The organism is Corynebacterium neomassiliense (genome assembly GCF_900626215.1).
GTDB lineage: Bacteria > Actinomycetota > Actinomycetes > Mycobacteriales > Mycobacteriaceae > Corynebacterium > Corynebacterium neomassiliense.
Genome location: NZ_LR131107.1, coordinates 1 through 230,221, shown reverse-complemented (window position 1 = coordinate 230,221; position 230,221 = coordinate 1). Strand labels below are relative to the sequence as shown.

The window sequence follows — 230,221 nt, the reverse complement described above, 5'->3', positions numbered from 1 at the left end:
CCGACCTCACTGAGCGGGGTGTCAAGCTGCCCCTGCATCCTGCCGACCAGGTTGTACTCGGTCTGGCCGTGACGGACCAGGAGGAGCCGCCGCTCCGGACGCCCACCACCGCCCACTGCCGTCACTTCCGCCATGTCGGGTTTCCTCCGCCCTAGATTTCGTCGGCGTCCGGGCCGGGACCCGCCAGGGGAAGGTCCTCGATGCTCTGCGCCTGCAGGGGATCGAGCCGGTCGATGTCGCCGAGCTCGGTGACGTCCAGGCCCTCCGCCCAGGAACCCCGGTCAGGCTGTTCGACGCCTTCCACCGGCACTGCGGGGCAGTCCCGGTAGAGCCTGTCCAGACCGTAGAACTCTCGTTCCTCCCGGCGCTGAACGTGACAGATGATGGTGCCGTAGTCCAGCAGAACCCACCGGCCGTCCCGGTGCCCTTCACGCATGCGGGGCTTCACCCCGGCCTTCTCAGCAAGCTCCGCCTCGATCTCGTCGACGATGGAGGCGACCATGCGCTCATTGTCCCCGGTGACGATCACGAAGCAGTCGGCCAGGGGCATACGCCCGGTGACGTCGAGCACGCTGATGTCCTCACCGAGCTTCTCGGCGGCGGCACGTGCGGCAATGCCCGCGTGGTTGATGGCTTCGGCGCTGGCTGTCACTGTGGGTAAGTTCCTTAATGCCGGCTGACGTCGGCTGATGTCTGCAGATGGGCGTAGGTGTCGGCAGGTATGCCGCTACCGGCGGTGCCGGCAGATGACGGCAGTTCCCGGCGACCGGGACAGTGCACGGTGGCACGCATGAATGTCCGCCACGTAATTCTACCTGCAGAACACCTGTGGACAGAACTGAACCGGACGCCGGCGGGTCAGAACCAGCCCGGAGGGAACCTCGGTTCCCTCCAGTCCACGTCGGGTTCGGCGTCCGGATTGCCGTCGCGACCGCCGCGACCACCACCGGACCCGGCGGCGGAGCTCCCGTCGTCCCCGCCCGCCGGTCCGGTCGCCGACAGTCCGGGTGCCGGCGGACCGTCGGGACGCCTGCAACGGATGTCCGAGTACATTCCCGTCTTGGCGATGTACTGCACCACTCCGTCGGGCACCAGGTACCAGACCGGACGCCCGTCGGCCGCCCTCTCCCGGATGTCGGTGGAGGAGATCGCCATGGCGGGGATATTCACCAGGGACAACCGGTCGGCGTCGACCTGAGCCCTCAGTTGTTCCCCGGCGTCCGCCAGGTCATATCCGGGACGGGTCACCCCCACACAGTGGGCGAGCTCGAACACCGCCTCCCAGTCACGCCAGGTGACGATGCGGTCCAGGGCGTCCGCGCCGGTGATGAAGAAGAGCTCGGCGTCCGGGTGGTGGGCCTGGATGTCCTTGAGTGTGTCCACCGTGTAGGTTGCCCCGGGACGGTCGATGTCCACCCGGGACACCGTGAACCGGGGATTCGACGCCGTGGCGATGACGGTCATCAGGTACCGGTCCTCCGCCTCCGAGACGTACCTGTCCTTCTTCTGCCAGGGCATGCCGGTGGGCACGAAAACCACCATGTCCAGGTCGAAAAGGTCGGCTACCTCACTGCCCGCAACCAGGTGGCCGTTGTGGATCGGGTCGAAGGTTCCGCCCATCACGCCGATGCGCCGGGCGCATCCGGACCTGGCCCCGGGTGCAGTGGGTGTGTTCACGACGTCACATCATAGACGTCCCACGGCCGGTGACGACTAACCTGGGTGAGTATGGCGTCGCGATCCTCACGAGGCAGTTCCCGGTACTGGAAGCCCGACCAGCACGGGGCGTGGCCGATGATCTTCTCACCGGTGCTGGTCGGACTGGCGTGGGCGGTCTCGTTGACCTCACTGATCGGATCCGCCGGCTCAGGCGACCGTGGACCGGGCGGCGCGGACATGCTCCGCATGTCACTGACCACTGCGGCGGTGACAGTCGCCTGGGTCGCCGGCTACCTCACTTTCTTCACCGTCGGTAAGTGGCTTCCCGCCAGGCGGTCCGGCAACCGGCGCATACTCCGGGCGGCCGGCGTTCCTCTGGCCTGCTACGGGTCCGTCACGGCGGTGGCGGTGGTGTGCGCGGTACTGCTTCAGCCGCACCTGCTCTGGTGGGCGGTCGTCTTCGCACCGCTGACAGTGGTGTCCGTCTACGAGATCTGGCGGGGGACGCCACGGTCCCTCATCGCGGGGGCGGCGGAGACCGTGACCTCGGCTCTCGTCATCGCGGCCCTGGCCACCACCGGACCCGGCTCCACCTCCGCCGTGACCGGTGGCATCACCCTGACCCGCAACGTCTTCTCCTCGGAGGTTGTCGCCTCCCTGCCCCCGGAACTGTGGGTGACCGTGATCTGGCTGGCCCTCTACCAGGTGGGAACGGTGCTCTACGTGAAGACGATGATCCGTGAACGGGGTTCGCGTCCGTGGTGGAGGGGCTCTGTCGCCTTCCACGTCGTCGCCCTGGCGGTCACCACGGCCACGGTGTTCTCCGGGGACCTGGCGGTGGTGCCGTGGCTCATCGCTGAAGCTGTCATGGTCCGGGCACTGTGGCGTTCCTGGTCAGTTCCCCGCCAAGAGGTGTTCTCCCGACGGACGGAGGAGGCCACCGGGACCGGCGGCAGCAGGAAGCCGACCTGGACGCCCCGGAAGGTCGGCCTCGCCGAAGTTCCCCTGGTCGTGGCGGTGACCGTGGCGGGTATTCTCACCGCGGTACTGTTCAACGGGCCGATCCTGCTCTACATCGGCTAGAACCGGGTCAGTCGCTCAGCCATTCTGCGAGAGTGTCGACCGACTTCTTCTCCAGGGCTGTGGGGCGACCTGCGAGTGCCTGCCTGAAGTACTCCGTGTGGGCGCCGAGTTCATACGGTGCTTCGAGTGCTTCGCCGAGAGATTCCATGTCATGGGCACAGATCACGTCGTAGGTCGCGCAGATGTTCATCGACGGCACGCCGTCGGGGGCTTCGGCCACCGTGCCCACGGTGCCGGGTTCCCCGCCGAAGGGACTGCCCACGGAGATGACGCCGCGTAGACGCCCCCGGTCGGACGCCCACTGCTGTACCGCCATCACGGGCAGCACCCCCTGGGAGTATCCGACTGTCACATAGTCGGGACGGCATCCGGACTCCTCCTCCCAGGACTTAACCTGTTCCAGACCCCCGGGGACCCCCTTGACGACCGAATCCACGAACAGTGCCACGTCCTGTGCGATGGTCACTGCGTTGAACTCGGCGAGTTCCCGTGGCACGGGCAGTCGGGCCGGATAGTGGTCGGCATCCACCCCTGCCGCCGCTACCCGCCCACCGGAGACCGCCTCCGGATGCGCGGTGGCCAGGTAGGAGATGAACCTGCGGATCGTGTCGCCTTCCCAGCCGTTGGAGGGAAGGTCCGTCCCCTCGTAGCGGGCAGGGGTGGTCGAAGTCTCCTCGCTGCCGCGGGCAGCGACGATGACAGTTGCCGGGCATGAACCGCCCCGGTTCCCGGGTGTCCCGGCACCTGAGGGGACGCCGGCGGAGGCCGCCGGAACGGAGACGATGAGCGAGCTGACAGCCACTGCAGCGCCGACAAGAACAGAAATATATTTATGCACAGCCTTAACATAACATAAGGCTCACATTTACTGAACTTCTCTCAGCGTCTGAACATGTTGCCGCTCAGGGTCTGGTCTGTCCCTCTCCGGTGACGATCCACTTGGTACTGGTCAGCTCCGGCAGGCCCATAGGGCCGCGGGCATGCAGCTTCTGGGTGGAGATGCCGATCTCCGCCCCGAAACCGAACATCTCCCCGTCAGTCCACGCGGTGGAGGTGTTGACCATGACCGCCGCAGCATCCACGTTGTCCGTGAAGTACCGGGTGACCCGGATATCCGTCGCACCGATCGCCTCGGTGTGCCCGGTGGTGTACCTCATGATGTGACGGACAGCCTCCCCGACACCGTCGACGATCTTCACGGCAATGTCGAGAGACCCGTACTCCTCCGCCCAGTCCGCCTCCGTGGCCGCGACAACATCACCGAGACCGAGGTCACCGATCTCCCCCGGGTCGGCGTGGAGGGTGACCCCGGCGTCCTGGAGCGCGGTGAGCACCTTCATCTTCGCCTCCGCGGGAAGAGCGGAGTCCAGCAGGACCGTCTCGGTCGCGTTGCACACCGAGCAGCGCCGTGTCTTCCCGTTGACCACCAGGGCCGTGGCCTCCTCCACGTCGGCGGAGGCGTCCACGTAGAAGTGGCAGTTACCCGTCCCCGTCTCGATGGTGGGCACTGTCGCCCCGGTGACGACGGCGTTGATCAGGCCGGCGCCGCCACGCGGGATGACGATGTCCACCAGCCCGCGGGCGGTGATCAGGTCACGCACGGATTCCCTGGTCGAACACGGCAGCAGCTGCACAGTTTCGCGGGGCAGCCCCTGTGCCCCGAGGACGTCCTGGAGGACACCCACCAGGGCCGTGTTGGAGTGGAATGCCGACTTCGAACCGCGGAGGAGGGGCACATTGCCGGATTTGAGGGCCAGGCCGAATGCGTCGACGGTGACGTTCGGACGGGCCTCGTAGACCATCCCCATCACTCCGAGCGGGACCCTGACCTGGCGCATCTCAAGCCCGTTGGGACGCCGGTAGCCGCGCACCACGTCCCCGACAGGGTCAGGAAGGTCGGCAACCTGGCGCAGGCCGCCGGCGATGCCCTCCACCCTGTCCGCGGTGAGGCGGAGCCTGTCGATGAGTGCCTCGTCCATGCCACGCTCACGGCCGGCGACGATGTCCCGGTCGTTGGCGGTGAGGATCTCCGCCGTACGTTCCACCAGGGCATCCGCCGCCGCCAGCAGCACCCGGTTCTTCTCCGTCGTGGACAGTGGTGGTCGGCGGGAGATCTCCCTGGCCGTGGTGGCCTTGGCGAGAACCTCCGAGCGCTCGGCACTGCGCTCGGCGGTCAGTCCGGTCGAATCGGGGGTGATCGTGGTGGAGGTCGTCATGGTTGTCCACACTACGCGAGGGACAGTACGCCGTCCGACGGAGAGGGCGTGTTGTTCAACAACTCCCCGGGGGTGCGTGCGGGCCGTCAGTGCCGGTGAAGTCAGCGCGTGGCACCGTACGCCCGCGACAGGCGGTTGGCGGAGGTCGGCAGATTGTCCACGTGGATCGCGGGGCGCTGTGCGAAGGCCGGAAGCTCCGTCGTCGACTTCCCGATCATCCCCTGCAGAGTCGCGGCGTCGTAGTTCACTTCACCACGCCCGACGAGATGCCCGCCCGGCCCGACGATGTCCACCACGGCGCGGGAGTTGAAGTCCCCGACGATCCTGGTGATACCCACGGGAAGCAGGGAATTGTGGTGCTCCATGGCCTGGGCGGCTCCGCCGTCGATGTGCACCGCCCCCTCCGACTCTGCCGCATAGAGGATCCAGAACTTCCAGGCGGACAACCTGTCGTCCCGCGGCCAGAAGCAGGTGCCGACCATAGCCTGGTCGAGTGCCGCCCCGATGTTCTCCGTGGACGTCAGCAGCACCGGGACACCGCCCTGGGACGCCAACCTGGCGGCCGACACCTTCGCCCCCATTCCCCCTGTGCCGAGGCGTCCCCCGTCACCGGCGACGACACCGCGCAGGTCACCGTGATTACGAACCTCGGCGATGAACCTGGCGCCGGGTTCGGCGGGGTTACGGTCATAGAGTCCGGCAACGTCTGAGAGGAGGACCAGGGCGTCCGCATAGGCGAGGTGGCTGACGAGGGCGGCGAGACGGTCATTGTCACCGAAGGTCGCACCGGCGGTGGTGACGGTGTCGTTCTCGTTGATGATCGGAACCACCCCGAGCTGACGGAGCCGGTCGATGGTCCGCTGGGAGTTCCGGGCACGGTCCCGTCGCGCCGCATCGGAGACCGTGAGGAGAACCTGCCCGATAGAGCGGCCGTACCGGGCGAAACTACGGGCCCATTCCTGGGCGAGCAGAACCTGCCCGGCTGCCGCGGCCGCCTGTTTGGTCGCCAGGTCGGTCGGCCGCTGGGTCAGCCCCAGCGGCCCCATACCGCAGGCGATCGATCCGGAGGAGACGACGATGATGTCCGTCCCCCGGTCCATCCGCGCCTCGAGGGCGTCCGCGATGAGGTCGATACGGTCCGGGCTGACATGCCCGGTCTCGTCGGTGAGACTGGAGGAGCCGATCTTCACGACCACCCGCTTGGCGTCACGGACGGCCCGGCGGGCTTCGGACCGGTGGCCGTACTCCGGGTCGTCGAGGGTGACCTCAGGTTCCGGGAACTCCTTGGCGGTGGCCGGGACTACCGGGCCAGGCTGGTGGATGTTTCCGCTACCGAACACCGGGTTGGCGAAAAGGGGGTCTGAGGGGTCAGGCTGCACGGAAGTGTCAGACATGCCCCCCGATGTTACCGCTAGCCCTCCCAGCGGTCGCGGGAGGCCTCCTCACCGTCCCCGAAATCGAATTCGTCGATGAGCCCGCGGCGTGCCTGGGAGGCCCGCTTGCGCTCGGCGGCACTCGCCCTCTCCGTGCGCTCCAGGCGCTTGTCGGTGCCACGCCCGGACGGCAGCAGGTCCACACCTGCCGCTGTCTGCGGTTCCCAGCTGAATGTCACCCAGCCGATGGTGACGTCATCTCCTGCGACGGCGCCGGCCTTGTAGAGGGCCTCCTCCACGCCTGCCTTGGCGAGACGGTCCGCCAGGTAGCCGACGGCTTCGTCGTTGTCGAAGTCCGTCTGCCGGATCCACCGTTCCAGGTCGCTGCTGTCGACGATCCATGCCCCTCCCCCTGGGCCCGCCTCCGGGTCTGCGGAGACGGTGAAGGTGATCTTCGAGGTGCCCTTCCTCCGCTGGTTCTTCGGGGCGATGACCTGCGGAGCGGCAACCTCGACAGGGTGCTGCCGGCGGTACTCCTCGACGATGTCCATGAGAGCGTAGGTCAGCCGGTCAAGCCCGGTGTGCGCGACGGTGGAAATCTCGAACACGGGCCATCCGAACTCTCTTTCGAGGTCGGGGCGGATGATCTCGGCCATTTCCCGGGCGTCCGGGACGTCCATCTTGTTCAGGACGATGACGCGTGGCCGGTCACGGAGATCACCGAGTCCGACGTCCTCGGAGAGTTCCGACCGGTAGTTGTCCAGTTCCGCTTCGAGGGCACGGATGTCGTCGACGGGGTTGCGGTCGGATTCCAGTGAGGCGCAGTCGACGACGTGGACCAGCACGGCGGTGCGTTCAATGTGGCGGAGGAAGTCCAGTCCCAGTCCCTTGCCCTGGGAGGCCCCGGGGATGAGCCCGGGGACATCGGCGATGGTGAACACCCGGTGACCGACATTGACGACACCGAGATTGGGCTGGAGCGTGGTGAACGGGTAGTCGGCGATCTTGGGCTTCGCCGCACTCAGGACACTGACCAGTGAGGACTTACCCGCCGACGGGAATCCGACCAGACCGACGTCGGCCATGGACTTCAGTTCGACGGTGATGTCCTTCGTCTCACCGGGCTCACCGAGCAGCGCGAAACCGGGGGCCTTGCGGGCACGGGAAACCAGGGCGGCATTCCCCAGTCCGCCGTGGCCACCTGCGGCGACGATCACCCGTTGACCGCGGGCGGTCATGTCGGCGATGATCTCCTCGTCCTCGTCGAGGATGACGGTGCCGGCGGGGACCTTGAGGACGAGGTCTTCGCCCCGGGCACCGTTGCGGTGGTCACCGGCGCCGTTGGTTCCGCGCCCGGCCCTGAGGTGGGGATGGAAGTGGAAGTCGAGAAGGGTGTGGACCTGGGGATCGACCTCGAAGATGATGTCGCCCCCGTGTCCGCCGTTTCCGCCGTCCGGGCCGCCGAGAGGGATGAATTTCTCGCGGTAGACCGAGGAACAGCCGTTTCCGCCGTCGCCGGCCTGCAGATGCAGGACGACACGGTCGACGAAGCGGGTAGACATGGGTGGGGGTCCCCTCCGGTTGGAAATCACGTACCGGCAGAGTCTACCCCGTGACCGTCAGCTGCCCTACTCCCCAATGATCCGCTTCAGGTCGTCGAGCACGCGTTCCGCCGCCACGAGAGATGCGTTGAGGAACCAGGGGTCGATGTCGACCTGGTGTGCGTCTCCGCGGCTGACGACGGACAGTGTCTTCCAGGACGCCGAGTCCACCACCTGCTCTGCTCCACCTTCGAAGGCGTAGAAGAGGTGGTCTGCCTCCAGCTGGTCGGTGTTCTCCAGGGAGAGGTCGTGGTTCGCGGTGTCGGTGAAGTCCTGGCCTGCGGGACGGGTGAATCCGGCGTCAGCGACGACACTTCCGGCCAGGGAGAGGGGACCTGTCAGGACGTACTCTGTGTTGCGTCCCCTGACCAGGGAGACACTGGGACTGTCGCCCCGGGAGGACGCCCAGGTGCGGGCCTGTTCCTCGTAGTCGGCGAGGAGCTGGTCCGACTTCTCGCGCAGTCCCAGAGCGTCGCCGACGATGCCGAGATCGTCCTTCCACTGTTCTGCGCCGCCGTTGGTGGTCACGACGGTGGCGATTCCCCTGAGCTGGTCGAGCTGCGCCTTCTCGGACCTGTTGTTGGAGAGGATCAGGTCGGGGTGGAGCTGGGCGATCTTCTCCAGGTCCGGGGACTGTCGTACCCCGACGATCTCGATGGAACTGAGGTCGAGGCTGTCACCGAACCGTTCGGTGATGTAGTCGGGGATGCCCCGGACATCGGTGCCCGTGGACTTTGCCACGGCGAGTCCGACGGGGACGATTCCGAGGACGAGGAGGTGGTCGAGGTGTCCGGTGGACAGTGCGACGACCCGTTGCGGCCTGGACGGGTCCCCGGTGGCAGGGGCTCCGGACGGGCCGGTGGAGGGGTGGTTTCCGTGGTGCTCGTAGTGTTGTCGGAGCCTGAACTGGTGCAGGCCGCGAGGGTGGCTGCGGCGAGGCCGACAGCTCCTCCCAGGAAGGCTCGTCTGGTCAGAGGTCGGTGACGGGTCGAGGGGGTCATGGGGGTGAAAGATACCATTGGCTTACCTCACCCGTTTCGGGGTGGGTGCGCAAACCCCCCGCCGGTCGGAACCGGCGGGGGTCTGGTCTGCTGCAGCGGTGACCGGGCGAGCCCGGTCAGACCTCGGCGGTCTCACTGTCGGCAGGAGCGTTCTCGACGATGTTCACCAGTCGACGGTTACGGCGGGTGCTGAACTTCACCGCACCTGCCTTGAGCGCGAACAGGGTGTCGTCGCCACCGCGGCCGACGTTCTCACCCGGGTGGAACGAGGTTCCGCGCTGACGGATCAGGATCTCGCCGGCCTTGACCTGCTGACCACCGAACCGCTTGACACCGAGCCGCTTGGACTCGGAATCGCGACCGTTGCTGGAGCTAGCAGCACCCTTCTTGTGTGCCATGTCTTTTCCCTCCTCGGAAAAGTTGTCCGCCGCGGCGTCGTCGCAGCGATCGGTGAATTACTTGATGCCCGTGACCTTGAGAACGGTCAGCTGCTGGCGGTGACCGAACCGGCGCTTGTAACCGGTCTTGTTCCGGAAGTGCATGCCGTTGATCTTCGGGCCCTTGGTCTGCTCGACGATCTCGGCGTTGACGGTCTTGCCCGCAAGGGCGTCACCGGAGGTGACGTCCGCGCCATCGACGAGGAGAACCGGGGTGAGAGCCACGGCAGCACCGGACTCACCCTCGATCTTCTCGACCTTGACGAGGTCACCTTCGGCAACCTTGTACTGCTTGCCGCCGGTCTTGACGATCGCGTACATGGAAGGGCTACCCCTTTGTTTCTCTACTCGGCTCAGGCTGCTCCCCCACCTCACCGGCAGGACCGGGGAGCTTCCGAGGAAACGGACTGACTGGACTTACTTGCTTTCACTGCGTCCGATGTCGTGCAGCGTCCACCGGTACCGGCGGAGCCGTGGACCGGAAGGTCATGCGCACCACAGAAGGCACACATGAACGACGTTCGAACAGCGACCGCTCAAGACTACCTGCCCGGACGGGGAAGGACAAAATCCTTTCGGTCCTCCCCGCCCGGGCGGGGGTCAGCGCCTGCCGGTGCGGACGACTCGCCGGCGTCCGCGGCGCGGGGCCCCGGAAGACACGGTGGAGGGCACGGCGGACGACGCCGTAGAAGTCACCGTGGCCGTGGACGAGGTTCCGGCCCCGGTGTTCTCTGTCGCCGTGTCCGCCGGCCCCGCCGGTCCCGCCGGTGCGGCAGAGCCCCCGACGAAGTCGGACTCGACCGGCGGAACATCGGACCGGGAGCGTCCCCGGGTCCGGCGCCTGCGCCTCGGGGAGGATTCGTACTCCGCCCGTGCCTCCTCATAGGTGCGGGTACCGCCGGCGGACGTACCTTCCGCCACCGGAGCTGCCGTGATCTGCGGTTCCGTGACTGCGGCAACCCGCTCGCGCGGTGACCTTGTCGCTGTCTGCGTGACGTTCCGTCCGGCAGCCGGACGGACCACGCGACGGACGCGACGGCGTCCACGACGGTCGGTACCGAGGCGAACCTCACCACCGTGGTGCTGTCCACCGTCTTCCGTGCCGTGTGCGTCAGTCGCCTTCCCAGTCACCGTGGCGGTCACCTGGTCGGACACGTAGTCTGCCCCGCTGGGTTCGTCCGGGTCCTCGGCACCTGCACGGGCGACCGCCTGCGCGGCGATCTCCGCCACCGACTGATCGGACCGGGCCGAGGCACCGGAGACGCGACGGTGAGGACGGTCGTCCTGGCCGGAGCGGTCCGCGCGCCGACGGTCGGAAGAACCACCACGGCCGTCACGAACGTCACCGCTGTCACGGACCGCTGCGCTGTCACGGATATCACGGTCGCCACGGATCACACGACGCACCACGCGGCGGCGTCCCCGGCGCGGGCTGTCGTCCCGGACCGGTGCACCGTCGGTGACAGCGTCACGTCCGGAGTCAGCGGAACCCTCAGGTGCCCTGTCACGGTCCCTGTGGTCCCGGTCCCTGTCACTGTGGTCGCGTGCCCCGGAGGTGGTCCCGGCGTCCCCGGAACGGTCGTTCTCAGCTTTCCGATGTCCGCCGGACTTCTTCTCCGGGTGCGACTGCCTGCGCTCTGACCTGTCCTGCCTGTGCTTCTCCTGCGAGTGCCTCTCCCTGCCGCGCCCTCCGGACCTGTCGCCGTCAGTGCCGTCAGCGGTGTCGCTGGAGTCACCGGAATCTACGGTGTCCCGGACCTCGGCCTGCTGTGCGCGGTCCTTCTCGTGCCGGCGGCGGACCTCCTGCAGTTCACGGGCCTGACGCTTCTCGGAACGGTGCCCGTGGTCACGTCGGTCCCCGTGGTTGTCCTCGTCCTCCGGGTTGTGCTCGACCGGGTCGGCGTGGATGATCACGCCGCGTCCCCCGCAGGTCGGGCACTCGGTGGAGAAAGTCTCCAGCAGACCGGTCCCCAGACGCTTGCGGGTCATCTGCACCAGGCCCAGACTGGTGACCTCGGACACCTTGTGCCGGGTCCTGTCGCGACCCAGGTATTCGGTGAGCCGACGCAACATGAGGTCACGGTTCTCCGGGAGGACCATGTCGATGAAGTCGACGACGATCATCCCTCCCATGTCCCGCAGACGCATCTGACGGACAATCTCCTCGGCCGCCTCAAGGTTCGTCAGCGTCACCGTCTCCTCGAGGTTCCCGCCGGAACCGACGAAACTGCCGGTGTTCACGTCGATGACGGTCATCGCCTCGGTGCGGTCGATGATCAGGTACCCGCCGGACGGCAGCCACACCTTCCGGCTCAGGGCCTTGGCGAGCTGTTCGTCGAGCTGACGGTCTTCGAAGACGTCACGGCCACCGTGGTCCTCAGGCCGGTAGCGCACGAGACGGGACTCGAGATCCGGCGCCATGCGGTGGACGTAGTCCCGGACGATCTCCCAGGACTTCTCACCGTCGACCACGAGTTCGTTGAAGTCCTCGTTGAATATGTCCCTGATGACCTTGACGAGCATATTCGGCTCTTCGTACATGGTCACCGGGTGTGATCCCTTACGCCCGCGGGCCTTCTCCTCGGCTTCACAGATGTCCAGCCAACGCTGGTGGAGCCGGTGGACGTCCTCAGCGATGAGTTCCTCGGACACTCCCTCGGCGGCGGTCCTGATGATGGTGCCGCCGTCGTCGGGGACGACGCGGTTGAGGATCCCCTTCAGCCGCTTACGCTCCGCTTCCGGAAGCTTGCGGGAGATCCCGTGGGTCCTGCCTCCCGGAATGTAGACCAGGTAGCGTCCCGCGAAGCTGAGTCGGTTGGTCAGCCGGGCACCTTTGTGCCCGAGCGGGTCCTTGATCACCTGGACGAGGATCTGGTCTCCGGCCCGCAGCGCCGCCTCGATGCGACGGGTGCGGGCGTGCAGGTGACTGGAACGCCAGTCAACTTCGCCGGCGTAGAGGACCGCGTTGCGCCCGGTTCCGATGTCGATGAACGCCGCCTCCATGCTGGACAGCACGTTCTGCACTCTGCCCAGGTAGATGTTCCCGATGATCGAGGACTGCGTTTCGCTGGTGACGACATGTTCGACGAGGATCCCGTCCTCGGTGATGCCGACCTGGGTGGTTGTGCCCGGGTGGTCACTGCGCTCGGAATCCCTGACGACCATGGCCCGGTCGACATTCTCCCGGCGGGCGAGGAACTCCGCCCTGGTGACGATCTTGTTCTTCTCGTGACCCTGTTCCTGCCGCCACCGACGCTTCGATTCGAGGCGGGTTGAGCCCTTGAGCTTCACCGGCTCGTCGATGAACTCCGATCCCTCGGTGAGGACCGGAAGACCGTCGGGGACGCCGGAGCGCTCCGTCACATCGGTGCGGTGTTCCGACGCCTGTGGACCGCCGGTTCCGGCGCTCTCCCGGTTCTCCCGGTGTTCGTTCTCCCGGTGTTCCCGGTTCTCACTGCTCTCCCTGACCTCGTGGCGGTCCTGGTCGCCACGACCGCGGCCACGACCACGGCGGCCACGACGACGGCTACGGCCGCCCGGCTGCTCGTCAGCGTGACCGCCGACGGCACCGGGGCCGTCTCCTTTGCCGGAGGGCGTGCCGTCCGAGGTGGCGGAGGCCTCCGCCCTGCCGGTGCTGCCCGCGTCTGCGGAGACAGCGTCGGACCGTTGGGCTGCTTTTCTGGCCCTGAGCAGTTCGGCGTCGGACGCCGCGGAGCGGGAGCCGACCCTGCGGACGATCCTGCGACGGACTCTACGGGGTGTGCCGGTCAGGGCGTCCCCGGATTCCGTCACCGGTTCCTGGGTGGCCGACTTCTCCGGTGCCCGGACGGACTCGGCGATCCGGTCGATGAGTGCGTCGACCGTGGCGTCACTGCCGCTGTCACCCTGCTGAGGTACCGCGTCGACCTGTCCTGCGGTCGGTTCCGTCGCCGGTTGTGCCGCCCCGGCCGGCGCAGTGGCGGAGGCTGATCCGGCGGAAGCAGTCCGTGACCTGCGGGAACGTCCGCTTCCCCGTCGGGACTTACTGTCTGTCGTCGGGGCGTCAACGGACTCCGCGGCGTCATCCGGCGTGGTGGTCCCCTCGCCGGAAGGTGTGCCCTGCTCTGCAGCGGACTTCCCGGAGGGATCTTTTCTGGTGGCAGCTTTTCTGGCGGGTGACTTCTTGGCGGACGGCTTTCCCGCGGACGCCCCGGCCGCACCCTTCTTCGTCAGCTTCCCATCCACCGGCTGGTCGTCGGCGACCTTGTCCACGGTCACGACGTCGCCGGACGTCGTCCCGGGAGTCCCGGCGGTCTCTGAGGTGTCGGTGGTCGCGGCGACATCCCCGGTGGACTGTGCCGTGTCGGCCTTCGACGCCGCAGTCTTCCTGGCGGTGGTCTTCTTGGCGGCCGCCTTCTTCGCGGTGGTCGCCTTCTTCGCGGTGGTCTTCTTTGCCGGAGACTTCTTCTTCGTCTCCGCCTTCTTCTGCGGCTCCGGCGGTGCTCCGTCCGCTGTGAGCCGCTCCAGCACCTCCGTCACCTGCGCCCTGGGCAGAGTGGAGGTCGCGCGCTTGCCCTCGATCCCCTGGGTGGCGAGTATCTGCACCATTTCGGCGCTGGGGACGCCGAGTGCCCTGGCCAGCGCGTGTACGCGGACCTTCTCCCCCATGTCTTCTGTTGTCGTCGCCGCGGCTGCTGCCGCGAGTTCCTGGCTGGTTTTAGCCACTGTTCTCCTTGTTCGGATGCGGTCACACCGCCGGCGGGCGCATCTCGCTGCCTCTCACCGGATACCGGCCCTCTGTGGGCCGTGGTGCCGCTCACTGTTGTTGAAAGATCTTCGAAGATATGCGCACAACGGGCCCGGGTTCTCTGTTTCATCACCCGGCCGGTGCAGCACGTCCGTGCTCATTGTGTCACATGAGGCCCGCCTGTGTCCCCGACGGCCACTGTGCGGGTTCCGGCGTGGGCCCATCATGACGGGCCGGGAATGCCCCGTCAGCCGTCGACGGACCGGTCACCGTGCGTACGCGGCGGGGCCCTGCAGGTGTCTCTCCGACGCAGCCCGCCCCGGGGCGTCCTCCACGGTGCCACCGCCCTGCGGTGCCCTTCGGGACCGGCGGCCACTGACCGGCGACTGGGTCCAGTCAGGGTCCACTGCCTGCACAAAGGCCACGTCACCGTCCGTCTGACCGTGGTCGTGACGGGCGGTGGCGTGGCACACCGCGGCAGGTCCGGTTCCGGCTACTTCGCGAGCTCGGGGAACCAGATGGCGATTTCGCGCTCGGCGGATTCCACGGAGTCCGAACCGTGGACGACGTTCTCACCGACGGAGAGAGCAAAATCACCGCGGATTGTGCCGGGGGTGGCCGCCGACACGGGGTCGGTCGCGCCGGCGATCTGACGCCATGCTTCGATGGCACGCTCGCCTTCGACGACGCCGGCGATCAGCGGCGACGCGGTGACAAATTCGACGAGTCCTTCGTAGAAGGGCTTGCCGACGTGCTCGGCGTAGTGCTTCTCGGCGGTGGCCCGGTCGGCCAGCCGCAGGGCGAGGGCGGCCAGGGGGAGGCCTTTCCGCTCGATCCGGGAGACGATCTCGCCGACGAGCCCGCGCTGGACCCCGTCGGGCTTGATGAGAATGAGAGTGCGTTCAGTCATGCCGGTCAGGGTACCGGACGGCATGACGGGGCCGGCACGCGGCGCCACCCAAACCGGACCAGGGCCGCGGAGATCAGAGTCCGGAGTCAGAGTTGTCCGGCTCCGTGTAATGCTGGGCGGGGAGGAGCCCCAGGTCCATTCTCTTCTTCAGACGGCCGCGGAGGTAGTAGGTGTACCACCAGGCTGCGATGAACAGGACTGCGACGATGAAGACGACGGGGTGCACCACCACCCCTCCGATGACGAGCAGGACCTGGAGCACGATGTTCATGCCGTCGGCCCAGGGCCGGAACTGGAGGAACGCGGCCACGGTCATGAGAACCGCGAGGATCCCGATGTATCCGAGGTTGAAGGCGGTGGCGTATTTTCCGTCCCACATCTTCCCGATGACGGGCAGGATGAGCATCACCGCCAGGGCCTCCATGATCATGATGCCGGCCATCATGCCCTTGAGCCCTTTGAAGGGGTCGGTCTGTGGTTTGTGCCCTTTTCCCAGCGGGCTGACTCCGGGGTTGTTGTTCCTGTCGCTCATGTCAGCTCCACTTTGCCGCAGCAGGGGTCCACACATCCAGTGCGGTCGGGATCATCTCCGGGTCGTTGACCCGGATGAGGTGGTCGCGGTGCACCGCGGAAAGGAACCCCCGGGACACCATGTGGTCGATCATGTCTGTCAGCGGCTGCCAGTAGTTGTCGACGTCGACGAGTGCGACGGGCCTGGAGTGGATGCCGAGGACCTGGGCGACCCACACCTCGAAGAATTCTTCGAGGGTCCCGATTCCTCCGGGCAGGACGATGTAGGCGTCCGCGATTTCAGCCATCCGCTCTTTGCGCCTGGTCATGGTGTCCACCACCTCAAGGTCGGTGAGCCCGGGGTGGCCGGTCTCCCCGTCCATCAGGTGTCGGGTGATCACACCGTGGACCGGCATGCCGGCGGCGAGGGCGGTGTCGGCGGCGACACCCATGAGCCCGACGGAGCCTCCGCCGTAGACGAGTTCGCAGCCGGCGTCGGCGAGAACCTCGACGGTGCGCACCGTGGTTTCACGGTAGGCCGGGGAATCGCCGGTGGCTGACCCCAGGTACAGGGCAACTCTTCTCACGGGTGCTGCGGCTGTCATGCGGGCTCCTTTCCGAACAGTGTGCGTGCCTCTCCTGCGGTGACGACTGAGCCGGTGACCAGGACTCCGGCGCCGGACACGGTTCCGCTGTCGAATCCGCCGTCGTCTTCGGCGAGCTGGACCGCCAGTTCCACTGCACCGGGCAGAGAGCCGGCGACGTGGACGCGTTCTTCCCCGAAGGCGTCACGGGCGTATTCGGCGAGGGTTTCCGCGTCGAGTGCCCGTGGCGAACTGTTGTGGGTGACCACCACTTCGTCGAGGACCGGTTCGAGTGCGGCGAGGATACCCCGGGCGTCCTTGTCGCCGAGAACGGCGAGGACGCCGATGAGCCGACGGAAGGCGAAGTCACGGTCCACGGCCTCCGCCAGTGCCTTCGCACCGTGGGGGTTGTGGGTGGCGTCGATGAAGATGCTGGGTGCGGAACGGACTCTTTCGAGACGTCCCGGCGACGTGACCTGTGCGAATCCGCGTCTGACGGTGTCGATGTCGAGACTGCGTCCGGCGCCGGCACCGAAGAACGCCTCTACCGCGGCGAGAGCCACGGAGGCGTTGCGCGCCTGGTAGGCACCGGAGAGGGGCAGGAAGATGTTGTCGTACACTCCGCCGAGGCCACGGATGGTCAGGGTCTGTCCGCCGACGGCGACACCGGATTCGACGACGCCGAACTCCAGTCCTTCGCGGGCGACGGAGGAGTCCACGGACACGGCCCTGTCGAGGATGACCTTCATCGCCTCCGGTTCCTGTTCGGCGACGATGGTGACATTGTCGGGTGGGCTGAGCAGGTCGTCGGCATTCCAGCGTGACTTGATGATCCCGGCTTTCTCGCCGGCGATCTCCGCGACAGTGTCGCCGAGGTAGTCGGTGTGGTCGAGGCCGACGGGGGTGATCACCGCGACGTCGGCGTCAATGACGTTGGTGGCGTCCCAGCGTCCTCCCATCCCCACTTCGACGACGGCGACGTCGACGGGGGCGTCCGCGAAAGCAGCGTAGGCCATGGCGACGAGGACCTCGAACTTGCTCATCCGGGGTCCTCCCCCGGCCTCGCTGGCGGCGTCGACCATGTCGACGTAGGGTTCGATCTCCCGCCATATGCGTACGTAGTCGGCCGGGTGCAGGGGCATGCCGTCGACGGCGATTCTTTCGGTGGCGATCTGCAGGTGCGGGCTGGTCGTCCGGCCTGTTCTGCGGTGGAAGGCGCGCAGGAGTGACTCGATCATCCTCACTGTGGAGGTTTTCCCGTTTGTCCCGGCGACGTGGATCGACTGGTAGTTCCGTTGCGGATTGCCGAGCAGGTCCATGAGCTGCCGGATCCGGTCGAGGGTGGGGTCGATGTGGGTTTCGTTCCACCTGTCGTTGAGTTCGGCCTCGACTTCGGCGAGTGCCTCCAGATCCTCCGGGGTGACCGGTCGGGTGACCGGTGCCTCGTCCTGCTGCGGCTGATTGAGGTCGATGGGCAGGTCCAGTCCGGTTTCGCTGATGTTCACCTCGCCGAATCCGCGTGCCTGCCCGGTGTCCCCGGTCCCGGTACCGTCAGCACCGTCGGTGGTGCTCCTGTCGTCCCTGCTCACTGCTTCTCCGGAAGTTCTGCGAGGCGGGCGGTGATCCGGTCGACTTCTTCGACGGCGATCTGCCGTCGTTCCCGGATCTTGGCGACGACCTGCTCGGGCGCCTTGGCGAGGAAGCCGTCGTTCCCGAGTTTCCTGTCTGCGCGGTCGAGCTCCTTGTGCGCTTCCGCCAGGTCTTTCTCCAGTCGTTTGCGCTCAGCGGCGACGTCCACCGTTCCTGAGGTGTCGAGTTCCACGGTCAGGGTGCTCTGTGACAGGCGCAGTTCCACTGAGGCGGTGGGGGTGAAGGTCTCGTCGGGGACGGTAACCTTGGCGATGGAACGCACAGCGTCCTCAAGTCCGGTGAGGTCCACGGCCGCCGCATCGAAGCGTGCCGGCACCTTCTGGGACGGTTTGACGCCCTGGTCCGCCCGGAACCTGCGGATCTCGGTGACGAGCTTGTCGACGTCGGCGATGCGGCGGGCGGCGTCGGTGTCTGCGGCCGCGCCCCCGTTGGTGTCCTGCGCCGTCGGCCAGGACGCCACGACCAGGCTCTCCGGGTAGCCCTCAGTTCCGCCGGTCAGTGCCTTCCACAGGGTCTCGGTGACGAAGGGCATTGCCGGGTGCAACAGCCGCAGGACCGTGTCCAGCACCCGTCCGAGGACCAGCCGGGTGTTCTCCCCGCGGATGTTCTCCTCCCCGGTGGCGGCGTCAGCGTCCCGTGGGATCTGCACCTTCGCGATCTCGAGGTACCAGTCGCAGAACTCGTTCCAGACGAAACGGTAGAGGGCCTCGTTGGCGACGGCGAACTCGTAGCGGTCGAGGCGGGTGTCGACGAGGACGCGCAGATCCTCCAGCTGGTCGAGGATCCACCGGTCGGCGTCCGTGAGATCTTCCCGGGCGGGGAACGTGTCCTCCTCACCGGTACCGAGGACGCGGGCACCGTTCATCAGCGCAAACTTCGTGGCGTTGAACAGCTTCGTGGCGAAGTTCCTGGAGGACTGTGCCGAATCCTCGCCGATGGGCAGGTCGGTGCCGGGGTTGGCGCCGCGGGCGAGGGTGAAACGCAGGGCGTCCGCACCGTAGTCGCGCACCCAGTCCATCGGGTCGATGCCGTTGCCCAGGGACTTCGACATCTTCCGGCCGTGTTCGTCACGGACGAGGCCGTGGAGGAAGACGTCCGTGAACGGCACCTGCGGACGGCCGTCCCGCTGCCCGGCGGTGGTGCCGGCCTCTCCCTCTCCCAGAGTGGACCCTGCGATGGTGTCCGCGAACGTGGCGAACATCATCATCCGTGCCACCCAGAAGAAGAGGATGTCGTAGCCGGTGACGAGGACGGATGTCGGGTAGAACTTCCGGAGTTCGGGTGTGTCATCCGGCCAGCCCATCGTGGAGAAGGGCCAGAGGGCCGAGCTGAACCAGGTGTCCAGCACGTCCTCCTCCCGGTGCCAGCCCTCACCGGTCGGCTTCGGGTCGTCGGGGCCGCAGCACACGATCTCACCGTCCGGCCCGTACCAGATCGGGATACGGTGACCCCACCACAACTGACGGGAGATACACCAGTCGTGCATGTCGTCGACCCAGTCGAACCAGCGCGGCTCCTGGCTGGCGGGGTGGATCACCGTGTCACCCTCACGCACGGCGTCCCCGGCCTTCTTCGCCAGTTCGTCGACCTTGACCCACCATTGTTCGGACAGGCGGGGTTCGATCGGTTCCTTCGAACGCTCGGAATGACCGACAGAGTGGACGTAGGGGTGGATGCGCTTGAGCACCCGGCCCTGCTCCTCCAGGGCGAGCCGGATCTGTTCGCGGGCCTCGAACCGGTCCATCCCGTCGAAGCGGGTGCCCGTGTTCGCGATGTGGCCGGTCTCGTCGATCACCTCGGGCATGTCGAGGTTGTGCCGCTGGCCCATGGCGAAGTCGTTCGGGTCGTGGGCGGGGGTGATCTTCACCATGCCGGTACCGAACTCCGGGTCGACGTAGTCGTCGGCGATGACGACCATCTGACGGTCCGGGAGGAACGGGTGGGGCAGGGTGGTACCGACGAGATCCCTGTACCGCCCGTCGTCGGGGTGGACGGCGACGGCGACGTCACCGAGCATCGTCTCGACACGGGTCGTCGCCACGTCGGCGTGCGGGCCCTCCCCGGTGACGTCACCGTAGCGCAGGGTCACCAGTTCACCGTCGTCGTCGGAGTAGACCACCTCGATGTCGGAGATCGCGGTGCGCAGCACCGGCGACCAGTTGACCATCCGCTTCGCCCGGTAGATCAGACCGCGGTCGAAAAGCTCCTTGAAGATCGTCTGGACCGCACGGGACAGGCCGTCGTCCAGGGTGAACCGTTCCCGGTCCCAGTCCACCGAGTCTCCGATGGCGCGCATCTGGTTCTGGATGACCCCGCCGTACCTCTTCTTCCACTCCCAGACCCGGTCGACGAACTCCTCACGGCCGTAGTCGAAACGGTCCCTGCCCTCGGTCTCCCTGAGCATCGCCTCCACCTTGGTCTGGGTGGCGATGCCGGCATGGTCTGACCCCGGCAGCCACAGGACCTCGTAGCCCTGCATGCGCTTACGGCGAGCCATGGCGTCCATCAGGGTGTGGTCGAGCGCGTGACCCATGTGCAGCTGGCCGGTGACGTTCGGCGGCGGCAGCACGATGGAGAACGGCTTCCTGTCACTGGTGGCGTCCGCGTGGAAGTAGCCGGCGTCAACCCACCCCTGGTAGAGGTCAGCTTCGACGTCGGCGGGGTTCCATTTCTTCGGCAGGCGGTCGGCGCGGTTCGCGGAGGAGCTCTGATCAGTCACGGTGAGACAGTCTAGTGCAGGCACGGACGCGGAAAGGTGACAGGTGGCAGGGCCTGCCACGGGGCCTGCCACAGGGCCGGTCACAGGGTCCGTCACAGGGCCGGTCACTGGGCCGGTCGCTGGGTCAGCCGGCGGGACCGTGGATGACGTGACCGGACATGTCACGTACAAAGGAGACATGAGTACCTTCCGCCTGAACAACCCGTCCACCGGATCCTCCGAAGACACGTTCACCAGGATCGACGACTCCGACCGTGACGCGATTCTCGACCGCGCCACCGACGCCTACCACCACTGGCGCACCACCACAGTTGACGAACGCGCGGGTGTTCTCGCCCGCACGGCAGACCTCTACGAGCAGCAGTCCGATGAACTCGCGTCCCACATCGGACGCGAGATGGGCAAACTGACCGCATGGGCACAGGCCGAGATCGGCATCGTCGTCGACATCTACCGGTACTACGCCGAACACGCCCATGAACTTCTCGCCGACCGTGAACTTCCCGCCCAGGGTGCCCTGCACACCTATGTACGTAAGGACCCGGTCGGCCCTCTGCTCGGCGTCATGCCGTGGAACTTCCCCTACTACCAGGTTGCCCGTTGGGCCGCACCGAACCTTCTGCTCGGCAACTCCCTGGTCCTCAAGCACGCCTCGATCTGTCCACTGTCCTCCCGGGCCTGCCAGGACCTGCTGAAGGAGGCGGGCCTGCCGGACGGCGTGTTCCAGAACATCTACGCCTCCGGCTCACAGGTTGACGCCTTCGTCGCCGACCCCCGCATCGCCGGGGTCTCCCTCACCGGTTCGGAACGGGCCGGAGCAGCGGTGGCGAGCACCGCCGGAGAGAACTACAAGAAGTCACTGCTGGAACTCGGCGGCAATGACCCGTTCATCATCCTGGGCGGACTGTCGGACAGGGACATGGACCGTGTCCTCGACCGGTACGTGAGCCTGCGGATGTACAACACCGGCCAGGCCTGCAATGCGCCGAAGCGGTTGATCGTCCTCGACGACGACTACGACCGTGTCGTGTCCGGACTGGAACAGCGAATCGGTGCGCTGCGACCCGGCGCCTGGGACGACCCGGACGCCGACGTGGGCCCGTTGTCCTCCGTCGGCGCACGGGACGAGATCGTGGAACGGCTGGAGAAGGCGTCCTCGGACGGGACCGCGACGGTGCGTGTCGGCGGCCACGCCCTGGACCGACCCGGCGCGTTCATGGAACCGACGCTGCTCACCGACGTCGATCCTTCTGCCGACGCCGGCTGCAACGAAATCTTCGGGCCGGTCGCCATCGTCTACCGTGCCGACGATGTCGAGGACGCCGTGCGGACAGCCAACAACTCCGACTACGGACTGTCCGGGTCGGTGTGGGGCACAGACCTGGAGCTGGCGGAGCAGACTGCCGCCCGACTGGAGGTCGGCATGTCCTTCGTCAACGAGGCGTCCGTCACCGCGGCGGGCCTGCCCTTCGGTGGTGTGGGACGCTCCGGTTACGGTCGTGAGCTGGCCGAATGGGGCGTCGGCGAGTTCTGCAACGACCACCTGGTGAGGGTCCGGTCCCTGTAGGGTTCCGCAGGGTCTCCGCAAGGGGGCGATTTCGGGAGGCCCACAGGGGGCGCGATGTCCGTGGGGGACGCGGCCGGTCGTCACAACCGACGTCAAGCCCCTGCCGTGTCCGGGAGAACCGGCGCTGTTTCTGACCGACCGTACCGCACAGTGCGGTAAGTCAGGATTCGGAAGAGACGAAACTGCTGCGACACCGGGTGACCGGGGTATACCCCCACTCCACCTCAGCGGCGATCGTATCGAGGTCGCCCGGATGCGTCGCGGACTGTCGAAAACCGAAGTTTCCCGACAGCCCGGAATCACCGCGCACACCTGGTCGCGGTAGGTGTCGGACGGCGCTCCTGGCCGCGTCGCCGTAGACCTGGGGACGGTTCTGCAGGTGCCCACCGGATTCTTCTCGGACACCCCACTTCCGAATCTCTCGGTGGATGACGTCAAATTCCGGGCAGGTCGGCGTGCCTCTGCAGTTCACCGACATGCCGCCGTCGCCGCGGAGAACGCCGAGTTCGAGGGACCGGTCAGTTTCGACCGCCTTGTCACGCTGACCGTCCGGCCCTTCGCCATAACCCGCTGCGGGGTGAGAAAGAAGCGGCAGATCGCCCGGCACCCGCGCCGATGCTGAAGCCACCCGCGCAGAAACCGAGGAGAGCACTTCCGCGCCCTGAACAGCACCCGGGACAGCCGATGACAGCTCGTCGATCGCCCGACTGTTGTCACCCCCGGAACCGCACCGCCTGCGTCACCAGTTCCTCCAGTTTCTCCGGGGACACCGGGGCCAGCCCCGTCACTTCAAGACTGAGGTTCACGTGTTTACGGGTCACCGGCACCGGGGAGTGCGTGTGCCCGTGGACAGTGCAGTCGAACCCTTCGCGCCCCGCCCACCGGGCCAGATCCGGGGTCTGGTGCGGGTCGGGCACCGAGTCCTTCCCCGAGGCCCGGGGGATGTGCGTCAACAGCACGGACCACCGCCCGATGCGGACCTGCAGGTCCGGGGCGATGACGTCGAAGACTTTCCGGTAGCGCGGCGTCCACTCTGCCACTGAATCCCACCCGAACATCGGGTGGACCCGGTCGTGGTTGCCGGGCACCAGCCACAGCGTGAGGTCCTTCTCCGCCTTCAGCGCGGAGAGCCGGTCGAGCGCGTAGGAGTCCTTCCGCACCGAGATGTCCCCCAGACAGACGAGGGTCGCTCCTGAAGGGACTGCCCGGAGATTATCGAGAATCACCCGGTCGTGGTCGTCCGTGTCAGCGAAGTCACGCAACCCGGCGACCAGCCGGTGGCCGAGGTGCAGGTCGGAGACGGTCCAGAAGGGATCAGTCATGACGCACAGCGTAGCCGGACGCCGGACGCACCTACTTCCGCGCCGGCGGCCAGTGGATCACACGGCCCAGCGCATCGAGCACGGACTCGTGCATCGCCTCCGACACCGTCGGGTGCGGGAAGATCACCTCCGCCAGGTCCTCAGCCGTGGCATGCAGCGAATGCGCGATGCCGAAGCCCTGCACCATCTCCGTGACATCGGGGCCCACCAGATGGGCTCCGAGCAGCTCGCCGCTCGTGGCGTCGAAGACGGTCTTGACGAAACCGGCCGGTTCGCCCAGCGCCAGCGCCTTACCGTTGCCCGCGAGACTGAACTTTCCGACGCGGACGCCACCCGCACCGACCCGTTCCCGGGCCTGCTTCTCCGTCAGCCCCACGCTGGCTACCTGCGGCCGACTGTAGGTGCAGCCGGGCACGAAGTCCCGGTCGAGCGGGGTCACACCGGACTCGCCCACGATGTGGTCGACGCACAGTACCGCCTCATGGCTCGCCTTGTGCGCCAGACACGGTCCACCGGCAAGGTCACCGATGGCGTACAGCCCGGCGACACCTGTGCGGCACCACTGGTCGGTGACCACGAACCCGCGGTCCAGGCGGGCGCCCAGATCCTCCAGGCCGAGGCCCGCGGAATTCGGTGTCACCCCGGTGGCGACCAGCACCCGCTCGGTGACGGCCGTGTGCTCCGTACCGTCGGACGCCGTGTACACGGTGGTCACCGCATCCGCGGACGCCCCGACCGACTTCACCGACACCGACGTCTGCACGTCGATGCCACGCGCGCGGAACTGCTTCGCCACGAAGTCGGAGACGTCGGCGTCCTCGGCGGGAAGGATCCCGGGCAGTGCCTCCAGCAGGGTCACCTCGGTGCCGAGGTCACGGTAGAGGCTGGCGAACTCCGCGCCGATCGCACCGGAACCGATGATCAGCAGGGACGCCGGGAGTGCCTCCGGGCGCAGTGCGTCCGTGGACGTCCACACCCGGTCACCGTCGGGTTCGACCCCCGGTATGGAGCGGGGACGCGCCCCGGTGGCGAGGATGATGTGGTCGGCGTGCAGCACCCGGGACGGGCCCTGCGGGTCACCGTTGCCGGTGGTGACGGCGACGCGCCCCTTGTCGGGCACGGTGGCCTCACCGACGACGATCTCCACACCGTTGGCGTCCAGCAGTCCGCGGATACCGCCGGTGAGCTGGCCGACGACCTGTCTGCTGTAGTCGACCAGGGTGGAGATGTCGAAGGACACTGCACCGACACTGAAACCCAGTGCCCCTGCCGTCGCGATCTCGTGGGCCACGTCGGCGCCGTGGAGCATGGCCTTGGTGGGGATACAGCCCCAGTTCGAGCACACACCACCGAGGTCACCGCGCTCGACCACCGCCACTTTCAGCCCGTGCTGAGCTGCGCGGATCGCGGCGACGTAGCCGCCCGGGCCCGCGCCGACGACGATGATGTCGAACTGGTCGGCCTGCTGCTGACGAGGAGTTCTCCTGTCCATCATCTCCCCCTCAGACCAGCATCTGTGCCGGCTGCTCGAGGATGCCCTTGAGCTCGCCGATAAAGGTCGCGGCCAGGGCACCGTCGATGACCCGGTGGTCGGCCGCCAGGCTCAGGGTCAGCACCGTGCGGGGCTCCACGGACCCGTCGTCGAGCACCACAGGCCTGCGCACCCCGGCACCGACGGCGAGGATCGCGGCCTGCGGCGGGTTGATGACGGCGTCGAACGAGGACACTCCGAACATGCCCAAGTTCGAGACGGTGAACGTGCCCCCCTGGAACTCGTCGGGCAGGAGGTTGCCGGCCTTCGCCCGGATCGCGAGGTCACGGATGTCCTCGGAGATCTGGGAGAGGGTCTTCCGGTCCGCTGCCCGGACGATGGGGGTGATCAGCCCGTCCGGGACGGACACGGCGACGGAGACGTCCGCGGACGGGAACCTGAGCACCGTCTGCGTCGCCTCGTCGAACTGCACGTTGACCTCGGGGACACGCAGCAGTGTCGTGGCGACGGCCTTGACGATGAGGTCGTTGACGGAGACCTTCACCGCCGGCACTGTCGCATTGATCTGCCTGCGCAGTGCCAGCAGCTCGTCGATCTGCACCTCCTGGTTGACCCGGAAGTGCGGTGATGTCTGGGCGGACTGCTGCAGCCTCGTGGCGATCGCCCGGCGCATGCCGGTGAACGGCACGGCCTCGGGAGTGTTCGCGACATCGCCCGTCAGGACCGCAGCTGCTCCGCCGGTGGTGCCCGGGGACGCCGCGGATCCGACCTGGGTGTCGGGCCGGTCGAGTCCGAAGCGGCGGGCCGCCTCCTCGACATCGGGCACGCACACCCGCCCGTTGCGGCCGGTCGCGCGGCAGTCGTGGAGGTTGACGCCGAGCTCTGCCGCCAGTCTGCGGGCCACCGGTGTGGCCTCCACCGCAGAATCGTCGGCGGTGGAACGCAGCGGCTTGGTGGACCGGGGTGCGGCGGTCTTCTCCGGGACGGCGCCACCGGCGGAGGTCACCGCGGTTTCGACGTCGGCGAGGCTGATGCGCCCGCCGCGGCCGGTGCCGGTGACCTTCCCCAGGTCGATACCGTGCTCGCGGGCGAACCCGAGGGCGTGGGGTGTGGCGAAGATGTCGTCGCCGGTGTCTCCGCGCAGCGACGCCGGGACGGACTGTGCGGCCGCCTGTGCTGCAGGCGGGGTCGCCGGCGCTGCCGGGGCAGACTCTGCGGCCGGCGTGGACGTGGCGTCCTCCCCGTCCGTGTCAGCGGAACCGTCGGCGTCCCCGGAACCTCCGGTGCGCTCGGCGATGTACGCGTCGATCTCGGAATCGTCGACGGAGGGGTCCGCGGCGACCCCGATGAGGGAGCCGACCGGCAGGACGTCGCCGCTGTGGGCGACGATGCGTCGCAGGACGCCGTCGAAGTTCGCCGCAAGGTCGTTCATGACCTTCGTGGACTCGATGCTGCACAGCAGGTCGCCCTCGGAGAAGGAGTCTCCCTCGGCGAGATACCACTCGTCGATGGTGCCCTCGTCCATCGTCATGCCCCATTTCGGGACCTCGATGGGTCTGATGGAGCTCATGTCACACCTCCATGACTTTGCGCACGGCATCCTCGATACGTCCGGCGCTGGGGACCCAGGCCTGTTCCAGCGGGGTGGAGAACGGGACCGGGGAATGCGGCGGGACGATCAGCTGCACCGGGGCCTTGAGGGAGTCGAAGGCCCGGGTCGCGATCAGGGCGGTGACGTCGTGGCCGAAGCCGCACCGTGCCGCGGACTCGTCGACGACGACGGCCCTGCCGGTGGAGGCCACGGACTCGAGAATGCCCTCCTCGTCCAGCGGGCTGGTGGTGCGGGGGTCGACCACCTCGACGGAGATGCCCTCCCCGGCGAGCTTGTCGGCGACAGTGTTGGCGGTGTTGACGAGGTTGCCGAGGGCGACGACGGTCACGTCCGTGCCCTGACGGGTGTAGTTCGCCACACCCAGGGGGATCGTGTACGGATCGTCCGGTACCTCGGTCTTCAGGTCGTACATCGCCTTGTGCTCACAGAAGATCACCGGATCGTCGTCCCGGATGGACTGCAGCAGCAGTCCCCGGGCGTCATAGGCGTTGGAGGGCACGACGACCTTCACACCGGGGGTCGAGGTGAACAGGTGGTAGGGCGAGTTCGAGTGCTGGGCCGCTGCGCCGACGCCCGCACCGATGATGCCCCTGACCACCAGCGGGGTCGTGGCCTTGCCGCCGAACATGTAGCGGAACTTGGCGGCCTGGTTGTAGATCATGTCGTAGGCCACGCCGAAGAAGTCCATGAACATCAGCTCGGCGACCGGGCGCAGCCCGGTGGTCGCGGCACCGGCCGCCATGCCGAGGATCGCGGATTCGGTGATCGGGGTGTCGATCACCCGGTCATCACCGAATTCGGTCCACAGTCCTCTTGTCACTCCGAAGACACCGCCGAAAGCTTCGACGGTGGTGTCCGGGTTCGTACCGCCCTTGCCACCCCGCAGATCCTCGCCGATGAGGACGACATGGTCGTCCTCGCGCATCGCGTCTGCCATCGCCATACGGATGGCGTCGCGGAAACTTTTCTTGCTCATCGCTGTTCTTCCTCAGGTTCTCTGATCGGGGGGCGGTCAGTACGACAGGTAGACGTCACGGTCCACGTCGGCGGGGTCCGGCCAGGCGGCGGCACGGGCGTAGGCCACGGCCTCGTCGACCTCCTTGACGGACGCGGCGTCGATGGCGTCCAGTTCAGCCGGGTCGATCTGTCCGGCGGTGTTCTCCCTGAACCTCAGCAGCGGATCAAGGGATGCGCGGTACTCCTTGAGCTGTTCCGGGGTGCGGTAGAGCGCCGGGTCTCCCTCGAAGTGCCCGTAGAAGCGTTTCGCGGACGCCTCGATCACGGAGGGGCCTCCTCCGGAGCGGGCACGTCCGACAGCTTCGGCAGCTGCCTCGCGCACGGCGAAGTAGTCGGTACCGTCGACCTTCACGGCCGGCATGCCGAAAGCCTTCGCACGGCCGGCGATGTCATGGGATCCGACGGCGAAGTCGGCTCCGGTCGCCTCACCCATGCCGTTGTTCTCGAAGACGAAGACCACGGGAAGCTGGAGGACGACGGCCATGTTCATGGCCTCGAAGACCAGTCCCTGGTTCGAACCTCCGTCGCCGGTGAACGGGACGGCGACTCCGCCGTTGCCGAGGGTCTTGGCGGTCAGTGCGGCACCGGTGGCCAGGGGCGGGCCACCGCCGACGATGCCGTTTGCGCCGAGCATGCCGACCGACAGGTTCGCGATGTGCATGGATCCGCCCTTGCCGTGGCAGAGGCCTTCGGCACGGCCGAAGATCTCGCACATCATCTCGCGGATCCCGCAGCCCTTGGCCAGGCAGTGGCCGTGGCCCCGGTGGGTGGAGGCGATGTAGTCGGTGGACCGGAGTTCGTCACAGACTCCGACCGCGATGGCCTCCTGTCCTGCGTAGAGGTGGATGAACCCGGGGATGTCCCCGGTCTCGTTCTCGACGTGCAGGCGCTCCTCGAAGGCGCGGATGTCACTCATCCGACGGTAAGCGCCGAGCAGCTCCTCGTCTGACAGTGACAGCGTGCCACGCTTCTTGGCTTTGCTCCGCCCCTTCGGGGCGCTGGTGGTCGGGCTCATGGTGTCCGATGTCCCTTCGCGTTGCGGTTCGCACCCGGACCTCTCCCGGGGGCTCACCTCCGACGCTAGCCACCTGCCGCCCACAGACAGGGGTGTCTTTCCCCGGCAAACACACAAAACCGGACATACGCTGCACGGTCCGTACCCCTGCAACGTTGTGCAACCACCCCTGTACGGAGGTGACCTTCCGCCACTGCTGGTAACTATCGGTGACGAAGGTAACATCAGGACCATGCGATCCTTCGAGGCAGCATTCGACGGTGGAGACAGCTCACCGGAGTACCTGTCGTTGCTCGAGTCGATCCACGCCGACTTCACCGCGGGTCGACGGCCGGTCGCACGTCCCCGCCGCGTCATCGAGGATTCCTGGCAGCGGAGCCTGAGGTCAGGCCTGCACCCTGACATCGATGAACTTCCCTCCCCCTGGCCCTCACCGACCGGGGACACCGACCACGGTCCCACCGCGGAGGCGGCGACACTGATGTCCCTGCTACCGCTCCTTCAACGTCAGCTCGACACACTGCTCGCCGACGACCACACACTCCTGGTGCTGGCGGACGCCTCCGCCCGCGTCGTGTGGAGAGGAGGCAGCCGGTCCATGCGCCGGCTGGCGGACAGTCTGCACTTCGCCCCCGGCAGTGACTGGTCCGAGAAGACGGTCGGCACCAACGGCATCGGCACCACCCTGACCTCGTCCACCCCGGTCCATGTGCACGGTCCCGAACACTTCTGCCTCAACCAGCACCCCTGGAGCTGCGCGGGAGCGCCCGTCACCGACCCACGGAGCAGGCGCGTCATCGGCGTCATCGACCTGTCCTACCGCACCGCGGACGCGCACTCCAGTGCCATCGTCGTGGCCACCAGCCTGGCCCGGCAGGCCGAACTGGAGCTGCGCGAGATACACCGGCAGAGTCTCGCCGACCTCGCGGCCACGGCAGCGGCACGTTCCGTCACCTCCGGAGCGTGGGTCGCCGTCGACCGGTGGGGATGGGTTGCGGCGGCGAAGGGGTTCACCCTGCCCCACAGGATCACACTGCCGGAGAAGATCAACGGACCGTTGGTCATCGACCGGGTCGGTGCGGTGGAACCTGTGCCGGTCACCGGAGGATGGCTGCTCGTGCCCTGCACCGGAAGCTCCGCGGGCAGGTCCGAGGTCGAGGTGACACTGCGCGGATCCCGGTGCGAGGTCCTCGTGGGGGTCCCCGACGGAACCTGGTCGCACACCCTGACCGGACGCCGTGCCGCCGTCATCTCCGCGCTCGCCGGGCGACCCGACGGGCTCAGCGCCCGCGAACTCGCCCTGGAGGTCTACGGGGACGAGGGCAGCAGGATCGCCGTACGCACCGTGGTGCACCGGATCCGGCAGGAGATCTCCGGGCTCGTCGACACCCGCCCGTACCGCCTCGCCGACACCGTCACGGTCCGTCGGTGAGCGGCGCCGGCGTCACCTGCGTGCGAGGCTCTGAAGATCCACCCCACGCAACCGGGCGAACTCCGCGGTCCGCCCCACCACCAGCACACCGGCACGCCCGAGATCGGTGACAGTCCCCGCCCCGAGCAGCGTCATCAGGGTCCGGACCTGAGACTTCCACGCCTCGATCTCGGTGACCAGGGCGTCCAGCCCGGAGCTCACCAGCACGTGGAGGAAATGCCCGGACACCCCCACCGCCGACGCACCCAGCGCCAGTGCCCTCACCACGTCCAGCGGCGTGGACACCCCGCCGGACGCCAGCAGCCGGACCGGATCTCCGGGTGATCCGGCAGCCACGTCCGAGGCCTTCAGGTCCAGCAGACACTCCGCCGCCGTCTGCCCCCACCCCGACAGATAGGCGTACTCCTGCTTCTTCCGACGCCGGTTCTCGATGTCGATGAAGTTCGTGCCTCCCCTGCCGCTGACGTCCACGGTCGTGACTCCCCGCGCCACGACCTGTTCCACCGCCTCGGTGCCCAGCCCGAAACCGACCTCCTTGACCACGACAGGTACACCGGCACCGGCGGCGATCTCCTCCACCCGGTCCAGCCAGCCGCGGAAATCCCGGTCACCCTCGGGCATGACCAGTTCCTGCGCCGGGTTGACGTGGATCTGAAGGGCGTCGGCGTCCAGCAGGGCGACCGCGTCGCGGGCCTGCTGCACAGTCATCTCGGGGCTGACGTTGGCGAAGAGGAAGGCGTCCGGCGCATTCTCGCGAACCACCCGGAACGAATGTGCCAGCGACGGGTCCTTCAGTGCCGGGCTGGCCGACCCCGTCGCCATCGCCACGCCGGTGGCCGCCGCAGCCCGGGCGAGGTCGGCGTTGATCAGTGCCGTCTTCTCCGACCCCCCGGTCATCGCGTTGATGTAGAAGGGTGTTCCCCAGGTCCGGCCACACACCGTCGTCTCCGTCGACACCTCGTCGAAGGCCACTGACGGGAAGGACCGGTGCAGGAAACGGATGTCGTCCCACACACCGTCACCGGGGGCCGCCCCGGGCCGGGAACGCAGTTCCTCGGCCAGGCGGACGTGCTCGTCCTTCCGGTTGGCCGCACCGGCAGCAGGGCCCGCGACGGCGGGGACTGGCCCGGGGCCACGGTCGTGTTCGGTTCCCATCAGTCATCCTCTCCGTCAGGCAGATGCTGGTGCAGACTCAGCAGACGGATGTCCGCCCTCTCCCACACCGCCAACAGTCCGTCAATGTCGGCGTCCCTGCTGATCAGCACAATTCCGCAGTCCCCGCCGCCGGCACCTGAGGTCTTCGCCGCCCCGCCGTGGGCCTCGGCGGACTCTATGAGCCGTCGCAGTGTCGGTGTCTCGATGGTCGTCCCGGTGTGCTCACCCAGGGAACGCAGCAGCGCCCGGTTACGCCTGATCCCGGCGAAGACCCCGGCGGTGTCGTCCGCGTCGAGTGCGGCGACGAAGTCCCCGACACATTCACGGGATTCCGCGAGGAATGTCGAGTAGTCCCACGCGGCGTCCACCGCCTTGTTGGACTGTACGTCACCGACCAGCCGCGACGTCGAGGCCGGGGAACCGGTCCATCCGACCAGCAGCCGGAGGTGCTCCGGGGGTGACACCCGGCGCACCGACAGTCCCGGCCACTGCGCCTTCACCAGTTCCAGCAGAGGACGCCGACCCCGCTGCTGCCGGGTCCATTCCCTGTCGAAGGAGGTGTAGGCGATCCACCCGCCGAACATGCTCGCGGCGACGTCACCACCCGACCCGGAACGCTGCACCTCGGTGCTGGCGAGCAGGGCGAGTTTCAGCTGCTCCATCCTGGACAGCTTCAGCCCGTAGTGCGCGCACAGGGCACGCACGGTCGCCACGGTCACCGCGGCGGAGGACCCCAGGCCGAACTTCCTGCCCGAATCATCGTCGAGTTCACTGGTGATGTCGAGGTCGAACACCTGCAGCGGCACCCCGGACGCCACCGCCGCCTCCTCGACGGTGCGCACCGCCGCCAGGACGAAACTGAACTGGTCCTGGTCAGGTTCGATGAGCATGTCACTGCCCTGCCGGTACCACTCCAGCCGGCTGCCGGCGTTCTGGTCCGTGGTGATGTGACCGGTGTCGGAGACCGCGGGGGTGACCCTGACCGTGATGTACCGGTCGACGGCGACGAGGACCGCCGGATACCCGGGTTCCACCACCGCGTACTCGCCGGCGATATACAGCTTCCCCGGCGCCTTCACCTCGGTCACCGACGACGGTGCCACGGCATCCATCAGGCGTCCTCCTCTGTCGTCACTCTGCTGATCTCCAGCCCCGGACCCGACCGTGCCACCACCGTACGCAGGCCGGGGACATCCCGGGCGAGCAGTTCACGCAGCCGGGCATCCACCTCCCCCGCACGGTCGGCACTGGTGAGCACCTTCACATTCGGCCCGGCGTCCATCGTCGCCCACGCCGGCAGTCCCTCCCGGCGCGCGGTTCGTACCGCGGCGAGGGCCGCCCGGCTCTGGCCGGTGACGTACTCCACCGGCGGGACCGCCGCGCGCATGGTCCCGTGCATCCCCGCGGCGTTCTCCTCCGCGACCGCACCCAGCATGCCGAGGTCGCCCGCCTCGACCGCTGCGAGAGCGGTCGCCAGATGGCCGGCGTGGGCCTCCACCCACGGCCGGTACTCCGGGGAGGTCTGCACGGTCCGCAGCATCCCCTCCCTGCTGGAGACGGTCTTCGGCCCGGACTCGAGGACCAGCACGACCATCGCGAGACGGTCGGCGAGGCCGGTCGGGTCCGGGACAGGTTCGGCGTAGGAACTCTCGTCGTCGGTACCGGCGTGCCACATCGCCAGTCCGCCGAACACGGACCGGGACGCCGACCCCGATCCCCGACGGGACAGCCGGGACAGTTCCCGGGCGGACAGGTCCAGGCCGGCCGCGGCCGGGGCAGCCCCCGCCAGGGCGGCGAAACCTGAGGCGGAACTGGCCAGCCCCGCCGCGGTGGGCACCGTGTTCGTCGAGGTCACCTCCGCGAACATGTCGGTACCGGCTCGGCTGCGGACCAGGTCGAGCAGTGTCACGATGCGGTCCAGGGCCTTTCCGGTCACCTCCTCGCCGTCGAGGGTCGCGGTGTCGGCGCCGGCGCGTGTCACCGAGCGGGTGCCGAAACGTACCGTCGTCGTGGTGTAGAGGGAGTCGAGGGTCAGGGACAGGCTCGAGGTGACGGGGATGATGAGGTCGTCGTCAGCCTTGCCCCAGTACTTGATCAGGGCGATGTTCGCGTGTGCGGTCGCGGTGGCGGCGTGTCCCGTCGGAAACGGCACCGGGGGCTCTCCGGCGGGGGCGTCAGTCACCGGGCGACCTCCCCCGCCATCTGGCCCGGTTCCGGGGCGTGGACCCATGTGGCCGACGCGCCGGCGCCGCGCATGGCCTCCTCGATACGCACGGCGTCCTTCTGGGAGGACGCCAGTGCGATGACGCATCCTCCGCGCCCGCCGCCGGTGAGTTTCGCACCCAGGGCCCCGGCGCGCACAGCGGCGGCGACAAGGGTGTCGAGCTGTTCATTGCTCACACCGAGTCCGGCGAGGAGCCGGTGGGCCTCCGTGGCGCGGCGTCCCACCGCCGCGGCGTCGCGGGCGCGCAGCGCGGTGACGACCTCACCGGTGATCTCGCCGAGGCGGTCGAGGGCCGCGGGGGGCGCCGCACGGTCGGGGTCGTACCGGGGGCGCACGTGGGCGACAGTTTCGCGGGTGCTGCCCTCGACACCGGAGTCGGCGATGATGATCCAGGCGTCCGGGACCACGTCGAGGGCGGTGACGACGCCCGCCTGGAAGTGCACCGGGGCGTCCGCCGAGGTCGCCACCGCGTCAAGACCCGAGGGGCGGCCGTGGGCGACTGTCTCGGCCTCCTGGGTGAGGGAGAAGATCTCCTCCCTGGTGGCGGGGGTGTCGAAGGCGTCGAGGACGGCGCGGATGACCGCCCCGGCGGCCGCGGCGGAGGAACCGAGGCCCCTCTCGGGCGGGAACTCGGCGTCGGTGGAGATGTTGAGACCGGCGTCCGGGTGGCCGGCGAAGGACGCCGCGACCGAAGCCGCTCTGGCGATGCTGGCGAACCGGGCGGGTGCCTGCGCCAGCGGGCCTGACCATCCCAGCCCGGTCAGTGTGCTCGGCCCGTCCGTGGGCACGGCCCGGGCCGTCATCCGCAGTGTCGGCAGCGGCATGGCGATGGCGGGATGCCCGTACACCACGGAGTGCTCCCCGAACAGGATGATCTTGGCCACAGTCTGGCCGACTCCGACATGAGGTTCCACGGAAGCCTTTCTACAGCAGGTTCTGGACTATCCAGGGCGAAGCGTACAACGTCATGAACTGCACGCCGTAGCCGACGCCCAGCTTGTTCAGGGTGCCACAGGCGACACCCACAAGTAGAACTCCGAAGATATTCGCCACTCCGGCGTCCAGGTAGGCGAGCAGGAGAATAAACGCTATGAACAGGCCCAACACCGCTTCGTGCGCGATGTACCTCATCACAAGGTAGGTGATCCGGTACGAGTACCGCACGGCGATGAAGTACGTGAGCACCAGTGCCAGGACCGCTCCGACAACAACCGCGACCATGAACGAGGCCGTACTCAGAGTGTGGTGCAGGTTACTGTCCAGGTCATATGCCGGCGGAGCGTTGAACAGTGCCTGTGCCGGTCCGATCGCCACCGGGGACAACGGGATGCCGACCGCCAGCAGCGGAATGATCGTACCCGAGAGATAGCTGGCGTGCGCGATACCGCTCATGGCCGCCATCGCCCGGTCCGCCCGTGTGGTGCGGTCCCCTTTCCTGCCCGCGGCGAGCTCGCCGAGCAGGAAGGTCAGGCCCACCGGACTGAGGAAGAACAGGGGGGTGGTGACAAGGGACCAGAATCCGGTACGGACAGTCTCGTCGGTGGTGAGGATCTTCGTCGGATTGAGCGCAGAGTGGTCGGTTCCACTGGTGGCGAGATCGACCTTCACCGCGCGCCTGCGGGGCATGGCGTCCCTGACGGTCCTGTTGAGCATCCCGAGCACCGAGACGAGCAAGGGTCCGATGGTGATGCCGAGGAAGAAGGAGACGGAGATGTTGCCGTCCTCCGGGATGACGCCACTGTCCCGGTACAGCGAGAGCAGACCCTGGAACAGCAGGGACATCGGGATGATCGCCAGGAGGTTGAGCAGCCGGTTCCGGCCCAGCAGTGCGAGCACGACCGCACCACCGACGAAGAGGAGACTGCCGTGCTGCCGCAGTGTGTCGGCGAAGGGTGCGATCGCCGAGGCGATGGCGAAACTCACGGGGACGGCGATGACGGTACCGACGGCACTGCCCGCCGCCATCTTGCGGATGGTCTCGGCTGAGCGTCCCTGTTGCCGGAGGTAGAGCGAATGCTCCATCATCGGGGCGGACAGGACGCCACCCGGCAGTCCCACCAGTGCCGTGGGTATCGCGTTGGCGAGGTTCAGTGTGACGATCGCGGCGATGAAGAAGGTGAGCAGCACCATGGGGTCCACCCCGGCGAGGGCGAGCGCCAGTGACACCGGTACGAGGACACTGGTCTCGTCGGTGCCGGGGATGAACCCGATGAAGGTGTAGAGCAGGACCGCCGCGACCGCGGCGAGGAGCATCTGCAGCATGAGGGCGGGATCCATCAGGCGGCCTGCCCTGTTCCGGCCTGCCCTGTAATCCGCACCTCACGCTTCGGGGTGAAGACCACGGCGCTGACGACGAACCCCAGTACCGCTCCCCCGAGCCCCCAGAAGAACTCCTGCACATGCAGCACCGTGGCGATGCCCAGTGCCAGCGCTGTGGTGGCGGCACAGATGACGATCGACCAGGTCAGGTCACGGGGTGACACAAGGTCATTCCACACCTCGACGTACCGGGCCTCCGGGTCCGCCGTCGGGGTCCCCGACGCCGTCACCTCCGCCGGAATCTCTGTTTCGGACATCCCGCAGATTCTAGTACGCCCGGCCGTGACACCGAATCGGGCACCTGACCTGCCGGCCGGCCGCGGCATCCCCGGGTCCTCCGTGCCTGACCGTCCTGCACCGGGACTACGCTGTTGCGGTACCCAGGTCCGGTCATCGTCCGCCGCGGAGACCCCGCACAGGACGTGCCGCCGGCCGGACCACCGCCGCCCGTCCGGCCCCGGCCGGCCCCACCCTGAAAGTGTCCGCATGAGCACGTCCACCAGACCCCGGGGCACGACCCCGGTGCACCCTGTCGACCAGGTCCCGCCCGCCGGAAAACTGGCGGTCCTCAGTGTCCAGCATCTCCTCGCGTTCTACGCGGGGGCCGTGGTTGTCCCCCTCCTCATCGCCGGGCAGCTGAACCTGGACGCCGAAACCACCATCCACCTGATCAACGCCGATCTGTTCACCTGCGGTATCGCCACCCTGATCCAGTCGGTGGGCTTCTGGCGCGTCGGTGTCCGTCTGCCGGTCATCCAGGGTGTCACGACCACCGCGGTCGCCCCGATCGTCGCCATCGGACTGGCGGTGGACGACCGCGGCGGTACGGCCACACTGCCGGCGATCTACGGCTCGGTGATTGTCGCCGGTGTCTTCACCTTCCTCGCGGCCCCCTACTTCGCGAAGTTCATCAGGTTCTTCCCCCCGGTTGTCATCGGAACCGTCCTGACGACCATGGGTATCACACTGTTGTCCGTCGCCGCGAACGACTTCACCAACCACGCCGAGGGCGTGCCTGCGACGAAGGACCTCGCCTACGCCGGGCTCACGCTGGCGGTCATCATCGTCGTCCAACGGTTCTTCCGGGGGTTCCTCGGAACTCTCGCCGTGCTCGCCGGCCTGGTGGCGGGCACCGCGGTGGCGTTCATGGCCGGGGACGCCGGTTTCAATGACCTCGGATCCTCACCGTGGATCGGATTCACCACCCCGTTCTACTTCGGTACGCCGGAGTTCGTGTTCACCGGTGCGGTGTCGATGATCATCGTCATGCTCGTGACGATGGTGGAGTCCACCGGGGACGTCTTCGCCGCCGGGGAGATCGTCGGACGTCGCACCACGAAGGAGGACATCTCCCGGGCCCTGCGCGCGGACGGTCTGTCCACCACGCTCGGTGGTGTACTGAACTCCTTCCCCTACACCTGTTTCGCCCAGAACGTCGGCCTGGTGCGCATGACCCGGGTGCGGTCACGGTGGGTGGTGGCGGCTGCGGGCGTCCTCATGATCGTCATCGGCCTGGTACCCAAGGCCGGGGCCGTTGTCGCGGCGATCCCCTCCCCGGTACTCGGAGCGGCGAGCATGGTCCTGTTCGCCAATGTCGCACTGGTCGGCATCCAGACTCTCGCCAAGGTCGACCTGACCGACACCCGTAACGCGACAATTCTCACGGTCTCGGTGGGCCTGGGCATGCTGGTGACGTTCCGCCCGGGGATCGCGGAGGTCTTCCCCGACTGGGCGCGGGTGTTCTTCGCCTCGGGTGTGACCACGGGGTCTGTCTCCGCGATCATCCTCAACCTGCTCTTCTTCCATGTGGGACGCCGCACTTCCCCGGACGTCACCCGCGACCGGGCGGGCCGTATGCTCACCCTCGACGATGTCAACGCCATGGACACGGGCACGTTCGTGACCACGTTCTCCTCCCTGTTCAACGACGCCACCTGGCCGTTGGAACGCGCCCACGCCGCAGCCCCGTTCGGCTCCGTCCCCGAGCTGCGTGAGGCGATCCAGAACGCCGTCCTCACCGCACCCCGGGAGCAGCAGGACGCCCTGATCCGCGCATATCCTTCGACGGCGGACCTGCTCCTCGACCCGGATTCCGGGGAGCGGGAGTCCGGTTTCGCAGGTTCCCTGGCGCTGGGCAGCTTCGACGATGTGGAGCAGCGTCAGCTCCGTGAGCTGTGCGACCGCTACTCCGCACGGTTCGGAATGCCCTTCGTCGCCTGCCTGGGCCGGATGGACTCCCGGGAGCAGATTGTCAGGGAGGGGCTGCGTAGGCTCGGAAATTCTCCGGCGCAGGAGCGTGTCCAGCTGCTCGGCGAGGTGGTGGAGATCTCCAATGACCGGTTCAACAACCTCATCGCCGACGCCAATCCTGTGGCCGCTGCGTGGGAGTCGAAGTTCGAGCATCTCGACTGACCTGACCGACCGGCACCGATGGCTCCCTGCCTGGCTCAGACCAGCCCGAGGCGTCTGACGGTGTCCCATTCCTCGGCGATCTCCGCGACCGAGGCGTCCAGGCGGGACCGCTGGGCCGGCGAGAGTTCCAGCCCCTGCACGATCTGCCAGCGACCGTCGACACTCCGGCAGGGGAAACTGCAGACCAGGCCTTCCGGGACACCGTAGGAGCCGTCGGAGGGCAGTGCGACGGACACCCAGTCGTCGACCGGGGTACCGAACACCCAGTCCCTCATGTGGTCCACCGCCGCACTCGCCGCGGACGCCGCCGAGGACGATCCGCGCACACTGATGATCTCCGCACCCCGGTCAGCGACCTTCGGGATGAACTCCTCCGTGCTCCACTGCCCGTCGGCGCCACCGAGAGCCTCCGCCAGGCCTCTCCCGTCGGCGTCCACCAGCTCTGTGATGTCCGGGAACTGGGTGGAGGAGTGGTTGCCCCACACCGTCATCCTGCGCAGACCATCGACCGGAACGCCGGTCTTCGCAGCCACCTGCGCCAGGGCACGGTTGTGGTCGAGCCGGGTCATGGCGGTGATCTGGTGGGGCTGCAGGGACCCGGCGGCCGCGGCGATGGCGGCGTTCGTGTTCGCGGGGTTACCGACGACGAGGACGCGCAACCCCTCTTTCGCTCCCGCCGCCAGGGCCCTGCCCTGTGGGCCGAAGATCGCCCCGTTGTCGGCCAGCAGGTCGGAGCGCTGCGCCCCTTTCCCCCGGGGTTTCGCCCCGATGAGGAACGCGGCGTCCACCCCGTCGAAGGCGGTCTCCGCGTCGGCGGTCACGGTCACCTCCCCCAGGAGGGGGAAGGCGGAGTCCTCCAGTTCCATGGCCACCCCCCTGGCGGCGTCCGTGGCCGCGGGAATCTCGAGCAGCCTGAGGTTGACCCGGGAGTGCGGGCCGTAGACTTCACCGGCGGCCAGCCGGAACAGCAGTGAGTAGGATATCTGGCCGGCAGCTCCGGTGACTGCGACGGTGACGGGTGCCGGTTCGACGGCGGGAATGTCGTTCGGGGTCATGACGGTGACTCCTTCGCTGAGCTTCAACGGGCGGCACAGGTGCGCGGCGCAGTCGGACTGTTTTCCCGACAGACGGTTCCCGACTGACGCCACATCCTGCACTCCCTGGACGGGTTCCGGTCCGGTGGCACGCACAGGTCGCCGACAGGCATGTCCGGGGACGTGTCCGGCCCGGCCGGAACTTTCCCGATCCAGTGTAGGTGAGCTCGCGTTTCACCCCCTGTCGGGTGGACACGGGTGCGGGTGTGAACGGGGACCGGAACAGACCTACTAGTCTGGGTTCCATCAGAAAGCACCGCGGGGTCAACTGTCGGGGGGTGAAACCCACTGCACCCGTCACCCCCGATCGCCGGCACCGCTCTCACCCCCGGAAGGACAGGCAGGCATGACGTCGCACCACGTGACTCCGGTCACCAGCCACGAGACCGACTGGAACCACGTCGCAGCCCGGCTCGAGGTCCTTCCCGAGACTTTCCGCCGCTACGGCTGCTCCATCGACGAATACCGGCTCATCCTCGACACCGCCCTGCCCGAACTGGTCCGCTCAGGTCTGGACGCCAACGTCAGCGACATCGCCGTCGGCGCCGGCGTACCGGTCGACCACCCCCTGCTCTCCGACGTGGAGGTCCTCTACGACGAGGCCCTGCGGTACTCCTTCCGCCTGCTGTGGCCACGGCCCTCGGACATGGACGTGGAGGACTTCACGCCGGCCGAGGCCGTACGGGTGCTGGTGCGCACCGCCTACCGGCGCCACCGTGCCCACCCGGACGCCGTACGTCTGATCCTCACCGAGAACATCCAGGGCCACGCCCACGTCACAGGCCGTCCGGAGATCCTCGAAGCCTCCCCCGTGGTCCTCCAGATCGACCGGGTCCTCATGCGCGGCCAGGACTTCGGGGCGTTCCGCCCCGGCATCTCCGCGGAAGACGTCTTCGTGCTCATCACCTCACTGTGCACGTTCCCGGCGGCACAGGGGGCGACATTCCACGCCCACTACGCCACCGACGTCGACTACGGTCCGACCGTCGAAGGGCTGGAACAGCTCGCCTGTGACGCGGTGCTCGCCTTCCTCACGACCTCCATGCCGACGTCGCAAGGCAGTTCCTACACGCACGCCTCCCCGACGACCTCAGCCCCCTCATCTGTCTCGGCGTCCCTCTACTCCGCCGGGGACGGTGACAGTTCCGCCGGCCGCCCCGGCCCCGGTGGCTCCGGTGGAGACCACACCGGAGAATTCGACGGTGACCTCGGCCCCGTCCGGAGCGGAGACACCGCCGGGGACGCCGACACCCCCGTCACCGGCAACCCCACCACCGTCGCCCCCTGGAGCGGGGTGGCCGTCGGCACTGAGCCGGGTTTCCTCGACTACCTCGACTACCGGGACGACGACGAGAACACCGCCGACGACGGCCTCGGGTCACTCTACGAGGACTGACACCACAGTCACCCGGCACACCCGCCCCGTCCGGATCAGGCCGACCGGCGCTCCCGCTCGGCCACCTGCTCATGGGTGAGCAGCCGGGGCTCAGCCCCCTCCCGCACGCTCTCACCGGTGATGATCACCTCACCGGTGTCCTTGTCATCCGGGATGGAGAACATCACCGGCAGGAGGACATCCTCCACGATCGAGCGGAGACCACGTGCCCCTGTCTCCCGTTCCAGGGCCTTAGCCGCCACGGCGCGCAGGGCGTCGTCCTCGAAGGTGAGACGGACCCCGTCCATCTCGAACAACCTCTGGTACTGGCGTACCAGGGAGTTCTTCGGTTCAGTGAGGATACGGACCAGGGCGTCCTCGTCCAGATGGCCGACATGGGTGACGACGGGGAGACGGCCGATGAGCTCGGGGATCAGACCGAATCTCACCAGATCCTCCGGTTCGACGAACCTGAACGGATCCTTCTCCTCCTCCGCCTTGCCCCGGATCTCCGACCCGAAACCGACACCCTTGCGACCACGACGGTCAGCGATGACCTTCTCCAGCCCGGAGAAGGCACCGGACACGATGAACAGGACATTCTTCGTGTCGAACTGGATGAACTCCTGGTTGGGGTGCTTGCGACCACCCTGCGGCGGCACCGCGGCGACCGTGCCCTCCAGGATCTTCAGCAGAGCCTGCTGCACGCCCTCACCGGAGACGTCCCGCGTGATCGACGGATTCTCCGACTTCCGGGAGATCTTGTCCACCTCGTCGATGTAGATGATGCCCTGCTGCGCCTTGGCGACATCGAAGTCCGCCGACTGCAGCAGCTTCAGGAGAATGTTCTCCACATCTTCACCGACGTAGCCGGCCTCGGTGAGGCTGGTGGCGTCCGCGATGGCGAAGGGAACGTCCAGCATCCTGGCCAGTGACTGGGCCAGGTAGGTCTTCCCGGACCCTGTCGGGCCGAGCATGAGAATGTTCGACTTCGACAGTTCGACCTCGTCGTCACTGCGCCGGGCACCGGCGTCCGCTGACTCCGCCCGGATGCGCTTGTAGTGGTTGTACACCGCGACGGCGAGCGTGCGTTTGGCCGCGTCCTGCCCGATGACGTACTCGTCGAGGAACCGGGTGATCTCCGCGGGGTGCGGGAGATCGGAGGTCTCGACATCCCCCGGACCGCCGGCGGCGAGCTCCTCGTCGATGATCTCGTTGCACAGTTCGATGCACTCGTCGCAGATGTACACACCGGGGCCCGCAATGAGCTTCCGGACCTGCTTCTGGCTCTTACCGCAGAAGGAGCACTTGAGCAGCTCTCCGCTTTCCTGCATCGTCGCCATGGGGTTGGGCCACTCCTGTGATCTCTTCTGTGATCTCTTCTTCGATCTCTTTTTCGATCTCTTCGTACCCGTGAGATCTGACTCGTCGACGCCGCCGGGCCACCGGCCCGCCAGCTCCGGCCCATTGTACCCGCACCCCTGCCGTCATATCCGTAGGCTGGACACCATGACCATGCTGCATGCCCGCACCACCGGATCCGGCCACCGCGTCGCCGTGCTCCTCGGTGCCCTGGGGTCCTCCGCAGACATGTGGGCGCCACTACAGGACGCCCTCAGCGGAACCGGGGACGCCGACCTCCCCCGCCTCACCGCCCTGGAACTGCGGGGGCACGGCGCCTCACCGATGCCACCGGTGCCACCGAGATCCGCCGGCCACCGTGACAGCTCCCCCACCACCGTCAGTGACCTCGCCGGTGACGTGCTCACCACCCTCGACGGGCTCGGCATCGACCACGCCGACATCGTCGGACTGTCCATCGGAGGCGCCGTGGCACAGTACCTCGCCGCCCGCCACAGTGACCGGGTCACCACCCTGACACTGATGTGCACCGCACCGGTGTTCGGGGAGCCCTCCGACTGGACGACCCGGGCCACGGCCGTGCGCGCCCGGGGTACCGACACTCTCAGAGAACTCGCCGAAACCACGGTGCAGCGCTGGCTCACCGGGGAATTCCGCCGGACCCGGCCCGGCACCGCGCTGTCCGTCGAGGAGATGATCAGCAGGACCACCCCCTCGGGCTACGCGGCCTGCTGCGACGCCCTGTCCACCTTCGACGGGCGGGACCTGCTCGGCGACATCACGGCACCGACACTCACCCTCGCCGCCACGTGGGACAGAACCTGCCCGCCCTCGGTACTGGAGCAGATGAACGCCGCAGTGGGGAACCCGGTCCGCCACGTGGAGCTGCCCGCCGCGCACCTGCTGCCCGTGGAACTGCCCGGTCAGGTCGCCGACGTACTCCGTGACTTCTGGGCCGGCGCCTGAGAGACCCCTCACCTGACCCGGTCACGGTGGTGCGGCCACAGGACAGTACGCTGAATCTCCGATCCCAGACACGCCCTGCAAAGGAGACCCAGTGACCGCGTCCGGTCTGACCATCCCCGCCCTCGTCGACCAGGCATGCCTCATCGTGCACGGCCCGGACCAACCGGGCATCGTCTCCCACGTCTCCGCGGTGATCACCCGGAACCAGGGCAACATCACCGCACTCGACCAGTACTCCACCGACCCCCACGGCGGAGACTTCTTCCAGCGCATCGTCTTCCACCGCGACAACCTCGGCGGAGCGATGGAGGACATCCAGGCCGACCTCGCCGAAACCCTCGCCCCCTACGGCATGTCCTGGTCGATCAACGACCGCTCGCAGCCCAAGCGGATGGCGGTACTCGCGTCGAAGGAGGACCACTGCCTGCTCGACCTGCTGTGGAGGCACCGGCGCGGGGAACTGCCGGTGACCATCTCAATGGTCATCTCCAACCACACCACCACCGCAGACGACGTGCGCTCTTTCGGCGTCCCCTTCTTCCACGTTCCCTCCCAGAAGGGCCCGGACAAGAGCAGGTCCGAGGCGGAGATACTGCGCCTGCTGAAAGGCAACGTCGACTTCGTGGTCCTCGCCCGCTACATGCAGATCATCTCGGACGACTTCCTGGACAGGCTGGCCGTCCCGGTGATCAACATCCACCACTCGTTCCTGCCCGCGTTCATCGGCGCAGAGCCCTACCGCAGGGCGTGGGAGCGTGGTGTGAAGCTCATCGGCGCGACAGCGCACTACGTCACCGGTGAACTGGATGAGGGCCCGATCATCGAGCAGGACACGGTGCGGGTCACCCACGCCGATTCCGTGGCAGATCTCCGCCAGCGCGGAGCGGAGGTCGAACGCTCCGTACTCTCACGGGCGGTGACCTGGCACGCCCAGGACCGTGTGATCCGCAACGGAAACCACACGATCGTGTTCTGACCGGCCGCAGTACGGCCGGTCGAGCGGACCCCCTACTTCTGGGCGGACAGCTTCCGGTACTCGAAGACCTGGTCGATGATGCCGTAGGCCTTGGCGTCCTCGGCGGTGAGGAACTTGTCGCGGTCCGTGTCGATGCGGATCTGCTCCGCCGTCTGACCGGTGTGGCGGGCCAACGTCTCCTCCATGAGGCGACGCATCCGCTCAATCTCCCTGGCCTGGATCTCCAGGTCGGAGACCTGGCCCTGGGTACCCTGCGTGGCAGGCTGGTGGATCAGCACACGGGAGTTCGGCAGTGCCGCGCGCTTGCCGGGGGTGCCGGCGGCGAGGAGAACAGCTGCAGCTGACGCCGCCTGCCCGAGGCACACGGTCACGATGTCCGGGCGGACGTACTGCATCGTGTCGTAGATCGCCATGAGGGAGGTGAAGGAACCGCCCGGGGAGTTGATGTACATGGTGATGTCGCGGTCGGGGTCGAGACCCTCAAGGACCAGCAGCTGCGCCATGATGTCGTTCGCGGAGGCGTCGTCGACCTGGGTCCCCAGGAAGATGATCCGCTCCTCGAACAGCTTGTTGTAGGGGTTCGACTCCTTCGCACCCCAGGAGGAGTGCTCGACGAAGGAGGGGAGGATGTAACGGGACTGCGGGAGCTGTGCCCCGGAAACCTCGCCACGGATCCCCTCACGGGCCGCACCGTGGGCCCCCTCACGAAGCATGGACGCCGCCGACAGCTCGCTGGCGTGGGTGAAACCTGTCATGTTCTCGTTTCCCATCTGTTCCTACTTCTCCTTCGCCGACGTGATCACGTGGTCGACGAAGCCGTACTCGAGTGCCTGGCTGGCGGTGAACCAGCGGTCACGGTCGGAGTCCTTCTGGATCTGCTCGAGAGGCTGGCCGGTGTGCTCGGCGATCAGCTCAGCCATCTCCCGCTTCGTCTGGGCGAACTGCTCCGCCTGGATGGCGATGTCCGCCGCGGTACCTCCGACACCCGCCGAGGGCTGGTGCATCATGATCCGCGCGTGAGGGAGGGCGTAACGCTTACCCTTCGCCCCGGCGGAGAGCAGGAACTGCCCCATCGAGGCGGCGAGTCCCATACCGTAGGTGGCCACGTCGCACGGGGCGTACTGCATCGTGTCGAAGATGGCCATGCCTGCGGTGACAGAACCACCCGGAGAGTTGATGTACAGCGAGATGTCCCGGGTGGGGTCTTCGGCGCTGAGCAGCAGGATCTGCGCGCACAACTTGTTGGCGATGTCATCGTCGACCTGTGTGCCCAGGAAAATGATGCGCTCGCGCAGCAGTCGCTCGAAAACCGAGTCATTGAGGTTCATCCCCGCCGAGGCGGCCATCTGCGCGGTACGCAGCGCCTGTCCCGTCGACATTTCGTTCATGCTCACTTAGGCTCCTCGCTCAAGTTGTGGCCACGGTCCCCGGGAACGGGCCTCGCCCGCCCCCGGATCACCGGGGTGTGATTCTGTGGAGTAACTGCGCTCCAGAGTAGTCAACGCGCGCGACGGTTGCCCGGGCCCACCACCCTGTTCGCTGACAGCGCACGCGGGTCAGAAGCTGACACGGACCCCGTGCACGGCCTTCAGGGCCGACAGAACGCGGACGGCGTCAACCTCCGGGTAGCACACCACCCCCGCCGCCACCGCGACCAGTCCCCCCTGAACCGTCGACCTCGCCCGTCATCCACCTGTGGTCTGTCACCGGACAGGCGATGTCCCCACCGTCCGGCGTGATCCCGTCACTGCTTGAACCACCGCGGCCGCAGTTGCGTGACCTCCCGAAAGTCGAGGTTGCAGATCCGGCACCGTCCGGCCTCCGGCTCCGCGGCGAGGTCCGCCCGGTACGGCCCGCCGGACCTGCCGCAGGAGACTACTCAGCCGCAGTCGGGCTGGTCTCCGCCCCGGTCTCCTCTGCGGAGTCCTCACCGGTCTCGTCACCGAAGAACTCCTTCGGGTCCACCTGGCCACCGTTGGAGTCGGTGACGGTGACCTTGCAGATGTTCAGCGCCAGGGCCTTTCCACGACGGACGTCGGCGAAGAGGTTCGCGATCTGACCCGACTGCTGCAGCTGCATGACGAACTGGTTCGGGTCCATGCCGTAGCGCTGCGCGGTGAACAGGATGTGGTCGGTGAGCTCCTGTTGGGAGACCTCCGGCTTCTCGATGTCGGCCAGCGAGTCGAGGAAGAGCTGGGTCCGCACCGAGTCCTCGGCCGCCTCCCGGGCGTCCTCCTCGAACTTCTCACGGGTCAGGTCCTGGGCGGCGAGCATCTGGTCGAAGACCTTCTCGTCACCGCCGAACTGGGACAGCAGCTGCTGCATCTGGCCGTCCACCTGCTCCTGGACCACGGACTCCGGCAGCGGAACCTCGGTCTTCTCCAGTGCGGCGGCAAGCACCTTGTCACGGATGTCCGTGGCCTGGCGACCCTTGAGCTGCTCCTCGACCTGGCCCTTGACGGACTCCCGCAGCTCGTCGACGGTGTCGAACTCGGAGGCGAGCTGGGCGAAGTCGTCGTCGAGCTCAGGGAGCTCACGCTCCTTGACAGACTTGACGGTCACGGTGACCAGGGCGTCCTCGTCGGCGTGCTCGCCGGTGAGAAGCTTGGAGGTGAACTCCTTCGACTCGCCCTCGGACAGGCCGGTGACAGCCTCGTCGAGGCCCTCGACCAGCGAACCGGAGCCGACCTCGTAGGACAGGCCCTCGGTAGCGGCGTCCTCCACCGGCTCACCGTCGATCGTCGCGGACATGTCGACGGAGATGAAGTCACCGTCGGCGACGGGACGGTCGACAGGCTTCAGCGTGCCGAAACGGGCGCGCAGATGGTCGAGCTCATGGTCGACAGCCTCCTCGTCGGCCTCGACGGCGTCAATCTCCACGGAGATGTCGGCGAAGTCGGGGACGTCGATCTCGGGGCGCACGTCCACCTCGGCGGTGAAGGTGACGTGGTCGCCGTCCTCCAGCTCAGCGATGTCGATGTCAGGCTGGCCCAGGACCTTCAGGTCGTGCTCCTGGACCGCCTCACCGTAGCGGCTGGGCAGCATGTCGTTGAGCACCTCATTGAGGATCGCCGGGCGGCCCAGGCGGGCCTCCAGGATCTTCGCCGGGACCTTGCCCTTACGGAAGCCGGGCAGGGAGACCTGCTGCGCAAGATTCTTGAACGCGTTGTCGAACTCAGGCTTCAGTTCGTCGAAGGGAACCTCGACGGTGAGCTTGACTCGGGTGGCGCTCAGCGATTCAACGGAGCTCTTCACGGGTGCACACTCCTGTGTGTTCTTGTCTGGTGTTGTTCGTCGGCCGGCGGGCCGTCGGAACGCGGTGGCGTCCCGGCGTCCCTCCTCCGGGCTGCACCAGGTGTACGGCGTCGGAGGTGGCCGGGATGTTGGCGGCCACCGGAATCGGTCGCGACCGATTTTATCGTGCGGCCGTGGACGACGGTCGCCGGGGTCGGTCACCGCCCGAGTTCCGGCCCCGCCCGGCGAAGGGTCAGGGACGGTCTCGCGCAGTGTGAGCCGTACACGCGGCGACCATCGTGACGGCGTCCGTCGGGATAGCGGGATTTGAACCCACGACCCCTCGCTCCCAAAGCGAGTGCGCTACCAAGCTGCGCCATATCCCGGGTCACTGTGGCACCGGACACCTCGGACACACCTCAGACCGGTACTCACCGCCGGTGATGTTACGGGGTCTCCTCGGAGGCGGGCAACGGCGGGGTGCCGTTACCGCCTGTTCACGGTCGCAGGTTCCTCGCCGCCTCACGGGAGGCACGGCTCCACTCCACGACCCACCCGGGAACCTCCACACCCTCAGGCGCCGGCCCGAAGATCTCGGCGAGCTCCCTGTCCTCCAGGACGCCACCGTCCTTCTTCAACGCCCGCAGCCGGACAACGGCGTGAGCGTAGATCTTCTCCTCGATCTTCTCCCCGGTACTGTTCCCGGCGTCTGACGCCGGGACACCGACGAAAGTCTGCTCCACATAGGTGCCGGACGCCGTGGCACCGAGGAAGCGGGTCCGGATGTCGTAGCGCTGCCACGGCATGAGGGAACGACGGAAACTCACCGTCAGGGCCGCGACAACGAAGTAGGCCCCCCGCTGCTTCATCTCGCGTCCGATCCGGGTCCGGTACATCTGCTCGATGCGTCCGAGGTCGAGCACGGTGGGATACCGGCCGTTGTTCATGTGGCCCAGCAGGTCGAGATCATTGGGCAGAACCCTCATGGGTCTGACGTGGGTGTCCCACGGACCGAGCCGGGGAAGGACGCGGCCACGGATCCAGGTGAGGATCAGGCGGAGGTAGAGGTTCACGGGGAGGGAATATACCGGCCGCCCCGGCCAACCGTGGGGTTCCTGTTCACGGAGATGTCACGCAACGTCCGGCAGCAGGGCATCTTCCGTGCATCTCGGGTCGGTACACCTGTCTCGTCCTCCCGCCGACACCCCTGTTCCGGCGGTCCCTCCCGACCGGCGCACTGCGCCGTGACCTGCACTCTGACCTGCACCGTGACCCGCGCTCTGACCTGCCTGGTGACACGGACCGTGGTGCGCATCCGGAACCTCCGGGAGGACGCCGTAATCCTCCAACGACAGGAAACCCCGTGAAAGCCGCCCGGCCCACCGCCCTCGCCCTCGCCTCGCTCGCAGCAGTGTCCGCCCTGACCGTCACCACCGCATCTGCCACCACACCGGAGCCGGTCCCCGGCGTCCCCGCAGCCACCGCCGGATCCTCACCGTCAGTCGCGCTGTCGTCGGGCGTTCCTGCCACCGACTTCAACCCTGTGACCGCGCCTTCACGTCCCTCCGCGCAGGTGGACACGCTCGTCGCCTACAGTTTCGGCACGCGGATCGAGGAAGGTGACGATCCTGACCGGGGCATCGTCTCCCCCGGCCCGGTCAACGAAGAGCTCGCGGCGTCGGTCGTCCGGGCGCTCGACGGTCGTGACATCCCCGTCTACGCACAGTTCGAGATCGCCGAGGTTCTGACCACCCGGTACGGACTCGAGGGCGTCCACGTCATCAATCCGGTGAAGAACCCGGACGGTACGGTCACCTACCTGTCCACCGACGGGGTCGCCGCCCAGGTCGCCTCGGAGATGGGGGCGGCGGTGTCGACGGCGACGGTGGGGGTCATCGCGTTCCAGGACCATCTGTGGAGGTCCACCTACACCTCGAGGGTCAACGGGCTGCACGCTTTCGCGCTCTCCGACGTTGAGATGCCTTCGGAGTACGACCAGCTCTCGGGCCAGGAATGGACCAGGTCGCCGGAGGCGTATCTTCCCCGTGACTATGCAGGACGCGCGGCCCTGCTCGCCCGGGTGAACCAGGAGAACATCCGTACGGTGCTGGGGATCTGGTAGACCTCCCGGGCGGGGTGTCCCGGGTACGGAAGAACCCTCCTCCGGCTCCCCTGCGGGGACGGAGGAGGGTCTGACGGGCGGGACCGCCACCGGTGCGCACCGGAGGGCGGACGCCGGCCGGTGACGGACTGTCCCGCTACCTCTTCCTGGTGACGAGCCCGACGATCCAGAGCAGGATCACCGCGCCCAGCAGGCAGGTGAGGAAGCTGAATATCCAGCCGCCGCCGGCGACGTCGACCCCGAACAGGGTCAGCAGCCAGCCGCCGAGGAAACCGCCGATGACACCGACGACGATGTTGAGGATCAGGCCCATCTGCTCATCGGTCTTCATGATCTTCGAACCGATCCATCCGGCGAGGCCGCCGATGATGACCCATCCGATGAAGCCGAGTGCGGGGGCGGACCCCGCCGCCAGGATCAGTGTGTTGCTGTCCATTGGTTCTCCGTTCTTGAATGACTGTCCGGTCACCTACGCGACCTGCGCCGGACGACGATCAGGACCGAAATCCCGAATGCCAGGACCGCGCCGCCGACAGCGGCGACAAGTAGTCCGACGGACAGGGGGAAGGCGAACTCCCAGCCGAGAAATCCGATATCGACCTGGTCGGTGTTCTGGGCGACCAGAATGGCCAGTGCCGCAATCGCGAGAACGATCCCGGCGGTGGCGATCACGATGCCCGCCGATCCGCGCTTTTCCGGTGGTGCAGCAGTTTGTCGCGCAGTCGTCATCGCGGATCCTTCCTTTCCGTGGTCGGAACTAGTTTCCGGTGATCTTGTTGATTCCCTCGGAGATCTTGTCTTTCGCGTTCTCGACGGCGTCTTTGACGCTGGCCTTGGCCTGGTCCGCCTTGCCTTCACCCTTGAGCTGGTCGTTGTCGGTGACGTCGCCGGCAGCTTCCTTCGCCTTGCCGGTCAGGTCTTCGGCAGAGTTCTTGAACTTGTCTTCAATTCCCATGAGAGGTCCTCTCGAGTGGTGAACATGTACATCTTCGACTGTAGAGAGAAAACTCCCGCCCTTGTCGAGTTTTCGCAAATTGTTATGCAACTGTTATATCGAGTTTTTCACACCTCAAACCTGAGCACATGTGACAATACACAGGTGAACGTGAGTCAACTGCTACTCGGATGAAACACGAGTTAGCTTCTGACCCTCCTGTTGAACACCTCCGACGCACGGAAGACGCAAGGAAGACGTGCGGAAGACGGACGGAGGACAGACGACAGCCGGGACCCCACCGCCCGTACCCGCCCGAACCTCCGGGCCCGCCGACACAAGTGCTGCATGCAGAAGATGCCGCCCCTCCCTTGGGGGAGGAACGGCATCTTTCACGTGGAGGGAATGACGGGAATCGAACCCGCGTCTTCAGCTTGGAAGGCTGAGCCTGCTACCATCTGACGGTAGCATTTCATACTTCGCTGCAGGTCAGATTTTGCCGACGTTTACACAGGTCGCTACCATTGGCACTATTGTGACACCGTCGGTGCGGTACCTGTGGCGGTACCTACAACCCACGTTAGGAGTACCCCCATGACTGCCATCAGAGGGGACATTCACCCACCGAGGTGGAGTGAGCCGAAACAGCTTTGGATCGCGGAGATCGACCTCGGGGTCGGCCCGAATGGTCGCAGGAATCGTATCGCTTGCACCTCCCGGAATCGGGACACGGCGATCGCTAAGCGGCGGGCCAAGCTCATGGAAATTGAGGACGGGACGTACATCCCCGGGCAGAAGCCGAAGGGGGGAGCGTGGATGCAGCACTGGTGCGACACGATCGCGCACGAGCGGGTGAAGCCACGAGTGCTGGCGAACTACCGGAGCTTCCTGAAGGTCCACATTCGTCCGTCGATTGGGGAGCGCCGCCTCGACAAGCTCACCGTCGATGACGTGCGCCGGCTCCATGCCGACATTAGAGATAAGGGGCTTTCAGATCGGATGGTCCAGGAGGTTCACGCAACCTTATCGAAGTGCCTCAAGGATGCTGTGCGTGAGGGGGTGCTGGATAAGAATCCCTGCGACCGAATGGATCGCCCCCGTGCCCGCATGGAGCCACGAGGATCATTCTCCCGAGTTGAGGCGCAGGCGATTTTGGCGACGGCTCGTGGTGATGGGCCGAAGATGTACTCCCGGTGGTTGGCGTCGCTGGTGTTGGGTGCGCGGCAGGCTGAGCTTCTGGGGTTGGAGTGGGATCGCGTGGACTTGGATTCGGGTCTGGTGGATTTGTCGTGGCAGGTGCAGCGGTTGCCGTGGCGTCATGGGCATGGATGCGCGTGTGGTGATGGTGTGATGCCGGAGCGGTGTCGTCATCGTGAGCCGGATGTGCCGGGGTGGATGGAGGTGCGGCACGCGTACCGGGGTGAGTGGTTCACGAGGCCGAAGACGTCGGCGTCGGTACGCGCTGTGCCGTTGCCGGGGCCACTGTGGGACGCGTTGCGGGAGTGGAAGACTGCGGCGCCGGCGACGACCCTTGGGTTGGTGTGGCCGGATGAGTGTGGTCAGCCGGAGAATCCGAAGGTGGATCGTGCGGCGTGGAAGGATTTGTGTGTGCGGGCTGGGGTGCGGCCGCTCACCCTGCACAGCACTCGCCACACGATGGTGACCCTGCTGCTCGAGGCGGGTGTGTCGCCGGAGGTTATCCGCCAGTTGGCGGGCCATTCGACGATCTTGTCCACCCGGAACTACATGCACTTGGGTCAGGATGCGGCACGTCAGGCGCTGTCGGTGTTGGGCGGGTACGCGCCAAGCAGTTAGCCATCGCTGGTACCGTACTGTCAGTGGCTATTCTCCCTATATACATCTGCGGTGAGACGCTGTTGCAGACGCCGACGACTCCAGTCGGTAACCCCAAGAGTGTTCGTGGTTTGGTGGATGACCTTCACGAAACCCTTGCCAGCATCCCCCAGGGCACATCCCTGACCGCCAATCAGGTCGGCATCGGGCTCAGCGTCTTCGCCTACCACTGCCCCGACGTAGAAGGCCCCCATGGCACGAGGAAGACGGCAGAAGAGATCGACATCCAAGGCGGGCCCCGCCGCAAGGGGCACGTGATCAACCCCACTATCGAAACCTCACAGATTCCCGAGACAATGCCGAATGAGGTGGCTGACCGAGAGACATGTCTATCCATGCCCGGTCTCGTGATGCCACGAGGACGCGCCGACTGGGCTCGAGTCACCGGAATCGATACCAGCGGTGACACAGTCATCGTCGAGGGGTACGGGTTCTTCGCCCGGTGCTTGCAGCACTCCGTCGAGCATCTGCACGGGCGCCTTTTCATCGACAACCTCGTCGGTCACTACCGCCGTGACGCGAAGCGGGAGGTCAAGAGACGGCAATGGACGATACCCGGCCGGACGTGGCGCCCCGACTAGTAGCTGCGGAAGCGGTACCAGACGGTTCCTGGGGCACCTGCCCGTCCGGGTTTGCCTGCACCGAAGATGCCGCCCGAACCGGGTCCACCACCTCCACCGGGAGTTTTTCCGTCAGTGTCAGTCCCCGCGGTTCCGCCGCCAGTGAATGTGGTGGTGTCTTTGACCGATCCTGTGGTGGGGGTGAACACGGTGGACCCGGGGGATGCTCCACCACCGCCGGCGTAACCGGAGCCTCCTGCCCCACCGGCGGCGGTGAGAGTTGTGGTGCCGATGGTGACTGTCGTGTCGCCGCCGCGTCGACCGTCGGTTTCCTTGCCCACCTGTGCGCCGCCCTGGCCGATAGTGATCGTCATGGACTGCCCGGGGGCGACGGGGTGGGATTGCGATGCGAAGGTGCCGGCTTCCCCGCCGTCTCCTTTGAGTGGTGCGGTGCCGCTCCCCCCTGACCCGGAGCCGCCTCCGCCAAGGGCCACAATGTCCACGTAGGTGGCCCATGTGGGCACTGCGATTGTTGTGGACTGATTGGTCTGTGACCAGTTGTGCAGTCGCCGCCACACCTCAATATTGCCGGCGAAAACTTGCTCGATGGCAGTGCTACCGACCCGAACATCCGTGACATCCCTGCTACTCGCATTGAGCCCCATTATGCGCCCCCGGTGACCAGGTAGATGGTGCCGGCAACCGGGTTGGCGGGCATCATCGACACCACCAGGATCTTCGACGCATCCAGCTTCGCACCGAGCGCAGCATCCAGGCCTGCAACCTGATCTGCGGTATGCGTGTGGACTGTAGGCGCTTTGCCGTCCAGCGCACCTTGCAGCCCGGTCACTTCCGTCACCGTGTGCGTGTGCGTCTTGTCGGCCTTCTGCCCGATGGCGGCGTTCAGCGTGTCCGTGATCGTGCGGTTCTCCTGGGCGTACTCCGCGACCTCGCGGATAGTGTTCAGGTCCTCGGGTGCCCCGTCAACCACGGCGGCGATCTGGGAGGTGACCTCCTGGCGGATCACGTCAGTGTCCACCGAATCCGCGGCGGCCTGCGCCCTATCCGCCTGTGTTTTGGCTCGATCCGCCTGGGTCGTAGCGGTGGTTGCGGCCGTGTCAGCCCTGTCAGCCGCCGACCACGCCTGACTCCGTGCCTGCCCTGTCGCCACCCGGTCAGCGGCCGTCGCCACCCGATCCGCGGCCGTGGCCGTCGCATCCGCCGTCGTCTTCACCCTATCCGCGGCAGTCGCCGAAGCATCCGCCGCGGCCGCAGTCGCCGAAGCATCAGCCGCAGTCGCCCGAGCGTCAGCCCGGTCAGCCTCCGCCCTAGCCGCCGCCGCAGACTCAGACGCGTCACCGAGCTCGGCGGCAAGCGCATCCTTCACCGACTGGGCGGCAGCCTCCGCCTCCGCAGCAACCACATCATCCAGCGGCAGGCGTGAGAGTTCACGGGTGCCTGACTCGTCTGTCACCATGACCACGAGATCCGTCCCCTCCACCAGCACATCCGAGATGGATGTGCCGGCGGGGCCACGCACAATCCCATCCGGCGCATTCGGTGCCGGCGCCACCAGCGTCAGATCCACCTCACCCCCGGGCACCGCCTCAAACTGGATCGCAGGAAGCTTGAATGCCCACCCTCCCGCCTGCATCTCCGAGAATGTGGCCTTGTAGACGATGGTCTCCGGGTTCATGCCCTGTCCGCCAGCCACCACACGGATGCCCTCCACACCCCGGTACCTGATCTTCCCGTTCTGGATGCGGGCTTCCATCGACTGTAGGGGGACGGTGACTAGCGCACCGCCCTCGTACATCGTCACCGCACCAGTGCTGAGCACGGGCGTGAGTGTCACCTTGCCCTGCACCGCAACCTTGTCCGGGTCCGTGTCGTCGTCCGCACCATCAGCCCGGTACGCGGCCAGTGCCCTCTTGATCGTGCAAAACTCAACCATTGATTACCTCGCTCAGGTCTAGGGCCGAATCGGGCTCGGCCATGAAAGTTGTGGTCGGCAAGCGCAATCTCGTCCCGCCCACCTTGATGTCCCACGCGGCGCGCCACCGGATACCAGCCAGCAGTCGGATCGCAGGGGCACCACGCCACGTCAAAACCCCGTCCACAATCGGCACGACCACGGGAACACCCACCACCGTCACATCATCAACCACTGTCGTCACCGTGCCAGCAGGACTGAGTGACACACTGCCCTGCACCAACACAGAATCCGGGTCAAAACCCCCATCAGGTCCATCATGAACGAACGCCACTAGCCGGTGCACAACCGTACAAAACTCGGACATTGGGACCACCTCAGTTCAGGCAAATAGCAGTGACGGACGACTTAAACCCACTCGGTGGTTGCCCGCCCGGGTAAGACAGTCTGACGGTGAGCGCGTCAGTGTCGGAGAAAATGTCCGCGACCGTGAGAGAAAGGGTTTTCACATTATCGTCCTGTGCAGGTTTCGCAACCGCCGTCCAGACAGTCGCATTACCAAATCCTGGAACAGTTAACTGCCGACGCCAAATCTCGGCGAACAATCTCGAGTACTTGTCGTACTCGTATACTCCGTAAGACCAGTACTGGATCAGCCAAAGACCAGGCCTCGAAAACCGTATCTCACCCACCGTATCAACGGTATCAACTCCCCAATCCGAGGCAGGGACCACACTAAACGTCGCATTCTTCGACGGACCATTCACCTCCTCCTCACTAAGCATGTGATTTGAAGTACCAGCGGGTACAGCGTTCAGCTTCGTCTTCACCGAAATATACCCATTGATCCCCTCCAACCCAGTCAAATCATCCTTCCGCACCATCGCCCCAGACAAGACCGCGTACAAGTCAGGGCGCATGCCATGACAATCAGCACGCGTCTGCGAATTAACATCCACCTGATCCACTAGAACCCCCCATTCGTCGGCTGGGCCATGATAGTCAACCCACAATTCTCACGGCCCGACTTCCACGCCCCAATCGTCCCATCAGCCTTCACCAGCACCACATAAATCGTCGTCGCAGTGTTCGCCTTCACCACACCATAAGCCGACGACGGTGTCACAGTCTGCGCCCACGACGGTTGGATCACCGTCGGATCCTCCCACCTCTGCAACGGTTTCCCACGCCCATAACCAATCACATCACCCTGCTGCGCATTCCCCACACGTACCTCAACATCAACCCGATAACCCAACGGGGTTTCCAACTCCACCAGGCCGCCAACAACAATTGGCCGCCAATCAAAAGGCAATGCTGGCACAGTCATCGTCGCCACCACCTGCGAAGCCCACGACCCCGACTGGATCAAATTCACATTCGCCACGGAAAAATCATTCGGTCCCAAAGCCCACGGACCCACCGGCGACAACGTGGACCCCGGCCGCCACACTGCCCCATCCCACACCAATGAATCCCCCACATTCGGGGCCACCGACAAATCAACATCATCCGCGGACCCCAACGGGCCCATATCACCAGACTCGCCCTTCTCCCCCTGGATACCCCGCGGGCCCTGCGGCAACTCGAAATCAAGGACAGTGACAGTGTCAGTCGACGCCGCCTCATTGACAGTGACTTTCGCCTCCGAACCGTTGACCACCTCCCCCACCTGGACTGTTGCAGTCTCCCCCGGTTCACCGCGCAGACCAATGAAATCGGGGATCTCGAAAAAGTCCTCCCCGTCCCAGATCCACACGCTTTTGCTCACCGTGTCCGCCCACGCGCACCCGCGGTCCACGGCGGTCAGGTCCCCGGGCAGTTCTGACGGGTCAGTGATCAACCCCGTCCACCACACCTGCGGGCCCGGTGCACCGTCTTTCCCGGGCTCCCCCTTCTTCCCGCGGGGGAGCTCCAGGCTTGCCCCCGCCGGTGTGACCTGGATCAGTGCGCGCTGGGTGGCTTGTACGTCCTCAAGGTCGACGAACTCCAGTTTGAGGCTGGTGGTGAGGTCTTTCAGTGTGGCCATGATGCTCCTCGTGTCAGGGTGTCACGGGGAGTATGGCAGGCATGCCCGGTTGTCGAGATGGGTTTTCGGCACCCCCAGTGCGGCTAAGCGTTGGTTTCGCCCATAATTAGTCTGATGTATGACCGAACATAAGGAGATAAGAACATGAGCAATCAACAGCCATGGACGCCACGCCAAGACATGCAAGCGAGACAGGCGGGACCAGCAGGGAAAGACCCCTTCTTCATCATGGAAATCACCGGCAACCTCGTAGCGGCACTCGGAGCGCTCGGGGTCGTCGTAGGGATCTTCGGGCTGGGAGACGGCGACGGAGCAGCTGCCGCCATTATTGCGGGGGCGGCATCGTTCGCCACCCTCGGACTCATCCTCGTAGCACTCTGCAAAATCGGCTCCGGACTCTGGAAAGCAGGGCGCATCAAATAAGAGTCGGATGTGGCCCCCACCGTCCGGAGACAGTGGGGGCCGTGTGGGGAGCGTCAGGGGGGGTGCGCCGGTCACAGATCAGGGGTCCCGGCGGCGCTCAACCCACGGGATCATCGTAGCGGGAGGGCGGGCCATGTCTGTGTGATGTATGTCACTCACGATTCTTCGTACTAAAGCTTGCGTAGTACTAACTGCGGTGTAGTATGAGTGTCAGACACAGAGGGAAAGGCCCTCCCGAGAAAGGACACCATGACCGACATCACCGCCACCATCCAGACCAAGATCGCCGACGAGCTCGCCACCGCTCTCCTCTCCTCCGCCCGAGCCCAGGTCGCCACAGCGCAGGCAGAGGCCGCAGAGGATGCCGGGGACGACACCACTGCCGCCGCCCACGAAGAGCGCATGCTGTCCGCGAACACGGCAGCCTCCGAGGCCCGCCGCCGCGCCGAGCTGGTCATCGAGACCGCACAGGCCTGCGGCGTCCACGTCGGTGACGCCCTGCGCATCGCAGCCGAGACGGAAGCCCTCGACCAGCCCGCCGGGGCCGGCAAGACCATCCGCGACGCCGTCGCCGAGCTTGAGGACCAGGCCCGCGCCATCCGCAGCGGCAAGTAGACCTACCCCCTGCACTGGCCGCGAGGCGCACTGCACCACCTGAAAGGACCATCACCATGGCACACTCCATCCCCACCCCCACCGAGACCGTCGTGCTCGCCGCCTACCGCCTGGTCAATACTCGCCGCGCCCTCGACGAGGCGGCCACGGCTGCCGCAGCAGCGAAAGCGGACGCCGACCTGTCCACTGCCGAGAAAGTGGACGCCACCCACCGGCGCACCGTCGCCGAGTCCGACTGGGCCGACGCCCACGGCTGCTACTGGCACGCCACCACCCGCGAGCACATCGACGCTGGCATTCTCGCCGACCTTGACGCGGCCGTCCGACACCCGGAGCACCCCAGGATGCTCACCGCCGCCGCCAAGGCTGCCCGTCAGGCGGTGGCATGATGACCGACCTGCCCCTCGACCTGGACCTCATGCCAGACACCATCTCCGACCGGGACGACATCGTGCCGAAGATCCGCTCAGCCCTGGCAGACGCCCCGGCGCACACCACCGTGGACCTCCCCGGCGTCCGACTGGACCTGGATTTCTGCGCCTATCCTGACGGCACACCGATCTGGGACAAGCCCCTCAACGGGAAGCTGGGAGGGGTGCGGGCCACCCGCGCTGACGGGGAGGTCCTGGACCTCACCATCGACGGGCAGACGTGGGACGAGCTTGCCGACGCCCTGGTGGATTTCATGGAGGACTGGCCTGCCATCCTCGGCTCACGGCTCACCGTCGCCAGGGACGCTGCGAGACGCCGGAAGCGGCTCGCCGACGAGCTGAATCTTGCCAGACATGCGGAGCGGGAGGCGGTCATCGCCGCACACAAAGCCGGTGCCACCGCCTACCGACTGTCGAAGATCACCGGCATGTCGCAGGTGACCATCGGCACGTGGACGCGAAAAAAGGCCCCCCAGTCCGAAGACTAGGGGGCCGACCCCACGCGAGTGGGGAGCAGATCCGTCCTGACAAGGACACCGGATCATCCCCACCGGGGTGGGGAGCTGATTAGGAGACTACCGCGGTCACAGGTCACCCTCAATCTCCGACGGGGCGCCAGACCGGTGCTCCGGGTGCACCCCCAGCAGGTGACGGATGAAAGCCAGTGCACTAGCCCACTAGAATTCCAACACCATAGGTCACCGCCAAGCCAATTGCTCCACCGAGAACCAGTCTTAGAGTCGCCCTTCCTGTTGACGTTCCAGCCAGTTTCGCCGACGTAAAGCCGGTAACAGCCAGTGCGATAAGCGTCACAACGGTCACCGCCAAAGTCTGATGGGATCCACTGGAGATCAACACGGCAAGAATCGGCAGGGCTGCGCCTAACAAGAATGACAGAGCGGAAGCAATAGCAGCGACCCACGGATTTATAAGGTCTCCGCGATCAATACCAAGCTCCAACTTCAGATGCACACTAAGAGGATCCCCCTGCTCGATTTCAGTCGCAGCTTTTCTTGCTGTTTCTTGTGTCATTCCGTAACCGCTGAGCATTTGCACAAGCTCCTCATGCTCCGAAGACGGCATGTTTTTCAGCTCTGATACTTCTTTGGATATGAGGTGCTTCTCGGAGTCTCGCTGGGCAGATACGGAAACGTATTCCCCAAGTGACATCGACACCGCTCCAGCGATCGTAGATGCAACTCCGGCGGTGATGATGACCGTATTACTCGCCCCTGCGCCGACCATGCCGAGCAGAAGAGCAGACACTGACACTATGCCGTCGTTTGCTCCGAGAACACCAGCTCGCAGCTTGTTGAGAATATTGTTTTCGTCTGTGCCATGTTCTTCGCCTTGATGGCTTGCAGGTTTCACGCTGTCAGATTACGTGAATACCCATGATGGTTTCCACGTCGGTTAGCCAACCCATTCTCAGTTCTTCAATTGCGGAGAATCAGAAGAGGTCCCCGCCCATGACACAGGATGGGGATCAGTTTTATCTCGGCCGTCTCGCGGCGTCCACGTCGGGGCGGATCAGATCAGGGACCGGGGGGAGCCACGCCGGCCTCTCAGGCCCAAGGTGCTCGTCTGCCGCGTCCTCCCGCTCCGCAATGTGCGACACGGCCACACCGTGACGGCCGGTGATTTCCGTCAGCCGTGCATCCTGCACGGTAATCCGCTCATCCTGTGCGGTCACCCTGGTGCGCAGATCTCGCACCTGGTCCTCCTGAGCGTCCATTGACCGAGTGACCACACCCACCGCTTTTTCCGCAGCCTCCACGGCCACGGTTTTTGACCGCTGTAATGCGGCAATAATCCCCGCACCGAGGGTTCCTGCCGCGCCGATCAGCGCGACGATGATGGTACTAGCGTCCATACGATCACCGCCCGTACACGTAGTCCGTGCTCGCCGTGGCGGTTGCGTCGTGGTCTCCGCGCTCCTCCGCCCGGATGGCAGTGACGACAGCCTGACCGATCTGCGTGGGATCGATACTGGCAGCGGTGGTCAGTGCGTCGCGTACAGCGTCCTGCACCCGGTCTGCGACGGTGGTGGTGACCGATTCCACATCAGCCTCCGTGGCCGTCGAGTCACTGCCCTCATGGGTCTTCGACGCTGCGAGTGCGGGGGCGAGGACACCCAGCAGGATCGGCAGCCACTGGTCCACGTGGGCCATGATCTCGTCAGCCTTGATGTCGGAGAGGACTCCGGCCCAGCCGAGCACTCCGACGAGGATGGCTGCTAACCCGTAGGCGATCTTGCGGATCTGCCAGGCCTGCGGTTTCTTGATGGTCTTCTTCTCGGCCATTGTCAGGCCTCCTTCGTGTCGGTGGTGCCGGTGATGCCGAGCTTCGCGGCGATTGCGGCGAGGGTGTCGGTGCGGGTCCTGCCGCCGGTCTGCGGCCAGCCCCCGTATGGTCCTGTCACCCCGGGGTCGCCCATGTCCTGGGCGCATAGGGTTTGCAGCATTGCCCGGCAGTCGAGCAGTGCCTCCCGGTCAGAGTCTGTGAACATGTCATCCTCCTGCTTGGTTGAGGTCGGGGCGGTCGGGGGATTTGCCAGGCGCTTCCGCACCCGGTCCCGGAATCCGCCCATGTCAAAATTCGGGTCAATCTTCCGCGTGGGCGCGAACTCCTTGTGCCCGATCACCCGATCCACGGGCAGGCCGAGGTACCAGCAGATCGCCGCGCAGATCGCCGCGTAAGAATCGAGCTGCACCTCCGGCCAGTCCTGCCTCCCGTCGCCAGAATTGACCGCTTCAATGCCGATCATCTTTGCGTTGCCGACGGACTGCCATTTGTTCTCGTGACGAGTCGCAATCTTCACCTGGCCCTTTGCCCACGCCGGTGTGCGCGGCTCGTCCCCTCCTGCGTGCCAGGCGACACCTGCACCGCAGATCGTCACCACACCATCTCGTGCGAGGTGAAGCTGTGAGGACAGTCCGTTATCTAACCCAGGGTTCACGGCAATGTACTGGGCGGAGGTGTTCGCCCCGGCGGTGTGGTGGCACATGACACCGATAATGTTTGTGAAGTCGCCTTCGCCACGGTCACGCCATCCGTCAAGTTCGCGGACGGTGAGACCCCAGGCGCGGAGGAGGTCGGGGAGGAAGGTCGGGTCTCCTCGATGGTTAGGGTTGGGTGCGATTGTGTCCACCACGGGCGTCTCCTTGGGTGGTGTCGACGGCGCTGTGAATGGCGCCGTGCTGTAGACGTCGTTGATGTCGATCTGCACGCCGGACGGGCCTGGCGTGTTGTGAACGCGCTGGTAGAGCGCGGCGTATCCGGAGCCGGTCTCGCCCTGACTCCAGGACCGGGTCACCCAGCCGAGGCACCGTCCCTCGCCGAGGTCCGCGACAACTCCGTCCTCCTGCGCCCATGCGACGACGCGGGAGTGCCCGTAGATGCCCACCCGCTGGCGACCGAGGACGTCGCACGCTGCCAGGAAGTAGGCCACGGCAGTCGAGTTCCACTGATCGAGGGTGATGTCGAAGTCAACGGCGAAGAACACAGGCCACCCGGCGAGGCCCGCTGCTTTGAGTGCGTTGTCAGCCGCCAGTGCGTCAGCCCGACCCCCGGCGGCACCCCGCATGACGTCGGGGTTGCTGGCTCCGCCGTACTGCCAGGCTGCACCTATCTTCAGCCCCGCAGCACGGTAGGCGGCCGCCACAGCCTTGGTGAGCGGTTTCGCTCTCATCCACGGCTCACGAGGCGGCGACACGTAGCAGACCACACCCTCGTGCCCTGCGGCCCGGATGTCCGCGGCCCGTGGGAAGCTCGCGGAAAAATCAATCACTGTGCTCATGACCAGCACCCTCCCAGCCCCGCCCGGTTGTCGGGGGATATCACCCCTGCAGCCCCATGTCAGTGGTGATGTGCGTCAGCTTGGACAGGATCCCCACCATCCGGGTGAACGCGTTTTCCCTCACCCGTGTCTTCCCGATCTGCGGGGTGATCCGCATGTGCTCCCCCACTGAATCCCTCACGGTCACACCCGTGATGATGTCGGACACGACAGTGCCGGACAGGTGCTCCTCGAACGTGGTGCGGTCGCCGACACGCCACCCGTGCTTCCACTTCCCCGACGGGTCATGCACATCATCACCCAAGACCTTGGACACACCATCGGCAATGGTGATCTCAATGCCCTGCCCTCCCTCATCCTCCATCAACTGGCGTTCTGCAAGCTCCGAGGTGTCGAACGTGTACGCGCCCGCACTCGACGATGTGAAGGATTCCGTGGGGCCGAACGGGCCCAGTGCCGCCTTCTGCTCCACGTCCGTGCGCTGCTGGTAGGCGATCAGCGTGTCCGTCATGTTCGATTCGATCGTGCCCGCCACGGATCCGATCACCATGCTGCCCAACGGGCCGGCGAGCTCACCCAATGCTTGGATGATCGCTTGTGCAGCACTGTCGATGGCAAGGCCGATCAGCTCGTTAACCCAGTCGTCGGATTTGCCTCCGACGATTGCGGTGCGGGGCCCGGGGGTGCGGCCGGTCAGCTTGAACTGTTGCACGTCCCGGCCGTTGATGCTGAACCGGACGTGTGGTCGTTCACGGACCGGGTGCACGGACACCACAATGCCCGGCACCGTCGGCTCAAAAATCCTGCCTGTTCCCGGCCGGAGCACCGCATCTGCCCGCGCCGTGGACAGGGCAGCAAACCTTTCCAGTTTCGACCCCCCGGTCAATGGTGCCATCTTCCCCTCCGGGAATGGTTTGCCCGGCCACCACATGTCCACGTCCAACACCCAGTCATGCTTCACGATCAGGTCGTTCAACAGTTCGGGGAGCATGGTCATGCGGGCTGTCACATCCACCAGTGGAGACGTGTCCACCCCCTCCGGCAGCATGACGTAGGCGGGCGTGCCAACCCTCGCCAGATTCTCCGAGATGTAGTGGGTGGCGACGGTGTGCAGTGGGCCGATCTGGTAGTCCCGCTTCGTCTGCATTTCCAGGGCAGTACGCGTGGACGGCCATGCAGGAATGTTCAACAGTGTTTTCCAGTCGGTGAGCTCCGCCTCAATGATCTCCCTCCCCGGCCTACCACTGGCCTCGTAGGCGTCGATCTTGCCAGTCCACCACCACCCCGACCCATTGGTCGCAGACACTGGCACCACATCGGATGATGACTGCATGATCCGCTTGGCGAGCGGGTGACTGGACGGGACAGTGAGCTTGCCCGTGCCAGTGGTGAAATCCGCGGACTGATTCAACTCCACGCTCATGTACCCGCGCAGGGGGAGGCGGCGGGCATGATCATTGTCCCAGACCATGAGATCCAGCGGGTTTGTGGCTTCGAGCTGGTCTACCATGCCTGCTCCGTCCTCGGAGTGTAGGAAACCTCCACGCGGAAGGTTTCGCCCGGGTTGGTGGGCTGGATGGTGAGGGGGACACTGTTTCCCCTCTGCTGCCCGCGTGGTGGCAGTGGCTGGTGCCAGAACGCGTCGGGCATATCAGGTTGCAGGTTCACGCCAGTGGTGTCAGTGATCGACGGCCACAGTGGATCCGTGTCGACCACGTACCCGGCGTCCAGAGCCTTTTGCGCGGGGAGGGTGACAGTGTCGTCCCCCACGCCCAGGCGAACCCCGTCATGGGCTCCGGTGACCGTCCACCGCAGCCATGCGGGCTGGTCGCCACGGTTCACCAGACTGGCAGTCCTGCACGAGTCCCGGTCATAGGTGCGCTGCTCGTCGAAGGACTGCCAGTAGGACCGGTCGGTGACCCATTGCACGGTTTCGCCGATCTCCCCCACCGCCCCCGGTTTCGACGCCGTGGCCAGGTAATTCGCCTCACTCACATTGTCCGCCCGGGCGTCAATCCACCAGTACCCGGACTCCCTGCTGACAACGAACAGTCGGCACGTGTCCCTGCCCCTCCCCAAGGCTTCCCGCCACCGGGCGTGCTGTGTGCGAGCCCACGACGACGACCGCGGGTCCACCACCCACACCTGCATGCCAATCGTGCCCGTCAAATCCGTGGTTCCCCGGTGCAAGGCACCATCCATGCCCACGATCTGCTGCCAATCATGGTCAAAACTTGCACCCTGCAATCCGGTGGGGATGGATGCGAGTCGCACCGGTGACCCGGGGGCGCCGAACGCGAACCGTGTCCTGTGGTCCGCTCCGATCATGAAAAACTCAAGGTCCACGCTCATCTGAGCATCACGCCTTTCATCGCAGTGTCAAGCATTTTGCCCGCATTGTTGGCCTGCCCCTGAGCCCATGCCCGCGGGTCGGAGATGGTGACCGGCCCGTTGAACACGGCACCCGTGACGTTCTGCCCGCCGACGGCGGTGCGGGCAGCGGTGACCGGCGAGGCGATCGCATTGCCGATCATGTACGCGGCCGCATCAGTGTTCAGCCCCATCGCGTCCAGGCTGATGGACCCGCCCGTGCTGAACCCGTCCGTGCGACCCTCCATTAGGCCGGGGATGCCAGACCCGAGGAGTTGGACGGCACTGATCGCATCAATGCCCAGTCGCTTGCCCGTCTCCGCCCAAATGTCCACGGACCGGGCCCGCTTGTTCGACGACAGGGGGATGTATGCTTCCGGGCCCGCCTCCGCCCACAGGACCGCGGAACTGTCGTTGATCTGCGCGGACCGGGCAGCCCCGAGAACCCCACCATCGGCCATGGGGATCAGGTTCATTGCCCCACCCGCCAGGGATGACACGCCATCAATCACCGAGGATGCGACCATTGCTAGGGACAGTCGGTCCACACTGTTGGCAAGGTTCTGGTTGGACTGGCGGAGTTGCTCTGACGTGGCCCGCTGCCCCTCCAGTTTGCTGGTCAGCTCACCGACCTTGTCCTTCGCCTCCGCAAGGTTCCGCTCCGCCTCCTTGCGTTCCTCAACCGTTCCAGCATTTTTGACGTCGGCTTCCTTGTCAGACACATCCTGATTCGCCGCATCCAGTTCACGCTGTGTGGCCTGAATGTTCCGCTCATTGGCCTCCAGTTCCCGCTCATTCTGGGTGATCTGATCCTGGGTGGCAGCCCGATCGGCGTCAGTGACCATGCCGAACGGGCCCGTGCCCTCCAAACGGTGCGAAGTGGGTGACAGGTTCGACCGGCGGAGTTCATTGTTCGCATCCTCGTAGGCCTGCGAGTTTTCGCGCTGCACCTCCAGTTGGTCTTCCAGGTCAGCGATTTTGGCGTTCGCGTCGTCGAGATCCCGTTTAGCAGCGGCCGCCTCTTTGCCGTCGGCGACAGCGCGGAGGGCTTTCTCCTTCTTCCGCACATCCTCGGTCGCCGAGTCCAGGTCCTTCTGCTTAGACTCCTTGTCGTCGGCTTCCGCCTCATCAAGTGCCCGTTGCGCGTCGGCTTGCTTCTGTCGGGCCTCGTCCAGGTCTTTCTGTGCCTGTGCCTCACCTTTGCCGGCAGCGGCCGCGTCGTAGATGGCTTGCTTGTCTGCGGCGTCTTGGCGGGCAGCTTCCAGTTCGCGTTCCGTGGCGGCAATGTTGCGGTCGTTGGCCCGCTTCTCCCGCTCATTCTGTTTGATCGCGGCCTCGGTTTCTTCTTGGTCGCGGGTGGTGGTGGTGCCCATGACCTGCCCCCAGGACACCACGTTGTCGGGCATGGGGGTGCCGGTGGTGGTGGAGAATGCGGCGGCGGCGAACTCCAGCGCGGATCCGTCTTTGATCAGTGTGCCGTTGCCACCGTTGACCGTGGTTTCCGGCATAGTGGGCGTGGCCGCGGATGTGGCACTGGAGGTGTAGGCACTGTACCCGGAGGCGGAGGATGCTTCGGACTGGTATTCGCCGGTGCCCGTGTCCGACGACGCGCCCAGGTCACCGGTGAGACCACCTTCCTCCCGCTCCTTCGCCTCATCGGCGGGCAGGTACATGAAGTTCGTGAACCCGCGGCCATCCAATGGGCCTGCCGCTCCGCCGATGGTCAAACCCTGCCCAGTGTTCCCGCCGGACTCGATGTAGGTTCCGTCGGGAAGCTGCATGGCGGTGTGTCCGTTCGCCCCGCCACCGTAGTCGTACCATCCGACAACGAGGTCGTTACCGTCACCACGGCCTTCCTTGAATCCGCGTTCGGCTAGCCACTGGCCCTCTGTCACAGTTGACATGCGGGACTCGAACGGGTCCCTGCCCAGGTAGGAGTTCACACCCATGGATACGGCACCGGAGCAGTCCGTGGCCTCAGGGCTGAACCCACCCATCACATACTGGCCGTTGTTGTACGGGCCGAGCTGCTCCTTCACCCGCTGGGAACCAGTCTTCCCACCGTTCGCATGATGTTCCAGGTCCGCGAGCATGGCTGCGACCACGGCCGACGGGTTGCCCTGGTTGATGGCAGCCAACGTCCCGTCCCACCGGTCCGATGACCTCCGGTTGATGATCCACTCCCCCGCGTCCACCCATGACATGGGCAGTCCGTCCCCGTTGACGCCGAGAATCCCGTCCACCACCCCAGTGCCGGGTCCGGTGGTGGGGAGACGGTAGCCGGGGTTCTTATCCCCGGTGGCATTGCGGGGGATCCGATCGCCCGCAGCATTCCTAGGTAGACGACCACCAGTGGCGTATTTCTGACCCACAGCCGTTCCGCCCGAGTCAACCATGCTTCCACCAGGTCCATACGCGCCAGCCCACTCGCCGCCAATCACGGTCGTCCAGACCGTGTGCGTTGATGACGTGTTCCTGCCGTTCAGGGAATCGACATCGCTCTTAACCTGTGGAACATTGTCGCTGACGTGGAGGTTTGCACCAATTTTCGTGCCATCAACCGCCACCAGTTTCCCATTGACGACCTCAATGTTGTCACCCAAGGTGAGCTGACCATCCACAATCGCCAACGCGCCCAACTCAACCAACCGCTGAATCTGCGACTGAATATTATCCTTCATCCGCACTTCACCATCAATCTCAGCGGCAAGGCCAAGATTAACCAGTTCCTGCTGTGCCTCATCGGTCATCGCGTTCACGTCGATCGTCCCATCCGGAAGTGAGACGATCTGGCCTTGCAGGTCCTGCAATGCGGCAGCCAAAGCGCCACTATTCGGAAACTCGATCGTCAATTGGCGAGTCTCCGAAGAATACTCAGCTTTGAGACCAATGTCCTCCAACTCTGACTTGACCTGCGCCGCCTTCTCCGGGTCCATTTCCACGACAAGGTGCTCCGGATCCGACAAGTGCATTTTCTCACCGTTGAGGAGTTTTATCGCCTCGCCGGCCTTATTCGACCCGTCTGCGAAACGATCAAGCGAGTCCTTCATCTGATCGATCTGCGCGGTCGTAGTGTCATCACTGATGCCGCCGAGTTCATCGCGGAACTTCCGAGCTTCCTCCGTTGTCTCCTTGAACCCATCCTGCGCCCGGTCAAGATCCCTACGAATGTGCTGGAATTTATCATCCCCCTCTGCCATGTCATTCAGTTTCTTGTCCAGTTCCCCCGCCGCCTGCGATGCGGGGTTCATCGCATGATTGACCAGATCCTGCATAGAGATCCCAGCTTTTTCAAGATCCGTACTGTACTTTTGCCAGAACTCACTCCCCTTGAACGATGATGAAATCTGGGAATCAATGGCACTGTTGACCGAAGCTATTGCTTCCGCACTGCCTGTGGCAGCCTCTTTCAGAGTGTCCTGTGCAACACCGAAGTCCCTGGCAATATCAGTGATGCCAGAGTCCTGCAGGGATTTCATTGCCAGTTCTTCTGTCTGCGCAGTGATTGCACCGGTGGTCTGGTCGAGGGATTCCCGCAGGGAATCCTGCATGGCCTTGTGCTGTTCTTCGGCGGCTTTGGCTTCCTGGTGTTTGGCGATCAATTGTCCGATGACTGCGGTGGCCCCGCCGATGGCGAGTCCCCACGGGCCGCCCAGTGCGGTCATCAGCCCCTTAGCCCCGGACTTGGCGAGGGAGAAACCACCCGCCACGGTGCCGGACAGGACACCGCCGAAGCTCGACAGGCCACCCTGCACCGTCTTCGCAGCCTTGCCCAGTCCCGTGGTCTGCTTCGCAGCCTCCCTCGCATCCATGCCCATGATCCGCAGGGGTGTGGAAGCGGACTGGAACGCCTGCGACATCTTGCCGATGGTGGAGGACTTCGTGCCCAGGGTTTGGATCGCCGCGCTGACCACACCAATCTGACTGCCCTGTTGCTGCATCGCCGCACGATTCGCCGCCACCTCGGTGGTGAACGCCTTGAACTTCCCCGACCCGGACGAGAGTGCGCCGGTCAATCCCTGGTGCTTCGACACTGCCATGGCGATGACACCCGCGTACGCCTGCCACGGGATGCCCATGGCCACGTCGCCGATCTTCTGCACCACCGGCCACACTGTCTCAGCACTGCCTTTGAGGGTATCCAGTGCCGCCTTTACCTGAGGAATCGCACCCTGGGCGAAATCAGACATCGCCGCGCCGGCCTTCTCGCCGAACTCCGCGGCAGCTGGCCCCATCTCATCGAGCTTGTCAGTGATGCCCCCAATGATCCCCGGCGCCTGCTTGAACATCGGCTCGAGGAATGCCGCGCCGAGGCGGCCGGCGGCGGCCTTCGCGTTGTCCATCGCGCCCGAGAATGTGTCGCCTGCGGCCTGCGCCGCACCACCCAGATGGTTCCGCATCGCGGACTCGAACGTTGCGAAATCAATCTCGCCGGCGGACGCCATGTCCGAGACTTCCTCGGTCGTCTTACCGAGCTCGTCAGACAGCATTTGCAGGACCGGGATACCGCCGGCCATGAGCTGCATTAGGTCATCGCCCTGCAGCTTCCCCTTCGCCGCGACGGATCCGAAGATGAGGCCCATGTCTTCGAGTGAGCGGCCGCCGATAGTGGCAGTATCCGCCACGGTGGTGAGCACCTCGGTGAGGCGTTCGCCCGGTTCGATACCGGACGCGACCATCTGGCCAGCCAGGCCCGCCGCCTCGCCGAAACCGAACGCGGTCCCCTTCACCGACGCCATGGCGGAATCCATGATGCCGGTGATGGCTTCCGCACTATGACCCAGGCCGGTGAGCTTCGCCTCCGCCTGGTCGATGCTGTTCAGGCGGGAGAATCCGGCGGTGAGTGCGGTACCGACACCACCCACGGCAGCAGCGGCGGCGGACGCGCCAGCGGTCATCGCCCCCCACTTGATTGCCTTCGACGAAACGGAGCCAAGGGAATCCACCAACGACCCCGTGGCCTTACCCACCGCGCCCACCTCATTGCTGAGGTTCTGGGGGAACACGACCTGCTTGGCCGCCTGCCGCGCACTGTCCAGCTCCCTGGCAAGAGTCCTGGCCTCACCCGCGGCGGCAGTGACACTACCCGTCCCCGTCGGTGCAATGTTCGGCTTCGCCTTACCCGCATTCTCGAGCTCCCTGCCAAGCTCCGATGCGGACGACTTCGCCTTCTGGACCTCGGCTGCACCCTTTGGGGTGATGTCGACCCGGGCTTTGCCGGCCTTCTCGGCGGTTCGGCTGAGCTCCTGCAGTTCTGTCTTCGCCTTGGACAGCTTCTGTGTGAAGCCGTCGTCTTTGATGTCGAGGGTGGCGAAGAGGGTGCCGAGGTCGAGGGCCATGGGTTAGCTCCTGGTGGTTTGTGTGGTGAGTCCCAGTGCTTTGCGGAGGCGGGACGGTTGGTCGATGAGGTCGTTGATGCGGAGTTTCATCCACCGCCATGTGCGCTGGTGGAGGATGCCACTCTCCACGTCGATGCCGAATCGTTCATGCAGGTCAGTTTCCACGGAAACCCAGTTGTTGAGGATGGTGTCCCAGCCGATGCGGGTTACTTCGGGTTCCGGTTCCGGGTCGTCGCCGTCGACGGGCCCGTACCAATCCCTGAGCCCGGTTTCCTCGTTGTAGGGGCCGCCGCCTGGATCGTCATCCCCATATGCACCGGGCCGCGGGTCGTAGGGGCCATAAGGCCCGTCGAGGAGAAACGGATTACCCTCGCAGGCATCTACCGCTTCTTCGGCATTGATGCCGGCGTAGGCGCTTCCGGTGTCTTCCCCGTCGTCGTGGTCGCCGCTGCCGCTTCCGGGATCAGCGGCTCGTTTTCTTTTCCCAGGCGGTTCTCCCACCAGAATTCTCCGAACTCGGCGGACACTCCGAAGTGGGCCAGCGCTGTGTTGCCGACGTGGATGATCTCCTGCAAGGACAGGCCCATGTCGTTGAGTTGGTCCCATAGTCCGCCGGACATGGTGTCCGACTCCGGGTCGTAGTTGGCTTTGAGGATGGTGGCGATCATCCGCATCTCGTCCTGGGGGGTGCTGTCGCCGGAGTACATGTGCCGCTTGATTCTCAGGCCTTCGTCGGCGGTGGGGGTGGGGATGATCACGTCCTCGCCGCAGATGGGGAGGTGGAGGTTCGGGTCGTGGAATTCGCGTAGGTCTCGCATGGCAGGTCTCCTCAGGTTTGTGGGCAGGTCGTGTTGGTGGGGCCCGTGCCAGACCTGCCAAGATCGCACGGGCCCGTGGTATGGGGTCCGGTCACCCGAGGGTGAGCGGGAGCGGACCCCCTAGCCGTTTCCCTCGGCGTCCGCGTCCTCGTCGGTCCACGGGACGGACGGGGCCTTATCCGACTCGACCGGCTTGATGCGCTCCGGCTTGCCACGGGACTGCAGCTTGAACGTGAAACTGTCGAGGGCGTCGTTCTCGCCGGCCTCATCAGTCCACTCGACGGAGAAAGAACCGTCGTATCCCTCGTCCACGCCATCGGTGCGCCAGCAGCGGGCCTGCACGACGTTCTTGAAGCCCATCTGCTGGCCCACGGAGCGCAGGAAAGCCTGGCCGGGGTCCTGGGCGAACCCTGCGGCCGCGTTCTTTCCCTTGCGCTTGCCGGAGCCCTCGAATGTGGCGGTGAGGGTGGTGGCGATCTGGGAGGTGTAACCCTCGGAGTCGATGTCGGAATCATCCTGCATGCCCGGGGTGATTGCGGGGGCGAACTTGGACAGGCCGCGAACGTAAACCCACGTGGGGGTTTCAGCTTCGGGGGTGGTATTGACCTGGAATGCCCAGTCCCTGGCGAGGGTGGACTGCAGGTCGTTGGAACTGGGTGCCTTGGCGATGGTTGCCATTAGCTGCCTCCTGGGTTGGTGGTGAAGGTGTATGAGTCCGCCCGCGTCCAGCGGCCGGTGTCGTCACGTTCCTCCGGGGCCCGGAGGTGACGGCGCGAGAGTAGGACGATGGTGTGGTTGTTGAGGGTGAGGTGCTGTTTGTCGTGCAGGAGGGTGAAGATCCGGTCGGCTGTGGTGGGGCCGATGCCGGTGGGGAGGGGGTTCTGGTCTCCGCGGACACGCACCTGTACGCGAATGTCCGGTGACGCGTCATCGCGGGACCGATCGTCGGAGTACACCTGCAGGCCGATGCCCGTGTCCGCCTTGTCGTGGATGATGCCCACATAGATCGGCATGATCGTGCCCTTGGGGTAGGCGCCTGTCTCGGACCACTCCCCCACACCACTGGCGGCGAGGTGTGCTGCGAGATCGGTGACCAGTTCGCTGTATGGGTTCACAGTGCCCCCTTGATCTGCTGGCCGATGATCTGCGCCATGGTGTCCTTCTCCGACACAGTCGCTGACTCCAAGTACTTGGCCCGCCCGTCCTTGTGGCTGTACCCCAATTCCTCGTGCTGTTTGACCGCGTACTTCGTGTTGAAACTCACTGCGGCTCTGGTTCCTTCGACAGTGACCTGAGCCGAATTGCGCAGTGCCCCCGTTTCCAGTGGGGTTTGCTGCACGGCTGTGGTGCGCAGGTGCTCCGCTGCAAGGCGCACGCCCCGCTGCTCTGCCTGCTTCACCGCCGCCGCGATAGCGTCCCCGTTCCATGTGAGGCTCATGGCACCGCCTTGAGTGTCAGCTTCTGGTGGTCGGGCGTGGCCTGCTCGGCACCGTGGTTCACGGCAACCTCGATGACCTCCCACACGCCGGCGAATGGCTCGGGGAGTTCCACACGGTCACCGACCTGCACTGTCACCGGCTCACCGTCATGCAGTATGACGATCGGCAGGCGCAGGGTCGTGTCCGTCACCAGCTCATCCCCAGACACACCGAGCACACGGCGGGTGGACTGGCGGATGAAACCCTTGACGGGGATCCTCACTCCGGAAGTGGGCCCATAGGGGGAATCCCCCGCACCCGAGATGAGGGTGCAGGGGTGCCGGAACCATAGGGCGGCCAGTTGGTCACTCACGGCATTACCCACGGGTGACCCCCAATCAGGCCCGCCAGCTGCAGAATGTCCCACGCGTCGGAGCACAGGGTGCCGGCGATGCGCTGGCGGTCCGCGGCCTCCGTCGCCACATCAAGGGTGACCGAAGCCCCGTCGATGGTGGAGGCGGTGACCTTCGCCGACAGGGACTCCCCGAGAGGATCCACGCCGGCGATGATCCACGCGTTCACCTGCGCGCACACCGCGTCCCGCAGTGCGTCAGCCACATCGGGGTCGGCAGGACCACCGGCTGGGGTGACCTCGTACAGGGCGCCCCTGGTGGCAACCCCCACCATCGTCGACGCTCTGCGGATCAACTGCTCCCAGTTGTCCGGGGCGGGTTCTCCGGTCCACGCCTCCAGGGCGTCCCGGTTCGCGTAGACCAGCATGACTAGCCGGCCTTCGGCTCGGCGAGGGCAGCGATGCGGGCGTCGACGAACTCCTTCACGTCCTTCGCGGAGAAGGCGCGGACGGTGGTGTCGGTACCCGCGTCGAGCTGTGCGCGGGTACCCGCGGCAGTCGCGGCGGGAATGGTGGTGTTACCCGCGAGAGCATCACCGGCACCGGTGCCGATCTTAAGGTTCGACGTGCCAGCCCCGATCGCGGTCCGTGCCGCAGCAGCGTCAGCGGCCTTGATCACGGACTTGCCGACAGCGGTAGCACCAGACAGGGTGTCGGCGGTCGGTGCGGCGGGGATCGTCGGCTTGCCGGTGACATCTTCATACGCCACCGGGGCAGCAACAGCGGCCTCAAGCTCGATCATTCGTGCAGCGGGGTACTTGTCCCCGTCCTTCCAGTCGTCGCGTGCAGTGAAAGCCACGGCGACCTCCTTTCAGTCAGTGGATGTGCGGGGTGGGTCTACCCCAAGGTGAGGGGCAGGGCCCCGCCTAGCCGTTTCCCTCAGCGCTCCCGGAACCGTCCTTGATCGTGACCTCCGCAGTGGCCAGACCCTCCGGACGGAAAACCTTGCCGCCGTAGATGTTCAGGCCCTTCACCAGGTCGGCGAACCGCTTTTCCTCGCGGGCCGTCTCGATCTTGTTGACCTGCTGAGCGAACGTCGTCGCGGAGGAGTGACCGGCGATGACGTACTCGCGGGTGGCGATGGTCGGCGCGTTCTCGGACTGAAGAACATCGAAGCCGAGGATGCGGCCGATGATGCCGTTGCGGAGGGTCTGCTCCGTTCCCGCGGCGTCCACGCGGGTGAACCGCTCGTCGCGCAGGAGAGCGGCTTCCAGCTCCGGGCCGACGATGAGGAATCGGCCGGCCTTCGGCGTGTGGTCGGAGTTCAGCGCCTTGCGCAGCTCGACGATGAGGTCGTAGGCGTCGTCGCCGCGCTTAGCGACCTCTGAGGAACCGAGCTTGTGCTTCGCCCCAGCGGTCATGAGCTTGGAGACATAGGTGTCGGTGGACTCCGCCATGGCCTCGGCGGCCTTCTGGATGGCGGGGTCCTTGATCGCGCCGGCGGCCTGCAGGGCGGACACATCCTCCACGCGGAAGTTGAAGTAGTCGCCCTGGTCGATCTTGAACTCAGTGTCGGTGAGGGTGAGGTCCTCGGTCTCCATGTCCTTCGTCGCGTCGTACTTCTTGACGGACGGGGAGCCGATGGAGCCGACGTGGAGGGTGTCGCCCTTCTGGTTGATGATGCCCTCGTAGTCGCGGTTGATGATCCCCGGCTGGGCGAAGACGAGGGACTTCTCGTAGGGTGCCATGAGAGCGGCGACCCACTGTTCGGGGATGAAGGTTGCGACGCCGGGCTGGGTCTGCGGTACGGCCATGGTGTTGGTCTCCGTTTCTTAGAGGTTGAACTTGTTGGCTTCGAACGCGGCGTTGATCTCGTCGTAGCGGCCTTCGGCGTACATGCGCTGGAGGTCGTCGCGGGTCAGTTTGCGGTCCGAGCCGGTGTTGGTGGTGGAGGTGTCGACCCCGGAGGCCTGGGGTGCCGCCTGGGCACGGAGGGCGGGGTGTTCTTCTAGGTGCCGGTTGATGGCGGCGGCCACCTGGGCCGGGTAGTCGTCGGCATTGGGGTCCAGGGCGGTGAACTCCGCATCCTGGTTGAGGAGCGCGTCGAGCAGGCCAGTGTCAGCGACTTTGCCGGCGGCGGCGGTGCGGATCGCATCCCGACGCTGGTAGTCGGCGAGCTGCTGGGCTGCCTCGTTGGCGCGCTTCTCTGCTGCGGCGATGAGATCGTCGGGTGCGGGCTGATCGTCTTCGATCAGTCCAAGTTTCTTGCCAAGCTCCTGCTTGAACGCTTCGAACTCGGCGGCCTTGGCCTGCTCGGTGTCCTTGGCGCGGGTGCGGTACTTGGCTGCCTCGGCGTTGGCTTTGGCGAGTTTTTCGCGTGCCCAGTCGGGGAGCTGGTCGGTGGTGTCGGTGGTCTGCGGCTCCTGGCCGGTGTCCGGTGCCGTCTCCTGGGCGGCGTGTGCTGCGAGGTCGGCGGGCGTTGCGGTGACCGTGGTGGCCTCAGTGGCCGCCTGCGCGGTTTCTGCTGTACCCGTGGTCTCGGCGGCGGACGGTGCAGTGGTGTCTGACACTGGTTTCCCTGTCTCATCGTTGCTGGTCACCCCACCTTCTGGTGGGGACGGGGGTAGCGTGACACGACAGGGCGGTTGTTGAGATTCAGGCGGCTATGCTTTCCCCATGACACTCAAGAGATTCGTACTGTACGGTGCGGCGACACTCACCGCACTCACACTCGCAAGCTGCGGAGGTGGGGATGGTGCTGGGGCGCCGGAGACGACGTCCACAAGCGTCCCGGCTACGACGTTGGATGGTGCTGCCCCATCCGCCACCGCGCTCATTAACCGCTCCAATCCCGGTGAGGTCACCTCATTTTCCGCGATGATCGGAGTCCTCGATCGAGTTGGCATCTCGCACAGTGCGGACAATGACACGACTGACGACCCTTACATGTCGGACCCCAGCAGTGGGAGTACGGAGGTGGAAGGACTCGGCACTGCCTGGTACTTCAACACCAAGGGGGATGCCAGTGGTGTGATGCAGCGTCGGCTGGATACCGCTGACCCAGGTGACCGACTTTATGTCGTGGTCGGCAAGAACTTCGGCATCGACATCTACAACGCTGACAATGATGATGCGGCGTCCGAATTGGCCAATGCTTTCGGCGCGTCCTTGTACGTCATCCGTTAGGTGGCGGTTGGGGCCTGTCGGTCACGGCGGCGAACCTCTTCTAGCAGATCCTCATCGGAGATTTGATCCATGTCCACGGATCCAGACGGGGCGTCAATGAATCCGGCGATGGTTAGATAGTGCTCGGGGGTGGGGTGGCCCCCGGGTGTTGTTGTGGTGGTGAAGGTTTGCCACTATCCTACGTTCGAACGCGTGTTCGATAGTGGCGAGACGCTGACACGGCGGCATGTACCGTCAACACCGGCCACCAGGACACCCCACTACCCGAACCCGGACCACGGAGGAACCCTGAACACCCACACAAAATCCCAAGACACCGACTTCCTGCGCGAAATGGTCGCCGACTACGCCGACGACCTCCAGCGGACTGCCAACCGCACCGAAGGAATCGACCACCAGTTCTGGCAACTCGTCGCCAACCACATGCGCACACTCACCGTGTAGACTCACCAGAAAGTCGGTGAGACTCCGACAAACAGGCAACAGGCCCCGGCACAGGATGCTGGGGCCTGACCTATGCCGCGGGCATCGGATTCCCTGGCTGGCGTAGTTTCTCCCGGTGCCGGCGGCGCGGCAGGTCATACTCCCGGATGTGCTCGCGCAGCTTGGATTCATACTGGCGGCGGCGTGCCTCAGCCTTCTTCCTGCCGTCTCCGTCGATCGCGGCCTGCTCCATCCGGCGACTCTTGCGGATCTCTCGCTCAAGCCGACGCTGCTTCTGCGTCGCCTTGTAGCCCTCATGCCCCGGGTCCGCTGCCGGCGGGGTGGTGTCCGTGAACCCCGGCAGGAACGCGGTCACCGAATGACGACAATTCGGATGATGCAGTCCGTGTGCCCTGGCCCCGTTCAGGGTGTCCTTGACGGTGACAGTGTGCCCGTCGATACGGTGCGTGCCCGGGCCATGCTCCCCTGTCAGGGACAGGATCTTCCTCTCGTAAGGGGCGCACTGTGGTGCCGGATTGTGGTGTGAGGACACGATCACCAGGTCCAGGCCCACCTCCACTAGTTCGGCGGTGTGCGCGTCGATCAGCGCATTGTTCGTGCCGGTGCGGATCGCCATCTCACTGTAGGTGTCCAGCCCCCACTTGCGGCCGGCGGAATCCCGGTAGAAGCCGAGGCCTTCTTTCGCCGCATCATCCATGGCCTGCTGCAGTGCCTGCTGGATGGTGAGGTCGCCGGTGACGGTCTTGTTCACCGCGTCGTCGATGATCTTCCCCCACACGGTTTGCGTGTTGCGGGGGATGCTGCGGGCGGCTTTGCCGAGGCCGGTGGTTGTGGCCTCTGCGGCTTTGCTCGCTGCACCGCGTGCTGCTGCACTGCCGGGGGCCTGTGGTCGGGTTTCGGGCAGCACCATTTCAGGTGCGGGGGCCACCGTAGAAGCTGTGGGCGTAGCAGTCGCACCTGCCGGCAGCGCGGCCACTTCCACGTGCGCAGCAGCCGCACCGATCCCCGCCGCCTCAGACACAGCAGCCTCCACCAACGCTGGCGTGTTCTGCTGCAGGACGCGGGCCACCGCAACCGACTGTGGCCTGATGGTCCGCACCAGTTCTTCCGCCGCGACCTGCCGGGCATGCTCCGGCGACCGGGCCCGTACCGACACGGCCAGTGCGGCGGCGGACAATGCGCCGATCAGCGCGTCCTCCGCCTGGGACCATAGGGTGACGGTCTCGTCCTCCAGTCCCTCCACATCCTTCGGGTTCACGGCCACGGTCAGCCCACCACCTCACCCGTTGTGAACCCTGTGGGCGGTTCATCCTCCACCCCAGCGAACGCGTCATCCACCATCACACCCTGCTCACGGTGGATGGTGGCAACCTCACGGTCGATGCGCTGCTCGTCCCAATCGGGGCGGATCATCCGCACCTTCTCGTCGGTGGATATAGCGCGGGCGGACTCGAGGGCCTGCAGGGTCTGCGCCTTGTCCAGCAGGGTTTCCTGCACGGGGGGTGCGATGTCGATCTCCGGCAGGTCGTCGAGGACGGCGCCGGTGTGGTTGAGAATGGCGTCGAGTTCGACCATGGCTGCCGCGAGGTGTGCGAGGCCCGCCTTCCAATGCCGTGCTTTCGCCTTGAAGGTTTGCAGGGTGGCGCGGCTGTTGGCTTCGATCTCGCGGGCGGTGACCGCGCCGCTGGTGTTGTCATTCAGGCCGAACGTGCCAGGGCTGTAGGAGGCGCGGCGCAGGACTTCACGCACGATGGCGTCACAAGCGCGGAGGTACTGTTCCACCCGGATCTGCGGCTGTACAACCATTGGGCCCGTGCCGCCCATATCCGGCGGGGTGTCAGCCACCGCACTGTAGATCTCCCGCTCCGGGTCGAACTCCATGCCCCGACCGGCGCCCTTGAAGTCGAGCATCATCTCAGGCACGATCACCCGCGCCTTCGCGGTGCGGAGCTCGCGCTTCAGGTCGGTCCACACTTCGTCGAGCATGTCCAACAGTCCGTAGGCGTCGGCGGGGAGATCAGGTCGGCCCATGTTGCGTAACTGCCCGGACCTGCGGAATGCGGGGATCGGTTGCACGTTGGGGATGTACACGGCGGCCATGCGCTGGATACCAGTGGACACGCCCCCGTCCTTGTCCACCACAGTGGCAAGCCCAGCGGTCGACGGGTGCTCATCAAAGGGCACCGTGTCCCCCAGGTTGTCGTCACGGCCCGCCATCAGCGTGTACTCAATCCGCCCCGGAGTGTGCCGGGATAGGAGGCGGTGAACAGTCTTCTTGTCGATGCGGGGAAGTTCCTCCACGAACGTGACCGCGCTGAGCCTGCCGTACGACCATTCGGGGATCGCGGAATCGGCGTCCACCCAGTCGATCCACGGATCCGGCTGCAGCGTCTGATCCCACATCACCCGCCCGTACACGCCACCCAAGGCGGCACACGATTCGGCGGCGACAAGGAGGGATGATGCCATCGCGTCCGTGTTGAACAGGGCATCCAACCGCTCGGCCGCGGCATCATTCCCCGCCCGCACCGGCTTGCCCCCCACNTGCTTCGCGTTCAGTGACGCTCTCACTCCACCTGTCTCGCCTTGACGTTCTCCTCCGCGCCGACCGGCCCATACTGCGCGGTGTCACTCTTTTTTCTTATACCTCCCCGGCGCCCACGGCCACCTCCACCCCCCCCTTCGCCGGCAGCGTCAGATGTGTATAAGCGACGGCCCCCCCCCCCCCCCCGACTGCGCCAGGTGCGCCTGCGCCGGGGTCTCAAACAGGATGTTCGCCGACATGCCCGCCACATCCGCCGCCAACGGCAAATGCAGCTTCTTCCGCGGCTGGCCCGACGTAGCCGGCTTGCCCCAGAACATGCGGGACGCGGCCCCCACAATCCCACCGTCAAACTGGGACGGGCGATACGTTCGCCCCTGCCCCGCGTAGTGCGATTCCAGGCCGGCAGTGTCCCCCTCCCACCACACGGCAGCATCCGCCACCATGTCATACAGAGGCGACCACTCCGGCAGCGGCCACGGGGTGTTGTCCTTCGGAAGTGCCACAGGGGCTCCTAACGGTTGATGATCGGCGACCACGCCCACCGGGACGAGAAGACGCTGTACCTTGCGCTGTCTGCCGCATCGTCCTGCTCCTTGATGGGCTTCTCAATGCCCTTCTCGGACGCCTTGTCGTCCCACCGGTATCCCGGCAGTTCCTCGATGAGCTTCGTACAGGTGGACGATATGAAGAGCTGGTGGTTGTCGAGGAGGCTGGCGACGGTGCGGATGCCGTCGATGACTTTGTTGTCGGCGGCTTTCATGCGCCGGTGACCGTCCTCGAACAGTTGGAGGCGGAAGCTGGCGGCGGCGGGGTCGACGTAGATCCACTCGGGGTCAGGGTGCTGGGTGAGCCACCGGGTGAGGTCGGCGGACAGTGCCGCGTCAGTCGATCGTTTGGGGTGCCACTCATCGGAGATGTATAGCTTGTTGTCCACCCCGAGCTGCAGCAGCGTGCCGATCGTGGGGTGGGTGGTGCCGTAGTCGATACCCAACGCGAGCGTGCGCTGCATGTCGGGCATGTCCTCCGGGTCGATGACCATCTTCTCGTCGTCCCACATGTCGTAGATCGCACCCTCCGCACTGACCCACTGGCCGAGGATGAACCGGCGGTACCACAGGCCCGTGTACTCGGCTTTCAGCGCGTCCTTGTACTCGTCCTCGAGGCTCGGGTTGTCGTCCATTGTGAAGTGGTGGTACGACCACGGGATCTGGTCCAGCCGGTCCAGGTAGTCCTTCTTCAACCAGTGGGACGGACTGTCGGGGTTGGTGGTGGCGAAGACTTTCGCCCCCTTCTCCGACATGCGGGCCAACAACTGTTTGAAGAATGCCTGATGTAGCACGGTGAGCTCGTCGCACCATGCGCGGCCGACGGTCATGCCGCGGATCCGGGACTCCGACCCGGCGTCGTTCGCGCCGATGACATGCACGCGCTTGCCGAAGATGATGGCGGTCGACGCGCCCTGCCTGTACTGGACGTGCGCCCGGGCCGGTGCGAACTCCGGCACCGTGTCGATCGGTTCGAACACGTTGCGGAAGATGGATCCGAGGTTCTTCCCCACGATGACCATGGCGGCGTGCCCCTGGTAGTTGGCGATCTCCTCGAGCATGAGGAGGATCCAGGCGAACGTTTTGCCGGAGCGCACGGCACCGTCCCACACGTTCACGCGGGCCGTGGACTCCGCATACGCCCGGATCTGCTTGTCGGACAGGGCCACGGTTAGGCGGCCTTCCCCCGGATTGCTTCACCCATGGCGCGGAACGCTGCCATCACGTCGGCCTGACCGTTGTCGTCCTCGTGGTCGTAGAGGCCGAAGAGTTTGGCCTGGTGGTCCATCAGTTTGACCATGGTGTCGACGGCGCGGCGGTCCCCGTTGATCGCCTTGAAGAACTGGGGTTTCATCATCTCGACGAGCTTCGCGTTCTGCTCAGCGATGAGGTCGCGGACGTTCTGGGTGGGGTAGTCGATCTTGATGCGGTCGATGTCGCGTTTGACGGTGTCCTCGGAGATGTTGAGCTTCGTGCCGATCTGGCGGTAGGTGAGGCCGGCGAGGCGCATGGCCCAGACTTTTTCGGATCGTCGCCAGCGTTCGGCGTCGGACAGGTCTTTTTTGAGTTTCGCCATGGTGACCTCCTGGGTCGTGCCCCGCCTGGGGGTTGTGGTGGTTGACTGCCGTCACTGTGACACAACAGGCGGGTTGTCGGGGGTGGTGGCGAAACAGGTAGAGTATCGCTCATGCGTTCGACAAGCGGTGTGGCGGAGCGACGACCAACGGAATGCCCCAACGGGCACCCCTGGGACAAGGCAGGCACGTTCCTCGTAGGGTGGACGGGCAGCAACCTGGCCCGCGGCCACCGCTACTGGATCTGCCAGACCTGCGACGCGGAGATACACGCGAAACCAGGACGGTCCCTGCTCAGTCCACGGTGAAGCCCTCCGAGACAAGCCGGGCGCGGAGCATGTCCCGCTGACCCGCAGACTCGCACTGCACGGTGAGTTCGAAGTCCTCCGTGGTGAAGTCCTCCCCTACTCCCCCATCGTCGAGGTCATCCGACTGGTGGTCCATGGCTTCGAGCATGGCGTCCAACTCGTCCTGGGTGAAGCCGGTGCCGGCGAGCGGCCCGTCACCGAGTAGTTCGGTGAGCTCGGGCAGATCATAGGTGGCCTTGTCGTTCGACGCGTTGTCTACGAGGACTATCCGGCGGGCGGTGTCAGCGTCCACGTCCACCCAGTGCACATCAATGGTTTTCCACCCGATGCGCTGCGCGGCCATGCACGTGTGGTTGCCGGCGAGGATCGTGTTCGCCAGGTCGAGGGCGTGCGTGCCCTTGTTGACGACGATCGGCTTGTACTGCCCGTTGAGCTTGAGACTGTCGGCGACGAGGTCAATGTCACCCCGTCTCGCGTTGCCGGGGTAGAAGTTGAGCTGCGTGATCTTCACCTGAGTCATGCCGCGGAGTGTCACACGGTCACGTGGTTGTTAGGTGCGGCAGCCGGTACTCGGGCGGGATAATCGCCTGATACCACCAGAACGGCACATCCTCCTGGTCATAGTCCCAGCGGAGATTGACGAACACCGGGTCAGGCCAGTCGGCGCACAAGCCACCCAGTTCCTTCAGGCCGTGCACGTCGTCGGTCGGCCATGGGTCACCACCGTCCACCTCGCCACGGTGAGCGTCACGCCGCCACTCGGTGCGTTCCTGGCGTTTCTGCGAACCGCGGTCCCGGCGCCGCTCGTTACAGCAGTAGCAGGGGGCTGCGGACAGGTCATTGCCCATCATCCGGGCAGTGGTTCGTGTGGACATGGGGGTAGCGTAGATGGGCGTTTTAGTTGTCAGGGATCAGAGTTGTCCACATGTTCATTCGCAGCAGGTGGCTTATCCGCAGTTTTATCCACAGGAAGGCTATGGCTTATCCACAATGACGGCGCCCCCGTATTGGCATTCCCCCAGCGCAGAGGCTAATTCCATCCCTGTTGTTCACCCTCGCTGGTCTGCGTCTCGGCGTGCTACGATCAGTCCAGAGCAGACGGGGAAACCCTGAGCTCGCCTTCTCGAAGCGGTGTCCTAGTTGGTCTCCACCGCCAGTGGGGGCCGATTGGGATTCATCCGTCCCTTGAGGGTCCACCTCCATTGTGGAGAGGAGGTGAGGCAGCAATGGCAGGAACTTCTCCGTCAAAAGAGAAGGTCCGCACCATGAAGAGTGAGTTCATAGTGCGGACCCTGGCGGGAGCGGCATCTAGCTTGATTGTGGAGGTTTTTCACAATCTCTGCGACTGGATGCCGTTCTAGCGGTCTCAGAGGCGTCGCATCTACTTGCCGGTCGGTGCGGCGCCTCGTCCTATGGAGGCGACGGGCTAGGAGGGCTCGTCGGGTACGACATTACACGCTGGATAGTGCAACTGTCACACTATGGATCATAGTTTCGTCCTAGACGATCAAGGGATTCATAGCCTTGGGGCTATTCAGACCGTGACCCTGGGGTCGCCGGTGTCCCAGCATAGACGCCAGGATTCGAACCTGGAACCGGCGGTTTTGGAGACCGCTGCTCTAGCCAGTTGAGCTACGCCCATTTACAGGGGCCGCAAGACGCGCATGTTCGTGAGACCACTGCCCTATCCGACGGGAGACCTTGCCCCCGCGTTAGCAATGGTACCACATCATGCTGTCATTGCCCGGGCGTGCCATTCGTTGATGCCGTTGCGTCGGGCGATGGCACCGCGGATGGCGGCCGCCCGGGTTGGGTAGTCGCCGCAGATGCCGCACCGGCGGGTCTCACTCATGCCGGCGTTGCGGGGCCGGAGGTTTCGGGTGGTGACCAGCCAGCGGTTGCGGACTTGCCACACCCACGGGCCACGGCCCGACTTGTCGAGGACTTCAGGCACGGTGCACCTCCCGCCATGCGGTGACCCGGCGGTGCCACGTGGGGCGATCTTCCTCCCACTCGGGCGACTGGTCGGTGATGGCGGCGATGAAGTCGTCGCGCTCGTCCGCAGGGTTCTCGACGGTGACGAACTCGTCCGACCACCCCTCACTGTCCCGCACCTGCTTGTCCATGATCGCCACCAGATCCTCCTGATGCTGCACCGGGTCGGCGACGATGCCCTGGGCGATGAGAGTGGCGGCGACCTGTTCAGGGTTCAGGCCCAGCGTGTGAGTGAGTGCGGTGGCGAGACGTTCCTCGAACTTGTCGGTCATGCCTGCTCCTTGAAGATGGTGGGTGCGATGGTGGCGAGCTGGTCGCGGACGAGGGTCATGACCTCGACCATCTCCGCGTCCACACCCGGGGCGGTGCGCAGTGCGATGACGTTCTTCCACGCCCGGAGGTTCCCGGACACGACCATGCGGGTTTCCACAGCGTTGGGGAGCACTGAGCGTGCGGCCTCACGAGCCTGCTTGCGGGGCAGTGAGGCGTCATCCTCCAGAATCTCCGCAGTGTCCTGGTACTGGATAATCGCGTGCTCCAGTGAGGTCTTCCACGCGGCAATATCATCCTGATGCAGTAGGTTGTCGCGGATCGCCGGCGGCATCACCACGTTGCAATCAGACTCGTCCACGAACCTCTGCGACTGAACGGAGAAGGACAGGTGCCGGTGGCGGGTGAGCTCGGTAAGGAAAGCACGGGACACGCCGGTGATGTGCAGGGTGACGCTGGCGTGTTCGGCAATGGACCAGTGCCCCTGGTCGAACAGGGTCCGCTCAAGGTAGGACTGGGTGGTGGCCGTCTCCGGGTTGGGTCGGTGGAACGACTTGTAGCACTGGCGGCCCGCGAACTCCATCAGCGTTTCCGTATCGGTCGCGGTCGGCTGCACCTCCATGCCATGGAAGTCGAGGGTGGCATCCCATTCGCTCAGGGGGGCGATGGCGGTGTGGGCGAGGATGGTGACGTTCGGCTCAACAATGTTCATGCTGATCTCCTGGGATCGTAGGGTTTGCTTGTGAGGTGCCACAGGCCACAGCGGCACTGGTACACGCGGCATGGGAGGTGCGCTCCCCTCCCCCGCCGCCACGCTTTCACCAGCGCGTTCTCCGCCTGCCACTGGTTGGGGTGCCCGCGCTTGTGCGGTGTGGGACAGTTAGGCGGATTCACGGGGTTCCTCCCGGTAGACGGGTTCAGTGACCGTGTCATCCCCGTCCAGTTCACGCCGTCGAGCCCACCAGAATGCGGGGTGTTGTGCTTTGCAGCGGGCCAGATCCTCGGGTGTCATGACGCCTTCCTGATGGCGAGGTTGATCAGGTCTGCAGCGTCCTGGTGCTGGCGTCGCACGAGGTGCATGATCGCCGCCACGGTCAACCACAGAACGTCCGACTCGTGATCCTCGAGGAACGGGGTGGCTTCGGCGGCGAGCCGGTCCACCACCGCCTGGGGGATGATCGGAGTGCACGGGGCGGGAAGCTGGCGGATGTACCACAGGGCTTTGCGGAGGTCCTGGGCGGTGTCATCCTTACGGCCTGCCCTCCACAAATACTTCAGCGCATTGCCGGTCGCAGCGTCGCAGAACTGCATCACCTCCCAGCACTCACCAGAGAACACCGGGTGATCCTGGTAGTGGCTTGGGTTGATCGCGTCCACGTCAGAACCCCCAATCGTCATCGGTGGTTTCCTCCGCGGTGCCGATCGTGTAGGCGGACCCGGAACCGGAGAAGAAATCGTGCGTCTCCCCAGCACCAGGGTCCAGTGACGACAGGATCGCCGGCGACACCTGGCACTCATCCTGCGGGAACAGTCCCTCGTAGCCGAGGTTGTTCAGCGCCTTGTTCGCGTTGTAGCGCAGGAACCGTTTCACGTCCTCGGTCCACCCCAACTCGTCGTACAGGGTCTCCGAGTAAGAGCACTCGTTGTCGTACAGGTCCATGAGGAGTTCGAACACGTCATCTTTGAGTGCCTGCCGCTCACCCACAGTCAGGTTCGCCACACCGACCTGGCACTTGTAGCCGATGTAGTAGCCGTGCACAGACTCATCCCGGATGATCAGCCGGATGATGTCAGCCGTATTCGTCAGCTTCGAGTGCGACGCCCAGTACAGGGGCAGGTAGAACCCGGAGTAGAACAGGAACGACTCGAGGATCACGCTGGCGGCTTTGCGGCGTAACGGGTCGTCACCCTCGTAGAAGCGGATCACCCGGTCCCGCTTGTGCCCCATGTTCGGGTTTTCCCACACCCACCGCATCGCCTCGTCGATCTGTGGCGTGGTCGCAAGCGTCATGAAAATGTTGGAGTACGACTTCGCATGCACGCTCTCCATGAAGTGGATGTTGGCGAACACTGCCTCCTCATGCGGAGTCACAGCGTCGGCGGCGAGCACAGGGGCGCCGATGGCGGACTGGATGGTGTCGAGGTTGGTGAGGCCGGCGAAGACGCGCATGGTGGTGGTCTGTTCCACCTCGTTGAGTGTGCGCCATGAGGGGAGGTCGTTTGACAGGGGGATTTTTTCTGGGAGCCAGAAGTTCGATGTGAGTCGGTTCCACACTTCGAGGTCTTTGTCGTCCTCGATGCTGTTCCAGTTGATTGGGCGGATTTGTGCGGTCATGCTGCAGCCTGGATCTGGTCGATGCGGTCGGGGCGGTAGCCGTCCCAGTGGTCGGTGAGGGTTTCGCCGTCGTCGATGGTGACGACGGGGGCCGCCTGGTGGCCCAGGGCCTTCACGTAGTCGAGGTGGCGGCCGTTGTCTGCGGTGAGGTCCGCGACCACGTATTCGACGCCTGCCTTGTCGAGGTGGCGTTTTGTGGCCGTGCACTGGGGGCAGTGGGGTTTCGTGTACACGGTGATCATTCAGGCCACCGCCCGAACACCGGTGGATCCGAACCCGTTGTCGCCGCGGGTGGTGGTGTCGAGCTCTTCGGCGACCTGTAGTTCGGCGTCCGGGAGGGTCGGCAGGTACAGCTGTGCGATACGGTCACCGGCCTCCCAGTGGAACCACTGCTCGGGGTCCGTGTTGTTGAGGAGGACGCCCACGTCACCCCGGTAGTCACTGTCCACCAGGCCGGGGGCGTTGAGGACGAACACGCCGTGTTTGCGGGCGATGCCGGAGCGGGACAGGACCCACCCGTCATGGCCGGCGGGGAGGGCGAGGTGCACACCGGTCTGGACGAGGGTGCGGTGCCCGGGGGCGAGAGTGCCACCGGCGAGGGCGTGCAGGTCGAATGCCCCAGAACCGGGGGTGGCACGGTGGGGTTGGATCCCGCCCGGGTCGAGGGTGATGGGGATGGTGGTCATGCTGTCCTTTCCAATAGGTCGCGGGTTGTGTGGGCTCGTGTTTCAAGGTGACCGTGTTTGCGCAAGCGCTTGTAGCAGTCGCGGCAGTAGCCGTGTGCCGTGTGAACTGGGTGGTCGCCGCGGGTGGGCTGGCCTTCCTTCCGCACGGTCATGGGCCGGTGGCAGTGCCGGCACCTGTCGGGGCGTTTGAAACGCGGTTGGCGTGCCTGCACCAGGGGTGTGGGGACGCCTGCAATGCGGGCCAGTTGGCTGGCAGTGTGCTGGTCGCCGTAGCAGAGGATGCCTGCTGCGAGCACCCCGTCGGCAGGCCCCACGTGGGACCGGTCGAGGGTGGCGCCCGCAGTGAGCGCATCGTTGGCGCACTGTCGCCGCAGGGGGCATTGCTTGCAGGTGGAGATGTTGCCGATGGTGACGGCTGCCGGGTCGGTGAACCCTGACTGGCCCTCACACAACGGTTTCCCCATGCGCGCAATAGTAGCACTCGGCACTACTGTTGCACACATTGGTGGGTGTGGGTTTTAGCCGGGGAGGCGCACTGGCATGAGGAGGTGCCCGCGGTCCGCGTCCGGCACCCGCCCTTCCTCGCAGGGCAGGTCGGGCCAGATCATGGCGGGCCTGCCCGGCTGGGTAAACGTGATCACCGCGTCCCCGTCCCCGGCGAGCGCGTCAGTGAGGTAGCGGGATGTGAACGCGATGGTCAGATCCTCGCCGACGGTGTCGCAGGGGATGATCTCTTCACCCGCGCCGTCCTGCGCGGTTTTGCTGGCCACGGTGACCTGCCCGCCGGTGATCGTGAGAACCACCTGCCCGGTGTCGCCTGCGAGGACACTGGTGAACTTCACCGCGTCTGCCAGTGTCTTACGGTCGATACGGATGATGGTGGTGGACCCTTTGGGGATCAGGGGCCGCCACTTTGGGAAGTCCGCATCAATGAGCCGGAGGATCGTTTGGGTGTCTCCGAGGGTGAAGCCCAGTCGCCGCTGGTCGTGGTGGATGGTGACATCACCGTGCCATGTGGTGCGGGCGAGGGTGAGAATGTCGCGGGCGGGGATGAGCATGTCCAGGTGGTCACCTTCCCACGGGAGGGTGGTGTGGGCGAGTCGGAATCGGTCGGTGGCGGCGAGGGTCAGTGCACCGTCCCGGGCGTCGACCTTGATGCCGGTGAGCATGGGCAGGGTGTCGTCACGGCCGGCTGCGGCACCAACTTCCCGGATGGCGGCGGCAAGATCAGACCAGTCGACGGTGCCAACCTCGGGGGGCATGTCTGGCAGGGGCGGGTAATCGTCGAGGGCCATCGGGGGCAGTTCGAAGGTCCGCGGTCCGCAAGTGAACTGTGCGGCACTGCCCATGTGGGTGATGGTGATGGGCTTGTCGGGGAGCTTCGCCACCACATCGTGGAGAGTGCGGTGTGGGAGGAGGACTTGCCCGGGTTCGCGGGTGTCGCAGAGGATGGTGGTGTGCACCTGGGAGGTGTGGTCGAACGCATCGAAGGTGGCGGTGTCGTCGCCGACGGTGATGAGCACGCCGGCGAGGATGGGTTGGGTGGGCTTCGATGGGATGGCGGGTTTGGTGAGTTCTAGTGCCCTGGCGAGATCGTGCTTGGCGAACGTGGTTTTCACTTGGGGTCTCCTGGGGTGATGGTGAGCCACATGGCGGGTTTTCCGTCGACGGGGTGGATGGTGGGGATGGTTTCGGTGACGTACCGGCCGTCATCGTCGGGGATGACGTGGGCGTCGCGGAGGCCGTCTATCAGGGCTTTCTGGGTTGGCATGATGTTCGATGCGTCGCGGATGCGCCGGTCTCGTGGCCGGTAGTGCAGGTGGACGGTGATGTGCTTGTACGGTCCCCACCGCATGGCGCGGGCCCGGGTCGCAGCCTCGTGCCTGACCCGTTGGATGATGCGGGCTCTTGGTCGCCAGTGGGTCCGGTCGTTCGCCGACAGGGGTGGCCGGGTGAAGCTGAGTGGCATGGTCAGTTCGGTCATGCGTCTTCGTCCTCGGTTTCGTAGGTGCCGAGGAGGTTGCCGAACCATGTGTCGTGGACGGTCATGCTTCCTCCATGAGGTGTCGTAGGGCTGCTGCGGCCTGTTGCGGGCAGACCCCGTTTCCGCAGGCTTTGAGCTGCTGGGCGCGGGTGACGCCGGGCACGCTGGTGACCCACCCTGGGGGGAGGCCCATCATCCATTCGGACCATTCGGGATCCAGCTCGGGCTTGGGCTCCGGGAACCTATGGCCCCACAGGTCCTCGTCGCGGTAGGTGACCGCGTCCCGGGTGGGCAGCGGCGGTTCCCCGTGGATCAGCGCCCATGTCAGGATGGCTGGGGCACTGTCCCCCCACCGGCTGTGAGCGTCCCGCATGAGGTCGGCGGTTCCACCAGCCCAGGCCAGTGCACTGTCACCGTCGTAATCCCCGGGGAACGGCGACGCCTGTCCCCCGGCGAGTCGTTCCGCTTCCAATCCGACGCCGTCGGAGTCGGCAGGAATGACCAGGATGAACAGGCGCTCCCGGTGGTGTGGGGCTCCGACGTCACTGGCTCGTAGAGTTGCCCATCGGACATCCGCCCCGTCTTCGGCAAGGTCTCCGAGTACTCGATCGAACCCCAGAGACCTGTGTCCGGCCACATTTTCCAGGAGTGCGAATCGTGGTCGTAGGTGGCGAATTGCTTCTCGGACGTGGGGCCACAGGTGACGGTCATCATTGGTTCCTTTTCGCTGGCCTGCTTTGCTGAATGGCTGGCAGGGGTAGCCGCCAGTGATGATGTCGACGGGCGGGACCTCCGACCAGTCGACGGTGGTGACATCCCGGAAGTTCGGGACGTCGGGCCAGTGGTGGGCGAGGATCTTCGAGGGCGCGTCGTCCCATTCGCAGAACCAGGCGGGGGTCGCACCAGTGACCGCTTCGACAGCCATGTCCAGGCCCCCATAGCCACTGAACATGCTGCCAATGGTGAGTGTCATGCTGCGGCCTGTGTGATGATGCCGAGTTTGATGCACAGTCGGTCAAGATCGGACAGGCTGATCTTCCCCTTGCCGCGCATGATCTTCTCCACCATTCCCTCCGTGATGCCGAGGGTGGCAGCAGCAGATGACCGGGTTGGGATGGTGCCCTTGTCCACACTCTCCATGTGTGGGAGCCACCGTGATCCTGCTTCGGCCGCCCACCTTGTCATTGCCGTGGACAGGTCGGGCGGGATGGGAACATCATCCACCTGTGGGATGGGGAGGTTGTGGAGTTGGCACCAGTGTTCGCGGAGGGTGCGCATGGTCTTGTGGTTGGCACGGTCCCGGGACCTGATGTAGGAGAGTGTTGACGGTGGGATTCCAACAGCCCGGGCCGCGGTGAGCACCATGCCGTAGTGATCGTCGAGCGCGTTGACGAGTTCGCGGGGACTGTCGGTTTCGGCAATGCGCCTGACCTGGGGGTTTTCGTCGGGATTGTCAATGTCGTCCCATTCCCACGGTGTGGGCCAATGGTGTGCTTTGACCAGTGGGGTTGGTTCCCGGTGTGGGTCGTCCTTGTGCTTGTCCCAGAGTGTGTCGATCTGCTGGGCGATGGCGGTTTTGATGCTGTGGGTGTTGTTGTCGCAGATGTTGGTGATGTTGTCTGGGGTGAGGCCGGCGGCTTCGAGTTGGCGTTGGTTCATGCCGTTGGCGAGGAGTGCTCGAAGTCGTCGCTGGTGGGGCCATGCTGGGGTGTGGCCGTGGGGTTGTGGGCTGGTCATGGTTTCTTCCTGTGTGTGGGCGGTGTGTCACTGGCAGGTGACGGTACGGTGGTGATGTTACCAGTGAATGCTACGTTTGCAAACATTGGTGGTGGTGAAAAAAGCCCCCGCAGGGGCCAAGGTGCAGGCTATGCCCTCCACCGAGATCGTTCATCACCTGGCTCTCGAGTGCACGTCATAGTGAGCCCCGTTTCGGTCTGGGCAGTGGTTCCAGTCTCAGCATCCTTACAGAATGCGCCTGGGGTGACAATCCTGCCGGTCACCTCCGGTTGCACTGGCGCCGGTTGTTCCACGACGGGGGCCGGGTCCGGGGTATACGCGGGTTCGGGCGCGGGCGCGGGCGTGTACTCCGGTTGTGGTGCCGGGGTGTACGCGGGCTCAGGGTCGGGAATGTGCCGGGGGGCGTCCACGTCCACACCCGTGTCACCATCGTCATCGGGGATGATCACCGCGGCCGCTGGTTCCTCGGTGGTGGGCAGTGGTGCGGCACTGGTGGTGCGCGCACTCGTGGTGGTGGTCTTGCTGGTCGTTGTCACTGCGCGACTGGTCGAGGTCGCCGTCGTTGTGGTCGAGGTCTCGTTGTCGTCTGAACCGCAGGCGGTGAGGGTCAGTGACAGTGCGGCGGCAGTCGCCAGGATTAGTGCTTTGCGGTGCATGTGGCCTTTTCTCCTCATGGGTGTGACCCGATCTAGTCACTGGGAGAAATGTAGGTCAGGCAACTTACTGCTTCAACAGGTGGGGGTAAGCCCGGGGTTAGATCCGGTCGGTGTGGTACTCAGTGAACTGGCACAGGGTGCAGGTGCGACGCTGGGTGTACTCGTCAGCAACGTAGTGACCATCCTGGGTGATCCGCACTTTCTCCATCTGCTCCCATTCCCCCCACACGTGCTGGTGTTCGGGGAGTTGTGGGGTGGTGTACTGTGCGGGGTTTTTCACCATTGCGGCGGCGCCGAGGATGAAGCCGACGCCTCCGGTGATGATGGCGATGGTGACGCCGAGGGTGATGGTCAAGGGGGTCCTTTCGTGCGTGTGGCGGACACCGGAATGGTGGGCCGATGCTGGTACTGACGTAGGGTCGTGGAGAGGTCCCGTATTCCACGAAAGAGGTCTTCTCATGGGTGCACTTTCCCCCTACCACCTGCTCGTTGTACTTATCGTGCTGGTTCTCCTGTTTTGCTCAGCCAAGCTCCCGGAGATGGCGCGGTCGCTGGGCCGGTCCATGCGTATCTTCAAGTCCGAAATGTCGGAGATGAAGAGAGATTCACTGTCTGCTCCGAGAGCGGATCGTCCTGAGCAGCCGGAGGATCACTCTTCCATGTAGATCCGGGGGAATGCCCCGCACTGTGGCGGGGCTTGGTGGTTGTGGTGGGTCATTTTTCTGGCTCCCACAGGACCGTGACGGGGAGGATGATTTCATCGGATGAGCGCGACGGTGCCCATGCGGAGAACCACCTGCCTTCCCGGCGCTGCCAGGGGATTCTTTCCCGCTCTTCGCTCAGGATCACGCTTCCGTCCGCCAGCGTGTCGAGTTCGTCGGGGTTGGTGATGGCACGCGGCGCGGGTACCAGGCGGCGGACCAGTCGGATGCAGTCGTCTAAGGTGTACGCCGCCGTGTCGTCATGCGACATGACCCAGGGGAGGGCATGCCCGTCTCCCCTGCGGAATCCGGGGCACGGTTCGCCACCGCCAACGGACACGAGCCACACTTCCCCGGGCTTCACGTCGGCGGGGTCGGGCAGGCCAGCCGGCAAGGATTCCTTGCTAGTTCGTTCTGCGGTGAGGCGGTCCACCTCGGCGCGGGCTTCCGCGAGGTCGCGCTCGATCTGCTCGACGCGGTCGGCGAGGGCGAGGAGTTCGTACTTCGCGGTTTTGCCGCCGGCTGTGTAGTGCTTCTCCGCCCATGCGCGGATGTCCTCGGCGAGTGTGGGTTCCGGGGCGTCCACGGTGGCAAGGATGACACGGGCGGCGGCGGCCCACGGGTCAGAGGGGGAATTGTAGTCGTTAGCGACGGTCATCTGCGCCCATTCGCGGGCTGAGCGGATGTCCTGGTTGGTGATGTCAGTCATTCGGGGTCTCCTGTCGGTAGTTTGCGAGTTTCACGGGGCCGTTTAGCAGTCGCCCACAGTCCGCACATCGGAGGCGGTACCCGTGGTTTGCTTCGTCCCCATAGATTCCGATGATTCGGGCATGGGGGCACCTGTTGATTATCCTCATTCCACTACCTCCACGGCTCCGCAATGATCTCGATGTCCAGTACTATCCCCCCAATTCCGCATATCCAGGTTGTCCGTACTCAATTCGATCTGGCCCACCGTGCAAGTAAAAAATATAGAACCTTGCCGCACATGCTTGAATCGGATCATCCTTTATCATCGCCTTGGCATCGTCCTCATTTTCGTATAGGAATTTGCCACAAGGGTTGGAAACGTAAGCGCGATCTGGATAGCCATCTTTAGGCCGTTTCAAGATTCTAAAATAGTGTTCCGGCTGACCATACAGGGCGGTGTTGTACTGCGGTTCCCTGTGATGGAACCCGACCATATTCACCATTCTGCTTCCACCTCCTCCACGGGTCCGACCAGTCGGCGGACCACCCACGGTGACAGGTCTTCGTCGCGGTTCGCCTCAACGGACCTGCGGCACTCGGGCAGGTTGGTTCCAAGCCACGAGATATGGTCTTCATCCCACTGGACCCCGTATTCCCACCGCATCCCGGCGATGGCCTGCGCGAGGTCCGGGGCGGCGGCCATGAGAGTGATGTCAAGGGCGTTGTACCAGTGCGGGTCTCCGAACGACCAGTCGCTCAGGAGCGCGTCCCCGTCGCTGTTCAGAATGTTCGATGTGTCTTCGTCCCACGGTCCGGGGGATGCCCCGTTGAGCAGTGCGCGGGCCTGGTCTGGTGTGATGGTCATTAGTATCCCCATTCGCTAGTGTCGGTGGCGCGGAGTTGCGAGTTCTGCTTTTCAAGCTCTTCGATGCGCTTACCCTGGTCGATCACAGTCTGCGCGAGGTCCGGGGCGGCGGCGTACAAGACAGCATCCTCGTACGGCGCGTCAGGAAGCTGGTTCCAGTACGAATCCTCGTACTGGACCTGCCAATTCCCGCCGTCCTTCCCCTCCTTCACTTTCGGCGTCTCCACGGTGTGTCCCTCGTATAGCAGTACGCGGGCCTGGTCAGGTGTGATGGTCATGCGTTTACTCCTAATACTCCGCCGATGACTGCCGCGCCTGCGACCATCACCGCCGTGTAGGCATACAGGTGTCCGGTTCTGGTTTTTTCTGGTAAGAAGATTCCCTTGGTCCATTCGTTAACGGCTCTGACAAGCCCGACGGAAAACATGAACGTCCCCACTACAAACAAGACGGTCATGCTTCCTCCTTGTGTTCGCGGGCGAGTTTTCCGAGCAGTGTGGGGATCAGGATCGGGTGCCGGGACAGGTCACCTCGGCGTCGGGGGCCGGACAGAGCGTCCACCAGTGGGCGGAGTTCACGGGGCACCGCGTGCAAATCGGCACTCATGCTTCTTCCAGTGCTTTGCGTGCGGCGCGAACCTGCTCACCGGTGGCGACCACCACGGCGGGAAGGTCGTCGGCGGAGATGGTGTGAGTAGTAAAGATGCCGTGCCACGGAGCGCCCATCAGTACAGCGCCACGGTCGAGCGCCTCCAGTTCCTCCACAGTGCGGATGATCTGCGGGGCAGGGGTGAGCAGTCCGGCGTCCGCGAGAGCCTGGGCTACCTCCGGCATCAGGGATGGGTAGCCACATGCGATCTCCCCCATTGCTTGGGCGATGACCTCAGCGGCGCGGTCGATGTTGGTGGTCATCGGTTCTGCCACCCCCAACCATCGTCAGCCTCCCCGGTAGTGGCATCTACGTAGCAGAGTCCCATTCCGCAGTTTCCGCAGCACTCGGCGTATCCATCACTACATCCGACTTCCTCAAAAATATGACGCTTGGCGCGGTCGATGCTGGTCATTTCTGGTTCCTTTCGGCGTGGTCAGCGGCGGCGAGGATTCCTAGCGCAAACTCCCGAGCTTCCGAAGGCGTGTAAATGTCCTCGTTCTCCCCGTTCGCATACCCGCCGTGGTATATCTCCACCAGGCCCCCTCGTGGCTCTACGGCGTCCGCACACCATGTGGGATGCCCCGTGTAGCCTTTGCCGTCCGGTTCCGGCAGGTCGGGTGCGAGCAGTCCGGCGTCAGCGAGAGCCTGGGCGAACGTCGTTGACGCATTGGAGTCCATCCCACGGTGAGGCGTGACGACGCTAGTGTTCCGCAGAACCTCAGCGGCGCGGTCGATGTTGGTCATTTGGTCTCCTTCTCGTGGGGGGTGTCCCCGAACAGGGGCAGAGTGTCAGCGTCAGTGGCCTGCTCCGGCTCCGTCTTCTTCTTCGCCTTGAAATCGCGTGGGTCACCGGGTGGGAGGATCGGGTCACCGGCCGCATGCTGACGCTCAATGCGCTGCATGATCAACGGCAGGTGCACGTCTTCCTTCTCAATGCCGATGGATTTCACGCCCCGCTGCATTGCGGCTTCCAGGGTGGTGCCCGACCCGGCGAAAGGATCCAAAACCACCGCCCCGGGCGGGGACACGAGGGTGATCAGCCACCGCATCAGAGCCAACGGCTTCACCGTGTGATGACGCAGATTCCCCACACGCGGCTGCTCGGATGCGGCAGGCTTCGCCACGTAGCGGAAGGCGGACCACTGCGTCCCGTCGAGGCCAAGACTGTCGTCCACGAGGACATTCATCGGGAACCGCCGCCCATCCTCCCGGCCACGTGTCGGAGAACTCGCAAGATATTCTTGGAGCCGCTGCAGCTCCTTTTTTGAATCTCGACCATTTGGCATGGGCGCCCCAGACATGGCGATGTCCTCCAGCTCTTCGATGGTGCAGGCACCATCGCCCACCAATTTCGAGAAGACAGCTTTCATTGTCCTCGGACGGTAAATCGACGAGCCGGTCCCCTTAATCCGCAGTGGGGCAATCATCAGCGGGCCGCACCCATGCCGGTCGGCATTCTGCGCCCATGACCGGTCGACGGGCTTCTGCGCCATGATGATCGGCTCGAACGCGGGCTTTAGGGCAGTGTGCGTGTCCTCCCACCGCTTCCCCACCTCACCGAGGACCAGTGTGCCGCCATCCTGCTTCGTGGCCTGACGGATACCGCCGGAGGATGCGGGAAGCCCCCGGGAATAGGCTTCCATGATCTTCCCCATGTCCATGCCTTTGGGCATGCCAGTGCGGTAGATCCATGCGATCTGATCGCGGAGGATGAAGCCACTGTCCTCGACCGCGCAGGCGAGTCGGTGCCATGTGCGTGTCCCGCCGAAAGCCAGGCACCACCCGCCGGGCTTCAGCACGCGCAGGCACTCGGCCCACATTTCCGTGGAGAATGCGATACCGGTACTGTCCCAGTCCTTGTAGCTGAACCCAATCTCGTAGGGCGGGTCGGTGACGACCGCTGTCACCGAGCAGTCCGGGAGAGTGCGGAGCGCGTCCACACAATCCCCGTGGTGCAGAGTGACGAGGTCGTCCTCGTAGTGGATGGTCATCAAAACCTCCAGGTCTGATACGTGGTGTGGCGTGGGTGTCCAGTGAGCCACCGGGCCAGGCAGGCGACAGGACGACGCCACGAACGCGGGCGGCGGACAGGTTGCGGGCGGAACATGGGGCGGGTCATGCTGTCACCTCCGTGCCGGTATGAGCGGCCCGGGCCTGGAGTTTCCGACGCCGTCGGCGCACCGCATCAAACGACCGGTGCAAGGCCAGGGCAGTGTCACAGTCGGTGATGCTGCGGTCCATGACCATGGCATCCTCCTCGGGCCACCAGGGTTGCCCGTTGCGGACCGCGTGGGGGACGGTGATCTGCTGGTTGTGGCGGAATCGTTCGGGTCTCATCGGTGGGCCGCCGATCCGAGTGTGGCGAGGTATGCGACCCCGGTTGCTGCGAGGGTGAGGAGGAGTCCGGGGAGGCCTGCGGCTTGGTGGATGGTGGTGAGGAGGATGGTGGTGATGGCGAGTGCGAGGAGGGTGGTGATGGTGGCGAGGAATGCGGATCCTGCTGGTGAGAATGCGGGTTGTTGGGTTGTGCTCGTGGTGTGCATGGGAGTGTCCTGGGGTTGTTGTTGACGCTGGCAGGCGTTCATGGGTGTGGGTCTTTCTGGGGTGGTGGGTGGTGGTGGGGGCCGGTGTGCCTCGCGGCTAGCGGCGGGGTTCTGGTTGTTGTCCGTCGTGTGCGTTGTGGGTTTTCCAGGTGGTGTGCATGGGGTGGCTTTCTGTGCTTGGGGGTTCCGGCTGCGGTTGCTGCCGTGGTGTCGATGTTAGCACAGTCCGCACACATTGCAAACACTAGTTGGGAAATAAGCGGCTACCAGCGACTAAACAGAGTCAGATGCCCTCCCGAGGAACCACCTGCCAGCCTCGAGCAGCTGCTCCGAAGTGACACCCTCAACCGAAACGGACTCCTTCTCCGCCCACGGCCACACTGCGATCGTGCTCACCCGGTCCACCACCCCTGCGCCGATGTGCAGGCAGGCGGAACCAACCGCATCTGGGTCTCGGGAACCGAGCGCGGGAGCCTGCGACACTCGACGCTCATGAGGCCACTGGTTCAGCAGCCACGCCAAGCACCGACCTGCTTCACTGTCGAGGTCCTGCGACAGGCGCACACAGTCCTCCAGGGTCGGTTCCGGGCGAAGCAAGGGGATGGTCGCAGGGTCCGCGAGCGCTTCCACGAGTGACAGCACAGTCTCTTCCCTGCTCTTCGACGATGATGTGCCGGCGCACTGCGGGATGTTCTCATGGGTGATGACCCGTGGGTCATGGTCTGCGATGAGCTCGGCCGCCGCGTGCGGGTCAGTGTTGGCAAGCTGCGCCGCTTCGTCGATGATCTTCTGGGCGTCTTGCGCGAAGCAGCCGTGCCTGCGCCAGAGTGCGGAGATGTGCCCGACGGTGATTGCGCCGGGCTGGTCGAAGAGGCTTGGCGTGGTCATGAAGTCTCCTAGTAGATGTCGAGCAGCCCACAGGTGAGTACGGCGAGAGCGGCGGGGATCCAGATGTAGAACGGGCGACTGTAGGGCCGGGGGTTCTGTATTCTGCCGGTCTTGTCGGTGAGGAACATGCACCACATGGTGGCGAGCATTCCACCCCACCAGACGGTCGCAACCGTGCCGCCGACGACGGCGATGGTGCTCATTGTGCTCACGGGTTCTCCCAATCGGCGTCGGGAGCCCCGCGGAGCTCATCCAGTGCCTCATCGGTGGCATCGGGGTACACGTCCCGGATCCACGCGTTGGGCTCACACAGGAGGGGCAGGAGCGCCCATGCGGGCAGTCGTGTGCCCTTGATGACGGGCACTCCCCCACACTTGCCGGGGGCACGCTCAAACGCGCTCATGCGGTCACCTCCGGGCCGCGGGTGGCGAGTACTTTGTGTTCGGTGATGGTCTGCGTGAGGCGGAGGGATGCGTGAGGGTGGGCTTCGCGCCAGAACGCGAGCTCCTTCCAGCCGGCGTCCTCGTGGTAGTGGGTGTGGCCCATGGGGGCCCACCCGGCCTTCTGGTTGAAGTGCGCGGCCTCGTTGTTGCCCGCGTCCCACTCCTCAACGTTGAAGGTCACGAGCTTGCCGATGGTGGTCATGCCGGCACCTCTTCCCAGAGGGGCAGGCCCTCGGTGACGGAGTGCCTGCCCAAACGCTCACCAATCAACGCGAGGTAGTCCGGGTCCTGCTCAACGCCGATAGCGTCGAATCCATTGTCTCGTGCGGCTTGCAGGGTGGTGCCGGTCCCCGCGAACGGGTCCAGGGTGGTGCCGCCCTCCGGGGTGATGAGAGTGACCAACCATTCCATGAGCGCCAGGGGCTTCACCGTGGGGTGCGCGATCTTCGTCCCGTCCTCCCGGACGATCACGGGACGTTCCTTCTTCGGTGCTTTCGCCTGGTACTTGAATACGGGGAAGAACCGGGACGCGCCGCCCGCGTCGCCATGCCCGTTACTCATAGCCTCCGGGTGCTTAAAGGCCCCCGCCATTGACCCACTGTGCCGTGGTTTAGTGCGAGTGACACTCCCAATGTCCGGGCTTTTACTCCATCCGCTCTGTTCGTCCATCTCCTTGGCGGCGTGCTCATCCAGCAACACATTCGCCGGGAAACGGCCGGAGTCGCCACCCACCCTGCAGGCGTCGATGTTCAGCCCACCAACACCATGCGCCAGAACATTCGCCGCCACCGTCCCATCCAACGGCTTCCGCGCCAGGATGATCGGCTCAATAGCGGGCTTCAAGGCAGTGCCCCAGCCATCCCACTGGCGGGCGGCGTCCGTCGCGGGGGCGAACTGCTTGCGCTCATACGTCCGCGTCTCCCCCATAATCCCGTTGTTCTTCCCGGTCAGCGTGTACGCCTCACCATCGCCGTCCTGTTCCGTCTTGCGCAGGCTTCGGGAATTGCTCTTGCCCGTGGTGAGGGTGGACTCGATCGCCTTGGGCACGTCCATAGACTTCGGGAACCCGGACCCGTACACCCACCCGAGCGTGTCACGAATCTCGAACCCGGCGAGGCGGATAGACAGGCCCATGAGGTCCTGCGTCCGCGCCCCGGCGAACACGGCCATGTGCCCGCCGGGCTTCAGCACGCGCAGGCACTCGGCCCACACGGCGGGCGGCGGGACGAATGAGTCCCAGTCCTTGCCCATGAACCCACCCCGCTTAGCGGGCACGGCTTCGGTGTCTCCGGTCACCCACGCGGCCAGAACATCGGCAACCTGCGCGGGCTTCGTGTTCGACAGGCCATACGGAGGATCGGTGACGACGCTATCAACGCTGTTGTCTGGAAGGTCACGGAGGACGGTCAGGCAATCGCCGTGACGGAGATCCACCGAGCCGGTTGGTGCCGGCTTGGGAATGGGGAATGCCAGGGTGATTTGGTCGCTCATGCTGCTCCCCAGTCGTCGTCGGGTGTGTCGAGGTATTCGTGTCTGGTGGTTTGTCGGAGTTGGACGATGCCACCGCGGGTGCGTGCCTCTACCCCGGGTGGGAATGCGGATCGTCCGGTGTTGACGCGCCAGGCGTAGTTGCGTGCGGCGGATGGGGTGCGTTGGGCGGGGTCGTCGTGCCATTCACCGTCCTTGAGGGCGGCGAGAATGTTGGCGCGGTGTTGCTGGTGTGGGGTGAGTCTGGTCATGGTTTCCTTCGGGGTCGCTGGCAGGCGGGGCGTGGGATCAGAAGGGTGGCTCCTGGGCGCCGTCGAAGCCTCCCTGGGGTGCCTGGTTCCACGCGTCCTGGGCCGGCTGGCCGTAGCCGCCCTGCGCGTTGGTGCCAGACGGGCCCGCCTGCTGGTAGCCCTGCTGCCCACCACTCCCCTGCTTCGGCGGGAGGATCACCGGGCCAATGTTCTCCACGGTGATCTCCATCTGGGATCGCTTGTTGCCCTCCTTGTCCTCCCAGTTGCGCTGGGCGACAGTGCCCTCAATCAGCACCAACTGCCCCTTATGCAGGGTGTTCGCCACAGCCTCAGCCTTCGCACGCCAGATGTTGCACGGCCAGAAACTGGGGTCACCGTCACCCCACTGGTTGGTGGTCTTGTCGAACACGCGGGGCTGGGTGCACACCCGAAAGTTCGCCACCGCAACCCCCGCCGGCGTGTACCGGAGTTCGGGGTCGGCGACGAGTCGGCCTGTGATGTGAATGGGGGTTGTGCCTTGTGCCACGGTTACTGCTCCTTGTTGGTGGGGGTGATGCGGTTGGTGAGACGCTGGACCTGCTGGTCGCCGAGGGCGCGAAGGTGCTTGCCGGGGTCAATGCCCAGTTCAACGCAGATGAGGTTGGCCCGTGCCCGCCCGTAGCGGGGCAGTGCGGCGATGAACTGGGCGACGGTGATGCCACCGGTGGTTTTGTCCGACCGATTGGCGAGCACCTGGGCGGGGTCGACGGTGCCGGCCTTAAGATCACGTTTGACCTGTGCTCGGGCGGTGCGGGTGGCGTGCGCTGCGGCGAGAGCCGCCTCACGCTGTTCTGGTGTCATGGTTGGCAGTGCCATGGTTCTCCTCGAGGTGTTGGTGGGTTTGGTGGCCGCGGGTGTCATATCCAGTCAGCACGGTTGCTTGTGGCCCGTGGCCTTGTGGCGGGGCCGGGGGTTGAACCCGGCGGCCGGGGTGTTGGAGCTGTGATCGGTTGATGACAGTGCCCGGCGTGTTCCGTTCCCGCCCGTGTGCGGCCCGTGCCCCTTCCCCAGGGCGCGGACGGTTTTCCTTAGGGTGTGAGTCGTCGGATGATGGCGACGAGTGCGGCCATGTCGGATGGGTTCAGGTCTGCGAATGGGGCTTCTGCCACGTCGAGGATGACGTTCGCGGCGTCGAGGATGGCTGCCCGATAGCCGGTGTCGTAGTCGCTCATGCTGCACTGTCCTCCGTGTAGGGTTCCCCGGTTTCCATGTCGATGCCGTCCGCGTGAACCCACTCGCCCTGCCGGTAGGACCATGCGAGGTTGTACAGGTCGAGGATGGGGGTGGGGTCTTCGGCGGGGCCGGGGATCGGGTGCGCGGGGCACAGTGGGTTGGGGATCCTGCGGCCGGGGATGTCGAGCCCGGGGTCTGGGAGTGTTTCGCACTGGCAGGTGCAGGGGATGGTTTGCACGGTTTCTCCTCGTGTGGGTGGTGGGGTGGCAGCCCCTTGGAATACGACCATAGTAGCACACAATGCGACCGTTGCAAACCTCCTCGGGTAAATGCTGGTCACACCGCACAACCATGACCCCCGCCCACTACGCGGCACCCTCAGCAGTGCCCATAGCAGCCCGCTCAGCATCCAACCTTGCCGCCTTCTCCGCAGCAGCCTCAGCCTCCCTCCGGCGCCGCAGTTCGGCGCGCAGGTTCTCCCACGCTTTCCGTCCGACGGCGTGCTTGCCCATGGCCTCCTCAATCGCCACTGGCTGTCCGTCTGACGGACTTTCGGGGGCTGTCCCCACTGGGAGTTCACCTCGGGCTTCTCGTGCCCGCAAATTGGCGTTTCTGAAGGTTTCAAGCTCAGCCGACCGACGAGGATCAGACTGCCACCCGTCGATGACCTGCCCGGCGGAGACGATGATGTCGTGCGGGGTGGGCGGCTCCGAGTGGGACACTGCCCACACGGTGACGGCTTCTCGCCACACTGCGGCGGGGTAGGTGCGGCGACTGCGGGCCAGGGCGGTCGCCCACGCCTGGGTGATGGCGGGGTCGGGTTTCCGGGCGTTGGGGTACATGCCGCGCATGTCGGCGAGGATGGTGGCGGCAATGTCGGTCCAGGTGAGCTGGCTCATGATGCGATGCTCCTGTCGGTGATGTCGACGATCTCAGCGTCGACGTAGGTGGCGGTTTCGGTCGGGGTGTTGCCCCATGGGAGGCCGAAGTAGTCGGCGGCTTCGGGGCTGGCGCCCCAGTCGGCGATGGTTTCCCGCTGTTGGGGTTGCTGGCGACTGGGGTTGACGCGATGGTCGGTCTCGGTGACGGTTTCCCACCGGCGGTCTTTGAGCCACCGGTGGGCGTCGGGGCAGAAGTCGACGGAGGACACGCCGGGGTTGGTGGCGTACGCCTCGGTGAGCGCGAGTAGCCGGTCCGGGTCGATGAGCTTCATGGCGCGTTGCCATTCGGCGTGCGCGGATTTTTTCGACCCGTTCTTGTGCTTGGGGTAGGCGGACCACCATGCGTTGAATGCCGGCGGGTAGGTCGTCCGCTTCGGCTTCGGCTGCGTCGCGTCGCTCGCCGGAACCGGAGGTTCGGGCAATGGTTTTTCTACCTGTTCCCCTGTTCCCCTGTTCCCCTGTTCCTCTGTTCCAGGCGCGGGGGTCTCGCGAGAGTGTCGCGAGTGTGTCGCGAATTCTGCGTTTTCGCTGGTGGGGAGGGGGTATCGGGGCTTGTTGGGCTTGTCGATGCGTTGGTGCTGTCCCCAGGTGGTGACGGCGATGTAGTGGCGGTTTTCGACGGCGTAGCGAGTGATGAGGCCACTGTCTGTAAGGCGTCGGAGGCCTTCTGAAATCCTCGCGAGGGTGTCGCGAGGGTGTCGCGAGAGGTCGTCGGCGAAGAGGTCTGCGGCGATGAGTGCTTCCCTGTCGAGGCCGACCCCGTTGTCGTCTACGTAGGACCACAGGCCGATGAAGAGGAGTCGGTCTGGGATGGGGAGGGCGGCGATGTCTTCGGATCGCCAGAATTCGGGTTTGATGCTGCGGATGCGCACGCGGGGTCCGTTCGTGGTTGTGCCCCCGGTGTGGGCCGGGGGCTGGTGGTTAGGCTGCTTGGGTGTTGGTGGTGGGTTGCCAGAGTCGTTGGGTGCCGGCGTTGCGTTTGGGGTGACTGCTGTTGTGGACTCGTCCGGTGGCGGTGATGAGTCCGGCACGACGGTGGGCGTTGAAGATTGCGCCCCAGGCGTTGGGGTGCGCGGGTTCCACTCCGTCGGGGATGAGGGTTCGGACGTCGTCGGCGGTGAAGGGATGGCCGCGGTGTTCCAACTCGCGCATGGCGTTCTCGGCTGCCCGGTTCCAGTCGGCGCCAGCGTTGTGCAGGACGCGCTCGAGGGGTTCGAGGTTCGGGAGGCAGGGTTGCTCGGTCATGGTGCGCTCCTAGAACGGCTGCTTGGTGGTGTCGGCGTCTGGCGGTGTGGTCTTGTGTCCGAGGGCTTCGAGCGCCTGGTGCAGGTCAAAGATTGCGGTGCTGGGGTTGTCTGCCCGGATCATGGCTTCTGCCTTGATGATCAGGTCGGCCGCCTTGGTCTTCTGCGCGACGAGGTTCTGCAAGTCACCGTCGTAGCCGTCGAGGTCGCGCTTGTAGCACGCCGCCCACTTCTCAGCTTCGTCTCGCCCACGGCAGGCCTCGGAGAGCTCGTGGTTGGCTTCTGCCAGGCGGTCAGTGATCTTGTCGATGGACCGTTCGGCGGTGGTAGCGAGGTCGCGGATGACGCCGAGGATGCGCATGTCGTCGTGCGCTCGGTAGATGTCTGGCTCGTAGGTCATGGTGTGCTCCTAGGCTGCGGTGGGTGCGGCGTCGTCGACGAGTTCGGCGTCGATGGGCTGGTCCGTTGCTGCGGACAGTTCGTGCTTGCGCTGGTCTTTGGCGGGGATGATCGCGTCACCGCAGTGGTGGTAGGCGTCGCGGTACACCTGCTGCAGGTCTTCGATGGTGTCGGTGGCGGCGATGATGGCCTGCCATTCGGCGATCTTGTCTGGGGCCGGCTGTGCGGTGGCGGGGGTTGCGCCGAGCTGTGCGGCGAGACGATCCGTGGCGGACTGGTGGGAGGGCTCATACGCCTGCGCGGGACGCGGTTCCTGTCGAGGCTCATCGACACGCTCCGCAGTCGCACGGGTGGGCGCGAAGTCCATCACCTCATCGGAGGTGTACGCGATGCCGCCCATCACCTCGTAGCAGGCTTCGCGGACGCACTCAGACACGGCGCGATTCTTGAGCATGAGCTCTTCGTTCTTCTTCCAGTGCCCCTTGCCCCACAGGCCGTGCTTCTCGGCTTTTGCCCTGTCCCACGTGACGACATGCTCGAACTCGGGGTCGTCGTGGCGGATGATGACGCACTTGGCGGTCTGGGTCTCCGGGTCGAAAGTTTCGCGGAGTCGGTGGCCGGCCTGGCGGACACGGGACCGCATGAACTTCGCGGAGAAACTGGGGCGGCCGGAGATGATGGACATCTCGGACATGGTGACGAACAGTGACTCGTTGAGGGAGTGTGCGAGGTCCATGGCGACGAGAATGTCTGCGGGGCGGCGCTGGAACGCCGGGGGGACGATGCCGGCCTGCGCGAGGCTGGCGGCGTAGTCCTTGGCGTCTGCAACATCCTTGGGGACGATGAGCTGGCTTGTCTGGTGAATGGCGATGTCGGTGCTCATGTTGTGCTCCTTCATGGGGTTAGGCTGCGGCCTGGGTGGGGGTGTCGGGGAGGTCATCGATACGGATCGTCTTCTGCGCTGGCCGGAACGAGATCGTCCCGGTCTTGGACTCCTGACGGGTGCCGATCTTCTGGCCCGCGCACACGGCTGTCTTCGCATTGCCCATGGCTTCGAGGATCCGCGCCTTCGCGGTGTCTTCTCTTGCCTTAGCGGCCTTCGACTCCTCCTTGGCGACCGCGTATTCTCTGGCAATCTCGGGTGAGATTTCCCAGACAAGGTCGGGTCGGATGTCCGGGTGCAGCTTTGCGAACTCCTTGTGCAGTCCGGCTCGTTCGGTGATCGGGGGGCACCCGTCATCGTCGGTGAGGGATTCGTAGAATTCACGGCAAGCGTCCTCGATCCGCTGGGCGAGGTGGGCGTTGTAGTCGACGTAGAACCAGTCGGTCTGGTCGACGTACGGGCCGTGTTTGACCACATAGGTGCGGGTGACGTGGAGTCCGCCGTCGTGGTGGGTCATGTGCATGGCCCAGAGCATCTGGGTTGCGTAGTGGAGCGGCACTTCTCCGGATTCGGGCTTGCCCCATTGCCCGTCGTCATGCGCGATACTCTTGGCGTCGATGAATACGGTGTGATCGTCCTCGAGTGCGACGGCGTCAGGGTTGGCGGCCGCCCACGGGAGATCTGGGCGCGTGAAGGTGGTCTCCCCGGCGGTCATGGTGAGGTCAGGTCGAAGCTCGGTGAAGAACCAGGCGAGGATCGACGCCTCCTGGTTATGGCCGCGGCGCATGGCCGGGGTGGATTCCTGCTCAGGCAGTTCTCCGCGCATTCGGTGCCAGAGTTCCGCGCCAGTGACGTACGGCGAGATGGACTTCCCGTCCTTTCCGACGAGAATGGACGCGACCTTGCTGGCGGTTATCAGCTTCTTGTGCTGCTCGCTACCTGGGGTGATGTGGTATGGTTTTTCCGGCATGGCTTCCTTGGGGTTGCTATGTGTGGGTGAGACCGTTTGCTCCGCCGCTTATGGGACTGGCAGGTCCTGGCGTTGAGTGGGCGGTCTCCTTTTATGCGGCGGTGCGGAGTGACCGGTCGTAGTCGCGGCGCTGCTCGTCGACGAACGCGGTGATGGCGGTTTCGGGGATGCGCCATTCACCACGGCCGTTCTTGGCTGCGCGGGGGCCGCGGAATTTGTAGGCGCCTTCGAATGCGCCGGCTTCGGCGTAGGCGCGGACGGTGTGGGGGTGCATGGAGAGGAGTTTTGCGACCTGGCTGGTTTTGAGCAGTTTCTCGGGCATGGTCCTGGTCCTTTCAGGGGTGGCAGGTTTGGTGTGGGGTGTCACCGTTGGTGACGTCAACAACCGTACCACGGTAGTTACATCTCGTGCAACCATTGCACACATATGGTGTTCTGAGGTGCGGGTTTGTAGGGTGCGCCGATCTGTTCTCGTGGTCGCATTCACCAGATCGGGAACTGTTTGCTAGGTTTGCTCACATGGCTAACGTCTCGTCTGATTTCGACCTCGCCCGTGCTAAGCGTGTCGGCGCGCTCATCCGCCGCTACCGTGAAGCCGCTGGTCTCACCCAAGAGGAGCTGATGAAGCGGCTTGGGATGAACTCGGACAACAGGGCGTGGATCCGCGAGATTGAGCGGGGGAAGCGGTACCGTAACGACCTCGCCCCGATCCTTAAACCGGCGCAGTATGCGGAGATTGCTGTGATCCTCGGTGTTGACGCGTCAGAGTTGCTGACCGCGGCCCGGATCGACCCATCTGAGTGGCCGGAGATGTCCGGCATCGAGGGCGCGTATGCGCCGACGATCGATGCGGGTGGTCTGACGGAGCGGCAGATCCGGGTGATTGAGGAGCTGACGGCGACGCTGCGCGATGCAAACACGAAGGCGGCCGGCGAGTAGTCGCTTCCGATACGAGAAAGCCCCCGGCCGTGTGGTCGGGGGCTTTGTCGTGGGCGGGGGTAGTGCGGTTCCTGTCGGAATCGTGCCCTGCCCGGGATGCCAGGCCGCGTTGGCGGTAGTTCTGGCGGTACCAGGCCAACCGCGCTATCCTCCGGGGAGGATGTTGTAGCAGGCCAGCTAGTGGAGGGAATGACGGGAATCGAACCCGCGTCTTCAGCTTGGAAGGCTGAGGTATTAGCCACTATACGACATTCCCCTGCGGCGCCCCGCTGTGCGGGAATCCGCCAATGACAATACACCAACACCACCCCGTCACCGCAACTCCGCAGGACAGGGCGGGTGACGGTCACAGTCCCCGGAAACCGGAAGGGCGGGGAATGTTGCGCAGGTTCGACCTGGCGAGTTCCAGCATCTTGCCGACTCCACCTTCGAGCACCGTCTTCGTCGCCGCCCTGGTGAAACCGGCGACCTGCTCCAGGGAGATCTCCGGCGGGATGGACAGGGCATTCGGATCGGTGACCACGTCGACGAGTACCGGACCGTCGTAGGCGAGGGCCTCGGTGAGCACCCTCCTGATGTCCCTGGGATCCTCGATGCGGTAGGACCTGATACCGCAGGCCTCGGCGATGGCGGCGTAGTCGACCTTCTCGTGGTCCGTACCGAAGTCCGGGAGCCCCTCGACGAGCATCTCCAGCTTCACCATGCCCAGGGTCGAGTTGTTGTACACGATCGCCTTGAGGGGCAGCTCGTGCAGTTTCACCGTCAGCAGTTCGCCCAGGAGCATCCCGAGGCCGCCGTCGCCGCACATGGCGATGACCTGACGTTTCCCGTCGGTCCCGGCGGACGCCCCGATGGCCTGTGGCAGGGCGTTGGCCATCGTTCCGTGCCGGAAGGACGCCAGCAGTCTCCTCCTGCCGTTCGGGCTGATGTAGCGGGCATTCCACACATTGCACATGCCCGTGTCCGCAGTGAACACGGCGTCCTCGTCAGCGAGCTCGTCGAGGATGTAGGTGAGGTACTCGGGGTGGATCGGAGTGTGGTGCTCGATGTTCTTCGTGTACGCGGCCACCACGTGCTCCAGGTTGGACGCCTGCTTCTTCAGCATTCTCTCGAGGAAGGAGGAGTCGGTCTTCTCCGTGATGAGCGGGAGCAGGTCGCGAATCGTCGCGGCGACATCGCCGGTGACCGGGTACTTCACTGCGGTACGTCGTCCGATGTTCCCGCCCTTGATGTCCACCTGGGCGGTCTCCGTGTGCCGTGGGAGGAACTCGGAGTACGGGAAGTCGGTGCCCAGCAGGATGAGCAGGTCGGCGTCCTCGAAGGCGTCCGAGCACGCGCCGTAGCCCAGCAGGCCCGACATGCCGACGTCGTAGGGGTTGTCGTAGTGCAGGAACTCCTTGCCACCGTAGGCGTGGCCCACCGGCGCCTTCACCTTCTCAGCGAGGGCGAACACCTCCTCACGCGCCCCCGCACAGCCCGCACCACCGAAGATGGTGACTTTCCCGGCGCGGTTCACGGCGTCCGCCAGAGCCCTGAGCTCGGAGGCCGCAGGGTGGATGACCGGCTTCTCCGCTGCGATCTCGGAGTCCAGCTGGGGAGAGTCCACGGCAGGGTCGGAGGCGATGTCCCCGGGGATGACGAGCACGGACACACCGTTGCCCGCCATCGTGGACTGGATGGCGTGGTGGAGGATCGTCGCACCCTGGGCTGCGGAGTTCACCATCTCGCAGTAGCCGGAGCACTCGCGGAACAGTGCCTCGGGGTGGGTCTCCTGGAAGTAGTGGGATCCGATGAACTGCGAGGGAATGTGACTCGCCAGTGCCAGAACCTTCGCCCCGTTGCGGTGGGAGTCGTAGAGCCCCTGGACGAGGTGGGTGTTTCCCGGGCCGCAGGAGCCGGCACACACCGACAGACGCCCGGTGACGAGAGACTCGGCGCCGGCGGCGAAGGCCGCCGCCTCCTCATTGCGGACGTGGAACCATTCGATACTGCTGCGTTTGACGGCGTCGACGATGGGGTTGAGGCTGTCACCGACGAGACCGAAGATGCGGCGGACACCCTGAGCCTCCAGTGCGTCGACGAGTTGTTCTGCGTAGGTACGTGCCATGGGCCCGACCCTAGCCGCGTTGAGGTCGGACCGCATCCGTACCCCGGGAACAGCAGGCAAAACGCAGTCAGAAGGACGCCACCGACGCCTCAACGGCTGCCCGACGGCTCCTCAGCGGCACCGGAACAGGGGGTGGCCGTGCCGGCAGGCGGTACGATCAGGAATCATGCGACCGACGATCATCGACGCGGACACCGGACATGACCTGTGGACCGCCCAGCAGTGCGCCGAGTTCTCGGGGACGGCCCGGGGTACCTTCACCAGTTACGCGACACGCGGCCGTGCTCCGGAACCGGTGGCGAAACTGCACGGACTGACACTGTGGGACTCCACCGAGGTCACCGAATGGGCTGCCGGGCGCAGGAAGCGCAACCGGGACAGCTGACCGTCAGCAGGGTGCAGGGCCCGACGGGGTACAGGGCCCCGGCGGGGCGCCGGATCCCACGCACAGACCCCGCACACCGCCGTACCGCGCCCTATTCGGCGGGAAGTGCCGGTGCCACCCCGGTGCGCTCGTACTCCGACAGAATGTCGATACGCCGCTGGTGGCGCTCCTCCCCCGACCACGGCTGGGAGATGAAGGCGTCGACGATCGCCAGAGCCTCCTCCTCGGAGTGCATCCTGCCCCCGATCCCGATGAGCTGGGCATTGTTGTGCTCCCGTGCCAGCTTGGCGGTCTCCACCGACCAGGCGAGTGCACACCGGGCACCGGGCACCTTGTTCGCCGCGATCTGTTCCCCGTTGCCCGACCCACCGAGGACGATCCCGAGCGAGCCCTCGTCAGCGACGGTGCGGCGGGCCGCCTCGATGCAGTACGCGGGGTAGTCGTCTGCGGCGTCGTAGGTGTGCGCACCGCAGTCCACGACCTCGATGCCCTCCTTCGCACGGAGATGGTCGGCGATGATGTTCTTCATGTCGAAACCGGCGTGATCGGCGCCGAGGTAGATACGCATGTCAGTGAGTGTATCGGACGCCGTTCACCGGCTGGTCCGGGCCCCTGGCAGCCACCCCCGGGCGGGTCGCTCACGGTTGTTCCGGCACCGGCAGCGGCGCCGTATCCGGGTTCGCCTCGGCGGACGCCGCCAGAATCCTCCTGACCGTCCGGTCACGCTCCTCCGGGGACAGGGAGGAGGTGTCGGGACCGGGAGTACCGGGAGCGCCGGGAGCGCCGGTGTCCGAGACGACCGACACCTCCCACCCTTCGGTGCAGTAGTTCACCGTCACCGGCTCCCCGGTCTCCACGTCGGGCACGGAAAGCCAGGACGACAGGTGCAGGTAGGTGTTCTCCGGGTCGGTGGTCCAGGGGTGCACGGAGGGCGCGTACAGGGCGGGCGACCTGTGCCTCGCCACCGTGACGGTGGGACCGGACCAGGGCGCGTCCGGGTGCTCCGCGGTCAGGGACACGGCGCCCAGCGTCGCATCCACGTAGCTGAGGACGAGACGGCCGGCGATGTAGCGGACATTGAGTTCGCCGATGTGTCCGCCCGGGGTGACCGGACCGAACAGGGGCGTGGGCCGGACACGGCGCCCCCACCGCCACCGGCCCCTCGAGAACCCGCGGTACTCCCATGCGCCGGGATCCAGGCACCTCTGCCACGGAGCCCGCCTCAGACAGACCCCGTCCGCCTCGCTCCCTGTACCTGTCTTGCGCCCCTCACGGGACCCGAAGACATAGAGGTGGTCATCTCCCGGGACCATGACCAGCGAGGCGTTCTGGAAGTAGCGGCCCCTGCGGTCCTCCGGACCCCACTCAAGAGCGATGCCCCCTCTGCCCGCCGCCCTGCCTGTCACCTCGGCCGGCGACCAGGTCGAGGCGTCCCTGTCTGTGCTGCGGAACCACATGTTGCCCACCGTGCGGCACATCGCCTGCGTCGCCCCGGTCACCCAGTCACGGACCCTGAACCCGCACGCGAGGTAGGTTCCGTCCGGAAGCTCGACGGCGTCGTCGGGGATGATGGTGAAGGCGTCCGCAGAACCGGACCGCAGACGCCCCCGGTCACCGATATGCCGGTACGGGAAGACCTCGCGGGCCACTCCCCCGGATTCGTCGGTTCCCACGAAACTGTCCCAGACAATGCCGCGGGTGAGGAAGTCCCGGTTGGTCGTCCTTCCCATGACCGGACTGCGCCACAGGTCACCGCCCGGTGGGACAGGGCCCCGCGGATCAGGCTTGTTGAAGGTGTCCCCGAACAGTCCCCCGACCCAAGTTCCCCCGCCACCACTGAACAGGTAGCCCAGGTCAGTGCCCTTCACCGCGAACCGGTCGGTGGGGTGGTTGTTCCCCCGGCCCTGCAACCGGCCGGTGTCCGGTCCACCGTTGCCGGCCGAGACATGGATCCTCCGGTTCACCATTGCTGGACCCGCCGCCCCGACCGGGTCAGACCAGCAGTCCGACCACGGTGAACACCACAGCAAGCAGGGGGAACGTCCCCTGCTTCACCGCGGCGGACCGCTTGTCCGGGGATGTCACCAGCAGAACGGTCGCGGCCGCGAGCATTGACCCGGTACCCGCGAGGACCAGTGCTGCGCCGATGCCGGTGGAACCCGCGATGAGGAAAACCACACCCACCACGGTCTCCACCGCGAGGAAGAAGTTGTAGAAACCCTGGTTGAAGGCCATCTCGCGGGTGGACTCCGCCTGTTCAGGTGTATTGCCGAAAACCCTCGCAGCCAGGGGACCGGTCCACCCGGCCGATTCCAGGTAGAAGATGAACACGTGGAGAAGAGCCGCGAGCACGGCAAGAACTGACCCGACAACGAGCATGGAAGTTTCACCTTTCACTGCGCCGGCTCTGAGGGCACGGCATCCGGACCGCCATGCTATCCGACCGGTGACCGGCATGGTGAAAGGTGCGGGCTGTTACTTCGTGGCGTCCGGGTCCTCGGTCCTGGAGCGCTTCAGCTCGAAGAAATGGTCGTAGCTTCCGAGGGTGACCGCGGCGTCGAAGATCGCCCCGGCGTCCTCCCCCTTCGGCACCCGGGTGATGACCGGGCCGAAGAAGGCGTGACCGCCGAGTTCGACGACCGGGGTGCCGACGTCGTTGCCGACCTTCTCCATGGCCCGCGCCTGGAAGGAGCGGAGTTCCTTCTCCACGGACCCCTCCACGTCACCGCGACGGTGGGCGTAGCCGAGATAGGAGGGGTCCGCACCGGCTTCCTCCAGCGCCTCGGCGATGACGTCGTCATAGGCGCCGTCGCCCTGGCGGTGCCCCGCACCTGAATCGTGGATCCGGGTTCCGGCGGCGGTGTAGTAGGCGTCCACCTTCCCGGGTTCCTGCAGCTGCAGGGCGGCGGCGACGAGTGCAGGCCCCCATGCGGCCTCCATTGCTCCGCGGTAGGACGCGGGAAGTTCCTCCCTGCCCTCGTTGAGGACGGCGAGGCTCATCGGTGAATAGCTCAGGCCGATGTCCCTGACCTTCTCGACCTCCTTGAGCCACCGGCTGGTGACCCAGGCGAAGGGGCAGGTTACATCGAAGTACATGGTGACAGGTGTGTTCATGGGCCCCGACTGTACCCGCGAACCCGGGCAGCTGTCCGGGCCTGCGGCTAAGCTCGGACACCATGAGTTCAACCAATCTCACCCGTTCCGAGGCCGCCGCACGTTCGGCCCTGATCAGTGACGTCCACTACGTCATCGACCTCGACCTCACAGACGGTGCGGACCCCGGCACCGGCACTTTCCCCTCGACGACCACGGTCAGCTTCACCGCCGCCGACGACGGCACCACCTTCGTCGACCTGCGCGCCAGCTCCGTCCGGTCCGTCATCCTGGACGGCGTCGACGTCACTTCCTCGGCCGTCCCCGTCCGGGAGGGGTCGGACGGGACCTATGACGAGGACCGGGGTCTGCAGATCTCCCTGACCGCCGGCCCTCACGAACTCACGGTGTCCGCGGACGCCGTCTATTCCTCCACCGGCGAGGGCCTGCACCGTTTCACCGACCCGGCAGACGGCGAAGTGTACATGTACACGCAGTTTGAGGCCGCAGACGCCAAGAGGGTCTTCGCCTGTTTCGACCAGCCGGACATCAAGGCCACCTACGAGGTGTCCGTCAGGACCCCCGAAAACTGGACGGTCGTGACGAACAACACCGTCGGCGTCTCCGGCGAACTCGGCGCAGAGGTCGACGGTGTCGCCGTGCACACCGCGGTCGTCGACTACCCGCTGTCGACCTACCTCATCGCGTTCTGCGTCGGCCCGTGGGTACACGTGGAGGATTCCTGGACAGGGCGACCCGTCCCCACACCGGAGACCGCGGGCGTCACTGACACCCGGCTGGTCCCGGAGGACGAGGTCACCGTCCCGCTGGGACTCTACGTCCGTCGTTCCCTGGCCGAGTACCTCGACGCAGACGCCCTGTTCGAGGTGACCAAGGCAGGGTTCGACTACTACGCCGCCAACTTCGGTGTGGCCTACCCCTTCCACAAGTACGACCAGATCTTCTGCCCCGAGTACAACATGGGCGCAATGGAGAACGCCGGCTGCGTCACCATCCGCGACGAGTACGTGTTCAGGTCCGCGGCCAGCCACTACGAGTACGAACGTCGGGCGGACACGATCCTCCACGAACTCGCCCACATGTGGTTCGGCGACCTGGTCACGATGCGCTGGTGGGATGACCTGTGGCTCAACGAGTCCTTCGCCACCTGGTCGTCCGCCATGGCCCAGACCCACGCCACCGAACACACCACCGCGTGGGTGACCTTCAACTCCAAGGAGAAGTCCTGGGCCTACGGCCAGGACCAGCTGCCGTCCACCCACCCGGTGTTCTCCGGGGCGGAGGACCTTGTGGAGGTGGACGCCAACTTCGACGGCATCACCTACGCCAAGGGTGCCTCGGTGCTCAAGCAGCTCGCCGCGTACGTGGGACTCGAACCCTTCTTCGCGGGCATCCGCACCCACTTCGTCGACCACGCCTTCGGCAACGCGACCTTCGACGATCTCCTGGGCGCACTGGAGAAATCCTCGGGCCGCGACCTGTCCGACTGGGCGGACCAGTGGCTGAAGACCACGGGGATCAACACCCTCGGAGCCGACTTCACCACCGGCGGGGGTCAGGACGGGGACACCGGCAGAAACGGGGAGGTCTACACGGCGTTCGCGGTGACCCAGACCGGGGCCGTCCCGGGTGCCGGAGAAACCCGGACCCACCGCCTCGCCGTGGGACTGTACGACCTGGTGGACGGGCAGGACGCCACCACCGGCCCTGCCGTCGAACTGCGCCGGCGGGTCGAACTGGACATCGCAGGCCCACGGACGGAAGTCCCGGACCTCGTGGGAGAAGAGACCGCGGACCTCGTGCTCGTCAACGACGACGACCTCACCTACGGTTTCGTCGACCTCGACAAGGACTCCCTCGATTTCGCCGTGGCCAACATCGGACGCATCGCCGATCCGATGGCCCGGGTGCTGATCTGGTCCTCCGCCTGGCAGTCCACCCGCAACGCCCAGATGCGGGCCCGGGACTTCGTCGCCCTCGTCGCCCGGGGCGCCGTCGGAGAGGACCAGCTCGGCGTCCTCGAACAGGTTCTGGCCCAGGCGGTCTCCGCCGTGGAGAACTACGTCGCCGACGACTGGAAGGAGGAGGGACGCCGCCTCCTCCTCGACACCTTCCGCACCGGCGCGGAGAAGACCACCGGGCAGGCCAGGCTCGCGTTCGTCCGCGCCTACGCCGGTGCAGCCCAGACCCCCGCCTCCACGGTGTGGCTGCGTGGGCTGCTCGGACTTGTCGAGGACAGGACACCCGACGACCTGCTGCCGGGCTTCACCGTCGACCAGGACCTGCGGTGGAGGCTGATCACCGCGCTGGTCGGCACCCGGGGCGTCCTCACCGCCGAGGAGGCCGAGGAGCTCATCGGGATCGAGGAGGCGGGCGACAGGTCCTCCTCCGGTGCGATGCACGCCCTGCAGGCACGCACCGCAGTACCTGAACCCACGGTGAAGCGTGAGGCATGGGACCTGCTGACCCTCCACGGTGCGGAACAGTCGAATCTGGCACTGCGCTACCGCATGGCAGGGTTCAACCACATCGGCCAGGACGAGCTCACCGCCCCCTTCGGCACCGAATACGTCGCCCGGGTGGTCGACATGTGGAATTCCCTGTCCTCGGAAATGGCACTGCGCAACTGTGAAGGGCTGTTCCCCTCCCGGTCGGACGAGACCGTCATCGCCGACATCAGGGCGCTCGCGGACGCCGAGTCCACCCCGGCCGGGCTGCGCCGCGTCCTCGCTGAAGGCGTGTCCCGTACCGAACGTGCCGCGGCGGCCCGGGCCTTCGACGCCCGGTGATTCCGGCCGCTCCCCTGCCCCGGTTAGGCTGGAACCATGACGATCCCCATCTCTCCCGTACCCGGTGAGCCGCGCCGCGGACCGGCGCAGCCGGAGCAGAAGCAGCAGAGTCTCTACGACATGGTCGGGGAAGAGACTTTCCGGAGGATCGTGCACGAGTTCTACCGCCGGGTCCCCGACGACCCGGTGCTCGGGCCCATGTACCCGGCCGACGACCTGGACGGTGCCGAGGACCGGCTGCGCTGGTTCCTCGTGCAGTACTGGGGAGGGCCCCAGACCTTCAACGAACGCCGTGGTCACCCGCGGCTGCGCATGCGGCACATGAACTTCCCGGTGACGCCGGAGGCACGGGACCACTGGTTGACGATCATGTCGCAGGCCCTGGCGACCGTCGATGACCAGGCCCTCCCCGCCCCCGCACGCGCAGCAGTGTGGGACCACATGGTCAGGGTGGCCGACATGCTCATCAACCGTGAATGAGCTGCTGACTTTCGTCGCACCTGACTCCGGGCTGACCCCCGGGGGACTGTTCGTACTGTTGTGCGGGGCTGCGGTCGCCGGTGGCGTCGACGCGGTGATCGGTGGCGGCGGCCTGGTCCTGATCCCTCTCATCCTCAGCTTCGCCCCCGGTCTTCCTGCCCAGGTGGCACTGGGGACCAACAAGTTCTCCGCGGTCTTCGGCACCGCCAGTGCAGGCATACGCATGCTGCGCACCGTGCGGGTGGATCTGCACCTGCTGCGGACCGCTGCACCGCTGGCGGGGATCTGTTCGGCCGGTGGTGCACTCCTCGCAGCCTCGGTGAGCAGTGACGTCCTCCGGCCGGTGGTGGTCGTGCTGATGCTCGCGGTGGGCACTTTCGTGGTTCTCCGGCCCGGGTTCGGCCGCGACGGGGCCGGTGACGGGGGACGCGGGGCGTCCGGGCCGGCCGGGCGGGGCCGGACCGTGGCAGCACTGGTTCTCATCGCGGTGATCGGATGCTACGACGGTTTCTTCGGGCCTGGTACCGGCATGTTCCTGGTGATCGTCTTCAGTGCGGTCCTGTCGCGGAACCTTGTGCAGTCCCTGGCGACGACGAAGATCGTCAACACGGCGACGAACGTGGGTGGCCTGGTGGTTTTCGCCGCGGGTGGTCATGTCCTGTGGGTGCTGGGGGTGGTGCTGGCCCTGTGCAATGTCGCCGGTGCCCAGGTGGGGGCGAAACTGGTGCTGGACCGGGGTACCGGACTGGTCCGTGTGGCACTGCTTGTCCTGGTCGTCGTGATGTCGGTGAAGCTCACCGTGGACATGCTCTGAGCGGACATGCTCTGACGCGGCGGGGCCGGCACGGCCGGGGGCGACGGGGCCTGTCTGCTCACCGGGGTGAGGGAATTCTCGCCAGTCCTCCGCGACGTGGGAGGTAGACGGTGCCGAAAAGGGCGTCGATACGGATCCAGGATCCGGTGATGCTGACCCTGATTCGGTCGTGTTCGGTGAGTTCTTCACGGGGCCGGACGATCAGTCCGAACGATCCCAGGGCGGCGACGACACTGCCGGGCACCTCGATAATGCCTGTCTGGGTTCTGCTGGTCAGTCGGAGCAGCGGCTGGTCCAGGAGGGAGGGTGGAAGACCTGCCGGTCCGGAGTGCTCCCGGGCTTCGTCGTGAAGCCTGTCGTAGACGTCACGGACGTCGGGGCCGGGGATGGTGTCCACGACTGTCCACCCTGCCCGGGGTGGAGGCGCCCCGGTCCACAGGAGGTCCATCCGGGAGCCGAGGGTGAGTTCGGCCGGTACCTTGTCCCCGGAGGCCGCCCCGGTCAGCAGTGACGGCAGGGGGTCGGCGCCGACGACGGCACCGTCGTGCGACGGGGTGGCGTACACCCGTTGTGCGACGACACATCCCAGGGGTGTGGACAGGAGGATGTCAGTGGTATCCCCGTCGACGGCGATGAGGCGTGCCATCGCCGACTGGTCGGTGCGCAGGATCCTGGTTGTCACGGCCGCGACCCGTCGCAGTGTGGAGGCCTGGGACCTGCCGGGACGGGTCAGGGTGAGGGTCGTGGGTTCTGTGGCGGACACAGCGCCCCACGTTACCCGCTCTTTTCCCCCTGCCCGCCGTTCAGATCCCGGTCTCGAACTCGGTGTCTTTGCGGGCCTGTACGGCGAGGGAGTCTTCTTCCCTGTCATCTTCGACCGGGATCATGAACATGTTGATGACTTCACGGTCACTGTCCGTCCATGGTCGGGACTTGCCCGAGAGGATGTCCACCGCCACGTTCACGGTGTCCACCACCGCGACGATGCGGTGCTGGCCGTTGCGGATGTACTGCCGCATCTTGAAGGATTTTTCACCGATCTCGTACATGAAGGATTCGATGAGTACCTGGGTGTCACTGGAGGACAGTGGTTTGCGGTAGTCGACTGACGCCCATCTGACGATGAAGGCCGGTACCGAGATGTCCATCTCGGTGAGAACGTCCCGGACGAAATCGATCCGGGCGTCCTGGGAGAACTCGAGGTACGCCGCATTGTTGACGTGCTGGAACTGATCGAAGTCCGACCAGCGCAGGTTGATCCGCGTGCTGTGGTACCGACTCCCGGAAGCCTCATGGTCGATGAAGGGCATCAATTCTCCTCAGGCTGTTTTGTTCTGCCAACAGTCTATCGTGAGAGGCGACGGTGCGTTACTCGGCCGGGCCGGGCGGCGTCCGCTCCCAGCCGCTCAACCTTGTTCTTCTCGTAGTCCTCGAAGTTGCCTTCGAACCAGAACCACTGCCCTTCGGCGATGTTTCCCTCCCACGCGAGAATGTGGGTGCAGGTGCGGTCGAGGAACCAGCGGTCGTGGGAGATGACCACGGCACAGCCCGGGAACTTCTGCAGGGCGTTCTCCAGGGAGCCGAGTGTTTCGACGTCGAGGTCGTTGGTCGGCTCGTCGAGCAGGATCAGGTTCCCGCCCTGTTTGAGTGTCAGTGCGAGGTTGAGCCGGTTACGCTCACCACCGGAGAGCACCTTCGCGGGCTTCTGCTGGTCGGCACCTTTGAACCCGAATGCGGAGAGGTAGGCGCGGGAGGGCATCTCGTTCTGGCCCACGATGATGTAGTCCAGGCCGTCGGAGACGACCTCCCAGACGGTTTTCTCGGGATCGATGTTCTCACGGTTCTGGTCGACGTAGCTCAGTTTCACCGTCTTGCCGACGTTGACTTCGCCGGAGTCCGGTTCCTCGAGCCCGACGATAGTCTTGAACAGGGTGGTCTTGCCGACACCGTTCGGGCCGATGACGCCGACGATCCCGTTGCGCGGCAGGGTGAAGCTCAGGTCCTTGATGAGGACCCGGCCGTCGAACCCCTTGGTGAGGTGGTTGACGTCGACTACCTGGTTGCCCAGCCGGGGAGGTGTGGGGATCTGGATCTCCTCGAAGTCGAGCTTCTTGTACTGCTCGGCCTCCGCCGCCATCTCCTCGTAGCGCTGCAGGCGGGCCTTGTTCTTCGCCTGGCGGGCCTTGGCACCCGAACGGACCCAGGCGAGTTCCTCCTTGAGCCGCTTCTGCAGCTTCTGGTCCTTCTTGCCTGCGACGGCGAGGCGTTCGGCCTTGGTCTCCAGGTAGGTGGAGTAGTTGCCCTCGTAGGGGAAGAGCTTGCCCCGGTCGACCTCGCAGATCCATTCGGCGACGTGGTCGAGGAAGTAGCGGTCGTGGGTCACGGCGAGAACGGCACCCTTGTAGGACTTCAGGTGGTTCTCCAGCCAGAGCACACTCTCGGCGTCCAGGTGGTTGGTGGGCTCGTCGAGCAGCAGCAGGTCAGGCTCGCTGAGCAGGAGTTTCGCCATGGCGACGCGGCGGCGCTCACCTCCGGAGAGGTGGGTGACGGGCTCGTCGGAGGGAGGGCAGCGCAGGGCGTCCATCGCCTGTTCGATCTTCGAGTCGAGTTCCCAGGCGTCGGCTGCGTCGATCTTCTCCTGGAGTACAGTCATCTCCTCCATGAGTTCGTCGGTGTAGTTGGTCGCCATTTCTTCGGCGATCTCCTCGTACCGGTTCTTCACGTCCATGATCTCGCCGAGGCCTTCCTCGACGTTGCCGCGGACGGTCTTCTCCTCGTTGAGAGGCGGCTCCTGGAGAAGGATGCCCACGGTGGCGCCGGGGTCGAGGAATGCTTCACCGTTGGACGGGTGGTCGATCCCGGCCATGATCTTCAGCAGTGAGGACTTGCCGGCGCCGTTCGGCCCGACCACACCGATCTTCGCTCCCGGATAGAAGCTCATGGTGACGTTGTCGAGGACAACCTTGTCACCGTGTGCCTTACGCACGTTCTTCATCGTGTAGATGAACTCGGCCATCAAATCCCCTTCGGTGAGTTTCGCGGGTGTGTCACGGCGGGGGGTGGATTCACCCTCGCCACATGAGGGGGACGCCGCCGCACATCTGCGCAGCGGCGTCCCTGGTCAGGTCCACCCTACATGACCGTCCTACCGGTCACCTCCCCACCGCCGTAGGTCTGCTCCCGGTGTCCGTCGACCGGGTCGGTGAGCGCCGCGGGGGTCAGAACGGTGCCTCCTCGCCGCCGGTCACGGTGGCCAGCAGCTCCCGGTCCTCCGTGGGAGCTGCCCCTGCCCGGACCGTGGATTCCGCAGCCGTGGCAGGCCCGGAGCCGTCCGCACCTCCTCCGGCGGCGGGGGTCACCTTCGTCTCCCTGTCACTGCTGCGACGCGCCCATTCCTTCACTTTCGCCCAGTTGAGGTCCAGGCCGACTGACTTCGACTTCAGCCGGTAGATCTGCTGCCGGTAGACCTGACCGTCCCGGTCTGTCGGCCCGGACTCCGGCTGGTACTCGAAGCAGGTGAGCTCACCGGTCACGACGACCGGCATCCCCGTCATCACGCTGCCGAGGACGTTCTCCCCGAGTCGCTTCCAGCACTGGACGTCGATGTAGACGGTCGGCTTCTCCCTCCATGCCCCGTCCGACCAGTAGGTTCCTGTCGATGCGATCCGGAACGAGACCAGGTCCGGATTCTTCTCATTCCTGCGCGGCATTCCCACGACGTTGCCGCTCAAAGTCAACGTATTCAGTGCAGACGGCATTGTTCTTCTCCCCTCCCCCGCAACCGGGGTCACACAGGGCAGGTGGTTCCCGCCCCCGGTGACCGCCGATACTCCCCCGCTGTGACGGTCATGTCGACCCCGGGACACCGTCCTGTGGACAACACCCGGCATTGTGTCCCGAAGTCTCTCCACAACGTGACCCGCGACATACCGTGCCCGGCCACCGCCGAGGTGGTCACTCCCGGTGCTGTCTGCGGTACTCGCGTTTCGCTTCCTCGGTGTGCAGGTACCCGCGGACCTCGTCACCCTGGTACTCCGAACCGTAGTACTCCTGCTGGGAGGTGTCCTTGCCCGATCCGAGGTCGGCCAGCATCGCGTTGTAGGCCTCCAGCTCGGCGTCCCCGTCGCGTTCGGCCTTGCGGTCGTAGCGCTTCTGCTCCCTGCGGTCCTGACTCGCCCACTGCGCCCCGTGCATGATGCTGACCAAGACCAGAGGGATCTCCGACAGTCCCCAGGCGATGGCCCCGCCGGTGTGCTGCTGTTCCATGAGATCCACCGGGAACGGCAGCTGCAGCGAGAGGTAGTAGCTTTCCGCGAGAGGCTGGGACATCTGCATCATCGCGATGCCGAACCAGGCGTGGAAGGCCATCGCGGACAGTGTCATCAGCAGTTTCATGAACGGACTGAGCTGACGGGGAGCGGCGTCCACCCCGATGGCCACCCAGTAGAACAGGTACCCGGAGATCAGGAAGTGGATGTTCATGAACAGGTGGCCGGCATGCTCACTGGCAAGGTCGTTGAACAGGTCCGACAGGTACAGACCGTAGAAACCGACGACGAACTGCACCGCCGCCACCACCGGGTTGGTGAGGAAACGGGATACCGGGTTGTTGATGAACACGACCAGCCACTCACGCGGCCCCTGGATGCCGTCCTTGCCCGCCGGAGGCAGGGCCCGGAGAAGCAGGGTCATGGGACCACCGAGGACCCAGAACACCGGGATCATCATGGTCAGGGTCATGTGCTGCAGCATGTGCGGTGCGAACATCGCCATGGAGTACAGGCCCAGACCCGAACAGGTGGTGAAGATCAGGGTCGCGTTGCCCAGGGTCCACCAGATCACCCGGCTCACCGGCCACGCTATGCCACGCCTGCGCAGTTTCAGCCAGGCCCACATGTACACCGCCTGGAGTATCAGCGCACCAGTGCCGAAGACCAGGTCGAACCGCCAGTTCGTGAACACCGCCGCAGCGGAGAACGGTTCGGTGAGGTTGAACCCCATGATCAGTTCGGCAGGGGTGATGTTCGCGGTGAACGTCACCGGCGGCGGGATGCGCGACAGTGACACCGCCACGCCCACCGTGGCTGCCATGACGAGAACCTCCACCACGGCCAGGCGGACGAAGGGGCGCCTCCACCACGAGGTCGCGGCGGCTGCGGCGTCAGACCCGTTCTCCAGCTGCGGGATGGTCCACCGTCGGTGCAACCAGCCCATCCCCGCGAGGACCACCGTGAGTACCGCTTTAGCGACGATCACACGTCCGTAGTCGGTGGTGAACCACTCGGAGAACTTCAGCCGGATCGCCGCGTTGATCAGGCCGGACGCCGCGATACCGGTGATGCAGACCAGTGCCAGCCATGAGTAGCGGCGCACCAGCTCGGGCATGTGCGGGCCCCTGCGGGCGGCGTGGGCGACCAGTGCCGCCAGCCCGCCGATCCACAGGGCGGACAGAATGATGTGCCACAGGAGTGAGTTCACGCCGTAGTCGTGGTCACCGCCGGACGCCGAGTGCCCCTCCAGCGCGACCGGCACCAGGGAAATCACCGACAGAGCGAGGAAGACCGGCTGCCAGATCCACCTGCGGGTCATCAGGGAGAGGACACCGGTGAGCCCGGCGATGACCGCAATCCAGCGCATCGCCCCGGCGGTGGAGACCTGGTCGATGGCCGTGCCCCACATGTCCGGGGCGAGAGTCTCCGACAACGGGGACCCGGACACATCGGACAGGTACAGCGGAATCAGCAGGAACGCGCACACTGCCCAACCCAGCATCGCCCAGGTTCCCGTGCGGGCGGCGCGGAAGCCGTCGATGTCGAGGAAGCCGTCGGCACGCGGAGGGGTACCCAGCGCGCTCATGAGGAAACCGCCGACACCGATGCAGGCCAGCACGGTTCCCGCACCACGGACCAGGGGGACGCCCCACGAGGTGACCGGGCCGGGATCAGGGATCCCGAGGACCGCGAGTGACTGGCCGAGGAAGGCTGCACCGATCACCGCCGCGACCACACCGGCCAGCACGGTGGCTCCGACGTAGACACCGACCGGCGAACCGAGCCGCCGGGGCGTGGAGGTGACCGGGGTGACAGCGTGGGACGTGTCGGACATGATCCCTGACATTACTAGCGGGAACGGCTGAATCCGATTCGACGGGGACGCCGGGGTGGACCCCGGGCCCGGGTGCGTGGAACCTTCCCTCCGACACGGTGCCCCGGGTTCAGGATCGGGCGCCGGGTGGGCTATCATGTTTTCTCGCGCCGTAAGGGCGCGACGCCTCTGTAGCTCAGTGGATGAGAGCATCCGGTTTCTACCCGGCTGGTCGCGGGTTCGAATCCTGCCAGGGGCACACATCAGAGCTCACCGTGGGAAGCACACTTCCGGTCTCACGGGGGCTCACAGCGGGGTGCGGGGAGCTGCGGTGGGGCAGGGCTGCGGGCACCGGGCGGGAGAAGCGGCTGCCGGTGTCCTGCACTTCCCTTCCTGTGGCCGGTGTAGCCTGAACGGGCAGTCATCTGACGGGGATCTGCCGGCGATCTGCGGCGCTGACCTCCGTCAGCTGCCCATCCCCAGTTCCCCACCACCACAGGAGACGAGACCAGGTGTTCTTCCGTTCGTCCGAGAACCGTTCACTTCCCGCCCCCGGACCCGACCGTGTCGCCGTGGTGACCGGGGCGTCCTCAGGTATCGGACGGGCCGTAGCCCTTGAGCTGGGTCGACGCGGCCACAACCTGCTGCTGGTGGCCCGGACCGCCGGTCCTATGGAGCAGATCCGGGATTCCCTCGCGGCGGAGGGGTCCCCGGTGCACGTCGAGATCCGCACCTGCGATCTCGCGGAGCCGACGGCCCGTGGGGAACTCGTCGCCGAGCTCGCCGGCAGGGACGTCAGCATCCTGGTGAACTCCGCCGGGGTGGCCACGTTCGGGCAGTTCCGCCGGCTTGACCCCGCCCGGGAACGCGCCCAGTTCGAGTTGAACGCCACCGCTGTCTTCGAGCTCACCGCGGCGGTGCTGCCGGGGATGGTCGCCGGAGGGGACGCCGGGATCGTCAACGTCGGTTCGGTGGCTGGTAACGCCGCGATCCCGAACAATGCCACGTACGTGGGGACGAAGGCGATGGTCAACACCTTCACCGAGGCCCTGCACTACGAGCTGAAGGGCACGGGTGTCCGGTGCACCCTCCTGGCCCCGGGACCGGTCCGTGAAGAGGTCAAGCAGGACGCCGAGCGTACCATCGTGGACCGGGCCACCCCGGACTTCGTGTGGACGACATACCCGGACTGTGCGACCGAGACCCTCGACGCCCTGGCCGCGAACAGGCTCCGGGTTGTCCCCGGTGGACTGTCGAAGATCGCGAACGTGATCTCCACCTACCTCCCACGCCGCGTCACCGCCCCGCTGCTGGGCAGGGTGTACGCCAGGATGGCAGAAGACTGACGGTGGACACGGTGGCAGTGGACAAGTGGCAGTGGACAAGCAGAAGGAACAGGCAATGACACCCAACCAGATCGCCCGGACCGACCGGCTCGTGTGGGCCGACTGCGAGATGACGGGGCTCGACCCGTCCCGGCACGTACTCGTCGAGATCGCGGTGATCGTCACCGACGCTGACCTTGTTCCGTTGGATGAGGGCATCGACATCGTCATCCACGCCACTGACGGGGAACTGGCGGAGATGGACGACTTCGTGACGAAGATGCACGGCTCATCGGGTCTCACCGACGAGATCCGTGCCTCCACCGTCAGTGTGAAGGACGCCGAGGACCGGGTCCTGGAGTACGTCCGCAGCCATGTGGCCTCCCCCGGTGTGGCGCCTCTGTGCGGGAACTCGATCGCCAGCGACCGGAAGTTCATCGCGAAGTACATGCCCGGGCTGGACAGCTTTCTGCACTACCGGATGATCGACGTCTCCTCGGTGAAGGAGCTGACCCGCCGCTGGTACCCGCGCGTGTACAGCGGTCAACCGGCGAAGGGGATGCAGCACCGAGCACTGGCGGATATTCTCGAGTCCATCCGGGAACTGGACTACTACCGGCGGGCGGCGTTCGTCCCCGCCCCCGGCCCGGACGCCGAAGCCGTGGAGGCGGCGGCCGCGGCGGCCACAGCGGCGACGCCGATAGTCTGACACGACCCTGCGCCCGGACGCTGTTGATGCTGTTCACGGTGCGCTTTTGCCCCGGATGACAACCGTGGTCTAGTATGAGTCCCGCTGCCGTACAGCAGCGATGGTGGCTGTAGTTCAGTTGGTAGAGCACCAGGTTGTGATCCTGGGTGTCGCGAGTTCGAGTCTCGTCAGCCACCCCGACAGGAAGACCCCCGGCTCCTTCTCCGCGAAGGTCCGGGGGTCTTTCGACGCATGCGCCACAGCACCGGGCAGCCTGCTCATCCGGTCACCGTAGCTACGCACTCCGGTTCAGACGTCGAAGTAGATTCCCGTGTGCAGTGCACAGCCCGGGTTGAACGCGGCGCCACACCCCGGGCAGGCCGGTGGTCTCCCGTCCGCCCCGCTGCCGGCCCCGTCGGTGACTGCCCCGGCCCNGACCGTGGCAGCCTTGACCCCGGCGCGCCGGGCCGCGGCAACCTGGTCCCGCATCAGGGCGAGCAACGGGGAGATGATGAGGGTGGGACCTGCGCCCCGCTCACGCAGCAGCCGGGCAGCGACGAAGTACACCGCGGACTTTCCCCACCCGGTGCGTTGGACGACGAGGACGCGCCGGTGCCCGGTGACGAGGGCGTCCACGGCCTCGAACTGCCCTTGCCTGAACTGTGCGTCGGGGCGTCCGGTGAGTTCCCCGAGGATCCTCGTCGCGTGGGGCAGAAGGTCGGGGTGAAGGTCACCGTCCCGGCGTTCCGGTTCCGGAGATGCTGCGGGAGGGGTCATCGGCAACCTTGTCTGGGAGGATCGGGTCAGGGAGACGGGTCTGGTCCGGCGGACAGGTCAGAGCCGGCAGGTGGTACCGGTACCCTGGTGGTCGACGGCTCGGACCAGGCACTGTCCGCCGGACCAGACCCGTCTCCCTGACCCGATCCTCCCAGACAAGGTTGCCGATGACCCCTCCCGCAGCATCTCCGGAACCGGAACGCCGGGACGGTGACCTTCACCCCGACCTTCTGCCCCACGCGACGAGGATCCTCGGGGAACTCACCGGACGCCCCGACGCACAGTTCAGGCAAGGGCAGTTCGAGGCCGTGGACGCCCTCGTCACCGGGCACCGGCGCGTCCTCGTCGTCCAACGCACCGGGTGGGGAAAGTCCGCGGTGTACTTCGTCGCTGCCCGGCTGCTGCGTGAGCGGGGCGCAGGTCCCACCCTCATCATCTCCCCGTTGCTCGCCCTGATGCGGGACCAGGTTGCCGCGGCCCGGCGCGCCGGGGTCAAGGCTGCCACGGTCAACTCCTCCAATGTCACCGAGTGGGACGAGGTTGTCGGGGATCTTCGTTCCGGTCGGCTGGATGTGCTGCTGATCTCCCCGGAACGTCTGACGAACCCCCGGTTCCGCGACCGCGTCCTCGACCCGCTCCTGGACGGTTCTCAGCACGACGGTTCTCAGCACGGCGGTTCTCTGCAGGACGGTCCGGTGTCGCCGGGGGTGGGGATGATCGTGGTCGACGAGGCGCACTGCATCTCCGACTGGGGCCACGACTTCCGCCCGGACTACCGGCGTATCGGTTCGCTGCTGGAGTCCCTGCCGGAGGACCTACCGGTGCTCGCGACCACCGCCACGGCGAACAGCCGGGTCGTGGAGGATGTCTCCGCCCAGCTGGGCAGCGAAACCATGGTGATCAGGGGTCCGCTGTCGCGAGACTCACTGCGCCTGGGGGTCGCACCCGTGGCGTCCTCCGGTCACCGTGTCGGCTGGCTGATCAGTCATCTCAACGACTTCACCGGGTCGGGGATCATCTACTGTCTCACCGTCTCCGCGGCGGAGGACACAGCCCGCGCACTGCGCGACGCCGGCCATGACGTCGCCCCGTACACGGGCCGGACGGACGCCGAGGACCGTGCCAGCCTGGAGGAGGCCCTCCGGGACAACCGGATCAGGGCCCTTGTGGCGACAAGCGCCCTGGGGATGGGGTTCGACAAACCCGACCTGGGGTTTGTCGTGCACCTCGGGGCACCTTCCTCCGCGGTGGCCTACTACCAGCAGGTCGGACGTGCAGGGCGTGCCACCGACTCCGCCGATGTTCTGCTGCTGCCCGGGGATGACGACCCGGAGATCTGGGAGTACTTCGCCACCGCGTCGATGCCCGGGGAAGAGGACGCCCTCGCCGTGCTGGCCGCCCTGTCCGAATCTGCGTCGCCGTTGTCGGTTCCCGCACTGGAACCGTTGGTCGGGATCAGGAGGACACGACTGAACCTGCTGCTCAAGACACTGCAGGTCGACGGGGCGGTGGAGCGGGCGGGTTCCGGTTTCGTCACCACCGGACGACCCTGGACCTATGACGCGCCACGCTATGAGGCGGTCGCCGAGGCACGTCGCAGGGAGGCTGAGGCGATGCTCCGGTACGAAGCCGGGACAATGTGCCGGATGCGGTTCCTCGCCGAAGCACTCGACGATCCGACCGCCCACGACTGCGGACGCTGCGACGTCTGCGCCGGGGTGTGGTGGGACGCCACGGTCAGTGAGGACGCCGAGTCCGGGGCGCGCAAGGTGCTGTCCACTCTCGGCGTCCCGGTCGAGCCACGTACCCGGTGGCCCGGCGGAATGGAGAAGGTGGGCGTCCCGCTCAAAGGGGTTGTCCCTGCCGATGAGCAGGTCGCGGCGGGGGTGACCGGGGGCCGCCCCACCGGCCTGGGGGCCGGGCAGGTGCTGCGGGAGTTCCTGGCCGAGGGCCACGCCGACGGTCCGGTCCCGGGGAACATCGCCGACTGGTGTGTCAGGGTTCTGAGCGGGTGGAGGTGGCAGGAACGCCCTGAGGCTGTCGTGGCGATGCCCTCCACGACCCGTCCGGTCACCGTGGCGGACACCGCCTCCGGTCTGGCGCGGCTGGGCAGGATGGTCGACGCAGGCCAACTGAGGTTCACCCGGGATCCGGGGACACCGGATGTCAACAGTGCCTACCGGGTGCGCAACCTCTACGGTGCATTCGAGGTTCCTGCGGAGACCGCCGCCGCGGTCCGGGGACGGGTGGTGCTGCTCGTCGACTCGGAGATCGGGTCCCGGTGGGCGGTGACAATGGCGGGGCGGGAGCTGCGACGGGCGGGGGCGAGAGCGGTCCTGCCTTTCGCCCTCGCTGTGCGGGGCTAGGGTGTCCGCCCGGTGCGTACACTTGTTCCGGTGAGGGTACCCAAAGTGAACCGGGGCCCCGAGAAACCTGAGAAAGGCAGCCTGACGTGCACGGAGAATACAAGGTCCCCGGGGGGAAACTCATTGTCGTCGATCTGGAGGTGACCAGGGCCTCCGAGAATTCACCGGGGGTTCTGACGGGCGTCCGTATCGCGGGCGACTTCTTCCTGGAACCGGATGAAGTGCTTGTCCGCATCACCTCGGCACTCGAGGAGGCTCCCGCTGACCTCACCGCGGAGGGGTACGCCGAGCGTGTGTCCGATTCCCTGCTGCGCAGTGACGTGCTCTTCGGCATCACCGCCGAGGGTGTGGGCATAGCGGTACGTCGTGCTCTCGGCCATGCCGTGGGCTGGGACGACATCGATTTCGACGTGATCTACGGCCCCGCTGTCGACCCCATGCTCAACGTGGCGATGGACGAGACCCTCACCGAGGAGGTGGCCGCCGGACGGCGTAAGCCGTTCATGCGGTTGTGGGAGTGGAACGCCCCCCAGGTCGTCATCGGGTCCTTCCAGTCCTATGCGAACGAGATCAACCAGGAGGGTGTGGACAGGTACGGCATCACGGTGTCCCGGAGGGTCACCGGTGGTGGGGCGATGTTCATGGAGCCGGGTAACTGTGTCACATATTCCCTGGTCGTGCCGCAGGCTCTCGTGGACGGGCTGAGTTTCGCCCAGTCCTACCCGTTCCTCGACGAGTGGACGATGGAGGCGTTGAAGAAGGTGGGAATCAACGCCCACTACGTACCCCTCAATGACATTTCCTCCGACGAGGGAAAGATCGGTGGCGCCGCCCAGAAGCGGTTCTCGAACGGGTGGATGGTCCACCACGTGACCATGTCCTACGACATCGACGCCGAGAAGATGCTGGAGGTCATCCGGATCGGCAAGGAGAAGATGAAGGACAAGGGCACCCGGTCGGCGGTGAAGAGGGTCGACCCGATGCGTTCACAGACTCAGCTGCCCCGTGAAGAGATCCTCCGGGTGTTCCACGACACCTTCAAGGAGAAGTACGGCGCCAGCGAAGGTGAGATCACCGAACGCGACCTGCAGGTCGCGCGTGAGCGGTGTGACGTGAAATTCTCGACCCCGGAGTGGACGTACCGGCTGCCGTGACACGGCCTCCGGGTGACGGCCCCCGGGTGACACCGGAGGCGGGGGTTCGGCCGGCGCCGGGGGTTTCTAGCGGGCGCTGACCTGGCCGAACTTGCCGGCGATCGGCTGGATCACCAACGGTCGGGCTGCGACCAGTGCCGCGATGACGACGGCGAGTCCGAGGACGAACCAGAGGAAGCCTCCGAGGTTTCCGGACTGGTTGCCGGCGAACATGTGGTTGAGGTTGTGGGTCATCCCGGTGGTGAAGACCAGGAACACGTGGATGATCACGAAAAGGACGAAGAATAGCATGGTCGGGAAGTGGATCTTCCGGGCGACCGGGGCCGGGTAGATCTTGTTCAGCGTCTTGGCGTCCTTCGGCCACCATTCACTCATCCGCAGTCCTGAGATGATCGCCAGCGGCGCGGCGACGAAGATCACCAGGAAGTACATGATCTGCTGGATGGAGTTGAAGTTGACCCACCCGTTCTCCGGAGGCCACTGGAACGAGGCGTACTGGAGACCTGCGGAGATCGCGTTGGGGAACACTTCCCAGCTCGTCGGGACGATGCGGGCCCAGTGACCGGTGGCGAACAGCAGGATGACGAAAATCAGACCGTTGAGCATCCAGAAGATGTCCAGGGACGTGTGCAGCCACAGGTTGATGCTGATCTTCTTGCCGCCCTTGCGCGGCTGCCACACGGCCGGCGGTTTCTGCTGGTGGCGGACCCGGAGTCCGGACTGGAGGATGAGTGCCATGAAGAAGAAGTTGAGGTAGTGCTGCCACCGTGCCCAGATCGGGAACCCTTCGTCGGGGGTGACGGCCGGCTCATACTCTCCCGGGTACTGCTGCATCCAGCTCTTCACTGCGTCGATGTTGGTGATGAGCCTGCAGATGACGACGATGACGACAGCGGCCACGACGGCTGCTGCGAGGATTATCGCACCTTTCTTCCCGAGCTTTCTCAGGGAGGCGAAAGCTCCCGTGACTGCGGCACCGGCACCCGCGAGGAGGTCCCCGACCTCCACACCGGCGATCGTCAGCGGTTCCTTTTTCTTCGGCTTGGCCTTGGGCTGAGGTTTCGCGGCAGCCGGCGCGGTCCCTCTGCCTGCGGCAGGGGCACCGGGGGTTGCCGGAGCACCGGGGACGCCGGGAGCACCCGGGGCGACCGGTACACCGGGGGCAGCTGCGGCAGGAGCACCGGGAGCGCCAGGAGCAGCCGGAGCGCCGGGAGCTGCAGGAGCAGCCGGAGCGCCGGGAGCCGCAGGAGCGGCCGGAGGGCCCGGGACGGTTGCGGCAGGAGCGGCCGGAGCACCAGGAGCACCGGAAACGGACGGCACACCAGGGGCCGTCGCACCGAGCTTGATCGGACCGGACTGGGCCGCAGGCGCCGCAGGCGCGGCAGGCGCGGCGGCGGCAGGCGCAGCAGCAGCCGGAGCCGCAGGGGCACCGGGAGCGGACGGCACACCAGGGGCCGTCGCACCGAGCTTGATCGGACCGGCAGGCGCCGCAGGCGCGGCAGGCGCCGCAGGCGCGGCAGGCGCCGCAGGCGCGGCAGGCGCCGCAGGCGCGGCAGGCGCCGCAGGCGCGGCAGGCGCAGCAACAGGTGCACCCGGAGCGCCGGGAGCGCCGGGAGCGCTCAGCTTGATAGGAGTGTCGGCACTCGACGGGGACGTGTCGTCAGGCTCCCCGGGCACGCCCGGGGGCGGGGGTGTGGTCGACATTGTCTTGTCTCCTCCTGCTTTTCGCTCGTCTGTAGCGCTGCTGAGTTGTGGCTGTACCGTGGACGGACTCCGTCAAAGTCCTGGCCCGTACCGGTCCATGTCGCTGAAGATCTTAGCGCCCACCTGCCGGTTCATCCCATTTTCGGGAATGCTCCGACACATCGGACACAGCGGTTGTGTTTCGTCCGGATACGGCGTACGCCGAACTCAACGAGTCTGATTTGATAACTACCTTGCACAGAGGATAGCCCACAGGCCCTCCATGTGTCGAAAATCGCATCAGCTCCGCATGAGAGACACAAGCCACTGACCGTCTCCAGCTCGGCGGACCTTTTGTTGTTTACTGTGCATTGTAACTGTTTCCTGACATTACACCACTGAGGTTCCGTGGACTCACCCCGAACCGTGCCTTGAACTCACGGCTGAACTGGGACAGGTGTCGGTAGCCCACCGCCCTGGCAGCCTCCGAAGGAGCCGACCCGTAGGCGATCAACCGGCGGGCCGTCTGCAACCTCACCGTCGCACGCCACCTGAGGAAGGTCATCCCGGTCCATTCCCGGAATCCCGCGTTGAGCTTCCGCGGCGTCCACCCCACCGACACCGCCCACCGGTCAAGACCTGCAGGTGAACGCAGATCCCGCAGGACGGCGTCCGCAACCTGGCGAACCTGCACCGGCATCCCGTCCACGGCGTCCGCCACCGTGCCCGTGCCCTCCACGGTGCCCACCGGAGCAGGTGCCGGGTCGGCACCCGCGGTGACGACGGTCCCGAAAAGCGCCTCCGGCACGGCCGTGCTGTCATATCCCCCGGGACCGAGACCACTCTGGTTGGCGAAGACATGCTGCAGCAGAGGCACAGTGTCACCGCTGTCGACCGCCACCGGAACAGTGCCCTCGTCCGGGCACACCTGTCCCACGGTGAAGGTCAACGGCAGTACCACCGAGCCGGGGGCCGTCAGAACCTCGTGACCCCGGTATGCGGGCATCCAGACGACCTGCCCCTCCCCGACCACGTTCACCAGGTCACCTGTCCGGAGCAGCATCCGCCCCCGGTACACCCAGAGCAGCAGGTGGAAACCGTGGTCCAGCCCCGGAGGGGAGGACGCCCCACCCCACCCCGGAGGCGTCGAGAGACTGCGGTCCACCCGGGTACCGGCACCGTCACCGGTCCGCCACTCCGAAGGAGTGGCCCCCGTGCACCGGCGGAACGCACGGATGAACCCTGTGGGGGTCCCGAAGCCCACCGAACCGGCAATCTCGCTGACCGGTCGCGACCTGTCCGAGAGGAGCAGCCGGGCCGCCGCAGCCAGCCTGCACTGCCTCCGCCACCCGCCGAAGGTCAGACCCGTCTCGGTGACGAACATGCGGTGCAGGGTCCGTTCCCCGGTCGCGACTTCCTCCGCCCACTGCGACACCGTCCTCGGACAGGCCGGGTCCCGGGTCAGCGCCAGAGCCACCTCCAGGGCCCCCGCCGACTGCGGCAGTGGAGGTCCGGGCACCCGGGACTGCAGACCCCGCAGGACTCTCACACAGTCTCCCGCCCGGTGACCGGGTTCCCGCAGCGGAGACACGGAGGCGCTGAACTGGTGGAGGACCCAGTCGTTCCACCGCTGTCTCCCCCACCCGTCTCTCCCGCAGTCTCCCACGGAGAACCTCTCCACGGCGTCCCCACCGTCACAGATCTCCGGGGCTGCGATCCTGACCGGGACGGCGACCGAACCTGGTGCGACAGTCACGCCTGCGCGGGTTCCCGGCGGCAGCAGGATTCCCCGTCCCCCGGTCAACCTGTCCACCTCTGCGCGGTACCTGACCTTTACAGTGCCGGCGTGGCACCACAGCAGCAGGTACCGCTCCCCCGCCTCCAGGTCGGCACGGAACGGTGCCAGATCATTAAGCACGGGGCAGTCCCGTACGATTCCGGTTCACACAATGAGCATAGCCTGACCTACTGCCGTGCACCTGATGCACAAGTCCCGGGCACGTCCCGTACCCGTTCCGACCACAGGACCAGGAGAAACAGTGAAACTCTTCCGCACCGTCCCCGCCGCACTCATCGGCGCCGCCGTCCTCGCCACCGGTCTCGTCGCCTGCAGCGACAACTCCCCCGAACCGACCGATCCAACCGGCGGCACCACCTCGACAACACAGCAGTCGACGCAGCAGACAACTTCAGCCGCACAATCGCAGCAGACGGCGTCCTGGCCCGTCACCGTCGACCACGTCAGAGGATCATCGACCGTACCGGCGAAACCCGAACGCATCGTGGTCATGCACGAGGCCGCGGTCGACCCCGTGCTCTCCCTCGGCCTTGAACCGGTGGCCATGTTCGAGATCCAGGGCGGTGACGCCAACATGCCCTGGCTGCAGGGGAAGATCGACTGGCCGGAGGACGCCGCGCTCACCGCGGACCGCACCGCAGACCCCGAGGCTGTCGCGAAGTACGACCCCGACCTCATCGTCGTCGGTGACGTCTACGCCGACGACTCCACCTGGAAGGCCCTCGAGGACGTGGCCCCCACCCTCGTCTACGACTGGCCGGCAGACGGACCCGCCTGGCAGCCGATCCTCGACGGCATTGCACAGGCCACCGGTCTGGAGGACCGGGCTGAAGAAGTCAGGGACAGTTACGCCGGCCGCATCGCGGAGATACAGGCACAGTTCCCCGGCGTCGGAGACCTCACCTACAACTCGGCGATGCTCAACCAGGGTCAGCTCGTCTACTCCACCAACTCCCTGCTGGAGGACCTCGGGTTGGAACAGGCCGACAGGCAGAAAGCCGCCGGGGCCCGCGGGACCGTCTCCCTGGAGCGGCTCGACGAACTCGACGCAGATGTGCTGGTGATCTACGACCCGGCCGGAGAGAGGAAGAAGCTGGAGGACAGTGACCAGTTCCGCGGTCTGGCCTCCGTGCGCGACGGTGCCCTGATCTGGCAGGACACCGCCCTCGGCTACGCGGTGACCACGGCGTCCGGGCCGATGAGCCTCGACTGGGCCGTCGACAGGATCGCCCCACAGCTCACCGCAGCGCTCTGAGAAGCTGACAGCGTCCTCACCTTCTTCCCCACCTTCCTCCCCCGGCCCTCATTTTTTCATCCCCCACCTTCACGCTAACCGGCTGTCATCTCAGGACAACCCCACCCCCGGACCACTCCGTAGTCTGAGGCACCGTGACCACCAGCGCCGACTCTCCCGCCGCCCCTGCCGGTCCACCCGGTCCCACCCCGGAGGACGCCCTGCGCAGCCACCTCTTCGGCATCCGGTGGCCTCTGCTGCTCCAGGCTCCCCGGGAGCAGGTCGCCAGCCGGCCGATCCCCTTCGATGACAAGACCACCGCCGCACAGTTCACCCGGCGCGTGGTCTTTGGCGCGGTGAAGTACACGGTCCCCGGCGGGATCCTCCTGGCCCTGAGTCAGCTGTGCTCGGTCGCTGTCCCGGTGACCGCGGGCCTCGTCGTCGACCGGGCGATCGCCCGTCACAGCCTGGCCGAACTGCTGGGGTGGACAGGGGTTCTGGTCGCGGTGTCGGTCGCGGCGTCCCTGTGCTTCCGTTTCGGGTCCCGCACGGGCTTCTACGGTATGCAGCAGGTCCAGCACCGCCTGCGCATGGACGTCACCGACCGGCTGCTGGATCCTGCCGGCATGGAGACCCGACGTCTCAGCGGAGCCCTTCTCGCCACCGCCACCGGCGACGTGTTCCGTCTTGCAGCGACCATGCAGCTCGGCATCTACCCTGTCGGTGAACTGTGCGCCGTCGTGGCCTGTGCGGTGGCCCTGACCGCCGTGTCCTGGCCCCTCGGTCTGGCGGTGCTCGTCGGGGCGCCGCTGATGCTGTGGATCATGACCGCGGCCGGCCGGCCGCTCCAGAGGCGCAGCCGGTCGCAGCAGGCCCTCGTGGCCCGGGCGACCGGCCAGGCCGGGGACATTATCGCCGGGTACCGGGTCATCAAAGGCCTGCGCGCCGAACGCACCGCATCCGACCGCTACCGGCGTGTCAGCTCCGGAGCACTGGACGGCGCACTGCGGGCACGGAACTCCCGTGCCCTGTACCTGGGCACGATGAACTCGGTGTCCGGGGTGTTCATCGCAGGGCTGACCGTCGGCGCCGCCGTGCTCGCCCTGGAAGGTCAGCTGACCGTCGGTGAGCTGATCTCGGTGGTGGGGCTGACACAGTTCCTGCTCGGACCGCTGACCTCACTGCCCACCATGATCGGAGCACCGTGGGCCACCGGGGTCGCCTCCGCCGACCGGGTCCTGGACCTGCTGCGTACTCCCGGCTCCGACACCGGGCCGGGAGTTCGGACGGCACCGGAACGGGACAGGCCGCTGACGCTCACGGTCACCGGCGCGACCGTTTCGGCAGGCGCGGCACCGGACGCAGAAACGGAAGTGGAAACGGACAGCGGAAGCGGTGACGGGGGGTGCGGCGGTACCCCGGTCCTGACCGTCTCCTCCGGCGAGTGTGTGGGGGTCCGCGCCGAAGGGTCGCGGGCGGGAGAGCTGGTCGGGCAGCTCGCCCACGGACACGGGGTCCTGGTCGACGACATCCCCGCCGGCGACCTGGACATCCTCGACTACCGGAATCTGGTCCTCACCGCGCCGCACACCGCCGACCTGTTCGAAGGGACCGTCGCCGACAATCTCGCTGTCCCGGGCTCGGACAGTTCCCTGGTCCCCGGCGCACTGCACGCCGCGGCCTGCGACGACATCCTCGCCACCCTTCCCCACGGTGAGCTCACCATGGTCGGTGACGGTGGGCTGCGACTGTCCGGCGGGCAACGGCAGAGGATCGCTCTGGCCCGCGCACTGGCGGCCGATCCACCGGTCCTGGTTCTCCACGACCCGACGACGGCGGTGGACCCGGTCACCGAGGCGACCGTCGCGGAACGCCTGAGACCGTTCCGGCGTCGGCGTGCCACCGTGGTCGTCACGGCGTCCCCGGCGATGCTCTCTGCCTGCGACAGGGTGGTGGAACTGTGACCGCCCCGGAACGCCTCCCCGTCGCCGACGGTCGACGCACCGCCGCGGTGCTGTGGGCGGAGCTGCGGGGACGCCGTGGACTCCTTGCCGTCTCCGCGGTCCTCGCCGCCGTCGGTGCCGCACTTGACCTGGTCACCCCGTGGATCCTCGGCCGGGTCGTCGACGACGTCGCGCGTGCTTCCGATGGTGGAAGCGGCGGAGCAACGCACACCCCGGCCTGGATCTACGGCCTCGCCGTCGTCGCCGCGTCCGTCGGCGCGGCTGTCCTGTCCGTGCTCGGGGTACTCGTGGCGTCCCGGCTGATGGAGAGGCTTCTCGCCTCCCTGCGTGAGAAACTCGTCGACTCGGCACTCAGGATGCCGCAGGAGCAGGTGGAACGCTCCGGCACCGGGGACCTCATCTCCCGTGCCAGCGATGACGTCGCCCAGGTCTCCGAAGCTCTGTCTCAGGTCGTCCCCCAGCTGACCAGGACATTCTTCACCATCATCCTCACCCTTGCCGGTATGGCGGTGCTCGATCCACGGCTGGCCCTGGCGATCCTCGTGGCCCTTCCGCTGTACTGGTGGACCCTGCGCTGGTACCTGAGGACCGCACCTGCAATGTACGCCGCGGAACGCGCCGCCTTCGGTGACCGCGCGCACAATCTCCTGTCGTCGTTGCGGGGACTGCCGACGGTGCTCGCCTTCCGCCTCTCCCGACGCCACAGCGCCCGTATCGCCGAATCCTCCTGGCAGGTCAACAGGTGGGCGTTGCGCGCCAGGACCGTGCAGACGATGTTCATGTGGAGGGTGGACATGGCTTTCCTGCTCATGCTCACCGCAGTCCTGTTCATCGGCTATGTCCTGGTCGGGGACGGCCCCGACGGTTCCGGGTCGCTGACAGTCGGTGCGGTGACCACCGCCGTGCTGTTCTTCCTGCGGATCGAGGGGCCGCTCGGCCAGGTGATGCGGGAGATCGATGTCCTGCAGTCGGCGACGGCGTCACTGGCGCGGATCGTCGGGGTCACCGACTCCCGGCCTGCCGGCAGTACAGGTGGGGCAGAGGGAGCCGACCGCGCCGGCGACACCGGCGGTGACGGGGACGCCGGCTGTGACAGCGACGCCCGGGTGCTTATGGAGCATGTGTCCTTCTCCTACACCCCCGACGGGCCCGACGCCGACGACGTCCTCCACGATCTCAGTCTCACCGTCGCACCAGGTGAGCACCTTGCCCTGGTCGGAACCTCCGGGGCCGGGAAATCGACGGTCGCCGCACTCCTGGCCGGAGTCCATCCCGTCACCCGTGGCGTCCTGTCCTCCCCCCGGGACACAGTTCTCGTCAGCCAGGACAGTCACGTGTTCTCCTGGACACTGCGGGACAACCTCACCGTCGGTGCGCCGGACCCCACGGCAGTGACCGACACCGCCCTGCTCGACGCGATCGGACGCACCGGTGCCGGCCACATCCTCGCCGACCTTCCCGACGGACTCGACACTCCCCTGGGCCCCGGCGGCTACCCGTTGACCGCGGCCCGGTCACAGCACCTCGCCCTCACCCGGGTACTTGTCGCCGACCCGTCGCTCGTCATCCTCGACGAGGCAACGGCCGAAGCCGGCTCCGCGAACGCCCGCGAACTCGACCTCGCCTCCGACGCCGCGACCGAGGGCCGCACCGCCGTGGTCATCGCCCACCGTCTCAGCCAGGCCGCCGCGTGCGACCGGATCGCGGTGATGGAACAGGGGAGGATCGTGGAGATCGGCTCGCACCGGGAACTCGTCGACGCAGGTGGCAGATACGCACAGCTCTGGGACGCCTGGAGCGCCTCACGGTAGGTGTCCCCTCGGGCCCGCACACGACGACGCGTGGCGGACAGACACCGGCGCGGAACGGACAAAGAAATTACCCCCGTCACCTACCCCCGTCCAGTGAGTGCCAGTCACCCGGTCACCCTCCGGACTCTCCGTGGCGAACAGTGACGATACAGAAAGTGACGCAGAGGAAAAGAAAAGCAGTGTGAGGTTAGACACCGGTATACTTAGGCTCCACTTGGCGCAGAAGGCTCCGGCTTGGCTAGGGTGCAACAGAGATTCAACGAACCTGACGTTCTGAGAGGACTTTCATCCATGCGCACCCTGTTCCGCGGACGCCGAACGGCCCCGCTAGCACTCACTGTCACGGCCCTGCTCACCGCAGGATCCCTCGTCGCCTGCTCCGACAACAGTGACGACAGCGCCCCCGCAGCAGACACGAAGACCGTCACCGACGCCCGCGGCGAGGTCGAGATCCCCGCCGACCCGCAGCGTGTCGCCGCCTTCGACAACCGCATCTTCCGGGTCCTCCAGGACTGGGACATCGACCTGGTCTCCGCACCGGTCACCCTCATCCCGGACACGATCACCAAGTACCACGAGGACAAGAACATCCACGACACCGGCTCACACCGTGAGCCGAACCTCGAGGAGCTCGTCGCCTCCGACCCCGACCTCATCATCACCGGCTACCGCTACGCCAGCCAGTACGACAAGATGAAGGAGCTTCTCCCCGACGTCCCCGTGCTCGACCTCAGCTTCGGCCAGGGTCCCCGCGACGAGAACGGCGAAGCCGAGCAGACCCAGTCCACCGAAGACACCCTCAAGGACATCACCACCCTCATCGGAGAGGTCTTCGACAAGCAGGACCAGGCCAGCGACCTCGAGGCGAAGTTCGACGAGGCCAAGGACCGCGCCAAGGCAGCTTACAACCCGGAGCAGACCGTCATGGGACTGGTCACCTCCGGAGGCGACATCAACTACGCCGCCCCGTCCACCGGCCGCTCCGTAGGACCCGTCTTCGACATGGTCGGCCTGACCCCGTCCTACAACCACGACGGTTCCTCCAACCACCAGGGTGACGACATCTCCGTCGAGGCCATCGCCGAATCCAGGCCCGACTGGATCATCGTCCTCGACCGCGACGCCGCCGTCAGCGCCGACGAGGCCGGGTACAAGTCCGCAGAAGAGCTCATCAAGAACTCCCCCGCGCTGAAGAACGTCCCCGCCGTCCAGGAGGACCACATCATCTACCTGCCCTCGGACTTCTACACCACCGAGGACATCGAGGCCTACACCGAGGTCCTCAACTCCGTCGCCGACTCCTTCGAAGCCGCCCGGTAGCTCCCACCTCCCCGCCGACACCACTGTGACGACACCGCTGTGACCACGACAACCCCCGCCCCTCCGGAGTCCACCCGACCCCGGAGGGTCTGGCGTACCACCTGGCCGATGCTCCTCGGCGTCCTCGTCACCCTCGCACTGGTGACCGCCTCCCTGTTCGTCGGGGTCTACGACATCACCGGCGGCGAGGACGGCTGGGAGATGTTCTTCATCACCCGGGTGCCCAGGACCGTCGCCCTCGCCCTCGCCGGGGCGTCGATGGCGATGTGCGGGCTGGTGATGCAGCTGCTCACCCAGAACAAGTTCGTCGAGCCCACCACCACCGGAACCACGGAATGGGCCGGACTGGGACTCATCACCACGATGATCGTCATACCGGGGGCGTCCCTGACCACCCGGATGGTCGGGGCGGTGCTCTTCGCATTCGTCGGCACCGGCGTCTTCTTCCTTTTCCTGCGTCAGGTGAGGCTGAAATCCTCACTCATCGTCCCGATCGTCGGGATGATGCTCGGCGCGGTTGTCGGGTCCGTGTCCAGTTTCGTGGCGCTGAAGACCGACATGCTCCAGCAGCTCAGCATCTGGTTCACCGGCTCATTCACCGGTATCGTCCGGGGCCGGTACGAACTGCTCTACCTGGTCCTCCTGGTGTGCGTGGCCGTGTTCATCGTCGCCGACCGATTCACCGTCGCCGGACTGGGCCGGGACATCGCCACCAACGTGGGACTGAACTACGGCCGGGTGCAGCTCGTCGGCGTGGGCATGGTCGCCGTCGTCACCGGCATCGTCACTGTCGTGGTCGGCAACCTGCCCTTCCTCGGCCTGATCGTGCCGAACCTCATCTCCCTGTTCCGCGGGGACAACCTGCGTTCCAATCTTCCCTGGGTGGCGATGCTGGGAATGTGGGTGCTGATCACCGCCGACATTTTCGCCCGGACCGTCATCGCCCCCTTCGAGGTCCCCGTCTCCCTGATCCTCGGCGTCATCGGCGCCGTGGTGTTCGTGTTCCTTCTGGTGAGAGGACGCCGACATGCCGGCTGACACCGGGGCCACCGCCCCTCCCGCACACACCACCGCCCCGACGGGGACGCCTCAACGCACCAGCGGACCGTTCACCACTGCACGACAGCGTGTGCGCTACACCGTTCTTGTCGCCGTCCTCGTCGCCCTCGCCCTCCTCGTCACCGTGGCACACATGACCTACGGCAATCCGGTTCCTTTCGGAGAGAAAGGGTTCTGGAGGATCGTCAACCTGCGGCGGGACGCCCTCATCGCCATCGCCCTGGTCGCCCTGTGCCAGGCATTCGCCACCGTGGCCTTCCACACTGCCACGGACAACCGCATCATCACCCCGTCGATCATGGGCTTCGAGTCCATCTATGTCGCGGTGCAGACATCGGTCATATTCTTCTTCGGCTCCGTCGGCCTGGCACAGTTCACCGGACTCCCCCAGTTCCTCCTGCAGGTGGGCATCATGGTGGCTTTCGCCGTCACCCTGTTCACCTGGCTGCTGTCCGGAAGATTCGGCAACATCCAGGTGATGCTTCTCGTCGGGATCGTCCTCGGCGGCGGGCTGCGCTCCCTGTCCACGTTCATGCAACGCCTGCTGGACCCCAACGAATTCGATGTTCTCACGGCACGGACCTTCGGCAACATCGCCAACGCGAACACCGAGAACTTCCCGGTCATCATCCCTGTCGTCGCTGTCGTCTGTCTCGTGCTCTACCTCAGGTCCCGTCGTATGAACGTCATCGCCCTGGGGCGGGAGACCGCCACAAACCTCGGGGTCGACCACCGGCGGGAACTGATGCTCATCCTGTTCCTCGTCTCTGTCCTCATGGCCATGACTACCTCCATGGTCGGCCCCATGACCTTCCTCGGGTTCCTCGTCGCGACCATCGCCTACCAGCTGACGGACACCTACGACCACCGCCTCATCCTCCCGGTCGCGACCCTGGTCGGCTATGTCTTCCTCGGCGGGTCCTACTTCATCATGAGGAACATCTTCGACGCCGAGGGGGCGGTGACGATCATCATCGAACTCATCGGCGGGTCCGTCTTCCTCCTCTTCATCATGCGGAAAGGCCGTCTGTGATCTCCCTCGACAACGTCTCCAGGACCTACAGCGGTGACGTCACCGTCGGACCGGTCACTCTGGACATCCCGGCCGGTGGCGTCACCGCCCTCGTCGGACCCAACGGTGCCGGCAAGTCGACCCTGCTCACCATGATCGGACGTCTCCAGAAACCCGATTCGGGTACCGTCACGGTGGGCGGGCTCGATGTCGCCTCCGCGCCCTCGGGGGAGGTCGCGAAGATCCTGTCGATCCTGCGGCAGGAGAACCACTTCGTCACCAGGCTCACGGTCCGTCAGCTCGTGGGGTTCGGACGGTACCCGCACTCCCACGGCCGGTTGACCGTCGAGGACGAGAAGCACATCTCCGAGGCGATCGACTTCCTCAACCTCACGGACCTGGAGAGCCGGTACCTCGACCAGCTCTCCGGCGGCCAGAGACAGCGCGCCTACGTCGCCATGGTGCTGGCCCAGGACACCGACTACGTGCTGCTTGACGAACCACTGAACAACCTGGACATGAAACATTCGGTGCAGATGATGAGACAGCTGAGGAGAGCCTGCGACGAACTGGGCCGCACCGTCGTCATCGTCCTGCACGACATCAACTTCGCCGCCCGCTACGCGGACCACATCTGCGCGATGGCCGACGGCAGGGTCACCGTGTTCGGCACCCCGGAGGAGGTCGTCAGGGACGAGATCCTCACCGACATCTTCGGAACCCCGGTCAAGGTCCTCCACACCGAGGACGGTCTGCTCGCCAGTTACTTCTGAGTTGAGTTCAGGGTTGAATTCAGGGTTGAGTTCAGGGTTGAATTCAGGGGCGGCACGAACACACTGGTGACGAGTAGAATCGCGACCATGAGTACCTCTTACATCTCCCAGGGTCCCGGACTGCTGGAGTCCCTCCAGAAGCGTGGATTCCAGTTCCTGCTGTGGCGGGGCATCCTCGCCGTCCTTGTCGGCATTCTCCTGTTGATCTCCCCGTTCGGGTCAGCCACCGCCTTCGGCATCATCGTCGGCGCGTGGATGATCGTCGACGGTCTGTCCACTGTCGGCCTGTCGGTCGACCTGAAGAAGCGGGACGCCCCCTGGGGCTGGGTCCTCGCCGACGGCATCATCCAGACGCTCTTCGGCATCTTCGTGATCATCTTCCCCGTCAGTTTCGCCATCGTCAGCGCCTTCTTCGTCATCGGCTTCATGGCGGTGGGCATGGTGCTCTCGGGCATCGCACAGCTGTCCGCGCCGGTGGAGTACCGCAGCGGCTGGTCCATCGCAGTGGGTGTGGTCAACATCCTCTTCGGCGTCATTCTCGGGGCACTCGCCCTGTTCAACCCGGTCGACAATGTCGTCAGTCTCGCCTGGTTGGCCGGCATCGCCGCAGTCGCGCTCGGCATCTCGCTGATCGTCTTCGCCGTCAAGGTACGCAATCTCGGCAAGTGACCGGAGGCGGGAGTAGGTTCGGGACGTATGAGCACCCCCGCGCCGCACGTCCCCCTTTCCCTCCTCGACTTCGCCACGGTCTACCGTGGCGAAACTCCCCGTGACGCCTTCCGCCGTTCAGTCGAACTGGCCCGGAGGGCGGAGGAACTGGGTTACACCCGGATCTGGTACTCCGAGCACCACAACATGACCTCCATCGCGTCATCGGCCCCGGCCGTGCTCATCGCCCATGTCGCGGCGAAGACGGACCACATCCGCCTCGGGTCGGGCGGGGTGATGCTGCCCAACCACGCGCCACTGGTCATTGCCGAACAGTTCGGCACTCTCGCCGAACTGTATCCGGACCGTATCGATCTCGGCCTGGGCCGGGCCCCGGGCACGGACGCCCGCACGGTCGCGGCTCTACGGCGTTCCCCGCAGAACGCGGAGAACTTCCCCAGGGACGTCCTGGAACTGCAGGGGTTCCTCGCCGGCAGGTCCCGGGTCCAGGGCGTCGAAGCGATTCCCGGGGCGGACACCAACGTCCCCCTCTACATCCTCGGATCATCACTCTTCGGAGCCACCCTGGCGGCGAAGCTCGGCCTGCCCTACTCTTTCGCCTCACACTTCGCCCCCGACGCCCTGGTCCCGGCGGTGAAGGCGTACCGGGAGAACTTCACCCCGTCCGAGTTCTGCCCGGAACCCTATGTGATCGCCGCTGTGAACGTCACCGCATCGGACACCGAGGAGGACGCCGTTCGTCAGAGTGACATCGTCCGGCGCCGCAGGGTCGAGACAATGGCGCTGCGTGGCCGTCAGGTCGGCGAAGAGGACCTCGACCTTCTCATGTCCTCCCCCGCCGCCGAGATGATCCTGTCGATGCTGCGGTACCACGCTGTCGGTACGGGCGAGCAGGTCGCGGAATACCTGGAGGGCTTCACCCGCCACGCGGACGCCGACGAGCTGATGATCTCCCTGCAGTCCCCCACCACGACCGAGGCGCTGACCTCCATGTCGATTCTGGCGGACGCCTGGGGACTGCCCCTGTCATCCTAGGTTCACGTGCCGGGCCCGCACGAACCTGTCACTGTCCGTCCAGGTAGGGACGCCACCCACCCGATGAGGTGATCTCCGCGGCACCGTCGACGGCACAGGGCTGGCAGGTGAAACCGGTGAGTCTGCGTCCGTCGTCGAGCAGTACCTCCCCCAGCGCCATGGGTGCCGGCAGGGCGTCGAGGAACCTGGCCAGCTCGGCCGGTGACATTCTCCACTCCTCCCCTGCCACCGATGCTCCGCCGTTGTCGACCGGGCCGCTGAGTCCCGGTTTCGGGGGGACCGTGTCCAGGGCGTAGAGCCGATAGCGGGGACTGGTCCTGACCTCGCCCACGAAGTACGCGCCGTGGTCCGTGAGCTGGTGGTTGAGCGGCTGGCCGCGCAGGTGGGCCCCGACGACGACGAGGGATACAGTTTCGGCGCCTGCGGAGCGTACCCAACTTCCCGCGGAGGAGGCGTCCCCGGTGGTTCGGGGCTCCCCCTCATCCCCCTCATCCCCGGCGGTTCCGAGCCTGGCGGCGATTCCCGCGGCGACGGCGTCCCCGAAGGCGGGGGCCAGTACCGTGACCCCGAACTGCGCGGGGATCCCGTCGCCGTGTCCGCCGTCGTCGACGGTGGTCCAGGGAACTGCGGTGGCGCACATGTCGAACAGGTTGCAGAAGTTGGTGTACGTCCCCAACCTGGTGTTCACCCCCACGGGGTCCGCCCGGACCTCGGCGATCGTGGGGTGGAAAGGGGCGGTGGGGATGAGCAGGCCGTCGAGACCGTCCCAGGAGTTCGTGACTGCGCGCCGTCTCCGCCCGAGTTGCCGTTGCGCGGCGAGGACCTGCGGTCCGGTGTACCCCCCGGCTGCGGTGACGATGGCGGTGACGGTGGGGTCGAGTCCGGTCGCCGGGTCCTTGCTGTCCACAGCGGCGGTGACGAACTCCCCGACCGCCTCGGCACGCTCGGCGACCAGCGGTGAACCGTAGAGCATCCGGGCCGCTTCCAGAGCGGGGGCGAGGTCGACGGTGCGGATGCGGCACCCGGTCGCCCGCAGTCTCTCCACCGCTCCGGCGAAGGCCTCCCGCCATCCGTCGGACAGTTCCGGCAGTTCCCGGGGTATGCCGACCACCGGCTCGGCCGGTGCGCTGAACCTGGTTTCGGTGGGCCAGGTGCGTGTCCCGGTGGCGGAGATGCAGGCGGTGACCGCCTCAGCCACGGCCGTCGTGCGGGCGAAGACGCTCACGCAGTCGTAACTGGCGCATGCGGGCACCACGCCCCGGGTCGAGACCACGCCCGGGGTGGGTTTGACGCCGACAATGCCCTGCAGTCCTGCCGGTATCCTCCCGGATCCGGCGGTGTCGGTTCCGAGGGCGGCGTCGACGAAGCCCAGGGCGACGGCCACCGCGGATCCGGAGGAGGACCCTCCGGAGATGCGGGCGGGGACACGGGAGTCCCGCACCGCCCCGTAGGGGGATCTCGTCCCCACCAGGCCGGTGGCGAACTGGTCGAGGTTGGTCTTCCCGATGACGGTCGCCCCGGCGGCGCGGAGCGCTCCCGCCACGGCGGAGTCCCTGTCCGGGGTGTACCTGTAGCCGGGGCAGCCGGCGGTGGTGTCGAAACCCAGGACGTCGATGTTGTCCTTCACCGCGATGATCATCCCGGTGAGTGGTCCGACGGGCCTGCTGAAGGCGTCCTCTACCGCGTCCCTGGCCTCCTGCCTGTCGGACAGGGAGATGAAGACCTCGTCACGGCCGGCGGCGGCGATGCGGTCGTAGGCGACCTCGAGGGCGCGGAGGGCGCGGTGCCTGGTGCGGTAGGGCTGTGGCGCAGTCACGGTCACTCACCCACTTTCACGGGTCGGGGGTGCTTCCGTCCCCAGGGGAAGGCACAGAGTCCGAGGAGGACGGCGGCCAGGACTGTCAGCGGGCCCGCCCACTGCAGCAGGGGCATGTCACCGGAGGGGTTGTAGATCTCGGCACGGGGCCATGCCAGGTTGACGACCATGAGTGCCCCGTAGCAGACGGCGAAGATGTTCACGGCGGTCCCCGTCCGGCCGAGTGTGAACAGTTTCCGGCCTTCGGCGTCGGTCTCCACTCCCCGGTTGCCGGGCCAGCCTCTCAGGCGTTGGCGCAGCAGGGGCACGGTCACGGCGAGGTAGGCGAGGTAGATCAGGATGATGCACACGCTCGTCAGGGTGGCGAAGATGGCGTCGTTGCCCACGTTGACCAGCAGAACGACGACACAGAGGACGCCGATGACGACGGAGGGGAGGATCGGTGTCCCGGTGGTCGTGTTCACCCTGGACAGGGCGTCGGAGAACGGCAGGCGGCTGTCCCTGGCCATGGAGAACATCAGTCTGGACGCCGCGGTCTGGATCGCCAGGGTGCAGATGAGGATCGCGACGGCGACATCGATGAGCAGGACCGTGCCCCACGGTGACGAGAGGACCGTGTTGAGCACGTACGGCAGTCCCTCGTCGGCGAGGCGTCCGTCGGTGAGCGAGGGTGCGGCCATGAGTGCCCCGAGGATGAGCAGTGCCCCGCCGACGGCGGAGAGGGTGAGTGCCTGGCGGATCGTCTTCGGCGCGACCCTGCGGGGGTTGCGGGTCTCCTCGGCGAGTTCGCCGGCGCTGCCGAATCCGACCATGACGTAGGCTGCCATGAGTCCGGAGGCGATCCACGCCCAGATGTAGCCGGGTTCCTGACCCGGCTGTCCGGTGTCGAAGACCACTTCAGGTCCGCGGTGGGTGTGGGTGAACAGGGCGAGGATGATGGCGACGACGCCGACGAGTTCGCAGCACACGCCGACGGTGGTGACGTAACCCATCCAGCGGACGCCGATGCAGTTGATGACGGTGGTGACCACGAGAAGGACGGTTCCCAGGAGGACGGCGTTCGCGGCCCCGGACGCGGAGGTCAGGGCGGGGTCGTCGCCGATGATCTGGAATCCTGACCAGACGTTGGGAAGGACGACCTGCAGTGCGATGGCTGCCGCGGAGGCGGTGACGATCTGGGCGAGGATCATGAACCATCCTCCGAACCAGCCGAGGATCTCCCCTCCCATCCGGCGTGACCACTGGTAGATCGCCCCGGAGACGGGGTAGCGGGCGGCGAGTTCGGAGAAGCAGAGGGCGACCGAGTACTGGCCGATGAAGACGACGATCCAGGTCCAGAAGAAGGCGGGGCCGCCGAATCCGAAGCCCAGTCCGAAGAGCTGGAAGATGGTGGTGAGGATGGAGACGAAGCTGAAGCCTGCGGCGAAGGATGAGAACCGTCCGAGACTGCGGTGCAGCTGCTGGTCGTAGCCGAATTCGGAGAGGTCACCGGCGTCGGACCGGGCGTCGGTGCCGGTTCCGGTGCCGGTTCCGGTGCCGGTTCCTGTTCCGGGGCCGGACCTGCCGGCGGGGGCCGGGGATACGGGGACTGACATGTGCTGTGACTTCCTTCCGGGACTCGACAGGACTTAGTTCCTGTCATTTGACCGAAAGTCAACAGGGTGCATGTTTCAACGCCGTGTCACCGGGGTTCTTTCCTGGTTTCCGTGGCCCGCACCCGCACGCACCCGCATCCAGCCACCCCGGCGGCCCCGGCCACCCCGGCGGCCCCGGAGCAGGCCACAATGGTGGAGTGCCCGAACAACAGTCCGCCTCCCCGCGCCGGTCCGCCTCCCGGACCTCCCCGGTGCCGGCCGCACCCGCCCTCACATCCGGGCCCCTGAGGTCCCTGGCGGGCTCCCTGGCCTCCTCCCGGCGCGCCGGAGGACCTGACGGCGATGTCTTCGCTCTGTGTTCCGTCTGGTCGGCGGCACTGCGGGAGCGGCTGGACACCACGGTAGCGGCGACAGGATCGGTCGGACGCGGTGACGCCACACCAGCCAGCGATCTCGACGTGATCCGCCTCGGCGACGGTCCGACCCCCGGGCTCGACCGTCTCCTCGCCGCCGGTGTCCGCGGTGACCGGAGCGGCGCCACACCCGCCTCGGCAGGGCTTCCGGGACGCCGGGAAGACTGGGAGGCCGGCGTCCTGTGCTGGTGCGCCGCACCCGACCGGGACCGCGGTGTGGTGAAGACCGGACTGCTCGCCGACGCCGCCGACCCGGTGAGCGCCGCCGCTGCCGCCGCCGTTCCCGGCAGCGCGATGGTCGCCGACATGCTGAGGGACGCCCTGGCCCACAGTCCGCCGCGGACCACCGGACTGTTCCGTGCGGCGTCCCTCGACCTGAAGGGAGAGCTCCTGACCCCCGTGGTCAAGATCGCGCGCTGGGCCGCCCTGGGAAGCGGGTCCTGCCGGCACCGTACCGTCGACCGCCTCGAGGACGCCGCGGACGCGGGACTGCTCGCCGGCAGGGACGCCGGGGTGCTCGTCCGCGCCTACCGGACCGGCCTGTCACTTTCGCTCGACCTGGCACTCGGCACCGGCCCGTCACGCGTCTACGGCAGACACGGACGGATCATGTTCTCCGCCCTGCACCCCGGCGACGAACGTGACCTCCGCCGCGCCGTCAGCGATCTGCGTGGTGTGTGCCGCACCCTGCGTTACCGGCTGTCCACCTCCACGTTCACGGAGGTGTGAGATGACGTTCCGCGACAGGCGCACGGACAGTGACGCAGCCGGCCACGCAGCCAGACTTGCCGACATCGTGCGGGCCCAGCGAATCGAGGGCTGTGACGTCACCGGCCTGGTCCGGGAACTCTCCACGGTACTGCGCACCGGGGCACTCGCCCCTGACCTTGTCACCGGGCTGGTGCAGGACGCCCTCGACCGTGACAGTGCGCAGCCCGCTCCCCGGCGTCCCGTCCTCGACCGGCTGTTCCGGTCGAGACCCTACATCGACAGCGAGCGCTTCGTACTGCGCAACCTCCCCGGACTGACCAGTGCCCGCGTCCTCGGTGAACTGACCGGTGCCCTCAGCGCCCTGCGCACGGCGGAGTGGCTGGACACCCCCCTCCCCCCGGTGACCGGGTCGGACACCCTGCAGATACTGCACCGCCGGCTCTTCGGCGACGTCTTCGGCTGGGCCGGTGACCTGCGTACCGTGAACCTCTCCCGCCGCGACGTGGCCTTCTGCAGCCTGCCGCAGATGGAGGACCACTTCAACCTCGCACTTCTCGCCCTTGACCGGTGTCTGGCGGCCACGTCCGACGGGACACCGCCACCACCGGAGACCGTCGCGGCGTTCCTCGCCGAGTACATCTGGGCCCATCCGTTCCGGGACGGCAACGGTCGCAGTGCCATGGCGGTGGTCATGCATCTGACCGCTCCGGGTACCCTGGCCTCGATCAGTCCCGAGGCCTGGTACAGGGCGTCGGCGGCCTCGGTTTCCGGGGCGGTCGGAGCCCTGGGCGACGGCGACGGCCCCGACCCCCGCCCGTGGGCGGACCTGTTCGCCGGGGCGTACCCCGACGGTGCCGGGTCTGCCTGACCGGGGCGCCAGCGGCCGACCCCTGCCCTCCCCCGGGGCCGGCCCCTGTACCCCCGTCCAACCCAGTCCCGTTAACCCCTGTCCCGTCCACCCTGCACCGGAGGAATCCCGTGACAACACGACCGACCGGACGACGCCCCGGTCGACCCCGCGCCGGCACCCCGCGCCTCGACGGTGAGGACACCGCCGCCGAGATTCTCGACGCCGCCGCCGAACTGTTCACCACCGTGGGTTTCGGGTCGGTGACCACCCGCCGACTCGCAGAGGCGGCGGGGATCCGCCAGGCCACGCTCTACCACTACTTCCCCAACAAGAAAGCTGTGCTGCACAAGCTGCTGCTCGACACGGTCGAGCCTTCCGTGCACCTGGCCCGCGAACTGCTGGCCGCTGACGGTACGGGCGCTGACCCCGCGGACACGTTCCGGGAACTCGCCCGCCAGGATGCCCTCCTACTGTTCAGCGACAAGTGGAATGTCGCCGCCCTCTACAGCGCCCCGGAGGTCAACGACGAGGTCTTCGCCGGGTTCCACAGCCTGCGCGACGAACTCCGCGCCGCCTACACCGAACTGGGCCGGCGGATACTGGGACGGGACGACCTGCCGCTGCTGGAGCTGCCCTTCCACATCGTCGAATCTGTGGTCACCCTGCGGGCCGGAAGGCATGTAGACGACGGGGACGTCGGTCGGCTGGCCGATGCGGTGGCGACAGCGGCGGTGAGCGTGCTGCTGCCACAGTGACCGGCCTCCACCTGCCGCAGACCTCCCGGGTAGAGGACGGGACCGGACCGTGCCCTGACCCGGCTCATCCCGGACCCACCCCGTAACCATCCCGGACCCACCCCGTAACCATCCCGGCCCCACCCCGAGTTCATCACGAGGTCACCCGAGACTCAGCAGGACCTGCCCCTGTGCGACCTGCTCACCGACGGAGACGAACACCCCGGTGACTACACCGTCCCGGTCGGCGATCACCGGCGACTCCATCTTCATCGACTCCAGGGACGCCAGCTGGTCACCGGCACTGACCCGGTCGCCCTCGGAGACGGACAGCTGCCACAGGGTCGACGGCAGGCCGGCGTACACAGCCACCGACCCTTCCGGCACCGTCACCTCCGCCGGTTCCGGTGCGGGTGCCGGCTCGTCCCGGACGTCGAACTCACCGGACTCGCGCCACCGCTGCTTCTCGGCGTCGAAGGCCTCCGCCTGGGCTGCCCGGAACTCGGCGATCTCTGCGGCGTTGGCGTCGAGGAACCTGCGGTACCCGGCGTAGGAGAAGGTCCCCTCGGTGATGTCGGCGATTCCGCGGCCGGCGTCCGTCTCCGCCCTCAGCCGGGTGAGTTCCCCGTGGCTGACCGGGTACCACTCGATCCTGTCGAAGAACCGCAGTGCCCAGGGACGTCCCTGGAACAGTCCGCCGTTGCGGTACCGGTTCCACATCTGGGTGGTGCGTCCGACGAACTGGTAGCCGCCGGGCCCCTCCATACCGTATACGCACAGGTAGGCGCCGCCGATGCCGACCGCGTTCTCCGGGGTCCAGGTCCGGGCCGGGTTGTATTTCGTGGTGACCAGGCGGTGGCGGGGGTCGAGGGGTGTGGCGACAGGGGCTCCGAGGTAGACGTCCCCGAGGCCGAGGACGAGGTAGCTGGCCCCGAAGACAGTGCGGTAGACGTCGTCGACACTGTCCAGCCCGTTCATCCGGCGGATGAACTCGATGTTCCACGGGCACCAGGGGGCGTCGTCACGTACCCCGTTCATGTAGCGCTCGATCGCCAGTCTGGTCTGGGGGTCGTCCCAGCTCAGGGGCAGCCGCACGGTACGTGAGGGAACGGTGAGCTCATCGGTGTCGGGGATACTGTTCTCGATGCCGCGGACTGTGTCCACCAGCGGGGTGGGCAGCACCACAGCCGGGTCGACATGGATCTGCAGTGACCGGATCCCCGGGGTCAGGTCGATGACTCCGGGCAGCGCCACTTCGGTCAACCGGTCCATGAGCGCCTGGACCCGCATCCGCAGACCGATGTCCAGCTGCTGCTCACCGAACTCGACGAGGAGGTTCGTGTCACCGGACCGGCGGTAGGTCACCTCGGGGCGTCCCGGGGCGGCGGGCGTGTGCGCGATGATCCCGTGGTCACCGTCACCACCGGTCGGGTATGCCGCCTCTGTCGGGGCACCGGGGGTGGCGCACCGGTCACGGACGCCGGCCGCGGCATCCTCCTTCACGGGGACGAACCGCACCGTGTCCCCGGGTCGCAGCTGTCCCAGTTTCCACAGGTCGCCGCTGGCCACCACGGCAGGGCAGACGAATCCGCCGAGACTGGGCCCGTCAGGTCCCAGGATGATCGGCGTGTCACCGGTGAAGTCGAGGGATCCGACGGCATATGCGGTGTCGTGGATGTTGGAGGGGTGCAGTCCGGCCTCACCGCCGTCCTCCCGCGCCCACACGGGGTGTGGTCCGATGAGGCGGACACCGGTCCGCGCGGAGTTGTAGTGCACCTCGTAGTCCGTGCCGTAGAGGACCTCGATGTCCCCGGGGGTGAAGAACTCCGGAGCTTCGTGCGGACCCTCCGTCACAGCGATTCGCCAGTGGCCGGTCATCGCGGGACGCCGTGACTCCGGTACAGGCCGCGGTTCCGAGACCGCGGCAGTGCCCGGACGCAGCACATCCCCGGCGCGCAGGGCACGACCGGCGTGCCCGCCGAAGTTCCCGAGGGTGAAGGTCGAGGCCGAACCCAGGTACTCCGGGACGTCGATGCCGCCGCGTACCGCAAGGTAGGTGCGCAGGCCGGTGTCCTCTGTCCGTCCGACGGCCAGGACTCCGCCAGCTGCCACGGTGACCGGTTCCCACCGGGGAACTTCCCGGCCGTCGACTGTGCAGGTCACCGGCGCGCCGGTGACGCAGATGACGGTCTCCCGGGAGAATCTCAGTGTCGGACCGGTTGCCGTGCACTCCAGGCCGGGGGTCCCTTCCGGGTTTCCGACAGCTTTGTTGGCCTCGCGGAAGGACTGGTCGTCCATGGGCCCGGAGGGCGGCACACCGATCTTCCAGTACCCCTTGCGCCCGGGCCAGTCCTGGACGGTGGTGAGCATTCCCGGTGCGATCACGTCGATCCGGGGGTCCGGATCTGAGGTCGTCGACAGGGTCAGGGTGGAGTGGGTCACGGCGCGGAGGTCGGGGTCCACGGTCATCTTCCGCAGCAGCCCGAGGTTGGTGACCACACCGTCGACACGGGTGTCACGCAGGGCTGACAGGAGGCCGTCGAGTGCCCGGTCCCGGCTTCCGGCGTGGACGATGACCTTGGCGATCATCGGGTCATAGTAGTGGGAGATCTCCTGGCCGGTCTCGATCCAGCCGTCCACCCGCACCCGGACCCCGCCGCTGGTCCCGGTCTCGGGGAATTCTGCACCGGTGACTGTTCCGGGGCACGGGGCGGAGTTCTTGTCCGGGTCCTCGGCGTACACGCGCGCCTCCACCGCGGCCCCCTGTGGCCGGGGGTCGGAGTCGAAGACGGCAGGGTCCAGCCCTCCCTGGCCGTCGGTGCCCGCGCAGGCGAGTCTCAGCATCCATTCGACGAGGTCCACCGAGTAGACCTCCTCGGTGACGGGGTGCTCCACCTGGAGTCGGGTGTTCATCTCGAGGAAGTACGCCTGCCGCTCCCCCGGGTCGTAGACGAACTCCACGGTGCCGGCGGAACGGTAGTTCACCGAGGCTGCCAGTTCACGGGACGCCCGGTGGATCCGGGTCCGCACCTCCTCCGGCAGGTCCGGGGCGGGAGCCTCCTCGATGACCTTCTGGTTGCGGCGCTGCAGTGAGCAGTCGCGGTCACCGACGACCACCACGCGCCCGGCACCGTCGCCGAACACCTGGACCTCGATGTGACGGGCGGGGCGGACAAGGCGTTCAAGGAAGACACCGGAGGTTCCGAAGTTCTTCTCCGCCAGTGACTCGACCCTGGTGAAGGCCTCGCGGACCTGTTCGACGGTGGTGCAGGCCTGCATCCCGATACCGCCACCACCTCCTGAGGCCTTGACCATCACGGGGAGTCCGACCTCCGCGGTGGCGGCCACGGCGGCGTCGGCGGATTCCAGCAGTCCTGTCCCGGGGAGGAGGGGAACCCCGGCGTCCTCCGCAAGCCTGCGGGCGGTGTGCTTGACCCCGAACTTCTCGAGCTGACCGGGAGTGGGGCCGACGAAGGCCATTCCGGCGTCCTCGACCCGCGCGGCGAACTCCGCGTTCTCCGACAGGAAGCCGTACCCGGGGTGCACGGCGGTGGCACCGCTGGACCGGGCGACCTCGAGGATGCGGTCGATGTCGAGGTAGGACGCGGCGGCGGGGGCCGGGCCGATGTTGTGGGCCTCATCTGCCTCGCGGACGTGCGGTGCGGCGATGTCGGCGTCGGAGTACACGGCGACGGTGCGCATCCCGAGCTTCTTCGCCGAACGGATGATCCGTCGGGCGATTTCGCCACGGTTGGCCACGAGGACCGTGCCGGTGACCGGTGCGGTCCCCTGCTGCGGCGCCGGGTCGGGCACAGGGAGTCCGGAGACGGGGAGGCCGGAAACAGTGGGGAGATTCATCGCTGCGCCTCCGCGTCGATTCCGGCGTCCCCGGTACCTGCACCACCGGTGTCCCCGACACTGACGTCCGGCCGGGTGACCACCATCCGCAGCGGTGTGCAGTTGAAGTCGTTGCAGGGGTTGTTCATCTGCGGGCAGTTCGAGACGATGACAAGGACGTCCTTGTCCGCCCGCACCGCGACCCTGCGTCCCGGGGCAGACATTCCGTCGACGATGCCGAGAGTTCCGTCCTCCCCGACGGGGACGTTCATGAACCAGTTGAGGTTGGAGACCAGGTCACGTGGTCCCAGCCCGTGGCGTCGGCCTTCGGCGAGGAAGTTCTCCCGGCAGCCGTGGTCGTGCATGGTGTGGTGGCCGTACCGCAGGGTGTTGGATTCTCTACCGCAGGCACCGCCGATGGTGTCCTGCCGGTCGACCTCGTTGGCGACCACGGTCATCAGCGGATCGAAGCGGTTGGACCGCAGGACAGTCCCGGTACGGACGTACACGTTCTGCTGGCCGGCGAGGGTCTGTGGGACACTGTAGCGCTCGGCGGTGTCGACGGCGTTGTAGATCAGACAGTCGGCTGACTGGTTGCCGCCGACGTCGACGATGGTGAGCACGTCACCACGACGGATGACGGCCGACCACGGAGCCCGGGGGGCGACGGTCTCGTCGAGGATGACGTTGCCGGGCACGCACGGTCCTGAGGGGTCGAGCACGGTGCCGGGACCGTAGACGGCGCCGGCGGGAACGGAGGAGTGCGGGGTGGTCTGGGTGGTCATGACGGGCCTTTCGGTGGGGTGGAGGCTGGCGCATTCCGGGGGCATTCCGGGGCATGCCGGGGCGTTCCGGGGCATTCCGGGGCAGCGGGAGACGGAACAGGGCCGGGAGAGTGCCGGCCCGGGTGGGTCTCAGAGTCCGAGAGAGTCGGCGTAGTCGGTGCTGTTGAGGTAGGCACGGTGACGCTCCGGGGTGGAGTTCGCCGATTCCGGGTCGGGGCGGGTGGGGGTTGACCGCCACGCGTGGATGCGCAGCGGGCCGCTGACGTAGTCGGGCCGGGGGTCCAGCGGGTGCGGTGAGTTGGCGACGAGGATGATGAGGGGCAGTTCCGCGACGAGGTCGACGGCCGCACCGGGACCGGCTCCGCCGTTGAAGGTCAGGGCCCCGTCGGCGGCGACGTCGACGCCCTTGAAGAAGGACACCGACGGCGGGATGTCCCGCTCGCCCAGGCCGTGGCGGGCTCCTCCCTGTTCAAGGAGTTCCTGTCCGGAGGGGAAGACGCCGTAGAGGGAAGATTCCCCGTATTTGGCGACGGTCTGTGCCGTGGTCATCGTCCCGCAGAAGGTGTCGTGGTGGCCCGAGGTGTCGGCGGCGAGGGTGGCGAGCACCCTCCCCTCCCCCGAGAGCAGGGGATGGCCGGCGGTCAGGTATGCCTGCCAAGGGATTTTGACGGTGTCAGCGGCGTTGTAGCGTTCCCTGGGCTGCAGGGCGTTGTAGAGGAGGACGTGGGCGCAGGCCTCTCCGTCGGTGTCTTCGAGACGGATCCTGGTTCCGCGGGCGACGACACGGTGCGTGTATCCGCCCGGGGCGACGGTTTCTGCCCAGGTCAGGTCTTCCGGGTTGACGTCGACGGGGCAGAAGGGACTGGAGGACGCCGGGACGTACGGCATGTAGGGGTGGTCACGGTGTCCCTGCGCCCGGGCGTCGTCCCTGGCGCTGGACAGGTTGTCGGTGGTGTGGAGGTCACGGGGAGTGCCGGGCATGTCGGGCCTTTCCTGACGGCGGTACGACTTCGCCGTCCTGTTGTTCCTGTCGTTTGATCGAAACTCAGCCCAGTATGGGTTCACCCGGTTGCGGGGATATACCCCGACCGTTTCAGACAGGTAAACAGATCAGACCGTGACGCCCCGGTCAGCTGACGATCTTCAGCCCGACCACCCCGGCGATGATCACCGCCAGGAACACCGCCTTCATCACTGTCAGAGACTCCTCGCCGGTCAGCACACCCAGTGCCACCGTGGACACCGCACCGATGGCCACCCACACCGCGTACGCCACACCGGTCGGAAGCTCCCGCAGTGCCAGTGACAGCCCGGCGAGGCTGACCGTGAGGAAGATGAGGAACACCGCTATCGGCCCGACCCTGGTCACCGAGTCCACCTTCCCCAGTGCGGTGACCCACACCGGTTCACACAGTCCGGCGACAACCAGTACGATCCACGCCACAGCAGTTCACTCCCCGTCAACAATGTTTCCTCATCAAGTTTGTTGAGTGAAGAGTAACCTGACAGCCATGCCTTCGCAGACCGAGGACTTCCGGGCGGTGTTCCGCCACCACCCCGCCGGAGTGGTCCTCGTCACCGCCACCGTCGACGACCGGCCGGTCGGCCTGGTGCTGTCCAGTCTGGCGTCACTGGCCGTGGATCCGTTGGCGGTGTCCTACTCCCTGGCGAAAAAGACGGGACGCCCCGGCGCGCTGCTCAGGGCATCCACCTGCCTCGTGCACTTCCTCAGCGGGGAACAGGCCGACATCGCCCGGGAATTCGCTTCACCGCACGGCCGGCACTTCACCGCCGACCAGGGATGGACCACCGCCCCGACCGGGGAGCCGCTGCTCACCGACGCGCCGGCCGTGTTCCGGGTCCGGCCTGCCGGCACTGTGGAGGTCGGCCCGGCGACCCTGGTGGCGGCTGAGGTCCTGGATGTCACGGCGTCCCCCGCCGTCCTCTCCGGCGACCTGCCCCACCTTCTGTACGTCGACCGGACGTTCTGTTCACGACCGCGGGCAACCGGCGCCGCGGACGATCCCGCGCCCGGAGACACCGACAGACCCGGCCTGACCCTGAACTGAACCCGGCCTAACCGTTGGCGTTGCCCTGGGACCAGGTCGACCAGGGGATGTTCCAGTCCCCCAGCCCGTCGGAACCACTGAGTGTCTCAGCCCCGGTGTTCTTCACGGTGACGATGTCGCCGCGCCTGAGATTGTCGTAGACCCACTTGGCGTCCTCCACCGACAGGTTGAGGCACCCGTGGGATGTGTCGGTGTTGCCCTGGGCCCACACCGACCACGGGGCTGCGTGCAGGTAGATGCCGGAGTACGACATCTGCGTCGCATAGGCGACCTGGGTCTGGTAGCCCCCGGCGTCCAGGGCGAGACCGTAGGTCGTGGAGTCCATCATCAAGGTGTCGTACTGGTCACCGATGGTGTACACCCCGACCGGGGTTTCGTGCCCCGGCATGCCCATCGAGGTCGGCATCGTGCGCACGACCTCACCGTTCTTCGTGACGACAACCTGCTTGGTCCGGTCATCGGCCTCCACGCGGACATCATCGCCGATGGTGAACGTGGCCTCGCGGTTCTGCTGACCGTACATGCCGTCGCCGAGATCCTTGCCGTACAGGTCGGCCTTGACGTGCACCGTGGTGCCCGGCGCCCAGTAGTTTTCGGGACGCCACCGCACCTCCTGTGACGTGATCCAGTAGAAGGCCCCCTCGACATGCGGCTCGGTCTCCACGGTGATCGCCTTCTCGACAGCCTCACGGTCCGAGGGAATCTCATCGAACCTCAGTGCGACAGTCTGACCGATTCCGACCGTGACCCCGTCCAGCGGAGCGAGCGCACCGTCGGTCAGCAGGTCCGGGCTGAAACTGGTGAAAGTCTGGTTCAGCTCATCGTCGCCGGCGGAAGCCGAGAGACTGTAACTGCTGGAGTACTCCAGCGGTTCGGCGCTGGTCCACTTTGTCCTGTCCTCGGAGAACGTGCCGGCGACCTCGGTTCCTGCCGCGTCGACGAGAGTGACGTCGTCGAGACCGTCCCCGTCGGTGACGGTCACCGGGGAGTCGACTTTCACACCTGTCGCACCGTCGCTGACGCTGCTGACAAGTTCATCGGTGACCGGGGTGGAGGTGGTCGTCGAGGCGACATTGCCGACACCGCCGTCATTGCCCTTGTCGATGGTGCAGGCGGTGGTCGCCAGGAGGGCAGCCGCACCGGCGGCGGCGAGAATGGACCGGAAGATACGACCCGGGTGGTACTGCATGGGTGTCAAAACTTCGCTTTCGTCGTGTGGTCGACGGACCAGCCAGTGTGGTGGAGATCATCCGGCCCGCCGTTGACTGCAACTGTAGCGAGCACCCCGGACACGAAGGACATCAGAATCGCCGATCCGGCAATTTGTGTCCCAATTGTTATCCCGCGTGCGAATCTCTCCGACGCCGACCTGCCCGTTTGTCGCGGACGGGGGTGGTGGCCTATAGTCTTCTGCGTTGCACAGATGCGCCGGGCCGGTTGACGGGACCGGCCGCAGATCTTCTGTACGCGACATCTGTACGCGCCATTAGCTCAATTGGCAGAGCAGCTGACTCTTAATCAGCGGGTTCGGGGTTCGAGTCCCTGATGGCGCACCACACAGACCCCGGTGAGTTCATTCTCGCCGGGGTTCTCGCATTCAGTCGGACAGACAGGTTCTGCTGACCGGTACCACAGTCCGGTTCTGCGGCGGACCCGGTTGCCCGGCGGACCCGGTCGCTCAGCGAATCCGGGGTCCCGTCTGCAGCATGCCGACCAGTGGCCCGATCACCCAGTTCACCACAGCCATGATGAGTGCCCCCCAGAACGCGGCGCCGAACGTCGAGACCGTCAGCCCCGTACCCACCGTCTCGGTGACCACTGCCGCCAGGCCGAACACCACACCGTTGATGACCAGTGCGAACAGCCCCAGAGTCAGGATGCTCAACGGCAGTCCGATCAGCTGGAGCACCGGACGGACAGTCATGTTCAGCAGCAGAATCACCAGGCCGGAGAACAGGTAGACCAGCAGCCGGTCGTGGGAACCGTCGCCGAACAAGGGGGTGGCCGGGGCCACCACGTCCACCCCGTCGACGAGAGCGACCACGATCCACAGGGCCACGGCGTTGCCCGCGGCACGGACGAGAAAGTTCCAGAGAAAGCTCACCTGTCCGACGCTATCAGTTTCCGCCGGCGTCCTTCCCCGCCCCGTCCGACGCATCCCGCCCGGCAGCATCCCGCACGGCAGCCTCTTCCCGGCGTCTGCCACGGAGCCCTGTGACCCGACGGACCACCGCCGGCAGGCATGCCCCCACCACGATCATCACCACCGCCCGCAGCACCTGACCTACGGTGACCACCGGGGACGCCCCGGACTCGTGGGCGAAAGCCAGGACCGCGTAGATCCCGCCGGGCACGGTGGCCAGGTAGGCGTCAAGGGTGGTGATGTCCGAGACCCTGGCGATGACCAGTGCCGCCCCGACGGTGCCGAGAATCATCACGGTCACCGCGGCGACGATCACCGGCAACGCCCGGGACAGCTGGCGTAGCGCACTGACGGTCAGGGTGCCGCCCGCCTGCACACCGATGACAGCGTAGGCCACGGTGAGCACGATCCCGTGCGGTGAGAGCCACGCTTCCGGCATTCCCAGTGCCGAGGCGGTCCAGGTCACGGCAATCGGAACCAGGAGGAACGGGGCGGGCAGAGGCAGGCGTCCCCGGACAGCCCGTACTGTCAGCCAGGTCACCGCCCAGACAAGGGCGGCCCCCGCCACCGGCCGGGGATCGGGGTCGTACCACCGGTCCCCCTCCCCACTGCCGGCGGTCCCTCCCCCGCCGAGAAGATGTACGAACAAGGGCAGGGTCAGGACCACCATTGTCAGGCGCAGGTACTGGGTGAACACCACGAACTGCACGTCGAGCCGAAGTTCGCGGGCCAGGAGCGTCATTGCGCTGGCGCCGCCCGCCAGTGTGGAGATCATCGCCGAGACAGGGTCGGTGTTCCCGGACCGTGAGAGCACCAGACCGGCGACGGTGCTGACGAGGAGCATGACCACCACCGAGAGCACGGTGGGCAGGAGGTAGCTGCGGACAGTGGCTCCGTCCAGTGCCGCCAGCGGGCTGGTGCAGACCATGGCGATGAGGACCTGGGCGGGCTGCATGACCGCCGTCGGCGGGGTGACGGCACGGTCACGCACCAGTGCATAGGCACCGGTGACGACGAGGAAGGCGAAGATCCAGGACGCCGGGACGCCGACCGAGGAACACCACTGCCCCAGGACGAGTGCCACAGCACAGACCCCGGCGAGTTCCGCTGTGACGCGGAACCGGCCGGGGTCTCCGTCCTTCGCCCTGGGGCGGGTACCGCCCACTACCGTGCGTTGGCGAGGAGGCGCTGGATCTCCCTGATCTGCTTCTTCTCGTTGCGCTTGCTGCGCAGCCCCACGGCGACGATGAGGACCACGCCGGCGGCGACACCTCCGAGGACGAGCTGGACCTTCGGGTCCTCGAGCACGGACCGCACCTTCCCCTTCGCCTCGTCCGCCAGGGCGGCGGGGGCGACTCTGGAGCTCAGCTGGTCAAGGGTGTGGGAGAGCTGCTCACGGGTGCGCTCAATATCACGCTGGATGGCGTCGGTGCTACGTGCCACGGAAGATCTCCTGGGGTGTGAGGCCCGCACGGCAACGGTGTGCCGGATACCACGCCGGGTACCTCGGGGCCGGATCGGATCAGGTGTCAATCAGGTTTCAGTGGGCCATTGTACGGCGTGGGTGTCACCGGTCGCAGGGGAACCCCGTCGGACGTGAGGGGACGTATGCTGGCCTGCATGACTGACAACCGTCTCGCCGTCGGCGACACCGCCCCGGACTTCACCCTCACCGACGACCGTGGTCACTCCGTGTCACTCCACGACTACCGCGGCCGGAAAGTTCTCGTGTACTTCTACCCCAGGGCCGACACCCCCGGGTGCACCACCGAGGCCTGCGATTTCCGGGATTCACTCGCCCCGTTGAACGACGCCGGGGTCGATGTGCTCGGTATCTCCCCTGACCCGGTGGAGAAGTTGGCGTCATTCCGGGACAACCACGACCTGACCTTCCCTCTGCTGTCCGACCCGAACAAGACGGTTCTCTCGGCTTACGGGGCCTTCGGGGAGAAGAAGAACTACGGGCGGGTGGTGCAGGGGGTCATCCGGTCGACCTTCCTCGTCGACGAGCAGGGGAAGCTCGCGCTGGCCAGGTACAACGTTAAAGCGACCGGACATGTGGCCAGGATTCTCAAGGACATCCTGTGAAGCACGCCTGGAGCGGGGACACCGGGGGACGCGGGGGCGCCGACTACGACACCGCGGTCATCCCCGGCTGACCGTCAGGGCCACCGCCGCCACCCCGACGACCGCGACCGCGGCGCGCAGCACCGCGGGGGACAGGAGTCTGGCGACACGGACCCCGACGACGCCTCCGCACACGGCGCCGCAGGCGACCGTTCCAGCCAGAGACCAGTCCACGAGTTCCGGTGACACGACCAGGAACACGGCGGCGGCGACCAGGTTCACTCCCGCGACGGTGAGATTCTTCACCGCGTTGAGTTCCTGCATGTCCATGCGGGAGATGACCCCCAGCACCCCGGTCAGCAGGATTCCCTGGGCGGCACTGAAGTAGCCGCCGTAGATGCCCAGGAGAATGGCAGCCACCACTGCGGTGGCGGCGGCACCCCGGGAGCTGAAGGCGGCTGGCAGCTTCCCGTCCGCGGTACCCGGTCCGTCGCCCTGTCCGTCACCCGGTCCGTCGCCGGCGGTGCGGAGGCGGGAACGCCTTACGGCGACCGTCCTCTTCACCGTGGGTCCGAGCAGCACCAGTATCGTCCCGGTACAGATCAGCCACGGAACGACCCTGGTGAACACCTCCCCGGGCAGGGACAGCAGCAGCAACGATCCTGTCACTCCCCCCGCCACCGACGACGGCAGCAGGGCCCGCACCACCTTCCGCCGGGCGGACAGCTCACGCCGGTACCCGAATGCTCCCACGACACTGCCGGGGACGATCCCCACCGTGTTCGCCACGGTCGCGGTGACCGGCGGGTACCCGAGGAGCACCAGCACGGGAAAGGACACCAGGGTCCCACCGCCGACCACCACGTTGACTGCCCCGGCGGAGAACCCTGCGGCGAAGACCGCGACAAGTTCCGGGATGAACCCGAGCTCCGTCACACCGACCACCGGACTGCTCCTGATACCTCGTAGGTGGCAGAGCCGGGGTGCCCTGTATTCCTGATTGACGAAGTCATGTACGGCATTCTTCCGCTTCAATAGCACATCGTGCTTCAGATAATCCGTGCTATCCTTCCGAATTACAGAAGCCAGAGACCAGAGCACAGAGGGCAAGGCCAGAAGCCAGAGCACAGAGGCCGGGCAAGGCGACCAGGACGGGCGGCCCGCCCCGGGAACGGAACCGCAGTGACGACAGACCTTCGCGACCTCGCCCTGCTCGTCGCCGTCGTCGACACCGGTTCGATCACCGCGGGCGCCGACCTCCGGGGTATGTCCCTGTCCGCGGCGAGTACACGCATCAGCCGTATGGAGCGGCAGCGGAAGCTGCGGCTGCTCGACCGGAACCGACGCGGCGTCACCACCACCCCTGCCGGGCAGGTCATGGTGGAACAGGCCCGCAGGATCATCGCCGAGACACAGGAACTCGACCGCAGAATGACCGCGTACGGCAACGGCCTGCGCCACGAGATCCGTCTGGCGACCAACAGTTCGGCCGTCGACACGCTCACCGAGTTCCTGGCGGCGACTCTGACCCGTCTCCCGGACATCTCCGTCATCATCCGGGAGACCACAAGTTCCGACGCAGTCGGACTGGTGGACGCCGGCACAGTGGATCTCGCCGTCATCTCTGACGCTGTCACCGCCGACCACCTCGACGTGGAGCCGCTGTGGGACGACACCCTCGTCGTCATCGGCGCCGGATCCCGCATCCCTGGCCCCCGGTCACCCCAGGTCGACGGGGACGCCACGTTCCGGAACCTGCTCGACCGTCCGCTGGTGGGCCTGACCTCGACCAGTCCGCTGCAGCAGCTGATCGAGGACAGAGCCACGGAGCTGGGGGTGACACCCTCCTACCGGGTGCGGTTGCCCTCCCTCGCCGCCGTGTGTGCGGTGGCCGCGACCGGGGCCGGTCCTGCTGTCGTCCCCAGGGCCAGTGCCAGACGCGCCGGCCTGGGCAACGCCCGGGAGCTTCCGGACCCGTGGGCCCACCGGCGGGCGGTACTGGTCACCCGTGACCGCAGCGCACTGTCGGGTGCGGCAGCCGACTTCTGCGGGGCTCTCCTGGCGTACCGCTCTGAGGTCCTCTGAGGTCCGACGAGGTCCGACGAGGTCACTGCCGGAACTTGAGGTAACGGACGCCGAGTCCCCGACCTGCGTCGGGAATTCGTCAAGCCAGGTGGCCCAGGAAGGGTGCCTGTCCCGAAGACAGGCTCTGACCTGCATGTGCGCCCGGGGGGACTTGAACCCCCACGTCCGAGGACACCAGGACCTAAACCTGGCGCGTCTGCCGATTCCGCCACGGGCGCGTCCACGTCCGGCGGCACGGTAACAGTGTGCGGTGACCATCCGGTCACCACCCCGGCACCGTCCGCTCTGAACGCCCCGTCATCGTAGCAGCGCCCCGGCCGCCCGCCGTCGCCCCGGTACCCGGATACCGCCCCTTCGGGGTTTCGACCGCGCACCGTGGTGAGGGTACGGTGGAGGGCGTGTCCCGGGAAGCCCAGAAGAACCCCTTTCCGCTGCGTGTGCGCATCGTGCAGTGGTGTTTCCTCAGCGCCGCGGTCATCGCGACCCTGTGCCTGGCATGGTGGCAGTGGGGCCGGTGGCATGACAGCGACGGGTCGTTCCAGAACCTCGGATACGCCCTCCAGTGGCCCATCTTCGGAATCTTCTTCATCGTCGCCTACCGCAAGTACATGGAGTACGAGCGCGAACGGGCGAACGGGGAGGACGCCCCCGCCGCACCGAAGCCGGACTCCCCCGACAAAATCACCGAACTGTCCGAAGATCTTCTGCCCCGGCGGGATGACCGGCAGTCCGGCGGCACCCCGGACATTTTCGTGGACGACCGACGCCGTCGTGCCCGTGAGGCCCGCCGGAGCACGGACCGGAACCAGAGCCAGCACTCCGACGAGAACAGGATCCCCTGAACAGCATGACCTCTTCACCGTCTTCATCACCCACCACAGCACCGGTCGTCAGCGAGGACCGGAGGCGCCGGGTCGCCGGCGCACTGAAGCGCTACTCGGTGATGGCCTACATCACGGGCGTGTTCCTGCTCCTGCTGTGCCTCGAGATGATCCTGAAGTACCTGGTCTTTCCTCCGCTGGACGTCGAATCCCCCGGCTGGTTCTCCTTCATCGCCATCGCTCACGGATGGATCTTCCTGATCTACTGCCTGACCTGTCTCGACCTCGGTGTCAAGGCCCGTTGGGTACCCGGGAAATGGGTGACGACCATTCTCGCCGGCGTCATTCCGGTGCTCTCGTTCATCCTGGAACGGCGTCGCCGCGACGAAGTGGTCGAGGCTTTCGGCCTCTGAACCACCGCTAACGTCAGAGCCGCCGGTGCTGCTAGTGCCGCGGGTAGCGTCAGTGCCGGGGAGGCCCGGCCGGTGCCGCCCCGCCCCGCCGGCTCCCCGGCCCAGTCGGCGGCAGCCCACTCGTCGTCGGAGGCGTCACCGTCACGCCACTGGTGGCCCAGGCATGCCAGAACCGCGACCGCAGCCGCCTCCGTCGTCACCGGAAGTGACCCGAGATCGGGCAGGAAACCCGGGTTGTGGTTTGAGGGGATGTCGATGTCGAGACGTCCCGCAGCTTCCGCTCTCGCCCACTGACGCCGCGGAGTGATTCCCACCGTCCAGAAAAGATAGGGGCAGCCGAATGCCGTCGGGATGACGGGAAAATCCTCCGACGCCGTCCACGGGTCCATGTCCCGGGAATCCTCCCCGAAATGGTCGTCGAAGTGCGGTCGCACCACCTCGAACACCCCTTCGTCATTGTCCGTTGCGGCGAGAAGACCGACGAAACGGAACTCCGGCTCGCGTTCGCACCCCGCCGCGGCGGCTTCGGCCCGGACAATTCTCTTGATCGCCTCCACTGCCCTGAGGCGCCACTTCTCACTGTAGAACCTGCAGCTCAAGGCAATCTTCGCCGAATCGGGGATGACATTGTTGGCCTTCCCCGCCTCTATCGAGGCGACGGTGACCACACCGAACTCCCCGGGCGGAAGTTCACGGGAGATGATCGTCTGCAGGCGCATCACCACTGCCGCGGTCAGCACCACCGGGTCCACACTGCGGTGAGGCATCGAGGCATGTGCCCCGCGCCCGAACAAGGTGATCTCGATTGTCGTGGAACTGGTGGTCATCGGACCGGGGGAACAGTACACGGTACCCGAAGGGCCGGGAAGAACATGCTGGTCAAGGCACACGTCAGGGCGGGGGACCACATCGCACAGTCCGTCGGTGACCATCCCGTGTGCTCCGATGGCCAGTTCCTCGGCCGGCTGGAACACCATGACCACCGTGCCCGACCAGGATGACCGGACGGCGTCCAGGATCGTCATCGCCCCCAGGGCCGTGGCCGTGTGGGCGTCATGCCCGCAGGCGTGCATCGTCGGGACCTGCTGTCCCTCCGCATTGAGCTGGGAGTGGGTGGACGCGTAGGGCACACCGGTGGCCTCGGCGACGGGCAGGCCGTCGAAGTCCGCCCGGTACAGCACGGTGGGGCCCTCGCCGTTACGCAGGACTGCGGTGATCCCGTACCCGCCGATCCCGGTGGTCACCTCCCAGTCCGGGTAGCGTCGCAGTTCGGCCGCGATCCTCGCCGCCGTCTCCCGTTCCGCCCCGGACAGTTCCGGGTAACGGTGCAGGTCCTTGTAGAGGTCCACCTGCCAGCTGAGGTCAGCCCCTCCCGTGACGGCCGTGCGGACGATATGGGACGGACTACCGGACACACTCACGACGCCACCGGTTCCTCTCAGCTGTCGGGGAAGGGGTTCAGTCCCCCACTGTAACCCGGGAGGCGGCAAGTTCGCGCAGCAACGGGACGAGTTGCTGCAGCGCACGACCCCGGTGGGACAGGGCGTCCTTCTCCTCCGCGGCGAGTTCGGCACTGGACCGGCCCGGGGTCTCCTCCGGTTCGAACAGCGGATCGTAGCCGAAACCGTTCTCACCACGGGGCTGGCGCAGCAGCGTCCCACGCCAGGTCCCCCGTACCGTGGTCTCGGAGTCCACCCCCAGCTTCGCCGCCGCGGACTCCGGCAGAACCAGTGCACAGGCCGAGACGAATCCGGCGCCACGACGCCCGTCTGGAACGTCGGAGGTCTGGGCGAGCAGCAGGGCGTTGTTCGCGGCGTCCACGTCGTCGTGGGCGGAGAGCACCGGTGAACTCTTTCCACCGGACCAGCGGGCGGAAAGGACACCGGGCATGCCGTTGAGGGCGTCCACGGTGATACCCGAATCATCGGCCACGGTCGGAAGACCGGTGTGCCGCACCCCGTCGCGGGCCTTGATCAGCGCATTGTCCTCGAAAGTGGCGCCGGTCTCCGGGGTCTCCGGGTAGTCGGCGACGTCGCGCAGGGTCAGCAGCCTGATTCCGTCGACCCCCGCCGCGGCGAGGACCCGCTCCAGCTCGCGGAGCTTCTTGACGTTACGGGAGGCGACGAGGACCTTCACCGGGGCGTCCACCGTCACCGCCACTCCCCCAGGGTCACAGGTTCACCGAGTTCCGCGTCCAGAGCCGCACGCTGCAGGTCGACCAGATCGTACAGGCCGCCTTCCGCCAGGTCGAGGAGCTCGTTGAGCTCCGAACGGCTGAACTCCGCATGCTCGCCGGTGCCCTGGATCTCCACGAACCTGCCCTGTGCGGTCATCACCACGTTCATGTCCACGTCCGCCCGGCTGTCCTCCTGGTAGGGAAGGTCGAGACAGGGAACACCGTCGACGATGCCGACGGACACTGCGGCGACAGGGTCGAGCAACGGCTGACCGGGCACCACTCCCCGGGACCGCAGCACGGAGAGGGCGTCCGCCAGGGCGACGTAGGCTCCGGTGACCGAGGCGGTGCGGGTACCGCCGTCGGCCTGGAGGACGTCACAGTCGATGTTCACGGTGTTCTCCCCCAGTGCCCGCAGGTCCACGGCGGCGCGCAGCGAGCGGCCGATGAGCCGGGAGATCTCGTGCGTACGCCCCTTGACCTTGCCCCTGAGCGATTCACGCGGCATCCGCTCCGCGGTGGCGGAGGGAAGCATGGCGTACTCGGCGGTGAGCCAGCCCTCGCCCGAGTCACGTTTGAACCGGGGCACGCCCTCGGAGACACTGACCGTGCACATCACCCGGGTGGCGCCGAACTCGACCAGCACCGAGCCTGCCGGGTTGGTGGTGAAACCACGGGTGATGCGGACCGGCCGCAGCTCGTCGACGGCGCGTCCGTCGAATCGTCGGAAATCAGAGGAACTCATGCCGGACAGCCTACCGGCGCCACGGACGCCGGCACGCAGCGGCATGTCACCTGCACGTCACCGGCCTGCCAGAGGTTCATGCCCCAGACCAGGCACCGGATTCAGGCCGGAGCCCCCGGGACGACCACCATGTCCGGCACCGCCAGGTCCACCGGTCCGTCGAAGAAACGCCGCGCCCCCCGCAACGCCCCCTCCCGGTCCCCCCACGGGGGAATGTGTGTCAGGATCAGACGCCCCACCCCCGCTTCCGCGGCCGCCTGTCCGGCCTCTTCTCCGGACAGGTGCATCTGCGGCGGATTGTCACCGTTGTCCCTCTCCCCCCACGTGGCCTCGCACAGGAGCACGTCAGCTCCGGAGGCCAGTGCCGCCAGATTCGGGGTGGCGGCGGTGTCACCCGAATACACCAGGGAGGAACCGTCCGCGTCCTCCACCCGTATGAGGTATGACTCCGTCGGGTGCACCGCCGTCGCCGCGTAAAGCCTCGTCGACCCGATACGGTGCTCCGGGTACGTCCCGTCGGCGAACTCGACCGGTTCCTGGCCGGGAGCCTGCCAGCCGGACATGTCGAAGATGTCGCTGAAGTCGTCAACCTCGTCGAGAGCGTCAGCCGACGCCCTGCCCAGGTGCACGGGGGCGATCGACGGTCCCAGCATGGTGTGGACCCGCCCGGAGGCGTCCGTGGGATGGTAACGCTGCCAGACCGCCAGGGACGGGAAGTCGAGGCAGTGGTCCGGGTGCATGTGGGAGAAGAGCACGTGAACATCCCCGGGGCGGTCGTGGAACTGCAGCCGGGAGAGCACACCCGGACCGATGTCCATGACGATGTGCTCTCCGTCGGACATTCGCAGCAGATAACCTGACGCGGCATTGCCGGGGCCTGCGAGGCTGCCCGAGCATCCCAGAATCGTCATTTCCATGACAGGCATTGTCCCACAGGTCGTTTCCGTGGTGGTTCTGCGACGTGCCCCGCGTCACTGCACCGCAGGTCACCGAACCGGGGCGTCCCCCCTCCGGAACCGTCGTCCACCGCACGGACCACCGTGTGTACCGGCATCTGCACCACCGTCTCCACCACCGCCCGCACCCTCTTACCTCAGTATCTCCGGGATCTGCGACACACTGGTCACCTGCGGGCCCAGGAAGCGGCTGGCCAGCTGGGCGAACCGGCGGGGGTCACCGGTGGACTCGAAGGTGTGGACCGGGGTCCTGCCCGGATCGTCGTCAGCGAGGATCCCACCGTCGTTCAGGGTGCGGTACACCGTCTTCATCGTCTCCTCCGCAGAGCTCACGAGGGTGACCTCGTCCCCCATCACCAGCTGGAGCACCCCGGTGAGCAACGGGTAGTGGGTGCATCCCAGGACCAGGGTGTCCACCCCCTCGTCCTTGAGCGGCTCCAGGTAGGTTTCGGCGAGCCCGAGGATCTGCCGGCCGGTGGTGATACCCCTCTCCACGAAGGGCACGAACTGGGGGCAGGCCCGGGCGAAGACCTCCACGTTCGGGTTGGCCCGGAACAGGTCCTGGTACGCCCCCGAGGTGATGGTCGCCCGTGTCCCGATCACCCCGACCCGGCCGTTGCGGGTCACTGTCACGGCACGTCGCACCGCCGGCAGGATCACCTCGACGACCGGAACCGGGTAGCGTTCCCGGGCGTCCCTGAGAAAGGCCGCGGACGCCGTGTTGCAGGCCACCACGATCATCTTGCATCCCCGTTCGACCAGGTCGTCGGCGATGGCGGTCGCCAGCTCACGGACGACGGCCAGCGGCTTGTCCCCGTACGGGGAGTTGGCGGTGTCACCGATGTAGATCATCGACTCGCCCGGCAGCTGGTCCACGATCGCGCGCGCGACGGTCAACCCGCCGACACCGGAATCGAAGACGCCGATCGGTGAATTGTCGAAACTGCCTGCCGTCGCTGATGCCATGTGAACCGATCCTAGCTGCCCGCGCGCGCTCCTCTGCCCGGCACGGCCGCCGGTCCCCCGTCGCCCGGGACGGACCTGCCTCGGACCCGGCGCCCCTGTACCACGGCGGCTAGTCCACCGCCCACCGCGCCGAAGAGATGACCCTGCCAGCTCACCCCGGGGTCCCCGGGGAACAGTCCCTGGACCAGGCCCGCGTACACCACCGCGACGACCAGGCCGAGCAGGATCTGCCACAGGTTCCGGGCGAAGAACCCGCGCAGCACCAGGTACGCCGTCCACCCGTAGATGAGGACGGAGGAACCGACGTGCACGGTGTTGTCCGCACCGGTCAGCCAGATACCCGCACCTCCGACCACGACGGTGCAGATGCTCGACCACCACACAGCCTTCTGCCCGGACAGTGCGACGAGGAAGAGGAGTACCGCGCAGGCCGGGGTGTTGGCCGTCAGGTGGTTGACGTCGACGTGGAGGAACGGGGCGAAGAGGATGCCGCGCAGTCCCCCGATCTCCCGGGGTTCGACACCGTAGCCGGTCAGCGTGTAGTTCGACAGTGCGTTGACCAGCATGAGGGCCCAGATCACCACCAGGAACACCACGCTGGTGGCCAGTGCCCGGCCTGCCCGGCTGTGCAGCAGCCGGGCCAGCGGACGGCCCGTGGTGGAGCGCACCTGCCTGCCGGCGGTCGTGGCGGGGGTCTTTCCGGTCCCGGTCATGTCATCAGCTCCTTCCATGAGGGCACACCGTAGAGGGAGGACGCCGCGAGCACCGAGTGCACGACCGCGCGTTCCGCGCAGTCGGCGGCGACAGACATCAGCACGGCAAGGTCCTCGACCGGCATCCCGGCTCCGGTGTCGCCACCTCCCCCGGTGGACAGTGCGAAGAACGTGTCCCCGTCCATCGGCAGGTGGGACGGACGGACCGCGCGGGCCAGTCCGTCATGGGCCGAGGTGGCCAGGCGCTGGGCCTGGGCCTTGGTGACCGGAGCGTCGGTCGCGACGACACCGATGACGGTGTTGAGCGGGGACATGCCGCCGTCACCGCCCGGCACGGGCAGTTTCGTCCCGCCCAGTCCGCGGGCGAGCAGGCGTTCACGTCCACCGGCACCGGGGTCCGGCAGTGTTCCGTCACCGTCACGGTATCGGTCGAATTCGCCGCAGAGTTCGGAGCCGAGACCCCAGGGCAGGCCGGTGGCCGGGTCGACGACGGAACCGACCGGATTGGTGACCAGGCCCACCGCGACAGTGACGCCGGAGGGCAGCACGGCACTTGCCTGACCGAAGCCGCCCTTCACCGCCCCGGCGGTCGCCGCCCTGCCCGCACCGACACTGCCGTTGAGCGCCGGACCGGTCACCCCGGGGAGCTCGTCGAGAGCTCCGAGGGCTCGCTCCAGGGCCTCACGTCCGCAGGCTGCGTCGGGCCGTTCGGCCGGGGAACCGACCGGGAGGTCGAAGATCACCGCCGCGGGAACGATCGGCACGATCAGGTCCGGCGCGGCGTCCCCGAGGACACGCAGGCCCGCACCGTGGTTCTCCAGGCCGGCCATGACGCCGCCCGCGGCGTCCAGCCCGAAAGCGGAGCCGCCGCACAGGGCGACGGCGTGGACGGCCTGGGCTGCGTTGGCAGGGGCGAGCAGGTCGGTCTCCCGGGTACCGGGTCCCCCTCCCCGGACATCCACTGCCCCGACCGCGCCCGCTGGGGTGGCGACCACGGTCACACCTGAGGACAGTTCTCCGCCGTCGGAGTCTCGGGCGGGGGCGTGTCCGACAGCGGTCCCCGGCACGTCAGCCAGTCCGTTGACCCGGCCGGGGACCGCACCGAAGAGGTCGCCGGCGTGACCTCCTGCGGGGCCGGGGCGTCCTGCTGCGGTGTCCATGTCCCTCAGTTCCCGTCGGTGTCGTCGGTGTCCTCCGGAATGTCCAGGGGTCCCGCAACAGCGGTGAGGAGGCTGTCCTGGTGGTAGCCGAGCCATTCGACGTAGTTCTGCGCGGTACGGTACTCGTCCGAGTCCTCCCCGTGCCCGGCCCGGTAGGAGTCCAGTTGGGCCGCGTGGAAGGTGCGGATGTCCGCCACCGCATTGAGCCAGGGGCCGACCTGCTCACGGGTGAGGCTGAGGTTGACGGAACCGTCGGGGCCGAGCGCATCGACGAGTATCCGGAGGTTGACCAGCTTCGCGCGGATGATGTCCGTCTCCGTGAACTGCCGCGTCACCGCAGCCTCCCCGTCCACCTCCTCCTCCCCTTCACGGAAGAAGGAGGGCAGCAGACGGGCCAGTGCCGGGTCGTCGGGGGCCGTGGTGTGGCCGGACGGCAGACCGGTCATCTCAGCGAGCTCGTCCTTCGGCGCCGACCGCGCCCTGCCCATCAGTGCCTCGGAGACGGTCACCGCGGAATTGCCGAGCATCTCACGTTCCAGAGGCTCAAGTTTCGTGACGTACCTGGTCCCTCGGACCAGGCCCTTCTTCTTCGTCCAGGGAATCACCGGATCATCCTTCGCTGCGCTGCATGGTCGCCCACAGGCCGGCGGTCTGGAGCTTCTTGACGTCCGCCTCGACTTTGTCACGGTCCCCCGAGCTCACCACGGCCCTGCCCTCGTTGTGGACCTCGAGCATCAGCTCGGTGGCGCGCTTACGCGAGTACCCCAGCACGGTCTGGAAGACGTAGGTCACGTAGCTCATGAGGTTGACCGGGTCATCCCAGCAGATGCACAGCCATGGCAGGTCGGCCTCGGTCAGAGTGTCCGGCAGCTGCTCGGCCACAGGTGCGGCCACCGGTGCGGCAGGGGAAGTCATGTGACCCAGCCTACCGGTGGCTGCTCCCACGGCAACGGCACAGCACTAGTATGTGTCGGTGTGACCGCATCCACCCCACGCTCCGACAGCAGATCCACCGCACTGCTCACCGACATGTACGAGCTGACGATGCTGAAGGCGGCCCTGGCCGACGGCACCGCCGACCGCCGGTGCGCTTTCGAGATCTTCACCCGCAGACTGCCCAACGAGCGTCGCTACGGCGTCGTCGCCGGCACCGCCAGGGTCATCGAGGCGGTGCTGAACTTCCGGTTCACCGCCGAACAGCTCGACGGCATGCCTTTCCTCGACACCCCGACCCGGACCTACCTGGAGAACTTCCGGTTCTCCGGGCATATCGACGGCTACCGCGAGGGCGAACTCTACTTCCCCCAGTCGCCGGTGCTGACGGTGCGCGGCACCTTCGGTGAATGCGTGGTCCTGGAGACCGTCCTGCTGTCCATCCTCAACTTCGATTCCGCGGTCGCCTCCGCCGCCGCCCGCATGGTCACCGCCGCGGAGGGCCGGCCGATCATCGAGATGGGTTCCCGTCGTACTCACGAGGACGCCGCGGTCTCCGCGGCCCGGGCAGCCTACCGCGCAGGGTTCGTGTCCACCTCCAACCTGGAGGCGGCCGCCCGGTACGGCATCCCCGTCGGCGGCACCAGCGCCCACGCGTGGACCCTCCTGCACACCGGGCCCGACGGTCAGCCGGACGAGAAGGCGGCGTTCCGGTCCCAGATCGAGTCCCAGGGAGTGGGAACCACCCTGCTCGTGGACACCTACGACATCACCCGGGGGGTCGCCAACGCCGTCGAGGTGGCGGGCACGGAGCTGGGCGGCGTCCGGATCGACTCGGGTGACCTCGGCGTCATGGCACGGCAGGTCCGCCGTCAGCTCGACGCCCTCGGCGCCTATGACACGAAGATCTGCGTCTCCTCCGACCTCGACGAGTTCGCGATCGCCTCACTGCGCAGTGAACCGGTGGACATCTACGGTGCCGGGACTTCCGTGGTGACCGGTTCGGGCGCTCCCACCGCCGGACTGGTCTACAAGCTCGTCGAGGTCGACGGCATGCCCGTGCACAAGCGCAGCCGCGGCAAGATCACCCACGGCGGTGCGAAGCAGGCCCTCCGCGCCTGCCGGTCCACCGGCACCGCCGTCGAGGAGGTCGCGTGGCCGATCGGTGAACCCGTCCCGGACCTCGGCGGTGTGCTCCACCCTGTCCAGCTCACGGTGCCGCTCATGCGTGACGGTGAGCCGGTCGACGACCTCCCCACCCTCGCCGAGTCCCGGGCGCACCTGGCCGCCCAGCTTGTCTCGCTGCCCTGGGAGGGGCTCGCACTGTCGCGTGACGAGCCTGCCCTGGCCGTCCGCTTCATCGGTCTGTGAGTGCTGCCACGGACGCCACGGCTGCCACGGACGCCACAGACGCCCCTGCCACCCCCGACGTCCTCGACCTTCTCGACCATGTCGTCGATTCGCTCGGCGGTGCCCGTCGTGAAGGCCAGCGTGACATGGCCGCCGCCGTGGCCCGGGCCATCGACGACGAACACCACCTTGCGGTGCAGGCAGGTACGGGAACCGGAAAGTCACTGGCCTATCTCGTCCCCTCTCTGGCGCATGCGGTGGGCTCGGGTCGGCGTGTGGTCGTGTCGACGGCGACGATCGCCCTGCAGCGTCAGCTCGTCGACCGTGACCTTCCGCGGGTCGTCGACGCCCTCGCCGGGAAACTGGGGAAGCGTCCTGCCTTCGCGATCCTCAAGGGCCGGAACAACTACCTCTGCCTGAACCGCATCGGTGGCGCGGAAGACCCTGCGGGGCAGGAGCCTGCCCCGGACGCCCTGCTCGACGAGGCGGAGGTGACGGAGACCGGGGCCCAGGTCGCACGGCTGCGGGACTGGGCGGTGGAGATCCTGGAGTCCGGGAAGGGTACGGGCGACCGTGACTCGCTCCCCCGCGGGGTACCCGACCGGGTGTGGCGTCAGGTCAGCGTCACGAGCAGGGAGTGCGTGGGGGCCACCCGCTGCCCTTTCGGTGACAGGTGTTTCGCCGAGGCCGCCCGTTCCCGCGCCGCCGAAGCCGATGTCGTGGTGACCAACCACGCCCTCCTTGCGATCGACGCGATGGCGGACCAGTCCGTACTCCCCGCCCATGATGTCGCGGTCGTCGACGAGGCCCATGAACTCGAGTCGCGGATCACCTCGGTGGCCACCGAGGAACTCACCGCGGGGTCGGTCGCCGCCCTGGTCAGACGCTGCGCGAAAGCAGGACCGGACGGCTGCGCCGACTCCCTCGGAGAGGTCGGCGAGCGGTGGGCCACTGCGGTGGAGACTGCGGTGGACGCCGGTGACGCCCCGGAAGGCCGGTGGCAGCACGTCCCGGCGTCCCTCCACGAGCCGCTGATCCAGCTCCGGGACGCCCTGTGGGGCCTGAGGTCCAGGCTGCAGGGGTCACGTCCGGCTGGTCCGGGGTACGCCGGAGGGGACGGCACAGACAGCAGCTACGGTACGGGCGGAACCGACGGCACCGGGAAGGACGCCGAGAAAGCCGCTGAACTGTACCACTGCATTTCCGCGTGCGAGGAGATGCACGACACGGTGGTGCGCATCCTCGACGCGTCACCGGCCGCGCCGTCGGGCACGGAGACAGGCACGGGGACAGGCACAGATTCAGGGACAGATTCAGGCACAGTCGGCGACGACGGGAGAAGCACCGGCTCCGCGGCGTCCCCCACCCGGTTCGGCGAAGACGTCGTCTGGCTCGGCGGCGACCCCCACCACCGCACCGTGCGGGTGGCTCCGCTGAGTGTCGCGGGCCTCCTGCGCACCCGGCTCTTCTCCGACGCCACGGTTGTCCTCACCTCGGCGACCCTCGCCCTCGGCGGACGTTTCACCGCCATGCTGGCCTCCTGGGGGCTCCCGGCCTCCGGGTGCAGGACCCTTGACGTCGGCACTCCTTTCGACGCCTCCACCCACGGCATCCTCTACATGGCACAGCACCTTGACCCGCCCGGCCGGGGAGGCCCGTCACCGGGGGCGGCAGATGAACTGGCACAGCTGGTCAACGCCGCCGGCGGACGCACCCTCGGACTCTTCTCCTCACGCCGGGCGGCCGAGGCGGCGGCTGCGGAACTGCGCACGCTGGTCCCCTACGAGATCCTCCTCCAGGGCGACGACACCCTCGGCGCCCTCATCGACCGTTTCCGTGCCGAACCGGAGACCTGCCTCTTCGGCACGCTGGGCCTGTGGCAGGGAGTAGACGTCCCCGGGCCGTCCCTGTCACTGGTCGTCATGGACCGTATCCCCTTCCCCCGCCCCGACGATCCCCTGATGCAGGCCCGCAAGGACGCCGCCGACGCCGCCGGACGCAACGGCTTCATGGAGGTCTCGGCCGCCCACGCCGCTCTCCTCATGGCACAGGGTGCGGGCCGTCTGCTCCGCGGAGTCGACGACCGTGGGGTCGTGGCGGTCCTCGACTCCCGGCTCGCGACAAAGCGCTACGGCCGGTTCTTCCGCTCGTCGATGCCCCCGTTCTGGACAACCACCGACGGGGGTAAGGTCCGCGCGGCCCTGCGCCGGCTGCGCGCGTAGGAACACCTCCCGCGTAGGATCAGGAATGTAGTTATTGCACCGCCGAAATGTCCGCAGGAGATGCCCATGCCCGTGTCCAGTGAACAGAGCGACTTCACCGTCCCCACCGACGACCTCTACGGGTACCTGTACGGTTCACTCGCCCCGGAGGACGAGGACCGGATCGCGGTCGTGGACCTGGCCGAGGGCACGGAATCCTCGTTCGCGACCCTGCGCAGCCATGTCGACGCCGCAGCCGGCTGGCTGGCCCGCTACGGGGTTCGCACCGGGGACGTCGTCGCCCTGCAGTGCCCCAATTCCGAGGCTTTCATCGTCACCGCCCACGCGGTGTGGCGCCTGGGTGCGGTACTCACACCGGTGGCCCTGCTGTCCACCCCGGAGACCGTCGCACACCAACTGCAGGATTCGGGCGCGTCCCTGTTCCTCACCATCGCCGGTTTCGGTGACGGCGGGCAGGAGGCGGCCCGTCTCGCAGGGCTCGCGGACGACCGGCTGATCCAGCTGGACACCTCACAGGGGCTCAAACAGATGTACGCGGAGAGGAACACACCGCCGGCGGTGTCCTTCGATCCGTCGACCCACCTGGCCGCACTGCCCTACTCCTCCGGGACGACCGGACTTCCCAAGGGGGTCCGGCTCACCCACGAGAACCTGGTCGCCAACATCGCCCAGATCGAGAACGTGGGCGTGGTGACCCCCGAGGACACGGTCTACGGGATTCTGCCGTTCTTCCACATCTACGGGCTCACCGTCCTGGCCAACGCCGCCGTCCGTCTCAGGGCACAGCTGGTGACCTCACCGCGGTTCCAGCTGGACACCTTCCTCACCGCCCACGAGGAGCACGGAATCACCTTCACCTTCATCGCACCCCCGGTGGCGGTCGCCCTGGCCAAGCATCCCGCCGTCGACGGGCACGACCTGTCCTCCCTGCGCGGGGTGTTCAGCGGTGCGGCTCCGCTGGACGACGAACTGGCACGGGCGGTGGAGCAGCGGCTCGGAATCCGGGTCTACCAGGGTTACGGGTTGACTGAAGCCAGCCCGGTGACCCACACCAACACCGCGGACTCACTCTCCCGGGGTTCGGTGGGCCGGCCGGTTCCCGGCACCGAACACAAGATCGTCGACCCGGAGACTCTCGCGGAAATCCCGGTGCCGGAAGATGACGCTCTCAGCGCCGCCGGCGAACTGTGGGTCCGCGGACCGCAGGTAATGGCAGGATACCTGCACAATGACGCGGCCACGGCCGACGCCCTCCCCGGTGACGGGTGGCTGCGCACCGGTGATCTCGCACAGCAGGACCGCCACGGTGACGTCTTCATCGTCGACCGTCTCAAGGAACTCATCAAGTACAAGGGCTACCAGGTACCTCCCGCTGAGCTGGAGGCCCTGCTGCTCACCCTGCCGGATGTGGCGGACGCCGCGGTCGTGGGAGCTGTGGACGCCACCAGCGGTGAAGAGATCCCGAAGGCCTTCATCGTCCGCCAGCACCCGGCAGAGGGCGACAACAGGACAGACCAGGAGATCGGCGCCGCGGTGATGGACGCCGTGGCCGGGCGGGTCGAACCCTACAAGAAGATCCGGGAGATCGCGTTCATCAGTGAGATCCCCCGCTCCGCGACCGGGAAGATCCTGCGCAGGGAACTCCGGTCCAGGTTGTGACAGCGCTGGCCTGCAGCGCCAATCTGACAGCGCCAGACTGACACCGGGCTCAGTCTCGGGCCCAATCTCGCTCCAGGGCCACAACTGTCACTGACCCGGGCGCGACCTCGGTGTATCCGGCGTCCTGTACCACGGCCGCCGCCCGCGCCGAACCGTCCGCCGCCCGCTTCTCCGCCAGCGTGCGCACCTCAGCGAAACGGGACCTGTCCACCTCACACACGTGCAGGGGGAAACCCCGGGACGCCCAGTCCACCGCCGAGTCAGTGTCCATCGCCGCAGCCAGCAGCATCGAGCCGTGTCCCACCTGGGCAGCGGCCTTCCCCACGGTCATGGCCAGTGAAGCATCCACGTAGATCACCGGGGCGGCGTCCCCGGAGAGCACCTCCTCCGGGTGTTCGGCGTAGCCGGGCCCCGGCTCGAGGTCCGCCCCCTGGATCTGCAGCTTCGCCACCGGTGCCGGTGTCTTACCCACCGGGCAGGGTACGAAGGCACGAGCACTGGCGACACCGCCCTCCGGGGACCGGACGGATGCCGTCACCCCGGGCAGTTCCTGGACGTCCAGCCATCTGCTGTTCCGCGCACGCCGCACGATCTTGCGTATCCGTGCCCCGTACCACCGGAGAAGGGCCTGCGCGAAGTCACCCTCGCCACCGGCCCTCGGGTCCAGGCACACGGCCACGCATGCGGTGGCTGCCGCTTCCAGAAGTGCCCGTCGGTCCGGCAGGGGTGACTTGGGGAACTCCATCACCACCGGCATGGCCTGTACGGTGTCCGGGTCGGTGGGATCCTCACCGTCACGGTCCTCCGCCATCATCCCGGACAGCCGGATGTGCGCCAGCCGCACCGCGGCGTCCTCACCGTCCTGCGGGCCGGACGGGTCTCCGGCCGGCAGGTTCTCCGGGTTCACGTTCACCGGTGCTCCAGGGGAACCCTGCGGTAGGTGCCGTCCTCCAGGTCTGCGGAGTCGATCTCCTCCCTGGAGATGCCCAGCATGAACAGGACCTCATCGAGGAACGGGTGGTTGACCGCGGCGTCGGCCACTTCCCGCAGAGCGGGCTTGGCGTTGAAGGCGATGCCCAGGCCGGCCACAGACAGCATGGCGATGTCATTCGCCCCGTCTCCGACAGCGACGGTCTGGTTGAGGGCTATGCCGTTGGACCAGGCGAACTCCTTGAGGCTCTCCGCCTTCACGTCCCGGTCGACGATCTGACCGGTGACCCGTCCGGTGAGCTTTCCGTCGACGATCTCCAGGGTGTTGGCCCGGTAGAAGTCCAGTCCGAGCTCCCGGGCGAGAGGTTCGAGAACCTGCACGAATCCGCCGGATACCGCGCCGGTGCGGTATCCGAGACGCTTGAGGGTCCGGATGGTGGTCCGCGCGCCCGGCGTGAGCTGCACAGCCCGTGACACTTCCTCGATCACCGAGGCGTCGAGTCCGGCGAGTGCCTTCACCCGTTCGTGCAGTGACTCCGCGAAGTCGAGTTCGCCCCGCATCGCCCTCGCGGTGACCGCGGCAACCTCCTTCTCCCGCCCGGCGTGAGCTGCCAGGAGTTCGATGACCTCCTGCTGGATGAGGGTGGAGTCCACATCGAAGCAGATCAGTCTCTTGGCCTTGTTGGCCAGTCCGGCGCGCTGGATGGCGATGTCCACCCCGGTGCTGTGCGCGACCTCTGCGAGAGCCTCCCTCAGTTCCGCGGAACCACCGGGTGCAGGATCCGCCACCGTGACCTTGAGTTCCAGCCCGGTGACGGGGTAGTCGGCGATGCCGCGGATACGGTCGATGTTGGCTCCGTGGTCGGCGAGTACGCCACCGATGGCGGAGATGTGTTCTGCGGTGACAGGGTCTCCGAGGACCACCACGGTGTGTGTGGACCGACGTCGGGCCTGCTGGACCTCTCCGCCGGCGTCGACGGTGACGGTCATACCGGTGCCGGCGAGCACGCGGTCCAGTTCTGCGCGCAGTTCCCTGCCTTCAGAGGGGCGGTACCCGATGTACGCGGCGAGGTTGAGGTTGCCCCGGAAGACTGCCTGCTCGACGTCCAGCAGCTGGGTGCCGTGGTCGGCGAGGGCCCGGAAGAATCGTGCCGACACTCCCGGGCGGTCCGGCCCGGTGACGGTGACGACAGCGGGGCTCAGCCCTTCGGCGAGAGTGACAGTGAGTCTCGACGTGTCTGCGGGGGCAGGGACGTCGGGGGTGCCGGTTCCGGTCGCGGTCCCGACTCCCCCGCCGGCAGGTGTCGTGTTGTGCAGGGTGGTCTGTGCTGTCTGTTGTGCGTGGTCCACGGGAACCATTGTGTCATCAGCGCCGGATACGGCGACAGCCGCACCCCGCGTAGCTGGGGTACGGCTGTCGTATTGTCTCCCGTTTCCGGTCGGGAGACTGTCGGGTGGCTAGAAGTGCCGTCCGACGTGCGCTTCCTCGCGCATCCGGGTGACCATGTGCGGGTAGTGCAGCTCGAAGGCGGGCCGCTCGGAACGGATCTTCGGCAGGGAGTCGAAGTTGTGCCGCGGGGGCGGGCAGGAGGTCGCCCACTCCAGCGAGTTTCCGTAACCCCAGGGGTCGTCGACGGTGACGACCTCGCCGTAACGCCAAGAGCTGAACACGTTCCAGATGAACGGCAGGACCGAGACACCCAGGATCAGTGCGCCGATGGTCGAGACCTGGTTCAGGGTGGTGAAACCGTCCGAGTCCAGGTAGTCGGCGTAGCGCCGGGGCATGCCCATGTTGCCGAGCCAGTGCTGCACCAGGAATGTGGTGTGGAAGCCGATGAACGTCAGCCAGAAGTGGATCTTGCCCAGCTTCTCGTTCAGCATCCGGCCGGTCATCTTCGGGAACCAGAAGTAGACGCCGGCGTAGGAGGCGAACACGATGGTGCCGAACAGGGTGTAGTGGAAGTGCGCGACCACGAAGTACGTGTCCGACAGGTGGAAGTCCAGTGCCGGGGAGGCCAGCATGACGCCGGTGAGGCCGCCGAAGAGGAACGTCGCGAAGAACCCGAGTGCGAAGATCATCGGGGTCTCGAAGGTGATCCGGCCCTTCCACATCGTGCCCAGCCAGTTGAAGAACTTGATACCGGTCGGCACGGCGATGAGGAAGGTCATGAAGGAGAAGAACGGCAGCAGTACCGCACCGGTGACGAACATGTGGTGCGCCCACACTGCCAGGGAGAGGGCCGCGATCGACAGGGTGGCGAAGATCAGGCCGACGTAGCCGAACATCGGCTTACGGCTGAACACCGGGAAGATCTCCGAGACGATTCCGAAGAACGGCAGTGCCAGGACGTAGACCTCGGGGTGGCCGAAGAACCAGAACAGGTGCTGCCAGAGAAGTGCACCACCGTTGGCCGGGTCGTAGATGTGACCGCCCAGGAGCCTGTCGTACAGGACGCCGAGAGCTGCCGCGGTGAGCAGCGGGAAGATCAGCAGGGCCAGCAGGGAGGTGACCAGGATGTTCCAGGTGAAGACCGGCATCCGGAACATGGTCATACCCGGGGCGCGCAGGCACAGGATCGTGGTCATCATGTTGATGGCCGAGGCGATGGTGCCGACACCGCCGACACCGACACCGAGGATCCACAGGTTGGAACCGACCCCGGGGCTGTGGATGGCGTCCGCCAGGGGCATGTACATCGTCCAGCCGAAGTCGGCGGCGCCACCGGGGGTGAGGAACCCGGAGAGCATGAGCACGCCGCCCCAGGTGGTCAGCCAGAATCCCAGCGCGTTGAGGCGGGGGAAGGCGACGTCAGGGGCGCCGATCTGCAACGGCATGATGTAGTTCGCGAAACCCCACACGACCGGGGTCCCGTACAGCAGGAGCATCACCGTGCCGTGCATGGTGAACAGCTGGTTGAACTGCTCGTTGGACAGGTACTGCATGCCCGGGTGGAACAGCTCCACGCGGATCAGCAGGGCCATGAGACCGCCGATGAAGAAGAAGCAGAAGGACATGATGATGTACATGATCCCGAGCTGCTTGTGGTCGGTGGTCGTCAGTATGTTCCAGGCGTGGTTGCCCTTGAGGGACTTCCCGCCTTGCGGAGCAGGCCGTGTGGGAGCGACCGGATGGTCTTCCCGAGGCGCTACTGCGGTCATTCAATCCTCCTGACTACGCGGAGCCGCTCGTCGGGACGGCTCCCTTTGAATGAACTGCACGGTGTGTGGCTCGGCGGCGAAGTCGTCACCTCCGCCGACCCATCCAGCGCAGACTGCAACCCATGGTAATAGGTGCGTCCTGATATTGATAGCCGGAACCCCCCTGGCCGGTCGGGGCTGCGCGATCGGGGGTGGTGACCTCCTGACGGGCAGCTGGCGGTACCCCCTCACCGGCACCCCGGCCTCAGAACTCCCAGTCGTCGTCGGTGGTGTTCTCAGCCTTGCCGATGACGTAACTCGACCCCGATCCGGAGAAGAAGTCATGGTTTTCGTCGCCACCCGGGTTCAGGGCGGAGATGATTGACGGCGAAACCCTGGTTTCGTCGGCCGGGAACAGACCTTCGTATCCGAGATTGTTCAGCGCCTTGTTGGCGTTGTACCGCAGAAAGCGCTTGACATCCTCTGTCCACCCGAGGTCGTCGTAGAGGTCCTCGGTGTACTGGCATTCGTTGTCGTAGAGGTCGAACAGCAGCTCGAACGTGTGGTCCTTGAGCTCCTGCTGGCGCGCCGCGGTCTCCTTCTCGAGCTCACGCTGGTACTTGTATCCGATGTAGTACCCGTGCACCGCCTCGTCGCGGATGATCAGCCTGATCACGTCGGCGGTGTTGGTCAACTTGGCGTGCGAGGACCAGTACATCGGCAGATAGAAGCCGGAGTAGAAGAGGAAGGACTCCAGCAGGGTGGAGGCGATCTTCTTCTTCAGCGGATCCTCGCCCTGGTAGAAGTTCAGGACGATGTCCGCCTTGGTCTGGAGATTCTGGTTCTCCTCCGACCAGCGGAAGGCGTCGTTGATCTCCGGGGTGGACGCCAGGGTCATGAAGATCGACGAGTAGGACTTCGCGTGCACCGACTCCATGAAGGCGATGTTGGTGTAGACCGCCTCCTCGTGCGGGGTCAGGGCATCCGGGATGAGACTGGTCGCACCCACCGTGCCCTGGATCGTGTCCAGCATCGTCAGGCCGGTGAACACTCTCATGGTGGCCCGCTTCTCCGCCTCGCTCAGCGTTCCCCAGCTCTTGATGTCGTTGGACAGCGGCACCTTCTCCGGAAGCCAGAAGTTTCCGGTCAACCGGTCCCACACCTCGAGGTCTTTCTCATCGGCGATGGTGTTCCAGTTGATTGCGGTCACCCGACCTCCCGCCCGGTGGTGGACCGGAGTGGTGATCTGTCCCGACGTCGTCATACGGCTCTCCTGCTGTAGTGCGGATTCTCCGCCCGGCCCGGTACTCCCCCGTGGCCCGGCACAACCCTCACCGTACCCCATCTCCATCCCGGCCCACGGCAGGTTGCACCACCTGCCTCAGAGGTCCCGGTCACACTGTCGAGAGCCTTCCCGGCACCCCACCGGAGAAGGGTCGGGGGCAGTGCCGGAAAACCTTCCGCCTCCCCGTCACGGTAGCCACAGAACACACCCCTACCCCCGTTTTGAGGTGCCCCGAACAAGGTAAACGATACCTGCCTTCGAGGGGCCGGAGTCCCGAACTGCCGGCAGGCACTCCCGACAGCTACAGAAACCCTATATGACCTGCATGTTTTAGTAGACACACACAAGAGTGCAGCCAAAGTTCACTAAGGTCAGACACGCCTGTTTACCTGCACATATAAGCAATGGTAAGGCTAAATGGTCTAGATAGAGGATGATCCGATCAGTATGGTTGCCGGTATGAGCATCAACGAGAAGTTCCAGGAAGCAGTCAACAAGCAGGTCGTCGCCGAGCACCAGGCGTCACTCATCTACAGCCAGCTGTCCTACGAGATGGACCGTCTGTCCTTCCTCGGCATGCGGGACTGGTTCCGCGCCCAGGCAGACGAGGAGCGGACCCATGCACAGAAGTTCGCCGACCACCTTCTCGACCGTGAGGCACGTGTCGACCTGACGGACATCGAACTGCCGTCGCTGAAGATCGCGACCCCGCTCGACGCATTCGAGGCCGCTCTCGCCCACGAGCAGAAGGTGTCCGCGATGATCCGTGACCTCGCCCGCGTCGCCGATGAAACCGGCGACATCGATTCGCGGTCCCTGATCAACTTCTTCCTCGCGGAGCAGATCGAGGAAGAGTCGACCGTCAACGACATCATCGACTGGATCAAGGTCGTGGGCAACGACGGTTCCGGTCTCCTCCGCATCGACGCCAAGCTCGGTGCACGCACCTCGGCCTAGCAGCCGGCCGGTCCACGGAGGGCCCGGCGCAACCGTCACGGTTGCGCCGGGCCCTTCAGCTGTATGTCACCCGGGCAGGCGCAGACGCTGAACTCCGCAGCACGGTCTGTGCCACAGTCCGCACTGTGACCACTGCTGCGGTCCGCGGCACGGTCTGCACTCCGGTCAGTGCCGTGACACGGGTCAGAGCATGCAGCTCACGCACCCCTCCACCTCAGTGCCCGTCAACGCCGTCTGCCGCAACCGGATGTAATACAACGTCTTGATCCCCTTCCGCCACGCATAAATCTGCGCACGGTTAATATCACGCGTCGTCGCATCATCCGTGAAAAACAACGTCAACGACAGACCCTGATCAACATACTTCGTCGCCACAGCATACGTGTCAATAATCTTCTCATACCCGATCTCATACGCATCCTGGAAAAACTCCAGATTATCATTGTCCATATGAGGCGCCGGATAATACACCCGCCCGATCTTCCCCTCCTTCCTGATCTCAATCTTCGACGCAATAGGATGAATCGACGACGTCGAATTATTGATGTACGAAATCGACCCCGTCGGCGGCACCGCCTGCAGATACCGGTTGTACAGACCGAACTCCATCACCGACGCCCGCAACTCCGCCCAGTCCCCCACCGACGGAACACGAATCGACGACCCCTCAAAAATCTCCCGCACCCGCGCCGTCACCGGAGCAAACTCCTCCGGATCATACCGGTCAAAAAACGCACCCGACGCATACTCCGACGACTCAAACCCACCGAACCGCACACCCCGCTCACGAGCCAGCACATTCGACGCCCGCAGACACTCGAACATCACCGCCGCAAAATACGCGTTCGTGAAATCCAGAGCCTCCTCCGACCCGTAGAAAATATGCTCCCTCCCCAGGAAACCATGCAGATTCATCTGACCCAGACCAATCGCATGAGAACGCTCGTTACCCTGACGAATCGACGGCACAGAATCAATCGACGTCTGGTCGGACACCGCCGTCAACCCACGAATCGCCGTCTCAATCGTCAACGAAAAATCAGGGGAATCCACGGCCGCAGCAATATTCAACGACCCCAGATTACACGAAATATCATCCCCCACCCGAGCATACGACAAATCATCATTGAACTCCGACGGCGTCGACACCTGCAAAATCTCGGAACACAGGTTCGAATGCGTCACACGACCCTCGATCGGATTCGCACGATTCACCGTATCCTCGAACATGATGTACGGATACCCCGACTCGAACTGAATCTCCGCCAACGTCTGGAAAAACTGCCGGGCATTGATCTTCGACTTCCGGATCCGCGGATCCTCCACCATCTCATCATAATGCTCAGACACCGACACATCCGCAAACGGACGACCGTACACCCGCTCCACATCATACGGAGAAAACAGGTACATGTCATCATTACGACGCGCCAACTCAAACGTCACATCCGGAATCACCACACCCAACGACAACGTCTTGATCCGGATCTTCTCATCCGCATTCTCCCGCTTCGTGTCAAGAAAACGCATGATATCCGGATGATGCGCATGCAGATACACCGCACCCGCACCCTGCCGCGCCCCCAGCTGATTCGCATAAGAAAACGAATCCTCCAGCAACTTCATCACCGGAATCACACCCGACGACTGATTCTCAATATGCTTGATCGGCGCACCGACCTCACGGATGTTACTCAACAGCAACGCCACCCCACCCCCACGCTTCGACAACTGCAACGCCGAATTGATCGACCTGCCGATCGACTCCATGTTGTCCTCGATACGCAACAGGAAACAACTCACCGGCTCACCCCGCTGAGCCTTACCCACATTCAGAAACGTCGGCGTCGCCGGCTGGAACCGACCCTCGATAATCTCGTCGACCAACCGCGACGCCAACCCCTCGTCACCGTCAGCCAACCCCAACGCCACCATGCACACCCGGTCCTCGTACCGCTCCAGGTACCGACTGCCGTCAAACGTCTTCAACGTGTACGACGTGTAGTACTTGAACGCCCCCAGAAACGTCCGGAACCGGAACTTGTGCGCATACGCCTGCTTGAACAACCCCTTGACAAACCCCGGATCATACCGGTCCAGCACCGCAGCATCGTAGTAGTCGTTGTCGACCAGATACCCCAGCTTCTCCTCCAGATCATGGAAATACACCGTGTTCCGGTTCACATGCTGCAGGAAAAACTGGTTCGCCGCCTCCCGGTCCTTGTCGAACTGGATACGGCCCTGACCGTCATACAGGTTCAGCATCGCATTCAACGCATGGTAGTCCAGCTGGTCAGCCCGGTCCACCGGCTCCGCGACAGTCTTACCGAGATCAGTCGTCATCATGTCCCNGCGCCGAGCACTGGTCGGGCTTCCGCCCGGAGCGCATCAAGGCGATGGCCGCACAGGCCGCCTGATGTCCCGGAGTACCGGGAACTGACGGACGCGGGGGAGCGGACGCCGTGGTGCGGCGATCCGCTCCCCCGCGTCCGTCAGTTCCCGGTACTCCGGGACATCAGGCGGCCTGTGCGGCCATCGCCTTGATGCGCTCCGGGCGGAAGCCCGACCAGTGCTCGGCGCCGGCGACGACGACAGGTGCCTGGAGGTGACCGAGGGCCATCACGTAGTCACGGGCCTCCTCGTCGAGGGTGATGTCGACGAGCTCGTAGTCGAGGCCGGCACGGTCAAGGGCGCGACGGGTGGCGGTGCACTGGACGCAGCTGGGCTTCGTGTAGACGGTGATCATCGTGACGGCTCCTTGAGGTTGAGACTGCTGGGCGACTGCGCAGCGCCGGCCTTGCGGACGGCGGGGCGGGTGAGGGTCAGTGCATCCCAGGGGAGGAGTACCTCCCGGCGATGCGATGACGTCGACGATACACAGCCCGGCGTCCGGACACAACCTCCCAGGACACGAGATGTAGGGGTAATTACATCGCATGAACACAATATGTAGTGGTTGATTGAGTCAAAGACGCAGGTGGTCACAGGGGTCGGGCACTACATGTTGGGGCCGGCTACACCGTTGTAATTTCATCCACGTCGGTTCCGTCGCCGAGACAGCAGAAGAAGAGGACTACACGACATGACGACGCCCCCGCTCCCCCACCGGCGGGGTGGGGAAACGGGGGCGCGCTACGGTCGAAGAACCGGCGATCAGCCCTGGCGGGCCTTGAAACGCGGATCCTTCTTGTTGATCACGTAGACCTTGCCGTGGCGACGAACGACCTGGGCGCCCGGCTTGTTCTTCAGCGACCGAAGGGACTTGCGGACCTTCATCGGGCGCTCCTTTCCTCGTCATGGGCCTCGACGCCTGATGACGACCGCGGCTTGATGTGAAACAGACAGACCCGGAGAAACCGGGTCATGGCACATCGGAACACTCTAGACCGAGAACTCTCCCGGAACCAAACTCACATGAAATGGGTGAGGATCAGCACGACAAATGCCGCATACCAGACAATCAGCACCAGAGCCGGCATCACCCGACCACCGGAGAAGGAGTACCGGTCCGGGCCGAGGATCCCTTCACCGTCACGCTGACGCTCCCACACGATGTGCAGCAGGGTCGTCACGAACAACGGGAGGACGACCGCCCAGACGACCATGCAGTAGGGGCAGAGGGCCTGGATCTCGTAGACGGCCTGATAGGCCAGCCAGTGGACGAACAGGACGGCGAACACCAGTCCCGCCAGGAACCCGTACCAGAACCAGGCCCGGAACTTCGCCCCCGCCAGCAGTGCCATACCGATGGTGAGCACCACCCCGAAACCGAACAGCCCGATGAAGGGGTTCGGGATACCGAAGGCGGCCGCCTGGTGCGACTGCATCACATCGGTACAGGAGATGACGTCATTGATCGTGCACGCCGGAACGAAGTCCGGGTTCTGCATGATCTCGATCTTGTCGTACATGATCAGACCGGACATGAACAGCCCGACCGCTCCGAAGACCACCAGGGAAAGTGCGTACAACCGCGACCCGCCCCAGAAACCGGTGGACCCTTCTTGCCTCGTCGACGGCACCTGCGCCGCCGACCCGTCTGTCGTCACGTGACTCATAGTCTCCGATCCTTGCAGAAGCCGGGTGTCCGTGGACAGTGCCGGAGGGGGTCAAAAGCACCTGCCACCCCCGGTAACCTCCGCTGAGAGCCCACCTGCATGTGACCCCTGTTACTTCTCGTCAGCGGCGAGAGCGCGGATACCCCGGCCGGCTGCCACGGCGACGACACCCGCACCTGCGGCGAGACCGGCCAGGCCGAAGGACACGACCGAGGTGAGCAGTGAGGAACGGACGTTCGCCGCCATGAGCGCGGTCTCCCGCTCGGGGGCGTCCATGGGCAGGTCCGCGAAGGGCTTCCCTCCCGTCATCGCCAGAGCGTGCTTGTTCACGATGGCGGCCTGGGCGTAGGCGGTCACCGGATCGGCGACCTTCTTTCCTGCCAGTGATGTCACATCCTTGTGGACGATGATGTTCTCGGCGACGAGCTCCTGCCGGACCTTCGCGTAGCCGACGGCACCGACGGCGATGAACGTGTATCCGAGGAGAGAGACGGCACGTCCCGAACGGCGGGCTGCGGCGCTGTGGTTCCTGCTCATGGGGGGTGTCCTTTCGTGGACGTCGGGGAGAGCTCCGGGTGTCACCCGGAACGTCCGGATACGTTCCCGGACGGGTGCCGTTCTACCATCGCAATCCCGGTTGGGCGACACGTCAACTAGTCACCGGGCGTCCATCCTCCGTTACCGGAGACTCCACTCCACAGCAGCTCTCGCCTAGACCAGCACGTTTGCCGGTCTGTCCGGTACCCGGACAGATTTCCATTCCGACCGTATGACATCCGTGCCACACCCGTACGGGGCGGACGCGGTATCCGGGACTACGGCGCAGGCGGCAGCGCACCACGCCGGCGGTGTGGGGGTCAGGGGTTCGAGTCCCCTCAGCTCCACCACGAGAAACTCCACCCCTCTCGGCGTCCACCACCTGCGCATTTGGTGGTAGTCACTGCAGTGTTGTACCTTATCCCTCGTTCGCAACACACCTCCGGAACACCGGTGGCATGCAGCGTACGGGGCTATGGCGCAGCTGGTAGCGCACCACACTGGCAGTGTGGGGGTCAGGGGTTCGAGTCCCCTTAGCTCCACCACCTTCGACTGACGGGGGCGGTCGGCATCTGATGATGCGGACCGCCCCCGTCAGTCATTTCTGCCTGCGGCGCCCTGTTCCCGGGCCCCGGGGTCAGTCGTCGTGTTCAGTCCTGAGGATCTCCCCGGTCTCCGGGTCGATCCACAGTTCCCACTCCCCCGGTCCGTCCCCGATCCTGGCCTCCCACGCCACACGTCCGTCGTCACTGTCGAGTTCCAGGGACTCCAGTTCCCCGGGCCGGGACGCCACGGCCGCTGCCGCGGCGTCTGCGGCGGTCACGGACGGCGCCTGCTGTCTCAGGGAGTCCAGGCGTACCTCCCTTTCGGAGGTGATCTCCCCGCTGCTGCGGTCGACGAAGATCTTGGTGCCGCGTCCGTCGGCGTCCACGACGGTCACCTCCCATGAACGGCCGTCGTCCCTGTCGTCCCTGTCGTCACGGTCATCGAGGTCGTCACCGTCGTCGTCCCTGTCGACGTCGACGACCCAGGTACCGGGCCGGTGCTTCAGGGCTGCGTCCATGGCGGCGGTGGCGTCCACCGCGTCCACAGAGGCCCCCTGCGGGACGTCTGACGCCGCGGCGGACGCCGGCGATGAAGAGCCGGTTGACGGGCTCTGCGCAGCAGCGTCGGTCGTGACCTGCTCGGTGACGGTGACGGTCGTCTGGGCGTCGGAGGAACTGTCGCTTCCACAGCCTGCGGCGGCGAATCCGAGGCCCACGGCTGCCGTGGCCAGTGCCGCACGCGTGGCAGCACGTCCGGCCGTGCGCCCGGCTGTCCGTGCGGCTGCTGCCTTTGCCGTGCTTGTGGATCGGGCGGATCGGGTGGATCGGACAGGTCGGGCGGTGCGCATGTGGTACTCCGTCTGAGAAGAGGGGTGAACGTTGTTTCCCTTCTCAGGGTACACAGCCCCCGGCACACTGCCCGCATGCGCAGACGGCGCGGCACCCCCCGGAGGAGGAACCGCGCCGTCGCCGGACTGTGGTGACCACCACCAGCCGGTCCTGTCACCGGGACCTGACGGTCAGGTGGTCGGCGTCACTCTATTTCACGACGTCGGGGACCCAGTCGGCCATCTTCGTCGGGTCATCGGGGTTCTTCTTGATGTCGAACTTCGTCCCGTTGACGTACAGGGCCGGCGTACCTGCCTGGTCGCCTTCCTTGCTGATGAGCTCCTGGTAGTTGGACTCGAGCATCGGCTGGTACTTGTCACGCGCGGAACCGTCACGGATCGCGGAGACAGTGGCGGCGTCGACACCGAGCTTCTCGGCAGAGTCAGCGAAATCGTCCAGGCTGTAGCCGGTGATCTCGGTCCGGTTGAGGTAGGCCCAGTCATGGTAGGCCCAGAACGCTCCCGCGTTCCCCGTCTCGGCGATGGCGTAGGCGACGATGCCTCCCAGCGTGGAGTGCCCGTCTGCCCCACCGGCGAGGAAGTTGACGTCGTTGAGCCGCAGCGACAGCTTGCTGTTGTCCAGGGCGTCCTTGAGGCTGACGTGGTCGGCCTCGACGAGGTCCGCACAGTAGTGGCAGCTGTAGTCCTCGTAGATGTCCACGGCCGGGGCGTCCGCGGGGACGGATTCGCCGCGGACCAGGATGTCGCCGTCCTCGACACTGACGTTGAAGTTCACGTCAGCTGCCGCGAGACCGGACTTCACGTCCTTACTGTCCCTTCCCTGGATCACCACGACGGCGATCACGACAACTGCGATGACGACGATCGCCACGAGTCCCCAGAGGAATCCACTGCTCTTCTGGTTCGGGGCCTTGATCTTCTGGCTCACCTGATCCTGCTCTCTGTCCGTGTGTGCTGTAGTACCGGCGTCCACACTAGCCCCGTGGACATGTCAACCACCACATCCTCCGCTCCCCCGACCCCCTGTTGACAGGAAACCGTCAGCCGGGGCGTGAACTCGACCGTCGACGTCTCCCGGCCGGGGACACCCCCGACGCTCCCACGGCTTTGTCCGGGTGTCACGCAAGGATGTACAACGTTGACGGACCGACGCTGGGTCGGGATTCAGGGAAGGAGAACAAGGTTGTGACCAGTCCCGCCCGGACAGCGCTGACACCCCTACGGTTCCTCGAACGCGCAGCTGACGTGTACCCGTGCAGGACCGCGTGCATCGACGGCCCCCGTCGCATCACATTCTCCGCCATGCGGGAGGACGCCCTGACCACCGCACGCGCGCTCCGACGCCGGGGACTGCGCCCCGGTGACCGCGTGGGTGTGCTGGCCCGCAACTCCTACGAGGCACTCCTGGCCCAGTTCGCCGTCCCCCTGGCGGGCGGCGTCCTGGTGGCGGTCAACACACGCCTCGCCCCGGCCGAGGTCAGCTACATCTGTGACCACGCCGGGATCCGGGTCCTGTTCGGCGACAGCGACCTCGTGGAAGCCTGCCGCCCCGTCCTCGACGGGTCCGGCACGGTGGAACTCTTCGTTCTGGTGCCCGGGTCCGACGGGACCGTGCCGCAGACGCGCTTCCGTGAATCCGGTCCAGTCGGTGGCACCTCCACCGTGGTCACCGTCGACGACTTCACGGCCGGGGGCGTCCTGCACCCCGGTGATCCCGACGACGACTCCACCTTCCCTTTCGCCGTCGACGACGAAGAGTCCCCCGTCGCCGTCAACTACACCTCCGGCACCACCGGGCGCCCGAAAGGCGTGGTGTACACGCACAGGGGTGCCTACCTCAACGCCCTTGGTCAGGTCACCACCCAGAACTTCACCAGGGACACTGTCTACCTGTGGACCCTGCCGATGTTCCACTGCTCCGGCTGGTGCACCGGGTGGGCCGCGACAGCCGTCGCCGCCACGCAGGTGGCCCTGCGGGCCGTGCGCGGCGCAGAGATCTGGAGACTCATCGACACCGAGCATGTCACCGCCCTGTGCGGGGCACCGACTGTCCTCACCACCGTCGTGACAGACCCTGCGGCCCACCGCGTCCGCGATGTCTCGGCCGTCACCGCAGGTGCCCCTCCGGGGCCCGCCGTGATCGAGTCCTGTGAGAACCTCGGCATCACCGTCACCCAGGTCTACGGGCTCACCGAGAGTTACGGCCCCTACACCGTCTGCGAGTTCCGCCCGGAATGGGCCAAGCTTCCGGCCTCCGAGCGCGCCAGGCTCAAGGCGCGCCAGGGCGTCCCCATGATCACCAGTGCCGACGCCCGGGTCGTGTACCCCGTCCCTCAGGGTTCCGCTGAGGGAACCCCGGCGGGATCCGATGAGGAAACCCCGGCGGGAACCCCGCTGACCGACGTACCGCGGGACGGCCGGACCGTCGGGGAGATCGTCCTCGCCGGCAACGGTGTGATGAAGGGTTACCTCCACGACCCGGAAGCGACCGCGGCGGCCTTCACCGACGGCTGGATGCACACGGGTGATCTGGCGGTCAGGCACCCCGACGGCTACATCCAGATCCTCGACCGGTCGAAGGACATCGTCATCTCCGGAGGGGAGAACATCTCCACGATCGAGGTGGAGCAGGCGGTGTCAACCCATCCCGCGGTCGCCGACGTCGCGGTGGTCGGTGTGCCCGACGACACCTGGGGAGAACGGCTCCGCGCGTTCATCGTCCTCGACCGGGAGACAGCCGACGCCGCCGGCCACGACGGCTGGTCCGCGCGGCTCACGTCGTCGCTGATCAGCCACTGCAGGAAACTCATCGCAGGGTACAAGATCCCGCGGGACTACCGGATCCTCCCGGAACTGCCCCGAACCTCCACAGGAAAAGTGCGGAAGGACGCCCTGCGCCGCCGAACGTCGGGTCAGACAGCGACGCGCTGACAGACACTCTCTGCGGCTTTCCGGCCGGGCTTCGGGCGGGGATTTGCGTCGGCGGCCCTGCCGGTACTTCCCCTGTTCCCGCCTGTGTCCCCTCCGGACAGAACTGCCACCCCTGTATCCGACCTTCTGGTTACGGCTCAGCCCCGCTGACGCAGCCCCACTACAGGGAACGGATCTCCCGCTGCACGTACCCGCACCCGGAGCACCGCCGTGACTGCACCCATTCCCCACCTGCACTCCCCTCACCGGATTCCCCGGGACGGGGCGCGTCCTCCAGCTCCCACATACTCCAGGAGTGCCGGTGGCCGGCTGACGATTCGAGGGATTCGGGGGCTCCCGACGCACCACCCTGTACGGCCTCCGATGACGGCGCCTTCTGGACGGAACCCACCACCGCAGCTGCTCCGGCGACAAAACCGATGGACAGACAGACGACGCCGGTGATGACGGTGACAAACATGTGCGGTGCGGTCTTTCTGGGTGGTGGGTGGTGCGCCGGACGGTGCCGGCTCATCGTATTCTCAGGGTCAACTCACCGCCAAATCCTGCGGTGCTGCACACGCCCGTCAGGACTCTCTGCACACGAACCGGGATGACCTCCGGATCTCCGGGGCCGCGGCCACGGGGCCGCAGTCACTGTCCGGCGCTGTCCCGGTACCGTCCCGGAAGAACTCTGGTGGCCGGGCGGCTTCGCCTTATGACTCGCAGGCAACTCCGTCGCCGTCCCGGTCAAGGTCGGTGGAGTATCCGTTCTGACCGGCATGGATCGGTGCGGCTCCGGCGGCACGGACAGCAGCACAGTCCGGGTAGTAGGCCGCACCCGGTGCCTCAGCTTCCTGGACGGGAACCTCCTCGGCCGGGGCCGGCGCGGGAGCAGGCACAGGTGCGGGTGCAGGAGCAGGTGCCTCCTCAACCTGCGCAGGTACCTGGGGAGCCTGCCCCGCTGCCGGAGCCGGCTCAGGGGCGCTCCGCGGAGCGTCCGGATTCACGTGCGCGCCATCGTCGTCACCTGGAACGATCACCGCGGCGGCCGGCTCTTCCGCGGTGGGCTGCGGCAGTGTGCTGCTCGACGGGGCCGTGGTCGACGTGGTGCTGGTGGTCGTGGTCACCGTATGACTGGTCGAGGTGACCGTGGTCGGTGCGTCCTCACTGTCGCCCGAGCCACAGGCGGTGAGGGACAGTGACAGCATGACGGCGACTGTCGCAACTGCCGGTTTTCGGTTCATGGTGAGTCTTCTCCTCGTGAAGGTGACCATGTTCGGTCACTGGGAGAAAGGTAGGCTGTACCACAGTTCAACTCAATCGAAGGGGTAGACCGGGGCTGGAGTTACTTCAGCTTCTGCAGAGGGACGACGGGCCCGGCCACCGCACCCTGGCGATTCTCTAAGTCACATCCGTGGCAACCCCGTGGCCGACCAGCGTGCTCTGCCGTAGTTGACGTCGCGGCGGAAAACTCGGCAGCGAGGACTCCGCCACCTCAGACAGGAAAACTCCCGGTCACCTGGTTGGTGACCGGGAGTACCGGTGGAGCCGCCGGGAATTGAACCCGGGTCCTCCGCGACCTCGCCAGGGCTTCTCCGTGCGCAGTCCGCTCTATCCCTGCTCGGCTCTCCGGATCACGCAGACCTGTCCGGACGATGAGCCCAGCCACCCTGAGATGTCCCTGACAGTCCGGATGGCGGGACCGTCAGGTGAGTTCCCGGAACGATGCCGGTGACCGGAGGGGGAACATGCCCCGGGCCGACAGACACGCCTCGCTGAATTAGGCAGCGAGAGCGTAGTCGCGCTGAGTGTTCTCGGCGCTTAATCATGTGCTGCGACGCTCACGGTGGTCTCCAGCCTGCACCGGCACGCTTCCCCTGGCTCAATGCACGGAGTCGAAACCTGATCGACCCCTCGTGGATCCCCGGAAAACCGGATCACCCGCATCCCCTGCCGCAGGAAAGCTCGGTCAACGGCAGGATCTACAGACTACAACCCGCAGACTGTCCGTTCAATTCCCCGCCCGCGAGCGGTGCAGCAGGGGCGGAGGACGAGGGAGGACGAGAGAGGGGTGGGACAGCAGCGGTTGGACCGGCCCGCACGGTTCAGGCGTTGATGCCCTTCACGCGGCGTCCCAGTTCCCGGGTCACCTCGCGCTCCTCGGTGCGCCGCTTGATGTCCTGGCGCTTGTCGTAGTCCTGTTTGCCGGTGGCCAGGGCCAGCTCCACCTTCGCCCGCCCCCCGGAAAAGTAGATCTGCAACGGGACGAGGGTGTTCTTTCCGTCGCGGACCTTACCCATGACCGAGTCGATCTCGCCGCGGTGCATGAGCAGCTTCCGGGTTCGCCGCGGAGCATGGTTGGTCCAGGTTCCGTGGGTGTACTCCGGAATATGGAGGCCACGCAGCCAGATCTCACCGTCGTCGACGGTGGCGAAGGCGTCCACCAGGGACGCCTTCCCCTCACGCAGCGACTTCACCTCGGTCCCCACGAGCGCGATCCCGGCCTCATAGGTCTCCAGGATCCTGTAGTTGTGCCGGGCCTTGCGGTTGGTGGCGACGACCAGGGGGGCACCGCCCCTGCGCCCGGGTGTCCCCTTCGCGGCGTTCTTCTTCCCCGCGGTCCTGCCGGAGTCCACCGGCGTACTCTTCTTCGCCATAACCCGGGCAACCTTACCCGGTCACGGTCACTTTTTCACGTACCACCGCAGTGTCACCTGGGCGGTGACCGCGGCGACGACCACACCGGCGACCACCACCAGCGGGGCGATGGTCCAGATGTCCGAGGTCGTGATCCTCGCGATGAGGTGCGAGTCATAGAGCGAACGCAGCGCCTTGTCGAGGATCATCGCCTTGCCCGCGAACATGCCGGCCACCGCCAGGACAGATCCCAGCAGGGCGGCGAACACCGCCTCGATGACGAACGGGGCCTGGGTGTACCACCTCGTCGCACCCACCATGCGCATGATGCTGACCTCCGTGCGGCGCTGGAACGCCGCCATCTGCACCATGTTCATGATCAGCAGGACAGCCGCAACACCCTGGACGACCGCGAGGATGAAGCTGGCGTTACGGATCGCGTCGAGGTTGCGGGTCGCTCCCCGGAGATCGTCCCCCTGGTCGACGACGGTCGCCACGCCGGGCAAGTCCCGGACCTCGTCGATGGCGGAGGTGTCGAGCGGGTCGACCAGGCGCACGTGCAGTGCCGCGGGGAAGGCGTCCGGGCTGGTCTGTGCGACAAGCTGCGGGTCCGACTCCTGGAACAGTTCGACAAATCTCTCGTAGCTCTGTGCCTTGTTCCGGTAGGTCACAGACTCGACTTCACTGTTGTCCTCGAGTGCTCCGCGGACCGCGGAGCACTCGGGGCCGGAACAGTCCTGGTCGGCCACGGACACGGCGTCGTCGAACTGGACCATGACCTCGATCCGGTCCAGGTAGATGTCCTTGGTCTCCGATGTCATGTTGGTCAGCAGTACTCCCGTGGCCACGAGGGCCAGGGAGATTGCGGTGGTGATGACCATGGCCACCGTGATGGTGACGTTGCGCCGGAAGCCGTCGAAGGCCTCGCGGAGTATGAAACCCGGTTTCACTGTCTCTCCCTCTGTTCCTCTGCCTGTCAGCTACCTGCCGACGCCGTACACACCGTGTGCGTCATCCCTTACGAGCTCTCCCTTGGAGAGCTCGAGGACCCGGCGACGCATCGAGTCGACGGCGGTGTTGTCGTGGGTGGACATGACCACGGTCGTCCCGTTCCGGTTGATCCTGTTGAGCAGTGCCATGATCTCCCCGGAGGTGTCCGGGTCGAGGTTGCCGGTGGGCTCGTCGGCCAGGAGGACCAGTGGGCGGTTGACCACGGCGCGGGCGATGGCGACCCGCTGCTGTTCGCCGCCGGAGAGTTCGTGGGGACGCCGGTTCTCCTTGCCCGCCAGTCCGACCAGGTCCAGGGCCCGTCCCACCGCGTCCGCGGTGGTGTCCCTGTCCTTGCCGATAACCTGCATGGCGAAGGCGACATTGTCGAAGACGTTCTTCTTCGGCAGCAGACGGAAGTCCTGGAAGACATAACCGATGCGTTGGCGCAGCTTCGGAATCTCACGCGGCCTGAGCGCGTTGACGTGGAAGTCCGCGACGTGGATGTCGCCGGAGTCGGCGTCCTCCTCCCGGATCATCAGCTGCAGGAACGTCGACTTTCCTGAGCCGGAGGGGCCGATGAGGAAGACGAACTCCCCTTTGTCGATGTTGACCGAGACATCTTTCAGCGCGGGGCGGCCGGACCCGCGGTACGCCTTACTGACCTTCTCGAATGTGATCACGTGGGCAACCCTACCTGGTCACCTGTGACTGATGAAACAGATGTTGCAGGTGTTACGCATGTTACTCCGGTGTCGCCTGCGGTACCTGCGCGAACCGCCGACGGTCGCCTACTGTCCCTGCTGCTCCGCCATCCGCCAGCGGATCCCGGCCTCCAGGAACCCGTCGATGTCCCCGTCCAGCACCTTCGACGGGTCGTTGACCTCGTAGTTCGTCCGCAGGTCCTTGACCATCTGGTACGGGTGCAGGACATAGGACCGCATCTGGTTGCCCCAGGAGTTCGAGCCGTCCCCGCGCAGGGCGTCCATCTCCGCCGCCTCCTCCTGACGTTTCCTCTCCAGCAGCTTCGCAGCCAGAACCCGCATCGCCGACGCCTTGTTCTGGATCTGCGACTTCTCGTTCTGGCAGGTCACCACGATGCCGGTGGGAATGTGGGTCAGCCGCACCGCCGAGTCCGTCGTGTTCACCGACTGGCCGCCGGGGCCTGAGGAACGGTAGACATCCACACGCACGTCGTTCTCGTCGATGTCCACATGGTCACTCGTCTCCACCACCGGAAGCACCTCGACCTCCGCGAAGGAGGTCTGACGGCGCCCCTGGTTGTCGAAGGGACTGATGCGAACCAGACGGTGCGTGCCCTGCTCCACCGACAACGTGCCGTACATGTAGTCGCCGTGGACGACGAAGGTCGCCGACTTGATCCCCGCCTCCTCCGCGTAGGAGATGTCGTACACCTCCACCTTGTGCCCGTGCTTCTCCGCCCACCGGGTGTACATGCGCATGAGCATCTCCGCCCAGTCCGCGGCGTCCACGCCACCGGCGGCGGAACGGATGTTCACCACCGCCTCACGGTCGTCGTACTCCCCGGAGAGCATCGTCGTGACCTCGAGGGACTCGATCTCCGAACGCAGTTCACCGAGCTCGGCGTCGGCGAGTTCCCTGGCCTCCCGGCCCTCCGCGGCGTCCTCTACGGCAGCTTCCTCAGCCATCTCGTACATCACGGGAAGGTCGTCCAACCGTGAACGCAGCCCCCGCACCTTCCGCAACCTGGACTGCACATGGCTGAGCTGACTGGTGACCTGCTGGGCGTGGTCAGGGTCGTCCCACAGCGACGGGTCTGCGGCCTGCGCCTCCAGTTCCCTGACACGGTCATCGAGTTCATCGAGGTCAAGCACCTTCTCGATAGTGGTCAGGGTGCTGTCGAGGTGGTCGAGCGCTTGGGTGACATCCGGCTGCATGGTGGTCCACTCTACCGCCCCCGGCCCAGGCACCCCGCACCCGCCCGCGCGGGTCACCGCCTGCCACGGCACAATAGGGACCATGACTTCGCCGACGTCACCGATCCCCGCTGAAGCACTCCAGGCCATCACCAAGACCTTCATCATCGCCCACGACCGGGACGACGACGCCGCCCTGGCCCAGGCGCTCGTCTACAACGCCGGGAGACTGGCGTGGCGCATGCGCGAGGCAGGACTGACGACGGAGTACAAGACCTCGGTCTCCGACGTCGTGACCGCCGCCGACAACGCCGCGGAACAGTTCATCGCCGAGACCCTGCACACCCTCCGCCCCGAGGACGGTCTGCTCGGTGAGGAGGGAACCTCGGCGTCCAGCCACTCCGGCCGCACCTGGGTGATCGACCCCGTCGACGGCACCTACAACTTCACCACCGGCTCGGACTACTGGTGCTCGGCCCTGTCCCTGGTGGAGGGCGACCCCGACGATCCTGACCTCATCCACTTCGGTGCGGTCCACCGTCCCGCCATGGGATACACGTGGTTCGGCGGTGCTGACTTCCCGACGAGCCTCGACGGCCGTCCCGTCGGACGGCTCGACGACGGCGGCAGGAACCTCGCACCGGCCGCGACCTGCCTCGGCGGCTACCTCCACCCCACCGACATCGCCGACCCCACGGTCAACGAAGTCTACACCTCGGTGGTCCGGGAGTTCGCGACCGTGCGCTGGAACGGATCGGCCTCCGTCGACCTCGGCAACGTCTCCCAGGGAAACAACGGATGCTGGATGCAGCACAGCGTGCTGCCCTGGGACCTGCTGCCCGGCCGGGCACTCGTCGAAGGTGCCGGCGGACAGGTCGAGAGAGTCACCGCCGGCGGGAAACTCTGGTCCGTGGCGGGGACGCCGGCGTCCGTCGGGCGGGTGGTCGAGATCCTCCGCTCGGCCGGGGACGGAAGTTGAGCGGCACCGTGGCAGCCTCCGGAGCACCCGACTGGTGGCGTTATGCCGTGATCTACCAGGTGTACCCCAGGTCTTTCGCCGACTCGGACGGCGACGGGACAGGCGATCTCCCCGGAATCACGGCGCACCTGCCCTATGTACGTGACCTCGGCGTCGACGCCGTGTGGATCTCCCCGTTCTACCCCTCACCCCAGAATGACGCCGGGTACGACGTCGCCGACTACTGCGACGTGGACCCCCGGTTCGGCACCCTCGCCGACGCCGACGCCCTCATCTCCCGGGCCCACGACCTGGGACTCCGGGTGATCGTCGACCTGGTCCCGAACCACACCAGCGACCGTCACCGGTGGTTCCGCAGTGCACTGGACTCGCCGGTGGGCAGCAGACAGCGGGCACGCTACCACTTCCGGGCACCGGACCCGGAGCACCCGGACACTCCCCCGAACAACTGGCGGTCCAATTTCGGCGGGTCCGCCCGGTCGAAGCATCCCGGGGACCCGCACGGACAGTGGTACCTGCACCTTTTCGACTCCTCCCAGCCCGACCTGAACTGGGATGACCCGGGAGTCCACGACGCCTTCGACGGGGTACTGCGGTTCTGGCTGGACCGCGGCGTCGACGGTTTCCGTGTCGATGTCGCCCACGGGATGGTCAAGGAACCCGGACTTCCGGACACTGGCGACGCCAGCGACGCCAGAGGGACCGGGGAGACCGGGGACGCCGCCGGCGCCGACACCATGTCCTCCGCCGCCTCACCCTACTGGGACCTGGACGGGGTCCACGACATCTACCGCCGGTGGCGGCGCATCATCGACAGCTACGGTACCGCAGAACAGCAGCGCATCATGGTTGCCGAGGCGTGGGTGGACCCGGTCGACCGCATCGCCCGGTACGTGCGCCCCGGTGAACACCACCAGGCGTTCAACTTCGCCTTCCTCGACACCCGGTGGAATGCGGCGGACCTCAGGACCGTCATCACCGACTCCTTCCGCGTCAACGACGCTGTCGGAGCACCCACCACGTGGGTCCTGTCCAATCACGACGTGATCAGGCACGCCACCCGCCTCGCACTCTCGCCGCAGGAGGCGGTCACCCAGCTGGCCGGACCGGTCCACGAACCGGACCGGGCCACCGGCCTGGCACGCGCGAGGGCCGCCACCGCCCTGATGCTCGCACTGCCTGGCAGCGCCTACCTCTACCAGGGTGAAGAGCTCGGCCTGCCGGAGGTGCTGGACATCCCGGACTCCGCCCGCCAGGACCCGACCTTCCGCCGCACCCGCGGCACCGACCACCCTGAGCTGGGCCGTGACGGGTGCAGGGTGCCGCTGCCCTGGACCGCGGACGCCCCGGGCTTCGGGTTCGGGCCCGCCGACGCTGCCGCACCTCCGTGGCTGCCCCAGCCGCCCGTTTTCGCCGACCTCGCGGTCGACAGGCAGGCCGGGGACCCGGACTCCACCCTCGAGCTCTACCGGACTGTGCTGGGGCTGCGCAGGGAACTGCGGACCTGTGAGGGCCGCGCCACGGTGGACACCCCTGCCTCAGCGGAGGACGCCGACATCGTCACCGTCACCGTGACCACCCCCGTGACCACCGTGACTGTCTGCACGAACACCGGTACACGGCCGTGGACCCCGCCTGCCGGGGCGAGGGTGGTGCTGGCGACCACACCCGGGGTCACCACCCGTGTCCCCCCGGACTGCACCGTGTGGCTGACCGGGTTAGGATCGCGGTCAGAGTGACGAACCAGTCCGGCAGGGATCTCTGATCCCCCGAGGATCACCTGGAGACACATGTCTGACCTCCGTCCCGAGTCTCTCCCCGTCCACGGTGTGGGGCGTGACGATCTCACCCCCCCGACCCCACCCCCGACCACTTCCGCTGGTGGCTGCTGCACCATCTGCAGTACACCGTGGGCAAGGACCCGGAACACGCCTCGGTGACCGACTGGCGGCTGGCCCTGTCACACACGATCCGCGACCGGGTGGTCACCCCGTAGTTCGAATCGACCCGCCGCACCTGGGCGGAGGACCGGAAACGTGTCCACTACCTGTCGATGGAGTTCCTCATCGGCCGGTTGCTGGAGGACGCCGCGATCAACCTGGGCCTGCGCGATGTCGTCGAGGAGGTCCTCGACGGACTGGGGCTCAGCTTCACCGCCCTGACCGAGGACGAGCCGGACGCCGCCCTCGGCAACGGGGGTCTGGGCAGGCTGGCAACCTGCTACATGGAGTCGATGGCCACCCTCGCCTGCCCCGCGGTGGGTTACGGCCTGCGCTACGAGCACGGGCTGTTCCGCCAGAGTTTCGACCACGGCAGGCAGATCGAGACCCCGGAGGACTGGCTGGCCACCGAGGCCCCGTGGAACTTCACCCGCCCCGAATCCTCCTACGGCGTCGGCTTCGGCGGCTCGGTCGAGGACGTGGAGGGACGCCCGGTGTGGCGTCCCCGGGCGCGGGTCCGGGCCACCGCCCACGACACCCCTGTCGTCGGTTACGGGGGGAAATGGGCGAACACCCTGCGGCTGTGGGCGGCGATGCCCACCGCGGACCTGTTCGACCTGGAGCGGTTCAACGCCGGTGACATCGTCGCCGCCTCCAACCATGAGGCACTGGCCCGGGCACTGTCACGCGTCCTGTACCCGAGCGACTCCACCGAGGAAGGCAAGGAACTCAGGCTGTCCCAGGAGTACTTCCTCACCTCCGCATCAGTCCAGGACATCCTGAGGCGCTACCTCACCGACCACACCGACCTGACCGGACTTCCGGACCGGGTCGCCATCCAGATGAACGACACCCACCCGGCGATCGCCGGACCGGAGCTGATCCGCCTGCTCGTCGACGACCACGGGTTCGCCTTCGACACTGCTGCGGACCTGACCACCGGTGTACTCGGATACACCAACCACACCCTGCTGCCGGAGGCCCTGGAACGGTGGTCGGTCGGTCTGATGCAGAAAGTCCTTCCCCGCCACCTGCAGATCATCGAGAGACTGGACTCCCGTGAGATCGAGATCGCCGGCCCCCGCCCCGACGGGGTGGGGCTGATCGGCGACGGTGCGGTGAAGATGGGCGACGTCGCATTCGTCACCAGTCACCGCATCAACGGTGTCTCGGCACTGCACACGGAGCTGGTGCAGCGGGACCTCTTCCCGGTCCTCGACCGGCGGCATCCCGGCCGCATCCTCAACGTCACCAACGGCGTCACCCCACGCCGGTGGCTGAAACTCGCCAACAGGCCGTTGGCCCGACTGGTCACCGACACCGTCGGGGAAGGGTGGGAGACCGACCTCGACCGACTGTCGGACCTGGAACGTCACCTGGACGACCCGGGTTTCCTCGAAGCCTTCGGGGAGACGAAACACCTCGCCAAACAACGACTGACACAGTGGCTCGACGACAGGTTCGACATCAGTGTGCCCACCGGGGCCCTCTACGACATCCAGGTCAAACGGCAGCACGAGTACAAACGCCAGCTGATGAACATCCTGTGGACCATCGCCCGCTGGCAGAGGATCAGACGGGACCCGGACAACGGGGGGCAGGGCTGGGTCCCCCGGGTGAAGATCTTCGGGGGAAAGGCCGCGGCAAGCTACCGGGCCGCCAAGGACATCATCCGTCTGATCAACGATGTCGCCGAGGTGGTCAACAACGACCCTGTCACCCGTGACCTGCTGCGCGTGGTCTACCCGCCGAACTACGACGTCTCCATGGCGGAGAAGCTGATACCGGCGGCGGACCTGTCCGAACAGATCTCGACGGCAGGTATGGAGGCCTCAGGCACGGGCAACATGAAGTTCGCGTTGAACGGTGCCCTGACTGTCGGCACCCTCGACGGGGCGAACGTGGAGATCAGGGACCATGTCGGTGCCGAGAACTTCTTCCTCTTCGGACTGACCGCCGACGAGGTCGTGGAGCGCCGCGGGGTTCCCGGGCACGCCCGGGCCGCGATCGAGGACAGCCAGGCGCTGCGGGATGTACTGCAGGCGGTCGCCGAGGGCACGTTCAGTCCCGACGACCACCACCGCTATGACAGCCTGCTGGACAACATGTGGAACAACGACTGGTTCCTCGTCGCCTCCGACTTCGACTCCTACGATGCCGCACAGTCCGAGGTGGACAGGGTCTACCGGGACCCGGCGCTGTGGCAGCGCAGGTCCGTGATCAACATGTCACGGATGGGCTACTTCAGCTCCGACAGGTCGATCAGGGAGTACATGGCGAAGATCTGGGATGTCCTCCCGGTCGTGTGACCGCGACCGTACACAGGCGACCGGGCACAGACGGCACAGGAGATGAAGGGGAAGGGGGGACCGGGATGATCACCGACACGGACGCCCGACGATTGGCCGCGGGAACACACCCCGACCCTTTCGCCGCCCTGGGCCCCACCTCCGACGGTCGGGGAATCGTCGTCCACGTACCGGGGGCCCTTGCCGTCAGTGTGGTCAACGACACTGACGAGGCTGCACTGACCCCCCACCCCGCCGCCCCGGGAGTGTTCACCGGCCGTCTACTGCCCTACTACCGGTTGCGCGTCACCTGGCCCGGCCCGGCCGGGTGCCCCGCTGTGACCGAGGACAGGGAGGACCCCTACCGGTTCGGCCCGGTCATCGGACCGCTCGACGAACTTCTCATCAGCCAGGGCAGACACCGTCGCCTGTGGACCGTGCTCGGGGCACATGTGATGACCTTCGAGGGGGTCCCCGGCGTCCACTTCGCCGTGTGGGCGCCCGACGCCGAACGGGTCTCCGTGGTCGGGGACCACAACAGCTGGGACCCGACGGCCCACCCCATGCGCCTGCGCGGGGCGACCGGGGTGTGGGAGCTGTTCCTGCCCGGACTCGGTGACGGGGCGGTCTACAAGTACGACATCCTCGGCCCCGGTGGCCGGCCCCTGCCCCAGAAGGCCGACCCGGTCGGCTTCGGCGCGGAGAAGCCCCCGGCCACCGCCTCCGTGGTACGCCGTCTCGGCACCCACCGGTGGAGGGACGCGGAGTGGATGCGGTCGCGGACCTCCCCGGTCACCGGCGGTTCCCCGGCCGCCGGCGGTTCCCCGGCCGCCGGCGGTTCCCCGGCCGCCGGCGGTCCCCCGCACTCGCCCGGTCAGGCGGGCACCACGGACCCGGTCAGCATCTTCGAGGTCCACCTCGGGTCCTGGAGGCGCCGGCCCGACGGCACCACCCTGACCTACCGGGAACTCGCCGCCGAGCTTCCCCGTTACGTCGCCGACCTCGGTTTCACCCATATCGAGGTTCTCCCTGTCTCCGAGTACCCCTACGACGGGTCCTGGGGGTACCAGCCGGTGGGTCTCTACGCGCCGACGAGCCGGTACGGCCTCCCGGAGGATTTCGCGGAGTTCGTCGACGCCGCCCACTCCCTGGGGCTCGGCGTCCTCGCCGACTGGGTACCGGGCCACTTCCCCACCGACGCCCACGGCCTCGGACAGTTCGACGGCACCGCCCTCTACGAGCACCTTGACCCCCGTCGCGGCTTCCACCCCGACTGGACGACACTGATCTACAACTACGGCCGACCCGAGGTCGCCAACTACCTCACCGCCAACGCCCTGTACTGGCTGGAGGAGTACCACCTCGACGGCCTTCGGGTCGACGCCGTCTCCTCGGTCGTCTACCGCGACTATTCACGCCGCCCCGGCGAGTGGATCCCCAACGATGACGGCGGACGGGAGAACTACGAGGGCATCTCCTTCCTCCGGGACACCACTGCAGTTGCCGCCGGGGAATGCCCGGGGGCCCTGACGGTCGCGGAGGAGTCCACCACGTACCCGGGTGTGACCGCGCCTCCGCAGCCGGGGAGCCGTACGACGGGCCTGGGGTTCAGCTACAAGTGGAACCTGGGCTGGATGAACGACTCCCTGGAGTACTTCGGACGTGACCCGCTGTACCGGAGGTACCACCACGACCAGCTCACTTTCGGTCTCACCTACGCCTTCTCCGAGAATTTCGTCCTGCCGGTCAGCCATGACGAGGTCGTGCACGGCAAAGGCTCGGTGTACGGCAGGATGCCCGGCGACCACGCCGCCCGACTGGCCAACCTGCGGGCCTTCTACGGGTACATGTGGGGCTACCCGGGCAAGAAGCTTCTGTTCATGGGTACCGAGTTCGGCCAGGTCGCCGAATGGGACCACCGCGGGCAGCTGGAGTGGCACTGCCTCGACGACCCCGGCCACGCCGGAGTCCGGGCCCTGGTGCGTGACCTCAACCAGCTGTACCGGAGCGAACCTGCCCTGCACCGCGGTGACTGCGAGAGCCGGGGATTCCAGTGGCTCATCGTCGACGACCCCGACAACCTCGGCCATGAGGTGTTCGCCTGGTTGCGCCGCGGTGCCCCGGGGGACGCCCATGTCGTGGTCGTCTGCAATCTCACCCCGGTCGAGCACCGGGGGTACCGCGTCCCTTTCCCTGTCCCCGGGGCGTGGACCGAGGCACTCAACACCGACTCCGCCTACTACGCGGGCGGAAACCGGGGAAACACCGGGCGCATCGAGACCGAGGCTGTGCCTTCCGGCACCGAGGCACAGTCCGCCCTGCTCACACTGCCACCACTGACCACACTCTATTTCGTCAAGGAACGACCGTGACCACACCACACAACACCACCCGCCCCACCACCCCATCCACCGGAAACCCGACCGGCCCCCTGCATTTCGGTGCCGCGCCCCGGCTGACCAGCCAGACCATGGCCTTCGTCCTCGCCGGCGGCAGGGGAAGCCGGCTCCGTGAGCTCACCGCCCGGCGCGCCAAGCCCGCCGTCTACTTCGGCGGGAAGTCCCGCATCATCGACTTCGCCCTGTCCAACGCCCTGAACTCGGGTATCCGCCGGATCGCCGTCGCCACCCAGTACAAGGCGCACTCCCTGATCCGTCACCTGCAGCGCGGCTGGAGTTTCTTCCGCGCCGAGCGCAACGAGTTCCTCGACATTCTTCCCGCCAGCCAACGTGTCGCCGAGGAGAAGTGGTACGCGGGCACCGCCGACGCGGTGACACAGAACATCGACATCGTCGACGACTACAAGGTGAAGTACGTCATCGTGCTCGCCGGCGACCATGTGTACAAGATGGACTACGAGGTGATGCTGCGTCAGCATGTCGACACGGGCGCGAAAGTGACCGTGGGCTGTCTCACCGTCCCCCGCGGGGAGGCGTCCGCGTTCGGTGTCATGCACACCGACGTCACCGGGCGGATCGTCGACTTCCTGGAGAAACCGGCCGACCCGCCCGGCATGCCGAATGATCCGGACACCTGCCTGGCGTCCATGGGCATCTACGTCTTCGAGTGGTCCCTGCTCCGCGACATCCTGAGGGAGGACGCCGCGGACCCGGACTCCGCCCACGACTTCGGCCACAACATCATCCCGAAGCTCGTGGACGACGGTTTCGCCTACGCGCACAGTTTCAGTGAGTCCTGCGTGATGAGTGGTCTGGAGACCCGCCCCTACTGGAGGGACGTCGGTACCGTCGACGCGTTCTGGCAGGCGAACATAGATCTCACCGACTTTGTCCCGGCGCTGGACCTCTACGACAACTCCTGGCCGGTGTGGACCTACGCCGAGCTCGTCCCTCCGGCGAAGTTCATCCATGACGAGGAGGACCGGAGAGGCTCGGCCGTCCAGTCCCTGGTGACAGGCGGCTGCATCATCAGCGGATCGGAGATCAGGAACTCGCTGCTGTTCACCAACACCCGGACCCGGTCGTACACGGTCCTGGACCATGCCGTGGTCCTTCCCGGGGTACAGATCGAGCGCAGCGCCAGACTGTCGCGGTGTGTCATCGACAGTGGCGTCCACATCCCTGAGGGGCTTGTCGTCGGGGAGGACCCGGAGGAGGACCGGAAGTGGTACAGGTGCTCGGACTCGGGCATTGTGCTGGTCACCCAGGCTATGCTCGACCGTCGGCAGCACGAGCTGGGGAGGTGAGGCGGGCGATGGTTCCACGGCCGCGCCGGCGTCGGGTCCTGTCCGTCGCCTCGGAGTGTGCTCCCCTGGTCAAGACCGGTGGTCTGGCTGACGTCGTCGGCGCACTGCCGGCGGCCCTGGAGCCGTCGGGGTGGCACACCCGGGTGCTGGTCCCCGCATATCCTCAGGTCAGTGAGATTCTTGCGGGCACGCGGATGCGCCGGGTGTGGTCCACCGGGGATCTTTTCGGGGGCCCGGCGACGGTACGCCGTGGTGTCCTGGACTGTGCCCCGGGTGCCGGCTCCTCCGGGCTTGACCTGATGGTCCTCGACGCACCGCACCTCTTCGACCGTCCCGGGGGCCCGTACACCGTCGACGGACATGACCACCCTGACAACCATGTCCGCTTCGCCGCGCTGTCCTGGGTGGGGGCGCAGCTGGCGATCGGGGGGACCGGTGACAGGTGGCGTCCTGACCTGGTCCATGTCCACGACTGGCAGGCCGGGCTGGTCCCGTCCTATCTCAGGTATGCGGCAATGGCCGGGGCTGTGGTGCCGCCGACGGTGATGACGGTGCACAACATCGCCTTCCAGGGGGTGTTCGGCCTTGATCAGCTTGACCGGTTGAAGTTGCCGACCTGGGACTTCCACATGGACGCCCTGGAGTACCACGGACTGGTCAGCACCCTGAAGGCGGGGATGGTCCACGCCACCCGGGTCACGACGGTGAGCCCGAGTTACGCCGAGGAACTCGCCACCCCGGAGTTCGGGTTCGGCCTCGAGGGGGTCGCCGCGGCGCGGCTGGCCCGTGGTGAGATGACCGGCATCCTCAACGGTATCGACACCACGGTGTGGAATCCTGCCACCGACCCTGCCGTGACCCCCTACAGTGCCGCCGACCAGAGGGGGAAGGACGCCGACCGTGCCGCCCTGCTGGAGGAGTTCGGGCTTCCCGACACGGGCGGGCCGCTCGCGGTGGTGGTCTCCCGGCTGACCCACCAGAAGGGCATGGACCTGCTGTGCGCGGCGGCTCCGGGTTTCACCGCCGCCGGCGGGATGCTCGCCGTCCTCGGCTCCGGCGATCCCGACCTCGAGCGTCGTCTCACCGACCTGGCCGCCCGGTACCCGTCCTCGGTCGGGGTGCGTACCGGCTACGACGAGGCCCTGAGCCACCGGATGTACGCCGGCGGTGATCTGGTGGTGGTTCCCTCCCGCTTCGAGCCCTGCGGGCTGACCCAGCTCTACGGTCAGCGCTACGGTGCTGTCCCGGTGGTCGCCGCGACCGGGGGTCTGCGGGACACGGTCACCGACGCCACTCCTGAGGCACTCGCCGCGGGCACGGCCACCGGTTTCAGTTTCGGTGACGTGCGACTGGGCGGGACGGTGGACGCCGGGGGTCTCGGCTTCGCTCTGGGACGGGCGGTCGACCTCTACGCCGACCGGGGGGCGTGGGTGAGGTTACGGACCTCGGCGATGACCACCCCGGTGGACTGGGGTACTTCAGCCGCCCGGTACGTGGCACTGTTCGACGGGCTCGTCGGGGCAGGTGCACCGTGACCGGAGACGGGGACACAGGCCAGGCCGGCCCGGCGCCCGGGGACACGGCACCCGGCGCGCCACTGCAGGTGTCGCGGGGGCGTCCGACGCCCCTGGGAGTCACCGCTGAAACGCCCGGTGCCGGGGGCGGTACCGCGGTGCCGGCGGTGAATGTGGCGGTGTGGGCTCCTGAGGCGACGTCCGTGGAGTTCTGTGTCTTCACCGAGGGGGACGATGCGGGCCCTCCGACCGAGATCCGGGTGCCGCTGCCCTACCGTTCCGGCGGGATCAGACATGCGCGGGTCAGCGGGGCAGGACCGGGGACCCGCTACGGGTTCCGTGTCTCCGGGGCATGGGACCCGGTCTCCGGACGCTACGCGAACCCCGCGAAACTGCTGCTCGACCCGTTCGCCCGCATCGTGGAGTCCCCGGTGCGCTGGCACCCGCTGATGTCCGCGTTCACCGGCAACGGTGAGGCCGACCGGAGGGACAGTGCGTCGGTCGTCCCCCGGTGTGTCGTCGCTTCACCCGACTCCGGCGCGGCGGGACCGCCGGGTGATGTCCCGGACCCGGCGTCCAACCGTCCCGGGCGTGCCGCCGACCACCGCTGCGGCGATCTGGTGATCTACGAGGCCCATGTCCGGGGCATCTCCGCAGCACATCCTGACGTTCCCGGGGAGCTGCGAGGGACCTATGCGGGCATGGCCTGTCCGGCGGTGGTGGACCACCTGCGCAGTCTCGGTGTGACTGCGGTGGAACTGCTGCCCCTGCAGACCTTCATCGACGACCGGTTCCTGGTCAACCGGGGTTTCACGAACTACTGGGGGTACCAGCCGGTCAGCTGGTTCTCTGCGGAGCCCCGGTACGCCACCGACGGTACCGGGGTAACAGCGGACCGGGAACTGCGTCAGCTGGTCCATACCCTCCACGGAGCGGGACTGGAGGTGATCCTCGACGTGGTCTACAACCATTCCGGGGAGGGAGACGAGCTGGGCCCGAGCGTGTCACTGCGGGGGCTGGACAACAACGGCTACTACCTCATGGACGGCAGCGGGTACGTCGACGTCACGGGCACGGGAAACTCGCTCGCCACCCACCACCCGCAGACTCTCCGCATGATCACCGACAGTCTCCGGCACTGGGTGACGCACTTCGGTGTCGACGGTTTCCGCTTCGATCTGGGGGCGGCGCTGGGAAGGACGGGACCCGGGGCGTCCTTCGACCCGTCCGCCGCGTTCTTCCAGACCCTGGCCCAGGATCCGGTCCTGTCGCAGGTCCACCTCATCGCCGAACCGTGGGACATCGGCGAGGGCGGTTACCGCCTGGGACAGTTTCCCTGGCCCTGGGCCGAGTGGAACGACCGGTTCCGGGACGGGGTCCGCCGCCTGTGGCGCGGGGAGACCCCCGGCGACACCGACCTGGGTTCCCTCTTCCTGGGTTCGGCCGACCTGTTCTCCGGGGGCTCCTACGACGCCTACGACACCGGCGACACCGGCGACACCGGCAGCCCCGGCGGGAGCCGGGCCGGTACCGCGACGGTGAACGGGGACGGGACGGGGAGGCTGTCAGGTGGCACCGCCGGTGGCCCGGCCCGCCCGGTGCCCCGGTCCGCTGCGGCGTCGGTGAACTTCCTCACCGCCCATGACGGCTTCACCCTCGCTGACGTGGTCTCCTACTCTGAACGGCACAACGGTGCCAACGGGGAGAACGGCAGGGACGGTCACGGGGAGAACTTCTCCGACAATCTCGGTGCCGAGGGCCCGACCGACGACCCCGGGATCCTGGAACGGCGGGCCCGCAGGGTCCGGGCGATGCTGACGACCCTGCTGACGGCGCAGGGCACGCCGATGATCCTGGCCGGCGACGAGCTGGGCAACAGTCAGGGCGGGAACAACAACTCCTACGTCCAGGACAACGAGGTCGGCTGGGTGGACTGGGCAGGTGCGGACCACGCACTCACGGACTTCACCCGGAGACTGACCGCTCTCCGCCACCGGCTGCCGGTGCTGCGGCAGACGGCTTTCCGGCACGGTCATCTCAGGGCCGACGGTCTGCCCGACGTCACCTGGTACCGGGCCGACGGGGCGGAGGCCGGCCACGACGACTGGCATGACCCGGAGCACCGCCTCATCGCGGTACTGCTGAGGGGAACCGCCGGAGACCTTTTCGGGGAAGCGGCGGCGGGCACGGTCCTGGTCGTGCTGAATCCGGGACCGGACACGGAGTTCACCGTCCCCGACAACGGTCTGCACGTGTGCATGCGGGAGGATCCGGCGACTGCGACGTCCCCGGCCCCCGGTCCCCTGCATCACCCGTGGAGGCTGGAGATCGACTCCGCCCGCCCGGGTGCCGGCACCTGTTACGCGGACACGTCCGGGGCTGTCGACTGCCCCTGGGACGGTACCGGAACCTACCCGGTGGCAGGACAGTCCGTGGTGGTGTTCTCCGCACCGTAGGCCCCGGCCCGAAAACAGCACCACAGAACAGCACCACACACCCGGGCACGCCTGACGGGCCCCTGCCCCTGCGCAGGCACGGTCGCCCACCTATTCTGGAGTCCATGAGTCTGAGCTACGCCGATGACCTCAACCTGGCCCTGAACATCGCCAATGCCGCCGACGCGGTGACCATGGACCGCTTCGAGGCCGGTGACCTTGAGGTCCACTCCAAGCCGGACCTCACTCCGGTGTCCGACGCCGACACCGCCACCGAGAAAAGGGTGCGCGAACTGATCACCACCCACCGCCCGGGGGACGCGATCCTCGGCGAGGAATTCGGCGGTGACGTCGAGAAGGTCGGCAGGCAGTGGGTCGTCGACCCCATCGACGGTACGAAGAACTACGTCCGTGGCGTCCCCGTGTGGGCGACTCTCATCGCACTGCTGGTCGACGGCGTTCCGGTCGTGGGGGTGGTCTCCGCGCCGGCACTGTCGCGGCGCTGGTGGGCGGCGCAGGGCATGGGGGCCTGGCGAACCTTCGGGGCCGACCGGGCCCACCAGATGCACGTGTCGAAGATCTCAGACATAGCCGACGCCTCGATATCCCTGTCGTCCCTGGAGGGGTGGAGGGACGCCGGGCTGCGTGACCGTCTGCTGGACCTGACCGACTCGGCGTGGAGACTGCGCGGCTACGGTGACTTCTGGTCGTACTGCATGGTCGCCGAGGGCACGGTGGATGTCGCCGCGGAGCCGGAGGTGAACCTCTGGGACCTCGCCGCCCTGGACATTCTCGTGCGCGAGGCCGGGGGGAGGTTCACCGGTCTCGACGGGACCCCCGGTCCGCATTCGGGTTCGGCCGTCGGTTCCAACGGGCTGCTGCACCGGGGCGTCCTCGACGCTCTCGGCACCACCGGGCCCAGGTAGGTTACCGTGGGAGTTCACGGCGGGCGGTGGCCGCGGACAGTTCCCGTGCCCTCATCCACTCTCCCCTATTGACCCGCCCCACCCGCAGAAAGGCAGACATGACGACTCTGACGTCCCTTCCCGAATGGACCGCACTGGTCGGACAGGCCCCGCGGATACGGGAGACCACGCTGCGTGACCTGTTCCGTGAAGATCCCGGCCGGGCCGGTGACCTCACCTTCGACGTCGGCCCGTTGCACGTCGACCTGTCGAAGAATCTGGTGGACGCCACGGTCATCCGCCACTTCACCGCCCTGGCCCGCGCGGTGGGGGTGGAGGAACGCCGTGCGGCGATGTTCACCGGAGAGCACATCAACGTCACCGAGGACCGCGCGGTCCTGCACACGGCGTTGCGGCTGCCGGTGGAACTGGACCTGGTCGTCGACGGGCAGGATGTCGCCGCTGACGTCCACGACGTGCTCGGCCGCATGAGGGACTTCGCCCGCGGCCTGCGTTCGGGTACCTGGCGGGGCTCGACCGGTCACACCGTCAAGGAGGTCGTGAACATCGGTATCGGAGGTTCGGATCTCGGACCGGTGATGGCGGCGACCGCCCTGCGTGCGTACCTCACCGCCGGGATCACCCCGCACTTCGTCTCCAATGTCGACCCTTCGGACCTGGTGGAGACCCTGCAGGGGCTGGACCCGGAGTCCACACTGTTCATCGTCTCCTCGAAGACCTTCACGACCGCGGAGACCCTGGCCAACGCGCATGCGGCGCGACGCTGGCTGCTGGAGAAACTGGGGACGGACACCTCGGACCCGGACGCCGTCCGCGAGACTGTCGCGAAACACTTCGTGGCGGTGTCCACCAACGCGGCTGAGGTCGAGGCCTTCGGCATCGACACGGCGAACATGTTCGGTTTCTGGGACTGGGTCGGCGGCCGTTACTCCGTGGACTCGGCCATCGGTCTGTCGCTGATGGCCGCGATCGGCCCCCGGGACTTCATGGAGTTCCTCGCCGGTTTCCGTGAGGTGGACGACCATTTCTCCTCCGAGCCCCTGGAGATGAACGTCCCGGTGCTCATGGGCATGCTCGGGGTCTGGTACACCTCGGTCCTGGGCGCGCAGTCCCATGCTATCCTGCCCTACTCCCAGGATCTGGCCCGCTTCCCCGCCTACCTGCAGCAGCTGACGATGGAGTCGAACGGCAAGTCGGTGCATCTCGACGGGTCCACCGTGGACACGGAGACCGGGGAGATCTACTGGGGGGAGCCGGGGACGAACGGCCAGCACGCCTTCTTCCAGCTCCTGCACCAGGGCACCCACCTGGTACCCGCCGATTTCATCGGTTTCGTCAACCCGCACGAGGATCTTGTCGCCGCCGACGGCACCACCAGCATGCATGACATGCTCCTGGCGAACCTGCTGGCGCAGTCGAAGGTGCTGGCTTTCGGGCGGACCGCCGAGGAACTGCGGGAGGCGGGGGTGCCGGAGCTGCTGGTCCCCCACAAGGTGAGGCCGGGCAACCGCCCCTCGACGACCATCCTCGCCGACAGTCTCACGCCCCGGGTGCTGGGGGCACTGATCGCCCTCTACGAGCACGTCACCTTCATCGAAGGGGTGGTGCTGGGCATCAACAGTTTCGACCAGTGGGGTGTTGAGCTCGGTAAGGAGCAGGCGTCCAATCTTCTGCCCCTGCTCAGTGATCCGACGACCCCGGTGGATTCCGGGGACGCCTCCACCGACGACCTGGTGGAGTTCATCCGCGCCCGTCGGAGCCGGTAGGTCATTCCGGCTGACAGACCGGACACCACCAGATGACCCGCTCGAGTTCCCCGTCGTCTCCGCCGGAGTCGGGCCCTCCGAGGAAAGCCTGTGCGACCGGGGTGCCGCAGCGTCGGCAGGCCCGGCCGGCGCGGCCGAACACGTAGTCGCCCATTCCGGGTCGGCGGTCGCCGGTGAACACGCGCCGTGGTTCCCTCCGGTTGGCCCACATCACCTTCCTCGTCAGGTCCAGCAGGCTGGTGGCGGTGTCCACCCCGTCGGCACCGGTGCCGACGGGACGCCGCGGGTCGACGCCGGCGAGGAAGCACACTTCCGCCCGGTACTCGTTTCCGATGCCCGCCACATTGCGTTGGTCGAGCAGTGCCGCACCGATGCTCCGCTCCGGCCGGGAGAGGATGCGTCGCAGTGCCTCCTGCCGTCGCGAGACCGACTCCTCCGGCACGGTTTCCTCCGGCACACGGCCACCGACGGCCTTTGCCCCGGCGCCGTGGCCGGACGATGTCCACGACCCCGGGGCGTCCCAGTCAGGGGCGAGGATGTCGGGGCCGAGGTGTCCGACCACGGAAGCGTATTCACCGCGGTCGAAGAGACGCACGAAGCCCAGACTGTGCCCGACGACCTCGATCTCAGGTCCGCCGGGGTGCTGCGGGGCGAAGCGGAGGACCACCCGTGCGGTGTGACCGGGGCGTCTCCACCGGGTGCCGACGGTGTGGACCGACCAGACCCCCTCCATCTTCAGGTGGGTGTGCAGGACCCTGCCTGAGACATCGATGAACAGGTGTTTGCCGTAGGGCCAGACCTGGGTGACCTGCCGCCCGACGAGGTCTTCGGTGGCGAACCGGGGGACCCTGATGTCACTGCGGGTGACGGTCCGTCCGCCCATCCACTGCATCCTTTCGGAGAGCTGGAGTACGGAATCGCCTTCGGGCATGCTGGTCTCCTGTTCTCTGCCGGTGGTCGGTTCAGGCCCCGCAGCAGCCTGCCGTGCACGGTGCCCCGTCAACGGCACTGCCGAAGTTCGGGACTGTCCCGCAGGACGCCGTGACCCTGCCGGACCCTTCAGTCTGTTCCTCCACGAGGTCCACGACCATGTCGGCGAAGTCGGGGGTGGGCCCGGGTGTGGCCGCACGGCTCAGCCTAATCCCGAGTTCTGCGGCGACCTCCCTCGCCTCGGTGTCGAGGTCCCAGATCACCTCCACGTGGTCGGAGATGAAACCGACCGGGCAGAGCACCACCGGTCGCCGGTTTCTCTGTGCGACCCGGTCACGCAGGTGGTCGCAGATGTCCGGGCCGAGCCAGGGGACCGCCGGGGGCCCGGAACGGGACTGCCACACCAGTTCGACGTCCCTGCTGTCGTCCCTGCACGGGTCACCGACTGCACGCGCGTCGGGGCCACCGCCGGGTGCGAAAGAGGAGGCCGCGCGGATCAGCCGGGCGGAGTCACGGACCTGCCTGGAGTAGAGGTGGCCGCCGGCGTCGGGCGGGCCTGCCTGCCTGTCGGCGCTGAGGGGGACCGAATGGGCGGTGAACACCAGGTCGGCGTCCGCCCCGGCGTCTCCGAGCGCCCTGCGTGCACTGTCGACGGAGTGGGCGAAGGCCGCGATGAACCGTGGATGGTCGTGGAAGTGCCGGAGCCTCCGAAGCCGGGGAGGACTGTCCCCCCGGTCCAGGACGGACTGCCGGGCCCGGGCGATGTCCTCGTGGTACTGCCGGCAGCCGGAGTACCCGCCCCAGGCGGAGGTGGCGAACACGACGGCGTCGCGGACACCGTCGGCGGTCATGCGCGCCACGGCGTCCTCGACCATGGGGTGCCAGTTACGGTTGCCGAAGTAGACGGGCAGGTCATGTCCGCGTGCGGCCAGTGCCCTGCGGATGTTGGCGATCAGCTCCCGGTTCAGGTCGTTGAGCGGACTGCGCCCGCCGAGCGCACGGTAGTGCTCTCCGACTACTTCGAGCCGTGACCGGGGGATGCCCCTTCCCCGGGTCACATTCTCGAGGAAGGGGATGACGTCCCCGGCCTTCTCCGGTCCACCGAAGGACAGCAGCAGCACTGCGTCGGGATCGCTCATGGTCTCGTCTCTCCTGTTTCTGCGGGGGTGGTCAGTACAGCGGTCATCCGGTCGAGGAAGCTGATGACCGTGGCGCGTTCGGTATCTGTCAGGGCTGCGGCGACTCCGAGCCGTCGCGCGTGCACCTGTCCGACTCTGGAGCGTGCGGCTGCCGCGGTCGGGGCGGTGACCTCGATCAGGAAGGCACGGTGGTCTCCGGGGCTGATCCTGCGGACGATGTGCCCGTCCTCCTCGAGCCGCCGCAGCAGTCTGGTGGTCGACGCCCGGGAGATCCCCAGGTGTTCGGCGATCATGGTCGGGGTGACAGGGATGTCCTGACGTTGTGCTGCCATGAGATAGCGCACGGCGTGCATTCCCTGTCCACTGATCCGCATGTACCGGCGGGAGGATTCATCGCACTCGCGTTCTGCGGTCCGCAACCGCCCCAGGGCGCGCATCACCTCGAATGCCGGGGCCGGCTCAGGTGGGACGACCGGCATCTCCGTCCCGGGTTCGTCGTCGCTGCCGCTGTACGTGCCGGAGCCGCAGGTTTCAGCAAGTTGCCGGGGAGAGAAGGCGTGGAGGTCTATCCCGTCATCAGCCATGACAGAGATGATAAATCAACGTTAACAATAAACCATTTCTTAATACTTCCGTGGCAGTCCGACACCGGTCACTGACGTATCTTCCGGTAGGCCTCAAGCGCCTCCTTCCGCGACACCGCGAGGTCCACCACCGGTTCCACGACGGATCCGGGATCATCAACTGCCGCAGTCCACCGCCCGACGTACTCCCCGTCAGGATCGAACTTCTTCTGCTGGGTCACCGGGTTGAAGATGCGGAAGTAGGGTGAGGCATCGTCACCGCAGCCCGCCGCCCACTGCCAGTTGAAGGGGTTGGACGCCGGGTCCGCGTCCACCAGGGTGTCCCAGAACCACTCCTCCCCGAGACGCCAGTGGATCAGCAGGTTCTTGGTGAGGAAACTCGCCACCACCATCCTGACCCGGTTGTGCATCCACCCCGTGGCCCACAGTTCCCGCATCCCCGCGTCCACCAACGGGAAACCTGTCTCCCCGGAACGCCACGCGGCGAGATCCCCGGCCAGTGCAGGGTTCGGGCCGGACGGGTGGCACGGCTCTGTGGCGGTGGCTGTATCCGTGGCCGTGCCGCCGCTTCGGTCACCACGCCAGGGGAAGCGGTCGAACTCCTCACGGACGCACCGCGTCGCCAGATCCGGACGGTGGTACAACCTCTGCCAGCTGAAATCCCGCCACAGCAGTTCAGTGCGCAACGCCACGGCGTCCTCCCACCGAAGGTCACCCCGTTCAGCCGCCGCACCGACGGCGAACCACACCCGGTGGGGACTGAGCTCACCGTGTCGCAGGTGCGGCGACAGACGGCTGGTGGCGTCCTGCCCGGGGAAGTCCCGGCCCACGGCGTAGCCGGCACGGGTCCCCTCCCGGCCTGACACCGATGAACGGTCATCACCGGTGAACGCGGCAAGGGAGGCCAGCGCCGCCTCCTCCCCCGGGTCCCACACCCGTTCCAAGGTCACCGTCCACGGTTCAGGCGCACTGCGGGGCACCGCGGGGAACGGCACCGCGGCAGGCGGGTCGACAGGCCCGCGGAGACCGTCGGGGACGCCCGGAACATCATCGACCGCAGCCGCCGTCGCCTCCTCCGCGAGCTGCCGGGCGGCCCGCGAATACGGGGTGAACACCCGGTACGGCCCACCCCCTCCGCTACGGCCCTGCCATGGCTCGGTGAGCAGATGACCGGCGAACCTGTGCACCTCCCCGCCCTGCCGGGCGAGCCGCTGCTTCACCACCGCGTCCACCCGGCACAGCGCTTCGACGTAACGCCGGTTCCAGACAACCGCTCCCGCACCCAGGATCCCGGGCAGGGCCGGGACAATGACGGTGGGGTCGCCACGCAGGTGGAGCAGAGGTACCCGGTACCCGGCGAGCCGGGTACCCAGATTCTCCAGGCTCCTGCCACGCCACCAGGCCGACGCCCCACCGGCCTGCCGGGCACCCGTGACCCCGGGATCCTCGTCAACGACCAGTCCCACGACCGGGCCCCGGGCGGCCGCCCACTGCAGGGCGGCATTGTCGGCCAACCGCAGGTCGTCGCGGAACCACACGACGGTGGTGCCGACCGGGCCGGAAGTGCCGGGGATCTCCTCTGAACGCATGCCGCCTGAGGGTACCCGGTCGCACGGGCGGGACGGGCCTCAGCGCACGACCAGACCTTTCGGGGTGAACCGGGCACCGGCACCGGTCCACACCCCTGTGGCTTCCCTGCCCAGCGACAGAACGTCGACGCCGTTGATCCTCTCCACCGTCACCGGTGACAGTCTTCCCTCCCGGACCAGGTCCGACAGTGCACTGACCACCGCCTGCACGTCCCCGGGGTCCGCTCCCGCCGCACCCGACGACCCGGAGGCCCCGTCATCCGCCAGTGTCGGCCGGGAGAACATCAGCACCGTCCGCCCGCCCCTGGTCAGATGGGCGATCAGCCGACCGTCACCGACCACGACAAGCGCTCCCGGCCCACGGGTCGGCCGCCCGGGACGGCCCCGCGCCCCGTCCGCGGAAGACCCGCCGCCTCCACCGCCGGCGCCGCCACCCTCCCCGTCCACGGCGTCCGCAGCGTCACCGGAACCCGGCCAGGGCACCGCGGCTCCGAAAGGGTTCGCCGGATCCGAAGCGGCGAGCACCACCGGGCCACTGTCCTCCCGGGTGCCAGGTTCCTCCTCGATCGCACGGAGCCGGTCGACGACCACCCGGGATGCGAACTGGGCGCCGCCGAGACCGTCGACGATGTACCCGCGCAGCAGTGCCCCACTGTCCTCCCACGCGGAGAGCAGGCGGTACGCGGCGGCGAACCCTCCCCCGTAATGCTCGGCGACGACCGAACCCCGGGTCACCACCGCATACCGGTCCAGCCATGCCTCGACCCGGGCGACCGCGCGGTCCGCCGCCGAGGACGACGGTGCCGGGACCGCCGACCACCGACCGGGGACCCCTGCATGGGCGTCCATCGCCGCCCGACGCGACCGGACCTCCTCGGACCTGGCTGTTCTGGCGAAAGTGGTGCGCCCCATCCGCAACCGGGCAGCCGATCCCCTCCCACGGTTCCTCCGGGGGGCCTTGTGTGCCCCCTTCGACCCTGACGCGCCTCCCGGACCCCGACCGACGACGTCGGTGAGTCCGGTGCCGGCCAGGCGGGCCCGGACCGCGGCGAACGAGTCAGGGACCAGCAGTCCGGCGTCGAAGAGTTCCCTGATAGCGTCATCCACCGCTTCGTGCGCGGTCCCGCCGGGCAGCTGCGCGGCGTCCTCACCGAGTGCCCGGGCAATCTCGGAGGCCAGGAAGGCCCCACCTCCGGCGACCCTGTCGGCCACCAGTCGGGCGACCGGTCCCAGGGTGACACCGTCGGGGTCACCGCCCTCCACGAGCAGCGGGGCGAGATCGGCGGGCAGCAGAGTCACCAGAGGATCTGTCGGCGAGGCCGCCCCCGCCCCGACTACCACGACCTCACCGGAGGAGATGAGCTCGTCAAGGTCTTCCGGCCGGTATCCGGGAATCCGGGCAGGCAGCACGACCGTCTCCCAGGCACTCGCCGGCAGGGGCACACCCGCGAGCTGTTCGATGACAGAGGCCAGGTCGTCAGGCTCGGCGGTGCCGAGCCCGTGCCAGGAACCCAGGAACGCCGCATAGGTCTGGGTGCTCACCGGCTCCAGGGCACCGCGGGCCTTCGCCAGGGTCGCGGCACGCAGTCGGCGCAGCACACCGGTGTCCACGTAGCATTCCTGCCCGTCCACGGTGACGGTGTCGAGGCGCCGGCTGCTGACCCACCGGCGTGCCAGGGCGTCGGCGGTGGCCACCCCGAGACCGAACTCCTCCGCCACCCGGGATGCGGTGAACGGCCCGTGTGTCCGGGCCCACCGCAGCAGCAGCTGGTCCACGGCGTCCGGTACGGTCTGCGCCGCAGCGGCGACCCCCGGGGGCACAGGGATACCGAGTCCGTCACGCAGCAGTGCGGCGTCCTCCACGACCGCCCACCGCAGGACGCCACCCACCCTGACCTCGCACACCCTGCGGGGCATCATCGCCCGGACCTCGTCGAGCACCGCCGGGGCACCCTGCCCCCCGACGGTGACGGCGGCGGGGTCCACCCGCCTCTCCACCTCGTCCGGGGACAGCGGGCCCAGCGCACGGAGCATGTCCACGACCTGCTCCGCCGTCCGCGCCCTCCGTCCGTCGGAGAGCCACTGCAGGCCCGCCACGATGTCGGCGACGACCTCCCCGTCGAGCTCCAGCCCCTCCCCACGCTGACCGAGGACGGCGGCGAGCAGGGCAGGGTCGACCGACAAGGCCGCGGCGCGCTCGGCGGAGTCCCCTTCGTAGAGGAACGCCCCCGTGTAGCTGAACAGGAGGGACTCGGCGAATGCTGAGGGGGTGTCGGTGGTGATCTCGGCGACCCGCATACGCCGCGAGCCCACCGCGCCGACGATGCGTTCCAGGACCGGGAGGTCGTAGACGTCCTGCAGGCATTCACGCATGGTCTCCACCATCACCGGGAACTCCGGGTGCGGGCGTGCGGCGTCGAGCAGCTGGGACGCCCGCTGGCGCTGCTGCCACAGCGGCTGGCGGCGGCCCGGGTTGCGCCGCGGCAGGAGCAGTGACCGGGCGGCGCACTCGCGGAAACGTCCGGCGAACAGGGCGGAGGAGCCTACGGCGTCGATGACCTCGTGGACCACCTCTTCCGCAGGACCGGACAGGTCAGGACCTCCGGAGCCGGTCACCCCGGGGGCCCCGGCCGGCCGCCGGGGTACCACCGGGTCCGCCCCCTCACCGGTGAGCAGTTCGGCGCCGGGCGGGTTCTCGCTGTACGGCAGGCGCAGGACGATGCCGTCGTCACCGGCGACCGCCATCGCGTCGATACCGGACCGTCGGTTGAGTTCCGCACCGATCGCCAACGCCCAGGGAGCGTTGACAGACCTCCCCCACGGGGAATGCACGACAACCCTCCAGTCCCCCACCTCGTCGTGGAACCGTTCGATCAGTACGGTCCTCTCGTCGGGGAGTACCCGGGTCGCCTCCCGTTGCTCACGGTAGAACATGTCGATGTTGGCCCGGGTGTTGTCGTCGAGGAAGGACGCCGACCTCAGGTCCCCGTCACCGCCGGTTCCCCATGACCTGCGCGCCGCCCCGATCACCGGTGCGAGTTCGGCCGGGCGCCCCTCGGCGTCCCCCACCCAGAACGGCAGTCGGCCGGTGTGGCCGGCGGCCGGGGTGACGATGACCTGGTCACGGGTGATCTCGGCGATCCGCCAGGAGGACGCCCCCAGTGTGAAGACGTCCCCCACACGCGATTCGTAGACCATCTCCTCGTCCAGTTCCCCGACACGGCGTCCCCCCGCGGTGCTGTCACCGTCGGCGGGGAGGAACACCCCGAAAAGCCCACGGTCCGGGATTGTCCCCCCGCTGGTCACGGCGATACGGCGGGCCCCGGGGCGGGCGGTGAGCTGCCCGGTGACCGCATCGTAGACCAGCATCGGCCGGAGGTCGGCGAAGTCTGTGGAGGGGTAGCGTCCGCTGACCAGGTCGATGACCCCGTCGAAGGCCTCTCTCGGCAGGGCGGCGTACGGGTGGGCCCGCCGTACCGTCCGGAACCACTCCTCGACGTCCACACCCTCCTCCCCCGCTGACTCTGCCTGCACGGCCCGCGCCACGGTCTGCTGTGCCAGCACGTCGAGGGCGTTGGTCACCACGTGCAACGGTTCGAGGTCACCGGCAAGCATGCGGTCGACGATGACGGTGGCGATCTCGGCGTCCGCCCGGTGCAGCGGATACACCGTCGACCTGGACACCGCGCCCACGGAGTGTCCGGCACGCCCGGCGCGCTGCACCGCCGAGGACACCCCGGGTGGTGCCCCGACCTGGATCACGTGGTCGACCAGTCCCATGTCGATGCCGAGCTCGAGTGAGGATGTCGCCACCACGCACCGCAGGGTGCCTTCCTTCAGCCCCGCCTCGATGTCCGCCCGCTCATCCCTGGACACCGACCCGTGGTGGGCACGGGCGATGACCGCGGGCGCGCCGGGCACGGCGGCGGACTGTGCCATGACCTGTGCGGGATCCCTGCGGGTGGGGGCGGCCAGGGACTCCGGGTCGTGTTCCCGGGCCCACATTTCGTTGAGGGCACCGGTGAGCCGTTCGGCGGTGCGGCGGGAGTTGACGAAGACCAGGGTCGAACGGTCCGCCATGACCTGTTCGTACACCGCGCGCTGGACGTGCGGCCACACGGACTTCTGCTGCGGCAGTGCGGATTCGCGGTCCAGTCCGGAGGCGACGCGTCGCCCGGATCCTGCGTCGGTGACTCCTCCTGTACCTTCCCCGGTGAGCATCGGCCCGACCAGGGCGTCGTCGACCGGTGCCTGTCCTTCGCCGCCGTGACCGGGCACGTCACCGTCGGGGTCACCGGCGGGGTCACCGGCGGGGTTCTCCGGGAATTCGGGGGCTTCGGGCGGATCACGGAAGTCCGGTACCACGGACCGTATCCGCACGTCCCACAGTTTGTGCACGGGAGGGGCCACCACCGTCACCGGCCTGTCGCCGCCGAGGAAGGACGCCACGGTGTCCACCGGGTTCACCGTCGCAGACAGGCCGATCCTCTGCACCTGCCCACCGGCACCACCGGTGCCTCCGGCACTACCGGCACGACCGTCACTACCGGCACCGGCGACGAGAGCGTCGAGGCGTTCCAGGCTCAGTGCCAGGTGCGCACCACGTTTGGTTCCGGCTACCGCGTGAACCTCGTCGACGATGACCGTGTCGACGTTGACCAGGGTTCCTGCAGCTTTCGAGGTGAGCATGAGGTACAGGGACTCAGGGGTGGTGATCAGCACGTCGGGCGGGGTGCGCAGCAGTTTCGCCCGTTCATTCTGCGGTGTGTCGCCGCTGCGCACCCCCACGGTCACCGGGGAGATGTCCGTCCCCCCGGCCGCCGCGGTCCGTGCGATCCCCGCCAACGGGACCCGGAGGTTGCGTTCGACATCCACCCCGAGAGCTTTCAGGGGTGAGATGTAGAGGACCCGGGTGCCGGCCGGTTCCCCGTCACCGCGCATCAGCCCGCGGGAGGTCAACCTGGACAGTGCCCAGAGGAAGGCCGCGAGTGTCTTACCCGACCCGGTGGGGGCGACGACAAGCGCGTGCTCTCCCCTGCTGACGGCATCCCAGGCGCGGGACTGGACGACGGTCGGCTCCCCGAACACCTCCCGGAACCAGGACGCGACCGGGGCGAAGAAACGGTCCAGGGGATCGTCCCCGGGTTCTGTGGCACGAACGTCGGTCATGGACACCAGTCAACCACGCGGGTTCTCCCGGACCCGGTAGAGGCGGAAGTCCGGCTGACCGACACCGTCGTTCGGCACGTCCAGTTCCAGGGTGGCGACTCCCGCCCCGTCCTCCCAGATGGTGGGGTACCGCAGGTTCACGGCGTCCTGTGCCCCACGGCCCTCGGGCGGGACGGTGAGCACGTAGCGCACCCCGCTGTTCCACAGGTCGTCCAGCGAGGTGACGAAATCCGGGTCCGAGGGCACGGTGAACACCGAGGGGTCCCGGGAGAACAGCACCACCGGGAAACCGAAGGCCACGTCAAGCAGGACGCTGCCCTCCGGCAGGTCCCGGGAGTCCAGGTACCCGGCGATCTGCCGCTCGGTCCCCCAGGTCCGCAGCACAGCCCGACGGTCCTCGAGGTCCTTGGCGTCCATACCGGACGCCAGGGGCGTCGCCGCCGCGAGCGCGTACTCCTGCGGTGCGTAGGTACGCGAGGTCATCCCCCACGCTGTGGTGACCGTACCGGTGAGCGCGAGGACGACCACCCCGGTCGCCGCGAGCACCGGGTGTCCTGTCAGCGGGTGGTCACCCCTGGCCGTGGGACGCAGACCGGGACGCCGCGGGACGACCTCCCCCACCGGGTCCGGCACGAGCATCCCCAGGACGGTGGCGAGAAGAAGCGCGACGAGGAAGAACCTCAGCAGTCCGAAGGTCGCACCCGTGACCGCGGTGAGCACCTGGAACACCAGCACTGCGCCGAGGACGGCGACCGGCGCCCACATTTCCGGGGAACGCCGACGGTGCCCGAGGAGTGCCACGACGGCGACCAGGACCGGAAGCCCGGGGGCGAGCATGAGGATGCGCACCAGTGAATCCGTCGCCGCGGGGACGCCGGACCCTGTCGCGCCACTGGCCTCCAGGATCGCGGCGTTGCCGTACACCCCGCTGGTCTGCACACTCAACGTTCCGGTGGTCAGCCAGGAGGTGCCGAACCACACCAGCACCGCGACCCCGACCGGGAAGGTGAAGACCACCACGTCGGTCACCGCCCTCGCCAGGCGCCTGTCACCCCGGGTGCGCAGGTAGGTCACGGTCCCGACGAACACACCGGCCACCGCGGCGGAGACCAGTCCGTCGTAGCGGGCGAGGAAGGACAGTGCCACGGCGATACCTGCGGCGGTCAGGTCGTGGACGTCATCGGTCCGGGAGAACCGCATGAGCCGGCGGGTCGCCCACGCCACGGCGAAGAGGAACGGGGCCTCGCTCATGCCGTTGGCCCCGTACAGCACGACCATGGGGTTGACTGCGAAGATGACGGTGAGGACCACCTGCAGTGACGTCCGCAGGCCACGGTCGGCACCGGTCCGCCACACCTGCAGGACCGCTCCCGCCATGAACAGTGCGGAGACGATGACTCCAGCCAGGGCCCTGTCGCTCATCGCCGGTATGCACGGCGTCAGCGCGACCAGCGGCAGTTCCAGGAGAGTGCTCAGCGGGGTGAAGACGAAACCGATGTCCACCAGTGCCGGGGTCCGGCTGAACAGGACCGCCGCGGCGGACTGCACACGGCTGAGGGCGTCGCCGAAGAACACCCCGTCGAAGGCCGCAACGGTCCCTGCGACGAGGTAGACCACCGCTGCCGCGGTGAAGACGGCCGTGTCAGAGGATCGTGTGCGCATCACTCCTCCAGTCCGTGGGCGGTCTTCTCCCAGTAGGAGGGGCGGAACACCAGCTGCCACATGCCCTTCACCGCGGCGATGCTCATCAGCAGCCAGTACGCCGGGTAGGTGAACACGGCGACCAGCGGTGCCGGTTCGCGTCCCTCCCGGGCACCGACCAGGTTCATGTACATCGTCAGCGCGTTCCCGGCGACGAGGCACACCAGCGAAGGGTAGAAGACGACCGGGGGGAACAGTTCGGCGACGAAGGTGGGCTGGCCCATGATCCAGAGCAGGAACAGGTACCAGAACATCAGGTTGATCACCGCGGTGACCGGGGTGGACGCCATGAGCAGTGTGAACCTCAGGGCCGGCAGCCACCCGATCTCGCGGAGGAACCAGCCGGGACGGCGCATGTACACCAGCCAGGTCTGCAGGTACCCCTTGTACCAGCGGGAGCGTTGGCGCAGCCAGTTGATCGTGTCACTGTTGGCCTCCTCCAGGGTTTCGGAGTCCAGCACGGCCGTCCGGTAGCCGTGGGCGGCGATACGCACCCCGAGGTCGGCGTCCTCGGTGACGTTGAACGGGTCCCATGCCCCGAGTTTCTGCAGTACAGGACGCCGGAAGTGGTTGGAGGTGCCGCCGAGCGGCACGGGGGCGTTCATCTTCATGATCCCGGGGAGCATGAGTTTGAACCACACGTCGTACTCCACGGTGAACCAGGCGGTCAGCAGGTTCTGACGGACGTTGCGGAAGGACAGCCTGGACTGGATGCACACCACCTCGGGGCCCAGTCGCCGGAAGGCGGCGACCACGCGGCGCAGCTGCAGGGGGTCGGGGGTGTCCTCGGCGTCGTAGATGGTGACGATGTCACCGGTGGCGTAGTGCAGTCCGTAGTTGCAGGCCTTCGGTTTGGTCCGGGGCTCGGCGGCGGGGACCTCCACCACGGTGACCGTGGATCCTGCGTCCGGGTCCTGCGCCACGGCGGCCCGGGCGGCGGTGATGGTCGGGGCGTCGTCCTCCTCCAGCAGCAGCAGGACCTGGAGTTTGTCCGCGGGGTACTCCAGCGATCTCACCGCGCCGATGAGCTGGCCGACGACTTCGGGTTCACCGTAGGCGGGGACCAGCACCGTGTAGGAGGGCAGGTCGGCGGCGGGGAGGGCCATGGCCTCACTGTCGTCGACCCGGAGGATGGCGTCGCCGCGCAGTCCCCGTCGGAACATGATGAACCGGTCGATGAGTGCGGCGGCGTACCAGGCGACGGACAGTCCGCTGAGGATGACGAGTGTCGTCGACCTGGCGACGATGACGCCCGTGACGACCACCGCCAGCAGGACGACGACCGCCACTTTCTGTGCCCGGGTGAAGACCACCGAGGCGGAGAACTCCGGGGTACGCTCCCGCAGTCCGTGGACGGCGTCGTGCAGCGCCGCGCGGGACCGTTCGTCAGTGGTGGCGGTCATGCCGTTTCCTCTCCCTGGTTCCCCTGCCCGTTCTGCCCGGCCTGCCCGGTCTGCCCGGCCTGTTCCGCCGGGCCCGACTGTTTCCACCGGGCGTCGATGATGCCCCGCCCGACGGCGGCCACGACGTCGAGGTCCTTGGCTCCGGTCACGGTGCTCTGTGTCGCCGCGCCACCGCGCAGCAGCACGGTCACGATCCGTCCCGCCAGCCCGGTAAGACTGTCGGTGACCAGGGGAAACGCCGCGCCGGGCCGGTGGTCGTCGACGGCGAGGACGGACACGTGACGGACTCTGCCGTCGGGTCCGTCGTCGCGCCAGCTGAACCGGAGGAACGTCGTCGTCAGGTAGGCGTCCTCGTCGAGGACGGTGTGTACCCGTCCGGTCACACCGTGGCCGAGGTCGATGTCGTACGCCGGTGACCGTCGCCCGTTGACGGAGCTGTAGAACTCCTCCTCACCGAAACGGCCGGAGGTGTCCTCGTCACCGGGGACGAGGGTGTCGACCATGACCTCCCGGTGGCGTCCCTCCCGGTCCCACGCGGGGATGACCGTGGTGGCCCGCAGCTGCTGACGGAGGTAGGTCGTTCCCGCACCGAAGTAGCGGGACGCCCAGCCGAAGGAGGTCTCACCGGTCTGTTCCCAGCCGTAGGGCAGGGGAACTCCGACGGCGACGGCCGTCGTCCCGGGCGCGTCCTCGGTCACGGAGGTCACCGGTGGTCGCGGCAGTGGTGCGACGGCCAGGACGGCGGCGGCGACGAACACGGGCAGGCCCGCCAGCCGTGCGGCGGGGACGGAGGGCAGACGTCTCCTGATCCTGGGCCTGGCGTGGCGGACCCGGATCTCGGTGAGGGACGCCACCACGGCCCCGGCCAGTCCCGGAAGGCAGGTCAGCACGGCGACGACAGTATCTGCGCCACGCGTGCCTGCCCCGGGGAGCAGCTGCCCGATCAGACAGAGCAGCGCGCCGACGCCGAAGGAGATGCCGCCGACGACGGTGCGTCGACGGGCGGACCCGTCGTTGACGGCGACGAGGGCCACGGTGACCCCCAGGGTCGTGGCCAGCGCCGATCCTGCCCATCCGCCACCGCACAGCAGGGTGACCAGGGCATACACCGGGCCGTTGTAGATCACGAGGACGGCCCACGCCGCACCGAACCGGAGTGTCGACCGGCTGCCGAACAGGAGGGCCGATGCGCCGAAGGTGAACACGATGAGGCTGAGAACGTCCAGTCTCAGCAGGTCGGACCATTCGATGAGCCGGGGGGCGAGCATGGTCCGCAGACTCACCGCGAGGATGAGTGCCATGACGCCGACGATCCAGTCGACCTCCCTGTCGTGGATCGGGAGGTCTGGTCGCCTGCGCAGTTCCACGCCGAGGAACATGACCACGGCCATGGACGCGGCGGCGACCGTGTAGGCGATGCCGGTGGGGGACCCTGTCGCGAGGAGCTGGCCGACACTGTTGGCGTATCCGGTGACGCAGAGTACGAGCAGCACCAGCCAGCGCCACAGGTACCTGATCACGGACGACGCCTCCGGACGGCCACGCCCACGGCGACGAGCAGGGCGGCGACGACGACAGCTGCGACGACGGCGACCAGGGTCGCGTTACCGGAACGGGTGGAACTGTCTGCCGGGTCGGCGGCCGGGGCGGGACGGTCGTCGGGGACGCCGATCTCGTGGACGCCACCGTCGTCCTGGCTGACCACGGCGGTGCCGCGCAGGTCGGCCCACCCGGTGCCCCGGCCGGTGTCGGTGGCCCGGTCGAGGTCGTCGATCAGCTGGTCGAGGAGTTCGGGGGAACCGGTCGACCCTGCGATGACGCTCATGCGGTGACGGTCATGGTCCCATCTGGTCTGCAGGACGCCGAGGTCGGTGGAGGTTTCCGCCTGGAGACCGTCGGCGGTGAGGACGCCGTCGGTGAAGGTGACGGGCAGCGCCTCACCGGTGGTGAGGTCTCCGCCGTCACCGTCGGCGTCGACGACGAGGAGGGGTCGCCCGGAGTCCCGGGTGCTTCCGGCGTCCTGCGGGGCGACGGGCACGGGCCGCACCCGGGCTCCGGTGGTGGACTGGAACCCGGAGAGGATCCGTGCGGCGCGGTCGACGTCCGTGGCGTCACCGTCGGTCAGGATGACGTCGACCTCGGGGAGGAGGGCGGCGGGAAGTGCCTGGAATCCGTGGGTGAGGCGGGTGGGATCCTCGGCGTCTGTACTGGTCACCGTAGTTTCAGGGTCCACCCGGAGGGTCAGGGGCGCGGTGGTTCCGCATCCCTGCACCCCGGAACCGCTGAAGGTGAGGGTGACTGAGTTGTAACGGGTCAGCAGGTCCGCGGGGATGTCCACCTCGCGGTCGAGTACTCCGGAGGCGAGGGTGCTGTCACCGGTGGTTGTCGTCCGGTCGACGACGGTGCCGTTGACCGCGACGGTGAGCTCTCCCGGCGCATCTGCCGGCAGGGGGCTGACGCTGCCGCTGAGGTGGAGCTTCACCGAGCCTGCGAGCCTGCCGAGTTCACCCTGTCCGATGTCGAGGACGACCTGTGCGGATCCTGTACCGGTGGCGGTGAGGGCGGTGGCGCCGAGGTCGGCCAGGGTTTCTGCCCGGGGGGACAGTTCCACGGGGATGTCGCGGGCGTGCGCGTCGGTGCTGTCGAGCAGTCCTGTCAGCCCGGTGTCGGGGTCTCCTGAGGTCAGTAGCCGGGCCTGGTCGAGCAGGTCTTCGCCGGTGCCGTGGAGCACCACGGTCGCCTCGGGCGTGCCCGGGTGTTCGAGGGTGATGCCGTGCCCGTTGTCTCCGGGGATGTCGATGCGTCTGGTGAGGGCGGCGTCCTGAACCCCGGTACCGTCGGCTGCGGTGCCGTCAGCTTCGGTACCGTCGGCTGCGGTTGCGCCGGCACGGTCCCGTTCCACGACGCGGATCTCCGGCGCCTGGGAGCGGTACATCGCGGCGACCGCGGTGGTGGTCTCGAGGGCTGCCGCGGTGACGCTGGCGTCCGGCTGCGCCGGGACGGTGACGGTGAGGGACCCGAGGACGGGGGGAAGCGCTTCGGCGAGGGTGGCCGGCGGACGTGTGGTCCCGTCGTAGCTGACCGAGGCGTCACGCAGGACGGAGGTGACCGTGTCCAGTGGATCGTGGCACCAGGTTTCGTCGACAGGGTCCAGGGTGGTCCGCAGCTGGACGGTGGCCCCGTCGCCGGTGACGTCGATTCCGTCGAGCGGCAGGGTGACGGGGATGTTGCCGCGGTTCTGCCCTGATTCCACGGTCGCCCGCCCGAGGACCCGGTTGTCCTGGACAACTTCCATGACCCCACGGGAGTAGGCGGCGGGGACCTGCAGCGTTCCCCGCAGCGCGGTGGGGGTCAGTCCTGTGGGGACGGGCAGGGTGACGGTCACTGTCGCGGTGCGTCCGGGGAACTGTTCCTGTTCGGGGACGCCGAGGTCGCGGAAGCTGATCCTCGGGTCAGTTGCCGCGGACGCGGGTGCGGTGACAAGGGCGGGGGTCGTGAGCAGTGCGGCGGCCGTGACAAGGGCGGCGGCGCGGGAAATTCTGGATGACATGAGCGGCTTTCGGTGATGTCGCCGGCGTCTGCGGGTGGTGCCGGACCGCGGAATTCTAACACCCCACCACTTTCGGACGGTAAGCGTGCACTGTTTCTCCCCCCGCCGCAACCCCCGCCGGAAAATCCGTGCGCGCTCAGCGCCGCTCCGGGGTCAGTTCCGGCACAGAACGGACAGAACTCACGGTGATCAGGACCCCGCAACTGCACTCCGCCCGGTTAGACTGTTGACCTATGACGTCCACCATCGACGACGAAACACTCGCCCACCGCCTCGCCCAGGGCACCGGCGAGATCCTCAAGGGCGTCCGGAATGTCGGTCTGCTGCGTGACGGCGAACTGGGGGACGCCGGGGACTCGATCGCCCAGGAGTGGATAGCCAGGGCACTGGCAGTGCACCGGCCGGAGGACGCCGTGCTCTCAGAGGAGGCCGGTGACGATCTGGTCCGCCTGGAGCGCGAACGGGTGTGGATCATCGACCCGCTCGACGGGACCCGGGAGTACGCGGGGGTGCGGCAGGACTGGGCGGTCCACATCGCTCTCGCCGTCAACGGGTCGGTCACCACCGCCGCTGTCGGCATGCCTGACCTGGGGCAGGTTTTCACCACCGGGGAGGCGCGGGCGGTGCCCGGCCATCTGACGGGAAGGATGGTGATCTCGCGGACCACGACCCCGCCGGTGGCGGTCCAGATCGCCGAGCGTACCGGGATGGAGCTCACCACGATGGGTTCCTGCGGGGCCAAGGCCGTCAGCGTTCTGCTGGGGGACAATGACGCCTACGTCCACGCGGGCGGGCAGTACGAATGGGACAATGCCGCCCCGGTGGGCGTATGTCTGGCTGCGGGCCTGCACTGCAGTCGGCTGGACGGTTCTCCGCTGGTGTACAACAACGCGGACACCTACCTGCCTGACATTCTCATCTGTCGGCCGGAGCTGGCGGACACCATCCTGTCGGAGGCCGCGGAGTACTTCGGGGAGCACGGGGGCTACCGACCGTCGGAGTAGTGGCGGGGTCCTGCGCCTGTCCCTGTTCGGGCAGCGGGCAGCGTTCAGTGAATTGCCGAACTCTTCCAGATGACATATCATCTATATTATCAACTTGAAGAAACTATATGTCATATAAGTGAATGTACATTAACAATTAGACTTTAGGGCACCCCTGCCTATAAGATTCTCTCTGTGACTAAAGATGTAGTCTCCCGACATCGTTCCGGCCGACCTTCCCGGTTCAGTGTGACAGATGTCGTCACTACAGCCCTCCGTTTAGGCGTGGGCAGTTTCAGCGTCGCCGCAGTAGCCAGAGAGCTCGGGGTAACCTCAGCTGCTGTCTACCGCCGGTTTCCCTCCCACCAGCAACTGCTGGACGCATGTATCGACGAGATTCTCTCGGAGATCAGCCCGGTTCCCCTGGGACTCTGCTGGCAGGACACGCTCCGCCACGCAGCTGACGAATGGTGGAACCTGTGCCTGCGCCATCCGGATTTCCCTGAGGTGGTCTCGGGATACTGTGACCCGGTCTCCCGGTTCACCACGGTGCCCTTCCGCACTCACCTCGACCGCCTCGCCGAACTCGGTTTCTCTCCTCGCAGGTCCTACGCGGCCGCCTCTCTGCTCGTCAGTGCTTTAAACGGAGCCTTCCACATACCTGCCACCGGAAACCCTCCCCTACCTGAACATCTCAGAGAACTGGTTCGGAAGGAGAGTGTTGCGACCATCATCGCCGGACTGGAGCAGGAATTCGAGGAATCGGGGAAAACAGCGCTCGTCAGCGACATCGGGAGAGCCCTGTGAAAGTGTTACGGGTCGGGCTCAACATCACCTCGGCAGCCGTTCTCACTCTTGCCACGGCCTGTTCACCCTCCTCCCCTGCTGCACAGGAAACAACCGTGCAGGCATCGGAACTCTCATCCGGAACGGGGCAGGCGAACGAGACAACCTGGCCTGCGGTCGCGGGCTCCGAACTTCCGGTGGGCGAGGCGGCGGACCTCACCGGACCCCGCAATGCCGTCTGCCCCTACCTGGATGGAGTCGACGTCGAACAGTCGACCGGTGAACGGTGGACGGGGACATCCCTGGACCAGAGGTTTGACCCGCCTGCCTGCGTTTTCTGGTCTTACGGTGAAACTCCGCAGGCCGTGGTCCGGGTCCGGTCCATGACGACCCACAGCGCCGCTGTGGACGAAGTCAACCACGCCGCACCTGTGGACTCCACGACGAAAGCGACACAGCCGGAGGGGTGGTCGGGAGGGCGTGGCGGCAGCTCCGACAGTGAGTACGGGGTTCCCGGCGGCGGAGCAGTGTACGCGGTCTACCGCGACAACGTGGCGGTAGTGGTGAACACAACCCAGGACCAGTCGGTGAAAGCACAGCGACTGGCGGAAATAACCATCAGCCGACTCGGACTCTGAATGAACCGTCACTGCCAATTTGTCAAGCCCCGGGTCTTGCAGAGGGTCGTTTGTCTGTAGACCCGAGTTCTTCATGGGGAGGGTCTGACCACCGACGCTCGGGCCAGATGGTCTTGACCTGCGCCTGATCCTACCGAGGGCGCGCGACACCGACGGCAGTTGTTCGAACCAGCGCCGGGGGCCGGGATCCGGGAGCATATCGGTGGGACAAGGGCGGGGCGACAGAAGGAGAGGATCCGGGACAGACGGGCTCCGGTCAGACGGTCAAGCCCCTGGTAGTGGTGTAACTCGTTTTTGATCCTTCGTTGGTGGTCAGGCGGGTAGTTGCATCAGTTCATCGGTGCTCACCTCCGTCGCCTGGCTGGTGTCGGTGTTGGTGGTCAGGGTGA

Annotated in this window: 219 protein-coding genes, 9 tRNA genes, 1 other RNA gene and 2 pseudogenes (1 of these 231 cut by a window edge); 67 read left to right on the top strand and 164 right to left on the bottom strand. The window is 66.6% G+C overall.

The genetic code is table 11. The features are described 5' to 3' along the window. The 3 genes from E0E18_RS13355 to nadD form a co-directional block, all read right to left on the bottom strand. On the bottom strand, positions 1-134 hold the 5' end (the start) of the coding sequence (locus E0E18_RS13355) for a histidine phosphatase family protein (RefSeq protein ID WP_066584872.1). Its footprint begins 646 nt before the window's first position; the window shows 134 of its 780 coding nt (coding positions 1-134); it begins with the start codon at positions 132-134; the stop codon falls past the left edge of the window. Between the two features lie 17 nt (positions 135-151). Then, positions 152-652, bottom strand: a complete 501-nt coding sequence (rsfS, locus tag E0E18_RS13350) for a ribosome silencing factor (RefSeq protein ID WP_066584870.1) — start codon at positions 650-652, stop codon at positions 152-154. A 206-nt stretch (positions 653-858) separates the two neighbouring features. Then, positions 859-1,620, bottom strand: a complete 762-nt coding sequence (nadD, locus tag E0E18_RS13345; RefSeq protein WP_130841892.1) for a nicotinate-nucleotide adenylyltransferase — start codon at positions 1,618-1,620, stop codon at positions 859-861. A 108-nt stretch (positions 1,621-1,728) separates the two neighbouring features. Between nadD and E0E18_RS13340 the strand changes: the two genes are divergently transcribed. After that, positions 1,729-2,742 carry a YwiC-like family protein gene (locus tag E0E18_RS13340; protein ID WP_078057110.1) on the top strand — a complete coding sequence of 338 codons (1,014 nt, stop codon included), beginning with the start codon at positions 1,729-1,731 and terminating at the stop codon, positions 2,740-2,742. Between the two features lie 7 nt (positions 2,743-2,749). Here the strand turns inward: E0E18_RS13340 and E0E18_RS13335 are convergent, their stop codons facing one another. The 13 genes from E0E18_RS13335 to E0E18_RS13275 all read right to left on the bottom strand — a co-directional run bounded on the left by E0E18_RS13335 (position 2,750) and on the right by E0E18_RS13275 (position 20,469). Beyond that, positions 2,750-3,544, bottom strand: a complete 795-nt coding sequence (locus tag E0E18_RS13335; protein ID WP_066584856.1) for a hypothetical protein — start codon at positions 3,542-3,544, stop codon at positions 2,750-2,752. Positions 3,545-3,644: 100 nt separating this feature from the next. Further along, complete coding sequence (locus E0E18_RS13330; protein WP_110481633.1) at positions 3,645-4,958, bottom strand: glutamate-5-semialdehyde dehydrogenase; 1,314 nt, start codon at positions 4,956-4,958, stop codon at positions 3,645-3,647. Positions 4,959-5,059: 101 nt separating this feature from the next. Continuing rightward, positions 5,060-6,352, bottom strand: coding sequence for a glutamate 5-kinase (gene proB, locus E0E18_RS13325; RefSeq protein WP_130841781.1), 1,293 nt, complete (start codon positions 6,350-6,352; stop codon positions 5,060-5,062). A 17-nt stretch (positions 6,353-6,369) separates the two neighbouring features. Beyond that, a complete protein-coding gene (obgE, locus tag E0E18_RS13320; protein ID WP_130841779.1) occupies positions 6,370-7,893 on the bottom strand; it encodes a GTPase ObgE in 1,524 nt (507 codons plus the stop codon). Between the two features lie 66 nt (positions 7,894-7,959). Further along, entirely contained in the window at positions 7,960-8,694 is a 735-nt protein-coding gene (locus tag E0E18_RS13315) for an ABC transporter substrate-binding protein (protein WP_237559845.1), read from the bottom strand. A 355-nt stretch (positions 8,695-9,049) separates the two neighbouring features. Continuing rightward, complete coding sequence (gene rpmA / locus E0E18_RS13310) at positions 9,050-9,331, bottom strand: 50S ribosomal protein L27 (RefSeq protein ID WP_130841774.1); 282 nt, start codon at positions 9,329-9,331, stop codon at positions 9,050-9,052. Positions 9,332-9,388: 57 nt separating this feature from the next. Further along, complete coding sequence (gene rplU, locus E0E18_RS13305) at positions 9,389-9,691, bottom strand: 50S ribosomal protein L21 (protein WP_066584831.1); 303 nt, start codon at positions 9,689-9,691, stop codon at positions 9,389-9,391. A gap of 279 nt (positions 9,692-9,970) precedes the next feature. Continuing rightward, entirely contained in the window at positions 9,971-14,017 is a 4,047-nt protein-coding gene (locus tag E0E18_RS13300) for a translation initiation factor IF-2 N-terminal domain-containing protein (protein WP_130841890.1), read from the bottom strand. Between the two features lie 572 nt (positions 14,018-14,589). Continuing rightward, a complete protein-coding gene (gene ndk / locus E0E18_RS13295) occupies positions 14,590-15,006 on the bottom strand; it encodes a nucleoside-diphosphate kinase (RefSeq protein ID WP_130841772.1) in 417 nt (138 codons plus the stop codon). Positions 15,007-15,079: 73 nt separating this feature from the next. After that, entirely contained in the window at positions 15,080-15,538 is a 459-nt protein-coding gene (locus tag E0E18_RS13290; RefSeq protein WP_066584825.1) for a DUF4233 domain-containing protein, read from the bottom strand. 1 nt (position 15,539) lies between these two features. Next, positions 15,540-16,121 carry an LOG family protein gene (locus E0E18_RS13285; RefSeq protein ID WP_130841770.1) on the bottom strand — a complete coding sequence of 194 codons (582 nt, stop codon included), beginning with the start codon at positions 16,119-16,121 and terminating at the stop codon, positions 15,540-15,542. Continuing rightward, positions 16,118-17,605 carry a bifunctional tetrahydrofolate synthase/dihydrofolate synthase gene (gene folC, locus E0E18_RS13280; protein ID WP_419866067.1) on the bottom strand — a complete coding sequence of 496 codons (1,488 nt, stop codon included), beginning with the start codon at positions 17,603-17,605 and terminating at the stop codon, positions 16,118-16,120. The genes E0E18_RS13285 and folC overlap by 4 nt, the downstream gene beginning before the upstream one ends. Before the next feature lie 80 nt (positions 17,606-17,685). Further along, the gene (locus tag E0E18_RS13275; RefSeq protein WP_130841766.1) at positions 17,686-20,469 is read right to left on the bottom strand and encodes a valine--tRNA ligase; all 2,784 of its coding nucleotides are present in this window, start codon (positions 20,467-20,469) and stop codon (positions 17,686-17,688) included. A 178-nt stretch (positions 20,470-20,647) separates the two neighbouring features. On the opposite strand from E0E18_RS13275, the gene E0E18_RS13270 reads away from it, so the two are divergent. Both E0E18_RS13270 and E0E18_RS13265 read left to right on the top strand, forming a co-directional pair. Then, entirely contained in the window at positions 20,648-22,036 is a 1,389-nt protein-coding gene (locus E0E18_RS13270; RefSeq protein ID WP_066586105.1) for an NAD-dependent succinate-semialdehyde dehydrogenase, read from the top strand. A gap of 379 nt (positions 22,037-22,415) precedes the next feature. Next, on the top strand, positions 22,416-22,658 hold the full coding sequence (locus E0E18_RS13265) for a hypothetical protein (protein WP_130841764.1): 243 nt from the start codon (positions 22,416-22,418) through the stop codon (positions 22,656-22,658). A 91-nt stretch (positions 22,659-22,749) separates the two neighbouring features. On the opposite strand, the gene E0E18_RS13260 is transcribed toward E0E18_RS13265, so the two are convergent. From E0E18_RS13260 to E0E18_RS13240, 5 genes are read right to left on the bottom strand one after another with little or no spacing between them, the layout of a single operon-like run. After that, entirely contained in the window at positions 22,750-23,358 is a 609-nt protein-coding gene (locus E0E18_RS13260; RefSeq protein ID WP_130841762.1) for a metallophosphoesterase, read from the bottom strand. Positions 23,359-23,389: 31 nt separating this feature from the next. After that, the gene (gene lpdA / locus E0E18_RS13255) at positions 23,390-24,853 is read right to left on the bottom strand and encodes a dihydrolipoyl dehydrogenase (RefSeq protein ID WP_237559838.1); all 1,464 of its coding nucleotides are present in this window, start codon (positions 24,851-24,853) and stop codon (positions 23,390-23,392) included. Positions 24,854-24,860: 7 nt separating this feature from the next. Continuing rightward, entirely contained in the window at positions 24,861-26,420 is a 1,560-nt protein-coding gene (locus E0E18_RS13250; protein ID WP_130841759.1) for a 2-oxo acid dehydrogenase subunit E2, read from the bottom strand. Between the two features lies 1 nt (position 26,421). Continuing rightward, positions 26,422-27,438 carry an alpha-ketoacid dehydrogenase subunit beta gene (locus tag E0E18_RS13245; RefSeq protein ID WP_066584808.1) on the bottom strand — a complete coding sequence of 339 codons (1,017 nt, stop codon included), beginning with the start codon at positions 27,436-27,438 and terminating at the stop codon, positions 26,422-26,424. A gap of 36 nt (positions 27,439-27,474) precedes the next feature. Next, a complete protein-coding gene (locus E0E18_RS13240; RefSeq protein WP_272914267.1) occupies positions 27,475-28,437 on the bottom strand; it encodes a thiamine pyrophosphate-dependent dehydrogenase E1 component subunit alpha in 963 nt (320 codons plus the stop codon). A gap of 289 nt (positions 28,438-28,726) precedes the next feature. Between E0E18_RS13240 and E0E18_RS13235 the strand changes: the two genes are divergently transcribed. Then, a complete protein-coding gene (locus E0E18_RS13235) occupies positions 28,727-29,926 on the top strand; it encodes a GAF domain-containing protein (protein ID WP_161972312.1) in 1,200 nt (399 codons plus the stop codon). A 12-nt stretch (positions 29,927-29,938) separates the two neighbouring features. Here the strand turns inward: E0E18_RS13235 and fni are convergent, their stop codons facing one another. Genes fni through E0E18_RS13205 form a run of 6 tightly spaced genes read right to left on the bottom strand, consistent with a single transcriptional unit; the run spans position 29,939 to position 35,881 of the window. Further along, positions 29,939-31,081, bottom strand: a complete 1,143-nt coding sequence (gene fni / locus E0E18_RS13230; RefSeq protein WP_130841755.1) for a type 2 isopentenyl-diphosphate Delta-isomerase — start codon at positions 31,079-31,081, stop codon at positions 29,939-29,941. Beyond that, positions 31,081-32,193, bottom strand: a complete 1,113-nt coding sequence (locus tag E0E18_RS13225) for a phosphomevalonate kinase (protein ID WP_130841753.1) — start codon at positions 32,191-32,193, stop codon at positions 31,081-31,083. Before E0E18_RS13225 ends, fni begins: the two co-directional genes overlap by 1 nt. Continuing rightward, the gene (gene mvaD, locus E0E18_RS13220) at positions 32,193-33,263 is read right to left on the bottom strand and encodes a diphosphomevalonate decarboxylase (protein ID WP_237559837.1); all 1,071 of its coding nucleotides are present in this window, start codon (positions 33,261-33,263) and stop codon (positions 32,193-32,195) included. Before mvaD ends, E0E18_RS13225 begins: the two co-directional genes overlap by 1 nt. Further along, positions 33,260-34,219: a mevalonate kinase gene (gene mvk / locus E0E18_RS13215; RefSeq protein WP_130841749.1), complete on the bottom strand. Its 960-nt coding sequence runs from the start codon at positions 34,217-34,219 to the stop codon at positions 33,260-33,262. Before mvk ends, mvaD begins: the two co-directional genes overlap by 4 nt. Before the next feature lie 10 nt (positions 34,220-34,229). Further along, on the bottom strand, positions 34,230-35,582 hold the full coding sequence (locus E0E18_RS13210; protein ID WP_130841747.1) for a tripartite tricarboxylate transporter permease: 1,353 nt from the start codon (positions 35,580-35,582) through the stop codon (positions 34,230-34,232). After that, positions 35,582-35,881, bottom strand: coding sequence for a hypothetical protein (locus tag E0E18_RS13205; protein ID WP_130841745.1), 300 nt, complete (start codon positions 35,879-35,881; stop codon positions 35,582-35,584). The genes E0E18_RS13210 and E0E18_RS13205 overlap by 1 nt, the downstream gene beginning before the upstream one ends. A gap of 229 nt (positions 35,882-36,110) precedes the next feature. Here E0E18_RS13205 and E0E18_RS13200 point away from each other — a divergent pair, with 229 nt between their 5' ends. Beyond that, positions 36,111-38,036: a solute carrier family 23 protein gene (locus E0E18_RS13200; RefSeq protein ID WP_130841743.1), complete on the top strand. Its 1,926-nt coding sequence runs from the start codon at positions 36,111-36,113 to the stop codon at positions 38,034-38,036. Positions 38,037-38,071: 35 nt separating this feature from the next. Here E0E18_RS13200 and E0E18_RS13195 read toward each other — a convergent pair whose 3' ends face one another. Next, positions 38,072-39,091 (bottom strand): malate dehydrogenase, encoded by a 1,020-nt coding sequence (locus tag E0E18_RS13195; RefSeq protein WP_130841741.1) that lies wholly within the window; start codon positions 39,089-39,091, stop codon positions 38,072-38,074. A 385-nt stretch (positions 39,092-39,476) separates the two neighbouring features. Between E0E18_RS13195 and E0E18_RS13190 the strand changes: the two genes are divergently transcribed. After that, complete coding sequence (locus E0E18_RS13190) at positions 39,477-40,526, top strand: TetR/AcrR family transcriptional regulator (protein WP_130841739.1); 1,050 nt, start codon at positions 39,477-39,479, stop codon at positions 40,524-40,526. 35 nt (positions 40,527-40,561) lie between these two features. Here E0E18_RS13190 and clpX read toward each other — a convergent pair whose 3' ends face one another. Beyond that, positions 40,562-41,839, bottom strand: coding sequence for an ATP-dependent Clp protease ATP-binding subunit ClpX (gene clpX / locus E0E18_RS13185; RefSeq protein WP_066586092.1), 1,278 nt, complete (start codon positions 41,837-41,839; stop codon positions 40,562-40,564). Positions 41,840-42,014: 175 nt separating this feature from the next. On the opposite strand from clpX, the gene E0E18_RS13180 reads away from it, so the two are divergent. Both E0E18_RS13180 and purU read left to right on the top strand, forming a co-directional pair. After that, positions 42,015-42,833: an alpha/beta fold hydrolase gene (locus E0E18_RS13180; protein WP_130841736.1), complete on the top strand. Its 819-nt coding sequence runs from the start codon at positions 42,015-42,017 to the stop codon at positions 42,831-42,833. Positions 42,834-42,924: 91 nt separating this feature from the next. Continuing rightward, positions 42,925-43,809, top strand: coding sequence for a formyltetrahydrofolate deformylase (gene purU, locus E0E18_RS13175; RefSeq protein ID WP_066584788.1), 885 nt, complete (start codon positions 42,925-42,927; stop codon positions 43,807-43,809). A gap of 32 nt (positions 43,810-43,841) precedes the next feature. On the opposite strand, the gene E0E18_RS13170 is transcribed toward purU, so the two are convergent. The 5 genes from E0E18_RS13170 to E0E18_RS13150 form a co-directional block, all read right to left on the bottom strand. Next, positions 43,842-44,579: an ATP-dependent Clp protease proteolytic subunit gene (locus E0E18_RS13170; RefSeq protein ID WP_237559836.1), complete on the bottom strand. Its 738-nt coding sequence runs from the start codon at positions 44,577-44,579 to the stop codon at positions 43,842-43,844. Positions 44,580-44,585: 6 nt separating this feature from the next. Continuing rightward, positions 44,586-45,197: an ATP-dependent Clp protease proteolytic subunit gene (locus E0E18_RS13165; RefSeq protein WP_174217168.1), complete on the bottom strand. Its 612-nt coding sequence runs from the start codon at positions 45,195-45,197 to the stop codon at positions 44,586-44,588. 487 nt (positions 45,198-45,684) lie between these two features. After that, a complete protein-coding gene (tig, locus tag E0E18_RS13160) occupies positions 45,685-47,064 on the bottom strand; it encodes a trigger factor (RefSeq protein WP_066584776.1) in 1,380 nt (459 codons plus the stop codon). A gap of 291 nt (positions 47,065-47,355) precedes the next feature. Then, positions 47,356-47,429 (bottom strand) — tRNA-Pro (locus tag E0E18_RS13155). A 111-nt stretch (positions 47,430-47,540) separates the two neighbouring features. Next, positions 47,541-48,116, bottom strand: a complete 576-nt coding sequence (locus E0E18_RS13150) for an acyl-CoA thioesterase (protein WP_227871016.1) — start codon at positions 48,114-48,116, stop codon at positions 47,541-47,543. A 290-nt stretch (positions 48,117-48,406) separates the two neighbouring features. Between E0E18_RS13150 and E0E18_RS13145 the strand changes: the two genes are divergently transcribed. Beyond that, positions 48,407-49,165: a hypothetical protein gene (locus tag E0E18_RS13145; RefSeq protein WP_110481651.1), complete on the top strand. Its 759-nt coding sequence runs from the start codon at positions 48,407-48,409 to the stop codon at positions 49,163-49,165. A gap of 136 nt (positions 49,166-49,301) precedes the next feature. On the opposite strand, the gene E0E18_RS13140 is transcribed toward E0E18_RS13145, so the two are convergent. From E0E18_RS13140 to E0E18_RS13130, 3 genes are read right to left on the bottom strand one after another with little or no spacing between them, the layout of a single operon-like run. Next, positions 49,302-49,601, bottom strand: coding sequence for a GlsB/YeaQ/YmgE family stress response membrane protein (locus tag E0E18_RS13140; RefSeq protein WP_066586086.1), 300 nt, complete (start codon positions 49,599-49,601; stop codon positions 49,302-49,304). A 29-nt stretch (positions 49,602-49,630) separates the two neighbouring features. Next, on the bottom strand, positions 49,631-49,894 hold the full coding sequence (locus E0E18_RS13135; RefSeq protein ID WP_130841734.1) for a lipopolysaccharide assembly protein LapA domain-containing protein: 264 nt from the start codon (positions 49,892-49,894) through the stop codon (positions 49,631-49,633). Between the two features lie 28 nt (positions 49,895-49,922). Continuing rightward, on the bottom strand, positions 49,923-50,120 hold the full coding sequence (locus tag E0E18_RS13130; RefSeq protein ID WP_066584765.1) for a CsbD family protein: 198 nt from the start codon (positions 50,118-50,120) through the stop codon (positions 49,923-49,925). A gap of 573 nt (positions 50,121-50,693) precedes the next feature. Here E0E18_RS13130 and E0E18_RS13120 point away from each other — a divergent pair. Together E0E18_RS13120 and E0E18_RS13115 are read left to right on the top strand one after the other, a co-directional pair. Further along, entirely contained in the window at positions 50,694-51,914 is a 1,221-nt protein-coding gene (locus tag E0E18_RS13120) for a tyrosine-type recombinase/integrase (RefSeq protein ID WP_130841732.1), read from the top strand. Positions 51,915-51,937: 23 nt separating this feature from the next. Further along, positions 51,938-52,534: a peptide deformylase gene (locus tag E0E18_RS13115; RefSeq protein WP_130841730.1), complete on the top strand. Its 597-nt coding sequence runs from the start codon at positions 51,938-51,940 to the stop codon at positions 52,532-52,534. Here E0E18_RS13115 and E0E18_RS14410 read toward each other — a convergent pair. The 3 genes from E0E18_RS14410 to E0E18_RS13100 form a co-directional block, all read right to left on the bottom strand. After that, positions 52,531-53,178, bottom strand: coding sequence for a glycine-rich domain-containing protein (locus E0E18_RS14410; RefSeq protein ID WP_337189542.1), 648 nt, complete (start codon positions 53,176-53,178; stop codon positions 52,531-52,533). The genes E0E18_RS13115 and E0E18_RS14410 overlap by 4 nt on opposite strands. After that, positions 53,178-54,467, bottom strand: coding sequence for a collagen-like protein (locus E0E18_RS13105; RefSeq protein WP_130841726.1), 1,290 nt, complete (start codon positions 54,465-54,467; stop codon positions 53,178-53,180). The genes E0E18_RS14410 and E0E18_RS13105 overlap by 1 nt, the downstream gene beginning before the upstream one ends. A gap of 946 nt (positions 54,468-55,413) precedes the next feature. Beyond that, positions 55,414-56,475 carry a phage tail protein gene (locus tag E0E18_RS13100; RefSeq protein ID WP_130841724.1) on the bottom strand — a complete coding sequence of 354 codons (1,062 nt, stop codon included), beginning with the start codon at positions 56,473-56,475 and terminating at the stop codon, positions 55,414-55,416. Between the two features lie 144 nt (positions 56,476-56,619). On the opposite strand from E0E18_RS13100, the gene E0E18_RS13095 reads away from it, so the two are divergent. The 4 genes from E0E18_RS13095 (at position 56,620) to E0E18_RS13080 (ending at position 58,432) form a co-directional block, all read left to right on the top strand. Next, a complete protein-coding gene (locus E0E18_RS13095; protein WP_130841722.1) occupies positions 56,620-56,898 on the top strand; it encodes a hypothetical protein in 279 nt (92 codons plus the stop codon). 249 nt (positions 56,899-57,147) lie between these two features. Next, positions 57,148-57,513: a hypothetical protein gene (locus E0E18_RS13090; RefSeq protein WP_130841719.1), complete on the top strand. Its 366-nt coding sequence runs from the start codon at positions 57,148-57,150 to the stop codon at positions 57,511-57,513. Positions 57,514-57,569: 56 nt separating this feature from the next. Beyond that, entirely contained in the window at positions 57,570-57,902 is a 333-nt protein-coding gene (locus tag E0E18_RS13085) for a hypothetical protein (RefSeq protein ID WP_130841716.1), read from the top strand. Next, positions 57,899-58,432: a hypothetical protein gene (locus E0E18_RS13080; RefSeq protein WP_130841714.1), complete on the top strand. Its 534-nt coding sequence runs from the start codon at positions 57,899-57,901 to the stop codon at positions 58,430-58,432. The genes E0E18_RS13085 and E0E18_RS13080 overlap by 4 nt, the downstream gene beginning before the upstream one ends. 181 nt (positions 58,433-58,613) lie before the next feature. Here E0E18_RS13080 and E0E18_RS13075 read toward each other — a convergent pair whose 3' ends face one another. The 16 genes from E0E18_RS13075 to E0E18_RS13000 form a co-directional block, all read right to left on the bottom strand. Further along, complete coding sequence (locus tag E0E18_RS13075; protein ID WP_130841712.1) at positions 58,614-59,315, bottom strand: VIT1/CCC1 transporter family protein; 702 nt, start codon at positions 59,313-59,315, stop codon at positions 58,614-58,616. A 121-nt stretch (positions 59,316-59,436) separates the two neighbouring features. Further along, entirely contained in the window at positions 59,437-59,817 is a 381-nt protein-coding gene (locus E0E18_RS13070) for a hypothetical protein (RefSeq protein ID WP_130841710.1), read from the bottom strand. A gap of 4 nt (positions 59,818-59,821) precedes the next feature. Further along, on the bottom strand, positions 59,822-60,247 hold the full coding sequence (locus tag E0E18_RS13065; RefSeq protein ID WP_130841707.1) for a hypothetical protein: 426 nt from the start codon (positions 60,245-60,247) through the stop codon (positions 59,822-59,824). A gap of 2 nt (positions 60,248-60,249) precedes the next feature. Then, complete coding sequence (locus E0E18_RS13060) at positions 60,250-61,743, bottom strand: glycoside hydrolase domain-containing protein (RefSeq protein ID WP_130841705.1); 1,494 nt, start codon at positions 61,741-61,743, stop codon at positions 60,250-60,252. A gap of 40 nt (positions 61,744-61,783) precedes the next feature. Then, positions 61,784-63,253 (bottom strand): Gp37-like protein, encoded by a 1,470-nt coding sequence (locus E0E18_RS13055; RefSeq protein ID WP_130841703.1) that lies wholly within the window; start codon positions 63,251-63,253, stop codon positions 61,784-61,786. After that, positions 63,247-63,738, bottom strand: coding sequence for a hypothetical protein (locus E0E18_RS14270; RefSeq protein ID WP_237559835.1), 492 nt, complete (start codon positions 63,736-63,738; stop codon positions 63,247-63,249). Before E0E18_RS14270 ends, E0E18_RS13055 begins: the two co-directional genes overlap by 7 nt. 353 nt (positions 63,739-64,091) lie before the next feature. Next, on the bottom strand, positions 64,092-69,452 hold the full coding sequence (locus E0E18_RS13045) for a tape measure protein (RefSeq protein WP_130841699.1): 5,361 nt from the start codon (positions 69,450-69,452) through the stop codon (positions 64,092-64,094). Between the two features lie 380 nt (positions 69,453-69,832). Next, entirely contained in the window at positions 69,833-70,270 is a 438-nt protein-coding gene (locus tag E0E18_RS13040) for a DUF7426 family protein (protein ID WP_130841697.1), read from the bottom strand. A 120-nt stretch (positions 70,271-70,390) separates the two neighbouring features. After that, positions 70,391-70,948 carry a phage tail tube protein gene (locus tag E0E18_RS13035; protein WP_130841695.1) on the bottom strand — a complete coding sequence of 186 codons (558 nt, stop codon included), beginning with the start codon at positions 70,946-70,948 and terminating at the stop codon, positions 70,391-70,393. Further along, positions 70,948-71,385, bottom strand: a complete 438-nt coding sequence (locus E0E18_RS13030; RefSeq protein WP_130841693.1) for a phage tail terminator protein — start codon at positions 71,383-71,385, stop codon at positions 70,948-70,950. Before E0E18_RS13030 ends, E0E18_RS13035 begins: the two co-directional genes overlap by 1 nt. Continuing rightward, positions 71,382-71,708, bottom strand: coding sequence for a hypothetical protein (locus tag E0E18_RS13025; protein ID WP_237559834.1), 327 nt, complete (start codon positions 71,706-71,708; stop codon positions 71,382-71,384). Before E0E18_RS13025 ends, E0E18_RS13030 begins: the two co-directional genes overlap by 4 nt. Further along, positions 71,705-72,061: a cupin domain-containing protein gene (locus E0E18_RS13020; protein WP_130841691.1), complete on the bottom strand. Its 357-nt coding sequence runs from the start codon at positions 72,059-72,061 to the stop codon at positions 71,705-71,707. Before E0E18_RS13020 ends, E0E18_RS13025 begins: the two co-directional genes overlap by 4 nt. After that, positions 72,058-72,468: a head-tail connector protein gene (locus tag E0E18_RS13015; protein WP_130841689.1), complete on the bottom strand. Its 411-nt coding sequence runs from the start codon at positions 72,466-72,468 to the stop codon at positions 72,058-72,060. The genes E0E18_RS13020 and E0E18_RS13015 overlap by 4 nt, the downstream gene beginning before the upstream one ends. A 2-nt stretch (positions 72,469-72,470) precedes the next feature. After that, a complete protein-coding gene (locus E0E18_RS14055; protein WP_130841686.1) occupies positions 72,471-72,899 on the bottom strand; it encodes a hypothetical protein in 429 nt (142 codons plus the stop codon). A 67-nt stretch (positions 72,900-72,966) separates the two neighbouring features. Next, positions 72,967-73,854, bottom strand: a complete 888-nt coding sequence (locus tag E0E18_RS13005) for a major capsid protein (protein WP_130841684.1) — start codon at positions 73,852-73,854, stop codon at positions 72,967-72,969. A gap of 18 nt (positions 73,855-73,872) precedes the next feature. Continuing rightward, positions 73,873-74,610, bottom strand: coding sequence for a hypothetical protein (locus tag E0E18_RS13000; RefSeq protein ID WP_202616775.1), 738 nt, complete (start codon positions 74,608-74,610; stop codon positions 73,873-73,875). Positions 74,611-74,716: 106 nt separating this feature from the next. On the opposite strand from E0E18_RS13000, the gene E0E18_RS12995 reads away from it, so the two are divergent. Further along, the gene (locus tag E0E18_RS12995) at positions 74,717-75,226 is read left to right on the top strand and encodes a hypothetical protein (RefSeq protein ID WP_130841682.1); all 510 of its coding nucleotides are present in this window, start codon (positions 74,717-74,719) and stop codon (positions 75,224-75,226) included. Positions 75,227-75,418: 192 nt separating this feature from the next. Further along, a complete protein-coding gene (locus E0E18_RS12990) occupies positions 75,419-75,670 on the top strand; it encodes a hypothetical protein (protein WP_130841680.1) in 252 nt (83 codons plus the stop codon). Positions 75,671-75,740: 70 nt separating this feature from the next. On the opposite strand, the gene E0E18_RS12985 is transcribed toward E0E18_RS12990, so the two are convergent. The 4 genes from E0E18_RS12985 to E0E18_RS12960 all read right to left on the bottom strand — a co-directional run bounded on the left by E0E18_RS12985 (position 75,741) and on the right by E0E18_RS12960 (position 80,336). Continuing rightward, entirely contained in the window at positions 75,741-76,934 is a 1,194-nt protein-coding gene (locus E0E18_RS12985; protein ID WP_130841678.1) for a phage minor capsid protein, read from the bottom strand. A 2-nt stretch (positions 76,935-76,936) separates the two neighbouring features. Continuing rightward, entirely contained in the window at positions 76,937-78,199 is a 1,263-nt protein-coding gene (locus E0E18_RS12980; RefSeq protein WP_474077628.1) for a phage portal protein, read from the bottom strand. Positions 78,200-78,726: 527 nt separating this feature from the next. Further along, positions 78,727-79,929, bottom strand: coding sequence for a PBSX family phage terminase large subunit (locus E0E18_RS12965; protein WP_130841676.1), 1,203 nt, complete (start codon positions 79,927-79,929; stop codon positions 78,727-78,729). A gap of 2 nt (positions 79,930-79,931) precedes the next feature. Beyond that, positions 79,932-80,336 (bottom strand): helix-turn-helix domain-containing protein, encoded by a 405-nt coding sequence (locus E0E18_RS12960; RefSeq protein WP_130841674.1) that lies wholly within the window; start codon positions 80,334-80,336, stop codon positions 79,932-79,934. A 111-nt stretch (positions 80,337-80,447) separates the two neighbouring features. Here E0E18_RS12960 and E0E18_RS12955 point away from each other — a divergent pair, with 111 nt between their 5' ends. After that, positions 80,448-80,642 carry a hypothetical protein gene (locus tag E0E18_RS12955; RefSeq protein WP_130841672.1) on the top strand — a complete coding sequence of 65 codons (195 nt, stop codon included), beginning with the start codon at positions 80,448-80,450 and terminating at the stop codon, positions 80,640-80,642. Here E0E18_RS12955 and E0E18_RS12950 read toward each other — a convergent pair. The 15 genes from E0E18_RS12950 to E0E18_RS12880 all read right to left on the bottom strand — a co-directional run bounded on the left by E0E18_RS12950 (position 80,629) and on the right by E0E18_RS12880 (position 90,660). Then, positions 80,629-81,162: a ParB N-terminal domain-containing protein gene (locus tag E0E18_RS12950; RefSeq protein ID WP_130841670.1), complete on the bottom strand. Its 534-nt coding sequence runs from the start codon at positions 81,160-81,162 to the stop codon at positions 80,629-80,631. The two genes, E0E18_RS12955 and E0E18_RS12950, sit on opposite strands and share 14 nt — an antisense overlap. Positions 81,163-81,181: 19 nt before the next feature. Then, a complete protein-coding gene (locus E0E18_RS12945) occupies positions 81,182-81,517 on the bottom strand; it encodes a hypothetical protein (RefSeq protein ID WP_130841668.1) in 336 nt (111 codons plus the stop codon). A 693-nt stretch (positions 81,518-82,210) separates the two neighbouring features. Beyond that, positions 82,211-82,284: transfer RNA gene (locus E0E18_RS12940), tRNA-Trp, on the bottom strand. Positions 82,285-82,371: 87 nt separating this feature from the next. Then, positions 82,372-82,596 carry a hypothetical protein gene (locus E0E18_RS12935; RefSeq protein ID WP_130841666.1) on the bottom strand — a complete coding sequence of 75 codons (225 nt, stop codon included), beginning with the start codon at positions 82,594-82,596 and terminating at the stop codon, positions 82,372-82,374. Next, on the bottom strand, positions 82,589-82,909 hold the full coding sequence (locus E0E18_RS12930) for a hypothetical protein (protein ID WP_130841664.1): 321 nt from the start codon (positions 82,907-82,909) through the stop codon (positions 82,589-82,591). Before E0E18_RS12930 ends, E0E18_RS12935 begins: the two co-directional genes overlap by 8 nt. Further along, positions 82,906-83,619: an FAD-dependent thymidylate synthase gene (gene thyX, locus E0E18_RS12925; protein ID WP_130841662.1), complete on the bottom strand. Its 714-nt coding sequence runs from the start codon at positions 83,617-83,619 to the stop codon at positions 82,906-82,908. Before thyX ends, E0E18_RS12930 begins: the two co-directional genes overlap by 4 nt. A 296-nt stretch (positions 83,620-83,915) precedes the next feature. After that, positions 83,916-84,305 (bottom strand): DUF3310 domain-containing protein, encoded by a 390-nt coding sequence (locus tag E0E18_RS12920; RefSeq protein ID WP_237559832.1) that lies wholly within the window; start codon positions 84,303-84,305, stop codon positions 83,916-83,918. Beyond that, positions 84,286-85,242, bottom strand: coding sequence for a class 1b ribonucleoside-diphosphate reductase subunit beta (nrdF, locus tag E0E18_RS12915; RefSeq protein WP_130841660.1), 957 nt, complete (start codon positions 85,240-85,242; stop codon positions 84,286-84,288). The genes E0E18_RS12920 and nrdF (E0E18_RS12915) overlap by 20 nt, the downstream gene beginning before the upstream one ends. Then, complete coding sequence (locus tag E0E18_RS12910) at positions 85,239-85,484, bottom strand: glutaredoxin domain-containing protein (protein ID WP_130841658.1); 246 nt, start codon at positions 85,482-85,484, stop codon at positions 85,239-85,241. The genes nrdF (E0E18_RS12915) and E0E18_RS12910 overlap by 4 nt, the downstream gene beginning before the upstream one ends. Beyond that, positions 85,485-85,928: a dUTP diphosphatase gene (gene dut / locus E0E18_RS12905; protein WP_130841656.1), complete on the bottom strand. Its 444-nt coding sequence runs from the start codon at positions 85,926-85,928 to the stop codon at positions 85,485-85,487. It lies immediately after the preceding gene. A 518-nt stretch (positions 85,929-86,446) separates the two neighbouring features. Next, the gene (gene dnaN, locus E0E18_RS12900) at positions 86,447-87,547 is read right to left on the bottom strand and encodes a DNA polymerase III subunit beta (RefSeq protein WP_161972310.1); all 1,101 of its coding nucleotides are present in this window, start codon (positions 87,545-87,547) and stop codon (positions 86,447-86,449) included. Next, a complete protein-coding gene (locus E0E18_RS12895; protein ID WP_130841652.1) occupies positions 87,544-87,912 on the bottom strand; it encodes a RusA family crossover junction endodeoxyribonuclease in 369 nt (122 codons plus the stop codon). Before E0E18_RS12895 ends, dnaN begins: the two co-directional genes overlap by 4 nt. Positions 87,913-87,973: 61 nt before the next feature. After that, positions 87,974-88,864, bottom strand: coding sequence for a DNA cytosine methyltransferase (locus E0E18_RS12890; RefSeq protein WP_237559831.1), 891 nt, complete (start codon positions 88,862-88,864; stop codon positions 87,974-87,976). 17 nt (positions 88,865-88,881) lie between these two features. Then, positions 88,882-89,649, bottom strand: coding sequence for a helix-turn-helix domain-containing protein (locus E0E18_RS12885; RefSeq protein WP_130841648.1), 768 nt, complete (start codon positions 89,647-89,649; stop codon positions 88,882-88,884). Positions 89,650-90,402: 753 nt separating this feature from the next. Beyond that, entirely contained in the window at positions 90,403-90,660 is a 258-nt protein-coding gene (locus tag E0E18_RS12880; RefSeq protein WP_130841645.1) for a hypothetical protein, read from the bottom strand. Positions 90,661-90,763: 103 nt separating this feature from the next. On the opposite strand from E0E18_RS12880, the gene tatA reads away from it, so the two are divergent. After that, positions 90,764-90,970, top strand: coding sequence for a Sec-independent protein translocase subunit TatA (tatA, locus tag E0E18_RS12875; RefSeq protein ID WP_130841643.1), 207 nt, complete (start codon positions 90,764-90,766; stop codon positions 90,968-90,970). A gap of 49 nt (positions 90,971-91,019) precedes the next feature. On the opposite strand, the gene E0E18_RS12870 is transcribed toward tatA, so the two are convergent. The 27 genes from E0E18_RS12870 to E0E18_RS12755 all read right to left on the bottom strand — a co-directional run bounded on the left by E0E18_RS12870 (position 91,020) and on the right by E0E18_RS12755 (position 104,859). Further along, a complete protein-coding gene (locus tag E0E18_RS12870) occupies positions 91,020-91,715 on the bottom strand; it encodes a hypothetical protein (RefSeq protein WP_130841641.1) in 696 nt (231 codons plus the stop codon). A 477-nt stretch (positions 91,716-92,192) separates the two neighbouring features. Then, entirely contained in the window at positions 92,193-92,561 is a 369-nt protein-coding gene (locus E0E18_RS12865; protein WP_130841639.1) for a hypothetical protein, read from the bottom strand. Further along, on the bottom strand, positions 92,561-92,839 hold the full coding sequence (locus tag E0E18_RS12860; protein ID WP_130841637.1) for a hypothetical protein: 279 nt from the start codon (positions 92,837-92,839) through the stop codon (positions 92,561-92,563). The genes E0E18_RS12865 and E0E18_RS12860 overlap by 1 nt, the downstream gene beginning before the upstream one ends. Beyond that, positions 92,836-93,018, bottom strand: coding sequence for a hypothetical protein (locus tag E0E18_RS12855; protein WP_130841635.1), 183 nt, complete (start codon positions 93,016-93,018; stop codon positions 92,836-92,838). The genes E0E18_RS12860 and E0E18_RS12855 overlap by 4 nt, the downstream gene beginning before the upstream one ends. After that, positions 93,015-93,167, bottom strand: coding sequence for a hypothetical protein (locus E0E18_RS13925; RefSeq protein ID WP_161972309.1), 153 nt, complete (start codon positions 93,165-93,167; stop codon positions 93,015-93,017). The genes E0E18_RS12855 and E0E18_RS13925 overlap by 4 nt, the downstream gene beginning before the upstream one ends. Beyond that, complete coding sequence (locus E0E18_RS12850) at positions 93,164-93,472, bottom strand: hypothetical protein (protein WP_130841633.1); 309 nt, start codon at positions 93,470-93,472, stop codon at positions 93,164-93,166. The genes E0E18_RS13925 and E0E18_RS12850 overlap by 4 nt, the downstream gene beginning before the upstream one ends. Positions 93,473-93,620: 148 nt before the next feature. After that, positions 93,621-93,956, bottom strand: a complete 336-nt coding sequence (locus tag E0E18_RS12845) for a hypothetical protein (RefSeq protein ID WP_130841630.1) — start codon at positions 93,954-93,956, stop codon at positions 93,621-93,623. Then, positions 93,953-95,203, bottom strand: coding sequence for a DNA-methyltransferase (locus E0E18_RS12840; RefSeq protein WP_130841628.1), 1,251 nt, complete (start codon positions 95,201-95,203; stop codon positions 93,953-93,955). The genes E0E18_RS12845 and E0E18_RS12840 overlap by 4 nt, the downstream gene beginning before the upstream one ends. A gap of 124 nt (positions 95,204-95,327) precedes the next feature. After that, entirely contained in the window at positions 95,328-95,549 is a 222-nt protein-coding gene (locus tag E0E18_RS12835) for a hypothetical protein (protein ID WP_130841624.1), read from the bottom strand. Beyond that, positions 95,546-95,755, bottom strand: coding sequence for a hypothetical protein (locus E0E18_RS12830; protein ID WP_130841622.1), 210 nt, complete (start codon positions 95,753-95,755; stop codon positions 95,546-95,548). Before E0E18_RS12830 ends, E0E18_RS12835 begins: the two co-directional genes overlap by 4 nt. A 273-nt stretch (positions 95,756-96,028) precedes the next feature. Continuing rightward, positions 96,029-96,643 (bottom strand): hypothetical protein, encoded by a 615-nt coding sequence (locus E0E18_RS12825; protein WP_130841620.1) that lies wholly within the window; start codon positions 96,641-96,643, stop codon positions 96,029-96,031. Between the two features lie 8 nt (positions 96,644-96,651). After that, positions 96,652-96,855: a hypothetical protein gene (locus E0E18_RS12820; RefSeq protein ID WP_130841617.1), complete on the bottom strand. Its 204-nt coding sequence runs from the start codon at positions 96,853-96,855 to the stop codon at positions 96,652-96,654. Further along, positions 96,852-97,046 carry a DUF433 domain-containing protein gene (locus tag E0E18_RS12815; protein ID WP_130841615.1) on the bottom strand — a complete coding sequence of 65 codons (195 nt, stop codon included), beginning with the start codon at positions 97,044-97,046 and terminating at the stop codon, positions 96,852-96,854. The genes E0E18_RS12820 and E0E18_RS12815 overlap by 4 nt, the downstream gene beginning before the upstream one ends. Further along, positions 97,043-97,288 carry a hypothetical protein gene (locus E0E18_RS14050; RefSeq protein ID WP_202616774.1) on the bottom strand — a complete coding sequence of 82 codons (246 nt, stop codon included), beginning with the start codon at positions 97,286-97,288 and terminating at the stop codon, positions 97,043-97,045. The genes E0E18_RS12815 and E0E18_RS14050 overlap by 4 nt, the downstream gene beginning before the upstream one ends. After that, on the bottom strand, positions 97,285-98,577 hold the full coding sequence (locus E0E18_RS12810; protein ID WP_202616773.1) for a DNA-methyltransferase: 1,293 nt from the start codon (positions 98,575-98,577) through the stop codon (positions 97,285-97,287). The genes E0E18_RS14050 and E0E18_RS12810 overlap by 4 nt, the downstream gene beginning before the upstream one ends. Continuing rightward, complete coding sequence (locus E0E18_RS12805; RefSeq protein WP_130841613.1) at positions 98,574-98,825, bottom strand: hypothetical protein; 252 nt, start codon at positions 98,823-98,825, stop codon at positions 98,574-98,576. The genes E0E18_RS12810 and E0E18_RS12805 overlap by 4 nt, the downstream gene beginning before the upstream one ends. Before the next feature lie 37 nt (positions 98,826-98,862). Beyond that, on the bottom strand, positions 98,863-99,351 hold the full coding sequence (ssb, locus tag E0E18_RS12800; protein ID WP_130841610.1) for a single-stranded DNA-binding protein: 489 nt from the start codon (positions 99,349-99,351) through the stop codon (positions 98,863-98,865). Positions 99,352-99,353: 2 nt separating this feature from the next. Further along, positions 99,354-99,680 carry an integration host factor, actinobacterial type gene (gene mihF / locus E0E18_RS12795; RefSeq protein WP_130841608.1) on the bottom strand — a complete coding sequence of 109 codons (327 nt, stop codon included), beginning with the start codon at positions 99,678-99,680 and terminating at the stop codon, positions 99,354-99,356. 212 nt (positions 99,681-99,892) lie between these two features. Then, positions 99,893-100,036, bottom strand: a complete 144-nt coding sequence (locus E0E18_RS13920; RefSeq protein ID WP_161972308.1) for a hypothetical protein — start codon at positions 100,034-100,036, stop codon at positions 99,893-99,895. Beyond that, positions 100,033-100,275 carry a hypothetical protein gene (locus tag E0E18_RS12790; protein WP_130841606.1) on the bottom strand — a complete coding sequence of 81 codons (243 nt, stop codon included), beginning with the start codon at positions 100,273-100,275 and terminating at the stop codon, positions 100,033-100,035. The genes E0E18_RS13920 and E0E18_RS12790 overlap by 4 nt, the downstream gene beginning before the upstream one ends. Positions 100,276-100,402: 127 nt before the next feature. Further along, the gene (locus E0E18_RS12785) at positions 100,403-100,936 is read right to left on the bottom strand and encodes a hypothetical protein (protein ID WP_130841604.1); all 534 of its coding nucleotides are present in this window, start codon (positions 100,934-100,936) and stop codon (positions 100,403-100,405) included. Further along, positions 100,933-101,850 (bottom strand): hypothetical protein, encoded by a 918-nt coding sequence (locus tag E0E18_RS12780; protein WP_130841602.1) that lies wholly within the window; start codon positions 101,848-101,850, stop codon positions 100,933-100,935. Before E0E18_RS12780 ends, E0E18_RS12785 begins: the two co-directional genes overlap by 4 nt. 49 nt (positions 101,851-101,899) lie before the next feature. After that, complete coding sequence (locus tag E0E18_RS12775) at positions 101,900-102,223, bottom strand: hypothetical protein (RefSeq protein WP_130841600.1); 324 nt, start codon at positions 102,221-102,223, stop codon at positions 101,900-101,902. 9 nt (positions 102,224-102,232) lie between these two features. After that, positions 102,233-102,622, bottom strand: a complete 390-nt coding sequence (locus tag E0E18_RS12770) for a hypothetical protein (protein ID WP_130841598.1) — start codon at positions 102,620-102,622, stop codon at positions 102,233-102,235. Positions 102,623-102,631: 9 nt separating this feature from the next. After that, a complete protein-coding gene (locus E0E18_RS12765; RefSeq protein ID WP_130841596.1) occupies positions 102,632-103,504 on the bottom strand; it encodes a hypothetical protein in 873 nt (290 codons plus the stop codon). Between the two features lie 19 nt (positions 103,505-103,523). After that, a complete protein-coding gene (locus E0E18_RS12760) occupies positions 103,524-104,474 on the bottom strand; it encodes a YqaJ viral recombinase family protein (protein WP_130841594.1) in 951 nt (316 codons plus the stop codon). 91 nt (positions 104,475-104,565) lie between these two features. Next, positions 104,566-104,859 carry a helix-turn-helix domain-containing protein gene (locus E0E18_RS12755; RefSeq protein ID WP_161972307.1) on the bottom strand — a complete coding sequence of 98 codons (294 nt, stop codon included), beginning with the start codon at positions 104,857-104,859 and terminating at the stop codon, positions 104,566-104,568. A gap of 134 nt (positions 104,860-104,993) precedes the next feature. On the opposite strand from E0E18_RS12755, the gene E0E18_RS12750 reads away from it, so the two are divergent. Next, on the top strand, positions 104,994-105,413 hold the full coding sequence (locus tag E0E18_RS12750) for a helix-turn-helix domain-containing protein (protein ID WP_130841590.1): 420 nt from the start codon (positions 104,994-104,996) through the stop codon (positions 105,411-105,413). Between the two features lie 181 nt (positions 105,414-105,594). Here E0E18_RS12750 and E0E18_RS12745 read toward each other — a convergent pair. Both E0E18_RS12745 and E0E18_RS12740 read right to left on the bottom strand, forming a co-directional pair. Continuing rightward, positions 105,595-105,669 (bottom strand) — tRNA-Gly (locus E0E18_RS12745). 90 nt (positions 105,670-105,759) lie between these two features. Beyond that, positions 105,760-107,520 (bottom strand): pyruvate dehydrogenase, encoded by a 1,761-nt coding sequence (locus E0E18_RS12740; protein ID WP_130841588.1) that lies wholly within the window; start codon positions 107,518-107,520, stop codon positions 105,760-105,762. 166 nt (positions 107,521-107,686) lie between these two features. On the opposite strand from E0E18_RS12740, the gene E0E18_RS12735 reads away from it, so the two are divergent. Continuing rightward, the gene (locus tag E0E18_RS12735) at positions 107,687-107,905 is read left to right on the top strand and encodes a helix-turn-helix transcriptional regulator (RefSeq protein ID WP_066584761.1); all 219 of its coding nucleotides are present in this window, start codon (positions 107,687-107,689) and stop codon (positions 107,903-107,905) included. 91 nt (positions 107,906-107,996) lie between these two features. On the opposite strand, the gene E0E18_RS12730 is transcribed toward E0E18_RS12735, so the two are convergent. The 4 genes from E0E18_RS12730 to E0E18_RS12715 form a co-directional block, all read right to left on the bottom strand. Next, complete coding sequence (locus E0E18_RS12730) at positions 107,997-108,473, bottom strand: ribose-5-phosphate isomerase (RefSeq protein ID WP_066584754.1); 477 nt, start codon at positions 108,471-108,473, stop codon at positions 107,997-107,999. 70 nt (positions 108,474-108,543) lie between these two features. Beyond that, the gene (locus E0E18_RS12725) at positions 108,544-109,872 is read right to left on the bottom strand and encodes a DUF4185 domain-containing protein (protein WP_130841586.1); all 1,329 of its coding nucleotides are present in this window, start codon (positions 109,870-109,872) and stop codon (positions 108,544-108,546) included. A gap of 25 nt (positions 109,873-109,897) precedes the next feature. Then, entirely contained in the window at positions 109,898-110,284 is a 387-nt protein-coding gene (locus tag E0E18_RS12720) for a DUF1304 domain-containing protein (protein WP_130841584.1), read from the bottom strand. Between the two features lie 96 nt (positions 110,285-110,380). Beyond that, positions 110,381-111,019 carry a mycothiol-dependent nitroreductase Rv2466c family protein gene (locus E0E18_RS12715; RefSeq protein ID WP_130841581.1) on the bottom strand — a complete coding sequence of 213 codons (639 nt, stop codon included), beginning with the start codon at positions 111,017-111,019 and terminating at the stop codon, positions 110,381-110,383. 62 nt (positions 111,020-111,081) lie between these two features. Here E0E18_RS12715 and pepN point away from each other — a divergent pair, with 62 nt between their 5' ends. The 3 genes from pepN to E0E18_RS12700 all read left to right on the top strand — a co-directional run bounded on the left by pepN (position 111,082) and on the right by E0E18_RS12700 (position 115,102). Further along, on the top strand, positions 111,082-113,808 hold the full coding sequence (gene pepN, locus E0E18_RS12710; protein WP_130841578.1) for an aminopeptidase N: 2,727 nt from the start codon (positions 111,082-111,084) through the stop codon (positions 113,806-113,808). 120 nt (positions 113,809-113,928) lie between these two features. Next, positions 113,929-114,288, top strand: coding sequence for a globin (locus tag E0E18_RS12705; protein ID WP_237559844.1), 360 nt, complete (start codon positions 113,929-113,931; stop codon positions 114,286-114,288). Beyond that, positions 114,281-115,102 carry a TSUP family transporter gene (locus E0E18_RS12700; protein ID WP_066584560.1) on the top strand — a complete coding sequence of 274 codons (822 nt, stop codon included), beginning with the start codon at positions 114,281-114,283 and terminating at the stop codon, positions 115,100-115,102. The genes E0E18_RS12705 and E0E18_RS12700 overlap by 8 nt, the downstream gene beginning before the upstream one ends. A 58-nt stretch (positions 115,103-115,160) precedes the next feature. Here the strand turns inward: E0E18_RS12700 and E0E18_RS12695 are convergent, their stop codons facing one another. The 5 genes from E0E18_RS12695 to E0E18_RS12675 all read right to left on the bottom strand — a co-directional run bounded on the left by E0E18_RS12695 (position 115,161) and on the right by E0E18_RS12675 (position 121,207). Beyond that, on the bottom strand, positions 115,161-115,865 hold the full coding sequence (locus tag E0E18_RS12695; RefSeq protein WP_130841572.1) for a DUF8185 domain-containing protein: 705 nt from the start codon (positions 115,863-115,865) through the stop codon (positions 115,161-115,163). Positions 115,866-115,905: 40 nt separating this feature from the next. Further along, positions 115,906-116,412: an acyl-CoA thioesterase gene (locus tag E0E18_RS12690; RefSeq protein ID WP_066587970.1), complete on the bottom strand. Its 507-nt coding sequence runs from the start codon at positions 116,410-116,412 to the stop codon at positions 115,906-115,908. Between the two features lie 35 nt (positions 116,413-116,447). Continuing rightward, entirely contained in the window at positions 116,448-118,118 is a 1,671-nt protein-coding gene (ettA, locus tag E0E18_RS12685) for an energy-dependent translational throttle protein EttA (RefSeq protein WP_066587960.1), read from the bottom strand. A 202-nt stretch (positions 118,119-118,320) separates the two neighbouring features. Then, positions 118,321-118,860, bottom strand: coding sequence for a single-stranded DNA-binding protein (locus tag E0E18_RS12680; protein ID WP_161972306.1), 540 nt, complete (start codon positions 118,858-118,860; stop codon positions 118,321-118,323). Between the two features lie 196 nt (positions 118,861-119,056). Continuing rightward, a complete protein-coding gene (locus tag E0E18_RS12675; protein WP_227871017.1) occupies positions 119,057-121,207 on the bottom strand; it encodes a bifunctional copper resistance protein CopD/cytochrome c oxidase assembly protein in 2,151 nt (716 codons plus the stop codon). A 164-nt stretch (positions 121,208-121,371) separates the two neighbouring features. Between E0E18_RS12675 and E0E18_RS12670 the strand changes: the two genes are divergently transcribed. From E0E18_RS12670 to E0E18_RS12655, 4 genes are all read left to right on the top strand, one after another. Next, positions 121,372-121,445 (top strand) — tRNA-Arg (locus E0E18_RS12670). A gap of 253 nt (positions 121,446-121,698) precedes the next feature. Continuing rightward, positions 121,699-122,532: a mycolate reductase gene (gene cmrA / locus E0E18_RS12665; protein WP_066587950.1), complete on the top strand. Its 834-nt coding sequence runs from the start codon at positions 121,699-121,701 to the stop codon at positions 122,530-122,532. Between the two features lie 55 nt (positions 122,533-122,587). Next, the gene (gene orn, locus E0E18_RS12660; RefSeq protein WP_130841570.1) at positions 122,588-123,220 is read left to right on the top strand and encodes an oligoribonuclease; all 633 of its coding nucleotides are present in this window, start codon (positions 122,588-122,590) and stop codon (positions 123,218-123,220) included. Between the two features lie 103 nt (positions 123,221-123,323). Continuing rightward, positions 123,324-123,396 (top strand) — tRNA-His (locus E0E18_RS12655). Positions 123,397-123,613: 217 nt separating this feature from the next. Here the strand turns inward: E0E18_RS12655 and E0E18_RS12650 are convergent. Beyond that, a pseudogene (locus E0E18_RS12650) lies at positions 123,614-123,976 on the bottom strand (DEAD/DEAH box helicase); the annotation flags it as partial. A gap of 167 nt (positions 123,977-124,143) precedes the next feature. On the opposite strand from E0E18_RS12650, the gene E0E18_RS12645 reads away from it, so the two are divergent. Beyond that, the gene (locus E0E18_RS12645) at positions 124,144-126,342 is read left to right on the top strand and encodes a RecQ family ATP-dependent DNA helicase (protein ID WP_130841568.1); all 2,199 of its coding nucleotides are present in this window, start codon (positions 124,144-124,146) and stop codon (positions 126,340-126,342) included. 86 nt (positions 126,343-126,428) lie between these two features. Next, on the top strand, positions 126,429-127,496 hold the full coding sequence (locus tag E0E18_RS12640; protein WP_130841566.1) for a lipoate-protein ligase small subunit: 1,068 nt from the start codon (positions 126,429-126,431) through the stop codon (positions 127,494-127,496). Positions 127,497-127,562: 66 nt separating this feature from the next. Here E0E18_RS12640 and E0E18_RS14265 read toward each other — a convergent pair whose 3' ends face one another. After that, positions 127,563-129,200: a cytochrome b/b6 domain-containing protein gene (locus E0E18_RS14265; RefSeq protein ID WP_237559830.1), complete on the bottom strand. Its 1,638-nt coding sequence runs from the start codon at positions 129,198-129,200 to the stop codon at positions 127,563-127,565. Between the two features lie 340 nt (positions 129,201-129,540). After that, positions 129,541-131,097, bottom strand: coding sequence for a helix-turn-helix domain-containing protein (locus tag E0E18_RS12630; RefSeq protein ID WP_130841563.1), 1,557 nt, complete (start codon positions 131,095-131,097; stop codon positions 129,541-129,543). 121 nt (positions 131,098-131,218) lie between these two features. Between E0E18_RS12630 and E0E18_RS12625 the strand changes: the two genes are divergently transcribed. The 9 genes from E0E18_RS12625 (at position 131,219) to E0E18_RS12585 (ending at position 141,854) form a co-directional block, all read left to right on the top strand. Next, positions 131,219-132,232, top strand: a complete 1,014-nt coding sequence (locus tag E0E18_RS12625) for an ABC transporter substrate-binding protein (protein ID WP_110481666.1) — start codon at positions 131,219-131,221, stop codon at positions 132,230-132,232. Between the two features lie 134 nt (positions 132,233-132,366). Further along, positions 132,367-134,175, top strand: a complete 1,809-nt coding sequence (locus tag E0E18_RS12620; RefSeq protein ID WP_130841561.1) for an ABC transporter transmembrane domain-containing protein — start codon at positions 132,367-132,369, stop codon at positions 134,173-134,175. Further along, on the top strand, positions 134,172-135,986 hold the full coding sequence (locus tag E0E18_RS12615) for an ABC transporter ATP-binding protein (RefSeq protein ID WP_130841559.1): 1,815 nt from the start codon (positions 134,172-134,174) through the stop codon (positions 135,984-135,986). The genes E0E18_RS12620 and E0E18_RS12615 overlap by 4 nt, the downstream gene beginning before the upstream one ends. A gap of 291 nt (positions 135,987-136,277) precedes the next feature. Continuing rightward, positions 136,278-137,306, top strand: a complete 1,029-nt coding sequence (locus E0E18_RS12610; protein WP_066587929.1) for a siderophore ABC transporter substrate-binding protein — start codon at positions 136,278-136,280, stop codon at positions 137,304-137,306. A 39-nt stretch (positions 137,307-137,345) separates the two neighbouring features. Next, positions 137,346-138,344 carry an ABC transporter permease gene (locus tag E0E18_RS12605; RefSeq protein WP_419866066.1) on the top strand — a complete coding sequence of 333 codons (999 nt, stop codon included), beginning with the start codon at positions 137,346-137,348 and terminating at the stop codon, positions 138,342-138,344. Next, the gene (locus E0E18_RS12600; protein WP_130841557.1) at positions 138,334-139,398 is read left to right on the top strand and encodes an iron chelate uptake ABC transporter family permease subunit; all 1,065 of its coding nucleotides are present in this window, start codon (positions 138,334-138,336) and stop codon (positions 139,396-139,398) included. The genes E0E18_RS12605 and E0E18_RS12600 overlap by 11 nt, the downstream gene beginning before the upstream one ends. Next, positions 139,395-140,150, top strand: a complete 756-nt coding sequence (locus tag E0E18_RS12595) for an iron ABC transporter ATP-binding protein (protein WP_066587914.1) — start codon at positions 139,395-139,397, stop codon at positions 140,148-140,150. The genes E0E18_RS12600 and E0E18_RS12595 overlap by 4 nt, the downstream gene beginning before the upstream one ends. 87 nt (positions 140,151-140,237) lie before the next feature. Next, positions 140,238-140,819 carry an HdeD family acid-resistance protein gene (locus E0E18_RS12590; protein WP_130841554.1) on the top strand — a complete coding sequence of 194 codons (582 nt, stop codon included), beginning with the start codon at positions 140,238-140,240 and terminating at the stop codon, positions 140,817-140,819. 27 nt (positions 140,820-140,846) lie between these two features. After that, a complete protein-coding gene (locus tag E0E18_RS12585; RefSeq protein WP_066587900.1) occupies positions 140,847-141,854 on the top strand; it encodes an LLM class flavin-dependent oxidoreductase in 1,008 nt (335 codons plus the stop codon). A gap of 28 nt (positions 141,855-141,882) precedes the next feature. Here the strand turns inward: E0E18_RS12585 and atzF are convergent, their stop codons facing one another. Both atzF and E0E18_RS12575 read right to left on the bottom strand, forming a co-directional pair. Then, positions 141,883-143,670 carry an allophanate hydrolase gene (gene atzF / locus E0E18_RS12580; RefSeq protein ID WP_130841552.1) on the bottom strand — a complete coding sequence of 596 codons (1,788 nt, stop codon included), beginning with the start codon at positions 143,668-143,670 and terminating at the stop codon, positions 141,883-141,885. 2 nt (positions 143,671-143,672) lie between these two features. Next, a complete protein-coding gene (locus E0E18_RS12575; RefSeq protein ID WP_130841550.1) occupies positions 143,673-145,265 on the bottom strand; it encodes an amino acid permease in 1,593 nt (530 codons plus the stop codon). 197 nt (positions 145,266-145,462) lie between these two features. Here E0E18_RS12575 and E0E18_RS12570 point away from each other — a divergent pair, with 197 nt between their 5' ends. The 3 genes from E0E18_RS12570 to E0E18_RS13915 all read left to right on the top strand — a co-directional run bounded on the left by E0E18_RS12570 (position 145,463) and on the right by E0E18_RS13915 (position 147,994). Beyond that, positions 145,463-146,407 (top strand): putative nucleotidyltransferase substrate binding domain-containing protein, encoded by a 945-nt coding sequence (locus tag E0E18_RS12570; protein WP_237559829.1) that lies wholly within the window; start codon positions 145,463-145,465, stop codon positions 146,405-146,407. A 1-nt stretch (position 146,408) separates the two neighbouring features. Beyond that, positions 146,409-147,257: a Fic/DOC family protein gene (locus tag E0E18_RS12565; protein ID WP_130841548.1), complete on the top strand. Its 849-nt coding sequence runs from the start codon at positions 146,409-146,411 to the stop codon at positions 147,255-147,257. 110 nt (positions 147,258-147,367) lie between these two features. Continuing rightward, positions 147,368-147,994, top strand: coding sequence for a TetR/AcrR family transcriptional regulator (locus E0E18_RS13915; protein WP_161972305.1), 627 nt, complete (start codon positions 147,368-147,370; stop codon positions 147,992-147,994). A gap of 141 nt (positions 147,995-148,135) precedes the next feature. Here the strand turns inward: E0E18_RS13915 and uca are convergent, their stop codons facing one another. The 4 genes from uca to E0E18_RS12540 all read right to left on the bottom strand — a co-directional run bounded on the left by uca (position 148,136) and on the right by E0E18_RS12540 (position 154,039). Then, positions 148,136-151,831: an urea carboxylase gene (gene uca, locus E0E18_RS12555; RefSeq protein ID WP_130841544.1), complete on the bottom strand. Its 3,696-nt coding sequence runs from the start codon at positions 151,829-151,831 to the stop codon at positions 148,136-148,138. Continuing rightward, positions 151,828-152,595: an urea amidolyase associated protein UAAP2 gene (locus tag E0E18_RS12550; protein ID WP_130841542.1), complete on the bottom strand. Its 768-nt coding sequence runs from the start codon at positions 152,593-152,595 to the stop codon at positions 151,828-151,830. The genes uca and E0E18_RS12550 overlap by 4 nt, the downstream gene beginning before the upstream one ends. A 129-nt stretch (positions 152,596-152,724) precedes the next feature. Next, positions 152,725-153,576, bottom strand: coding sequence for an urea amidolyase associated protein UAAP1 (locus tag E0E18_RS12545; RefSeq protein WP_110481676.1), 852 nt, complete (start codon positions 153,574-153,576; stop codon positions 152,725-152,727). A gap of 148 nt (positions 153,577-153,724) precedes the next feature. Then, positions 153,725-154,039 carry a DMT family transporter gene (locus tag E0E18_RS12540; RefSeq protein WP_066587897.1) on the bottom strand — a complete coding sequence of 105 codons (315 nt, stop codon included), beginning with the start codon at positions 154,037-154,039 and terminating at the stop codon, positions 153,725-153,727. A 67-nt stretch (positions 154,040-154,106) separates the two neighbouring features. On the opposite strand from E0E18_RS12540, the gene E0E18_RS12535 reads away from it, so the two are divergent. Next, a complete protein-coding gene (locus E0E18_RS12535) occupies positions 154,107-154,664 on the top strand; it encodes a flavin reductase family protein (RefSeq protein ID WP_130841540.1) in 558 nt (185 codons plus the stop codon). A gap of 7 nt (positions 154,665-154,671) precedes the next feature. On the opposite strand, the gene E0E18_RS12530 is transcribed toward E0E18_RS12535, so the two are convergent. After that, positions 154,672-155,853, bottom strand: coding sequence for a L,D-transpeptidase (locus E0E18_RS12530; RefSeq protein WP_066587891.1), 1,182 nt, complete (start codon positions 155,851-155,853; stop codon positions 154,672-154,674). 291 nt (positions 155,854-156,144) lie between these two features. Between E0E18_RS12530 and E0E18_RS12525 the strand changes: the two genes are divergently transcribed. Further along, positions 156,145-156,220 (top strand) — tRNA-Lys (locus E0E18_RS12525). Between the two features lie 122 nt (positions 156,221-156,342). On the opposite strand, the gene E0E18_RS12520 is transcribed toward E0E18_RS12525, so the two are convergent. The 3 genes from E0E18_RS12520 to E0E18_RS12510 are packed head-to-tail and all read right to left on the bottom strand — an operon-like array spanning position 156,343 to position 158,250. Beyond that, the gene (locus E0E18_RS12520) at positions 156,343-156,768 is read right to left on the bottom strand and encodes a phage holin family protein (RefSeq protein ID WP_066587888.1); all 426 of its coding nucleotides are present in this window, start codon (positions 156,766-156,768) and stop codon (positions 156,343-156,345) included. A 13-nt stretch (positions 156,769-156,781) separates the two neighbouring features. Further along, a complete protein-coding gene (locus E0E18_RS12515) occupies positions 156,782-157,972 on the bottom strand; it encodes an AbrB family transcriptional regulator (protein WP_130841538.1) in 1,191 nt (396 codons plus the stop codon). Then, positions 157,972-158,250 carry a DUF3618 domain-containing protein gene (locus E0E18_RS12510; protein WP_066587885.1) on the bottom strand — a complete coding sequence of 93 codons (279 nt, stop codon included), beginning with the start codon at positions 158,248-158,250 and terminating at the stop codon, positions 157,972-157,974. The genes E0E18_RS12515 and E0E18_RS12510 overlap by 1 nt, the downstream gene beginning before the upstream one ends. A gap of 177 nt (positions 158,251-158,427) precedes the next feature. Between E0E18_RS12510 and bcp the strand changes: the two genes are divergently transcribed. Further along, complete coding sequence (bcp, locus tag E0E18_RS12505) at positions 158,428-158,895, top strand: thioredoxin-dependent thiol peroxidase (RefSeq protein ID WP_130841536.1); 468 nt, start codon at positions 158,428-158,430, stop codon at positions 158,893-158,895. Between the two features lie 57 nt (positions 158,896-158,952). Here bcp and E0E18_RS12500 read toward each other — a convergent pair whose 3' ends face one another. After that, positions 158,953-159,819, bottom strand: coding sequence for a sulfite exporter TauE/SafE family protein (locus E0E18_RS12500; protein ID WP_237559828.1), 867 nt, complete (start codon positions 159,817-159,819; stop codon positions 158,953-158,955). Between the two features lie 237 nt (positions 159,820-160,056). Here E0E18_RS12500 and E0E18_RS12495 point away from each other — a divergent pair, with 237 nt between their 5' ends. Then, positions 160,057-160,959 (top strand): LysR family transcriptional regulator, encoded by a 903-nt coding sequence (locus tag E0E18_RS12495; RefSeq protein WP_130841533.1) that lies wholly within the window; start codon positions 160,057-160,059, stop codon positions 160,957-160,959. A gap of 136 nt (positions 160,960-161,095) precedes the next feature. Here E0E18_RS12495 and E0E18_RS12490 read toward each other — a convergent pair. Further along, positions 161,096-161,177 (bottom strand) — tRNA-Leu (locus E0E18_RS12490). 180 nt (positions 161,178-161,357) lie between these two features. On the opposite strand from E0E18_RS12490, the gene E0E18_RS12485 reads away from it, so the two are divergent. Both E0E18_RS12485 and E0E18_RS12480 read left to right on the top strand, forming a co-directional pair. Next, complete coding sequence (locus tag E0E18_RS12485; RefSeq protein WP_130841531.1) at positions 161,358-161,801, top strand: hypothetical protein; 444 nt, start codon at positions 161,358-161,360, stop codon at positions 161,799-161,801. A 5-nt stretch (positions 161,802-161,806) separates the two neighbouring features. Then, complete coding sequence (locus tag E0E18_RS12480) at positions 161,807-162,193, top strand: DUF3817 domain-containing protein (protein WP_066587873.1); 387 nt, start codon at positions 161,807-161,809, stop codon at positions 162,191-162,193. A 371-nt stretch (positions 162,194-162,564) separates the two neighbouring features. On the opposite strand, the pseudogene E0E18_RS12475 reads toward E0E18_RS12480, so the two are convergent. The 9 genes and pseudogenes from E0E18_RS12475 to clpS form a co-directional block, all read right to left on the bottom strand. Further along, positions 162,565-163,542: pseudogene (locus tag E0E18_RS12475) on the bottom strand (amidohydrolase); the annotation flags it as partial. Between the two features lie 109 nt (positions 163,543-163,651). Then, the gene (locus tag E0E18_RS12470; RefSeq protein WP_130841873.1) at positions 163,652-164,329 is read right to left on the bottom strand and encodes a non-canonical purine NTP pyrophosphatase; all 678 of its coding nucleotides are present in this window, start codon (positions 164,327-164,329) and stop codon (positions 163,652-163,654) included. A gap of 14 nt (positions 164,330-164,343) precedes the next feature. After that, positions 164,344-165,114 carry a ribonuclease PH gene (rph, locus tag E0E18_RS12465; RefSeq protein WP_066589764.1) on the bottom strand — a complete coding sequence of 257 codons (771 nt, stop codon included), beginning with the start codon at positions 165,112-165,114 and terminating at the stop codon, positions 164,344-164,346. Between the two features lie 101 nt (positions 165,115-165,215). Next, a complete protein-coding gene (locus E0E18_RS12460; RefSeq protein ID WP_066589761.1) occupies positions 165,216-166,031 on the bottom strand; it encodes an MBL fold metallo-hydrolase in 816 nt (271 codons plus the stop codon). Between the two features lie 171 nt (positions 166,032-166,202). Next, entirely contained in the window at positions 166,203-167,036 is an 834-nt protein-coding gene (gene murI / locus E0E18_RS12455) for a glutamate racemase (protein WP_130841529.1), read from the bottom strand. A gap of 11 nt (positions 167,037-167,047) precedes the next feature. Beyond that, the gene (locus tag E0E18_RS12450) at positions 167,048-167,749 is read right to left on the bottom strand and encodes a rhomboid family intramembrane serine protease (RefSeq protein ID WP_130841527.1); all 702 of its coding nucleotides are present in this window, start codon (positions 167,747-167,749) and stop codon (positions 167,048-167,050) included. Further along, positions 167,746-168,909, bottom strand: coding sequence for a P1 family peptidase (locus tag E0E18_RS12445; RefSeq protein WP_130841525.1), 1,164 nt, complete (start codon positions 168,907-168,909; stop codon positions 167,746-167,748). Before E0E18_RS12445 ends, E0E18_RS12450 begins: the two co-directional genes overlap by 4 nt. Positions 168,910-168,914: 5 nt before the next feature. Further along, positions 168,915-169,514 carry a DUF2017 domain-containing protein gene (locus E0E18_RS12440; protein ID WP_110481739.1) on the bottom strand — a complete coding sequence of 200 codons (600 nt, stop codon included), beginning with the start codon at positions 169,512-169,514 and terminating at the stop codon, positions 168,915-168,917. Positions 169,515-169,518: 4 nt separating this feature from the next. Continuing rightward, a complete protein-coding gene (gene clpS, locus E0E18_RS12435; protein ID WP_110481741.1) occupies positions 169,519-169,824 on the bottom strand; it encodes an ATP-dependent Clp protease adapter ClpS in 306 nt (101 codons plus the stop codon). Between the two features lie 60 nt (positions 169,825-169,884). Here clpS and E0E18_RS12430 point away from each other — a divergent pair, with 60 nt between their 5' ends. The 3 genes from E0E18_RS12430 (at position 169,885) to E0E18_RS12420 (ending at position 175,073) form a co-directional block, all read left to right on the top strand. Further along, positions 169,885-171,213: a nicotinate phosphoribosyltransferase gene (locus tag E0E18_RS12430; RefSeq protein ID WP_130841523.1), complete on the top strand. Its 1,329-nt coding sequence runs from the start codon at positions 169,885-169,887 to the stop codon at positions 171,211-171,213. Further along, a complete protein-coding gene (locus tag E0E18_RS12425) occupies positions 171,210-173,414 on the top strand; it encodes an ATP-dependent DNA helicase (RefSeq protein WP_202616772.1) in 2,205 nt (734 codons plus the stop codon). The genes E0E18_RS12430 and E0E18_RS12425 overlap by 4 nt, the downstream gene beginning before the upstream one ends. Positions 173,415-173,480: 66 nt before the next feature. After that, positions 173,481-175,073, top strand: coding sequence for an AMP-binding protein (locus tag E0E18_RS12420; RefSeq protein WP_130841521.1), 1,593 nt, complete (start codon positions 173,481-173,483; stop codon positions 175,071-175,073). A gap of 49 nt (positions 175,074-175,122) precedes the next feature. Here the strand turns inward: E0E18_RS12420 and E0E18_RS12415 are convergent, their stop codons facing one another. The 4 genes from E0E18_RS12415 to nrdF (E0E18_RS12400) form a co-directional block, all read right to left on the bottom strand. Continuing rightward, on the bottom strand, positions 175,123-175,884 hold the full coding sequence (locus E0E18_RS12415) for a peptidyl-tRNA hydrolase (RefSeq protein WP_130841869.1): 762 nt from the start codon (positions 175,882-175,884) through the stop codon (positions 175,123-175,125). A gap of 98 nt (positions 175,885-175,982) precedes the next feature. Next, positions 175,983-177,206 (bottom strand): phosphoserine phosphatase SerB, encoded by a 1,224-nt coding sequence (serB, locus tag E0E18_RS12410; RefSeq protein ID WP_066589755.1) that lies wholly within the window; start codon positions 177,204-177,206, stop codon positions 175,983-175,985. 255 nt (positions 177,207-177,461) lie between these two features. Further along, the gene (ctaD, locus tag E0E18_RS12405) at positions 177,462-179,162 is read right to left on the bottom strand and encodes an aa3-type cytochrome oxidase subunit I (RefSeq protein ID WP_066587855.1); all 1,701 of its coding nucleotides are present in this window, start codon (positions 179,160-179,162) and stop codon (positions 177,462-177,464) included. A gap of 244 nt (positions 179,163-179,406) precedes the next feature. Next, positions 179,407-180,405 (bottom strand): class 1b ribonucleoside-diphosphate reductase subunit beta, encoded by a 999-nt coding sequence (gene nrdF, locus E0E18_RS12400; RefSeq protein ID WP_110481745.1) that lies wholly within the window; start codon positions 180,403-180,405, stop codon positions 179,407-179,409. A 480-nt stretch (positions 180,406-180,885) separates the two neighbouring features. Here nrdF (E0E18_RS12400) and E0E18_RS12395 point away from each other — a divergent pair, with 480 nt between their 5' ends. Beyond that, entirely contained in the window at positions 180,886-181,383 is a 498-nt protein-coding gene (locus tag E0E18_RS12395; protein ID WP_066589753.1) for a ferritin, read from the top strand. Between the two features lie 183 nt (positions 181,384-181,566). On the opposite strand, the gene nrdE is transcribed toward E0E18_RS12395, so the two are convergent. From nrdE to E0E18_RS12370, 5 genes are all read right to left on the bottom strand, one after another. Then, positions 181,567-183,726 carry a class 1b ribonucleoside-diphosphate reductase subunit alpha gene (nrdE, locus tag E0E18_RS12390; protein WP_066589748.1) on the bottom strand — a complete coding sequence of 720 codons (2,160 nt, stop codon included), beginning with the start codon at positions 183,724-183,726 and terminating at the stop codon, positions 181,567-181,569. A gap of 172 nt (positions 183,727-183,898) precedes the next feature. Next, positions 183,899-184,129, bottom strand: coding sequence for a glutaredoxin-like protein NrdH (gene nrdH, locus E0E18_RS12385; protein WP_066587846.1), 231 nt, complete (start codon positions 184,127-184,129; stop codon positions 183,899-183,901). A 407-nt stretch (positions 184,130-184,536) separates the two neighbouring features. Continuing rightward, complete coding sequence (gene ykgO, locus E0E18_RS12380) at positions 184,537-184,659, bottom strand: type B 50S ribosomal protein L36 (protein WP_005288826.1); 123 nt, start codon at positions 184,657-184,659, stop codon at positions 184,537-184,539. A gap of 134 nt (positions 184,660-184,793) precedes the next feature. Further along, on the bottom strand, positions 184,794-185,441 hold the full coding sequence (locus E0E18_RS12375) for a vitamin K epoxide reductase family protein (protein WP_066587843.1): 648 nt from the start codon (positions 185,439-185,441) through the stop codon (positions 184,794-184,796). Positions 185,442-185,552: 111 nt separating this feature from the next. Continuing rightward, positions 185,553-185,978, bottom strand: coding sequence for a hypothetical protein (locus E0E18_RS12370; RefSeq protein ID WP_110481753.1), 426 nt, complete (start codon positions 185,976-185,978; stop codon positions 185,553-185,555). A 274-nt stretch (positions 185,979-186,252) separates the two neighbouring features. Between E0E18_RS12370 and E0E18_RS13910 the strand changes: the two genes are divergently transcribed. Continuing rightward, positions 186,253-186,328: transfer RNA gene (locus E0E18_RS13910), tRNA-Ala, on the top strand. Between the two features lie 119 nt (positions 186,329-186,447). Beyond that, a tRNA-Ala gene (locus E0E18_RS12365) sits at positions 186,448-186,523 on the top strand. 92 nt (positions 186,524-186,615) lie between these two features. Here E0E18_RS12365 and E0E18_RS12360 read toward each other — a convergent pair. Then, positions 186,616-187,239, bottom strand: coding sequence for a PepSY domain-containing protein (locus tag E0E18_RS12360; RefSeq protein ID WP_161972304.1), 624 nt, complete (start codon positions 187,237-187,239; stop codon positions 186,616-186,618). Positions 187,240-187,561: 322 nt separating this feature from the next. Beyond that, complete coding sequence (locus tag E0E18_RS12355) at positions 187,562-188,299, bottom strand: DsbA family protein (protein ID WP_130841517.1); 738 nt, start codon at positions 188,297-188,299, stop codon at positions 187,562-187,564. A gap of 257 nt (positions 188,300-188,556) precedes the next feature. On the opposite strand from E0E18_RS12355, the gene E0E18_RS12350 reads away from it, so the two are divergent. Further along, entirely contained in the window at positions 188,557-190,302 is a 1,746-nt protein-coding gene (locus tag E0E18_RS12350; protein WP_237559827.1) for an AMP-binding protein, read from the top strand. Positions 190,303-190,462: 160 nt separating this feature from the next. Here the strand turns inward: E0E18_RS12350 and E0E18_RS12345 are convergent, their stop codons facing one another. The 7 genes from E0E18_RS12345 to prfB all read right to left on the bottom strand — a co-directional run bounded on the left by E0E18_RS12345 (position 190,463) and on the right by prfB (position 195,827). Continuing rightward, on the bottom strand, positions 190,463-190,762 hold the full coding sequence (locus E0E18_RS12345) for a hypothetical protein (protein WP_130841513.1): 300 nt from the start codon (positions 190,760-190,762) through the stop codon (positions 190,463-190,465). Positions 190,763-190,997: 235 nt separating this feature from the next. Further along, positions 190,998-191,528, bottom strand: coding sequence for an excalibur calcium-binding domain-containing protein (locus tag E0E18_RS14355; protein ID WP_272914265.1), 531 nt, complete (start codon positions 191,526-191,528; stop codon positions 190,998-191,000). 296 nt (positions 191,529-191,824) lie between these two features. Then, positions 191,825-192,198: a transfer-messenger RNA gene (gene ssrA / locus E0E18_RS12335) on the bottom strand. A 191-nt stretch (positions 192,199-192,389) separates the two neighbouring features. Continuing rightward, entirely contained in the window at positions 192,390-192,941 is a 552-nt protein-coding gene (smpB, locus tag E0E18_RS12330; RefSeq protein ID WP_066587826.1) for an SsrA-binding protein SmpB, read from the bottom strand. A 27-nt stretch (positions 192,942-192,968) separates the two neighbouring features. Beyond that, entirely contained in the window at positions 192,969-193,871 is a 903-nt protein-coding gene (ftsX, locus tag E0E18_RS12325; RefSeq protein WP_066587823.1) for a permease-like cell division protein FtsX, read from the bottom strand. Between the two features lie 30 nt (positions 193,872-193,901). Further along, entirely contained in the window at positions 193,902-194,591 is a 690-nt protein-coding gene (gene ftsE / locus E0E18_RS12320) for a cell division ATP-binding protein FtsE (RefSeq protein ID WP_130841509.1), read from the bottom strand. A 108-nt stretch (positions 194,592-194,699) separates the two neighbouring features. After that, positions 194,700-195,827, bottom strand: coding sequence for a peptide chain release factor 2 (gene prfB / locus E0E18_RS12315; RefSeq protein ID WP_110481763.1), 1,128 nt, complete (start codon positions 195,825-195,827; stop codon positions 194,700-194,702). Between the two features lie 82 nt (positions 195,828-195,909). Here prfB and E0E18_RS12310 point away from each other — a divergent pair, with 82 nt between their 5' ends. From E0E18_RS12310 to pgi, 9 genes are all read left to right on the top strand, one after another. Continuing rightward, positions 195,910-196,785 (top strand): inositol monophosphatase family protein, encoded by an 876-nt coding sequence (locus E0E18_RS12310; RefSeq protein ID WP_066590172.1) that lies wholly within the window; start codon positions 195,910-195,912, stop codon positions 196,783-196,785. Then, positions 196,782-198,524, top strand: a complete 1,743-nt coding sequence (locus tag E0E18_RS12305; RefSeq protein WP_130841507.1) for a glycoside hydrolase family 13 protein — start codon at positions 196,782-196,784, stop codon at positions 198,522-198,524. The genes E0E18_RS12310 and E0E18_RS12305 overlap by 4 nt, the downstream gene beginning before the upstream one ends. A 314-nt stretch (positions 198,525-198,838) precedes the next feature. Next, positions 198,839-201,034, top strand: coding sequence for a glycogen/starch/alpha-glucan phosphorylase (locus E0E18_RS12300; RefSeq protein WP_237559826.1), 2,196 nt, complete (start codon positions 198,839-198,841; stop codon positions 201,032-201,034). Positions 201,035-201,099: 65 nt separating this feature from the next. Then, positions 201,100-203,385, top strand: a complete 2,286-nt coding sequence (glgB, locus tag E0E18_RS12295; protein WP_130841505.1) for a 1,4-alpha-glucan branching protein GlgB — start codon at positions 201,100-201,102, stop codon at positions 203,383-203,385. After that, a complete protein-coding gene (gene glgC, locus E0E18_RS12290; RefSeq protein ID WP_237559825.1) occupies positions 203,382-204,719 on the top strand; it encodes a glucose-1-phosphate adenylyltransferase in 1,338 nt (445 codons plus the stop codon). The genes glgB and glgC overlap by 4 nt, the downstream gene beginning before the upstream one ends. An 8-nt stretch (positions 204,720-204,727) precedes the next feature. After that, positions 204,728-206,254: a glycogen synthase GlgA gene (glgA, locus tag E0E18_RS12285; protein ID WP_130841503.1), complete on the top strand. Its 1,527-nt coding sequence runs from the start codon at positions 204,728-204,730 to the stop codon at positions 206,252-206,254. After that, the gene (locus E0E18_RS12280) at positions 206,251-208,689 is read left to right on the top strand and encodes a glycogen debranching protein (RefSeq protein ID WP_237559824.1); all 2,439 of its coding nucleotides are present in this window, start codon (positions 206,251-206,253) and stop codon (positions 208,687-208,689) included. The genes glgA and E0E18_RS12280 overlap by 4 nt, the downstream gene beginning before the upstream one ends. Positions 208,690-208,793: 104 nt before the next feature. Further along, positions 208,794-209,594 (top strand): histidinol-phosphatase, encoded by an 801-nt coding sequence (hisN, locus tag E0E18_RS12275; RefSeq protein WP_066590164.1) that lies wholly within the window; start codon positions 208,794-208,796, stop codon positions 209,592-209,594. 98 nt (positions 209,595-209,692) lie between these two features. Further along, a complete protein-coding gene (gene pgi / locus E0E18_RS12270) occupies positions 209,693-211,360 on the top strand; it encodes a glucose-6-phosphate isomerase (protein ID WP_130841500.1) in 1,668 nt (555 codons plus the stop codon). A 1-nt stretch (position 211,361) separates the two neighbouring features. On the opposite strand, the gene E0E18_RS12265 is transcribed toward pgi, so the two are convergent. The 9 genes from E0E18_RS12265 to E0E18_RS12225 all read right to left on the bottom strand — a co-directional run bounded on the left by E0E18_RS12265 (position 211,362) and on the right by E0E18_RS12225 (position 227,425). Further along, complete coding sequence (locus E0E18_RS12265) at positions 211,362-212,291, bottom strand: DNA-formamidopyrimidine glycosylase family protein (protein ID WP_066590162.1); 930 nt, start codon at positions 212,289-212,291, stop codon at positions 211,362-211,364. A gap of 31 nt (positions 212,292-212,322) precedes the next feature. Continuing rightward, positions 212,323-213,429 carry a ferrochelatase gene (locus tag E0E18_RS12260; protein WP_130841498.1) on the bottom strand — a complete coding sequence of 369 codons (1,107 nt, stop codon included), beginning with the start codon at positions 213,427-213,429 and terminating at the stop codon, positions 212,323-212,325. Then, on the bottom strand, positions 213,426-214,013 hold the full coding sequence (locus E0E18_RS12255; RefSeq protein WP_110481776.1) for a MarR family winged helix-turn-helix transcriptional regulator: 588 nt from the start codon (positions 214,011-214,013) through the stop codon (positions 213,426-213,428). Before E0E18_RS12255 ends, E0E18_RS12260 begins: the two co-directional genes overlap by 4 nt. A 68-nt stretch (positions 214,014-214,081) precedes the next feature. Beyond that, entirely contained in the window at positions 214,082-215,602 is a 1,521-nt protein-coding gene (locus tag E0E18_RS12250) for a cryptochrome/photolyase family protein (RefSeq protein WP_130841496.1), read from the bottom strand. A 39-nt stretch (positions 215,603-215,641) separates the two neighbouring features. After that, positions 215,642-220,771 (bottom strand): DNA glycosylase AlkZ-like family protein, encoded by a 5,130-nt coding sequence (locus E0E18_RS12245; RefSeq protein ID WP_130841494.1) that lies wholly within the window; start codon positions 220,769-220,771, stop codon positions 215,642-215,644. Between the two features lie 9 nt (positions 220,772-220,780). Further along, entirely contained in the window at positions 220,781-222,433 is a 1,653-nt protein-coding gene (locus tag E0E18_RS12240; RefSeq protein WP_237559823.1) for a glycosyltransferase family protein, read from the bottom strand. After that, a complete protein-coding gene (locus E0E18_RS12235) occupies positions 222,433-223,875 on the bottom strand; it encodes a glycosyltransferase (RefSeq protein WP_130841492.1) in 1,443 nt (480 codons plus the stop codon). The genes E0E18_RS12240 and E0E18_RS12235 overlap by 1 nt, the downstream gene beginning before the upstream one ends. Further along, positions 223,872-225,395: a hypothetical protein gene (locus tag E0E18_RS12230; protein ID WP_130841490.1), complete on the bottom strand. Its 1,524-nt coding sequence runs from the start codon at positions 225,393-225,395 to the stop codon at positions 223,872-223,874. Before E0E18_RS12230 ends, E0E18_RS12235 begins: the two co-directional genes overlap by 4 nt. Beyond that, positions 225,392-227,425 (bottom strand): cellulose biosynthesis cyclic di-GMP-binding regulatory protein BcsB, encoded by a 2,034-nt coding sequence (locus E0E18_RS12225; protein ID WP_130841488.1) that lies wholly within the window; start codon positions 227,423-227,425, stop codon positions 225,392-225,394. Before E0E18_RS12225 ends, E0E18_RS12230 begins: the two co-directional genes overlap by 4 nt. A gap of 233 nt (positions 227,426-227,658) precedes the next feature. Between E0E18_RS12225 and E0E18_RS12220 the strand changes: the two genes are divergently transcribed. The 3 genes from E0E18_RS12220 (at position 227,659) to E0E18_RS12210 (ending at position 229,832) form a co-directional block, all read left to right on the top strand. Continuing rightward, a complete protein-coding gene (locus E0E18_RS12220; protein ID WP_110481810.1) occupies positions 227,659-228,429 on the top strand; it encodes a 3'(2'),5'-bisphosphate nucleotidase CysQ in 771 nt (256 codons plus the stop codon). Positions 228,430-228,693: 264 nt separating this feature from the next. Then, on the top strand, positions 228,694-229,215 hold the full coding sequence (locus E0E18_RS12215) for a TetR/AcrR family transcriptional regulator (RefSeq protein WP_161972303.1): 522 nt from the start codon (positions 228,694-228,696) through the stop codon (positions 229,213-229,215). Between the two features lie 95 nt (positions 229,216-229,310). Further along, positions 229,311-229,832, top strand: a complete 522-nt coding sequence (locus tag E0E18_RS12210; protein WP_237559822.1) for a DUF2020 domain-containing protein — start codon at positions 229,311-229,313, stop codon at positions 229,830-229,832. Positions 229,833-230,221: the final 389 nt, after the last annotated feature.

Bases quoted from the DNA above. Each gene is read 5' to 3' on its own strand.
- glgA (WP_130841503.1), top strand. From the start codon at position 204,728: ATGGTTCCACGGCCGCGCCGGCGTCGGGTCCTGTCCGTCGCCTCGGAG.
- E0E18_RS13035 (WP_130841695.1), bottom strand. From the start codon at position 70,948: ATGGCAACCATCGCCAAGGCACCCAGTTCCAACGACCTGCAGTCCACC.
- E0E18_RS13090 (WP_130841719.1), top strand. From the start codon at position 57,148: ATGACCGACATCACCGCCACCATCCAGACCAAGATCGCCGACGAGCTC.
- E0E18_RS12450 (WP_130841527.1), bottom strand. From the start codon at position 167,749: ATGACCGGGACCGGAAAGACCCCCGCCACGACCGCCGGCAGGCAGGTG.
- E0E18_RS12420 (WP_130841521.1), top strand. From the start codon at position 173,481: ATGCCCGTGTCCAGTGAACAGAGCGACTTCACCGTCCCCACCGACGAC.
- E0E18_RS12375 (WP_066587843.1), bottom strand. From the start codon at position 185,441: ATGAGTCACGTGACGACAGACGGGTCGGCGGCGCAGGTGCCGTCGACG.
- E0E18_RS12720 (WP_130841584.1), bottom strand. From the start codon at position 110,284: ATGCTCGTTGTCGGGTCAGTTCTTGCCGTGCTCGCGGCTCTTCTCCAC.
- prfB (WP_110481763.1), bottom strand. From the start codon at position 195,827: ATGCAGCCGGATGTCACCCAAGCGCTCGACCACCTCGACAGCACCCTG.
- E0E18_RS12765 (WP_130841596.1), bottom strand. From the start codon at position 103,504: ATGAGCACCGACATCGCCATTCACCAGACAAGCCAGCTCATCGTCCCC.
- E0E18_RS12810 (WP_202616773.1), bottom strand. From the start codon at position 98,577: ATGAGCGACCAAATCACCCTGGCATTCCCCATTCCCAAGCCGGCACCA.
- E0E18_RS12585 (WP_066587900.1), top strand. From the start codon at position 140,847: ATGAGCACCCCCGCGCCGCACGTCCCCCTTTCCCTCCTCGACTTCGCC.
- tatA (WP_130841643.1), top strand. From the start codon at position 90,764: ATGGGTGCACTTTCCCCCTACCACCTGCTCGTTGTACTTATCGTGCTG.
- E0E18_RS12480 (WP_066587873.1), top strand. From the start codon at position 161,807: ATGACCTCTTCACCGTCTTCATCACCCACCACAGCACCGGTCGTCAGC.
- nrdF (WP_130841660.1), bottom strand. From the start codon at position 85,242: ATGACCGCACAAATCCGCCCAATCAACTGGAACAGCATCGAGGACGAC.
- E0E18_RS13060 (WP_130841705.1), bottom strand. From the start codon at position 61,743: ATGAGCACAGTGATTGATTTTTCCGCGAGCTTCCCACGGGCCGCGGAC.
- fni (WP_130841755.1), bottom strand. From the start codon at position 31,081: ATGGGAACCGAACACGACCGTGGCCCCGGGCCAGTCCCCGCCGTCGCG.
- E0E18_RS13260 (WP_130841762.1), bottom strand. From the start codon at position 23,358: ATGACTGATCCCTTCTGGACCGTCTCCGACCTGCACCTCGGCCACCGG.
- E0E18_RS12885 (WP_130841648.1), bottom strand. From the start codon at position 89,649: ATGACCAGCCCACAACCCCACGGCCACACCCCAGCATGGCCCCACCAG.
- E0E18_RS13070 (WP_130841710.1), bottom strand. From the start codon at position 59,817: ATGGACGCTAGTACCATCATCGTCGCGCTGATCGGCGCGGCAGGAACC.
- E0E18_RS12415 (WP_130841869.1), bottom strand. From the start codon at position 175,884: ATGGCGGAGGACCGTGACGGTGAGGATCCCACCGACCCGGACACCGTA.
- E0E18_RS12855 (WP_130841635.1), bottom strand. From the start codon at position 93,018: ATGACCGTCTTGTTTGTAGTGGGGACGTTCATGTTTTCCGTCGGGCTT.
- E0E18_RS12645 (WP_130841568.1), top strand. From the start codon at position 124,144: ATGACCCCTCCCGCAGCATCTCCGGAACCGGAACGCCGGGACGGTGAC.
- E0E18_RS12775 (WP_130841600.1), bottom strand. From the start codon at position 102,223: ATGACCGAGCAACCCTGCCTCCCGAACCTCGAACCCCTCGAGCGCGTC.
- E0E18_RS12245 (WP_130841494.1), bottom strand. From the start codon at position 220,771: ATGACCGACGTTCGTGCCACAGAACCCGGGGACGATCCCCTGGACCGT.
- E0E18_RS12910 (WP_130841658.1), bottom strand. From the start codon at position 85,484: ATGATCACCGTGTACACGAAACCCCACTGCCCCCAGTGCACGGCCACA.
- E0E18_RS12895 (WP_130841652.1), bottom strand. From the start codon at position 87,912: ATGACCGAACTGACCATGCCACTCAGCTTCACCCGGCCACCCCTGTCG.
- E0E18_RS12300 (WP_237559826.1), top strand. From the start codon at position 198,839: ATGGAGTTCCTCATCGGCCGGTTGCTGGAGGACGCCGCGATCAACCTG.
- E0E18_RS13100 (WP_130841724.1), bottom strand. From the start codon at position 56,475: ATGGCCACACTGAAAGACCTCACCACCAGCCTCAAACTGGAGTTCGTC.
- E0E18_RS13140 (WP_066586086.1), bottom strand. From the start codon at position 49,601: ATGGACAGCAACACACTGATCCTGGCGGCGGGGTCCGCCCCCGCACTC.
- hisN (WP_066590164.1), top strand. From the start codon at position 208,794: ATGAGTCTGAGCTACGCCGATGACCTCAACCTGGCCCTGAACATCGCC.
- E0E18_RS12310 (WP_066590172.1), top strand. From the start codon at position 195,910: ATGACTTCGCCGACGTCACCGATCCCCGCTGAAGCACTCCAGGCCATC.
- nadD (WP_130841892.1), bottom strand. From the start codon at position 1,620: ATGGGCGGAACCTTCGACCCGATCCACAACGGCCACCTGGTTGCGGGC.
- E0E18_RS12565 (WP_130841548.1), top strand. From the start codon at position 146,409: ATGACGTTCCGCGACAGGCGCACGGACAGTGACGCAGCCGGCCACGCA.
- E0E18_RS12590 (WP_130841554.1), top strand. From the start codon at position 140,238: ATGAGTACCTCTTACATCTCCCAGGGTCCCGGACTGCTGGAGTCCCTC.
- E0E18_RS12690 (WP_066587970.1), bottom strand. From the start codon at position 116,412: ATGCCCTTCATCGACCATGAGGCTTCCGGGAGTCGGTACCACAGCACG.
- pgi (WP_130841500.1), top strand. From the start codon at position 209,693: ATGACGACTCTGACGTCCCTTCCCGAATGGACCGCACTGGTCGGACAG.
- E0E18_RS13080 (WP_130841714.1), top strand. From the start codon at position 57,899: ATGATGACCGACCTGCCCCTCGACCTGGACCTCATGCCAGACACCATC.
- E0E18_RS13165 (WP_174217168.1), bottom strand. From the start codon at position 45,197: ATGAACGAAATGTCGACGGGACAGGCGCTGCGTACCGCGCAGATGGCC.
- E0E18_RS12545 (WP_110481676.1), bottom strand. From the start codon at position 153,576: ATGCCCGGCACTCCCCGTGACCTCCACACCACCGACAACCTGTCCAGC.
- E0E18_RS12675 (WP_227871017.1), bottom strand. From the start codon at position 121,207: ATGTCCGACACGTCCCACGCTGTCACCCCGGTCACCTCCACGCCCCGG.
- E0E18_RS13270 (WP_066586105.1), top strand. From the start codon at position 20,648: ATGAGTACCTTCCGCCTGAACAACCCGTCCACCGGATCCTCCGAAGAC.
- E0E18_RS13055 (WP_130841703.1), bottom strand. From the start codon at position 63,253: ATGGTAGACCAGCTCGAAGCCACAAACCCGCTGGATCTCATGGTCTGG.
- E0E18_RS12610 (WP_066587929.1), top strand. From the start codon at position 136,278: ATGCGCACCCTGTTCCGCGGACGCCGAACGGCCCCGCTAGCACTCACT.
- E0E18_RS13340 (WP_078057110.1), top strand. From the start codon at position 1,729: ATGGCGTCGCGATCCTCACGAGGCAGTTCCCGGTACTGGAAGCCCGAC.
- E0E18_RS12600 (WP_130841557.1), top strand. From the start codon at position 138,334: ATGCCGGCTGACACCGGGGCCACCGCCCCTCCCGCACACACCACCGCC.
- E0E18_RS12835 (WP_130841624.1), bottom strand. From the start codon at position 95,549: ATGAGACCCGAACGATTCCGCCACAACCAGCAGATCACCGTCCCCCAC.
- E0E18_RS13235 (WP_161972312.1), top strand. From the start codon at position 28,727: ATGCGATCCTTCGAGGCAGCATTCGACGGTGGAGACAGCTCACCGGAG.
- E0E18_RS13085 (WP_130841716.1), top strand. From the start codon at position 57,570: ATGGCACACTCCATCCCCACCCCCACCGAGACCGTCGTGCTCGCCGCC.
- E0E18_RS13250 (WP_130841759.1), bottom strand. From the start codon at position 26,420: ATGAGCTCCATCAGACCCATCGAGGTCCCGAAATGGGGCATGACGATG.
- E0E18_RS12705 (WP_237559844.1), top strand. From the start codon at position 113,929: ATGGTCGGGGAAGAGACTTTCCGGAGGATCGTGCACGAGTTCTACCGC.
- E0E18_RS14355 (WP_272914265.1), bottom strand. From the start codon at position 191,528: ATGAACCGAAAACCGGCAGTTGCGACAGTCGCCGTCATGCTGTCACTG.
- E0E18_RS12550 (WP_130841542.1), bottom strand. From the start codon at position 152,595: ATGACCACCCAGACCACCCCGCACTCCTCCGTTCCCGCCGGCGCCGTC.
- bcp (WP_130841536.1), top strand. From the start codon at position 158,428: ATGACTGACAACCGTCTCGCCGTCGGCGACACCGCCCCGGACTTCACC.
- E0E18_RS12945 (WP_130841668.1), bottom strand. From the start codon at position 81,517: ATGTCCACACGAACCACTGCCCGGATGATGGGCAATGACCTGTCCGCA.
- E0E18_RS13135 (WP_130841734.1), bottom strand. From the start codon at position 49,894: ATGACGACTGCGCGACAAACTGCTGCACCACCGGAAAAGCGCGGATCG.
- E0E18_RS13285 (WP_130841770.1), bottom strand. From the start codon at position 16,121: ATGACAGCCGCAGCACCCGTGAGAAGAGTTGCCCTGTACCTGGGGTCA.
- E0E18_RS12955 (WP_130841672.1), top strand. From the start codon at position 80,448: ATGCGTTCGACAAGCGGTGTGGCGGAGCGACGACCAACGGAATGCCCC.
- E0E18_RS12535 (WP_130841540.1), top strand. From the start codon at position 154,107: ATGCCTTCGCAGACCGAGGACTTCCGGGCGGTGTTCCGCCACCACCCC.
- orn (WP_130841570.1), top strand. From the start codon at position 122,588: ATGACACCCAACCAGATCGCCCGGACCGACCGGCTCGTGTGGGCCGAC.
- E0E18_RS13180 (WP_130841736.1), top strand. From the start codon at position 42,015: ATGACCATGCTGCATGCCCGCACCACCGGATCCGGCCACCGCGTCGCC.
- E0E18_RS12815 (WP_130841615.1), bottom strand. From the start codon at position 97,046: ATGAGCGCGTTTGAGCGTGCCCCCGGCAAGTGTGGGGGAGTGCCCGTC.
- E0E18_RS13065 (WP_130841707.1), bottom strand. From the start codon at position 60,247: ATGGCCGAGAAGAAGACCATCAAGAAACCGCAGGCCTGGCAGATCCGC.
- E0E18_RS14410 (WP_337189542.1), bottom strand. From the start codon at position 53,178: ATGGGGCTCAATGCGAGTAGCAGGGATGTCACGGATGTTCGGGTCGGT.
- E0E18_RS13170 (WP_237559836.1), bottom strand. From the start codon at position 44,579: ATGGGAAACGAGAACATGACAGGTTTCACCCACGCCAGCGAGCTGTCG.
- E0E18_RS13245 (WP_066584808.1), bottom strand. From the start codon at position 27,438: ATGAGCAAGAAAAGTTTCCGCGACGCCATCCGTATGGCGATGGCAGAC.
- E0E18_RS13015 (WP_130841689.1), bottom strand. From the start codon at position 72,468: ATGCTGGTCTACGCGAACCGGGACGCCCTGGAGGCGTGGACCGGAGAA.
- E0E18_RS12680 (WP_161972306.1), bottom strand. From the start codon at position 118,860: ATGCCGTCTGCACTGAATACGTTGACTTTGAGCGGCAACGTCGTGGGA.
- E0E18_RS12995 (WP_130841682.1), top strand. From the start codon at position 74,717: ATGACACTCAAGAGATTCGTACTGTACGGTGCGGCGACACTCACCGCA.
- nrdE (WP_066589748.1), bottom strand. From the start codon at position 183,726: ATGACGACTGATCTCGGTAAGACTGTCGCGGAGCCGGTGGACCGGGCT.
- E0E18_RS13095 (WP_130841722.1), top strand. From the start codon at position 56,620: ATGAGCAATCAACAGCCATGGACGCCACGCCAAGACATGCAAGCGAGA.
- E0E18_RS13005 (WP_130841684.1), bottom strand. From the start codon at position 73,854: ATGGCCGTACCGCAGACCCAGCCCGGCGTCGCAACCTTCATCCCCGAA.
- E0E18_RS12930 (WP_130841664.1), bottom strand. From the start codon at position 82,909: ATGACCGACAAGTTCGAGGAACGTCTCGCCACCGCACTCACTCACACG.
- E0E18_RS12735 (WP_066584761.1), top strand. From the start codon at position 107,687: ATGCGACCGACGATCATCGACGCGGACACCGGACATGACCTGTGGACC.
- E0E18_RS13120 (WP_130841732.1), top strand. From the start codon at position 50,694: ATGACTGCCATCAGAGGGGACATTCACCCACCGAGGTGGAGTGAGCCG.
- E0E18_RS12770 (WP_130841598.1), bottom strand. From the start codon at position 102,622: ATGACCTACGAGCCAGACATCTACCGAGCGCACGACGACATGCGCATC.
- E0E18_RS12715 (WP_130841581.1), bottom strand. From the start codon at position 111,019: ATGAACACACCTGTCACCATGTACTTCGATGTAACCTGCCCCTTCGCC.
- ykgO (WP_005288826.1), bottom strand. From the start codon at position 184,659: ATGAAGGTCCGCAAGTCCCTTCGGTCGCTGAAGAACAAGCCGGGCGCC.
- E0E18_RS13040 (WP_130841697.1), bottom strand. From the start codon at position 70,270: ATGCGAGACCTACGCGAATTCCACGACCCGAACCTCCACCTCCCCATC.
- E0E18_RS12250 (WP_130841496.1), bottom strand. From the start codon at position 215,602: ATGCGTTCAGAGGAGATCCCCGGCACTTCCGGCCCGGTCGGCACCACC.
- pepN (WP_130841578.1), top strand. From the start codon at position 111,082: ATGAGTTCAACCAATCTCACCCGTTCCGAGGCCGCCGCACGTTCGGCC.
- E0E18_RS13195 (WP_130841741.1), bottom strand. From the start codon at position 39,091: ATGACCCCGAACGACATTCCCGCCGTCGAACCGGCACCCGTCACCGTC.
- E0E18_RS12395 (WP_066589753.1), top strand. From the start codon at position 180,886: ATGAGCATCAACGAGAAGTTCCAGGAAGCAGTCAACAAGCAGGTCGTC.
- E0E18_RS12865 (WP_130841639.1), bottom strand. From the start codon at position 92,561: ATGACCATCACACCAGACCAGGCCCGCGCACTGCTCAACGGGGCATCC.
- E0E18_RS12730 (WP_066584754.1), bottom strand. From the start codon at position 108,473: ATGCGTATCTACCTCGGCGCCGATCACGCCGGTTTCGACATGAAGAAC.
- E0E18_RS13205 (WP_130841745.1), bottom strand. From the start codon at position 35,881: ATGTCCGAAACAGAGATTCCGGCGGAGGTGACGGCGTCGGGGACCCCG.
- E0E18_RS13025 (WP_237559834.1), bottom strand. From the start codon at position 71,708: ATGAGCCTCACATGGAACGGGGACGCTATCGCGGCGGCGGTGAAGCAG.
- E0E18_RS13200 (WP_130841743.1), top strand. From the start codon at position 36,111: ATGAGCACGTCCACCAGACCCCGGGGCACGACCCCGGTGCACCCTGTC.
- E0E18_RS12530 (WP_066587891.1), bottom strand. From the start codon at position 155,853: ATGCAGTACCACCCGGGTCGTATCTTCCGGTCCATTCTCGCCGCCGCC.
- E0E18_RS12805 (WP_130841613.1), bottom strand. From the start codon at position 98,825: ATGACCAGACTCACCCCACACCAGCAACACCGCGCCAACATTCTCGCC.
- ettA (WP_066587960.1), bottom strand. From the start codon at position 118,118: ATGGCCGAGTTCATCTACACGATGAAGAACGTGCGTAAGGCACACGGT.
- E0E18_RS12220 (WP_110481810.1), top strand. From the start codon at position 227,659: ATGACGTCCACCATCGACGACGAAACACTCGCCCACCGCCTCGCCCAG.
- E0E18_RS13330 (WP_110481633.1), bottom strand. From the start codon at position 4,958: ATGACGACCTCCACCACGATCACCCCCGATTCGACCGGACTGACCGCC.
- E0E18_RS12760 (WP_130841594.1), bottom strand. From the start codon at position 104,474: ATGCCGGAAAAACCATACCACATCACCCCAGGTAGCGAGCAGCACAAG.
- thyX (WP_130841662.1), bottom strand. From the start codon at position 83,619: ATGAACATTGTTGAGCCGAACGTCACCATCCTCGCCCACACCGCCATC.
- E0E18_RS12785 (WP_130841604.1), bottom strand. From the start codon at position 100,936: ATGAGCCAGCTCACCTGGACCGACATTGCCGCCACCATCCTCGCCGAC.
- ndk (WP_130841772.1), bottom strand. From the start codon at position 15,006: ATGACTGAACGCACTCTCATTCTCATCAAGCCCGACGGGGTCCAGCGC.
- E0E18_RS12860 (WP_130841637.1), bottom strand. From the start codon at position 92,839: ATGACCATCACACCTGACCAGGCCCGCGTACTGCTATACGAGGGACAC.
- rph (WP_066589764.1), bottom strand. From the start codon at position 165,114: ATGAGTTCCTCTGATTTCCGACGATTCGACGGACGCGCCGTCGACGAG.
- E0E18_RS13225 (WP_130841753.1), bottom strand. From the start codon at position 32,193: ATGGATGCCGTGGCACCGTCGTCGGTGACCGAGGTGAAGGCGCCGGGG.
- E0E18_RS12960 (WP_130841674.1), bottom strand. From the start codon at position 80,336: ATGGCGAAACTCAAAAAAGACCTGTCCGACGCCGAACGCTGGCGACGA.
- dut (WP_130841656.1), bottom strand. From the start codon at position 85,928: ATGACCACCATCCCCATCACCCTCGACCCGGGCGGGATCCAACCCCAC.
- E0E18_RS12460 (WP_066589761.1), bottom strand. From the start codon at position 166,031: ATGGAAATGACGATTCTGGGATGCTCGGGCAGCCTCGCAGGCCCCGGC.
- rplU (WP_066584831.1), bottom strand. From the start codon at position 9,691: ATGTACGCGATCGTCAAGACCGGCGGCAAGCAGTACAAGGTTGCCGAA.
- nrdF (WP_110481745.1), bottom strand. From the start codon at position 180,405: ATGACGACGTCGGGACAGATCACCACTCCGGTCCACCACCGGGCGGGA.
- E0E18_RS12725 (WP_130841586.1), bottom strand. From the start codon at position 109,872: ATGGTGAACCGGAGGATCCATGTCTCGGCCGGCAACGGTGGACCGGAC.
- E0E18_RS13290 (WP_066584825.1), bottom strand. From the start codon at position 15,538: ATGAGCGACAGGAACAACAACCCCGGAGTCAGCCCGCTGGGAAAAGGG.
- ctaD (WP_066587855.1), bottom strand. From the start codon at position 179,162: ATGACCGCAGTAGCGCCTCGGGAAGACCATCCGGTCGCTCCCACACGG.
- E0E18_RS12370 (WP_110481753.1), bottom strand. From the start codon at position 185,978: ATGAGCAGGAACCACAGCGCCGCAGCCCGCCGTTCGGGACGTGCCGTC.
- E0E18_RS13190 (WP_130841739.1), top strand. From the start codon at position 39,477: ATGACGTCGCACCACGTGACTCCGGTCACCAGCCACGAGACCGACTGG.
- smpB (WP_066587826.1), bottom strand. From the start codon at position 192,941: ATGGCGAAGAAGAGTACGCCGGTGGACTCCGGCAGGACCGCGGGGAAG.
- E0E18_RS12345 (WP_130841513.1), bottom strand. From the start codon at position 190,762: ATGTTTGTCACCGTCATCACCGGCGTCGTCTGTCTGTCCATCGGTTTT.
- E0E18_RS12225 (WP_130841488.1), bottom strand. From the start codon at position 227,425: ATGTCATCCAGAATTTCCCGCGCCGCCGCCCTTGTCACGGCCGCCGCA.
- E0E18_RS12870 (WP_130841641.1), bottom strand. From the start codon at position 91,715: ATGACTGACATCACCAACCAGGACATCCGCTCAGCCCGCGAATGGGCG.
- E0E18_RS12445 (WP_130841525.1), bottom strand. From the start codon at position 168,909: ATGGACACCGCAGCAGGACGCCCCGGCCCCGCAGGAGGTCACGCCGGC.
- mihF (WP_130841608.1), bottom strand. From the start codon at position 99,680: ATGGCACTGCCAACCATGACACCAGAACAGCGTGAGGCGGCTCTCGCC.
- E0E18_RS12575 (WP_130841550.1), bottom strand. From the start codon at position 145,265: ATGTCAGTCCCCGTATCCCCGGCCCCCGCCGGCAGGTCCGGCCCCGGA.
- E0E18_RS13105 (WP_130841726.1), bottom strand. From the start codon at position 54,467: ATGGTTGAGTTTTGCACGATCAAGAGGGCACTGGCCGCGTACCGGGCT.
- E0E18_RS12265 (WP_066590162.1), bottom strand. From the start codon at position 212,291: ATGCCCGAAGGCGATTCCGTACTCCAGCTCTCCGAAAGGATGCAGTGG.
- E0E18_RS14050 (WP_202616774.1), bottom strand. From the start codon at position 97,288: ATGACCACCATCGGCAAGCTCGTGACCTTCAACGTTGAGGAGTGGGAC.
- E0E18_RS14265 (WP_237559830.1), bottom strand. From the start codon at position 129,200: ATGTCGACCACACCCCCGCCCCCGGGCGTGCCCGGGGAGCCTGACGAC.
- glgB (WP_130841505.1), top strand. From the start codon at position 201,100: ATGATCACCGACACGGACGCCCGACGATTGGCCGCGGGAACACACCCC.
- E0E18_RS13130 (WP_066584765.1), bottom strand. From the start codon at position 50,120: ATGGGAATTGAAGACAAGTTCAAGAACTCTGCCGAAGACCTGACCGGC.
- E0E18_RS12830 (WP_130841622.1), bottom strand. From the start codon at position 95,755: ATGCACACCACGAGCACAACCCAACAACCCGCATTCTCACCAGCAGGA.
- E0E18_RS12890 (WP_237559831.1), bottom strand. From the start codon at position 88,864: ATGTTCAGTGGCTATGGGGGCCTGGACATGGCTGTCGAAGCGGTCACT.
- E0E18_RS13045 (WP_130841699.1), bottom strand. From the start codon at position 69,452: ATGGCCCTCGACCTCGGCACCCTCTTCGCCACCCTCGACATCAAAGAC.
- E0E18_RS12240 (WP_237559823.1), bottom strand. From the start codon at position 222,433: ATGCGCACACGATCCTCTGACACGGCCGTCTTCACCGCGGCAGCGGTG.
- E0E18_RS13210 (WP_130841747.1), bottom strand. From the start codon at position 35,582: ATGGATCCCGCCCTCATGCTGCAGATGCTCCTCGCCGCGGTCGCGGCG.
- E0E18_RS12840 (WP_130841628.1), bottom strand. From the start codon at position 95,203: ATGACCATCCACTACGAGGACGACCTCGTCACTCTGCACCACGGGGAT.
- E0E18_RS12920 (WP_237559832.1), bottom strand. From the start codon at position 84,305: ATGACGATTGGGGGTTCTGACGTGGACGCGATCAACCCAAGCCACTAC.
- E0E18_RS12825 (WP_130841620.1), bottom strand. From the start codon at position 96,643: ATGACCACGCCAAGCCTCTTCGACCAGCCCGGCGCAATCACCGTCGGG.
- proB (WP_130841781.1), bottom strand. From the start codon at position 6,352: ATGTCTGACACTTCCGTGCAGCCTGACCCCTCAGACCCCCTTTTCGCC.
- E0E18_RS12750 (WP_130841590.1), top strand. From the start codon at position 104,994: ATGGCTAACGTCTCGTCTGATTTCGACCTCGCCCGTGCTAAGCGTGTC.
- E0E18_RS13920 (WP_161972308.1), bottom strand. From the start codon at position 100,036: ATGAGCGACTACGACACCGGCTATCGGGCAGCCATCCTCGACGCCGCG.
- uca (WP_130841544.1), bottom strand. From the start codon at position 151,831: ATGAATCTCCCCACTGTTTCCGGCCTCCCCGTCTCCGGACTCCCTGTG.
- E0E18_RS12235 (WP_130841492.1), bottom strand. From the start codon at position 223,875: ATGACCGCCACCACTGACGAACGGTCCCGCGCGGCGCTGCACGACGCC.
- E0E18_RS12950 (WP_130841670.1), bottom strand. From the start codon at position 81,162: ATGACTCAGGTGAAGATCACGCAGCTCAACTTCTACCCCGGCAACGCG.
- E0E18_RS12740 (WP_130841588.1), bottom strand. From the start codon at position 107,520: ATGGCACGTACCTACGCAGAACAACTCGTCGACGCACTGGAGGCTCAG.
- obgE (WP_130841779.1), bottom strand. From the start codon at position 7,893: ATGTCTACCCGCTTCGTCGACCGTGTCGTCCTGCATCTGCAGGCCGGC.
- E0E18_RS13925 (WP_161972309.1), bottom strand. From the start codon at position 93,167: ATGAGTGCCGATTTGCACGCGGTGCCCCGTGAACTCCGCCCACTGGTG.
- E0E18_RS12850 (WP_130841633.1), bottom strand. From the start codon at position 93,472: ATGACCACCAACATCGACCGCGCCGCTGAGGTCATCGCCCAAGCAATG.
- clpX (WP_066586092.1), bottom strand. From the start codon at position 41,839: ATGCAGGAAAGCGGAGAGCTGCTCAAGTGCTCCTTCTGCGGTAAGAGC.
- rpmA (WP_130841774.1), bottom strand. From the start codon at position 9,331: ATGGCACACAAGAAGGGTGCTGCTAGCTCCAGCAACGGTCGCGATTCC.
- lpdA (WP_237559838.1), bottom strand. From the start codon at position 24,853: ATGATGGACAGGAGAACTCCTCGTCAGCAGCAGGCCGACCAGTTCGAC.
- murI (WP_130841529.1), bottom strand. From the start codon at position 167,036: ATGGCATCAGCGACGGCAGGCAGTTTCGACAATTCACCGATCGGCGTC.
- E0E18_RS12845 (WP_130841630.1), bottom strand. From the start codon at position 93,956: ATGACCAACATCGACCGCGCCGCTGAGGTTCTGCGGAACACTAGCGTC.
- E0E18_RS13300 (WP_130841890.1), bottom strand. From the start codon at position 14,017: ATGGGGGAGAAGGTCCGCGTACACGCGCTGGCCAGGGCACTCGGCGTC.
- clpS (WP_110481741.1), bottom strand. From the start codon at position 169,824: ATGACTTCCCCTGCCGCACCGGTGGCCGCACCTGTGGCCGAGCAGCTG.
- nrdH (WP_066587846.1), bottom strand. From the start codon at position 184,129: ATGATCACCGTCTACACGAAGCCCAGCTGCGTCCAGTGCACCGCCACC.
- E0E18_RS12255 (WP_110481776.1), bottom strand. From the start codon at position 214,013: ATGGCTGATGACGGGATAGACCTCCACGCCTTCTCTCCCCGGCAACTT.
- E0E18_RS12260 (WP_130841498.1), bottom strand. From the start codon at position 213,429: ATGAGCGATCCCGACGCAGTGCTGCTGCTGTCCTTCGGTGGACCGGAG.